This window comes from Micromonospora palomenae, assembly GCF_007829925.1.
Classification (GTDB): domain Bacteria; phylum Actinomycetota; class Actinomycetes; order Mycobacteriales; family Micromonosporaceae; genus Micromonospora; species Micromonospora purpureochromogenes.
Genome location: NZ_VIXA01000002.1, coordinates 1,927,540 through 2,092,086, shown reverse-complemented (window position 1 = coordinate 2,092,086; position 164,547 = coordinate 1,927,540). Strand labels below are relative to the sequence as shown.

The following is a 164,547-nucleotide window of genomic DNA, read 5'->3' as shown; positions in this document are numbered from 1 at the left end:
GGCTTGCGCGGGAGGCCGGCGGTGATGACGACGACGTCCGAGCCCTCGATGGCCTCGTAGCCCTCGCCGTTCGGGCCGGTGGTGACGCCGACGACCTTGGTCTCGAAGCCCTCGACCGCGCGGGACTGGTTGAGGTCCAGCGCGAGACCCGCCGGCTTGCCCTCCACGATGTCGGTGATCACGACGGTGTCGAAGACGTCGTACTCGGCCAGGCGCTGTGCGGTGGTGGAGCCGTAGAAGCCGGCCCCGACGACAGTGACCTTCTTACCCATGGTCGTCCCACTCCCCTGATACCAGTCGGTTTTCCGGACCGTATCAGCCATCCTGGCACCGATCAGGGCAGGGGCGGACGGTTATGACAACGATGGGCGTCCTCAGCCCCGCTCGGCCCGTTCCACCACGTTGGTGAGCAGCATGGCGCGGGTCATCGGCCCGACACCGCCGGGCATCGGGACCAGCTTGCCGGCCGCCTCGGCCACCTCCGGGTCCACGTCTCCGGTGTACCGGCCCTTGCCGTCCGCGCCGATCACCCGGGTGATGCCGACGTCGACCACGGTCGCGCCCGGGGTGATCAGGTCGGCGGTGAGCAGCCCGGGTACGCCCGCCGCGACGATCACGATGTCGGCGGCGCGGGTGTGCGAGGCGAGGTCGAGGGTGCCGGTGTGGCACAGCGTCACCGTGGCGTTCTCGCTGCGCCGGGTGAGCAGCAGGCCCAGCGGGCGGCCGACGGTGTTGCCCCGGCCGACCACGGCGACCGTCGCGCCGCGCAGCGGCACGTCGTGCCGGCGGAGCAGCTCGACGATCCCGCGCGGGGTGCAGGGCAGCGGGGCGTCGTAGCCGAGCACCAGCCGGCCGAGGTTGACCGGGTGCAGGCCGTCGGCGTCCTTGTCCGGGTCGATCATCTCCAGCACGCGCTGGGTGTCCAAGTGGGCCGGGAGCGGCAGCTGGACGATGTAGCCGTGACAGGCCGGGTCGGCGTTCAGCTCGGCGAGGACCGCGTCGACCTGCTGCTGGGTGGCGTCGGCCGGCAGCTCGCGGCGGATGGAGGCGATCCCGACCTCGGCGCAGTCCCGGTGCTTGCCGTTGACGTACGCCTGGGAGCCCGGGTCCGCCCCGACCAGGACGGTGCCGAGGCCCGGGGTGATGCCGCGCTCCGCGAGCGCCTTGACCCGCGTCCGCAACTCGTCCTTGATCTCCGCCGCGGTCGCCTTGCCGTCCAGGATCGTCGCCGTCACGTCCAGATCGTCTCACGGCAACAGCCGCAGGTTGGGACGACGACCAACCGTGACTTTCCGTGAGGTGCGCTTAATCACTCAGAGTTACCGCATGTGGAGTCGACCACACCCTGGGGCGGACAGCCGCTCATGAACCGCCACAGAGCGGACAGCCGGCCGGCAACCACGCACGGCGATCCGGACCGCGTCGCGGGCGCGGAACGCGAGCCTCGAAACCGACATTGAGCAGCGGCTTCACCGCATCGCTCATAGCAGAGGGGCGGAAGGGCGACAAGACCGGGGCGGGCGTTCCGTTACTGGTTCGCAACGCTCTCGTTGCCGAACCGCCTGCTGCGACCTACCGTTGCCCAACGTTGCGCAGCGTTACCCAGCGCCGGCCAGACTGCGCAGCGTGAGGAGATGAGGAGACTCAATGCGAGTTCGTAGGCTTGCCGCCTGGACCGCTCTCCCGCTCGCGGTGACGCTTGGCCTGGTGGCCTGCGGCTCGGGCGGCGACGGCGGATCAGGGCAGAGCGACCCCAACGCGGCCGTGCGGATCGAGATCGCCGAGCCGCAGCACCTGGTGCCCACCAACACCAACGAGACCAGTGGTTCGCAGGTGCTCGCCGCCCTGTTCAGCCCGCCTGGTCGACTACGACGAGGCCAACAAGCCGTACGAGGTGGCGGCCGAGTCGGTGACGTCGTCGGACAACAAGGTCTGGACGATCAAGCTGAAGGACGGCTACACCTTCCACAACGGCGAGAAGGTCACGGCCGAGAACTACATCGACGCCTGGAACTACGGCGCGTACGCCCCCAACGGCCAGAACTCGAGCTACTTCTTCGAGAAGGTCGCCGGCTACGCGGACCTGCAGGGCGAGAAGCCGGCCGCGAAGACGCTGTCCGGGCTGAAGAAGGTCGACGACCTCACCTTCACCGTGACGCTGGCCGAGCCGTACAGCGAGTTCAAGACGATGCTCGGCTACACGGCCTTCTACCCGCTGCCGAAGGCGGCCTTCTCCGCCCCGGGCGTGCTGGCCGAGGGCTACGAGCAGGCGCCGATCGGTCAGGGCCCGTTCAAGATCAAGGGCACCTGGCAGCACGACGCCAAGGTCGAGGTCGAGAAGTACGACGCCTTCCCCGGCCAGCAGCCGAAGGTGGCCGGCGTCGAGTTCCGGATCTACCAGCAGCCGACCGCGGCCTACGCGGACGTGCTGTCGGACAACCTGGACGTCATCAAGACCATCCCGACCGAGAGCCTGTCGACGGCCGCCACCGACCTCGGTGACCGGTTCCAGCAGAGCCCGGCCTCGTCGCTGCAGGTGCTGGCCTTCCCGACGTTCCAGAAGGAATTCAGCAAGCCGGAGGTCCGCAAGGCGATCTCCATGGCGATCGACCGGGACGAGATCACCAAGTCGATCTTCAAGGACTCGCAGCAGCCGGCCGTTCCTTCGTCTCGCCGGTCGTGGCCGGCTACCGGGAGAACACCATCGGCGCGGCGGGCGAGTTCGACCCGGCCAAGGCCAAGGCGATGTACCAGGCCGCGGGTGGCCCGTCCAAGATCGAGCTGTCGTACAACGGTGACGGCGGCCACAAGGACTGGATCGACGCGACCTGCAACCAGCTCAAGGCCAACCTGGGCGTGGAGTGCGTCGGCACCGCCGAGGCCCAAGTTCGCGGACCTGCTGACCAAGCTCAAGCGAGCAGCCGGTCGGCCTGTTCCGGATGGGCTGGGTCATGGACTACCCGTCCATGGAGAACTACCTGGGCCCGCTGTACAGCACCAACGGTTCCTCGAACTACTACGGCTACAGCAACCCCGAGTTCGACAAGCTGCTGGCCGAGGGCGCCAAGGCGCCGAACGAGGAAGAGGCGATCAAGAAGTACCAGGCGGCGGAGGGACCTCCTGGCCGAGGACCTGCCGGTGATCCCGCTGCGGTACGGCCAGAACAACTTCGGGCACTCGACCAAGGTCAAGAACGTGGAGATGGATCTCTTCGACCGGGTCGACCTGCTGAAGATCGAGGCCGTCAAGTAACAGCGCTGGTCGGGTCGGGTCACCGCGAGGTGGCCCGACCCCGCCACGCCCTTCGCCCCTTTTCAGAGAGACTTCACAGTATGTTCCGCTTTATTCTGCGGCGACTGCTCCAGATGGTCCTCGCCTTCTTCGGGACCACGCTGATCGTCTACGCACTGATGTTCGCCGGTCAGGGCGACCCGATCCAGGCGCTCGCCGGCGAGCGCCCGGTCACCGCCGCCCAGCGGGCATACCTGACTGAGAAGTTCCACCTCGACCAGACCGGGGTGGGCGGCTTCTTCTACCGCTACTTCGACTACATCAAGAACCTGCTCCAGGGTGATCTCGGGCAGTCGCTGACCGGCCGCCAGATCGGCGACATCCTCGCCGCCGCCTGGCCGGTGACGGTCAAGCTGGCGCTCATCGCGATGGCCGTGACGATCCTGTTCGGCGTCACCGCGGGCGTGCTCGCCGGCATCCGCCGGGCCAGCATCTTCGACAACTCGACGCTGGTGCTGACCCTGCTGGTGCTCGGCATCCCGACCATCGTGCTGGCCCCGCTGGCGCAGTACCTCCTCGGCGTCAAGTGGCAGCTCTTCCCCCCGACCGCCGGCGCCGAGCCCGACCTGTACGCGCTGCTGCTCCCCGGCATCGTGCTCGGCTCGCTCTCGCTGGCCACCGCGCTGCGGCTGACCCGGACCTCGGTGGCGGAGAACCTGCGCGCCGACTACGTCCGGACGGCTCGCTCGAAGGGCCTGGTCAAGCGGCGGATCGTCAGCGTGCACGTGCTGCGCAACTCGCTCATCCCGGTGGTCACCTTCCTCGGCGTCGAGCTGGGCAACCTGATGAGCGGCGCGATCATCACCGAGGGCGTGTTCAACATCCCCGGCGTCGGCTTCAACCTCTTCCGGGGCATCCGCACCGAGGACGGCCCGCTGGTGGTGGGCATCGTCAGCGTGCTCGTCGTGGTCTACCTGCTGTCCAACCTGGTGGTGGACGTCCTGTACGCCGTACTCGACCCGAGGATTCGCTATGAGTGACTTCGAGACCGTGGCGGCCACGGAGAACCAGGCCGCGCGGCGGGGCGTGTCCGGCGAGCCCGGAGCGCCCAACCAGATCGGCGCACCGCAGAAGGCCCGCAGCCTGGCCGGTGACGCCTGGCGCGACCTGCGCCGCAATCCGATCTTCTGGATCAGCCTCACCCTGGTCGTGCTGGTCGCCGCGATGGCCGCCGTACCCTCGCTCTTCACCGCCAACGACCCGCGCGACTGCCTGCTCTCCCGGCAGCACGACGGGGCGTCCGGCGGGGCCATCTTCGGGTACGACTTCCAGGGCTGCGACACGTACGCCCGGGCGGTCTACGGCGCCCGCGCCTCGCTGCTGGTCGGCGCGCTCTCCGCGCTGCTCACCGGCATCATCGCGCTGGTCGTCGGCATGGTGGCCGGCTACTTCGGCCGCTGGGTCGACGCGGTGCTCTCCCGCGTGATCGACATCGTGCTCGGCATCCCGCTGCTGCTCGCCGCGATCGTGCTGCTCAAGCGGGTGAGCACCAGCAGCGACAACGTCCGGCTGTTCGCGGTGATCTTCGTGCTGGCGGTGCTCGGCTGGACCACCGCGGCCCGGGTGGTCCGCTCCTCGGTGATCACCGCCAAGGAGCAGGACTACGTGGCGGCGGCCCGGATGCTCGGCGCCGGCAACGGCCGGATCATGTGGCGGCACATCCTGCCGAACGCGCTCGCCCCGGCGATCGTGGTGCTCACCATCGCGCTCGGCTCGTTCATCGCCGCCGAGGCGACGCTGAGCTTCCTCGGCATCGGTCTCAAGGCCCCGACCATCTCCTGGGGCATCGACATCGACGCCGGCCGGGTGCACATGCGCGAGTCGGCGACGCCGCTGGTCGTCCCGTCCGCCTTCCTCGCGCTGACCGTCCTCGCCTTCATCATGCTGGGCGACGCCATCCGCGACGCCTTCGACCCGAAGCTCCGGTGAACCTGATGACCCAGTCCGCTGTCCACCCGACGCCGGCCTCCCCCACGCCCGAGGGCGGCCACCTGCTCGACATCCGGGACCTGCACGTCGAGTTCCGGACGAGCGAGGGCGTCGCCAAGGTGATCAACGGCGTCTCGTACCACCTGGACGCCGGCGAGACCCTCGCGGTGCTCGGAGAGTCCGGCTCCGGCAAGTCGGTCACCGCCCAGGCGATCATGGGCATCCTCGACACGCCGCCGGCGGTGATCCGTTCCGGTCAGATCCTCTACCAGGGTCGGGACCTGCTGAAGCAGTCGGAGGAGCAGCGCCGCCAGGTGCGGGGCAAGGAGATCGCGATGATCTTCCAGGACGCCCTCTCCGCGCTGAACCCGGTCTTCCCCGTCGGCTGGCAGATCGGCGAGACGCTGCGCCAGCGCGAGGGGATGTCCAAGGCGGACGCCCGCCGGCGCGCCGTCGAGCTGATGGACCTGGTCCGGATCCCGGCCGCGGCGAAGCGGCTCGGCGACTACCCGCACCAGTTCTCCGGCGGCATGCGGCAGCGCGTCATGATCGCGATGGCGCTGGCGATGAATCCGAAGGTGCTGATCGCCGACGAGCCCACCACCGCGCTGGACGTCACCGTGCAGGCCCAGATCATGGACCTGCTGGCCGACCTGCGCCGGGACCTCAACATGGCGATGATCCTGATCACCCACGACCTCGGCGTGGTCGCCGGCGTCGCCGACCGGATCGCGGTCATGTACGCCGGCCGGATCGTCGAGCACGCCGACGTCCGCTCGCTGTACCGGTCGCCCGCCCACCCGTACACCAAGGGTCTGCTGGAGTCGATCCCGCGCATGGACGTGCGCGGCCAGGAGTTGTCGACGATCAAGGGGCTGCCGCCGAACCTGATGCGGATCCCCTCCGGCTGCCCATTCCACCCCCGGTGCCCGTACGTGCAGCAGGTCTGCGTGGACGTGGTGCCGCACGACCTGGTCCTCGGCGACGGCCGGACCAGCGCGTGCCACTTCGCGCAGGAGGTCCGAGATGACAGCGCCCGCTAGCCCGACCAAGGTCCGCGGCGAGACCATCCTCTCCGTCGACAACCTGGTCAAGCACTTCCCGATCACCCAGGGCGTGCTGTTCCAGAAGCAGACCGGCGCGGTCCGGGCCGTCGACGGGGTGAGCTTCGAGCTGCGCCGGGGCGAGACCCTGGGCATCGTGGGCGAGTCCGGCTGCGGCAAATCCACGCTGGCCCGGCTGCTGATGCGGCTGGAGACGCCCACCTCCGGCGGGGCGACCCTGGAGGGGAAGGACCTCTTCAAGGCCTCCGGCGCCGAGCTGCGCCGGCTGCGGCGCAACATGCAGATGGTGATGCAGGACCCGTACACCTCGCTCAACCCGCGGATGACGGTCGGCGACATCATCGGCGAGCCGTTCGACATCCACCCGGAGGCGGCGCCGAAGGGCAGCAAGCAGCGGCGGGTGCAGGAGCTGCTGGACGTGGTCGGGCTCAACCCGGAGCACGTCAACCGCTACCCGCACCAGTTCTCCGGCGGCCAGCGGCAGCGCATCGGCATCGCCCGGGCGCTCGCCCTGCGGCCCGAGGTGATCGTGTGCGACGAGCCGGTCTCCGCGCTGGACGTCTCCATCCAGGCGCAGGTGATCAACCTGCTGGAGCAGCTCCAGGACGAGTTCGGGCTGTCGTACATCTTCATCGCGCACGACCTCTCGGTGGTCCGGCACATCTCGGACCGGGTCGCGGTGATGTACCTCGGCAAGATCGTGGAGATCGGCACCGAGGACGAGATCTACGAGCGGGCCACCCACCCGTACACCCAGGCGCTGCTCTCGGCGGTGCCGGTGCCGGACCCGGACGTCCGCAACGACCGGACCATCATCCGGCTCACCGGCGACGTGCCGAGCCCGGCCGATCCGCCCTCCGGCTGCCGCTTCCGCACCCGCTGCTGGAAGGCCCAGGAGGTCTGCGCCCGCGAGGAACCCCTGACGGTCTCCCGCGCCGCCGACCCCCACCCCTCCGCCTGCCACTTCGCCGAACTCCGCCCCACCAACCTCTGACCGCTCCCCCGCGGTTCCCGCCGTCGATCATGAAGTTGTCGTCCCGACACGCCGCGGTGCCGGACAACAACTTCATGATCGACAGGTCTGGGGCGGCGGACCGCCGGGGGCCGCGTGGCCCCCGGCGGTGCCGTCGGTCAGTGGAAGAAGTGCCGCGTGCCGGTGAGGTACATGGTCACGCCGGCCTCCTTGCACGCGGCGATGACCTCCTCGTCGCGGATCGAGCCGCCGGGCTGCACGATCGCGCGCACCCCCGCGTCGATGAGGATCTTCGGGCCGTCGGCGAACGGGAAGAACGCGTCCGAGGCGCAGACCGCGCCGCGGGCCCGCTCGGCGCCGGCCCGGTCGACCGCCAGCCGTGCCGAATCCACCCGGTTGACCTGCCCCATGCCGACCCCGACGGTGGCGCCGTCCTTCGCCAGCAGGATCGCGTTGCTCTTCACCGCGCGGACCGCCCGCCAGGCGAAGGCCAGGTCCCGCAGGGTGGCCTCGTCGGCCGGGTCGCCGGTGGCCAGCCGCCAGTTCGCCGGGTCGTCGCCCTCGGCGTCGACCTTGTCCCGCAGCTGCACCAGGACACCGCCGGTGACCTGCCGCCACTCCGCCGGCAGCGGGTCGAAGGCCGGGGCGTGCAGCAGCCGGATGTTCTTCTTGGCCTGCAGGATCTCCACCGCGCCGTCGTCGTAACCGGGGGCGACCACGACCTCGGTGAAGATCTCGGCCACCTGCCGGGCCATCTCGACGCTGACCGGTCGGTTGACGGCGATCACCCCGCCGTACGCCGACACCGGGTCGCAGGCGTGCGCCCGGCGGTGCGCCTCGGCCACGTCCGCGCCGACCGCGATGCCGCACGGGTTGGCGTGCTTGATGATCGCCACCGCCGGCTGGTCGGTGAAGTCGTTGGCGGCCCGCCAGGCCGCGTCGGCGTCGACGTAGTTGTTGTAGGACATCTCCTTGCCATGCAGCTGCTCGGCTTGGGCCAGGCCGGCGGGGCTGGACGGGTCGGCGTAGACGGCCGCCGCCTGGTGCGGGTTCTCCCCGTAGCGCAGCACCGCCCGGCGGCGCAGGCTCAGCCCGGCGAACTGCGGCCACCCGTCGGCGGCCGGGGCCAGGGTGGTGGCGAACCACTCGGCCACGGCGACGTCGTACTCGGCGATGTCGGCGAAGGCGCGGGCGGCGAGCGCCCGACGCTGCGCCAGCGTGAAGCCGCCGTCGGCGAGGGCGGCCACCAGGGCCGGGTACGCCGCCGGGTCGGTCACCACCGCGACCGACGCGTGGTTCTTGGCGGCGGCCCGGACCATCGCCGGCCCGCCGATGTCGATCTGCTCCACGCACTCGTCCTGGCTCGCGCCGGAGGCGACCGTGGCCTGGAACGGGTAGAGGTTGGAGACCAGCAGGTCGATCCCGGCGATGCCGTGCTCGTCGAGCTGGGCGGCGTGGGTGTCCTTGCGCAGGTCGGCCAGGAGACCCCCGTGGATCTTCGGGTGCAGGGTCTTCACCCGGCCGTCGAGGATCTCCGGGAAGCCGGTCACCTGCTCGACCGGGGTCACCGGCACCCCCGCGCCCGAGATGGTGGACGCGGTGCTGCCGGTCGAGACGATCTCCACCCCGGCGTCGTGCAGGGCCCGGGCCAGCTCGACCAGGCCGCTCTTGTCGTAGACGCTGACCAGTGCCCGCCTGATCGGGCGACGCTCGTCCTGAGTGGAACTCACGGGACCGTGACCTTTCTTCCGGTGATCGTCCAACCTTCGCGGACCAGCCGACCGACCTGCTCGACGAGCTGGCGCCGCTCGGCCTCCTTGATGCGCTCGGTGAGCGTCTCCACGTCGTCGTCGTCGCGTACCGGCACGGCGACCTGCGCGACGATCGGGCCGGTGTCCATCCCGGCGTCGACGAAGAAGAGCGTGGCCCCGGTGACCTTGACGCCGTAGGCGAGCGCGTCCCGGGGGCCGTGGATGCCGGGGAACGCCGGCAGCAGGGTGTTGTGCGTGTTCAGGTAGCGGTCACCGAAGGCGGCCAGGAAGTGCGGCCCGACCAGCTTCAGGAAGCCGGCCGAGATCACCAGGTCGGGTCGGTGCTCGGCGACGTGCGCGGTGAGCGCGAGGTCCCAGTCCTCCCGGGACGGGTGGTCCTTCACCCGGTCGACGAAGGTCGGCACCCCGACGGCGGCGGCCCGGTCCAGGCCGGCGATCCCGTCGCGGTCCGCGCCGACGGCCACCACCTGGGCCCCGTACGCGGGGTCGGCGGTGGCGTCGAGCAGCGCCTGGAGGTTGCTGCCAGAGCCGGAGACGAGGACGACGAGGCGGGCGACGGACGCGGGCTCGGTCACGCGGCCACCCTATCGGGCAGGTCAGGACTCCCAGCGATCGGGCAGCGGCGATTCGGGTGATCACGCGAGTGGCACGTACGCGATACGCTGCCCGTCGCTCGGTGGCTGCCGTCCGGCCCGCCGCCGCACCCTTCACCACAAGATCAGGCACGGACAGTGCCGACGGAGCGAGGAGCACCATGCAGCCCGGTTACCCCAACCCCGCGCAGCAGCCGCCGATCAACAACAACATGACGATGTCCATCGTGGCCATCTTCTTCTTCTGGCCGCTTGCCATCCCGGCCATCATCAACGCCTCCAAGGTCAACCCGCTGCTGCAGCAGGGTGACTACGCGGGCGCCCAGGCCGCGGCGAACGAGTCGAAGAAGTGGTCGAAGTGGGCCATCATCATCGGCGCCGTCTGGCTCGTGATCGTCCTGCTGTGCTGCCTCGCCGGTGGTCTGGCCGGGATCATGGGCTCCGACACCAGCACCAGCAGCTACTGACGATCACCGACTGAGGAGCATCCGCCATGCAGCCCGGACCCCCCGGTCAGGACCCGTACGGCCAGCAGCCCCCGCACGACCCGTACGGCCAGCCCGGCTCCGGGCAGCCCTATGGGCAGCCGTACGGGCAGCCGCAGGACCCGTACGCATCGCCCCCGCAGGCGCCGTACGGGCAGCAGCCGCACGATCCGTACGCCCCGCCGCCGCAGGCCCCGTACGGCCAGCAGCCCACCTCGGGCCAGCCGTACGGGCAGCCGGTGTCCGGTGACCCCTACGGCCAGCCCACCTCGGGCCAGCCCTACGGGGCGCCGGGCCAGCCGTACGGGCAGCAGCCCTACCAGGATCCGTACGGCCAGCAGCCCTACGGCATGCCGGCGTACCCGAACGCGGGCTACCCGCAGGCCCAGGGCCAGCAGAACACGCTGGGCCTGGTATCGATGATCCTGGGCATCGTCTCCATCCCGATGGTCTGCTGCTACCTCGGCATCCCGCTGGGCATCGCCGCGGTGATCACCGGATGGCTGGGCCGGCAGAAGGCGGCCCAGGGGCTGGCCAGCAACGGCGGTCAGGCCCTCGCGGGTCTGATCTGCGGCGCGATCGGTCTGGTGCTGGGGATCCTGCAGATCGTGGCGCTCGCCGCGAACATCGCCCTGCCGAACTCCTGAGTCGAGTCGACACCCGGAAGGGGCGTCCCGGATCTCCGGGGCGCCCCTTCGTCGATCCACTCGCTTTGCGGCGTGTGGCGGTGTTGGCGGGCCGGGACAGCGCGACACGCCGCAAACGGAGTCGATCGAGAGCGCAGGGTGGCCGGTGGGCCAGGCTTCCAGGCGCGGGGGGGCCGGCGGGTCGGGCCCCGAGGCGCGGGGCGGCGGACGGGGTCAGGCGCGAGGTGCCGGGCGGGCGAGCACCCGGGCGGCGGCGGCCCCGAGCAGCGCGCCGGCCGTGACCACCGCGGTGGAGACGGCGGCCACCTGCCAGGGGACCGGGCCGATCTCGGCCAGCCGGCCACCGCCGAGCGGCCCGCCGGAGGCCGCGGCGGCGAGACCGGCGAGCAGGCCGACCACCGGGCCGGCGAGCGCCGCCGGGCCGAGCAGCGCAGCCCACGCCGGCACCGCGCGCTCGTCCGCGTCGCGGAGCAGGCGCCGGGCGAGCAGCCAGCCCGCGGCCATCCCGGCCAGCACCGGTACCGCGAGCAGCGCCGCCCCGAACCCGTCGACCGGGCCGCTGGGCAGCCCGGCCAGCAGGGGTACGGCCGGCAGCGCGCCCACCGAGACCTCGCTGGTGCGTACCGCCGTGCCGGCGCCGACGGCGAAGCCGGGCCCGAGCAGGTAGGCGGTCGACCAGACCGTGGCGTTCGGCGCGTAGGCGAGGCTGACCAGGGTGATGCCGGCCTGCCCGGCCACCCCGGTCCGGTACGCGCCGATCATGTCGGCGGCGTCGCCCCCGCCGGTCGCCACCGCCAACCCGGCCGCGCCGGCCCCCGCGCCGAGCAGCAGCAGCCCGGCGACCAACCCGGTGCGCACCCCGTCGCGCAGCACCGCCGGCGCGCGCTCGGCGAGCAGGCCGGCCACGCCGGTGGTGCGCAGTGCCCCGACCAGCGCGGCGAGCGCGCCGAAGACCGCGTGGGTGACGCCGGCGCGGACCGGGGAGACCCGCAGGTCGCCGGTGCTCACCAGCACCGCGGCGAGGGCGCCGAGCAGCCCGTACCCGAGGCCGACCGCGACCGCGGCGGTGAGTGCCTGGCGGGGCGAGCGCCCGCCCCGCGCGCCCATGGCCCGGCTGGTGTGCACGCCGGCCCGGGTCAGCCGCCAGAACGCGAGCCCGGAGAGCAGCAGCGGGACCAGGCCGAGCGGGCCGGCGGTGGTCTGCAGCGGCACCCCGTGGCCGAGCAGCCAGCCGGACAGCCCGGCGCGCAGCGCACCGGCGACGGAGCCGGCGTCCTCGCTGAACTGGGCCAGCGCCAGCACCAGGGCGACCGGCAGGTACGACGTGAGCGCCGCCCAGCCCGCGGCGACCCCGGCGGCGACGACGAGCGGTGCCCGCCCCCGGCCCGACTCCGGCCGGCGGGGCGCGGGCACCCGGCCCCCCGACGCGCGCCGGCCTCCGGGCCGGTCGTGCTGCCGGCGACCGTCGTCCCGACGGGCGTCGTCCCGGCGGGCGTCCTCCCGGGCGCCGTGCTCCCGGGCGCCGTGCTCCCGGCGGCCGTCCTCCCGGCGGCCGTCGTCGGTCCGGCGGGCGTCGTCGGTCCGGCCGGCGCCGGCCGGGCGGGCATCGTCCCGGCGGGCGTCGGCGCGGACGCCGGCGGCGGGACGGCGAGGCTGATCAGGGGTGACCGAGGACATCGGGTCTACTCTGGCACGCCGCGCGGGCGGCGGCTGCCCGGCGGCCCCACCTGGCCCCGGCGAGTTCCGTGATCCACCGGTTTCCGGACCGGAATCCGGTCTAGCCTCGGCGCAGGACGCGACTGCAGTCGCGGCACGACGCGCTGGGAGGAAGCCGTGAACGCTCCGTACCCGCCGCCCCCACCGCCGCCGGCGGCCGGCAAGGACCGCACCACACTGTGGGGCGTGCTCGGCATCGTCCTGGGCCTGATCTGCTGCGGCATCCTCGGCATCGTCTTCGGTTACCTGTCGATCCGCGACGCGAAGCGGTACGGCCAGTCGCCGGTGCTCGGCTACCTGGCGATCGCCTTCGGCGTGCTCAACATCATCGGTACCGCGATCTGGCGGGCCAGCGGGACGTACCCGCTCTGGGACGACTGAGGGGGCCGACCGTCGCCGGCCGACCCCCTCGGTGTCTCACCCGTCCGCTCAGCGGCGGACGGTGCTGCCACCGGCCGCTCAGCGGCCGGACATGAGCTCCCGCATCAGCTTGGCGGTCTCGGTCGGCGTCTTGCCGACCTTGACGCCGACGGCCTCCAGGGCCGCCTGCTTCGCCTCGGCGGTGCCCGCCGAACCGGAGATGATCGCGCCGGCGTGCCCCATGGTCTTGCCGGGGGGCGCGGTGAAGCCGGCGATGTAGCCGACCACCGGCTTGGTGACGTTGGCCTTGATGAACTCGGCGGCCCGCTCCTCGGCGTCGCCGCCGATCTCACCGATCATCACGATGGCGTCGGTCTCCGGGTCGGCCTCGAACGCGGCGAGGGCGTCGATGTGGGTGGTCCCGATGATCGGGTCACCGCCGATGCCGACGCAGGTCGAGAAGCCGATGTCCCGCAGCTCGTACATCATCTGGTAGGTCAGCGTGCCGCTCTTGCTGACCAGGCCGATCCGGCCGGAGCCGGTGATGTCGGCCGGGATGATGCCGGCGTTGGAGGCGCCCGGCGAGGCGATGCCCGGGCAGTTCGGGCCGATGATCCGGGTCTTCTCGCCCTTGCTCACGTTGTACGCCCAGAAGGCGGCGGTGTCGTGCACCGGGACGCCCTCGGTGATCACCACGGCCAGCGGGATCTCGGCGTCGATCGCCTCGACCACGGCGCCCTTGGTGAACTGCGGCGGCACGAAGATGACCGTGACGTCGGCCCCGGTCTCCTTCATCGCGTCCGCGACGGAGGCGAAGACCGGCAGCTCGGTGCCGTCGAAGTCGACCGTCTGGCCCGCCTTGCGCGGGTTGACGCCGCCGACCACGTTGGTGCCCGCGGCGAGCATCCGCCGGGTGTGCTTGGAACCCTCGGAACCGGTCATCCCCTGGACGATGACCTTCGAGTCCTTGGTCAGCCAGATAGCCATGATCAGACCCCCGCAGCTGCCAGCTCGGCGGCCCGCTCGGCCGCGCCGTCCATGGTGTCGACCCGCTGGATCAGCGGGTTGTTCGCGCCGTCGAGGATGGCCCGACCGGCCTCGGCGTTGTTGCCGTCGAGACGGACCACGAGCGGCTTGGTGGCCTTCTCGCCCCGCTGCTCGAGCAGCGCCAGCGCCTGCACGATGCCGTTGGCGACCGCGTCGCAGGCGGTGATGCCGCCGAAGACGTTGACGAAGACGCTCTTCACCGACGGGTCGGAGAGCACGATCTCCAGGCCGTTCGCCATCACCTCGGCGCTCGCGCCACCGCCGATGTCGAGGAAGTTCGCCGGCTTGACGTTGCCGTGCCGCTCGCCCGCGTAGGCGACCACGTCGAGCGTGGACATGACCAGGCCCGCGCCGTTGCCGATGATGCCGACCTCGCCGTCGAGCTTGACGTAGTTGAGGTCCTTCTCCTTGGCGGCCTGCTCCAGCGGGTCCACCGCGGCCTGGTCGACCAGGGCCTCGTGGTCCGGGTGCCGGAACCCGGCGTTCTCGTCGAGGGTGATCTTGGCGTCGAGCAGCAGCAGCTTGCCGTCGCCCGTCTTGGCCAGCGGGTTCACCTCGACCAGCGTGGCGTCCTCGGCGACGAAGGCCTTCCACAGGCCCACCGCGACCTCGACGACCTGGTCGGCGACCTCGGCCGGGAAGCCGGCGGCGTCGACGATCTCGCGGGCCTTCGCCTCGTCCACACCCTTGACGGCGTCGATCGGGGCCTTGACCACCTTGTCGGGGGTGTCCGCGGCGACCTGCTCGATGTCCATGCCGCCGGCGACGCTGGCGATGCAGAGGAAGGTGCGGTTCGCCCGGTCGAGCAGGTACGAGAAGTAGTACTCCTCGGCCACGTCCGCGGTCACGGTGATCATGACCTTGTGGACGGTGTGACCCTTGATGTCCATGCCGAGGATGTCGGTGGCGCGAGCCACCGTCTCCTCCGCGCCCTCGGCCAGCTTGACGCCGCCGGCCTTGCCTCGGCCGCCGACCTTCACCTGCGCCTTGACGACCACCCGACCGCCGAGGCGTTCGGCGATCGCGCGGGCCTCCTCCGGGGTAGTGGCGACGCCGCCGGCGAGCACGGGCAACCCGTGCCGCTCGAACAGGTCCCGCCCCTGGTACTCGTACAGGTCCACGATTGCGCGTCCCGTCCCGTCTCCGCGGCGCGCCGTCGCGCCGCCACCAGCGTTGTGGAAACTCCGTTGACGCCCGTCATCAGTTGAAACGGGCCATCGGCCGCAGCCTAGCGAGATGAGCACCAGCGGCAACCGAGCGGGTGCGCGGTGTGCGGTAATGCACAGCGCGCCGCCCGCGACTCGCCGGTGCGCGGGCCCGGCCGGCAACCGCCGCGAAGGATGTCGCCGACGACGCGTAACCCCCTGGTGGGGGCATCGTTGAGTCTGATGTCGGAGCGCTGATTCAGCGCGAGGACGGGAGCGGCCGATGCCCTGTCGGTCGAGGGGTGGCGGCGGGGCATCGTGCATAGAAGGGCCGGGCGTGTGAGGGGTGCGTCCGGCCCTTCCCCCGTGCCCGGATCCGGCCGACCCTCCCCAGCGCCGCCGGCAGCTCTCGACCCACTCCAGGTACGCGACGTGGCGGCATCCACCGGATGCCGCCACGTGTTCGAGATGGAGTCGACCAGGTGCCGGGCGCGGGCCCGGCGATTGCGCAGTCGTCAGGCGACGGACTGGGCCACGTTCCCCCGGACCCACTCGACGATCGACTGGGTCGTCGCGCCCGGGGTGAAGATCTTCGCCACGCCGAGCTGCTGGAGCTCGGGGATGTCGGCGTCCGGGATGATGCCGCCGCCGAAGACGACGATGTCCCGGGCGTCCCGCTCGGCGAGCAGCTCCAGCACCCGCCGGAACAGCGTCATGTGCGCCCCGGAGAGTACGGAGAGGCCGACCGCGTCGGCGTCCTCCTGGATGGCGGTCTCCACGATCTGCTCCGGCGTCTGGTGCAGGCCGGTGTAGATGACCTCCATGCCGGCGTCGCGCAGGGCACGCGCGACCACCTTGGCGCCGCGGTCGTGGCCGTCGAGGCCCGGCTTCGCGACGACGACCCGGATACGAGAGCTCATCAGCGCACACCTTTCACGGGCTCCGCGGCTATCACCTGAACGAACGGTAACCCGCCCGGTCGGGGGCGGGAAATCCGGGCCGCACCCCTACCGTCCGGCCGGCCCCCGAGAAAGCCGGACGCCTCCGCCGAACGGTCACTCTGCGCGACGAACGGGCAGTAACGGGGACGGCCATCCGGCGTACCGAGCTATGACAATGATGGACGGAAAGGGACAGAAAGACTCACCGATTCGGCGGTTCCGCTTGTGACCGGCGCGGCGGAGGGCTAACGTGTCCACGGTTGTCATCAGGTCCACGGACGGGTGACGACGCGACCAACGGACGTTCGACCGAGCTTCACCGAACGGCCGGAGATCGCATCGGATCCCCGACAACGGAGGGTGTGCGTGCGCCAGCGCCTGTCGTCTGAGCCCGATCGATATCGCGGCCGCCGTCGCGTACCCACCCCCCCGCGCAGCCGCTACGCGGCGGTCGTCACCACTGCGTTCGTCGGCGCCGGCCTCGTCGCGCTGGGCGCGAACGCGCTCCCCGACGCCAAGAGCGTGAGCCCGTCGGTCCTCGACGAGCTCAAGCAGGCCTCGATCACCAGCCAGGACGCGGCGGCCCGCGCCGACGCCGCCGACCGCGCCTCCCGCGACACCAACCGCGACGCCGAGGTCAACGCCGGCGACCAGGACCCGTGGCTGCTGCCCCTGCAGGGCTACGACTTCAACTCCCCGTACGGGATGCGCTGGGGCAAGCTGCACACCGGCATCGACCTGGTCGCCGCCGAGGGCACCCCCTACGTCGCCATCCACTCCGGCACCGTCACCAAGGCCGGCTGGTTCGGCGGGTACGGCTACGCCGTGATCGTCCAGCACGCCGACGGCAGCGAGGCCATCTACGGCCACTCCTCCTCCGTGAACGTCAAGGAGGGGCAGCAGGTCAAGGCGGGCGACCAGCTCGGCCTGGTCGGCAACACCGGCCACTCGTACGGCTCCCACCTGCACCTGGAGATCCATGTCAAGGGCGAGCCGAAGGACCCGGTGCCGTGGCTCCAGGAGCGCGGAGTGGACATCAAGCTGCAAGTCGAGGCGTACTACAGCGAGGTAGCGGCCTCCTGACGCTCCGTATCGCCCGATGACCGCCCGGATCACGCGATCCGGGCGGTTTTTCGTGCGCCGAAGTCTGCTGGGTCACAGTCAGGACTGTGAGCGACGCCACCGCCATCCAAGATCAGGTATCGGGGCAGAGGCGGTCATACCGCCACAATGGCGGACAGTTGCCCCGGTGGCCTCCGGCGGCCCTGCGGTACCCGTACCCACCGCGGACCCGGTCGACACCCAGGATGGGTTGGTCCCAGCCCCCTGAGTGTGAAGGTCAGCCGTGCAGGAAGACACCCCCACCCAGAACGAGAAGACCGTGGCCGCCCCGGCCCGGCACCGGCTGCGGAAGCGGCGCGGCGGGCGCGCTCTCGTCGTCGGCGCGGTCGCGCTGGTCGGCCTCGGCCTCGCCGGCGCCTCCACCATCGCGTTCGACCGCGACGACGCCCCCGCCCCCACCGCCGTCTCGCTGGACGCCGCGTCCCGCGCCGAGGACGCCGCCCGCGCCGACCGTTCCGCCCGCGAGTCCGCGACCCCGGCCACCCCGTCGGTCAGCCCGACCACCGCCGGCCCGACCGCCAGCCCGTCGGCCACGCCGACGAGGAAGGCGACCCCGAAGCCGCAGCCGACCGTCCGGAGGACGACGAAGCCGAAGCCGTCCTGGGTCATCCCGATGGCCGGCGCGGAGATCACCTCCTGCTACGGGCAGCGCTGGGGCACCCTGCACGCCGGCATCGACTTCGCGATGCCCGCCGGCACCCCCATCCGCGCCGCCGCGGCGGGCACCGTGGTCAAGGCCGGCGACGCCGGCGACGGGTACGGCATCTCGGTCTTCGTCGACCACGGCAACGGCTACCTGACCCACTACGCCCACCAGAGCAGCCTCAAGGTCGGCGTCGGGGACAGGGTCAGCGCCGGCGAGGTGATCGGCTACGAGGGCTCGACCGGTGACTCGACCGGTCCGCACCTGCACTTCGAGGTGCACAAGGGTCAGATGTGGAACCAGATCGACCCGGCGCCGTTCCTGCGCGCCCGGGGCATCGACGTGGCCTGCTGATCCCGTCGACCACACGTGAGGGCCCGGTCCGGCGGTTCGCCGGGCCGGGCCCTGTCGTTCAGAGCTTGTCGATCGGGGCGTGCCGCAGCACCAGCCACATCGTCTGGTCCCCGAAGTCGATCTGCGCCCGGGCGCCCGGGCCGTGCCCCTCCACCGCGAGCACCCGACCGAGGCCGTAGCGCTGGTGGTTGACCCGGTCCCCCGCCGCCACCTTGGGCCCCTGCGGCAGCTCGCTGGCGGTGGCCAGCCGACTGCCGTCCACCCCGAGCCGCTTGGCCAGCTCCGCCGCCTTCGACGTACCCCCGGCGAAGCCGCCGCGCGCGCCGGGCGCGCGGTCCGCGCGGCCACCGACGCCGCCGCCCCCGCCGGCCCACGAGGTGTACGACCCCTCGGTGCGCTCCCAGCGGACCAGCTCCGGCGGCAGCTCCTCCAGGAACCGCGACGGCGGGTTGTAGGCCGGCTGCCCCCAGGCCGAGCGGGTGACCGCCCGGGAGAGGTAGAGCCGCTGCCGGGCCCGGGTGATGCCCACGTACGCCAGCCGGCGCTCCTCCTCCAGCTCCCGGCTGTCGCCCAGCGAGCGCAGGTGCGGGAAGACGCCGTCCTCCAGGCCGGTCAGGAAGACCACCGGGAACTCCAGGCCCTTGGCCGTGTGCAGCGTCATCAGGGTGACCACGCCCTGGTGGTCCGGGTCGTCGGAGGGGATCTGGTCGGCGTCGGCGACCAGCGCCACCTGCTCCAGGAACCCGGCCACCGTGGCCCGCTCGCCCTCGGCGCCCAGCGCCTCGATCCGCTCGGTGTACTCCCGGGCGACGCTGACCAGTTCCTGGAGGTTGTCCACCCGGCCGGCGTCCTGCGGGTCGAGGCTCTCCTCCAGCTCGGTCAGGTAGCCCGAGCGGGTCAGCAGCGCCTCCAGCACCTCCTCCGGGGTGCCGGTCTCGGCCAGCTCCCGCGCGCCGTCGAGCAGCGCGACGAAGTCGGCGATGCCGTTGGCGGCGCGGGTGGAGATGCCCGGCGCCTCCCGGGCCCGTCGCAGCGCGGCCCCGAACGAGATCCGGTCGCGGCTGGAGAGTGCCTCCAGGCACGCCTCGGCGCGGTCGCCGATGCCCCGGCGCGGGGTGTTGAGCACCCGGCGCAGGCTGACCGTGTCGTCGTCGTTGACCACCGCGCGCAGGTAGGCCAGCGCGTCGCGGACCTCCTTGCGCTCGTAGAAGCGCACCCCGCCGACCACCTTGTAGGGCAGGCCGGCCCGGATGAACACCTCTTCGAAGACCCGGGACTGGGCGTTGGTGCGGTAGAAGACGGCGACGTCGCCGGGGCGGGTGTCGCCGGCGTCGACCAGCCGGTCGACCTCCCGGCCCACCCAGTCCGCCTCGGCGTGCTCGGTGTCGGCGACGTAGCCGACGATCTGCTCGCCGGCCCCGGCGTCGCTCCACAGCCGCTTGGGCTTGCGGGAGGTGTTCCGGTCGATGACCGCGTTGGCGGCGTTGAGGATGGTCTGGGTGGAGCGGTAGTTCTGCTCCAGCAGGATCGTCCGGGCGTCGGTGAAGTCCCGCTCGAACTCCAGGATGTTGCGGATGGTCGCGCCCCGGAACGCGTAGATCGACTGGTCGGCGTCGCCCACCACGCAGAGCTCGGCCGGCTCGATCCCCTCGGTGCCGGAGACCAGCTCCTTGATCAGCGTGTACTGCGCGTGGTTGGTGTCCTGGTACTCGTCGACCAGGACGTGCCGGAACCGGCGGCGGTAGCTCTCGGCGACGTGCGGGTGCGACTGGAGCAGGTGCACCGTCGTCATGATCAGGTCGTCGAAGTCCAGCGCGTGGGCCTCGCGCAGCCGGCGCTGGTAGAGCGTGTACGCCTCGGCCAGCGCCCGCTCGTTCGGGCCCTTGGCCCGGGCGGCGAACGCCTCCGGATCGACCAGCTCGTTCTTCAGGTTGGAGACCTGGGCGGCCAGCCCGCGCGCCGGGTAGCGCTTGGGGTCGAGGTCCAACTCCCGGGTGACGAGCTGCATCAGTCGGCGCGAGTCGTCGGCGTCGTAGATCGAGAAGGTGGACTTGAGCCCGGCGTGCTCGTGCTCGGCGCGCAGGATCCGCACGCAGGCGGAGTGGAACGTCGACACCCACATCAGCCGGGCCCGCGGGCCGACCAGGTGGGAGACCCGCTCCTTCATCTCGCCGGCGGCCTTGTTGGTGAAGGTGATCGCGATGATCTCGCCGGGATGCACGTCCCGGGCGGCGAGCAGGTACGCGATCCGGTGGGTGAGCACCCGGGTCTTGCCGGAGCCGGCGCCGGCGACGATCAGCAGCGGGGAGCCGGCGTGGGTCACCGCGTCCCGCTGGGGGCCGTTGAGCCCCTCGACCAGGGCCTGCGGATCGAGGTGCGCGGCGGAGGACCCGGGCCGGCGCGCCGGCGGGCGGGCAGGCTCGGGCGCGGGCGGGGACGCGGGGATGTCGAAGAGAGGATGCATCGCAGGGCGAGTCTATGCCGCCGGCCGGACACTTCCCGCCCGCGCACGCCCCGGCGCGACGGCGCGGTCACGGGGGCCCGGCCGGTCGGTGCGGTGAGACGAACCTGTCACGGCGTCACCTCTGGCGCCTTCGTCCCCGAAGCGCAACGATGACGGTGAAAACCCCGACTACTCCCCCGTACCCGACTTGGGAGAACAACCATGACTCCACCGCGCTCGCGCGGTCGGGCCCTGCTGCGTCACCTCGCCGCACCGGCCCTCGCGCTGGCCGTCGTGGCCAGCCTGCCCGCCACCGGACGGCCCGGACCGCAACCGGCCGCCACCGACCCGACGGCCGGCCTGGCCCCGGTCGCCGTCTCCTACGCCACGCCCACCGGCGGCGAGGTCAAGGGCAACTTCCTGAGCTACAACGACTTCCACGGCGCCATCGACCCGCCCGGCGGCAGCGGGGCCGCGGTCAACGGCACCCCCGCCGGCGGCGTGGAATACCTGGCGACCTGGCTGAAGAAGCTGCGCGCCGACGCCGCGGCCGAGGGCCGGCGCACCACCACCGTCGGCGCCGGCGACCTGATCGGCGCCACGCCGCTGGTCAGCGCGGCCTTCCACGACGAGCCGACCATCGAGCTGATGGACGAGGTCGGGCTGGAGATCAGCTCGGTCGGCAACCACGAGTTCGACGAGGGCGTCGCCGAGCTGATCCGGATCAACAAGGGCGGTTGCCACCCGGTCGACGGTTGCCAGGACTCCGACGGCTTCGCCGGCGCGAAGTTCACCTACCTCGCCGCCAACACGCTCGACCGGAAGACCGGCCTGCCGATCCTGCCCCCGGTGGACGTGAAGTTCGTCGACGGCGTGCCGGTCGGCTTCGTCGGCGTGACCCTGGAGGGCACCCCGGGGATCGTGAACCCGGCCGGCATCGCCTCGGTGCGGTTCGCCGACGAGGTCCGGACCGCCAACAAGTGGGGCGGGCTGCTCAAGCTCTTCGGCATCCGGGCGATGGTGCTGCTGGTGCACGAGGGCGGCGCCCAGTCCCCGCCGCCGGCCACCCCGGGCGTCTCGGACTGCGCCAACTTCTCCGGCCCGATCGTCGACATCGTCCGCGGCCTGCGGCCGGAGTTCGGCCTGGTGGTCTCCGGGCACACCCACCGCTTCTACTCCTGCTCGCTGCCGAACTCCTCGGGCGCGCAGAGCGTGGTCACCAGCGCCGGCAGCAACGGGCAGCTGATCACCGACATCGACTACTCGCTGGACCGGCGCACCGGCCGGTTCACCGGCATCTCCGCCCGCAACGTGGTGGTGGAGAACGGCGTCCGCAACCCGGACGGCAGCTGGCAGCAGAGCGCCCCCGGCGTCTACGTCCGCAACCCCGAGCTGATCGACGGGGGTGCCAAGGCGCTGGCCGACAAGTACCGGGCCGCGGTCGCCCCGATCGCCAACCGGGTGGTGGGCAGGATCAGCGCGGACATCGTCCGGGACGCCAGGCCCAACGGCGAGAGCCCGCTCGGTGACGTGATCGCCGACGCGCAACTCGCGTACACCAGGGGCGACGGGGCGCAGCTGGCGCTGATGAACCCCGGCGGCGTCCGGGCCTCCCTGTCGTACGCGGCGTCGGCCGGGGGCGAGGCGCCGGGCGAGGTGACCTACGGCGAGGCGTTCACCGTCCAGCCGTTCAACAACCTGGTGGTCACCCAGACGCTGACCGGCGCGCAGCTCAGGAGCGTGCTGGAGCAGCAGTTCGTCGGCTACCAGGGGCAGACCACCCAGCGGATCCTCCAGGTCTCCGCCGGGGTGACCTACTCCTACGACAGCACCGCCCCGGCCGGCTCGCGGGTCAGCGCGCTGGCGCTGAACGGCGTCCCGGTCGATCCGGCGGCCAGCTACCGGGTCACCACCAACGACTTCCTCGCCAATGGCGGGGACGGGTTCACCGAGCTGACGGCGGGCACCGGCCGCACCACCGCCCCCGGCTTCGACGTGGACGCGCTGGTGGCCTACCTGGGCGCGGGCGCGCCGGTGGGACCGGGCCCGGCCGACCGGATCATCCGGCTCGGCTGAGCGGACGTCGCCCGGCCCAACGTCGGGGCCGGGCGACTTCCCAACTGTTGGCGGAATCCTTGCGCGGCCGTACCCGCGGTCGGCATACTCGATCCCGTGTTCGGTCAGCGCTTCTACTTTTACTACGGCACCGGGAGTCCGGCAGCCGTGGGTCGCGCCTGATCAACCAGACCTACGAAAAGCCCCGGGCTCCTGGAGTCCGGGGCTTTTCGCGTTCCGGGTTCCCGACACCGGGCACGACGTCAGAGAGGTACGACCGATGATGACAGACGTGGCGGAACAGAGCGGCAACACGGCACGCTCCCGGGCGGGCGACGGCCGGAACGCGGCACCCGGGTTCGGCACCGACGAGCCCGCGGCGGCGGCCCGGATCGCGGCCATCCGGGAGCGCATCGACGAGATCGACCGGACGCTGATCGGGTTGTGGCAGGAGCGGGCGGAGCTCTCCCAGCAGGTCGGCGCCACCCGGATGGCCTCCGGCGGCACCCGGCTGGTGCTGTCCCGGGAGCGGGAGATCCTGGAGCGGTTCCGGCAGGCGCTCGGCGCCGACGGCACCCAGCTGGCCCTGCTGCTGCTGCGCGCCGGCCGCGGACCGCTGTGACGGGTGCCGCCGGCCCGGGAGCCGGGCGGGACGCCCGGCCCGCCGTCCTGCGGCGTACCCCCTGGCGACCCTGACCGGCCCGAGCCGTTCGCGGCGCCCGGCCGGGCGGCGGTCGGGCCCGGATACGACGAACCGCCTGCCGGCGTCACGCGGACGCCGGCAGGCGGTTCGGACCATCTCACGCCTCGTGCGTGGCGACGATCTCCCGCTTCTCGGCGAAGTGGCAGGCGCTCGGGTGGTCCGAGCCCTGCCGGATCTGCAGCAGCGGCGGCTGCTCGGCGCAGATGTCCTGCGCCTTCCAGCACCGGGTGCGGAACCGGCAGCCCGAGGGGGGCGACACCGGGGACGGGACGTCACCGGTGAGCCGGATGATCGCCTTGTTGTCCCGCAGCGTCGGGTCCGGCACCGGCACCGCCGACAGCAGCGCCTGGGTGTACGGGTGGGTCGGCCCCTCGTAGATCTCGTCCTCGGTGCCGATCTCCACGATCTTGCCGAGGTACATCACCGCGACCCGGTCGGAGAGGTGGCGCACCACCGACAGGTCGTGCGCGATGAACACGTACGACAGGCCGAGCTCGTTCTGGAGCTTCTCCAGCAGGTTCATCACCTGCGCCTGGATCGAGACGTCCAGGGCCGAGACGGGCTCGTCGCAGATGATCACCTCGGGCCGCAGGGCGAGCGCCCGAGCGATGCCGATGCGCTGGCGCTGGCCGCCGGAGAACTGGTGCGGGTACCGGTTGATGTGCTCCGGGTTGAGGCCCACCAGGTCGAGCAGTTCCTTGACCTTGTCCCGGCGGCTGCCCTTCGGCGCCACCTCCGAGTGGATCTCGAACGGCTCCCCGATCAGGTCACCGACCGTCATCCGCGGGTTCAGCGAGGTGTACGGGTCCTGCATGACCAGCTGGATCTGCCGGCGCAGCCGACGCAGCGCGCCGCCGGACAGCTTGGAGATGTCCTGGCCCTTGAAGAACACGCTGCCGGCGGTCGGCTTCTCCAGGTTCATCAGCACCCGGCTCAGCGTCGACTTGCCGCAGCCGGACTCGCCGACCACGCCCAGGGTCTCACCGGCCCGCAGGTCGAAGGAGACGCCGTCGACGGCCTTGACGTGACCGATGGTCTTCTTGAACACCACACCGCGGGTGACGGGGTAGTGCTTGACCAGGTCGCGTACCTCGATGATGTTCTCAGACACGGTTCACCAGCTCCTCGGCGAAGTGGCAGGCGCTGGCCCGACCGGCGCCGATCTGCAGCAACGGGGGGAGCTTCTCGCGGCACACCGGCTGCGCCATGGCGCAGCGCGGGTTGAACGGGCAGCCCGGCGGGATGTTCATCAGGTTCGGCGGGAGGCCCTTGATGGTGCGGAGCTGCTGGCCCTTCTCGTCCAGGCGCGGGATCGACTCGAGCAGGCCGAGGGTGTACGGGTGCGCCGGCTTGGCGTACAGGTCGTAGACGTCGGCTTCCTCGACGATCCGGCCGGCGTACATGACCGCGATCCGGTCCGCGACGTCGGCGACCACGCCGAGGTCGTGGGTGATCAGGATCATGCCCATCCGCCGCTCCCGCTGGAGCTCGCCGAGCAGGTCCATGATCTGGGCCTGCACGGTCACGTCCAGCGCGGTGGTCGGCTCGTCCGCGATCAGCACCTCGGGGTCGAGGGCCAGCGACATCGCGATCATCGCGCGCTGCCGCATACCGCCGGAGAACTGGTGCGGGTAGTTGCTGAACCGGCCCTTGGCGTTCGGGATCTTGACCTGGTCGAGCATCTCGATCGCGCGCTTCTTGGCGTCCGCGCGGCTCATGCCGCGCCGGATCCGGAACTGCTCGGCGATCTGGAACCCGACGGTGAAGACCGGGTTCAGCGCGGAGAGCGAGTCCTGGAAGATCATCGCGATGCCCTCGCCACGGATGCGGCGGCGCTCCTCGGCGGACATCTTGAGCATGTCCTTGCCGTGGAAGCGGACCTGACCGCCGGTTACGAAGCCCGGCGGCATGTCGAGGATGCCCATGATGGTCTGCGCGGTGACGCTCTTGCCGGAGCCGGACTCGCCGAGCACGGCGAGGGTCTCCCCCGCGTCGACGTGGTACGTGACTCCGTTGATGACCTTGGCGACGCCGTCCCGGGTGCGGAACTCCACCCGCAGGTCGTCGACCTCCAACAGCCGGCCGGAAGGGCGGCCGGATCCGTCGGCGCCCGGCGCGGTCTGCTCGGACACGAGAATGTCGGACAACTCAGTCCCCTATCGGAGCTTCGGGTCGAGGGCCTCGCGGACAGCCTCACCGAGCATGACGAAGCTCAGCACGGCAGTGACGAGGAACGCGGAGGGGAAGAAGAGCAGGTACGGCGACGGCCGCAGGTACTGCTGCGCTTCGTTGACCATGATTCCCCAGGAGACCACCGGGCTCTTCAGGCCGATGCCCAGGAAGGAGAGCGTGGCCTCGGCGCCGATGAACGAGCCGACCATGATCGTCCCGTACACCAGCAGCGGCGCCAGGCAGTTCGGCAGCAGGTGCTTGAGGATGATCCGGCTAGTGCTGGCGCCCATGGCCCGCGCCGCCACGATGTAGTCGGCCTCCTTGTTGGCGAGCACCGAGGAGCGCATCAGCCGCATGACCACCGGCCAGCCCAGCAGGACCAGCGACGCGATGACCAGGCCCTTGATCTCCCACGCGCTGTTGTCACTGCCGGCGCCGTTGAAGGTGGTCAGGATGACGATGGCGCCGAGCACGAACGGCAGGCCGAAGAAGATGTCGGCGATCCGGGAGAGCACGGCGTCCACCCAGCCACCCTGGTAACCGGCGATGATGCCCATCGTCCCGCCGATCAGCATGACGCCGAGCACGGAGAGCAGCGACACCACGATCGACGCGTTGGCACCGTAGATCACCCGGGCGAAGACGTCACGGCCCTGCACGTCGTAGCCGAACCAGGCGTCGCCCGAGGGCTCCACCCGGCTGCGCGACAGCGCGCCGTTGTACGGGTCACTGTCAGTGAACAGCGACGGGAAGAGCGCCATCAGCACGAAGATCACGATGAACGTGGCGGAGATCCAGAACAGCGGCTTGCGCCGCAGGTCCCGCCAGGCGTCGCCGAGCAGTCCGCGAGGCTTCTCCTTGCGGGTCCCCTCCGGCTGGCCCGGGGTCGCCGGCACCATCTCAGTCGGGTTCTCCGGTCGGGGGGTGCTGACGATGGAGGCGGTGGAAGGGTCACTCATAGCGAATCCTCGGGTCCAGGGTGGCGTAGAGCAGGTCCACCACCAGGTTCATCAGCAGGTAGACGAGCACCAGGACCACCACGATGGAGACAACCGTAGCGCTCTCCTTGGTGACGATCGCCCGGAGGACCGCACGGCCGATGCCGTTGATGCTGAAAATGCCCTCGGTGATGATCGCGCCGCCCATCAGGGCGCCGAGGTCGGTGCCGAGCAGGGTCACCACCGGGATCAGCGAGTTGCGCAGCAGGTGGATGCCGACCACCCGGCGCATGGGCAGGCCCTTGGCGATCGCGGTCCGCACGTAGTCGGCGCGGCGGTTCTCTGCGATGCTGGTGCGCGCCACCCGGGCGACGTACGCCATGGACGCGCTACCGAGCACGAAGCCCGGGAGGATCAGTTCGGAAAAGCGCATCTCGCTGGAAACCGTCGGCTTGACGATCTCCCACTGCACGCCGAAGAGCCACTGGAGCACGAAGCCGATGACGAAGACCGGCAGCGCGATGAGGAACAGGGTGCTGACCAGGACCAGGTTGTCCAGGAAGCCGTTGCGCCGCAGGCCGGTGAGCACACCTGCGGTGAGGCCGATGACCGCCTCGATGAGCAGGGCGACCGCGGCGAGCTTGAGGGTGTTGGGATATGCCGTCGCGATGATGTCGTTGACCGAGCGCCCGGACCATGTCGAGCCGAAGTCCCCCTGGAAGAGGTTCTTCATGTAGATGGCGTACTGCACGAAAAACGGCTCGTCCAGTTGGTACTTCTCGGTCATCATGGCGACGTAGTTATCCGGGCAGCCCCGATCACCGCACTTGCCGGCGAACGGATCACCGGGAACCGCCCAGACGAGCGCGTAGATCATTAACGTCGTCCCGATGAACACCGGTACGAGTTGGAGCAGCCGTCTCAACAGATAACGGCCCATGGGGTGGTCCTCCAGACAGGGGGCGCGTCGGACGGCCGACACGGATGGTGACAACGTGGCGAGGGAATGTTGTAACACCCCTCGCGGAACGGCCCCGGGTCGGGCTCACCGGTAGGCGAGCCCGACCCGGGGTCAGACCGTTCGGATCAGAGCTCGACCGAGGTGATGTCGAGTTCGCCGACGTTGGTCAGCTCCATCTTCTTGATCTTCTCCGAGTGGCCGGACTGCTGGCCACCGAAGTAGACCGGGACCGTCGGCACGTCGGCGTCGATCTTCTCGACCGCCTGGGCGAAGAGCTTGTGCGACTCCTCCAGGCTCGGAGCACCGCTGGCCTGCTTGGCCAGGGCGTCGACCTCCGGGTTGCTGTACAGACCGTCGTTCGAGGAACCACCGGTCACGTAGAGCGGGTTGACCCAGTTCTCGACGTCCGGGTAGTCCTGCTGCCAGCCGGCGCGGTACATGCCGTCCATCTTGTGGGCGTTGATGTTCTGGCGGAACACCGCGAAGGTCGGCACGCCGACGGCGACGGCGTCGATCTGCAGGGTGGTCTTGATCTGCTGCGCGACGGCCTCCATCCACTCCTTGTGGCTGGCGTCCGCGTTGTAGTAGAGCTTCAGCTGGCCCTTGAAGCCGCCAGCCTTGGCGAGCAGCTGCTTGGCCTGCTCCGGGTCGAACTTGCAAGCGGTGCAGTTGCCCGGCTTGGCGCCCGGGGTCAGCGGGTTGGCCCAGCTGTCGGCCGGCTTGCGGTTGCCGAAGAAGATCTTGTCGCTGATCTCCTGGCGGTTGACCGACAGCGAGATCGCCTTACGCAGGTCCGCGTTCTTGAAGCGGGCGTCGTAGATCGGGAAGGCGATGATGCCGGTCACCGGGGTGGTGGAGGAGATCGCCCGGTCGCCCAGGTCGTTCTTCCAGTTGTCACCCGCGAGCGAGGAGACCGGAACCTGCTGCATGAAGTCCAGGTTGTTCGAGACCAGGTCGCTGTAGGCGGCCGTGTCGTCCTGGTAGATCTTGACGGTGACGTCCTTGATCTTCATCTTGTCGCGCAGGGAGTAGTCGTCGAACCGCGTCAGCTTGATCGCGACGTTGTTCTCCCAGGACACGAACTTGACCGGGCCGTTACCGACCGGCTTCTTGCCGAAGTCCTCCGCCTTGCCGGCGAAGAAGGAGTCCGGCAGCGGCATGAAGGTGCTGTAGCCGAGCTTGGTCGGGAACACGGCGGTCGGCGCGGCCAGCGTGACCTCGAAGTTCCAGTCGTCGACGACCTTCAGGCCGGACATGGTCTTCGACTTGGGCTCGGGGGCCTTCTTCGGGCCGTCCTCGTCCGGGTCGCTGGTGTTGACGTCCGCGAAGCCCGCGATGTCGGCGAAGAAGCTGGAGTTCTGCGCGCCGTTCGGCGAGTAGGCGCCCCAGTTCCAGGCGTCCACGAAGTTCTTGGCCTTGACGACGGTGCCGTCGTGGAACTTCGTGTTCTGCTTGATCTTGATCTTGTAGACCTTGGAGTCGGTCGTCTCGATCGACTCGGCCAGCGCGTTCTGCGGCGCGCCACCGTTGTTCGGGTACTCGACCAGGCCGGTGAACAGCCAGTCGATGATCTTGCCGCCACCGGTCTCGGTGGTGTTGGACGGAACCAGGGGGTTCTCCGGCTCCGTACCGTCGACGACGATGCTGCCGTCAGAGCTCTTGGCAGCGGTCTCGCCGCCGTCGTCGTTGGTGGAGCAGCCGGACGCGATGAGCGCGAATGCCGCGCCCACGGCGATGGCGCCGCTCGCCCGCTTCGAGACTCTCATTCCGAGGGGCCTCCTCTTTCGTTACCTGGTTCCGTCGTGGGTTTCACGCACGCATGGGGGGTGACGCCGCCGGTGACCCCGTGTCGCAGGTCACCGGTACTACCGCAGAGAAATCGGGACACCCCAGGGGGACCGATCCGCCGGGCCACCGCACCACTGGAGCTCGACACCGCGCAGGCTCGACGGCCACGAACCGCGCTGATGGGCGGTGCCGTGGTCGGCGGGACGTACGGGGTGCCTCACGCCAGGGGTGAGGTGCTGCCACTGTGACACCCACCGGCCCATTACGTGAAGGTGCCGTTATCAAGACGTTAGTTGCCCGCCACGTTGCCGATACTTGAGAAAAGATCATGAAGTGCCCTGGTCGTACCGCTCTGAGCAGGTAAGACAGCAAGGCACCGCATCTCCGCACCACCCGTGGGCTCGGGGCTTGTGAGCTTCCCCGCCTGCGCTCCGGCGCTCTCCGAGGTCCACCGAGCGCTGGCCGTTTTTGCCCATCCGGATGATGTCGACTTCGGCTGTGCGGGCACCATAGCAGGCTGGGTGGAGGACGGCGTAGCGGTGGTCGCACCTGATCGTCACCCGTTGCGACGGCGGCGGCTTCGACGCCACCGCCCGCGAGCCTCCGGCCGCCGGAACGGACTCCGGCCCCGGCACCACAGGGTGCCGGGGCCGGAGGGGGTGGTTCGTCAGGCGGTGAAGCGCACCTTGCGGCGGCGGACCACCAGCAGGGCGACCGCACCCACGGCCAGCAGCAGCACGCCGGCGGCGGCCGCGGCCGCGATCGGCGAACCGGTCAGCGGCAGGTCGCCGCCGTTGCCGGCCGGCGAGGTGGAGGGCGCCGGGCTCTCCCCCGGGGTCGACGGCGAGGGCGACTCGGCCGGGGTCGACGGCGAGGGCGACGCCGACGGGGTGGTCGGGGAGGCCGACGGGCTGGCGGGGGCGGCGGTGAAGCTCGCCGCGGCGTCGGCGGTCACGGTGGCGCCGGCGCTGCCGCCGAGGATCAGCTTCTGCTTCTCGTCCTTGCCGCCGGAGAAGAGGAAGACCCGGCCGAAGGAGACCGAGTCCTGGGCGGAAACGGTCACGGTGACCGAACCGGGATCGGTCGCGGTCAGCCAGAAGGCCCCACCGTTGGTGGTCGTGGTGACCGGCTTGCCCTCGGCGTCGACGGCGGTGCCGCCGGAGACCTTCAGCGCGATCTCGCCGGCCGGGCCCTTGACGGTGAACGGGCCGGCCTTGCCACCGACGGTGGCGGTGGCCTTCGCCGGGTCGATGGTCAGCTCGGCCTTCGGCTCCGGCTGGTCGGTCGCGTTCGCCACCAGGTAGTCGTAGATCTTCTTGATCACGTTGTACTCGGCGGCGTCGGTCAGGCCCTGCTCCCAGTCGCCCAGCTTGACGCCGTCGCTGAAGTGCCAGACGGCGGTCTGGGTGCCGAAGTAGAGCAGGGTGTCCCGCCGCTTGTCGCCCAGCCCGGCCGGCAGCTCCGCGCCGGCCGCCTTGAGCAGCGCCGGCACCTCGGCGTTCGGGTAGCCATGGGTGAGCACCCACTGCACCTTGCCGAGATTCGCGACCTCCGACTGGCCCCAGGTGCCCTCGGTGTACTCACCGTCGCGGGCCACCGGAGTGTGGAAGTCGATGCAGAAGACCGGCACCGTGCCGTCCTTGAGCTCCAGCGCGAGCGCCGAGGTCGACAACTTCTTCTTGTCGAGCTTCAGCACCACGCCGGTGTCCTTCACCGCGCGCGCCACGCCGGTCGCCGTCGCCTCGGCGGCGGCCGGAGCGGCCGAGCCGAGCACCATCGCGCCGCCGGCGACGAGCGCCGTGGCGATTCCGGCCCAGCGTCGTCCCAGTTGTCCGAACATCAAAGTCGTACACCTCTCCCCAGGGGTGGGCCCGCATCCGGCGGGCCTGCACAGGTCGCCGTTCTCGCGGGGTTTCGCACCACCCGCACGCGAGAAAAACGCGACGGGGCATTATGCGACATGAGTGGATCTCTTGTCAGCCCCTGGGGTCGTTCGGTCCGATTGTTCCGATTCCGCCCTACCGTCACACCAGCCGGCGGTCCGCCGCCCAGCGGGACAGCTCGTACCGGTTGGACATCTGGAGCTTGCGCAGCACGTTGGACACGTGCGTCTCGACCGTCTTTATCGAGATGAACAGCTCCTTGGCGATCTCCTTGTACGCGTACCCCCGGGCCAGCAGGCGCAGCACCTCCCGCTCCCGGTTGGTGAGCTGGTCCAGCTCCGGGTCGGCGACCGGCGCGTCCGGGCGGGCCGCGAAGGCGTCCAGCACGAACCCGGCCAGCCGAGGGCTGAACACGGCGTCACCGTCGGCCACCCGACGGATCGCGGCGGTCAGCTCGTCCGGCGAGATGGTCTTGGTGACGTAGCCCCGGGCACCCGCCCGGATCAACCCGATCACGTCCTCGGCGGCGTCGGACACGCTCAGCGCCAGGAACTTGACCTGCGGATGGGTACGCCGCATCGCGTCCAGCACCGCCCGGCCGCCGCCGTCGGGCATGTGCACGTCGAGCAGCACCACGTCGGGCTGGGTCGCGGCGATCCGGGTGAGCGCCTCGGCCACCGTGCTCGCCTCCCCCACCACCTCGACGTGCCCGCCCAGCTCGGCCCGTACGCCCGCCCGGAACATGGCGTGGTCGTCGACGAGGAAGACCCGCAGCCGCTCCACCCGGGCGTCCGCGCCCTCGACCGGTTCCATCGACTGCTCCGCCATGATCATTTGTCCCTCTCCGCCGTGGAGCCGTTGCCGGTGATCGGCAGGATCAACCGGACCTCGGTTCCCTCTCCCGGCCCGGACCGGATCTCCGCCCGGCCGCCGTGCCGCTTCATCCGCCCGACGATCGATCCTCGTACGCCGTGCCGGTGATCCTCCACCGTATCCGGGTCGAAGCCCTTGCCCCGGTCCCGCACGAAGACGCTCACCTGCTCCGGCTCGACCTCGGCGTAGAGCGACACGGTCTGCACCCCGGCGTGCCGGGCCGCGTTGACCAGCGCCTCCCGGGCCGCCGCCACCAGCGCGCCGACCCGCTCGTCGGTCTCCCGGTCGCCCACCACCACCGCCTCGACGGTGATCGCGAAGGTGTCCTCCACCTCGGCGGCGGCCTGCTCCAGCGCGGCGGCGAAGCGTTCGGTGGGCGAGCCGGTGGGCTTGTAGAGCCAGTTGCGCAGCGAGCGCTCCTGGCCCCGGGCCAGCCGCTGCACCGTCTTGACGTCGGTGGCGTTGCGCTGGATCAGGGCCAGGGTGTGCAGCACCTGGTCGTGGACCATGGCGGCCAGCTCGGCGCGTTCCTGCTCGCGGATACGCCCCTCCCGCTCCGAGCGGAGCTGGTTGTACGTCCGCCACAGCACCGGCGCCGCCACCACACCGACGCCGGCCAGCCCGACCAGCGCGAAGATCACGCCGTTGACCACCGCGTCGAAGTTCTGCACCGGGGAGTAGACCGCCGCCACGCCGATGATGCCGACCGCCACCAGCACCCCGCCGCCGACGAAGCGGAGCACGAACGCCCGCCGGTCGCTCTCCTCGACCACCGCGCCGAGCCACGGCACCGGCATCGAGTCGCCCCACTGCCGGCGGCGCTCCGGCGCGGACTGGTGCCAGATCACGCCGGCGCCCACCGCGATGATCGCAACCAGCCAACCGGCGGTGCCGGTCGCGCCCACCGAGTCGAAGACCAGCACCTGCATCAGCAGCACGCCCAGCCCGATCAGCACGAACGGCAGCAGCTGCGACAGGTCCCGGCGGGGCGGCGCGGCGGTGTCGCCGGGACGCAGCGGGACCACCGCCCAGAACGCGGCGTAGAGCAGCAGCCCCAGGCCGCTGAGGCCGAGCAGGACCATGAAGGCGACCCGTACCCGCAGCACCGGGATGCCGAGGTGGTCGGCGATGCCGGCGGCGACGCCGGCGGCCATCCGGTGCTCGGGTGCCCGGTAGAGGCGGGGCGGTGGGGTCGTCACGGTGCTGATCGGAGGCTCCCCTGTTCAGGGCCGGTGCGGCGCAGGTGCCGGGTTGTCCGGCTCCGGTCCGATCGTCACACGGGGCGACGCCCGGCGACCACGGGGACGCCCCGGACATTCCCGCCCCCGGGATCTCAGGGTGGGGTCAGGGTCGGGTCCTGAGGACGCTCGGGCGTCCGGCGCAGCAGGATCGGAGCATGACCGAGGAAGCTGCCCCGCCGCCCCGCCCGTGGGCGACCGAGCCGGAGAGCCCGCCGCCCACCACCACCGGCGCGCCGGGCCCGTGGGCGTCCGCCCACGGCGGCCAGACGCCACCCCCCGGGGGGTACGCTCCGCCGCCGTTCGGCGGCGCCGGCTTCACCTCGCGGTACGGGCTGGTCCGGCCGCGGGAGGGCCGCTACCTGGCCGGGGTGTGCGCGGCGATCGGCCGAGCCACCAACACCGACCCGGTGCTCTGGCGGGTGATCCTCGCCGTGCTCGGCTTCTTCGGCGGCGTCGGCATCCTGCTCTACGTCGCGGCCCTGCTGGTCATCCCCGGCGAGGGCGACAGCGCCTCCCCGGTGGAGTCGATGCTCGGCCGGGGCCGGTCCAGCATGTCACCGGTCACCGTCATCGTGCTGAGCATCCTGGTCGCGGTGAGCTTCGGCTTCATCGTCACGGACGCGTTCCGGGCGGTCCTGCTCGGCGCGGCGATCCTCATCGGTGGCGCGCTGCTGCTCAACCGGGACGGCCGCACCCCGCCCGCCGCCGTCCCCACCGAACCACCGGCCCCGGCCAGCGCCCCACCCGGCCCGGTGCCACCGGTCAGCTACCCCGCGCCCGGGCTCTTCACCCCGGCGCCGCCGGCCCCGACCGGTCCGCTCCCCCCGACCGCACCGCTGCCGGTCACCGTGCCGGCGGAGCGCACCGCCGAGCAGGCCGCCTGGTCACCCGCGCCGCCGACCGCACCGCCCGGCGCCCGGCCGGACGCCCGGACCGCCGCCTGGCCGGCCACGCCGGGAACGGCCGAGCCCGCCCCGGCCACCTGGCCGCCGGTCGCCGAGCCGACCGTCCCGGTGCCACCGGTGGGCGCGGCGGTACCCGCCGGTGGCTACCGCCCGCCGTTCGCGCCGCGCGGGCCGTACGCCGGGCCGCCTTCGCCGCCCCCGCCCCCGCCGCCCCGGGTGAAGCCGCCGAAGCGGCCGCGCGAGCGGTCGGCGCTCGGCGCGGTGACCTTCTCGCTGATCTTCCTCGCCCTGGGCGTGGTGGCCATCCTGGACCTGCTGGGCGTCTTCCCGGTCGGCGCCGCGGCCTACTTCGCGGCGGCGCTGGCCACCATCGGCCTCGGGCTGCTGGTGGGCACCTGGTTCGGCCGGGCCCGCTGGCTGATCGCGCTGGGGCTGGTGACCGCGGCCGCGCTGGGGGTCGCCACGGTGGCCGAGTCCTACGACCGGATCCGCGGCGTGGACGGCAACGTCACCTGGGCCCCCACAGACGTCCGCGACCTGGCCATCCGCTACGAGAACAGCTTCGGCGACGCCACGCTGGACCTGCGGGGGATCAACTTCGACAAGCGGACCACCGAGATCACCGTCGTGGTCAACTTCGGTGAGGCGACGATCGTGGTGCCGCCGAACGTCGACGTCACCACCGTGACCGACGTCAACGCCGGGGACGCCACGGTCTTCGGCCGGCGCTCGGGCGGGCTGGACGGCCGGTCCCGGGAGAGCACCGACCTCGGCCCGGACGGGGCCGGCGGCGGCACGCTGCGCCTCAACGTCCACGTCAACGCCGGCAACCTGGAGGTGACCCGGTGAGGGTGCACCGCACGGACCTCGTCTCGCTCGCCTTCGGGCTGCTCTTCCTCGGGCTCTCCGTCTGGTGGCTGCTCGCCCAGATCCTCGGCCTCGCCCTGCCCCCGGTGGGTTGGTTCCTGGCCGGCGCGCTGGTGGTGATCGGGCTGCTCGGCCTGGTCGGCGCGCTGCGGTCGGGCCGGCACGACCGGGAGGCTCCGCCGGCCGCCGGGCCGGAGCCGACCGAGCCCGACCCCTCCGCCGCCGGCTGGCCGGCCCCGCCCGCCGGGCCGCGGGACACCGCCGACGGGTTCCCCGGGCCGGCCGACACCACGGTCACGGACCGGGAGCCGGCGCCGGTTTCCGTCGAGCCGGCCGACCTCCGGTTCCCGCAGGACGACGAGGCGGCCCCCACCCGCTGGGAGACCACCGAGACCCCGGGCGCCGAGCGGGAGACGGCCGAGATCCACTACACCGACGCGGGAACGGACGAGGACGCGCCCACCCGCCCGCAGGTGACCCGACAGGAGACGGCGGCGCTCGGAACGGCCGGAGAGCAGACCGCCGAGGTCCTGTTCGCCGGTCCGGACGACGCCACCGCCCCGGTGTGGGGACCGGACGGGACCGGTGACCGCTTCACCGAGCCGCCGACCCGGGCGATCGGGTCGGCCGGCGAGGCGGACGAGTGGCCCACGGCGGCGATCAGCGACCGGCCCGCCGAGGCGGTCGAGGACCGGGCGGCCGACGCGCCCGACGACCAGCCCCGCTGGTCGCCCGCCGAGCCGGTCAGCGGCCCGCCGGCCGGGGAACGCCGCGCGCCGGACTAGGGCCTGTGTCAAAGCCCCTTGGCCGGCCTGCGGCGGGCCCAGACGCGACCGAGGACTTTGACACAGGCCCAACCGCGGCGGTGCGGTCGCCGTCGACGGACTCGTATGCTGGCCGGTGGAGATCCCGCCTCCGCCGGCCGGCCGCGCCGGCGGACCTCGTCCGCGGCCGAGCGGTCCGGTCACCGGTCCCGTCCGGGGCCGAGCGGACCAGGTCGCCCGTGGCGGTCCCGCCGCGACAGCCCGTCTCTACCTCGTCAGGAGCCCGTCCGACATGACCCAGTCCCCCGCCGAGCGCACCCCCGGCCGGTCCGGTCCGGTCCGCATCGGCGAGCGCGCCGCCCGTACCCTCGTCACCGAGCTGGCCCGGCGTAACGACCCGAAGGCCGCCCTCCTGGTCGACGCATCCCCGCAGTCCGCGGTGCTCGCCGCGGCGATCGACGCGCTGCTGCCCGGCGACACGCTCACCGTCGTCCCGGCCGAGCCGGCCGGCGCCGGCGCGCTGCGCCAGCACGTGACGGCCCAGGGTCGCTGGGTCGCCGACCGGGTACGCGTCGTCGACTCGCTCGCCGAGGCGGACGCCGCCGAGGTGGTCATCGCCGCCGAGCCGCTGACCGGCACCGCCGAGCAGGCCCGGACGACCGTCGACGGGCTGGTCAAGTACCTCAGCGAGGGCTCGGTGCTCAGCGTGGCCGCGCCGGTGTTCCGTACCGAGGGCGCCGCCGCCGAGCTGGACCGGCAGGGCGTGCTGCACGGGGTCGGCACCGACCTGGTGCTGCGCAACTCCCCGCCGGTACGGGTGCACCACCTGCGCTTCACCCCGGCCAGCCCCGCGCTCGCCGCCCGGCTGGCCCCCGCCCACCGGCCCTCCAGCGTGCCGCTGACCCGCGGCATGCACATCGACTCCAACGGCGTCGCCGCGGCCGGCATCGCCCTCGGGCTGGCCGCCGTGGCCCGCGTGGTACGCCCGAAGTCCAAGCTCTGGCTGCTGCCGGCGCTGGCCGCGGGCCCGGTGGCCGCCTTCTTCCGGGACCCGGAGCGGGACGTCCCGGAGGACCCGTCGGCCGTGGTCGCGGCCGCCGACGGTCAGGTCCTCTCCGTGCAGCGGCTGCACGACGAGCGGTTCGGCGACGGCGAGTGGCTGCGGATCGCCGTCTTCCTGTCGGTGCTGGACGTGCACGTCAACCGCGCGCCGGTGCCCGGCAAGGTGGTGGACTACTTCGTCGCCGACGGCGGCTTCGTCAACGCGATGAAGCCGGACGCCGAGCACAACGTGGCCGCGTACACGGTGCTGGACACCGACCACGGCACGGTGGTGGTGGCGCAGCGCACCGGGCTGATCGCCCGGCGGATCGTGCAGCGGGCGCCGGTCGGCGCGCTGCTGGCCCGGGGCGAGCGCTTCGGCCTGATCCGGTTCGGCTCGCGCACCGACGTCTACCTGCCGGCCGATGCGGCGGAGCCGCTGGTCGGGCCGGGCGACAAGGTGGTCGGCGGGTCCACGGTCATCGCCCGCTGGCGCTGACGGAACGCGAGAAGGGGCGCCGCGGTCGCGGCGCCCCTTCTGCGTACGTGCGGGTGGATCAGGCGGTGCGGCGCTGGTGCAGCCAGAGCAGCGGGCCGCTGACCAGGTAGCCCACCACCACCAGGGCGAAGGTGAGCCGGATGTCGACCAGCGCGCCGATCACCGGGGCCAGCCACAGCCACGGCGGCAGCTTGAGCAGCCGGGCGAGCTTCGCGTACGGGAAGCTGGAGACCATCGCGAAGGCCAGCAGCGCCACCCCGGCGATCTGCACCACGGCAGGCAGCGGTAGGCCGATCGCGACCGTGAGGGCGAGCACCGCCGCCGCCATGGTCGTCGGCACCCCGCAGAAGAACCGGCCGTCCTTCGGCGAGACGTTGAACCGGGCCAGCCGGATCGCGGCGCAGGCCGCGACGAGGGCCGCGGCCACCGCGGCGGCCGCCGTGGGGGCCGACCCGGCCAGCGAGGCGTAGACCACCACGGGGGCGGCCAGGCCGAACGAGCACATGTCGGCCAGCGAGTCCATCTGGGCGCCGAACGGGCTGGCCACGCCGAGCTTGCGGGCGAGCGCGCCGTCGAGGCCGTCGAAGGCGACGCAGGCGATCAGCAGGATCGCGGCCACCCGGGCCTCCCCGGCCATCGCCACGAAGATCGCGTTGATGCCGAGCATCAGGCTGGCCAGGGTGCAGGCGTTGACCAGCGCGAACTTCATCCGGCGCGAGGCGGTGCGCTCGCCGGGGAGCAGCGGGATCGACATCGCCGACGAGTCGTCGTCCACCGACGGAGCGGGGGCGAGGGCCGGGCTGACCGGCATGACCGCCTCGATCTCCGCGCGGCGGGCGCGGTCGAAGCCGTACCGGCGGGGCCGGTCGACGAGGTGCTCGGGGACCACCAGCTCGGCGCCGATACGCGGGTCGCCGTCACGGCGGCCCACCCGGACCAGCAGCACCTGCCGGGCGAACGTGCTGCTGCGGCGCAACCGGCCCGCCCAGCGACGCCCGGCGGGGCGCGGACTGTCAGTCGTACGACGCCGGCGCCATAGGGCTCTCGGCACGTTTCCTCCATCACCGGATCGACTGGCCGCCCACGGGGGGCGGGTGTCCGGCTGTCTCGTGCCGGACCGCTCTTGGCCCGGCAGCCCGTTCAAGCGGTGTACACCATTGCACAGGGAAGTGGCGGTTGGCGATAGCTGCCGGCGGTACTTATATCTCCGTTAAACCGCGCGAACCGCTGCCTTATTCCCATCTCGGGCTTCATCGCCCGTTTTCTCCGCCAACCTCACTTACGACTGTACCGGAGCACCCCCGCACCGGCCCGGCGAGCGAGGGCTATCGCCCCCGACGTCCGGTTGCCTGGGCGGCGACCTCGGTCAGCGACAGCCTCGCCACCTGCGCGGACGTGAACCAGCCCGCCTCCACGGTCGACCCGCCGGCCAGCTCGGTCACCGCCGGCTCGGTGGGCGCGGAGACCAGCACCCGGTAGACCACCCGGACGGCGTGCCAGTCCAACGGGCGCCCCTCCGGCCCGAGCGCCGCGGGGTTGTGCAGATTGTCGACGGTCAACAGGTCGACAACCGTCCCGAGCTGCCCGGACTCCTCCACCAGCTCGCGCAGCAGCCCGGCGGCCGGTTGCTCGCCGTGATCCGTGCCACCGCCGGGCAGGTGCCACCGGCCGGCACCCGGGTAGCCCGGTGCGATCCGGGTCAGCAGGATCCGGCCCGCGGGGTCGGTGACCAGCCCGTACGCGGCGAACCGCTGGCGCCGGTCGGCGGGCGGGGCGGCCGGCCCGGCCGGCAGCGCGCCGGGCAGGCCGGCCGGCAGGGGCGTGACGGGCAGGCCGAGCAGCTCGGCGGTGAACGGCATCAGCGGCAGCGCGGCGGCCTCGTCCGGCGTGCACCAGGCCAGCTCGTCGCTGCCGCCGGCCGGCTCCGGGCGCAGCTCGCCGCCGTGCTGCCCGACGTCGAAGACCAGCCGGTCGGTGTGCACGGCGACGCCCTCGGCGCGGAACGTGGTGACGTCGGCCAGGGCGGCCCGCACCCCGGTCACCTCGACGGTCAGCCCGGTCTCCTCGGCGAACTCGCGGACCACCGCCCGCGCCGGGTGCTCCGCGTGCTCGACGCCGCCCCCCGGCACCTGCCACACCCCCGGAAACGGACAGCAGGCGGATCCTCGGGCCAGCAGCACCCGCCCCGAGGCGTCCCGCAGCACCCCGTACGCCCCGACCCTGCGCCGCTGCTCCACGCCCACCACGCTCCCCCGCCGCCCGGCCACCCGGCCGTCGATCATGAGGTTAGCGGCAGGCGGGGAGCGGTATCAGGCGGTCGACGCCCGGGACCGACGGCGGAGCGAGGGTCAGGTGAGGCGGGCGGCCTGGACGGCTTCGGCGGTCACCTCGGTGAGCCGGTCGGTGGGGAGGGCGCCCAGCTCCTCACGGGCGAACCAGCGGGCCTCGCAGGTGGAGCCGCCGACGTCGGCGACGGTGGGCGGGGCGGGCTGGTCGACCACCACCCGGTAGAAGGCGCGCACCCCGTGCCAGTCGATCGGGTAGCCCTCGGGGCCGAGCGAGGCGGCGTCCCGGTGGCTGGCCACGCCGAGCAGCTCGACCAGGCGGCCGGTCTGGCCGGTCTCCTCCACCAGCTCCCGGATCAGCGCCGCGCCGGGCTGCTCGCCGTAGTCGGTGCCGCCGCCGGGCAGGTGCCAGCAGCCGGCCCCCGGGTACCCATCGGAGACCCGGGTCAGCAGCACCCGGTCGTCGGGGTCGGTCACCACCGCGTACGCGGCGAAGCGCTGCGCCCGGTGCAGGCCGTCCGGGCCGGGGACGGCGTAGAAGGAGGGAAACTCCGGCGGCTCGTCCGGGACGACGTCGGCGGAGGAGGCGGGCAGGCCCAGGGCGCGTGCGGTGAACGAGCGCAGCGGCAGCGCGCGGGCCTCGTCGAGAGTGTACCAGCGGGCCAGGTCGGTGGGGCGTTCCACCCGGTCGGTGAGGGTGCCACCGCGCACCGAGACCCGGTAGAGCAGGCGGTCGGTGTGGATGGTGATGCCCCGCTCCGGCAGGGCCCGCATGTCGGCGAGGACGTCCTCCAGCCCGGAGACGGCGACCGAGAGCCCGGTCTCGGCGGCGGTCTCCCGGACGACGGTGTGCTTCGGGTCCTCACCGTGGTCGACCGCCCCGCCGGGCAGGGACCACACGCCGGGGGTGCCGGAGCGCTCCGATGCGCGGACCAGCAACACTCGGCCGACTGAATCAGCACAGACTGCGTATGCCGCGATCCTGCGGAGCGGCTCCAGCAAGGTGGTCACGGAGCCAAATTCTCCCCGCCCACGGTTACCTGGATCGAAAAGAGTCAGATTCCTGACTGAAGGCTGGCAGGTCAGGGATCGGTCAGGGTAGGGATCCGGGCGGTCACCGAGGTCGCCCGGCCGCCCCGCGCGGAACGTGGAGACATGACCTCGACGAGCACCCCCCACGCCCCGTACAAGCAGCTCCGCCGACCCACCACCGACCGGATGGTGGCCGGCGTCGCCAGCGGCCTCGGCCGCTACTTCGCCGTCGACCCCACCCTGGTCCGGGTGGTCTTCGCGGTGGCGACCCTGCTCACCGGCGGGTTCGCCGCGCTGGCGTACCCGATCATGTGGTTCCTGATGCCGGAGGAGCCGGCGGGCGCGCCCGCCTGGCCGCACCCGACGGGCGCCGCGCCGCACGGCACGCCGCCCACCCCGGGGTACGTCCCGCCGGCCCCGACCACGCGGCCCGAGCCGCCGACGGTCGCGCAGCCGACCTACCCGCCGCAGCAGCCGCCGACGGCGTGAGCCGGCCGGCTCACTCCCACTCGATGGTGCCCGGCGGCTTGCTGGTCACGTCCAGGACCACCCGGTTGACCTCGGCGACCTCGTTGGTGATCCGGGTGGAGATCCGGGCGACCACCTCGTAGGGCAGCCGGGACCAGTCGGCGGTCATCGCGTCCTCGCTGGAGACCGGGCGCAGCACCACGGGATGCCCGTAGCTGCGCCCGTCACCCTGCACGCCGACGCTGCGCACGTCGGCCAGGAGGACCACCGGGAACTGCCAGACACCCCGGTCCAGGCCGGCGGCGGAGAGTTCCTCGCGGGCGATCAGGTCCGCCTGGCGGAGCAGGTCCAGCCGCTCCTGGTCGACCGCGCCGATGATCCGGATGGCCAGGCCCGGGCCCGGGAACGGGTGCCGCCAGACCATCGCCTCGGGCAGGCCGAGCTGGAGGCCGAGCGCCCGGACCTCGTCCTTGAACAGCGTGCGCAGCGGCTCGACCAGGGCGAACTTCAGGTCCTCCGGCAGGCCGCCGACGTTGTGGTGGCTCTTGATGTTGGCGGTGCCGGTGCCGCCGCCGGACTCCACCACGTCGGGGTAGAGGGTGCCCTGCACCAGGAACTCGACGTCGCCGTGCGAGGCGATCTCGCGGGCGGCGGCCTCGAAGACCCGGATGAACTCCCGGCCGATGATCTTGCGCTTCTGCTCCGGGTCGGTCACCCCGGCCAGCGCGCCGAGGAACCGCTCCTGCGCGTCGACCACCTTCAGCTTGATGCCGGTCGCCGCGACGTAGTCCTTCTCCACCTGCTCGGCCTCGCCGGCGCGCAGCAGGCCGTGGTCGACGAAGACGCAGGTGAGCTGGTCACCGACCGCCCTGTGCACCAGCGCCGCGGCGACCGCGGAGTCCACGCCGCCGCTCAGGCCGCAGATGACCTCCTTGTCGCCGACCTGCTCGCGGATCCGGGCGACCTGCTCGTCGATGATGTTCTCGGGCGTCCAGGTCGGCTCGATGCCGGCGATGTCGTACAGGAAGCGGGTCAGCATCTCCTGGCCGTGCGCGGTGTGCCCGACCTCCGGGTGGAACTGCACGCCGGCCCTACGGCCGGCCAGGTCCTCGAAGGCGGCGACCGGGGCGCCGGCCGACTCGGCGGTCACCGTGAAGCCCTCGGGGGCCTCGGTCACGCAGTCGCCGTGGCTCATCCAGACCGGCAGGTCGGCCGGCAGGTCGCGGAGCAGCACGCCGGGGTCGAGGAGGCGGGGGCGCAGCGGGGTGCCGCCGTACTCGCGGTTGCCGGTCTTCGCGACCGTGCCGCCGAGGGCCTGGGCCATCGCCTGGAAGCCGTAGCAGATGCCGAAGACCGGCACGCCGGAGTCGAACATCCCGGCGTCGATCTGCGGGGCGTCGGGCGCGTAGACGCTGGACGGGCCGCCGGACAGGATGATCGCGGCCGGGTCCTTCGCCAGCATCTCGGCGACCGGCATCGAATGCGGGACGATCTCCGAGTAGACCTTCGCCTCGCGCACCCGGCGCGCGATGAGCTGGGCGTACTGGGCTCCGAAGTCCACCACCAGGACGGGGCGAGGCGTGCTCATGTGCAGAAAGCCTACCGACAGTCACCCCAGGCCCGGGCACGGGCCGGGCTCCGGGCGTGCCGCGTCACGTCCCCGCCGGTCAACCGGCCGACCGGCGCGCCACCGGCGGCCGCCCGCCCGGCGTCCGCGGCCCGGCCGGGTTGATCAGCCGCGCAGCGCGGCCGGGGCGTCCGCCGGCACCGCCGGGCGCCGCGGGGGTACGGGCGCCACCCGCCGGTACGCCTCGCCGAGCGGCGGACGGGGATCGTCCTCGCCCTTGTTCGGCCAGAAGGACATCGCCCGCTCCGCCTGGGCGGTGATCGTCAGCGACGGGTTCACGCCGAGGTTCGCCGAGACCGCCGCCCCGTCCACCACGTGCAGCCCCGGGTGGCCGTAGACCCGGTGCCACGGGTCGATGACGCCGTCGGCCGGGGACGCCCCGATCACCGCCCCGCCGAGGATGTGCGCGGTCATCGGGATGTTGAACGGCTCGGTGAGCGCGCCGCCCGGCGTACCGCCGATCTCCTCGGCGAGCAGCCGGACCGCCTGGTTGCCGGCCGGGATCCAGGTCGGGTTGGGCGCGCCGTGACCCGGGCCGGAGACCAGCCGCCGGCCGAAGGGGCCGCGCCGGAACCGGGTGGTCAGCGAGTTGTCCACCGACTGCATCACCAGGGCGATCACCGTCCGCTCCGACCAGCCGCGCACCGACAGCATCCGGGCCGCCAGCCCGGGTTGCCGGACGATGCTGCCCAGCCAGCGTCGGACCCGGTGCGGGCCGCCGTCGACCAGCAGCGACTGGAGCAGCCCCATCGCGTTCGAGCCGCGGCCGTAGCGCACCGGCTCGATGTGGGTCTGCGGGTCGGGGTGGAAGGAGCTGGTGATCGCCACCCCCTCGGTGAAGTCCACCCCCTCGGCGCGGGCCCGCTGGCGGGGCACCGAGGCGCCGAGGATCGCCTCCGAGTTGGTCCGGGTCAGCTCGCCGAGCCGGTCGGAGAGGCCGGGCAGCGCCCCGGTCGCCTTCATCTCGTGCAGCAGCCGCTGGGTGCCCAGCGCCCCGGCGGCGAGGACCACCTGGTCGGCGTGGATGACCTGCCGGCGCCGCCGCAGCCAGGCGCCCGTCCGCTCGGTGTGCACCTCGTACCCGCCGTCGGGAGCCGGCCGGACGGCGGTCACCGTGGTCAGCGGGTGGACCTGGACGCCGAGCCGCTCGGCCAGCCAGAGGTAGTTCTTGACCAGGGTGTTCTTCGCGCCGTGGCGACAGCCGGTCATGCAGGAGCCGCAGTGCGTGCAGCCGGTGCGCTCCGGGCCGACGCCGCCGAAGTACGGGTCGGGCACCCGCTGGCCGGGGCGGCCGATGTGCACGCCCACCGGGGTGGCGTGGAAGGTCCGGCCGACCCCCATCCGCTCGGCGACCGCGCGCATCGCCCGGTCCGCGCCGGTGTCGACCGGGTACGTGGTGACGCCGAGCATCCGCTTCGCCTGGTCGTAGTGGCGGGCCAGCTCGTCGCGCCAGTCGGTGATGCCGCGCCACTGCGGGTCGTCGTAGAAGGCGTCCAGCGGCTCGTAGAGGGTGTTGGCGTAGACCAGCGACCCGCCGCCCACCCCCGCCCCGGAGAGCACCATGACCCCGCCGCCGGCCTTGCGGTCGGCGGAGCGGAGCAGCGTGATCCGTTGCAGGCCGTAGCAGCCGAGCTTCGGCGCCCAGAGGAAGCGCCGGGCCCGCCAGGAGGTCTGCGGGAACTCGTCGTCGGCGAACCGCCGGCCGGCCTCCAGGACGCCGACGGTGTAACCCTTCTCGGCCAGCCGGAGCGCGGTGACGCTGCCGCCGAAACCGGACCCGATGACGACCACGTCGTACCGCATGAACGCATCATTACCGCTGAGTAGCCATCGCGCCAGCGGCAGTTTTCGCGCGATCATGCTCCCGTCCACCGATCCGTCAGGCAACGCCCGCAACTCGGGGCCCCCGTCGGAGCGTTGTTTCAACGGGGGTGCCGAGCATGGCTCACGAGACAGGGGCGCGACGACCGCGCCGGGTGCTGCTGCTGGCCGCCCTCGCCGCGGTCGTCCTGGTCGCCGGCGGCGCCCTGGTGGTGAACCGGCTGGTCAGCGACGACGGGCCGCAGCGCCGGCCGGGCGCGGTCGCCGCCACCGCCACCGCGACCGCCACACCGAGCGCCGCCGCGGAGCCCAGCCCGACCGCCCCGCCCGGGGCCGGCATCACCGGGCCGCTCAACCTGCTGCTGGTGGGGGTGGACACCCGGGTCAGCGTCCCCGGGTGGGAGCCGCACAGCGACGCGGTGCTGGTGCTGCACGTGCCGGCCGGGCTGGACCGGGCGTACCTCTTCTCGCTCCCCCGCGACCTGCTGGTGGACATCCCGGCCTTCCCCAAGGCGGGCTACAAGGGCGGGAAGACCAAGCTCACCCACGCGATGAGCTACGGCAGCCGGGTGCCGGGCAAGCCCAAGGAGCACCGCGTCGCCCAGGGGTACGAGTTGCTGCGCAGCACGGTCAGCGGATACACCGGGCTGCGGATCGACGCCGGAGCGGTGATCACCTTCAACGGCTTCGACAAGCTGGTGGACACCCTGGGCGGGGTGGACATCTACGTCGACGAGCGGGTGGTCTCGCTGCACCGCCGGCCGGACGGCAAGCACCGCGACCCGGCGCCCTCGGGCGGCGGCTACGTCGGGCCGCAGATGGTCTACGAGAAGGGCCAGCGACACCTCAACGGCTGGCAGGCGCTGGACTACGCCCGCCAGCGCTACATCGCCGGCGGCGACTACGCCCGGCAGCGCCACCAGCAGCAGCTCCTCCGGGCGCTGACCGCCAAGATCCTCGACGAGAACCTGGCCCGCCAGCCGGACCGGGTCCAGCAGGTGGTCGACGCGCTCGGCGACACTTTGATCTACGCCGGCGGTCCCCGCATCGTCGACCTCGCGTACGCCCTCGGCGGGCTGAGCGTCGACCGGTTCACCCCGGTCGCGCTCCCCGGCAGCGGGGTGGGCAAGGGCAGGGCATACCGGGGTGAGGAGCTCAAGCCGGTCGGCCGGCAGTTCCTCACCGCGCTCAAGGCCGGCAACGCCGAGAAGTTCCTCGCCGCCCACCCCGAGCTGCGGGTGAAGAACTAGAGGCGCTTCGGGGCCGGCGGGCGTTCGGTGCCGTGCAGCCAGGCGGCGAAGAGCTTGTCCAGTTGCTTGCCGGAGACCCGCTCGGCGACCGCGACGAACTCGTCGGTGGTGGCGTTGCCGTTGCGCTTCTCCGCCGCCCAGGTCTTGAGGATCTTGAAGAACACCGGGTCGCCGACCGCCACCCGCAGCGCGTGCACGGTCATCCCGCCGCGCTGGTAGACCGACTCGCTGAACAGGTTCTGCCGACCGGGCTCGGCCGGCGGCGTCTGCCAGAGGCGGCTGGACGAACCGGCGTACCGCCGGTCGAAGGCCGCCTGGGCGGTGCCGGTGCCCCGGTGCTCGGCCCAGAGCCACTCGGCGTAGGTGGCCAGCCCCTCGTTGAGCCAGATGTCCTGCCACTTCGCCAGCGAGACGCTGTTGCCGAACCACTGGTGGGCCAGCTCGTGGGCGACCACGCCGGTGTTCTCGCCGCCCCGGAAGAAGCCCGCGCCGTAGACCGGGCGGCTCTGCGTCTCCAGCGCGTACCGGATCCGCTCGTCGGCGACGACCACCCCGCCGTACGCGGCGAACGGGTACGGCCCGAAGACGCTCTCCAGGTAGTCGGCGACCTCGGTGGTGCGGGCCATCGACGCGTCGGCGGCCCCCTTGCCGAGCTTGGTGCTGACCGCGCTGAACACCGGCCGTCCCTTGTGCTCGCCGGTCTCCACCCGGTAGTCCCCGATCACCACGGTGCTCAGGTAGCTGGCCATCGGGGCGGCCTCGGACCACTTCCAGGTGGTCCAGCCGTCGGCGTCCGAGCGCCCCTTCGGCACCCCGTTGCTGACCGCCGTCAGCCCCTTCGGAACGGTGATCTCGACGTCGTAGGTCGCCTTGTCCGAGGGGTGGTCGTTGACCGGGAACCAGGTGCTCGCCGACTCCGGCTGGCCGAGCGCGATCGCGCCGTCGGTGGTGTGCAGCCAGCCGCCCTCGCCGAGCACCTCGTTGGCCAGCGGCTCCGGCTTCCCCTCGTAGCTGATCTCGGCGGTGAAGCCGTTGCCGGCGGTGAGCCCGGCGGCCGGGGTGACCACCAGCTCGTCGGCCTCGCGGGCGTGCCGGGCCGGCGCGCCGTCCACGGTCACCTTCCGCACGGTCAGCCCGGCCAGGTCCAGGTGGAAGGCGGACAGGTCGGCGGTGGCGGTGGCCTGCACGGTGGCGGTGCCGGTGAGCCGGTCGGTCGCCGGGTCGTAGCGGACCTTGACGGTGTACCGCCCGACGTCGTACCCGCCGTTGCCGTAGCTCGGGAAGTAGTCGTCGCCGACGCCGGCCGCGCCCGGCGCGAACTGGCGCCCGGCCGTCGGAGCCGGTGCCGTGGCCGGCGCCGGCCGCGGCTCCGGATCGGACCCGCACCCGGCGAGCCCGAGGGCCGCCACCGTCACCAGACCGACGCCCCGCCGCATCCGCGCCATGGCCACCCGGCACCTCCCCGTGTCGTCGGCGGCAGCCTACCGACCGGCGGTCACCCGCGGGTCACGGAAGGGCGGGCGCGACGCCGCCGGCCAGCCAGGCGTCCAGCAGGGGGCGCAGCGGGCGGCCGGCGACCCGCTCGGCGTACCCGGCGAAGTCGGCGGTGCTGGCGACGCCGCCGCGCCGCTCCTCGGTCCAGCCGCTCAGCAGGCGGAAGAACGTCTCGTCGCCGACGGTCCGGCGCAGCGCGTGCACCGCGAGCGCACCCCGCTGGTAGACCCCGTCACCGAACATCGCCGCCCGGCCGGGATCGACCGCCGGCTGGGACCAGTCGGTGGCGGCGTGCCGCAGCTCGAAGGCACGCTGCGCGGTCCGGCCGCCGTCGTGCTCCGTCCACAGCCATTCCGCATACGTGGCGAAGCCCTCGTTGAGCCAGATGTCCTGCCAGCTCGCCAGCGAGACGCTGTTGCCGAACCACTGGTGGGCCAGCTCGTGGACCACCACCGACGGGTTGGGCCGGCCGCCCGAGAAGAAGCCCGGCCCGTAGACCGGGCGGGACTGGGTCTCCAACGCGTACCCGATCCGGCTGTCGGTCACCACGATGCCGCCGTAGGAGTCGAACGGGTACGGCCCGAACCGGCTGGCGAGGAAGTCGGCTATCTCGCCGGTGCGGGCCAGCGAGGCCGCCTCGGGGCCGGTCGCCGGCAGGCCGGCCGGCACCGCCGTGACCATCGGTCGGCCGGCGTGCGTGCCGGTCTCGACCCGGTAGTCGCCGATCACCAGGGTGGTCAGGTAGCTGGCCATCGGTGCGCGCTCGGCCCACCGCCAGGTGGTCCAGCCGCCGGTGCTGCTCCGCTCCCCCGGCACCCCGTTGCTCAGCGCGGCCAGCCCGTCGGGAACCGTCACCTCGACGTCGTAGGTGGCCTTGTCGGACGGGTGGTCGTTGACCGGGAACCAGGTGGCCGCCGACTCGGGCTGGCCCAGCACGATCGCCCCGTCGGCGGTGTGCAGGAACCCGCCGCTGCCCAGCTCGCCGTCGGGCACGGCGGTCGGCACCCCGGCGTAGTCGACCTCGACGGTGAACGCGGTGCCGCGGGGCAGCCCCCGCGGCGGCGTGATCACCAGCTCGCTGCCGTCGCGGCGGTGCCGGGCCGCCGCCCCGGAGACCGTCACCCGCGAGACGTCCAGCCCGATCAGGTCCAGGTTGAACCGGGAGAGGGCGGCGGTGGCGGTCGCGGTGACGGTGGTCCGGCCGGTCAACCGGTCGGTCGCCGGGTCGTACCGCACCCGCAGCCGGTAGCCGGAGACGTCGTAGCCGCCGTTGCCCCGACCCGGGACGTACGGGTCACCGGCGTCGGCGGCGCCGGGCCGGAACTCGCTGCGGTCCTCGCGGTCGGACGTACAACCGGCGGTCGCCACGGTCGTCGCCGCCACGACGGCGGCGAGCAGCAACCTGGACCGGATACGACGCACCGGCCGAGCCTAATCGGCGCGACCGGTGCATCGGGGTGGTTTTGTCCGGGTCAGCGGTCCAGGACCAGGCCGACCTTCTGGAACTCCTTGAGGTCGCGGTAGCCGCACTTGGCCATCGCGCGGCGCAGCCCACCGAAGAGGTTGAGCTGGCCGTCCGGCTCGTCGGCCGGGCCGAAGAGCAGCTGCTCCATCGAGCCCAGCGGCTCGCCGGCGATCTCGAACGCGCCGCGCGGCAGCGACGGGTGGCTGGCGGCGGAGTGCCACCAGGCGCCACCGGCCGGCGCCTCCGCGCAGAGCGACAGCGCCTCGCCGAGCATCACCGCGTCCGCGCCGCAGCCCAGCGCCTTGGCGATGTCGCCGGAGGTCTGGATGTCGCCGTCGGCGATCAGGTGCACGTACCGGCCGCCGGTCTCGTCCAGGTAGTCGCGGCGGGCCGCGGCGGCGTCGGCGATCGCGGTCGCCATCGGCACCCGGATGCCCAGCACCGACTCGGTGGTCGACCAGTCGTCGCCGCCGATACCGACGATCACGCCGGCCGCGCCCGTCCGCATCAGGTGCAGCGCCGTCTTGTAGTCGGTGCAGCCGCCCACCACGACCGGCAGGTCGAGGTCGGCGATGAACTCCTTGAGGTTCAGCGGCTCGTCGGTGGTCGAGACGTGCTCGGCCGAGACGATGGTGCCCTGGATGACCAGGATGTCGACGCCGGCGTCGAGGATCACCGGGGCCAGCGCCAGGGTGTGCTGCGGGGAGACCCGGACGGCCACCGTGCCGCCGCCGGCGCGCAGCTCGCGCACCCGCTCGGCGATCAGGTCGGGGCGGATCGGCTCGGAGTAGACCTCCTGGAGCCGCTTGGTCGCCCGGGCGTCCTCGCCGAGACCGGCCAGCTCCTCCAGGACCTTGGCCGGGTTCTCGTACCGGGTCCACAGGCCCTCGACGTTGAGCACGCCGAGCCCGCCGAGCTGGCCGAGCCGGACGGCGGTGGCCGGGCTCATCGTGGCGTCCGACGGGTGCCCGACGCAGGGAATGCCGAACTGGTACGCGTCGAGCTGCCAGCCGGTGGAGACGTCGTCGACGTCCCGGGTCCGGCGGCTCGGCACGATGGCGATGTCGTCCAGGTGGTAGCCGCGCTGCGCGGTCTTGCCCAGCCCGATCTCGACCACGTCACGCATGGGGACTCCAGGTGGTTGGGGGTGATGGTCAGCGGGAGTGGTAGTTGGGCGCCTCGACGGTCATCTGGATGTCGTGCGGGTGGCTCTCCTTGAGCCCGGCCGCCGTGATCCGGATGAGCTGGCCGCGGCGGTGCAGCTCGGGGATGCTCTCCGCGCCGACGTACCCCATCGCGGCGCGCAGCCCACCGATGAGCTGGTGGGCGACCGCGGAGAGCGGCCCCCGGTAGGGCACCTGGCCCTCGACGCCCTCGGGGACGAGCTTGTCCTCGGCGAGCACGTCCTGCTGGAAGTAGCGGTCCTTGGAGTAGGACTTGCCCTGGCCGCGGGACTGCATCGCGCCGAGCGAGCCCATCCCCCGGTACGCCTTGTACTGCTTGCCGTTGATGAAGATCAGCTCGCCGGGGCTCTCCTCGCAGCCGGCCAGCAGGCTGCCGAGCATCACCGTGTCGGCGCCGGCGACCAGCGCCTTGGCGATGTCCCCGGAGTACTGGATGCCGCCGTCGCCGATCACCGGCACACCGGCCGGGCGGGCGGCCCGCGCGGCCTCCATGATCGCGGTGATCTGCGGTACGCCCACCCCGGCGACGATCCGGGTGGTGCAGATCGCGCCCGGGCCGACCCCCACCTTGACACCGTCGGCGCCCGCGTCGACCAGCGCCTTCGCCCCGGCGTACGTGGCGATGTTGCCGCCGACGATGTCGATGCCGACGTCCTTCTTGAGCTGGCGGACCATGTCCAGCACCGCCCGCTGGTGGCCGTGCGCGGTGTCCACGATGATCACGTCGACGCCGGCGTCCACCAGCGTCCGGGCCCGCTTGTACGCGTCGTCGCCCACGCCGACCGCCGCGGCGACCCGCAGCCGGCCCGCCTCGTCCTTGGTGGCGTTGGGGTACTGCTCGCTCTTGGTGAAGTCCTTGACGGTGATCAGCCCGCGCAGCCGGCCCGAGTCGTCCACGATCGGCAGCTTCTCCACCTTGTGCCGGCGGAGCAGGTCGAGGGCCTCGTCCTTGCTCACCCCGACCGGGGCGGTGATCAGCGGGGTGCGGGTCATGATCTCGTGGACCGGGGTCTCCGGCGCGGAGACGAACCGCATGTCCCGATTGGTGACGATGCCGACCAGCTGCCCGTCGCCGTCGACCACCGGCACGCCGGAGATGCGGTAGCGGCCGCAGAGCTCGTCGACCTCGCGGAGGGTGTCGTCCGGGCTGGCGGTCACCGGGTTGGTGATCATGCCGGACTCGGAGCGCTTGACCAGGTCGACCTGGAGCGCCTGGTCCTCCAGCGAGAGGTTGCGGTGCAGCACCCCGATGCCGCCCTGGCGGGCCATCGCGATCGCCATCCGCGCCTCGGTGACCGTGTCCATCGCGCTGGACAGCAGCGGCACGGTCAGCTCGATGTTGCGGGTGAGCCGGGTGCGGGTGTTGACCCGGCTGGGCACCACGTCCGACTCGCCCGGCTGGAGCAGCACGTCGTCGAAGGTCAGACCGAGCGGCACCACCCGCGCCGAGCCGGCCGGCAGCTCCGGCAGGTGACCACCCGGCTCGCCGCTGCCGACGCCGCCGGGAAGATCAGTGCTGGGCGAATTCTCCACGATTGCTCTCCTGAGCTGCTTGGACGGGCTTCAGCGAGGTGGCGCGCGCGGGCACCGGCGCACGCCGAGGTGACGGCGCGTCGTTTCATCGTACCCATTGAGCTGGGCCGGCCCCGGCGGTGCCGGCGCGGGTCGGCGAGGCCACAGGGGTGGCCGGGGGGACGCGTCCGGCGAGCGTTGGGACTACGGTGAGGGGGTGCACGACGAGCCCATCGACCCGTTCAACGGCGACCCGGCCGATCCGGCTGCTGGCCTGCACGATCCGCGTGAGGACGACCCGCTCGACCCGCTGACCGAGGTCGAGCGCCAGGACGTCCTGGAGGACCTGGCCGACCTGGAGATCTACCAGGCCCTGCTGTCGCCGATCGGGGTGCGCGGGCTGGTGATCGAGTGCGAGGACTGCCGCGAGCCGCACTACTTCGACTGGGACCTGCTCCGGGGCAACCTGCGCCACCTGCTCAGCTCCGGGCGGCCGCGGGTGCACGAGCCGGCCTACGACCCCGACCCCGACCACTACGTCACCTGGGACTACGCCCGCGGCTACGCCGACGGGGTGCACGACACGCTGACCGAGGCGGCCGAGGAGGAGTCCCCCTCCGACGACTGAGCCGGCCCGACTCTGGACGGCCGGCTCAGGCGACCAGGCCGGCGCGGAAACCGGCGGCCACCGCGTGCGCGCGGTCCCGGGCGCCGAGCTTGCGGAACAGCCGTCGGGCGTGCGTCTTGACGGTGTCCTCCGAGACGAACAGCTCCCGCCCGATCTCGGCGTTGCTCTTCCCCTCGGCCATCCCGAGCAGCACCTGGAGCTCCCGCTCGGTCAGTCCGACGGCGCCGCGCCCGCTGCGCGCGCCGGGCGCGCCCCGGCGGCCGGTGGGCGCGGGCACCTCCGGCTCGGCGGCGGCCTCCGGCTCGGCCTCGTCGTCGCCGCGCTGCACCGGCACCACCGACGGCCCCCCGGGCACCTCGGCCGGTCCGGCGGGCCAGCCGGGGCCCGACTTGCCCGGGGTACGCCCGGCCGAGGGCCGGGGCGGCGCGCCGACCGCGGCGGTGTCCCGGGCCGGGTCGGTGACCCGGTTCCGGGCCGTCCGGCCGGGCGCGGAGAGGAGCAGCAGCGCCTTGGCCACCGCGCTGGTCAGGTCGTGGTCGGTGCCCTGGATCAGTCCCCGGGCCCCGGCGTTGATCGTCGCCGCGGCGGCCTCGGACTCCTCGGCGCCGAGCAGCAGCACGGCGGCCTGCGGCGCGCGGGCGAGCACCCGGCGGACGAAGCCGGCACTGTCGGGTCGGGTGAGGGCGGTGTCGGCGAGCACGACGTCGGCGGGGCGCTCGGCCAGCCGCAGCATCACCTCGGGGTCGGAGACGGCGGTCCGCACGACCGCGGCCAGGCCGAGCCGGGCGGCGGCCGAGGTCAACTGCTGCGCGGCGAGCGGTGTCCGGACGCAGACGAGAACGGTACGCACGGTGGTCTCCTCTCCGCAGAGAGCAGACCATGGCCGGCTGGGCCGGGGTGGAGGTTCCCGGCAATCCTCCGAACTTTTCCGACATCCAGGGCATATGCCGCGACTTGTCCGAGGTTTTCGATCACAGAAGTGTGAGTCGGGGAAAGGTCGGGTACCGAGACGCCAGGCCGGAAACGGTGCGCCTGCGCGGACCGCCGCCCGGACACCGGATGCGAACGAGACCTCCGCGGTGCCGCGCGGGAGGAGGGGTGCTGATGTCGAACGTACGTAGACTGCCCGGACCCATCGTCGACCTGTGGGACTGGCAGCGGCTCGGTGCCTGCCGGGGCCGCGACAGCGCGCAGTTCTTCCACCCCGACGGCGAGCGCGGCTCCTCACGGCTGCGCCGCGAGTCCGGCGCCAAGGCCGTCTGCCGGGCCTGCCCGGTCCGGGCCGAGTGCGCCGCCCACGCGCTGTCCGTCCGCGAGCCGTACGGCGTCTGGGGCGGCTTCAGCGAGTCCGAGCGGCTGCGGCTGCTCGCGCTGGGCTGGGAGGACCTGGCCGACCGTCGGCAGACCCGGGTCGACATCGCCCGGCTGGAGGCCCGCCTGGGCCGCCCCCACAAGTCCGCCGTGCCGGACCAGCGCAAGGTCGCCTGACCCCGGCCCAGAGACCCCGACCGACGCCGCGCTCCGCGAACCGGAGCGCGGCGTCGGCGCGTTCCCCGTTCGGGCGCGTCAGCGGACGGTGACCTTGACCGTGTGCCAACCGGTGGCGCCGTCCGGCTCGACCGGCTGTTCCCGGCCGGTCTGCGGCTCGCCGGTGGCATCGGTCGCCCGCACCTGGAGAATGTGCTCGCCCGGGGTGGCGTCCCAGCGCCAGGACCACTGCACCCAGGTGTCCACTGACACCGTCGGGGCGAGCGTCGCCTCCCGCCACGGGCCGCCGTCGACGCGTACCTCCACCCGGCTGACCCCCCGGTGCTGGGCCCAGGCCACCCCGGCCACCATCACCGGGCCGGTGGTGAGCCGGTTGCGCGGGCGGGGCGTGTCGATCCGGGACTGCGTCTTGACCGGTCCCTGCGCCGACCAGCCCCGCGGCACCCAGTACGCGTCGAAGTCGGCGAAGCTGGTCAGCTCCAGCTCGGTCACCCACTTGCACGCCGAGACGTAGCCGTACAGGCCGGGCACCACCATCCGGGCCGGGAAGCCGTGCTCGACCGGCAGCGGCTCGCCGTTCATCCCGACCGCCAGCAGGGCGTCCCGCCCGTCCCGCAGCACCGCCGTCGGGGTGCCACAGGTCCAGCCGTCGACCGAGCGCCCCACCACCTGGTCCGCGCCCTCCTCCGGGTCCGCCTCGTCCAGCAGTTCCTTGAGGGGTACGCCCAGCCACCGGGCGTTGCCGATCAGGTCCCCGCCCACCTCGTTGGAGACGCAGGCCAGGGTCACGTACCGCTCCACCATCGGCCGGGCGAGCAGGTCGGCGAAGCTCAGCTCGATCGGGTTGCGCACCCGCCCGTGGATGCGCAGCCGCCAGGTCTCCGGGTCGACCTGCGGCACCACCAGGGCGGTGTCGATCCGATAGAACCCGCTGGTCGGGGTGACGTAGGGGGCGAGCTGCGCCAGGGACAGGTCCGCACCGGCCGGTACCGCGGGCGCCGCCGCCGACGGGGCGGGCAGCGTGACCGCCTCTCGAGCCGCCGACACGCCCCGGCGACCGGCGAGCCAGTGCCCGCCCAGCCCGGCCACGGCGGCCGCGCCGGCCAGCGCACCCACCCCGCGCAGGAACCGGCGCCGCGACTCCGGGTCGGTGCTCTCCAACGGCTCCCACCCGGCCGGCGGACCAGTCACCGAAGCCGGGCCGCCCACCGCGCCCGCGTCGATCGGCACAGGACCGGCCGGGTCCGCATCGACCGACCCAGAGCTGCCGGCGTGCGGATCGGCCGGCGCAGAGCCGGCGGTCTCCAGGTCGGGGGTCTCCGGGCCGGGCGCGGGCGGCGGCGTCGACGGGCCGGGCGGGGGTGTCGGTGGGGTCCAGGGCCACGGGTCGACCTCCAGCGGGCCGGCGAGGAAGGCCCAGAGCACCAACCCGCCCAGTCCCGCCCCGACCAGCGAGGGCAGCGCGTCGGCGGCGTCGGCGCCGGCCCGGGTGAGGGCGGCGGCCACGCCGAGGGCGGCGAAGGCCGCGATGCCGGCCAGGCCGATCCACAGCCGGCGGACCGCCAGCAGCCCGAGCAGCGCGGCGAACGCGGCGAGCAGCAGCGCCGTCCCGACCAGCAGGGCGATCTTGTCGTACGTGCCGAACAGGGTGATGGCGAACTGCTTCAACGGCTCGGGTACGACGTCCACGACCAGCCCGCCGACCGCGATCAGCGGGGCGGACCGGGGGCCGGTGAGGACCGCGACCGGCTCGGCGACGCCGATGGCCACGGCGGCGGCCGTGATCCCGGCGAGCGCGGCGAGGCCGCGGGGCGTGGTGCTCATCGGACCAGTGTTGTCGATCAACCGGACCGACCGCCAACCACGTCAGCGTTCCGTAATGCCCGCCGCAGACGCGTCAGGGCGCACCGTCGAAGACGGTGCGCCCTGAGCGGCGTAGGCCGTGGGTCAGAAACCCGGGCCGTGCTGGTGGCCGTGACCGTGGCCGTGGCCGTGCCCACCGGCGGCGGCCGGCTCGGCCTTCTCCGGCTTCTCCACCACGAGGCTCTCGGTGGTGAGCAGCAGGCCGGCGATCGAGGCGGCGTTGGTGACCGCGTTGCGGGTCACCTTCACCGGGTCGATGATGCCGGACTTCACCAGGTCGACGTACTGGCCGGTGGCGGCGTCGAGGCCGTTGCCCCACTCCTTGCCGGCGACCTTCTGCACCACCACGTAGCCGTCGTGGCCGGCGTTCTGGGCGATCCAACGCAGCGGCTCGACCAGCGCCTTGCGGACGATCGAGACGCCGGTCTTCTCGTCACCGGTCAGGCCCAGGTCGTCGGCGAGCACCGGCAGGATCTGCGCCAGGGCGGCACCACCACCGGGCACCGTGCCCTCCTCGACGGCGGCCTTGGTCGCGGCGATGGCGTCCTCGATGCGGTGCTTGCGCTCCTTCATCTCGACCTCGGTCGCCGCGCCCACCTTGATGACCGCGATGCCGCCGGAGAGCTTCGCCAGCCGCTCGGCCAGCTTCTCCCGGTCCCACTCGGAGTCCGAGGCCTCGATCTCCTTGCGGATCTGCGCGACCCGGTCGGCGACCTCGGAGGACTGGCCGCCACCGTCGACGACGGTGGTGTTCTCCTTGTCGACCACGACGCGCCGGGCGGTGCCGAGCACCTCCAGGCCGACCTGGTCGAGCTTGTAGCCCAGCTCCGGGGCGACCAGCTCGGCGCCGGTCAGGATCGCCATGTCCTGGAGCATCGCCTTGCGGCGGTCGCCGAAGCCGGGGGCCTTCACCGCGCAGACCTTGAGGGTCTTGCGGATCGAGTTGACCACCAGGGTCGACAGCGCCTGGCCCTCGACGTCCTCGGCGATGATCAGCAGCGGCTTGCTGTTCTGGAGAACCTTCTCCAGCAGCGGCAGCAGCTCCTCGATCGCCGAGATCTTCTGCGTGGTGATGAGGATGTACGGGTCCTCCAGGACCGACTCCTGCGACTCCACGTCGGTGACGAAGTTCGGCGAGATGAAGCCCTTGTCGAACTGCAGACCCTCGGTCACCTCCAGCTCGGTGGTGAGCGCGGAGCCCTCCTCGACGGTGATGACACCGTCGCGGCCGACCTTCTCCATCGCCTCGGCGATCAGCTCGCCGATGGTGGCGTCCTGCGCGGAGATGGTCGCGACGTTCGCGACCGCCTCCTTGCTGGCAACCTCGACGGCCCGGTCGAGCAGCGCCTCGGAGACCTTGGCGGCCGCCGCGTCGATGCCCCGCTTGAGACCGGACGGGTTGGCCCCGGCGGTCACGTTGCGCAGGCCCTCGCGGACCATGGCCTGGGCCAGCACGGTCGCGGTGGTGGTCCCGTCGCCGGCGACGTCGTTGGTCTTGGTCGCCACCTCCTTGACCAGCTGCGCGCCGAGGTTCTCGTAGGGGTTGGTGAGCTCGATCTCCTTGGCGATGGTCACGCCGTCGTTGGTGATCGTGGGCGCACCGAATTTCTTGTCCAGGACGACGTTGCGCCCGCGCGGGCCGAGGGTGACCTTGACCGTGTCCGCGAGGGCGTTGACACCGTGCTCGAGCAGGTGCCGGGCGTCGTCCGAGAAGCTCAGGATCTTCGCCATGAATGTCCCTTCGAAGCGCCGTTGCCCCGGCCCGGCGAGCCGGACCGGGGCAACGACACTGATCGGTTGCTTACTTCTCGATGACCGCGAGGACGTCGCGGGCGGAGAGCACCAGGTACTCCTCGCCGGCGTACTTGACCTCGGTGCCGCCGTACTTCGAGTAGATGACGGTGTCGCCGACGTTCACGTCAACCGGGATCCGGTTGCCCTTGTCGTCGATGCGACCCGGGCCGACAGCGAGGACGGTGCCCTCCTGCGGCTTCTCCTTGGCGGTGTCGGGGATCACGATGCCCGACGCCGTGGTGGTCTCAGCCTCGTTCGCCTGGACCAGGATCCGGTCCTCGAGCGGCTTGATCGCAACCTTGGTCGCGGTAGTCACGGGCATACCCTCCTGGGGTACTGGTTTCGTTGCCGGTCGACCGGGGCCGACCAGCGTCAATCTGCCACATGCCACCGGGCGGGGCCGTCGTCGCGGGTGCCGGTCCGCCTGGCGTTCAGCGCCCGCGCCGGATGGCCCGGGAGCTGGCACCCTCGAGGTGAGAGTGCTAATCGCAGGTTATTCCTCGGCTAGCACTCCGTCAAGGAGAGTGCCAGCGCGTCGCGCCCGAACGGCCGCGATCGACGCGGCAGGGGCCGGTCGGACGGCGCGGGGCGGGCCGGGAGAATGGGCGGGTGGACATCGACCAGCTCGCCGCGCTGCGTACCCCCGAGGGGTCGGCCGCGCTCGCCGCGGCGGCCGAGCTGGCCGGCGGCGACCCGCTGGCCTCGGCCGCCGCGCTGCGCGCCGCCGGGGTGCCGGCCGCGCTGGCCGCCGCCGCGCTGACCCAGGCTGAGCTGCGTCGCCGGGCGGTGGCCAAGTTCGGTCCCGAGGCCGCCGGGATGTTCTTCACCCGGGCCGGGCTGGAGCAGGCGACCCGCCGGCCGGTCGCGGACCGGCGCGCCGCGCGGCTGCGCGCCGCCGGCGTGCGCACCCTCGCCGACCTCGGGTGCGGCCTCGGCGCCGACGCGCTCGCCGCCGCCCGCGCCGGCATCCGGGTGTACGGGGTGGAGGCCGACCCGGTCACCGCCGCGATGGCCGCCGCGAACGCCGAGGCGGCCGGGCTGGCCGAGGAGTTCACCGTGGAGTGCGGCGACGCGACGGCGTTCGACGTGACCCGGGTGGACGGGGTGTTCTGCGACCCGGCACGACGCCGGGCGGGCACCGGCCGGCGGATCTTCGACCCGAACGCCTACTCCCCACCCTGGGACTTCGTCGTCCGGCTGGCCGAGCGGGTGCCGTACACGGTGGTGAAGGTGGCCCCCGGCATCGACCACGCGCTGATCCCGGCGGGCGCCGAGGCGGAGTGGGTGAGCGCGGACGGCGACCTGGTCGAGGCGGCGCTCTGGTGCGGCCGGCTGGCCGAGGTGCCCCGCCGGGCCACCGTGCTGCGCGGCGACGTCGCGCACCGGCTCACCGGCTCGGGGGCGGCGGAGGCGGCCGTCGGCCCCACCCGCCGCTTCCTGTACGACCCGGACCCGGCCGTGGTCCGCGCGCACCTGGTCGCCGAGCTGGCCGACACCCTCGACGCGACGATCGCCGACCCGAGCATCGCCTACCTGTACGCGGACACCCCGACCGCGACCCCGTTCGCCCGCTGCCTGGAGGTCACCGACGTGCTGCCGTTCTCGCTCAAGCGGCTGCGCGCGCTGCTGCGGGAGCGCCGGGTGGGCCGGGTGGAGATCCTCAAGCGCGGCTCGGCGCTGGAGCCGGAGAAGCTGCGCCGCGACCTGAGGCTGGCCGGCGACGCGCCGGCGAGCCTGGTGCTCACCCGGGTCGCGGGGGCGCCGACCGTGCTGGTCTGCCGGCCCGTCGCGAGCTGACGTCCGGCGTCCGGTTAGCGTGACCGGCATGGCGGGACAGGGCACTCCGGCGACGGCGCTGCTGGCGAAGCGGAAGATCCGGCACAGCACCCACCCGTACGACGTCTCCCCCGACGCGCCGAACTACGGCGCGCTGGTCGCCGAGGCGCTCGGGGTGCCGCCGGAGCGGGTGTTCAAGTCGCTGGTCACCGAGGTGGACGGGGCGCTGACGGTGGCCGTCGTCCCGGTCACCGGCGAACTGGACCTCAAGGCGCTGGCCGCGGCCGTCGGCGGCAAGCGGGCGACGATGGCCGACCGGGCGGCCGCCGAGCGGGCCACCGGTTACGTCCGGGGCGGGATCAGCCCGCTCGGCCAGCGAAAGCGGCTGCCCACGGTGCTGGACTCCTCGGCGCTGGCGTACGACACCATCTACGTCTCGGCCGGCCGCCGCGGGCTCCAGCTCCAACTGGCCCCGGCCGATCTGGTCGCGCTGACCGACGCCACCACCGCCGCCCTCGCCGCCCACTGATCAGTTCCGGCCGCCGGAAAAAGAAACGGCACCGGTGTAGAAACGATTTCCCACGCCGAAACTCGTCGCGCGGCAGAGCGGATCGGACCTGCGGAGATCGCGCCTTTTCCCGCGTTACGGGATCGTTACGGCGGTCCGCCAAACTCGTGAGCTCGGCAGTCTTGCGCCGCCGACACGGGTGGCAATACGTTGCCGCTCACAACAAACCAGCCTGCCACCACCCACCCCGAAAGGACCCGTGCAGATGCGCAAGGGCCTCCTCGCACTCACCGTCGTCGGCCTGCTGGCCGCCAACGGCGTGGCCGGTTGCGGCGACCAGCTCACCAGCGGCAGCGCAGCCGATGGCGCCCGGAAACCGAAGATCGGCGTGATCCTGCCCGACAGCAAGTCCTCCGCCCGGTGGGAGGGCGCGGACCGCAGGTTCCTCGAGGAGGCGTTCGACGCCGCCGGAATCGACTCCGACATCCAGAACGCGCAGGGTGACAAGAGTCAGTTCTCCAACATCGCGGAGCAAATGATCACCAATGGGGCGACGGTCCTGATGATCGTCAATCTCGATTCCGGCACCGGCAAGGCGGTGCTGGAGAAGGCGCGGTCGCAGGGCATCGCCACCATCGACTACGACCGGCTCACCCTCGGCGGCTCGGCGCAGTACTACGTCAGCTTCGACAACGAGGCGGTGGGCAAGCTCCAGGGCCAGGGCCTGGCCAGGTGCCTGACCGAGAAGGGCGCGCGGAAGCCGGTCGTCGCCTTCCTCAACGGTTCACCGACTGACAACAACGCCACCCTGTTCAAGAGCGGCTACGACTCGATCCTCAAGCCGAAGTTCGACGCCGAGGAGTTCCGCAAGGGCCCGGACCAGTGGGTGCCCGACTGGAACAACGCCCAGGCCGGCGTCATCTTCGAGCAGATGCTCACCCAGACCGAGGGCCGGATCGACGGCGTCCTCGCGGCCAACGACGGCCTGGGCAACGCGGCCATCTCGGTGCTGAAGAAGAACAAGCTCAACGGCAGGATCCCGGTGACCGGCCAGGACGCCACCGCCCAGGGGCTGCGCAACATCCTCGCCGGCGACCAGTGCATGACCGTCTACAAGGCGATCAAGGACGAGGCGAAGGCCGCCGCCGACCTGGCCATCGCGCTGGCCAACGGGCAGCGGAAGGAGACCGGCCAGACGGTCCGGGATCCGGAGAGCGGCCGCGCCGTCGACGCCATCCTGCTCACCCCCAAGGCCATCTACGCCGACGACGTCGCCGATGTGATCGCCGACGGCTTCGTCACCAAGGACGAGGTCTGCTCCGGGGAGTACGCCAAGCTCTGCGCCACCGCCGGCGTCAACTGACGGCACCCTGCCGACGCGCAAAGGAGAACCCCGTGTCCGCGACCCCCCTGCTGGAACTGCGCGGGATCGACAAGAGCTTCGGTCCCGTGCAGGTCCTGCGTGATGTCGCTCTCTCCGTTCACCCGGGCGAGGTGACCGCGCTGGTCGGCGACAACGGCGCCGGAAAGTCCACCCTGGTCAAGTGCATCAGCGGTATCCACCCGACCGACTCCGGCGAGTTCCTCTTCGAGGGCCGCCCGGTCACCGTGAGCAGCCCCCGTGACGCCGCCGCGCTGGGCATCGACGTCGTCTACCAGGACCTCGCGCTCTGCGACAACCTCGACATCGTGCAGAACATGTTCCTCGGGCGGGAGAAGCGCCGCGGGATCGTGCTCGACGAACCCACCATGGAGCAGATGGCCGCCGAGACGCTCGCCGGGCTGGGCGTGCGGAACGTCAAGTCGCTGCGCCAGCACATCTCCAGCCTCTCCGGCGGCCAGCGACAGACCGTCGCCATCGCCAAGGCCGTGCTCTGGAACAGCCGACTGGTCATCCTCGACGAGCCGACCGCCGCGCTCGGCCTCGCGCAGACCGCGCAGGTCCTGGAGATAGTCCGCCGGCTCGCGGACAACGGCCTGGCCGTGGTGCTCATCTCGCACAACATGAACGACGTCTTCGCCATCTCCGACCGGATCGCCGCGCTCTACCTCGGCCAGATGGTCGCCCAGGTGAAGACCACCGACATCACCCACTCGCAGGTCGTCGAGCTGATCACCACCGGCCGTTCCCGCCACCTCGGCCTGGGCGCCGAGCCGGACGCCGGCGGCACGCGCGACGGCAGCGAGCCGGCCCACCTGACCCCGGGAGCAGTCCGATGACCACCACCCTCCTGCGGCGGGACGGGCTCGGGGCCGGCACCCCGGCCCCGACCGTCGGCGACCACGTCCGCGACTACCTCGCCCGGGTACGCGGTGGCGACCTCGGCTCGCTGCCGGCCGTCATCGGCCTCACCGTGCTCTGCCTGGCCTTCGCGACGGTCCGGCCGGTCTTCTTCTCGGCGGCCAACTTCGCCAACCTGTTCACCCAGGGCGCCGCGGTCACCGTGATCGCGATGGGCCTGATCTTCGTGCTGCTGCTCGGCGAGATCGACCTCTCCGCCGGCTTCGCCAGCGGTGTCTGCGCCACCGTGCTGGCCAACGTGCTCAGCGTGCTCGGCTACCCCTGGTACGTCGCGGTCCTCGCGGCCATCGGCACCGGTGTCCTCATCGGCCTGACCATCGGCTTCCTGGTGGCCAAGGTCGGCATCCCGTCCTTCCTGGTCAGCCTGGCCGGATTCCTCGCCTTCCAGGGCATCGTGCTGCTCCTGATGAAGGAGGGCACCAACATCTCGATCGACAACCAGGTGATCATCGCGATCGAGAACAACTACGTCCCGCCGGCGATCGGGTGGCTGCTGGCCGGCGTCGCCGTCGCCGGGTACGGCGCCGTGCAGTTCCTGCGCCACCGCAACCGGGCCACCCGGGGCCTGGTCACCGAGCCGGTCGCCGTGGTGGCCGCCCGGGTCGCCGGGCTGGCCCTGCTGCTCGGCTGCGCCGTCCACGTCCTCAACCAGGAACGCAGCATCAACACGGCGATCAGCTCCACCAGGGGGATGCCCGTGGTCGTACCGCTGATCGGGGCCCTGCTGGTCTTCTGGACCTTCGTACTCAACCGCACCGCGTACGGCCGGCACCTGTACGCGGTCGGCGGCAACCCGGAGGCCGCCCGGCGGGCCGGGATCAACGTGGACCGCCTGAAGATCTCCGCCTTCGTCATCTGCTCCAGCATGGCGGCCGTCGGCGGCATCATCGCCGCCAGCAAGGACCGCTCGGTCGACCCCAACACCGGCGGCAGCAACGTCCTGCTCTACGCGGTCGGCGCGGCGGTCATCGGCGGCACCAGCCTCTTCGGCGGCAAGGGGCGGATGATCCACGCGGTACTCGGCGGCGCGGTGGTGGCTGTCATCATCAATGGAATGGGCCTGCTGGACCTCAGCTCCGGCCTCAAGTACACCTCGACCGGACTGGTGCTGCTGCTGGCCGCGGGCGTCGACGCGCTGTCGCGGCGCCGTTCCGTCGCCACCGGCACGCGCTGACCACGGAGTACCAGGAACGATGCGGGTAGGACCGAGCCAGGACGAGATCCGGCGGCAGAACCTCGGGGCTCTGCTGCGGCACGTGCACGTCCACGGCGCGACCTCCCGCGCGGAACTGACCACCACCCTCGGGCTCAACCGCAGCACCATCGGTGCGCTCACCGCCGACCTGGCCGGCGCCGGGCTGGTCAGCGAGGGGACACCGAAGGAGACCGGTCGCGCCGGTCGGCCGTCGCTGGTCGTCCGGCCCGAATCGGCCCGGGTCTACGCGTACGCGTACAGCATCGAGGTGGACCGGCTGCGGGCCGCGCGGGTCGGTCTCGGCGGTGAGGTGCTCGACCGCCGGGACCTGGACCGGCCGCGCGGCCTGGACGCCGGGGAGACCGCGCCGCTGCTGGCCGGCGCGCTCAAGGAGATGCACCAGCACGTCGCGCCCGGCTCGCTCTGCGTCGGCGCCGGGGTCGCGGTGTGCGGGATGGTCCGCCGCGACGACGGGCTGGTCCGGCTCGGCCCGGCCACCGGCTGGGTGGACGAGCCGATCGGCACGGTGCTCGCCACCGAGCTGGGCATCGACGTACCGGTCACGGTGGGCAACGTGGCGGACATGGCCGCCTTCGCCGAGCACGCCCGGGGCGTCGCCGCCGGCTGCGACAACGTCATCTACCTGTACGGCGACGTCGGCGTCGGCGCCGGCATCATCGCCGGCGGGCGGCGACTCACCGGCCACGGCGGGTACGGCGGCGAGGTCGGACACATGGTGGTGGTCCGCGACGGGGCCCCCTGCGAGTGCGGCTCCCGGGGCTGCTGGGAGACCGAGATCGGCGAGCACGGGCTGCTCCGCGCCGCCGGCCGTTCGGACGCCCGCGGCCGCGACGCGCTGCTGGCCGTCTTCGACGCCGCCGACCGGGGCGACGCCCGGGCCCAGACGGCGGTACGCCGGGCCGGCGACTGGCTCGGCTTCGGGGTGGCGAACCTGGTCAACATCTTCAACCCGGAGATGGTCATCTTCGGCGGCACCATGCGCGACCTCTACCTGGCGGCCGCCGCCCAGGTCCGCAGCCGGCTCAACTCGATGGGGCTGCCCGCCTGCCTGGAGCACGTCCGGCTGCGCACCCCCAAGCTCGGCGCGGACGCGGCGCTGATCGGTGCGGCGGAGCTGGCCTTCGAACGGCTCCTCGCCGACCCGCTCGACGCCGGCTGACCGGCGGCTCCCGCCGACGCCCCGGCCTGCGTACCCTGTCGCACGTGGACGTCCAGCTGCGCGCCTCCGACGACGACCGGCACCGGGTGGTTGCCGAGCTGCAACGGCACACCGGCGCGGGGCGGCTCACCCTGGACGAGTTCTCCGATCGCGTCGCCGCGGTCTGGACGGCGCGCACCCTCGGCGAGCTGGCCGACCTGACCCGCGACCTGCCCACGCCACCCGCGCCGGCCGGGGCGGGCGACGGCACCGGGCACGGCCGGCGGGAACTGCTGGTGCTCTTCGCGGTCGCCGCGGCCACCCTGCTGCTGCTCGGGATCTTCATGGCGCTGTCCCGCTGACCGGCATCCCGGGCTGACTTGTCGCTCAGCATCGGTGAACTTATCGGGTCGGTGGTCCGTACCAGTGGACGGACGGGCAGCCGGGGGCGCTGCCCGGCGTGACACGTACGGCCCGGACCGAGGAGGCACCGCAGGATGGCACCGCTGGAATCCGCACGTCGTCGGCCAGGGCACCGGACCCCACGGGTGGCGGTGCTGCTCATCGCGTTGGTAGCGGGGCTGGGCGTCCTGCCCGGCGTGGCCGTGGCCGCGCCGGGCAACCAGATCAACGCCGCCGACATGACGCTGCTCAACGGGGTACGACTGGCCGGGCTCTGGGAGATGCCGGCCGGGCAGATGGCCGCCGAGAAGGGGCAGTCGCCCCGGGTGCGGGAGATCGGTGCCGAGATCGCCCGCCAGCACGGTGTGCTCGACCAACTGGTCGTCGACGCCGCCAACAAGCTGGGCACCACCCTGCCGACGGACCCCACCGCCGAGCAGAAGGGGTGGCTGACCGAGATGCAGGAGGCGAACGGCGCCCAGTTCGACCAGATCTTCGTCACCCGGCTCCGGGTGGCGCACGGCAAGATCTTCCCGGTGATTGGGGCGGTCCGGGCCAGCACCCGGGACGCCACCGTCCGCAAGCTCGCCGACCAGACCAACAAGTTCGTCACCGACCACATGACGATGCTGGAGAGCACCGGGCTGGTCCGCTGGCAGCAGCTGCCGCCGGCCGCGCTGCCGCCCGCCCAGAGCGACTCGCTGATCGCCGCCGCCAAGGCCGGCGCCCCCGCCCCGGCGGCCGGGGTCAGCACCACCATCGTCTGGGCGGTCTTCCTGGCCGCCCTCGGCGTCGGCGGCGTCTCCACCTGGCGCATCCTGCGCCGCAGCTGACCAGCGGACCGCCGTCGGCGGCCGGGTTCCGTCGGAACCCGGCCGCCGACGCGTTCCTCAGCGGTCGACCTGGGTGAAGTCCCAGGAGTGCGGGGGCCGGGCGACCAGCATGGCCGGCGGCTCGGGCAGCGGTTGTGGGTTGCTCCGCCACTTGGAGACGACCACCACCCGGTGGTCGGTGGAGGAGAAGACCTCGCTGGACAGGTGCAGCGGGTCGTGTTCCAGCTCCGGCAGGGCGGTGTCGCAGACCCAGGTGATCAGGTCGGCGAAGCCGTACGGCTCCGCGCGCGCCTCCCACATCCGCACGATCACGTCGGCGCTCCCCTTCCGTGCCATCACACGCTGACCGTGGTCAGCGGCAGGGCCGAGTCGGCCGGCAGGTCCAGCCGGCTCGGCGTCACCCCCGCCGCGACCAGGTGCGAACCGAGCGCCGCGACCATGGCGCCGTTGTCGGTGCAGAGCTTCGGCCGGGGTACGCGGACCCGGATGCCGTGCTTCGCCGCGCGGTGCTCGGCCATGGCCCGCAGTCGCGAGTTGGCGGCCACTCCCCCGCCGATCACCAGCGTCTCGATCCCGTTGGCCCGGCAGGCGTCGAGCGCCTTGGCGGTCAGCACGTCGCAGACCGCCTCCTGGAAGGAGGCCGCCACGTCGGCCACCGGCACCGGCTCACCGGCGCGCTGGCGTGCCTCGACCCAGCGGGCGACGGCGGTCTTCAGGCCGGAGAAGGAGAAGTCGTACCGGTGGGCGGCGAGGTCCTTGGCGGCGGTGAGACCGCGCGGGAACCCGATCGCCGCCGGGTCGCCGGCCCGGGCCTCCCGGTCGATGTACGGGCCGCCGGGGAAGGGCAGTCCGAGCAGGCGGGCCACCTTGTCGAAGGCCTCCCCCGCCGCGTCGTCGATGGTCGCGCCGAGCGGGGTGACGCCACGGGCGAGGTCGTCGACGAGCAGCAGGGAGGAGTGCCCGCCGGAGACCAGCATGGCGACCGCCGGCTCGGGTAGCGGACCGTGTTCCAGGGTGTCCACGGCGACGTGCGCGGCGAGGTGGTTCACCCCGTACACCGGCTTCTCGGCGGCCAGCGCGTAGCCCTTGGCGGCGGCCACGCCGACCAGCAGCGCGCCGGCCAGCCCCGGGCCGGACGTCACCGCGATCGCGTCGATGTCGGCGAGCGTCACGCCCGCCTCCTTCAGCGCCCGGTCCATGGTGGGCACGATCGCCTCCAGGTGCGCGCGGCTGGCCACCTCGGGCACCACGCCGCCGAACCGGGCGTGCTGCTCGACGCTGGAGGCGATCGCGTCGGCGAGCAGGGTGTGCCCGCGCACGATGCCGACACCGGTCTCGTCGCAGGAGGTCTCGATCCCCAGGACCAGGGGCTCGTCAGCCATCAGTCGTCCGTCCCGTCCTCGGTCGGGGCCGCGACGCGCCGCATGACCAGCGCGTCGGTGTTGCTCGGTTGGTAGTAGCCGCGGCGGACGCCGATCGGCTCGAAGCCGTACGTGGCGTAGAGCTTCTGGGCGGGCGCGTTGTCCGCCGCCACCTCCAGCAGGACGGTGCGGACGTCGCGCCGGGCCACCTCGGCGAGCAGTTCCTCCAGCAGCATCCGGCCGACGCCGCGCCGCTGGGCGTCCCGCCGGACGGCGATGTTCTGCACCCAGGCCTCGTCGGGCTGGACGGTCAGCCCCGCGTACCCGAGCACCGTGCCGTCGACGTCGGTGGCGACCCGGTACCAGTGGCCGCTGGCCAGCTCGTTCCAGAACATCGCCGGGGACCACTGTTCGGCGCCGAAGAGGTCGGCCTCGATCGGCAACACCTCGTCGACGTGCCACCAGCGGAACCGGGTCAGTCGTACCGGCGCGCTCACGGCAGGACCGACTTGCGGGCGGTCGCCGCCACGGCGTCCGGCCGACGCAGGTAGAGCGGGGTGAGCGCCTCCGTCGGCGCGCCGGCCCGGATCCGCTCGGCGGCCAGCGCGGCCAGCGCGGTGGCGTCGGGGTAGCGCGGCTCGACCCGCAGCGGCAGGTCGAGCACGTCGGCGTACCGATGGGCGCCGTCGCCCACCGCGGCGGTGACAGCCAGGCCGCGGGCCCGTTCGGCGGCGACCGCGGGGGTGTCGACGTTCGGCCCGGCGATCCGCTGGCCGGCGCCGTCGTAGACGGCCCAGTAGACCTCCCGGCGGCGGGCGTCGCTGGCCGCCAGGACCGGTTCGCCGAGCGCCGCCGGATAGCCGATGGCGTCCAGCGAGCAGACGCCGTACGTGGGGACGCCGAGCACCTGGCCCATCGTGGCGGCGGTGACCAGGCCGACCCGCAGCCCGGTGAACGGGCCGGGACCGAGCCCGGCGACGATCGCGCCCAGGTCGCGCGGCCGCGCCTCCGCGTCGGCGAGCACCGCGTCCACCTGCGGCGCGAGCAGTTCGCCGTGGGCCCGCGCGTCGACCGTGCAGCGGTGCGCCCGCGGCACGACCCCGTCCGCCGAGACCTCCACCAGCGCCGCGGTCACCGCGGGGGTCGAGGAGTCCACCACCAGTACGAGCACGGTATGCCAGCCTAGTCGCCCGACCGGTCATCCCCGGTCACACCCCGTCGGCCGGGCGCCGTGGGCGGTCCTCCGGGCGTGGGCGACCGGCCAGCCGCCCCACGGCCGCTACCAGTGCCGCCTGGTGAACCGGTTGACCATCGGAACAGCCGCCGTTACCGACGGTAACGTCAGCCCCCCACACACCGCAGTGAGCGATATGCCTGTCAGGCATAAATATGACTGACGGGCATATCGCTCACTGCCGTTGGGCCATCATCCATGGATGCCTGAGAGTAGTCGCCTCGCCACCCAGATCGCCGCCATCCTGCGTCGGGAGCGGGGCGCACGGTCGCTGACGCAGCAGGAGCTGGCTGACCTGGCCGGGGTGAGCCAGGGGGCGGTGGCGCGCGTCGAACGGGGTGAGCGGGTACCCAGCGTCCCGCTGATCGAGCGACTCCTCGCCGCGTTCGATCTCCAGCTGGCCGTCGCCGTCGAGCCACTGGACTGCCACCTCGACGCCCGGATGGACGCCCTGGCCGCCCGGCCACTCGCCCAGCGGGTCGACGACCTGGGACTGGACCGGATCCTGGACCGGCTGAGCGACCTGCCCCATCTGCTGACCGGCAGTACCGCAGCGCTGCTCCAGGGCGCCCCGGTGCCGACCGACGCGGTCGAGATCGCCGTTCGCTGGCGTGACTCGGCCCGCTTCACCGCCTGGCTGGACGCGGCCTACGGACAACGGTGGAACGCCCGGTGGAGCGAGTTCGGCGGGCTCCGCCTGGAACCGGAGGAGCCCGGCGAGCACCGCTGGCAGACCCGGTACGGCCAGCTCCGCGCGCAGATGTGCGAAGAACTGCCGGAGGCGATCGAGGTGCGGCACGGGGAGCGGAGCTACCGGGTGGTGCCGCTGGTCGCGGTGGAGCTCACCGACCCCCGCGCCGCCGAACTGCTGCGTCGCCACCGCCAGCGGCAGGCCGCCGCCCGGCCGGATTCGCAGTCGCCCGGCAGCCCCTAGCCGGGTCAGCCGAGCGGCGGGTCAGCCCGCTGAGCGCTCCCAGTCGACGGTGGGGAGACCGGCGTCGGCGAGCGCCTTGTTCGCGGCGCTGAACGGGCGGCTGCCGAGGAAGCCGCGTGGGTTCATCGGGCTGGGGTGCCCGGCCTCCAGCACCACGTGCTGCGGGTTGGTGACCAGGGCCGCCTTCTTGCGGGCGTAGCCGCCCCAGAGCAGGAAGACCACCCGCTGCTCCATCGCGTCGAGCGCCCGGATGGTCGCGTCGGTGAACTCCTCCCACCCCTTGTTGCCGTGCGAGCCGGGGGTGGCCTGGCGGACGGTCAGCACCGCGTTGAGCAGCAGCACGCCCTGCGCCGCCCAGCCGCTGAGGTTGCCGCTGCGCGGCTTGGGCACGCCCAGGTCCTCGCCCAGCTCCTTGAAGACGTTGCGCAGGGACGGCGGCACCGCCACCCCGTCGCGGACGCTGAAGCTGAGCCCGTGCGCCTGCCCGGCCCGGTGGTAGGGGTCCTGCCCGAGGATCAGCACCCGGGTCTCGCGCGGCGCGCACAGCCGGTAGGCGGAGAAGAGGTCCTCCACCGGCGGGAAGACGGTCTGGGTGGCGTACTCACGGGCGACGAACTCGGCCAGCGCCGCGGTGCGGGCCGGGTCGAGGTGCGTGGTGAGCACGGCACGCCACTCCTCCGGCAGCAGCGCCAGCAGGTCGAGGGCGGGGGTCTCGTCGGGCATCGGCAACCTTTCGCAGTCTGTGCCGGCACTCTAGGCAGCTGGTACGACAGCCCTCAGCGCAGGGCTTCCAGGCGCCGCGCCCAGTCGCCCCCCACCGGCTCCAGCTCGACCAGCCGGGTGTCGTCCTCCCGCCGGTCGAGGCGTACCCGCAGGTGGGCGTCGACCAGCTGCTCGACCAGCCCCTCGCCCCACTCGACCACGGTCACCGAGTCGTCCACCGAGGCGTCCAGGTCCAGGTCGTCGATCTCGGCCCGCGGGTCGGCCGCATCGCCCAGCCGGTACGCGTCGGCGTGCACCAGGGCCACCGTGCCGCCCCGGGCCGGGTCCGGCCGGTGCACCCGGGCAATCACGAAGGTCGGTGAGGTGATGGCGCCGAGCACCCCCAGCCCGGCGCCGATGCCCTGGGTCAGCGCGGTCTTGCCGGCGCCCAGCGGGCCGGTGAGCAGCAGCAGGTCACCGGCGCGCAGCACCCCGGCCAGCCGGCGGCCGAACGCGTGGGTGTCCTCGACCGTCGGCAGCGTGACGGTCAGCGTCACAGCCCCTCCAGGAAGTCCCAGAGCGCCTTGTTGACCTCGTCGGCGTGTTCCAGCATCACCACGTGCCCGCTGTCGTTGACCTTGATGTACCGGGCGTGCGGCAGCCGGCGCACGATCTCCTCCGAGTGGGTCACCGGCGTGATCATGTCCTTGTCACCGACCACGACCAGCACCGGCGTGCCGCTGAGCGCGGCCAGCGCCGGGAAGCGCGAGTGCGTGGCGAGGGTACGCAGATAGCGGGTGACCGTGTCGGCGGAGGTCCGCGAGTTCATCTCCTCCACATAGGAGACCAGGGCCGGGCTGGGCTTGCGGGTGCCGAAGCCGTACTTGCGGGTCAGCAGCCAGGCGACGTTGGAGGTGGACTTCCGCGCCCGGTCGATGACCGTGCCGCCGTACCGGGTGGCGTTGCTCATCATGTAGAGCACCGGCGCGCCGACCCGGCCGATCAGCGCCGGGGCCACCAGCTTGGTCTCCGCGAGCAGGCCGCCCGAGGTGGCCATCAGCACCGTGCCGACCACCCGGTCGCCGAACATCTCCGGGTACAGCTCGGCGAAGGCCATGATGGTCATTCCGCCCATCGAGTGGCCGACCAGCACCAGTGGCCCCTCCGGGGCGGTCCGGTCGATCACCCGGCGCAGGGTGCGGCCCAGCGCGGCGAGGTCGTACTCGCCGCTCTCCAGCCGCCCGGAGCGGCCGTGTCCGGGCTGGTCGTACGCGACGATCCGGTGCTCGCCCCGCTCGGCGAGCAGCTTGCGCTGGAAGTGGAACGTCCCCATATCCAGGCAGAAGCCGTGCACCAGCACCACGGTCGGCCGCCCCGGCGCCGGACGGGTCGGCTCGACCACCTCGACGTGGATGTCGGTGCCGTCCGGCAGCTCCAGCCGGAACGCGTCGTCGTACCGCTGCTCGCCGAAGACCTCGTGCGCGTACCGGTCGGTGGGGTCGGCCTTGAGCCGGCGGACCAGGGCGCGCTCGCTCACCATGCCCGCGGCGAGCCCCGCGGCGGCGACGCCGACCGCGGCCCCCACCACGCCGGCAACCTTGCCGGCTGCGGTCCGCGGCCGAGGGATGCGGAAGCGCTGCGCGCTCACGGTGCCACCTCGGTTCGCGGCTGCGGGCCTCGCAAGATCGGCTCCCTCCTCGCGCTCACGGCCGCTCGCCGTCGTAGACCCGCGGCACCCGGCTGCTGCCGAAGCGGGTGACGATCTCGTAGTTGATGGTGCCGACCGCCTCGGCCCAGTCGTCGGCGGTGGGCTCGCCGTCCGCGCCGCTGCCGAAGAGGGTCGCCACGTCCCCGGCGGCCACCGCGTCCTCGCCGCAGTCGATCACGAACTGGTCCATGCAGACCCGACCGGAGATGGTGCGCCGCTTCCCGCCGAGCTGCACCGGCCCGACGTTCGAGGCGTGCCGGGGCACCCCGTCGGCGTAGCCGAGCGGCACCACGGCCAGGTTCGCCTCCCGCCCGGTGGTGTAGGTGTGACCGTAGGAGACGCCGGTGCCCTCGGGCACCCGCTTGGTCAGCATCACCCGGGCCCGGCCGGTCATCGCCGGACGCAGCCCGAAGCGCTCCCCCGCCACCGGCGAGAGCCCGTAGACGGCGATCCCCGGGCGGACCAGGTCGAAGTGGGTGTCCGGGCGGGTCAGCGTGGCCGCCGAGTTGGCCAGGTGCCGGTAGCGCGGGCGCAGCCCGGCCCGCTCGACCATGGCCAGCCCTTCGTGGAAGACCGCGAGCTGGCGATCCGTGGTGGGGTGGCCGGGCATGTCCGCGTACACGAAGTGGCTCCACACGCCGACCACCTCGACCAGGCCGTCGGCCTGGGCCTTCGCGGCGGCCTCCAGCAGGGTCGGCCAGTCGGCGACGGTGGCCCCGCCCCGGGACAGCCCGGTGTCGATCTTCAGGTGCAGCCGGGCCGGGCGGTCCGCCCGGCGACTCGCCTCGATCATCTCGTCCAGCTGCGGCAGGCTGGCGGCGCCCAGGTCGACCCCGGCCGCGACGCCCTCGTGCAGCGGCAGCCCGGGGGCGAGCAGCCAGGCCAGCACCGGCGCGGTGATCCCCGCCCGGCGCAGGGTCAGCGCCTCGTCCAGCGTGCAGACCCCGAGCCAGTCCGCCCCGGCGTCGAGCGCGGCCCGGGCCGACGGGACCATGCCGTGGCCGTACCCGTCGCCCTTCACCACCGCCATCAGCTCGGCGCTCGTACCCGACCGGAGCCGGGCCACGTTGTCACGGATCGCATCGAGATCGACGCGTACCTCGGCCTGCCACATACGCCCAGCCTACTTGCGCCGGTGATCACACGACCGCGCTCCCGCCCGCGTCGGCGACCCGCGCCACGCCGGGGAGCGCGACCGCGGCTCAGTCCACCAGCGGGGCCAGCACCGGGCGCAGGGCGGCCGCCACGTCGGACGCGGTCACCGGCCCACCCCGGGCCGCCTCCCGGCCGGCCAGCCCGTGCAGGTACGCGGCCGTCACCGCCGCCCGCTCCGGGGCCAGCCCGGCGGCGAGCAGCGAGCCGAGCAGCCCGGCCAGCACGTCCCCGGTGCCCCCGGTGGCCAACGCGGAGGTGCCGGTCGGGTTGACGTACGCCCGGCCGTCCGGCGTGCCGATCACCGTGCGGTCCCCCTTGAGCAGGACCGTCGCGTTCATCCAGGCGGCCAGCCGGAGCGCGGCGGAGACCCGGTCGGCCCCCGGCTCCTCCCCGCAGAGCCGGGTGAACTCGCGGTCGTGCGGGGTGACCACGATCGGGGCGTCCCGGTTGCGCAGCCGGTCGGCGAGGGAGCCGTCCACCAGCAGGGTGAGCGCGTCCGCGTCGAGCACCACCGGCACCGGCGCGGCGAGCACCGCGCGCAGCTCGCCGGCGGCGTCCTCGCCGGTGCCCAGCCCGGAGCCGCAGACCCAGGCCTGGACCCGGCCGGCGTCGGCCACCCGCCCGGTGGCGATCACCGACGGGTGCTGGTGCAGCACCTCCGCGCGGGCCCCGCCGGCGTAGCGGACCATGCCGGTCGGCCCGGCCAGGGCGCCACCCACCGAGAGCACCGCCGCGCCCGGATACGTCGCCGACCCGGTCGCCACCCCGACCACGCCCCGGCTGTACTTCTCCGAGGCCGGGCCGAGCCGGGGCCACCACTCGACGATGTCCGACCACTCGGTCACCCGCAGCGCCGGTGACCCGCGCAGCCACGGCTCCAGCCCGATGTCGACCAGCTCCACCTGCCCGGCGAGGGCGGCGGCCGGCCCCACCACCAGGGCGGGCTTGAGCGCCCCGAAGGCCACCGTCACGTCGGCCCGCACCGCGCTGTGCCGGCCGGAGGCGGTCAGCGGCACGTGGCCGGTGTCCACCGCCACCCCGCTCGGCACGTCCACCGCGACCACGGTCGCCCGCGCGCCGTCGCGCCCGCAGTACCGGACCAGGCTGGCCGCGAGTTGCTCGGCGGTCTCCCGCAGCCCGCCGGTACCGCCGATCCCGACGATGCCGTCGAGCACCAGGTCGACCCTGGCCGGGGGCCGGTCGACCAGCCGCCCGCCGGCGGCGCGCAGCGCCGCCAACCCCTCGGCGTGCGCCCGGCCGGGGGTCAGCAGCAGCGCCGACACAGCGACCCCGCGCCGGGCCAGCAGCGCCCCCGCGTAGAGCGCGTCGCCGCCGTTGTCGCCGGTGCCGACCAGCAGCAGGACCCGCGCGCCGTACACCCCGCCCCGGTCGGCGAGGAGCAGCGCGCAGCGCCGGGCCAGCCCGGCCGCGGCCCGCTTCATCAGCGTCCCGGGCGGGAGGGTGGCCATCAGGCCGGCCTCCGCCGCGCGTACGTCCGCGACCCGCCACACCGGTTTCATGCCACACCGTCCCGTCTGTCACCTCGCGGGCCGGCCCGCGGGCCCGCCCGGCCGATCAGCGTTCCGCGACCACCATGGCCGAGGCGATCCCGCCGTCGTGCGACAGCGAGAGATGCCAGCGGTTGATCCCGCGCTCCACGGCGGCGGCGGCCACCGTGCCGGAGACGGTGAGCCAGGGCCGGCCGTCCGGGTCCGGCACGATCTCGCAGTCGTGCCAGCTCAGGCCGGCCGGGGCGCCCAGCGCCTTGGCGACCGCCTCCTTGGCGGCGAACCGGGCGGCCATCGACTCCGGGGAGCGCGGGTTGCCGGAGCGGGTGTACCGCTCCGCCTCGGTGAAGAGCCGGTCGGCGAGCAGCGGCGTGCGGGCCAGCGCCCGGGCGAACCGGTCCACCAGCACGACGTCGATGCCGACCGCGACGATCACGACGCTCACCCTACCGGCGGGAAGGGCGGCAGATTAGCTGCCTGCTCGGCTGTGGGCAACGCCTGTGGAGAACCCTCGGGTACGACCACCGTCCGCCGTCCACAGGCCCTCCCGGTGACCTGTGCCGCTGCCTAGCGTCGACGTGGTGCTGACGGAGGGGGCGCGGGTGGACGGGGAGCCGGTGCAGGTGCGGGCCGCGGTGCTGCGCGAGGTGGCGGGCGGGCTCGCCGACGAGGCGTACGCGCTGGCGCACGGGCTGGTCGGCGTGCCGGGGCTGGTGGTGGCGGCGGCCGAGTGGCGGGCGGCGGCCGCGCTGACCCGGCTGGAGTCCGCGGTGCACGACCGGCACGGGGCGCTCGCCGCCCGGGTGGCGGAGGCCGGCTGCGCGCTGCGCGCGGCGGCCGACGGGTACGACGCCGCCGACGACCGGGCGGCCGGCCGGCTCGCCGGGCTGCCCCGATGACCGGGTACGCGCAGCTCTGGCGCGCCGCGCCCGGCAGGTGGGGTGCGGCCGGGGCGGCCTGGCGCGGGCTGGCCGACCCGGTGCGGCGCCGCCGGGCGGCGCTGGCCGAGCGCGCGACGACCCTGCGCGCGGGCTGGTCGGGTGGGGCCGCCGGGGCGGCCGACGGGCGGCTCGGCGCGCTCCGGGGCGAGCTGACCACGCTGCTGCCCGCCCTGATCGAGGCCGACCAGGTGCTGGCGGAGTTCGCCGGCCGGCTGCGGGTGGCGAAGGCCCGGCTGGCGGAGGCGGTGGCGCTCGCCGACCGCACCGGGGTGCTCGTCGACCGCCACGGCGGGGTCAGCGCGGCTCCGCCCAGCGCGCCGACCTGGGCCGGCCCGGAGGCCGGTGTGCTGCCCGGCGCCGGGCTCCGCTCGGGCGCACCGCCGGTCGGCCGGTCCCTGCCCGGCGGGGGGACCGGGTCGGGCCCGGCCGCGACGCCGGGTGCGGACGCCGGCGCGGCAGCCGGACCGGGCGGGCGGGCCGGACCGGCGGCGCTGGACCAGGTGGCCGCCGCGCTGCGGGACGCGCTGGCGCTGGCCGACGCGGCGGACCGGGAGGCGGCCACCCGACTGGACGAGCTGAGCGCGGCGGCCCGCGCCGGCTGGGCCGAGCCGCCGCCACCGGGCCGTCCACCGGCCGACGCCGACCCGGCGACCGTCCGGGCCTGGTGGGCAGGGCTCACCCCGGCCCAGCGCCGCTGGCTGGTGCGGCACGAGCCCGGCCGGGTCGGGCGGCTCGACGGGGTGCCGGTCGCCGCCCGGGACCAGGCCAACCGGCTGCTGCTCGACGACCGGCGGGAGGCGCTGCTCGCCGCGCGGCGGGAGTTGCTGGGCCGGCCGGCCCCCGGCCCGGCGGAGCGGGCCGGGCTGCGCCGCCTCGACGCGGGGCTGGGCGGCCTCGACGGGCTCGCCGGGCGGCTGGCGACGGCGGAGCCGCCCCGGTCGTACCTGCTGGGGCTGGATCCGACCGGGGACGGGCGGGCGATCGTGGCGCTCGGCAACCCGGACCGCGCCGACCGGGTGCTGACCTACGTGCCGGGGATGACCGCCGACCTCGCCGACGCCCCGGCCGAGCTGGGCCGGGCCGGTCGGGTGCTGTCCCGCTGCGCCGGCCTCGCGCCGGGGCGGGAGACGGCGGCGGTGCTCTGGCTGGACTACGACGCGCCGGACTTCCTGCCCGAGGCGGCCCGGTCCAGCCAGGCCGGGGACGCCGGGCCGGCGCTGCACCGCTTCCAGGAGGGGCTGCGTGAGACCCACGAGGGCCCGCCGGCCCGGCAGACGGTGCTGGGGCACAGCTACGGGTCGCTGGTGGTGGGCGCCGCCGCCCGGGACCACGGTCTCGACGCGGACGCCCTGGTCTTCGTGGGCTCGCCCGGGGTCGGGGTGGACCGGGCCGAGGCGCTGCGCCTGCCACCGGAGCGGATCTGGGCGAGCACCGCGCCGGACGACGTGATCCGGCTGGTCGAGCCGCCCGGGCAGCTCACCGGCCGGGCGGTGCTGGCGGCGTCGCCGCTGGCCACGGCGGTGTCGCTGCTCCGCCCCGACGACCACGAGCTGTGGTTCGGCCACGACCCCAGCGACCCGGGCTTCGGCGGGCGCACCTTCCCCAGCGGCCGGTACGGCCACACCGGTTACTGGGAGGCCGGCAACCCGGCGCTGGACGGGATGGCCCGGATCGTGCTCGGCCGGTGACCGGCCCCACCCGTGTCGTCGGTCGGTCCCGCCGGGCGGCCGGCCCCGGTCGTCCGGGTCGGCCGGGCCACGGCCGGGCGGGCGGGCGGCCGGCCCCGGTCGTCCGGGTCGGCCGGGCCACGGCCGGGCGGGCGGGCGGACCCCGCCGGCCGTGGTCACGGCGGGCGGGGTCCGGTGGACGCTCGCGTCAGGTCACTCCACGGTGACCGACTTCGCCAGGTTGCGCGGCTGGTCCACGTCGTGCCCCCGGGCCGCGGCGATCTCGGCGGCGAGCACCTGCAGCGGAACGGTGGTGACCAGCGGGGCCAGCAGGGTCGGCGTACGCGGCACGTAGATCAGGTGGTCGGCGTAGCGGACGACCGCCTCGTCGCCCTCCTCCGCGATCACGATGGTCCGGGCACCCCGGGCGCGGACCTCCTGGATGTTGGAGACGACCTTGTCGTGCAGCATGCCCCGGCCGACCGGCGACGGCACCACGCAGATCACCGGGGTGCCCTTGTCGATCAGCGCGATCGGGCCGTGCTTGAGCTCGCCGGCGGCGAAGCCCTCGGCGTGCATGTACGCCAGCTCCTTGAGCTTGAGCGCGCCCTCAAGGGCCACCGGGTAGCCGACGTGCCGGCCGATGAAGAGCACGGTCGGCTCGGACTTCAGCTCCCGGGCCAGCTCGCGCACCGGCTCGATCCGGTCCAGCAGCTCGCGCAGCTTGCCCGGCATCTCCTGGAGCTGGGCCACCACCGCGCCCACCTCGTCGGCGAACTTGATCCCGCGCACCTGGGCCAGGTGCAGGCCGATCAGGTAGCAGGCGACGAGCTGGGTGAGGAACGCCTTGGTGGAGGCGACGGCGATCTCCGGCCCGCCGTGGGTGTAGAGCACGGCGTCCGACTCGCGGGGGATGGTCGAGCCGTTGGTGTTGCAGATGGCCAGCACCCGGGCCTTCTGCTCCTTGGCGTGGCGCAGCGCCATCAGGGTGTCCATCGTCTCGCCGGACTGCGAGATCACCACGATCAGCGTGGACCGGTCGAGGACCGGGTCGCGGTAGCGGAACTCGCTGGCCAGTTCGACCTCGCACGGGATCCGGGTCCAGTGCTCGATGGCGTACTTGGCGACCAGACCGGAGTGGTACGCCGTGCCGCAGGCCACGATGAAGATCTTGTCGACGTCGCGCAGGTCCTGGTCGCTGAGGCGGACCTCGTCGAGGGCGATCTCACCGGTCTCGGTGAGCCGGCCCAGCAGCGTGTCGGCGATCGCCTGCGGCTGCTCCTCGATCTCCTTGAGCATGAACCAGTCGTAGCCACCCTTCTCGGCGGCCGAGGAGTCCCAGTCGATGTGGAAGTCCTTGCCGGTGGCGGGCTGACCGGCGAAGTCGGTGATCTCGATGCTGTCGCCAGTGATCAGGACGATCTGGTCCTGGCCCAGCTCTACCGCCTCGCGGGTGTGCTCGATGAACGCGGCCACGTCGCTGGCCAGGTAGTTCTCCCCGTCGCCGCGACCCACGACCAGCGGCGAGTTGCGCCGCGCGCCGACCACCGCGCCGGGGATGCCGGCGTCGACGGCCAGCAGGGTGAAGGCGCCCTCCAGCCGCTGGCAGACGACCCGCATGGCCGAGGCCAGTAGCTGCGGGCTGTCGGCCTCGCCGGCCCCGCGCAGGTCGGCCAGCGCCGCCGACAGCAGGTGGGCGGCGCACTCGGTGTCCGTGTCGCTGGTGAACTGGACGCCGTCGGCCTCCAGCTCGGCCCGGAGCTTGGCGAAGTTCTCGATGATGCCGTTGTGGATCACGGCGACCCGGCCGTCGGGGGCCAGGTGCGGGTGGGCGTTGCGGTCGGTCGGCCCGCCGTGGGTGGCCCAGCGGGTGTGCCCGATGCCGGTGGTGCCGTCCCCGATGCCGATCGGGCTGGCGGCGCAGTCGTCGGGGTTGCTGGCGGCGCGCTCGGAGAGCACCTTCTCCAGGTTGGCCAGCTTGCCGGCCTTCTTCTCGGTCAGCAGTTCGTCATCGCAGACGATCGCCACGCCGGCCGAGTCGTAGCCGCGATACTCCAGCCGCCGCAGTCCGTCGAGCACGATGCCGAGCGCCGGGCGCGAGCCGGCGTAACCCACGATTCCACACATGGTCCGCAGCCTAACCCAGTTTCGCTCATCGCGCGTGCGCGGAAGTCGGGTAAACAATCACTGAAATTGAGCGATCGGCCGGTAACGGGCGTCCGCCGGACAACCCTGCCCGCCGTTCGCCCGGGCCACGGGGGCCGACGGGGTTGCGGGCCCGCCCCCGGTACGACAGTCTCTCGGCGGATCCGGCACGTCCCTCGGGCGGCCCGTTCGTCCCGTTCCCCCTCGCGTTCCGGAGCAGCCATGTCCGACCCGTCCTCGCCCGAGCCGTCGCCGCCCGCACCGCAGGCCTCCGAGCCGTCGCCCGCCGCCCCGGTCGAGCCGTCGACCCCGACGGCCGGCCCCGCCCCGGCGGACCCGACCGCCCCACCGCCTCCCTCCCCGTCCACCTGGACGCCGCCGGACCCGCTGGCCGCGCCGCAGCCCTGGACGGCGCCGGACCCGTGGGCGGCCCCGTCGACCGCTCCCGCGACGCCGCCGGCTCTCCCCGCCGACCCGGCCACATCTCAGGGCGCGTCAGCGCCCGACGGCTCCGCCACCTGGGGCGTGGGCGGCCGGCCGCCGGCTCCGCCGGCCGCACCCCGGCCCGCGACGCCCCCCGCCGGGCCGCACGCCGCACCCGCCGGGCCCTTCGCCGCTCCCGGCGGCGCTTCCGCCGGCGCGCCCGGCGGTCCGGTCGGACCGGGTACGCCGCCCGCCGGCTGGCCACCGGCCGGGTTCCCGTCGCCCTACCCGCCGTCCGGCTATCCGCCGCCCTACGCCTACCCCGGGTACCGGCCGCCACCCGCCCCGGCTCAGGGACGCCGGGTGGTGGGCATCGTCATCGCCGTCGTCGCGGTGCTCGTCCTCGGCGTGTGCGGATGCCTGGGCGTGGGCACCATGCTGGTCGGCTCGTACGCGCCGGGGCCGGCCGCCGACGATCCGTACTACGACGACCCGGACCCGTACTACGACGGCGACTACGACGAGGAGAGTCCGTTCCCCACCTGGACGCCGCCCACCCCCAGCGAGCCCGCGACGGCAGCCGCCACGCCCTCGACCGGTCGCGGCCGGATCGTGGTGTCCTACGAGGTGACCGGGAAGGGGCGCGGCGACATCCAGTACTACGACGCCAACGGCGAGTTCATCCGCCTCGAGGCCGTGTCGCTGCCCTGGCGTCAGAAGATCCGCACCGACGACCCGAACCGGGTGCTGGTGATGGCCAGCAGCACCGACGACGAGGGGAGCGTCGCCTGCTCGACCAGGGTCGGCGACCGTGCGCCGGTGACCGACGCGGCGGCACCGGGATACCAGGTGACCTGCGGGAGCAGGTGATGCCGGCGGCGCGCCCGTAGGCTGGCCGGCGTGACGACGCCAGATGTCGACCCGCTCGTGGCCCGGATGCGTCCGTTCGGCACCACGATCTTCGCCGAGATGTCCGCGCTGGCCGTCCGCACCGGCGCGGTCAACCTCGGGCAGGGCTTCCCGGACAGCGACGGCCCGCCGGAGATGCTGGCCGCGGCGGCCGAGGCGCTGCGCGGCGGGCAGAACCAGTACCCGCCGGGTCCGGGGATCCCCGCGCTGCGCCGGGCCGTCGCCGACCACCAGCGCCGTTTCCACGGACTGGAGTACGACCCGGACGGCGAGATCGTGGTCACCGCCGGCGCCACCGAGGCGATCGCCGCCAGCATCCTCGCTCTCTGCGAGCCCGGCGACGAGGTGGTCTGCTTCGAGCCGTACTACGACTCGTACGCGGCCTCCATCGCACTGGCCGGCGCGGTCCGGCGGCCGGTGACGCTGCGTCCCGGCGACGACGGCCGGTACGCCTTCGACCCGGCGGCGCTGCGCGCCGCGTTCGGCCCGCGGACCCGGCTGGTGCTGCTGAACTCCCCGCACAACCCGACCGGGAAGGTCTTCACCCCCGACGAGCTGGCCCTGGTCGCCGAGCTGTGTCAGGAGCACGACGCGTACGCGGTCACCGACGAGGTGTACGAGCACCTGGTCTTCCCCGACGCCGCCGCGCCGCACGTGCCCCTGGCCACCCTGCCCGGGATGCGGGAGCGGACGCTGCGCATCTCGTCGGCGGGCAAGACCTTCTCCTGCACGGGCTGGAAGGTCGGCTGGGCGAGCGGCCCGGCCCCCCTGGTCTCGGCGGTGCTGCGGGTCAAGCAGTTCCTGACCTTCGTCAACGCGGCGCCGCTGCAACCGGCGGTCGCCGTGGCGCTGGCCCTGCCGGACGCCTACTTCACCGACTTCCAGGAGGGCATGCGCCGGCGCCGGGACCAGCTCGTCTCCGGGCTGACCGACGCGGGCTTCGACGCGCTGACGCCGGAGGGGACGTACTTCGTCACCGCCGACGTGACCGCGCTGGGCGGGCGGGACGGGGTGGAGTTCTGCCGGTCGCTGCCCGAGCGGTGCGGCGTGGTCGCGGTGCCCACCCAGGTCTTCTACGACGACCCCGAGGCGGGCCGGCGGCTGGTCCGGTTCGCCTTCTGCAAGCGCCCTGACGTGCTCACCGAGGCGGTCACCCGCCTGCGCCGGCTGAAGGAGGCCCGATGACCGACGGGTACGCCGAACGGGTCCGCCGGCTCAGCGCGCTGCGCGGCTGCGACACCGTGCTCTCCGGGGCCCGGCCGCCCTCGGTCGTCGAGCAGCTCGACACCATCCGCGCCGCCGCCTCCGACGAGCTGCTGCCGGACTTCTACGGCGAGGGCGGCGCGGTCGAGGCGGTGGAGCGCCGGGTGGCGGACCTGCTCGGCACCGAGGCGGCCGCCTTCTTCCCCAGCGGCACGATGGCCCAGCAGGTCGCCATGCGCTACGGCGCCGAGGTGACCGGGCGCAGCGCGGTCGGCCTGCACCCGCTGAGCCACCCGCTGGTGCACGAACGCGACGCGTACGCGGTGCTCGGCGGGCTGCGGGCGGTGCTCACCACGGCGGCCCCGCGCAATCCGACCGCCGAGGAGGTCGCCGCGCTCGACGAGCCGGTCGGCACCCTGCTGCTCGAACTGCCGCTGCGCGACGCCGGTTTCGTGCTGCCGACCTGGGACGAGCTGGTGGCGGTGGTCGGGGCGGCCCGGAACCGGGGCGCCCGGGTGCACCTCGACGGTGCCCGGATCTGGGAGTCCACCGTCCACCTCGGTCGGTCCCTGGCCGAGATCGCGGCCCTCGCCGACACCGTCTACGTCTCGTTCTACAAGTCCCTCGGCGGCCACGCCGGCGCCGTGCTGGCCGGCCCGGCCGACCTGGTCCGCTACGCGCGGGCCTGGCGGCACCGGTACGGCGGCACCGTCTTCCAGCAGTGGCCGGCGGCGCTGGCCGCCCTCGCCGGCCTGGACCGGGAGCTGCCGCGGCTGGCCGGCTACGTCGGGCACGCGAAGGTGGTGGCCGCGGCCCTGGCCGGCCTGCCCGGCGCGCGGGTGTACCCGGCGCCGCCGCACACCCACCAGTTCCGGCTGTGGCTGCCGCATCCGGCGGGCGCGCTGAACGACGCCAACCTCGCCCTCGCCGAGGAGGAGAAGGCGTGGTTCGTCGGCGGCTGGCAGGACACCGAGGTGCCGGGGCTGGCGATGGCCGAGGTCACGGTGGCCGGGCCGGCGACCGAGCTGGACGCCGACCAGGTGGTCGAGCTGGGCGGGCGGTTCCTGCGCCGGGTCCGCACCGCCTGACGGCCGGCGCCGGCCGGCGCCTCACCGGCGCCGGCCGCGCCCGCGGTCTCGTCGGCACGGCGAGCGCCAACCGCCGCGCGCCGGCCAGCGCGAGCGGCCCCAGCACCTGAATCTCGGCTCCGTCCATTTTTCCCCGTTGTTCATTTCCGGCTGGCCCTGCCGAGGTGTGTGGCGCGGTCCACCGCGGCAACCCCGGCGCATCGATCGACGGACAACATCGGCCGACCCGACAATCGCGCCACTCACCAGCGCAGATCCACTGCGTGTGGGAATTCCCCCGGCCACAAATGACCATACCCCGTTACGAATGGCTGATTTCAATACCCTGTCACATGTTCACACCCGAATCCAATGACGGCGAGTGATAGGCTGACCCGAGCCCGATTGCAACCAATTCGGCATAGGGGAAAAGATGCGCTACACACGGCTCGGCGGCGACGGTCCGCAAATACGAGCCATCGGCCTCGGCTGCATGGGGATGTCCTGGGGATACGACGAGGACGGGCGCGACGACGACCATTCCGTCGCGGTCATCCACCGGGCGATCGAGCTGGGCTGCAACCTCCTCGACACGGCGGACCTGTACGGCCCGTTCACCAACGAACGCCTCGTCGGCCGGGCGCTGCGCGGGCGCCGTGACCAGGTCGTGCTGGCGACCAAGGGCGGCCTGCTGGCCGACGACAGCCGGGCGGTGCACCGCAACGGACGCCCCGAACACCTGCGGGCGGCGTGCGAGGCGAGCCTGCTCAGGCTGGGGGTGGACCATGTCGACCTCTACCAGCTGCACCGCGTCGACCCGGCCGTTCCGATCGAGGAGAGCTGGGGGACGCTGTCCGAGCTGGTGACCGAGGGCAAGGCCCGGATGATCGGGTTGTCCGAGGTGTCGGTCGACGAGATCCGGCGGGCCGAGGAGATCCACCCGGTCGCGAGCGTCCAGTCGGAGCTGTCCCTGTGGACGCGTGAGCCGCTGGATTCGGTCCTGCCGTACTGCACAGAGCAACAGATCACATTTTTGCCGTTCGCGCCGCTCGGCCGCGGTTTCCTCACCGGTCGTTTCGCCGGCACCGCCGACCTGCCCGTCCGGGACGGCCGGCGCAACCTGCCACGTTTCCAACCGGATACAATTTCCGCAAATCAAGAAATCGCCCGGCGAATTGTTCGTGTCAGTTCCGAGATGGGTTCGACACCTGCGCAGGTGGCGCTCGCCTGGCTACTGGCGCTCGCCGACAACGTGGTTCCCATTCCGGGCACGAAGACGCTCAGTCATTTGGAAGACAACATGGCCGCGGATTCGATCACGCTGACCGGGGACGCGCGTTCGGCACTCGACGCCCTCCCCGAGCCCGTGGGCACCAGGTACTGAGCCGGCACACATTCCGCGACGCAATTCGACGACGGTTGCCGCCCCACATCATCGGGGCGGCAACCGTCGCTCCGTATCGACCGGGGTGCCCGGCCGCGCCTCTGAACGCCGGGGTGCCCGGCCGCGAGCCCTGAGCGCGCGGCCGGGCCGAGCCGTCAGGCGGTCGGGCTGGCGGCGCGTACGTGCTCGGCGATCCGCTCGGCGACGCTGCGGGCGGTCGCCTCGGTGGCGGCCTCCACCATCACCCGCACCAGCGGCTCGGTGCCGGACGGGCGCAGCAGCACCCGGCCGGTCTCGCCCAGCTCGGCCTCAGCGCGCTCCACCTCGGCCCGTACCTCGGGGGCGCCGGCGCCGACGGTACGGTCACCGACCGGCACGTTGATCAGGACCTGCGGCAGCTTCGTCACGACCGAGGCCAGCTCGGCCAGCGACTTGCCGGTGGCGGCGAGCCGCGACATCAGGTGCAGCCCGGTGAGCACGCCGTCGCCGGTGGTGGCGTACGCCGGCATGACGATGTGACCGCTCTGCTCGCCGCCGAGGGCGAGGCCGGAGGCGCGCAGCTCCTCCAGGACGTACCGGTCGCCGACCTTGGTCTCGATCAGCCGGATGCCCTCCGCGGACATCGCCAGGCGCAGGCCGAGGTTGCTCATCACGGTCGCGACCAGGGTGTCCTGGGCGAGCGTGCCGGCCTCCCGCATGGCGAGGGCGAGGATCGCCATCACCTGGTCGCCGTCGACCTCGTCGCCGTCGGCGGTCACCGCGACGCACCGGTCGGCGTCGCCGTCGTGCGCGATGCCCAGGTGGGCCCCGTGCTCGACGACGGCGGCGCGCAGCCCGTCGATGTGGTTGGAACCGCAGTCGTCGTTGATGTTGAGCCCGTCCGGCTCGGCGTGGATGGCGATCACCTCGGCGCCCGCCTCCCGGTACGCCACCGGGGCCACCTCGGCGGCGGCGCCGTTGGCGCAGTCCACCACCACCTTGATCCCGTCCAGCCGGTGCGGCACCGTGCCGACCAGGTGCTGCACGTAGTGGTCGGCGCCGTCGAGCAGGTCGTGCACCCGGCCGACACCGGCGCCGATCGGCCGGTCCCAGGCGGTGGTGGCGTTCGCCTCGACGGCCGCCTCGATCCGCATCTCGATCTCGTCCGGCAGCTTGTGCCCGCCGGCGGCGAAGAGCTTGATCCCGTTGTCCGGCATCGGGTTGTGCGAGGCGGAGAGCATCACGCCGAGGTCGGCCTTGGCCTCCGCGGTGAGGAAGGCGACCGCCGGGGTCGGCAGCACACCGACCCGGACCACGTTGGCGCCGGCGCTGGTGAGCCCGGCGACCACGGCCGCCTCCAGCATCTCGCCGCTGGCCCGGGTGTCCCGGCCGACCACGGCGAGCGGGGGATGCGTCTTGTCCGACTCGGCCAGCGTGTGCGCGGCGGCCACCGCCACCGCCAGCGCCAACTCGGGGGTGAGATCCGCGTTCGCCCGCCCGCGTACGCCGTCCGTGCCGAACAACCGGCCCATACCCGCCAACCTCCGATGAAAGGGTCCCAGGGGAAACGGCGGACGGCCGGGCCACCTCCCGTGTGGGGAGGCGATCCCGGCCGTCCGTCAGAAGTACAACGTGTCGCTGATGATCAGCGCTTCGAGTACTGAGGAGCCTTACGGGCCTTCTTGAGGCCGTACTTCTTGCTCTCCTTGACCCGGGCGTCCCGGGTCAGGAAGCCGGCCTTCTTCAGGGCCGGGCGGTCGTCCGGCTCGTTGACGATCAGCGCCCGGGCGATGGCCAGCCGCAGCGCACCGGCCTGGCCGGTGGTGCCGCCGCCACGCAGGTTGGCGATGACGTCGAACGCCTCGGGCTTCTCGGCGGTGACCAGCGGGTCCTTGATGAGCTGCTGGTGCACCTTGCTCGGGAAGTAGGCCTCGAGGTCCCGGCCGTTGCAGGTGATCTTGCCGCTGCCGGGGACGATGCGCACCCGGACGATGGCCTCCTTGCGCCGACCCACGGTCTGGATCGGGCGGTCACCACGAGGCGCGCGGGCGACGGGCGCCGGCGCCTCGGTGGCCTCGGGGGCGACCTCGGTCTCGGTGATGTCGGTCATGCTGCTTCCTTCGCCCGCGCTCACTGCGCGATCTGCTTGATCTCGAACGGCACCGGCTGCTGCGCGCCGTGCGGGTGCTCGGCACCGGCGTAGACCTTCAGCTTCTTGATGAGCTGACGGCCGAGCTTGTTGTGCGGGAGCATGCCCTTCACGGCCAGCTCGATGGCCCGCTCGGGACGCTTGGTCAGCAGCTCGTCGTAGCCGACCTGCTTCAGACCACCCGGGTAACCGGAGTGGCGGTAGGCAATCTTGGTCTGACGCTTGTTGCCGGTCAGCGCAACCTTGCCCGCGTTCACGATGACGACGAAGTCGCCCGTGTCGACGTGCGGCGCGAAAGTCGGCTTGTGCTTGCCGCGCAGCAGCGTGGCGGCGTGGGTGGCCAGGCGGCCCAGCACGACATCAGAGGCGTCGATAACGTGCCACTGACGCTCGATCTCACCCGGCTTCGGGCTGTACGTACGCACAGGTCTACCTTGTCTCGTCGTCGGTCTGGGGTCGCGCGCCGAGGTGACCAGGCGCGCACGAACGACCAAGCGTACCTGATGCGGCACGCCTCTGGATGTCGTACAACAGCAGGCAACGATACCCGGCGCCCCGTCGGCAGGTCAAAACGGGGGGTCACCCAGCGTGGCTTGCGACGTGACGATGGTACAGGTCACACGCCGGCCAGCCGGCGCGGGCCCGGGCGCAGGTACACCGCCCAGGTCAGGGCGAAGCAGAGCGCGTACCAGCCGATGAAGGCCAGGTACGCCGCGTCGGCGTTGCCGGAGGTCAGGAACGACTGCCGGAAGGCGATGTTGACCAGCACCCCGCCGGACGCGCCGACCGCCCCGGCGATGCCGATCAGTGCCCCGGAGAGCCGGCGGGCCCGCCGCTCGGCCGCCTCGGGGTCACCGGTCAGCTCCCCCTCCGCCACCGCCCGGGCCCGGAAGATCGCCGGGATCATCTTGTACGTCGACCCGTTGCCGATCCCGGAGAAGACGAAGAGCGCCAGGAACCCGGTCAGGTAGAGCGGGAACGACCGCTCCCGGGCCGCGTACAGCACCAGCCCGGCGCCGACGGCCATGGCCACGAAGTTCCAGAAGGTGACCCGGGCCCCGCCGAGCCGGTCGGCCAGCTGCCCGCCGAGCGGCCGGATCAGCGACCCGACCAGCGGGCCGAGGAAGGTCAGCCAGGCGGCGTCGACCGGCGTCGGGAAGCGCTCGGCGAACTGGAGCTGGAGCACCTGCCCGAAGGCGAAGCCGAAGCCGATGAAGGAACCGAAGGTGCCGATGTAGAGCAGCGACATCACCCAGGTGTGCGGTTCGCGGGCCGCCTCGCGCAGCGCGCCCGGCTCGTTGCGCGCCCCGGGGAGGTTGTCCAGCCAGCGCGCCGAGGCCAGCGCCGCCAGCACGATCAGCGGCAGGTAGACCGCCGGCACCAGCCGGGGGTACGCCGCCCCCGCGGTGGCCAGCACGGCGAGCCCGACCAGCTGCACCGCCGGTACGCCGAGGTTGCCCCCGCCGGCGTTGAGCCCCAGCGCGCGGCCCTTGAGCCGGTCCGGGAAGAAGAGGTTGATGTTCGCCATCGAGGAGGCGAAGTTGCCCCCGCCGACCCCGGTGAGGCAGGCCAGCACCATCAGCGTGGTGTACGACACTCCCGGCTCCAGCAGCACCGTCATCGGCACCGCCGGCACCAGCAGCAACAGGGCGCTGACGATGGTCCAGTTCCGGCCGCCGAAGCGGGCCACCGCCAGCGTGTAGGGCAGCCGCAGCACCGCGCCCAGCGCGGCCGGCACGGCGGTGAGCAGGAACTTGCCCGCCGGGTCGATGCCGTACGCGGGACCGAGGAAGAGCACGGTGACCGACCAGAGGCTCCACACGGAGAACCCGACGTGCTCGGCGAAGATCGACACCCAGAGGTTGCGGCGGGCGATCGGCGCCCCGGTCGTACGCCAGAACGTCGGCTCCTCGGGGCGCCAGTCGTCGATCCGGTGCCGGCGCCCGGCGGCGGCCGTGGGGTCGGCGGGGGCTGTTGTCGTGGGGGCGAGCGTGCTCACGGCGGCTCCTCCTGGTCGATGTGACGTTCAGGAGGTTAGGAACGGCCGGTTACCCGACGGTGCCTGTCGCGGGTCGTTCCGGAAACGGAGATCGCACGTCGGCCGCCGGGCGGTGGTGAGGCGGTCAGAGCTGCTGCAGGATGCGCAACGCCCGCCCCACCCGCTGCATGGTCTCGGTGTCGGCGACGTCGACGCACTCGGTGAACCACTTCTTCATCGGCGAGGAGAGCCGGTCGGGCATCACCACGTACCCGCCCATTGGCACGGCGAGCGGGGAGTCCCGCAGCAGCGCCGTCTCGACCACCTCGGCCACCATCACGATCGGCACGTCGGTGGAGTTGTAGACGTCGGTGCTGATCACCAGCCCGAGCCGTTCCCGGGCGCCCTCGATCCGCCAGATCTCGCCCCTACGCAGCACGCGGACGTCCGCCGAAGAGCGCGTCGTCGACCATGCCGACCTCCCGGGCGTCGGCGAGCGCGGCGGTCTCCAGGTCGAGCCCCGCCCGGCCGACCGCGGCGGCGTGCGCGGTGAAGACCTCGCGCAGCGCCTTCTCCCGGGCCGCCTGGTCCATCCACGCGGAGAGCGACAGCCCCTCGCGCTTGGCGAACCGGCGTGCCTCCTCGATCGTCTCGTCGGAGAACGACAGCGTCACCTTGGCAGTCATGCCGCTGAGACTACCCGCTGGTATGACCAGCAGTCATCCCGCTTCGCGCCGATCAGCCAACCGCTCAAAACGCCCCCGCCGCGCCTCCCCGCACTCCCCCGCCCCCTGAGCGCACTTTCAGAGAAAGAGTGGCCATCCGAGGCGGAATAGCCACGCTTTCTCTGAAAGTGCGCGGGCCTCCAGGGGGTTTGGGGTCAGGCGGGCGGGCGGGTGCCGCCGAAGACGGCGAACCGCCACGCCTTGAAGAAGCAGTCCACGTCGACCAGCCCGGCCTCGGCGAGCCACCGGCACTGCGCGTCCACCGGCGCCGGCCGGTCGTGCCGCATCCGCTCCCGGGCGGCGGCCAGCTCCGCGTCGTCGGACCCGAGCGCGGTGGCCTGGGCCACCCAGACCTCGTCGTAGCGGCGGTCCAGCGCGGGGGTCGGGCCGGCGACCTGTTCGGCGTTGACGAACACCCCGCCGGGCGTCAGCGCCGCGGCGGCGCGCCGGTAGAGGGCGCGCTTGCCGTCGTCGTCGAGGTGGTGGACGGCCAGGGCGGAGACCACCGCGTCGTACCGGCCGGCGGGGAGCGGATCGGCCAGGTCGGCGACCACCGTCCGGTGCGGCACGCCCCGGGCGGCCAGCGCGTCGGCGGCCACCGCCAGCATCCGCGGGGCGCCGTCGAGCAGGGTCACCCGGACCCCGGGCAGCGCCGCGGTGAGCAGCAGCGAGAGCAGCCCGGTGCCCGCGCCCAGGTCCAGCACCTCGGGGGTACGCCCCGCGGCCAGCGCGGCCCGCAGCGGCACGGCCGCCACCTCCACCGCCGTGCCGTAGAAGTCGTCGAAGCGTGGCACCAGGCGCCGTCTGGCCTGGTCGTAGCTGCCGGCCACCGCATCGAACGCCGCTGTCACGCTCATCATCACCTCCCATATTTCAGGACGATCGTCCCACATCATAGACCCACCGACCGGCCGGCTGCTCCGGTGCGGTGTGAGGCGCTCTTGACAGGACCGAAACAGACGGGACCCGGACCGGAAACCGCCCCCCGGCACGCTTCACTGGCATGACAGACCGTGCCCGCTCCGCGACCCGATCGGGGGGCGACCCCCGGCAGGCGGAGACGCACTGCCCGTACTGCGCCCTGCAGTGCGGGATGGTCCTGCGCGAGACCGGCGACCGGGTGGAGGTGCTTCCCCGCCAGTTCCCCACCAACCGGGGCGGGCTGTGCCAGAAGGGCTGGACCGCCGCCGAACTGCTGGACCACCCGGACCGGCTGACCACCCCGCTGGTGCGCGACCCGGCCACCGGCGAGCTGCGCCCGGCGACCTGGGCGGCCGCGCTCGACCGGATCGCCGCCGGCATCCGCGCCGTCCAGACGGGATACGGCCGGGACGCGGTCGCGGTCTTCGGCGGCGGCGGGCTCACCAACGAGAAGGCGTACGCGCTCGGCAAGTTCGCCCGGGTGGCGCTGCGTACCCGGCACATCGACTACAACGGCCGGTGGTGCATGTCCTCGGCCGCCGCGGCCGGGATCCGCGCCTTCGGCGTCGACCGGGGGCTGCCCTTCCCGCTGGCCGACCTCGGCCGCGCGGAGACCCTGCTGCTGGTCGGCGCCAACCCGGCGGAGACCATGCCGCCGCTGATGCGCCACCTGGCCGACCAGCGGGAACGCGGCGGACGCCTGATCGTGGTCGACCCCCGGGTCACCGCCACCGCCCGGCAGGCCGACCTGCACCTGCAACCGCTGCCCGGCACCGACCTCGCGGTGGCCAACGCGCTGCTGCACGTCGCGCTCACCGAGGGCCTCATCGACCGCGACTACGTGGCCGCCCGGACCACCGGCTTCGACGAGGTACGCCGCACCGTGGCCGGCTACTGGCCGGCGGAGGTGGAACGGCTCTCCGGAGTGCCGGTGGCCGACCTGGAGGCGACCGCCCGCGCGCTCGGCACCGCCGGCAGCGCGATCATCCTCACCGCCCGGGGCGCGGAACAGCACGCCAAGGGCGTCGACACCGTCAGCGCCTTCGTCAACCTGGCGCTCGCCCTCGGCCTGCCCGGCCGCCCCGGCTCCGGCTACGGCTGCCTGACCGGCCAGGGCAACGGCCAGGGCGGCCGGGAACACGGGCAGAAGGCCGACCAGCTCCCCGGCTATCGCAAGATCGACGACCCGGCGGCCCGGGAGCACGTGGCGGGCGTCTGGGGCGTCGACCCGGACGACCTGCCCGGGCCGGGCGTGCCGGCGTACCAGCTGCTGGAGTCGCTCGGCACCCCGGGCGGTCCCCGGGCGATGCTGGTCTTCGGCTCCAACCCGGTGGTCTCCGCGCCCCGGGCGGCCCGGATCGAGTCCCGGCTGCGCGGGCTCGACCTGCTGGTGGTGGCCGACTTCCTGCTCTCCGAGACGGCCGCCCTCGCCGACGTGGTGCTGCCCGTCGCGCAGTGGGCCGAGGAGGACGGCACGATGACCAACCTGGAGGGTCGGGTGCTGCGCCGCCGGGCGCTGCGCGAGCCGCCGCCCGGGGTCCGGAGCGACCTTGCGGTCCTCGCCGAGCTGGCCGACCGGCTGGACGCCCCGGCGTCCTTCCCGACCGACCCGGCCGAAGTCTTCACCGAGCTGCGCCGGGCCTCGGCCGGCGGCGTCGCCGACTACGCCGGGGTGAGCTGGGAGCGGATCGAGGCCGACGAGGGCGTCTTCTGGCCCTGCCCCGACCCGGCCGGGCCGGACACGCCCCGCCTCTTCGCCGACTCGTTCGCCACCCCGGACGGCCGGGCCCGGTTCCAGCCGGTGACCCACCGGCCCGCCGCCGAGCCGGTCTGCACCGACTATCCGCTGCACTTCACCACCGGTCGGGTGCTCGCCCAGTACCAGTCCGGCACCCAGACCCGGCGGGTCGCCGCGCTGCGTCGGGCCGCCCCCGGCGGCTTCGTCGAGCTGCACCCGGACCTGGCCGCCCGGCTCGGGGTGGCCGAGGGCGACCAGGTGCGGGTCGCCTCCCGCCGGGGCGAGCTACGGGCCCCGGCCCGGCTCACCCCGACGATCCGGCCGGACACCGTCTTCGCGCCGTTCCACTGGGGCGGCGCGGCCCGGGCCAACTCCGTGACCAGTGACGCGACGGACCCGGTCTCCGGGATGCCCGAATTCAAGATCTGCGCCGTACGGGTGGAGAAGGCATGAACGTGGTCATCGTGGGATACGGCATGGCCGGGTCCCGGCTCGCCGCCGAACTGCACGCCCGGGACGGGGACCTGAAGGTCGTCGTGCTCGGGGCGGAGCCGCACCGGGCGTACAACCGGATCATGCTCTCCACCCTGCTGGCGGGGAAGGTCGCCGAGCCGGACGTGGAGCTGGCCGAGGTGGCCGGGCAGGGCGTCGACGTGCGCACCGGCGTGCAGGTGACCACGATCGACCGGGACGCCCGCGTGGTCCACACCGACGACGGCGACCGGATCCCCTACGACCACCTGGTGCTCGCCACCGGCAGCCGGGCCATCGTGCCGCCGCTGCCCGGCCTGGACCCGGCCGACCTGCCCGAGCGGGTGGTTCCGTTCCGCACGCTGGACGACTGCCGGCGGATCCTCGCCGCCGCCGAGGGCGCCCGCAGCGCCCTGGTGCTCGGCGGCGGGCTGCTCGGGCTGGAGGCGGCGCGCGGGCTCGCCGCCCGGGGGCTCGACGTCGGCGTGGTGCACCCGGTGCCGTACCTGATGGAACGCCAACTCGACCCGACCGGCGCGGCCGTGCTGGCCGGCACCCTGGCCGGCCTCGGGGTGACCACCCACCTGGCCGTCGCGGCCACCCGGGTGGCGGCGGACGCCGACGGGGTCCGCCTCGACCTGGCCGACGGCCGGTCGCTCTCCGCCGACCTGCTGGTGATCTCCTGCGGGGTACGCCCCGACACCGCGCTGGCCGCCGCGGCCGGGCTGGCCGTGGAGCGGGGCGTGGTGGTCGACGACCAGCTCCGCACCGGCGACCCCCGGATCTCGGCGATCGGCGACTGCGCCCAGCACGACGGCACGCTGACCGGGCTGGTCGCGCCGGCCTGGGCGCAGGCCCGGGTGCTGGCCCAGGCGCTCACCGGCGAGGACCCGGCCGCCCGGTACCGGCCCCGGCCGGTGGTGACCCGGCTCAAGGCGGCCGGCATCGACCTCGCCGCCATGGGCGACCCCGCCGACGGCCCGGGCGAGGAGCTGACCTTCGCGGACCCGGCCCGGGGCACCTACGCCCGGCTGCGCATCCACGAGGAGCGGCTGACCGCCGCGATCCTGCTCGGGGACAACCCGTCGGTCGGTCAGGTGGTGCAGCTCTTCGACCGGGGCGCGCCGGTGCCGGCCGACCGGCGGGCGCTGCTGCTGGGCCGCGCGCTGGGCGGCACCGCCGCCGCGCCGGCGGAGTCCCCGGCGCTGATGCCGGACGCGGCCACCGTCTGCCAGTGCAACGACGTGCGCAAGGGCGCGCTGGTCGCCTGCTGGCGGGCCGGGGCCCGGACGGTGGACGAGGTGGTGGCGACGACCCGGGCCGCCACCGGCTGCGGCGGCTGCCGGGAAGCGGTCGCCGGCATCGTCGACTGGCTGTCCGAGGCGGACTCGGTGGGGGCGACCCGGTGACCGGACGAGAAGCGATCGACGGAACTGACGCGACGGACCGCGAGGAGGTGACGCGATGACCGGCGGACGATTGGTCGTCGTCGGCAACGGCATGGTCGGACAACGGTTCGTCGAGGCGCTGCGCGCCCGCGACCACGACCGGCGGTGGCGGGTGACGGTGCTCGCCGAGGAACACCGGGCGGCGTACGACCGGGTGCGGCTCTCGGCGTTCTTCGACGGGGTGGGTGCCGACGAGCTGAACCTGCACACCCCCGACGACGGGGTCGACCTGCGCCTCGGCGAGGCCGTCACCGGCGTCGACCGGGAACGGCGGGTGGTGACCACCGCGGCCGGCGAGCACCCGTACGACGCGCTGGTGCTGGCCACCGGGTCGTACCCGTTCGTGCCACCGGTGGACGGCGCGACGCTGCCCGGGGTCTTCGTCTACCGCACCCTGGACGACCTGGAGGCGATCCGGGCGCACGCCCGGGGTCGGCGTACCGGCGCGGTGATCGGCGGCGGCCTGCTCGGCCTGGAGGCGGCCAACGCCCTGCGCCTGCTCGGCCTGGCCACCCACGTGGTCGAGTTCGCGCCCCGGCTGATGCCGGTGCAGGTCGACGAGGCGGGTGGCGCGATGCTGCGCCGCTACGTCGAGGAGCTGGGGGTCGCCACCCACCTCGGGGTGGCCACCACCGCGCTGCGCCCCGGCCCGGACGGCGTCGTCGCCGGGCTGGAGCTCTCCGACGGCAGCACGGTCGACGCCGAACTGGTCGTCGTCGCCGCCGGCATCCGCCCCCGCGACGAGCTGGCCCGGGCCGCCGGGCTGCCGCTGGGCCCGCGCGGCGGGGTGCTGGTCGACGCGACCTGCCGCAGCGACGACGAGCGGATCTGGGCGGTGGGCGAGTGCGCGGCGGTCGACGGCACCTGCCACGGCCTGGTCGCCCCCGGGTACGCGATGGCCGAGGTCGTCGCCGACCGGCTGCTCGGCGGGTCGGCGACCTTCCCCGGGGCGGACACCGCCACCAAGCTCAAGCTGCTCGGCGTGGACGTGGCCTCGTTCGGCGACGCGCACGGCACGACGGCGGGCTGCCTGGACGTGACCTTCACCGACCCGGCCACCCGGTCGTACGCGAAGCTGGTCCTCTCCGACGACGCGCAGACGCTGCTCGGCGGCGTGCTGGTCGGCGACGCGAGCGCCTACCCCACCCTGCGGGCCAGCGTGGGCGGGCCGCTGCCCGCTCCCCCGCTGGCGCTGCTGGCCCCGGCCGGCGGGGCGGGCGCCGGGGCCGGGGCGCTGCCCGGCGCGGCGCAGGTCTGCTCCTGCAACGCGGTGACCCGCGACGACATCGACACCGCGATCGCCGGCGGCGCGACGGACGTGCCGGCGCTGAAGGCGTGCACCCGGGCCGGCACCAGCTGCGGATCGTGCGTGCCGATGCTCAAGCAGTTGCTCGACGCGGCCGGGGTGAAGCAGTCCACGGCGCTCTGCGAGCACTTCGACGCCAGCCGACAGGAACTCTTCGACATCGTCCGGGTGCGCGGCATCCGCACCTTCTCCGGGCTCATCGCCGAGCACGGGCGGGGGCGAGGCTGCGACATCTGCAAGCCGGTGGTGGCCTCGATCCTGGCCTCGCTCGGCACCGGGCACGTGCTCGACGGCGAGCAGGCCTCGTTGCAGGACACCAACGACCACTTCCTGGCCAACCTGCAACGCGACGGCAGCTACTCGGTGGTGCCCCGGATCCCCGGCGGGGAGATCACCCCGGAGAAGCTGATCGTGATCGGCGAGGTGGCGCGTGACTTCCGGCTCTACACCAAGATCACGGGCGGGCAGCGGATCGACCTGTTCGGGGCCCGGGTCGAGCAACTGCCGCAGATCTGGCGCCGGCTGGTCGACGCGGGCTTCGAGTCCGGCCACGCGTACGGCAAGGCGCTGCGGACGGTGAAGTCCTGCGTCGGCGAGACCTGGTGCCGGTACGGGGTGCAGGACTCGGTCGGCCTGGCCATCGCGCTGGAGCTGCGCTACCGGGGCCTGCGCGCCCCCCACAAGATCAAGTCGGCGGTGTCCGGCTGCGCCCGGGAGTGCGCCGAGGCCCGCAGCAAGGACTTCGGCATCATCGCCACCGACACCGGCTGGAACCTCTACGTCGGCGGCAACGGTGGCTTCCGGCCCCGGCACGCCGACCTCTTCGCCACCGATCTGTCCACAGAAGCGCTGATTCAGCTGATCGACAGATTCCTGATGTACTACATCCGCACCGCCGACCGGCTGCAACGCACCGCCGCCTGGATCGAGGCGATGGACGGCGGCCTCGACCACCTGCGCTCGGTGATCGTGGACGACTCGCTCGGGCTCTGCGCCGAACTCGACGCGGCGATGGCCCGGCACGTGGCGGCCTACTCCGACGAGTGGCGCGACGTCCTCGACGACCCGGAGCGGCTGCGCCGCTTCACCTCCTTCGTCAACGCCCCGGACGTGCCCGACCCGTCGATCAGCTTCGCCGTCGAGCGCGGGCAGCCGGTGCCCGCGCGCGGCGCACCAGCCACCCCGGCGGCCGACCGCCGCCGCCAGCCGGTCGCCCTCGGCCTTCCGGAGGTACGGCGATGAGCCCGACGAGCACCGTGGACGGAGACAGGGCGATGAGCCTGACGAGCACCCTGGACTGGACGGCCGTCTGCCCCCTCGACCGGCTGGATCCCGACCGGGGCGTCGCCGCGCTGGTCGACGGCGTACAGGTGGCGCTCTTCTCGACCGGCGGGGAGCTGTTCGCGGTCGACAACCTCGACCCGGTCGGCGGCGCGTACGTGATGTCCCGGGGCATCGTGGGCAGCCGCGGCGGGGTGCCGACCCTCGCCTCCCCGCTGCACAAGCAGGTCTACGACCTGCGTACCGGGCGCTGTCTGGACCTGCCCGGCGTGACGCTGCCCGTGCACCGGGTCCGCTGCCGGGACGGGCTGGTCGAGGTGCGGCTGCGACAGGAGGAGTGATGCGGGAGGAACTGGCCGGCTTCACCATCGGGGTCACCGCCGACCGGCGGCGCGACGAGCTGGCCGCGCTGCTGCAACGCCGCGGCGCCCGGGTGGTGCTCGCCCCGGCCCTGCGGATCGTGCCGCTGGCCGACGACACCGACCTGCGCGAGGCCACCCGCGCCTGCCTGGACCGGCCGCCGGACATCCTGATGGCGAACACCGGCATCGGGATGCGCGGCTGGCTGGAGGCGGCCGAGGGCTGGGGGCTCGCCGAGCCGCTGCGCTCGGTGCTCTCCCAGTCGTACGTGGTGGCCCGGGGACCCAAGGCGCGCGGCGCGATCCGGGCCGCCGGGCTGCACGACCAGTGGTCGCCGGAGTCGGAGAGCTGCGACGAGGTAATCGACCACCTGCGTGCGCGTGGGGTGGCCGGCCAGGTCATCGCCATGCAGCTGCACGGCGACCGGCAGCCGGAGTGCACCGAGGCGCTGGAGGCGGCCGGGGCCACCGTGATCGAGGTGCCGGTCTACCGCTGGGCGCCGCCCACCGACCCGGCCCCGCTGCACCGGCTGATCGACCTGGTCGCCGGCCGGCTGGTCGACGCCGTCACCTTCACCTCCGCGCCGGCGGCGGAGGCGCTGCTGCGGGCGGCCGGCGACCGGGCCGAGACGGTGCTGGAGGCGATGCGCGGGGACGTGCTGGCCAGCTGCGTGGGCGCGGTCACCGCGGAGCCGCTGGTCCGCCGGGGCGTGCCGGTCAGCGCGCCCGCCCGGGCCCGCCTCGGGGCGCTGGTCCGGCAGATCGTCGACGAGCTGCCCCGCCGTACGGTGACCGTCAAGGCCGCCGGGCATCTGCTGACCCTGCGCGGGCACGCGGCCGTGGTCGACGGGGAGCTGCGGCCGCTCGCGCCCGCCCCGATGGCGGTGCTGCGGGCGCTCGCCGCGTCGCCCGGCCGGGTGCTGTCCCGCACCTCGCTGCTGCGGACCCTGCCCCGGGGCGCGGACGAGCACGCGGTGGAGATGGCGGTGGCCCGGCTGCGGGTCGGGCTGCAGGCCCCCCGCGTGGTGCAGACCGTGGTCAAGCGGGGCTACCGCCTCCGGGTCGACTGACCCGGAGGCGGTTCAGCCCACCGGGGCGTAGCCCCGGCCGTGCTCGGACTCCAGCCGCAGCATGGCGTGCTCGACCACGGTCACCAGCACCTGCTTCACCGAGTCCCGCCGCCGGGCGTCGCACATCACCAGCGGCACGTCCGGCGAGATGGCCAGCGCCTCGCGGACCTCCTCCGGCTCGTACTGCGGCGCGTCGTCGAACCGGTTCAGCGCCACCACGTACGGCAGGTTGCGGTTCTCGAAGTAGTCCAGCGGCGCGAAGGCGTCCGTGATCCGGCGGGTGTCCACCAGCACGGCGGCACCCACCGCCCCCCGGATGATCTCGTCCCACATGAACCAGAACCGGGTCTGCCCCGGAGTGCCGAACAGGTACAGGATCAGGTCCTGCGCCATGGTGATCCGGCCGAAGTCCATGGCGACCGTGGTGGTCTCCTTGCCGGGCACCTTCGACGGGTCGTCGATGCCGACCCCGGCCGCCGTCATCAGCGCCTCGGTGGTCAGCGGCGTGATCTCGGAGATGGCGCCGACCATTGTCGTCTTGCCCACGCCGAAGCCACCCGCGACCACGATCTTCGCGGAGATGATCTCCCGGCTGCGGCGCGCCCCGGCGGGGTCATAGTTCGCGAAGTCCACTTAGCACCCTTCCCAGCAGGTTCATCCGCTCCTCGTAGCCCTCGGCCGGAGCGGCAGTGTGTAGCGTCAGCAGGCCCTCGGCCACCATGTCGGCGACCAGCACCCGGGTGACGCCCAGCGGCATCCGGGTGTACGCGGCGATTTCCGCCAGCGACTGTGCCCGGCCCTCGCAGACCGTGGCGATGCGGTACTTGTCGTGCCCGGCGAAGCGCGCTTCCGCACTCTGGGTGAGGCTGGCCGACAGCACCGCCTCCAGGGCGATGTCCCGGCTCGGCTCGGTACGGCCCCGGGTGACCGCGTACGGCCGCACCAACGCCCCGCGTGGGTCCCGCCGGGGTTCCATCCGCCATCACCTCCTCCGCCCGGAGCCCACCGGCACCGGATCGCCTGTCCCTCGCCGGGCGCGAGCGCGCCCGGCGTCGTACCGCCCGCCTACGAGCGCACGGCGTCGCGGGGCAGCCGCACCAGCGCGGCGCCCACCCGCTCGACGAGCAGCGCCATCTCGTAGCCGACCTGCCCGACGTCGCAGCTGCGCGCCGCGAGCACGGCCATCGACGACCCGTCACTGATCGACATCAGGAACAGGTAGCCGCTGTCCATCTCGATCACCGTCTGGAGCACACCGCCCGCGCTGAACATCCGGGCGGCCCCCTCGGTCAGGCTCACCACGCCGGAGGTGATGGCGGCGAGTTGGTCCGCCCGGTCCCCCGGCAGGTCCCGCGACGAGGCGAGCAGCAGCCCGTCCGCGGACACCGCCACCACGTGGGCGATACCCGCCACGCTGTCGGCGAAGTTGGTGAGCAGCCAAACCATGTCCTGCATGGCAGCTGGCCTGTTCATCGGCGCGTCTCCTTGGTCGAGGTGCTGTTCTGGTCCGTACCGGCCGAACGGCCGCGCTGCACCCCGCGGTGGTAGGCGGAGAGCAGGCCGCGGACCTCGTCGGGGGTACGGCGGCTACGGTCCCGTCCGTCCTTCGGCTCGATGCCGCCGGGGACGAGCTGGGCCTGGGGCACCCGCTTCGGCAGGCCGGAGCGGGTGGTGCCGCCGGTGGCCGGCTCGGCGGCCCGGATGGCCCGGGACCAGCCTTCGTCGGCCGCCGTCCGCCAGGCGTCCGACTCCGCGGGTGGCGGGGTGGCGGGCTCCGTGGGCGGCGGGGCGGTGGGGGTCGCCGGCGGCGCGGACGGCGCCGCCTGCGGAACGTACGAGGGGGGCGGCGACGCGACCGGCGGCTGCCCGGCGGCCGACCCGACGGACGCGGTGCCGGCGGCGGGCGATCCCACGGACGGGGTGCCGGCCGCGTTCGAGGCACTCGGCCCCCGGGTCGGCAGCGGCGGCCGGCCGGGCTTCGCGACGGAGGCGTCGGCCCGCGGCTCGTCGAAGTTGGGCCGGGTGAAGATGGCGGTGGCGTCGTCCCCGTGGGACCGGAACCAGACCGCCTCCATCTCGCGGAATATCGGCGAGTCGGCCGGCCGGGTCGGGCGGGCCACCACCGGGACGGCCGGCGCCGGGGCGGGCGGGGTGTACGGCACCGCCGGGGTCTCCGCCGCGGCCGGGGTCGCCGCCGGTGCCGCCCCGAACGGGGTGAACGGTGGGGGCGCCGGGGTGAACGGTTCGGCCGGTGCCGACGGCACGCCGGCGACCGGCCCGAGGGGCAGCGCCGGGGCGGCGTCGGCGGCCGGGGTCCGCTTCGGCAGCCTCGGCCGCGGGTCGACCAGGGGCTGGGCCCCCGTCGGGTAGCCGGCTCCGTACGCCGGCTCCGCCGGGGCGGCCGAGTACGGCAGCGCGGAGGTGGGCGCAGCCGACGTCGGCACGGCCGAGGCGGGCACGGCGGAGGTGGGCGCGGACGGGACCTGGCCGCCGAGCGTCACCGCCGGGGCGGTGTCCCGCGCGTCGACCGGAGGCTGCCAGGGCGCCGGAGCCGGCGGGGCGGCCCGCCACTGGTCGGTCAGCGTCGCCGCGCCGGTACGCCCGCTGGTCAGCGAATCGCCGAGGCCGGCCGGGGTGAGCGGCGGCTGCTCGACCGCCAGCGGCTGGCGCGACCGGGGCAGCGACTGGTCCCGGCCCCGGTGGGCGGGCAGCACCACGGTCGAGGTGGGCAGCGTCACCTGGGCGACCGTGCCGCCCTCGACGTTGCGCCGCAGCTCCACCCGGATGCCGTACCGGGAGGCGAGCCGGCTCACCACGGCCAGACCCATCAGCCGGAACGCGGCCACGTCCACGCTCGGCGGCGCGGCCAGCCGGCGGTTGAGCGAGTCGAGCTGCTCGTCGGTGAGGCCCAGGCCCCGGTCCTCGATCTGGATCAGCACATAGTCGCGGATCCGGCGGCCGTCGGCGACCACCGTGGTGGTCGGCGGCGAGAAGCGGGTGGCGTTGTCGAGCAGTTCGGCGACCAGGCGGACCACGTCGTTGACGGCGTGGGCGGAGACCGAGATGTCGGTGTCGACGGTGCCGAACTCGATGCGGTTGTAGAGCTCGACCTCGGACTGGGCGGCCCGCAGGACGTCGACCAGCAGCGCGTCGTCGCGGCGGGGCACCGCCGAGTCGGCGCCGGCCAGGACGAGCAGGTTCTCGTCGTTGCGGCGCATCCGGGTGGCCAGGTGGTCGAGCTCGAAGAGCTGGGCGAGGCGCTTCGGGTCCTCCTCGCTGCGCTCGATCGCGTCCAGCTCGCCGATCATCCGGTCGACCAGCGTCTGACTGCGCCGGGCCAGGTTGAGGAACATTGCCGAGACGCTGGTGCGCAGGGCAGCCTGTTCGGCGGCGACCCGGACCGCCTCGCGGTGCACGACGTTGAAGGCCAGCGCCACCTGGCCGACCTCGTCGCGGTTGCGCAGCCGGATCGGGTCGCGGACCTGGCGCACGATCTCGTCCACGCCGCCCTCGCCGACGCTGCCCATGTTCTGCAGCCGCCGCACCGCGTCCGGCAGGTCGTGGTTGGCCACCGACAGGGCGCCCTCGCGCAGTCGCCGCAGCGAGTGGTTGAGCGAGCGGGCCAGCACCACGGCGAGCGAGACGGCGATGATCAGGGTGAGCAGCACCAGCGCCGACTCGATCACGGCCTGCCGGATCACGTCGCTGCGGGCCTGCTCGGCCCGGTCGAGCAGGCGGTCCTGGAGCTGGATCTCGGCCCACCGCATCAGGTCGGTGACCGCGCCGATCGAGGCGCTCGCGTCGGCCGCGCCGACCAGTGGCTGCTGCCCCACCGAGCGGGTGATGTCGGCGGCCACCCGGTCGGCGAGGCCGACCGCGTCGCCGGAGACGGTGCCCTCGACCAGGGCCCGCTGGTCCGGGTCGGCGGCCAGGGAGAAGGCGACCAGCGCCTCCTGCTGGCCGGTCAGCGTGGTGACGAAGGCGGAGAACTGCTCCTCGTCGATCCGGCCGGCGCTGAGCGCGGTGTAGGCGACCGCCTCCTCCTCGGCGACGGCCGCCTTGGCGCGGCTGAACGCGGCCACCGCGCGGCGGGCGTCGGCGAGGCTCTCCTGCCCGGGGAGCTGCGCCAGGGCGTCGCCGTACGAGACCAGGTCGGTCAGGACGATGCCGTAGCGCAGGGTGGCCTCGGCCACCGGCATCTGCCGACGGTCGAGCACCTCCTGGCGGGTGCCGTTGAGCGTCTCCAGGTGATCGTCGATGACCTTGAGCCGGTCGCGGACGGCCGACGGGACCTCGCCGATCCGGCCGCGCTCGGCGCGGTACTCCGCGATCCGCTGGTCGGTGGCGCGGACCCGCAGGTTGTAGTCGTCGGCCTTCTGCTGCGGCGTGGCCAGGTAGCCGGCCGCCGCCATCCGCTCCTTGTGCAGGTCCTGGGTGAGCGCGGAGACGTCGACGGAGAGCGCGGTCAGCGACCGGATCCGGGTGGCGTCGTACGCGCCCTCACCGGTGGAGATGAGTCGGATAGTTGCCAGAGCGATGACCGCGGCGACCGGCACCACCAGAATGAGGGCGAGTTTGGAGCGGATCCGCGCGTCCCGCAGTCGAGGCAGCCGCCGCCCCCGGTCGCGCTGGGCGGCGTCGCCGATTTCGGGCAGGGTCGTCGGTCCGGTGCTCACGACATCGCCTCCGTCGTATCTTCCACGCGTGACCCGCCGACCCGTGCCTGGTGCAGCGGAGAGCGCCACGCGCGGCACGGCCGCGATTTCATCAGAGAAGATCGCGTTTGGGAAGCCGCAGTGAGGCAGGAAACGGTCAGCCGGCGGCCTCGTCACCTTTCGGCCTCATTGTCGCCCACGCTCTGAACAGGCATTCTCACTCCAGAGTGGCCGATCGCCTCGCCGCAGTGAGCGTCGGTAAATATCTGATGACCCCAACATGTGGGAAAGCCGTCCCGAAACCACTGCGGGCTTCCGCGCTTGACCGCGGGGCCCGGCATTGGCAAGGTTTTGCAGGCTTCGCGCACACCGTACGGCAGACAATCCCGTATCTCCACTGAGGACGGACTAGCGGCGGTGACCGGGCAGCGCCCGCGCCGCACCTGGAGGACTGAGTTGAGCCCCATCCGCTCCGCGACCATCGTGGCGCTCGCATCGGCCGTGCTGGCCACCACGCTCACCGGCTGTTCGTTCGGGGCGGGGCAGGAGGACACCAGCCCCATCGTCATCGCCGCGGACCTCGAACTCTCCGGCGCGGCGGCCCCGGTCGGCAAGGCGTACCAGCGCGCGCTGGAACTGAGGGTCGAGCAGCTGAACACGTCCGGCGCCCTGGGCAGCCGAAAGATCCGGCTCGAGGTGAAGGACAACCGTTCCGACGCCAGTGAGTCACTGCGGAACATCACCGACTTCAGCGGCGATTCCAAGGTCAGCGCGATCATCATGGGCGGTTGCAACGAATGCGCCGTCGGCGCCGTACTCACCATCAACGAGAAGAAGATCCCCACCATCGCGCTCGCCCCGTCCAGCGCGATCTCCAACCCGGTCGCCGATCGGCGGTACGTCTTCAAACTGGCCCCCAACGCCGCCGACAGCGCCGCGGCGCTCACCACGGAACTGCGCCGAAAGGGCATCCGTAAGGTCGCCGTGCTGCACAGCGACGACGACTACGGCCGGGAGGGCCTGACCGCGCTGCGCGGCGAGTTCGACAAGGCCAAGATCCGGCTGGTCCGCAACGAGGCGGTGCGCACCACCGACACCGACGTCAGCCAGCCGGTCCGCCTGCTCGCCTCCGGCGAGGCGCAGGCGCTGCTGCTCTGGACCCCGCCGGAGCAGGCGTCCCTCGCCGCGACCAGCGCGCAGGAGGCGGGCTTCTCCGGGTCGCTCTTCCTCGACGCGGCCGCCGCCGGCGACCTCTTCCTCGGCAACGCCGCCCGGTCCACCGAGCGGGCCACCCTGATCTTCACCCAGACCATGGTGATCGACGACGTCATCGCCACCACCCCGGCCAAGGCGGCCCGGCGGCAGTGGTTCCAGGACTACACCGCCCGGTTCGGCGGCTACAACGGCTTCTCCTCCTTCGCCGCCGACGCCGTCCAGCTGATCGCCGACGCCGCGCTGCGGGCCGGCGGCCCGGCCGACCAGGTCAACCGGGACGGCATCCGGGACGTGCTGGAGACGTCCCAGATGGACGGGCTGTCCGGGCCGATCCGGATGACGCCGGACAACCACTCCGGGCTGATGCCCCAGGCGCTGACGACGCTGGTCGCCCGGGGTGGGCGCTGGCGGCTGGCCGGCTGAGTTCAGCGGGCTACACCTCGAACGGCACTGGCCGGCTCCCCGGATGGGGGCCGGCCAGTCGCGTGGAGAAGCCCGTCGTCCCGGTCAGCGGGCGCTGGTGGTGGCGCGTACCCAGGGCAGGGCGAGGCGCTCGACCAGGGAGAGGGCGGCGTAGAGCACGATGCTCATCGCCGCGATGAGCACGATCGCCGCCCAGGCGGTGGCGGTGTCCCCGATGCCGTTGTACTGCAGGATCTGGTAGCCGAGGCCCGGCTTGTCGGAGTAGAACTCGCCGATCACCGCGCCGATGGCGGCCAGCGGCATCGCCACCTTCAGCCCGACGAAGATCTGCGGCAGCGCGGCCGGGAAGCGCACCTTGCGGAACGCCTGCCACCACGAGGCGTTCAGCGACCGGGCCAGCTCGGCCAGGTCCGCCGGGGTGGTGGTGAGCCCGGTCGCGGTGGACAGCACGATCGGGAAGAAGCAGAGCAGGAAGACCATGGTCAGGATGGGTTTCTCGCCCCAGCCGACCGAGACCACCAGCAGCGGCCCGAGGGCGATCTTCGGCACCGCGTTGATCGCCACCAGCAGCGGCGCGAACATCCGCTCGGCCCGCCGGGAGGCGGCCAGCGCCATCCCGATCAGCACCCCGGCGGCGGCGGAGAGCACGAAGCCCAGCAGCGTCATCAGCGTGGTGATCCCCAGCGCCGGCAGCAGCACGTCGGCCGCCGCGGTCAGCGCCGCCCAGACGTCCTGCGGCGGCGGCAGGGACGCCGGATGGACCAGCTTCAACCCCGAGGTGACCAGCCACCAGACGGTCACCGCGATCACCAGGCCGAGCAGCGGCAGGCCGACCGTCGCCGGGCGTACCCCCGGGCGCCGCGACGGTGCGGCGGCCGGTGGCGTGGTCGGCACCCCGGGCGCGTCGGCCGCGGCGCCCGTGGGGACGTCGCGCTCCGCCTCCCCCGCTCCGGAGCGGGTACGGATCGGCGTCACGTGTCCCATCCTCTCCTGCCGGCCGAGGGCCGGCACGGCCACGGGGGCGCGGCCACCGGTCGCTGTCCCGGTGCCCGCACCCCCGTGGCACGGTCGGTGTCGATCAGGCCTTCGGCGCCAGGCTGAAGTCGATGATCTGGTCCGGGGTGATGTTCTGCTTGAGCGCGCCGGCGCCCTGCAGCAGCGCGATGCTCTTGGCGACCCGCTCGCTGTCCAGGGTGCCGATGGCGGTGCCGGAGTTGCTGGACCGGACGTACCCGGCCATCAGCTGGAGCTCGGCGGCGGCCGCGGCCGGGACGGTGGCGGGGACGTTCTTCTTCAGCAGGTCGGCGGCCTCCTGCGGGTTGGCCAGGGCGTACTCCAGGCCCTTGAGCAGCGCCGCGGTGAAGCGCTTGACCATCTCCGGCTTCTCCTTGGCGAGCTTGGCCGAGGTGATCAGGGCGTTGCCGTAGAGGTCCTGCATGACCTCGCTGTACGGCAGGACGACCGGCTTCTTCTTGGTCACCGCCTGGACGGTGGGCTGGCCGACCACGAACTGGCCGATGCCGTCGACCGTGCCGGAGGCCAGGGTGCCCATCAGGGTCTGCGCCTCACCGTTGACCCAGGTCACCTTGCTGGCGTCGACACCGGCGAGCCGGGCGTACGTCGGGAAGAGCTGGCGGACCACGGAGGTGGGGGTGTCGGCGAGCTTCTTGCCCTCCAGGTCCTTCGGCGTGGCGATGTTCTTGCCCTCGACGCTGACCACGGCGGCCATGGTGCGCTGCTGGATCGCCGCCACCACCACGAAGTCCTTGGCGGCGCCGTTGCCGAGCTGGAGCAGGCCACCGGTCAGGTCGATCGGGCCGAAGTCGGCCTGGCCGCCGACGACGGTCTGGATGACCGAGCCGGTGCCCTGGCCCGGCTTGATCTCCACCTCGAAGCCGGCCTCCTTGAAGAAGCCCTTCTCCTTCGCCACCCAGGCGTACGAGTCACGGCCGAAGTTGCCGAAGGAGGTCAGGTAGGTCACCTTCTCCAACGCCTTGCCGTCACCGCCCTTGGCGTCGGAGTCGTCCGAGCCGCTGCTGCACGCGGAGACCAGGGCGAGGGCGGTGGCCAGGGCGGCCGCGGCGACCGTACGGGTCAGCCTTCTCATCAGTGCACCATGTCCTTTCCGACCGGGTCATGCCACCCGGAGGGGTTGTCGGTCCGGCGGTGCCGGCGTGATGGGGGGAGCCGACGCCACCGTCGTGAAGGGACTCTTCGCGGGCACAGCGTACGAGAGACCCACCGTCACGACACCAGTCGCACCGGGTTGCGGAACGGAAACAACTGAGCGTCCACCCCGGACTGTTGGCAAGTGCCACACGCCGGATAGCCTTTGTCGGATTCCTGACCGCCCACTCAGGGGAGGCCCGCCGGACATGATCCGACTCGCCGACGTGTCGCGTACCTTCGACGGCCGCTCCGGCCGGGTCGAGGCGCTGCGCGGCATCGACCTGGCGGTCGCCGAGGGCGAGTTCGTCGCGGTGCTGGGCCGCTCCGGCTGCGGAAAGTCCACCCTGCTGCGCATGGTCGCCGGGCTGCTGCCGGTGACCAGCGGCGAGATCACCGTGGGCGGCACGGCGGTCACCCGGCCCCGCCAGGACATCGCGATGCTCTTCCAGCGCCCCGCCCTGCTCCCCTGGCGCACCGTGCTGGACAACGTCCTGCTGCCGGTGGAGATCTTCGGCTGGAGCCGGGCCGGGCACCGCGACCGGGCCCGCCAACTGCTGGAGATGGCCGGCCTCGGCGGGTTCGAGAAGCGGCTGCCGCACGAGCTCTCCGGCGGCATGCAGCAGCGGGTGTCGCTCTGCCGGTCGCTGATCGGCGAGCCCCGGGTGATGCTGATGGACGAGCCCTTCTCCGCCCTGGACGCGCTCACCCGCGAGGAACTCTCCGGCGAACTGCAACGCGTGCACATGGAGACCGGAGCGACCGTCGTCTTCGTCACCCACTCCATCGACGAGGCGGTGCTGCTGGCCGACCGGGTGGTCGTGCTCAGCCCGCGTCCGGGGCGGATCCGCAAGATCGTCGAGGTGACCATCCCCCGACCGCGCACCCTCGGCCGCAACGCCCACCTGGCCGACGTCGCCCGGGTCAGCGCCGAACTGCACGAACTGCTGATGGAGCGCGAGACGCCGGCCGTGGCGGAGAGACGATGAGCATGCGGGTGGCCGTCTTCGTCGAGCCGCACCGCGGTGCCAGCTACGACGACCAGCTCCGGTTCGCCCGACTGGTGGAGGCGGGCGGCTTCGACGGGTTCCTGCGGGCCGACCACTACCAGGCGATGGGCGACGAGCCCGGGCTGCCCGGCCCGACCGACGCCTGGCTGACCCTCGCCGCGCTGGCCCGGGAGACCACCCGGATCCGGCTCGGCACGCTGGTCACCTCGGCCACCTTCCGGCTGCCCGGGCCGCTGGCCGTGATGGTGGCCCAGGTGGACCAGATGAGCGGCGGCCGGGTCGAGCTGGGCATCGGCGCCGGCTGGTACGAGCGCGAGCACACCTCGTACGGCATCCCGTTCCCCGCCGTGGGTGAGCGATTCGACCGGCTGGCCGAACAGCTGGAGATCGTCACCGGGCTGTGGCGGACCCCGGTCGGCGACACCTACACCCACCTCGGCGACCACTACCGGCTGGTGGACGCGCCCGCGCTGCCCAAGCCCGTGCAACGGCCCGGCCCGCCGGTGATCGTCGGCGGGCGCGGCCCGAAGCGCACCCCCGAACTGGCCGCCCGGTACGCCGACGAGTTCAACATGCCCTTCAAGTCGGTCGAGGAGACCGCCGCGGCGTACGAGCGGGTCCGCGAGGCGTGCGACCGGACCGGGCGTGCCGAGTCGGGGCGGGCCCCGCTGGTGCTCTCCGCCGGGGTGGTGGTGGCGATCGGGCGGACCGACGCCGAGGCCCGCCGCCGGGCGGCGCCGCTGCACGTCAAGAGCGCCCTGCCGCCGGAGGACCCGGTGGTCGGCTCCCCCGCGCAACTCATCGACCGGCTCGGTGAGTTCGCCGCGATCGGCGCCACCCGGGTGCACCTGCGCCTGATCGAACTCGACGACCTCGACCACCTGGAGCTCATCGCCGGCGAGGTGCTCCCCCAACTGAACGGAACGCGATGACCGACGTGGTCGACGGTACGGAACTCGGCCCGGTGGGCCAGGAGATCGTCTTCGAGAACGAGCGGGTACGGGTGTGGCACATCCGCCTCGAGCCGGGTGAGCGGCAGCCGCTGCACCGGCACGACCACCCGTACCTGGTGGTGGCCGTCCAGGGGGCGAAGAACGTGGTGCAGACGATCGACGGCACGCGGATCGACGCCGACGAACCCACCGGCGGGGTGGTCTACCGGGACCCGGGCGCGGTCCACATGCTCACCAACGTCGGCGACACGACGTATCTGGCCCGTCTCGTCGAGTTGAAGTAACCCCAGGCAGTCGCCCCGCCGCGCCACAGTGGCGATCGGGCGCACCGGGCCGTAACGTGCGCGACATGGCCTTTCGGACGTGGGGCAAGCTGCTGTTCACCGCATTCGGGGTGAGCGTGCTGGCCGGAGCCGGTCAGCTCGGCATCGCGTACGGGTTCGGGATCGTACGACTCAACGGCGCGTTCACAGATGTGAACCGGTGGCCGGCCCAGCTCGCCTGGGTCGGCTGGTTCGCCGTGACCGCCGCCGTGGTCGGCGCCGTGGTCACCGTCCGGCTCGCCCGCCGCGTCGGGCTGTCGGACGGCACCGGCGCGCAACTCGCCGTCTCCGGCGCGGCCGCACTCGGCGCGACCGTGGTCGCGCCGCTCTGCATGCAACCCGCCCGGGCCGCGGAGCTGAGCACCGTCGACCCGGTCTGGGCGGTCGGGATCTGCGCGGTCGTCGGCGCGGTGGTCGGCGCGGGCGCCGCCTCGGCCGTGCTGCTCCGGCCGCCGCTGGGCTGGAACGTCGCCCTGCTGACCGGCGCGGTCTGGCTGATCGCGCTGGTTTCCGTCGCGCCGGGGCTGCTGTCCACCGGGGTGCTGCGCTCCGTACGCCTCGGCGTGCTGGAGCCGTCCTGGTTGGACGCGGGCGCGGCGCAGCGGCTGGCCATGCTGATTCTCCCCGCGGTGGCGCTGCTGGCCGGCGCGGCGACCGGCGCGCTGGCCCGCTGGCGCGGGCACGTCCCGCTGGTCAGCGGGGCGGCCGGGGTGGCCGGCCCGGTGCTGCTCGCCTTCGCCTACCTGACCGCCGGCCCGGGCGACCCCGCCGACCGCTACCAGCTCGCCCCGTACTACGGCGCCCTGATCGCCGTCGCGGCCGGCGCCCTGGGCTCGGCCGCCGCCACGCTGCTGCGCTGGCCGCTCTTCCCGGCGAGCGACGCCGGGAACGCCGCCGGAGCCGACGACGCCATCGAGCCGACCGACATCCTGCGCCCGCTGCCCGACAGCCCGGCCGTGAGCAGCGCCGCCGGCGACGGTACGGCGACCGTGGACCTGGCCGACGCCGCCGGCGCGGGCACCCTGCCGGGGTCCGGCACGCCGACCGGCACGGACCGGGCCGCTGACCGGGCCGCGACCCGGGCGGCCGGGCCGACCCCGGCACACTGGGACTGGCCGGTCACCCCCGGCACCCCGACGCCGTCCGGTCCGCGCCCCGACAGCGGTTTCGGCCTCGACGCCCCGGACAGTGGTTTCGCCCTCGACGCCCCGGCCGGCGCACCCGCGTCGGCGACCTGGCCGGAGCCGTCCGGCCGGACGCCGGACGAGCCGTCGTACGGCGACCTGCCGACGGGCCCGAGCCTTGCGCCGGAGGCCGACGTCGCCGGCGCGGCGGGTGCCCCGCAGCCGCGGGACCGTCGCGGTACGCCGGGGTCCCGCTGGACGGCTGACCCGGCCGCGCCGATTGACGAGCCGAAACCGGCGTCCCTCGCCGGCCCCCGGGTGGAGCCGACGGAGTGGGACGCCCCGGCGGACCGGGACGCGCCGGCAGGGCCGGCCACCGGGGTCGACACCAGGGACGGAGTCGACCGGGACGGCACGGCCGGCCGGGTCACGCCGGCCGTGCCCACCGGAGAGCCGGTGGTGGGCAGGTTCCCCGCCGCGCCGCCGGCCGTCCCGTCGAACGGGTCGCGCACGGCCGAACCGGTCCAGGTTCCACCGACCGCCGACCCGGTCCAGGTTCCGCCCACTGCCGAACCGGTCCAGGTTCCACTGGCTTCCGACCCGGTCCAGGTTGCATCGGCTGCCGGCCGGGCCCAGGTTCCATCGGCTGCTGTCCCGGCCGACGGGTCGCGCGCGGCCGACAAGGCCCAGGTTGCACCGGCCGCCGACCCGTCCGACGCGCCGGCAGCGGTCGGCCAGGTCACGCCGCAGGTCGCCGTCGGGTCGGCGGCGGCATCACGGGTGGCCGACCGGGCCGAGCAGCCGAACTACACCGAGGAGACGGCAGCCACCACAGAGCGCACGGCGACGGCGGAGCAGCCGCACGGCACCGAGGAAGCGGCCCTCACCGCCGACCGCACCGCGACGGCCGATCCGGCCGAGGCCACCACCGTCACCCCCCGGCCCCGGCCGAAGCGGACCCGCAAGTCCCGCTCCGCCGGGTCGGACGAGCCGGCGGCCGCCACCCCCGCCACCACCAGCGACGCCACGTCGACCACCGACGCCGCTCCCGCCGCCACCCACACCGGTTCTGCCGCTTCAGCCGCCGCCACCAGCACCGCCGCTCCTGCCGCCGCCACCGGCACCGCCGCTCCTGCCGCTGCCGCCCCCGGCACCGCCGCTGCGGGCACCGGCCGGCGGGGCTCGGCGAAGCGGGCGGCCAGCGCCGCGACGGACCCGACGGCCGCCCCCGAGCCGGCCGACTCCCCCGCCTCGGCGCCCGCCGCCCGTTCCGGTGCGGACACCCCGCCGACGGCCGACACCGAGCGAGCGCTCGACCGGCCCCGGCTCGACCGGCCCGGACTCGATCGGGCGCTCGACCGGAACCGCCTCGACCGGCCGGAACTCGACACAGCTCGGCTCGGCGAAGCCAGCCATGACACCAACGAACTCGACACCGCCAGGCTCAACCCGGCCAGGCTCGACCCCGCGCCACTCGACCCGGCCACGCCCGACCCGGCCACGCTCGACCCGGCACGGTTCGGCCCGACAGCGGCCGACTCGGCGCGGTTCGACCTGGCAGCGTCCGAACCGGCCCGCTCCGAGTACCCCTCGGCCGGGTCCGCCAGGGACGACGTCCGCGACGCGCCGATTCCCCGGCCCGGTATGCGGCCGTCGGGCGCGGACCGCGTCCCGACGCGCCACACCCCGCCCACCGCCGGTGCCACTCCCGCGACCGCCGAGCCGGCGCCCCGCCCCCGGCACCAGCTGCCCGACCTGAACAGCGCGGCGAGCTGGAACGCCTTCACCGCCCCCCGCCCCGCGCCGGCGCCGCCCCGCGCCGGCCTGCCCTTCCCGGACCACGGTCCGGAGGAGGAACCGAAGCCGGTCACCTTCCGCTGGGACGCGGACGACTCCCGGCCCGGCACCCCCGGTACGGCGAGCCGGGCGACCGACCTGCCCGCCGCCGAGGTGCCCGGTGCCGAGCCTCGCGGGGCCGAGCCGTCGTCGGAGGTCGAGACGGAGCCGGCGGCCGACCGGTCCCGGCCGAAGCGGAGCCTGTTCCGCCGCAACAAGGCGCGCGGCGCCGAACCGCCGGCCGAGAGCCCGGAGGCGGAGCCGCTCGCCGCGCAGGACGAGGAGTACGTCGACTGGGTCGCCGGCCTGAGCCGCCCGCTGGCCGACAACGAGCCGGAGACGGAGAGCGGCCGCCGCTCGCTGCGGTCCAGCGGCCGGCACCACCGGGACTGAGGAAGCACAGCGGTCCGGCGACGGCACCCGCCGTCGCCGGACCGCTGCAATTCAGGGGTCAGGCCATCGGCAGGTACACCCGGCCGCCGGAGGAGAGGAACTCCGCCGACTTGTCCTGCATGCCGCGCGCGGCGTACTCCTTCAGCTCCTGGGTGATCTTCATCGAGCAGAACTTCGGCCCGCACATCGAGCAGAAGTGCGCGGTCTTCGCCGGCTCGGCCGGCAGCGTCGCGTCGTGGTACGACCGGGCGGTCTCCGGGTCCAGCGAGAGGTTGAACTGATCCTCCCAGCGGAACTCGAACCGGGCCTTGGACAGCGCGTCGTCCCAGGCCTGGGCGCCGGGGTGGCCCTTGGCCAGGTCGGCCGCGTGCGCCGCGATCTTGTACGCGATCACGCCCGCCTTCACGTCGTCCCGGTCGGGCAGCCCGAGGTGCTCCTTCGGGGTGACGTAGCAGAGCATCGCGGTGCCGAACATGCCGATCATCGCCGCGCCGATGGCCGAGGTGATGTGGTCGTACGCGGGGGCGATGTCCGTGGTCAGCGGGCCGAGCGTGTAGAACGGCGCCTCGTGGCACCACTCCTGCTGGAGGTCCACGTTCTCCTTGATCTTGTGCATCGGGACGTGGCCCGGACCCTCGATCATCACCTGCACGTCGTACTCCCAGGCGATCTTCGTCAGCTCGCCGAGGGTCCGCAGCTCGGCGAACTGGGCGTCGTCGTTGGCGTCCGCGATCGACCCGGGCCGCAGCCCGTCGCCGAGGGAGAACGTGACGTCGTAGCGGGCCAGGATCTCGCACAGCTCCCGGAAGTTGGTGTAGAGGAAGTTCTCCTCGTGGTGCGCCAGGCACCAGGCCGCCATGATCGATCCGCCCCGGGAGACGATCCCGGTGACCCGGTCCACGGCCAGCGGCACGTACGGCAGCAGCACCCCGGCGTGCACGGTCATGTAGTCGACGCCCTGCTCGGCCTGCTCGACGACGGTCTCCCGGAACACCTCCCAGCTCAGCTTGACCGGGTCGCCGCCGACCTTCTCCAGCGCCTGGTAGATCGGCACGGTCCCGATCGGCACCGGCGAGTTGCGCACGATGGCCTCGCGGGTCTCGTGGATCCGCTTGCCGGTGGACAGGTCCATCACGGTGTCGGCGCCCCACCGGGTCGCCCAGGTCAGCTTCTCCACCTCCTCCGCGACCGACGAGGTGACCGCGGAGGTGCCGATGTTGGCGTTCACCTTCACCAGGAACGCCTTGCCGATGATTGCCGGCTCGCACTCCGGGTGGTTGACGTTGAGCGGCAGCACCGCTCGGCCGGCGGCGATCTCGTCCCGGACGAACTCCGGGGCCGACCCCTCCCGGATCGCCACGAACTCCATCTCCGGCGTGACCACCCCGGCGCGGGCGTACGCGAGCTGGGTGGGCCGCTTCCCGTCCGCCCCGGCCAACGGCGTGCCGGCACCGCGCACCGGGGCCACGTCACCGCGCTCGGCGATCCAATCCCCGCGCAGCGGCGGCAACCCCACCTCCGGATCGGAGCCCGGGCCGGAGGTGTCGTAGAGGCGCAGCGGCGGGTTGTCCCCGGTCAGCTCCACCTCGGCGAACGGCACCCGGACGTCCGGCCGAGACCCCTCGACGTAGACCTTGCGACGTGCCTGCATGACAGCCTCCCTGATGGTCAACAGGACCAGCCGAAGTGGTCCAGCGGGCCGCGTCCCGCGCCCAGTTCCCAGTCCCGCGCGCCGGTCAGCGCGCGGGTGACGTACTCCTTGGCGGCGGCGACCGCGACCGGCACCGGGTCGCCCGCCGCCAGCCGGACGGCGATCGCCGCCGAGAACGAGCAGCCGGTGCCGTGGCTGTGCCGGGTGCGCACCCGGGGCGCGCGCAGCAGGATGGTCGTCCCGCCGCCGCACAGCACGTCGACCGACTCGCCGCCGGCGTCCACGTCACCGCCGGTCACCACCACGTGCGCCGGGCCGCCGGCGGCGATCGCCTCGGCGGCGACCGCCATCTCCTCGACCGTGGTCACCGGGCGTCCGGTGAGGGCGGCGGCCTCCGCGCAGTTCGGCGTCGCCACCTCCGCGTACGGCAGCAGCCGCTCGACCGCCTCCACCACGCCGAGCGGGTGTCCACTGGTGGCGACCAGCACCGGGTCGACGACCAGGTACGGCAGCCGGCCCGCCTTCGCCGCCTCGGCCACGGCGTCGGCGACCGCCGGGGTGCCGAGCATCCCGGTCTTCACCGCCCGGACCCGGAAGTCGCCGAGCACGCTGTCGAGCTGCTCGGTGACCGTGCGCGGGGGCAACGGCAGCACGGCGTCGACGCCCCGGGTGTTCTGCGCGGTGACGGCCGTGATCACGCTGGTGCCGTACGCGCCGAGGGCGGCGAAGACCTTGAGGTCGGCCTGGATGCCGGCGCCGCCGCCGGAGTCCGAGCCGGCGATGGTGAGGACGGTCGTGGGCGTCACTGCGTGTCTCCCGTGGTCGCTGTTAGGGGCTGCGGCCGACCGTGCGGGTTCGTCGGTGTCGACGTGGGGGGCTGCGGCCGACCGTGCCCACTCCGGGCGGTCAGGCTTGATCCCTGCGTGGGCACGGTCGGCCGCAGCCCCGTGCCGGAGACCTCCGCGCGGGCGTGCCGGCTTCGCGGCACCGGGGTGAGCGCGAGCGCCGAGCCTGCCGATGTGGTGGCGGGGCTGGCTGCTCGGAAGGCCTCGGTCAGGGTGGTGGCGGCCTGGGTGGGGTCTTCGGCTCGCATGATGGCGCCGAGCACGGCCACGCCGACGGCTCCCGCCGCGACGCAGGCGTGCACCTGGTCGGGGGTGTCGATGCCGCCGAGGGCGAGGATCGGCACGGGGCTGGCCTGGATCAGCTCGGCGAGCCCGTCCGGGTGCAGGGGTGGGCCGTAGCCGGGTTTGGTCCTGCTGGGGAAGACGGGTGAGAGGGTGGCGTAGTCCTCTGTGGTGAGTCGGGCCAGTTCGGCGCGGTCGTGGCAGGAGCGGCCGACCAGGTCGAGGGTCGGTGGCGGGTAGGGGCCGGCCGACGGCAGGTGGACGGCGTCGCCGTCCAGCGGGTCGGGGCCGGCGACGATCAGGGTGCCGCCGGCCTCGGCGAGGAGCGGACGCAGCGCGGCGGCGAGGGCGGCGCGTTCGGCTCGGGGCAGGTCCTTCTCGCGCAGCACCACCCAGCGCACTCCCCCTGCCACCGCCGCCGCGACCACCTCCGGCAGCGGCCGCCGGGCCTGCCACCGGTCGGTGAGGAGCACCAGCCCGGAGGGCACCACCGGACGGGCGGCCCCGGTCACGGCGCCCGACGCGGGTCCACGCGCCCACCGCACCGGGCCGGCCGGCCGATCCGCGCCCCCCGCCGGATCGGCCGGCGCACCCACACCCGCGGGCGGGCCGGCCGGTGCGGGTCCGGGCGCGGCGAGCCGCCCCGAGTCGGCTCGACGCGGGTCCGGGCGCGTCCCGGCGGGGAGTGGACCGCGCACTGCGCCCGCCTCGGGCGGCCCGTCGACGACCTGCCGCGTCGCCGTCACAGGTCGGGCCTTCCCTCTTCGGGGGTGGAGGCGAGGGCGTGGAAGCGGCGGGCGATCCGGCCGGCGCCGTACGCGAGTCGGCCCGCCTCCACCGCGTACCGCATGGCGGTGGCCATCGCCACCGGGTCGGCGGCCCGGGTGACCGCGCTGGCCAGCAGCACCGCGTCGCAGCCCAGCTCCATGGCGAGCGCCGCGTCGGAGGCGGTGCCGATGCCGGCGTCGAGGATCACCGGCACGGCCACGCTCTGCCGGATCAGCCGGATGTGGTGCGGGTTGGTCACGCCCAGCCCGGAGCCGATCGGCGCGCCGGCCGGCATCACCGCGGCGCAGCCCACGTCGGCCAGCCGGCGGGCCAGGATCGGGTCGTCGGAGGTGTACGGCAGCACGGTGAACCCGTCGGCGACCAGTTCCTCGGCGGCGCGCAGCAGCTCCACCCCGTCGGGCAGCAGCGTGCGCTCGTCGCCGATCACCTCCAGCTTCACCCAGTCGGTGTCGAACGCCTCCCGGGCCAGGTGGGCCACCTTCACCGCCTCGCCGGCGGTGTAGCAGCCGGCGGTGTTCGGCAGCAGCCGCACCCCGCACCGGTCCAGCACGTCGAGCAGCCCGCCGGCCGCAGCGGGGGTGGTGTCCACCCGGCGCAGGGCCACGGTGACCAGCTCGGTGCCGGAGGCCCGGACGGCCCGCTCCAGCACGTGCAGGTTGGCCGCGCCGCCGGTGCCGAGGATGAGCCGCGACCCGAGGGTGACGGTGCCGATGGTGAGCGTCACGCCGCTCACCCGCCCTGGGCGGCGCTGAGCACCTCGACCCGGTCGCCGTCGCGCAGCACGGTCGCCGGCCAGCCGGTGCGGGGCACCACCTCGCCGTTCACCGCCACCGCGAGGCCGCGCCGCTGCTCGGTGACCGCGCGGACCAGGTCCGCCACGGTCGACCCGCCGGGCAGGTCCCGGCCGGCACCGTTGACGATCAGTTGCACGTCTCCTCCTCGGGGGTGGGTGCGATCCGGTCCCGGCCGGCGGCTCGGGCGGCGGCGCCGGCGGTGAACCGGTCCGGCGCGAAGGGGGCGAGCAGCGGGTCCGCCGTGCCGGTGACCACCAGCTCGGCGATCAGGTCGGCGGTGACCGGGGTGAGCAGGATGCCGTGCCGGTGGTGGCCGGTGGCGACCAGCACACCGGGCCGGCCGGGCAGCGGCCCGAGAATCGGCGCGTTGTCCGGCGTACCGGGGCGCAGTCCGGCGGCGGCCTCGACTAGGTCGTACTCGGCCAGGTCGGGCACCAGGTCAACGGCGGCGCGGAGCAGTCGCAGCACCGCCCCGGCGGTCACCTCGGTGTCGGCGCGCTCCTCCACGGTCGCGCCGAGGACCACCTCACCGTGGGCGCGCGGCACCAGGTACACCGACTCGCCGTCGGCGTACCCCCGGATCACGTGCCGGAAGTCCGGCGTGCCGCGACCGGGCGCGCGCAGCCGGAGCACCTGCCCCTTCACCGGCCGGACCGGCAGGCCGGTGAGCGCGGCGGCGCCGCAGCCGGCGGCGACCACGGTGACCCGGGCGTCCACGTCGGTGAGGCGCGCGACCGCGCCGGGCACCAGCGTGGCCCCGGCCCGCTCGGCCGCCGCCCGCAGCGCGGCCACCAGCCGCCGCGGGTCGACCTGGTGGTCGCCGGGCGCGACCGCGCCGCCGCGCACCCGCGGCGCCAGCGCCGGCTCGCGGTCCCGCAGCTCCGAGGGGCGCAGCGGCGTGATCGGCAGCCCCAACCCCTGCTGGTACGACCAGAGCCGCCGCGCCTCGGCCAGGTCGTCACCGGTGAGCCCGACGACGAGGGTGCCCTCGGTGCGGTGGCCGAAGTCGGTGCCGGCGGCCTCGGCCAGCTCGGCGGCGAAGCCCGGCCAGCGGGCGGCCGACTCGGTGAGCAGGCCGGTCAGCTCGTGCTCCCCGAAGTACGCCTCGGCGACCGGCGAGAGCATCCCGGCGGCCACGTGGGACGCGCCGGAGCCGGGGGCGGGATCGTGCACGACGACGCGCAGCCCGCGCGCGGCGCAGCGCCAGGCGATCCCCAGCCCGACCGGTCCCGCCCCCACCACGGCGACGTCCGGTCGGGTCAGCACGTCAGCGCCCCGAGCAGTTCCGCGGTCGCCCGGGCCGGATCGGCGGCTCCCGACAGCGCCCCCACCACCGCCACCCCGTACGCCCCGGCGGCCCGCAGTGCCGGCACCGACGCGGCGGTCACCCCGCCGATGGCGATCACCGGCACGGCGACGGCCTCGGCGACGGCGCGTACCCCGTCCGGGCCGATCGGGGCCGGCAGGCCGGCCTTCGTGGTGGTGGCGTGGCAGGGGCCTACGCCCAGGTAGCTGGCCCCGGCGGCGACCGCCTTGGTGGCGGCGACCGGTTCCCGGGCGGTGGCGCCGAGCACGGCGGCGGCGCCGAGCACCCGGCGGGCCGCCCCGACCGGCAGATCGTCCGCGCCGACGTGGCCCCCGGCGGCGCCGACCGCGAGCGCCACGTGCAGCCGGTCGTTGACCAGGCACGGCACCCCGTACGGCGCGCAGAGCGCGAGCACCCGGCGGGCCAGCTCGTACGCCTGCCGGTCGGTGGCGTCGTCGTCCACCCGGACCTGTACGACCAGCTCGGCGCGGGCCACCGGCAGGGCGGCGCGCAGCACGGCGAGCGGGTCGCGCCCCGGCCGGGTGTCGGTGATCAGATGCAGTCGTCCCAGGGACGGCACGGCAACGCTCCTCCCTGCGCCGGCATTACCCGGATCAGGTTCGACGGTCGGGGGCTTCAGCCCCCCTCTCAGCCCGGTGCACCGGGCTCCCGTGGGTCACTTGCGGCATACCGTACGACGGATGCGCCGATCCGCCAAGGGCGGGGGTGCGCTTTTCCCACGGACCGTCTCATCTCGACGGTGCAGGCAGCGCGTGACGGACCGCTCACGCCATGCTGTCCGGATGCCCTCTCCGCCTCGGGTTCCGCGCCGCCTCGCGTTCCTGCCCTTCCGGGGCAGCCGCGCCGTCGCGGAGGGTCTGCTCAGCTGGACCCGGCTGCGGGGCCCGGCCTGGCACCGGCTGCTGCCCGACGTCTACGTGCACCGCGACGGTTACCGCGTGGACGACCATCGAATGTGGTGCGACGCTGTCGCGCTGTTGCTGCCACCGGATGCGGCCATCGCCGGACTCAGCGCCGCCTACCTGTGGGGGGCCGATCTCCTCGCCCGGGACGCGCCGGTCACCGTGCTGCTCCCCCGGACGGCGCGGATGCGGGGACATCCCCGCATCCGTATCAGCCGGTCTGCCGTGCCGGAGACCGACCGGACACGGTTCGCGGGGCTGCCGGTCACCACCGAGTTGCGCACCGCCTTCGACCTCGGACGCCAGGGCAGCCGCACCGACGCGCTGGTCGCCGTCGACGCGTTGCTGCACCGTCGGGTGGTCAAGCTGCCCGCCCTCCGGGCGTACGCCGGTGCGCATGCCGGCTGGCCGGGGATGCCGCTGCTGCGGGAGGTCCTGGCGCTGGCGGAGCCGTTGACGGAGTCGCCGATGGAGACGAGGCTCCGCCTGCTCCTGCTCGATGCCGGACTCGGCCCGGTCACCGCCCAGCACGACGTGCACGACGGACGCGGCCGATTCGTCGGCCGGGTCGATCTGGCCTGGCCGGCACTCCGTGTCGCGGTCGAGTACGACGGCGACCACCACCGCGAGCGCGCGCACTTCCGCCAGGACGTCGCCCGCCTGAACGCGCTACGGGCGGCGGGCTGGATCGTCCTCCGCTTCACCGCCGACGACGTCCTGCGCCACCCCACCCGCACCATCGCCCTGACCACCCAGGCGCTGCGCGAACGCCAGGCCCAGCGGAACGCCATGGGTGTCACCAACCCACGTTGACACCCATGGCGTTCCACTCACCACCGTCGCCCTGCCTGCGGCAGGGCGGCTGCCGCATGGGCGCGGAGGTGGGTCAGAGGATGGCGTCGAGGGCGTCCAGGTCCTCGTCGGTGGGCTGCCAGGTGCCGGCTTCGGCGTTCGCCCGCACCTGCTCCGGCGTGGTGGCGCCGGCGATCACCGAGGTGACCGCCGGACGGGCGGCCAGCCCGCCGATCGCCACCTGGAGCATCGACAGGCCGCGCTCGCCGGCGTACGCCTCGATGGCCTCGATGGTGTCCCAGTCCGCGGCGGCGAGGCGCTGGGCGTACCGGCCACCGCCGGAGAGCCGGCTGCCGGCGGGCGGCGCCTCGTTGCGCTTGTACTTGCCGGTGAGCAGGCCGTTGGCGAGCGGGAAGAACGGCAGCATGCCCAGGCCGAACCGCTCGCAGGCGGGCACGACCTCGGTTTCGACGGAGCGTTCCAGCAGCGAGTAGTGGTTCTGCGCGCTGATGAACCGGGCCCGCCCGTTGGACGAGGCGACCCAGTCGGCGTCGGCGATCTGCCAGCCGGCGAAGTTGGAGTTGCCGAGGTAGCGCACCTTGCCGGCGCGGACGAGGTCGTCCAGGGCGGCGAGCGTCTCGTCGATCGGGGTGCCCGGGTCGGGCTCGTGCATCTGGTACAGGTCGATGTGGTCGGTGCCGAGCCGGCGCAGCGACGCCTCCACGGCCCGGGCGATGTAGCGGCGCGCGCCCCGGGCGCCGTGGTCGGGGCCGTTCATGCCGTGCATGTCCATGCCGAACTTGGTGGCCACCACCACGTCGTCCCGGCGCCCCTTGAGCGCCTGCCCGAGCAGTTCCTCGGAGCCGCCCTGCGGTTCGCCGTAGATGTCGGCGGTGTCGAAGAAGTTGATCCCGACGTCGAGGGCGGCGTCGACCACCGCCCGGGTGCCGTCGAGGTCGAGCTTGCGGCCGAAGTTGTTGCAGCCGATGCCGACCACGGACACCACGAGCCCGGAGTCGCCCAACCGGCGGTAGGTCATCTCAGTCACGAGATCCACCCTATGCCCGCCGCGGAGCCGCCAGCCGCGCGACCGCCCGCCCCGCGGAAGCCGCCGGCCCGGCGCGGGCCGCCGTCCGTCAGCGCACGTCCCAGACCGGCTCCGACGTCTCCACCACCTCGCCGTCGCCGCCGAACAGCACGAACCGGTCGAAGGACCGGGTGAACCAGCGGTCGTGGGTGACCGCGACCACCGTTCCGGAGAACGCGGCCAGCCCGGCCTCCAGCGCCTCGGCGGAGGCGAGGTCGAGGTTGTCGGTGGGCTCGTCGAGCAGCAGCAGGGTCGCCCCGGACAGTTCCAGCAGCAGCACCAGGAAACGCGCCTGCTGCCCGCCGGAGAGGGTGCCGAAGCGCTGGTCGCCCTGCGCGGCCAGCTCGTACCGGCTGAGCGCAGCCATCGCGGCGTGCCGGTCCATCCCGGCCCGGTGATCGTCGCCCCGCCAGAGGATCTCGACCAGGGTCTTCGCCACCAGCTCGGGCCGGTCGTGGGTCTGGGAGAAGTGGCCGGGCCGGACCCGCGCGCCGAGCCGGACCGTGCCGTCGTGGGCGACCGGGGCCAGGGCGGCCGCGCCGTCGACCGGGCCGTTGGCCGGGTCCGGGTCGGTGCCGCCCCGGGCCAGCAGTCGGAGGAAGTGGGACTTCCCCGTCCCGTTGGCGCCGAGCACGGCGACCCGGTCGCCGTACCAGAGTTCCAGGTCGAAGGGGTAGGTCAGGCCGTCGAGCTCCAGCTGGTCGCAGATGACCGCGCGCTTGCCGGTCCGCCCGCCGGCCAGGCGCATCCGGATGTCCTGGTCCTTCGGGGGTACGGGCGGCGGCCCGGCCTCCTCGAACTTGCGCAGCCGGGTCTGCGCCGCCTGGTAGCGCGACGCCATCCCGTCGTTGTACGCGGCCTTCTGCTTGTACATCAGCATCAGCTCGCGCAGCTTCTGGTGTTCCTCGTCCCAGCGTCTGCGCAGCTCGTCGAGGCGGGCGTGCCGGGCCACCCGGGCGTCGTACCAGCTGGCGAAGCCCGCCGGGTGCACCCAGGCGCTGCCGCCCTCGACGGCGACCACCCGGTCGGCGGTCTGCGCCAGCAGTTCCCGGTCGTGCGAGACGTAGAGCACCGACTTGCCGGACTCGCGCAGCCGCGCCTCCAGCCAGCGCTTGCCGGGCACGTCGAGGAAGTTGTCCGGCTCGTCGAGGAGCAGTACCTCGTCGGTGCCGCGCAGCAGCAGTTCCAGGGCGAAGCGCTTCTGCTGACCGCCGGAGAGGGTGCGCACCGGGCGGTCCCGGGCGGCGTCCCAGGGCAGGTCCAGCACGATGGTGGCGACCGTGTCGAAGAGCAGCTCGGCGTCGTACCCGCCGGTCTCGCCCCAGGCGGCCAGCGCGTCCGCGTACGCCAGCTGGGCCTTGCCGGCGGCGGTGCTGTACTTGCCGCGCAGCTCGGCCGACCGCATGGCCGCCTCGGTCTCGGCGAGCCGGCGACCGGCGTCGCGCAGCGCCGGTGGGGCGAGCGAGAGCGCCAGGTCGGCGAGCGTGGTGTCGTCCCCGATCATGCCGATGAACTGCCGCATCACGCCGAGGCCGCCGGCCCGGGCGACGGCGCCGGTCTTCACCGGCAGGTCGCCGGCGACCATCCGCAACAGCGTCGTCTTGCCGGCGCCGTTCGGGCCGACCAGGGCGACCTTGGCACCCTCACCGACCCGGAACGACACGTCGGCGAAGAGTTCCCGGCCGTCCGGGAGGATGTGCCCGACCCCTGCCACGTCCACGTATCCCACGCCGGCATCCTGCCGGAGCGGGCGGCGCGGGCGACACCCGATTACCGGGTGACCCGCAGCACCCGGTAGCCCTTCTGGCTGGCGTGCCGCTCGACCTGCCAGCCGCCGTCGACCAGCCAGCGGTGCAGCGAGTCGCCGCCGAGGTGGCGGGCGATCACCAGCCAGGCGACGCCGTCCGGGGCGAGCCGGGGCAGCCAGCGGCGCAGCAGCTCGTGCAGTTCGGCCTTGCCGATGTGGATCGGCGGGTTGGACCAGATCTGGGCGAAGGTGACGTCGGCCGGTACCTCGTCCGGGGCGACCGCCCGTAGCCGGTCGGCGGCGCCGACCCGGCGGGCGTTCTCGCTGGTGAGGGCGCGGGCCCGCTCGTTGACGTCGACCGCCCAGACGGTGGCGGCCGGTGCGCTGGTGGCCAGCACGCAGCTGATCGGCCCGAAGCCCGAGCCGATGTCGAGCAGGTCACCGCCGACGGTGGCCGCCGGCAGCTCGGCCTTGCGCAGCAGGACGGCGGTGCCGGGGTCGAGCCGGTCGGCGGAGAAGACGCCGCTGGCGGAGGCCAGGGTGTAGTCGCGCCCGGCGACGGAGAACTCGACCTCCCGCGGGCGCGCCGCAGCGGTGGGTTTGGTGGAGAAGTAGTGGTCGCCGGTCACGTCCGGCATTCTCCCACCGGCCCGGAGGCGGCTCGCGGTCGCCTCGGCCGGGAGGACCCCGACGCGCCCGCGCCGGAATTTCCCATTATTACCCCCTAAAGGGGCAATGACTCCTACTCTGGGCGACATGGTGTATCGGTACGAGTCCGATGAGGACGCCTTCGTGGAGTACCCGCGGTCCGAGTCGGACCTGCCGGAGTTCCCGCCCGGCCCGCCCGCGCCGGCCGGGCCGTCTCCGTCCCGCTTCCCCACCCCGTCACTGCCGCGGACCACCCGGCCGGCCCTCCCGGCCACCGAACCGGTTCCGGTCCGCCCCTCCGTCCAGATCCCGCCGCCACCCACCCTCCCCCGCGAGTACGCCCCGACCGAGCCGACCGAGCCGCCGGGGCCGCCCGCGTCCGACCGGTCCGGCTCCCGGCGCGGCGGCGGTCGGCTGTGGCAGGTGCTCGTCGGCGGTGCGGCGGTGCTGGTCCTGCTCGCGCTCTGCGGGCTCGGCGCGGCGGCCCTGCTCGTCGACCGCACGCCGAGCGACAACCCGACCGCGGCGGCACCCCAGCCCACCACGGCCGCCCCGGTCGACGGGTCGACCGCCGACGACCTCGACTCCCGCGACACCGACCAGCAGCCGCTGACCGCCCGCGAGGTCTTCGCCGGCAAGAAGCTGGTGGTGGCCGACGGACGACCCGCCTACGACGTGCTGAAGACACACTCCGGCGGCAGTTGCGCGGTCGCCGCCACCGGCGAGATCGCCGACCTGCTGGTCCGGCTCGGGTGCAGCCAGGTGGTACGGGGCACGCTGCGCTCCGCCGACGGCGAGCACCTGGCCACCGCCGGCCTGTTCAACCTGACCGACAAGGCCAGCGCGCAACGCGTCCGGGACCGGATCCGGCAGCTGCTCGACGAGCGGCAGGGCCGCTTCCGCGGCCTGGCCGCCGGTGACGGCACCGAGGCGCTCACCACCGCCGCCGCCCGGGTCGGCTGGCAGGTACGCGGCCACTACCTCGCCTACTGCCTGGTCGTCCGCGCCGACGGCGGCGCCGTGCCGGCCGGCGACACCGCGGTCCGCGACATCATCTACGACCTGATCGAGCTGCACCTCGACAAGGGCGTGCTCGAACGCCGGGCCGCCGGCGGCAGCGCCGTCCAGCCCACCGCGAAGGCAACCGACGGCGCCGGCACCCAGGGCGGGACCGCCAATCCCGACGAGCTGCCCGGCGACTGAGCCGCCGGTCGACGGCGACGCGACGCGAGGCCCGGTCCGAGTCCTGCGGACCGGGCCTCGCCACGTGTTCAGGCCCGCCTGGGCACGGCCCGGTCACGCGTCACGCCGCCCGCACGGGCGCGCCCACCGGGTGCCCTTGGCTGCACCGGGGTCTCGCACCGAACCGGGGGTCAGGCCTCGGTGGGGACGCGGAGGCGGCGGGTGAGGTCGGCGCGGCGGGCGTACTCGGCCGGGTCGTCGGGGTAGCCGACCGCGACCAGGGTCAACCCGTGCGCCGCCGCGACGGTCACCTCGCTGGAGCGTTCCCGGCGGCTCAGCAGGCTCGCCGGCCACTCGACCGGCCGCCGGCCGTCCCCGGCGACCAGCATCGCCCCGACCAGGCTGCGCACCATCGCCTGGCAGAACGCGTCGGCCTGCACGGTGGCCACGAGGATGCCGTCCGGGTCGCGCCGCCAGTCCAGCCGGGTCACCTCGCGCAGCGTGGTGGCGTTCTCCTTGCGCCGGCAGTACGCGGCGAAGTCGTGCTCCCCCACCAGCCCGGCCGCGGCGGCGTTCAGCGCCGCCAGCTCCAGCGGCTTCGGCCAGGCGAGGGTGTCGAGCCGGCGCAGCGGCTCGGCGCCCCACGGGGCGTCGGTCACCCGGTACTCGTAGCGGCGGAAGGTCGCCGAGAAACGGGCGTCGAAGTCGGCGGGCACCTCGCTCATGGCGCGGACCCGCACGTCGGTCGGGAGCAGCCGGGCCAACCGGCGCAGCAGCCGCCCGTCGTGCTCCCGCCACACGGCGGTGGGCAGGTCGAGGTGGCAGACCTGGCCGGTGGCGTGCACCCCGGCGTCGGTGCGGCCGGCGACGGTCAGCCCGGTCGCCGTGCCCGCGCCGAGGACCAGGTCCAGCGTCTGGGTCAACACCCCGGCGACCGTCCGCCGGGTCGGCTGGGCGGCCCAGCCGGAGAAGTCCGTGCCGTCGTACGAGACGTCCAGCCGCAGCCGGGTCCGCTCGTCCACCTCGTACCTCCCGTTCACGCCGTCGGGCCCGGCACCCCAGGAAGGGGTGCCGGGCCCGACGATGGTGCCTCTGCTCAGGCCTTGTTGTCGGTCTCGCCGGCCTCGTCGCTGTCCTCACGGGCGGCGACGGTGTCACCGGACGCCGACACCGGCGCCTCGGAGTCCTGGTCGACCGGGGTCGACTGGGGGGTCTCCTCGGCCGGGGCCAGGGCCTCGACCTTGTCCTGCTGGGCGGCCTTGCGGGCGGCGGTCTTCTTGTTCGCCTTGGGCTCGGCGACCTGAAGCTCCTCGACCAGCTCGATGATCGCCATCGGAGCGGCGTCACCCTTGCGCGGACCGGTCTTCACGATCCGGGTGTAGCCACCGTTGCGGTTGGCGTACCGGGGCGCGATCTGGTCGAACAGGGCGTAGACCACGTCCTTGTCCTTGACGACGCCCAGCACCCGCCGGCGCGCGGCGAGGTCGCCCCGCTTGGCCTTGGTGATGAGCTGCTCGGCCAGCGGACGCAGCCGCCGGGCCTTCGTCTCGGTGGTCTGGATCTTGCCGTGCTGGAACAGCGCGGTGGCCAGGTTGGCCAGCATCAGCCGCTCGTGCGCGGGGCTGCCGCCGAGGCGGGGGCCCTTGGTGGGCGTGGGCATGCTTGGTGCTCCTCAGGTGTGGCGGCAGCGCGGACTAGAGCTGCTCGGTCTCGCGGTAGTCGTCGGTGTCGTAGTCGGCCTCGCCGAAGGCGTCCACGACGTGCGCCGGGTCGAAGTTCGGGGCCGAGTCCTTCAGCCCGAGACCCATCCCGGCGAGCTTCATCTTGACCTCGTCGATCGACTTCTGACCGAAATTCCGGATGTCGAGGAGGTCGGCCTCGGTACGCCCGATGAGCTCACCAACGGAGTTGATGCCCTCGCGCTTGAGGCAGTTGTAGGAGCGGACGGTGAGGTCCAGCTCCTCGATCGGCAGGGCCAGGTCCGCCGCGAGCTGGGCGTCCTGCGGGGACGGCCCGATGTCGATGCCCTCGGCGGTCTCGTCCAGCTCCCGGGCCAGGCCGAAGAGCTCCACCAGCGTCGAGCCGGCGGAGGCCAGCGCGGTACGCGGGCCCATCGACGGCTTGGTCTCGACGTCGATGATCAGCCGGTCGAAGTCGGTCCGCTGCTCGACGCGGGTCGCCTCGACGCGGTACGTCACCTTGAGCACCGGCGAGTAGATCGAGTCGACCGGGATCCGGCCGATCTCGGCGCCGGCCTGCTTGTTCTGCGCCGCCGTGACGTAGCCACGACCCCGCTCGACGGTCAGCTCCATGTCGAGCCGGCCCTTGCCGTTGAGGGTGGCGAGCTTCAGGTCCGGGTTGTGCACCGAGACGCCGGCCGGCGGCTGGATGTCGCCCGCCGTCACGTCGCCCGGGCCCTGCTTGCGCAGGTACATGCTGACCGGCTCGTCGTGCTCGGAGCTGACGTTGAGCTCCTTGATGTTCATGACGAGCTCGACCACGTCCTCCTTGACCCCGGGGATCGTGGTGAACTCGTGCAGCACACCGTCGATCTTGATCGAGGTGACCGCCGCACCCGGGATGGACGACAGCAGCGTGCGCCGCAGCGAGTTACCCAGGGTGTAGCCGAATCCGGGCTCCAGCGGCTCGATGGTGAACCGGGACCGGGTCTCGTTGATCGACTCCTCGGAGAGCGAGGGTCGCTGGCTGATGAGCATCTTTTCTCTTCTCTTCCGGGACGCCCGCTATATGACGCCCACGACACAAACTGTTCCGGTGGCCCGCCCCGGAGGGCGGGCCACCGCAACGAGCCCTTACTTGGAGTAGAGCTCGACGATCAGCTGCTCCTGGACCTGGGTGTCGATCACCTGGCGGGCCGGGAGCGAGTGCACGAGGATCTTCATCTGGCTCGGAATGGCCTCCAGCCACGCCGGAACCGACCGCGAACCGGCCTGAGCCTGCGCCACCAGGAACGGGGTGAGCTCCTTGCTCTTGCCCCGGACCTCGATGATGTCGTGCTCCTTGACGCGGTACGACGGGATGTCGACCTTCTTGCCGTTCACCGTGAAGTGGCCGTGCTTGACCAGCTGGCGGGCCTGGTCACGCGAGCTGGCGTAGCCGGCCCGGTAGACCACGTTGTCCAGCCGCGACTCGAGGATCTGCAGGAGAACCTCACCGGTCTTGGCCTTCTTGCTCACGGCCTCTTCGTAGTAGCCGCGGAACTGCTTCTCCAGCACGCCGTAGACACGACGGGCCTTCTGCTTCTCACGGAGCTGGAGCAGGTACTCCGTCTCCTTCGTGCGGCCGCGGCCGTGCTGCCCGGGCGGGAACGGCCGGGACTCGAACGGGCACTTCGGACCATCGCACTTGCTGCCCTTGAGGAACAGCTTCATCTTCTCCCGCCGGCAACGGCGGCAGTCAGCACCGGTGTAACGAGCCATCTCTCTCTAACCTCTCAGACCCGGCGACGCTTCGGCGGACGGCATCCGTTGTGCGGCTGCGGGGTGACGTCGGAGATCTGCCCGACCTCGAGGCCCACGGCCTGCAGCGAACGGATGGCGGTCTCCCGGCCGGAGCCGGGGCCCTTGACGAACACGTCGACCTTGCGCATGCCGTGCTCCATCGCCCGACGCGCGGCGGCCTCGGCGGCGAGCTGCGCGGCGAACGGGGTCGACTTGCGGGAGCCCTTGAAGCCCACCTGGCCGGACGAGGCCCAGGAGATGACCGCACCGGTCGGGTCCGTGATGGACACGATGGTGTTGTTGAAGGTGCTCTTGATGTGCGCCTGCCCGTGGGCGACGTTCTTGCGTTCCTTGCGCCGGACCTTCTTGACAGCGGCTCCGGCACGAGCCTTCGGTGGCATAAGTCTGTGCGCTCCTAGTTACTTCTTGCCGGGCTTCTTCTTGCCGGCGACGGTCCGCTTCGGGCCCTTGCGGGTCCGCGCGTTGGTCTTGGTCCGCTGGCCACGCACGGGCAGGCCCCGGCGGTGCCGGATGCCGGCGTAGCAGCCGATCTCGACCTTGCGGCGGATGTCAGCGGCGACCTCGCGGCGCAGGTCGCCTTCAACCTTGTAGTTGCCCTCGATGTGGTTGCGGAGCTGGACCAGCTCCTCATCCGTGAGGTCCCGAACGCGCTTGTCCGGCGAGATGCCGGTAGCGGCGAGCGTCTCCAGGGCGCGGGTACGACCGACCCCGAAGATGTAGGTGAGCGCGATCTCCATCCGCTTCTCGCGGGGGAGGTCGACGCCGACTAGACGTGCCATGTGCGGGCGTACTCCTCGTGATGTGTGGCGGAGGTCTGGACCCGTCCCACCCCGCTACCGGCCGTCCCGTCCTTCCGACGCTGTCAGCGCCGGCGACCGGGATCGGTCGTGCCCGAGCGGGCCCCGGCCTCCGACCGGGGGTCAACCACGATTGAGTACGCGCTGCGTACCGCTCGCGGCTGGGACGAGCTGATGATGTGCTGTCTGGATCTGCGGCCCGGACCGATCCGACCGGCCGTGTCACGACCGGTGGGACTGGTTCAGCCCTGGCGCTGCTTGTGGCGCGGGTCGGTGCAGATGACCATGACCCGGCCGTGCCGGCGGATCACCCGGCACTTGTTGCAGATCCTCTTGACGCTCGGCTTGACCTTCACGGTTGCCTTACTTCCCATCTGGCCCGGTGGCGCGACCACGCGCGACGCCGGACGTCGAAGACGGACACGGGGACGTCCCGGCCGTCGTCAGGATTACTTGTAGCGGTAGACGATGCGCCCGCGGGTCAGGTCGTACGGCGAGAGTTCGACGACGACCCGGTCCTCCGGCAGGATACGGATGTAGTGCTGCCGCATCTTGCCGCTGATGTGAGCCAGCACCTTGTGGCCGTTCGCGAGCTCCACCCGGAACATTGCGTTCGGCAGGGGCTCGATGACCCGACCCTCGATCTCGATGGCTCCGTCTTTTTTCGGCATGTCCTCCGCTGTCCTGACGTCGGTTACTCCGGACGGCCCACAACGTCTTACACGGGCATCCGACCGAGATCGGAGGGCCCGCGCCAGCCGCGGCTCCGACTCCCACCGAAGCGCGTAGTGGGCATGCCGGAGTGGACGCTGTGCGCCGATCTGAAAGTGTACGCCCGAGTGCGGGCCGTCGCCAAACCGGCCACCCCGCCCGTCACCCGCACGACGGAAAACGGACGCGAGGCGACATCTCCCCCGGCGCCGCCGGCTCCGGCCGGCAGCCCGAAGACCCGCCGGATCAGCCGGGTCCCCGATCGGCCCTGACGCGCCGCGTGAGCCCGTTGTCCGGGTCGACGGCGCGGAGCCGGATCAGGACGCGGCGGACTCGGCCGGCTGCCGGGCGGTGACCAGGTCGCCCAGTCGGGCCCGCCCGCCGTCGAAGGCGGTCAGCACCCAGACCCCGTCGGGCAGCAGCGCCATCGAGTGCTCCACGTGCACCGCCATCGACCGGTCCCGGGTGACGACCGTCCAGCCGTCGGCCAGTTCGACGGTCCGCGGCGACCCCATCGTGATCATCGGCTCGATGGCCAGCGCCAGGCCCGGCACCAGGCGCGGACCCTTGCCCGGCCGCCCGTGGTTGAGCACGTGCGGGTCCTGGTGCATCTCGGTGCCGATGCCGTGCCCGCCGTAGCCGTCGACGATGCCGTACCGGCCACCCTTGCGGACCGCGTTCTCCACCGCGTGCGAGATGTCGGTCAGCCGGCCCTTGCCGCTGGCGGCGCCCCGCGCGGCGGCGGCGATCCCGGCCCACATGGCGTCCTCCGCCACCTCGGCCATCTTCAGCAGCGCCGGGTCGACCTCGCCCACGCCCACGGTGATCGCGGCGTCGCCGTGCCAGCCGTTCAGCACCGCGCCGCAGTCGATGGAGATCACGTCGCCGTCGCGGAGCACCTGCTGCGCCGACGGGATGGCGTGCACTACCTGCTCGTTGACCGACGAGCAGATCGAGGCGGGGAAGCCGTGGTAGCCCTTGAACGAGGGAACGGCCCCGGCCTCGCGGATCGTCGACTCGGCGATCGCGTCCAGGTCGGCGGTGCTGACCCCGGGGGCGACGGCCTCCCGCATCCGACGCAGGGCCTCGGCGACCACCAGGCCGGCGGCCCGCATCTTCTCGATCTGGTCGGGGGTCTTCAGCTGGATGTCCAGCTGGGGACGGCGCATGGAGCGGATACCTTTCGTTGCCGGACAGCGATCAGCGGGGCACGTCGCACGTACCCCGCTGTTCGCACTCTATCCGCCGGAAGCCCGGCAGGACCTCAGCCGCCGTACGACCGCAGCGCGTCGATGGCGCGGACCGTGACGTCCTCCACCGGCCCGGTGGCGTCGATCCCGACCAGCTTGTTCTGGGCGCCGTAGTAGTCGACCAGCGGCGCCGTCTTCTCGGCGTACTCCCGCAGGCGGGCCGCGATCGTCTCCGGCTTGTCGTCGTCCCGCTGGAACAGCTCGGCACCGCAGCGGTCGCAGATGCCCTCGCGGGTGGTGGCGTCGAACTCGACGTGCCAGATCTTGCCGCAGCCGCGGCAGGTGCGCCGGCCGGAGAGCCGCCGGATCACCTCGTCGTCGTCGACGACCAGCTCCAGCACCAGGTCCAGCGCGGTGCCGAGGTCCGCGAGGAGCTTGTCCAGCGCGGCGGCCTGCGGCGTCGTACGCGGGAAGCCGTCGAGCAGGAAGCCCTCGCTGGCGTCCGGCTCGGCGAGCCGGTCCCGGACCATGTTGATGGTGACCTCGTCCGGGACCAGCTTGCCGGCGTCCATGTACCGCTTGGCCTCGACACCCAACGGCGTGCCCTGCGAGACGTTCGCCCGGAAGATGTCACCGGTCGAGATCTTCGGCACCGAGAGGTGTGCGGCGATGAATTCCGCCTGCGTGCCCTTGCCCGCGCCCGGCGGGCCAACCAGAACGAGTCGCATCTACCGCAGGAACCCTTCGTAGTTCCGCTGCATGAGTTGGCTCTCGATCTGCTTCACGGTCTCGAGACCGACGCCGACCATGATGAGCACAGCGGTGCCGCCGAACGGGAAGTTCTGGAACTGCTGGCTGTTCAGCCAGATGAAGAAGAAGTTCGGCAGGATCGCGACGATGCCCAGGTAGAGCGCGCCCGGCAGGGTGATCCGGCTGAGGATGAAGTCGAGGTACTCGGCGGTCGGCTTGCCGGGGCGGATGCCCGGCACGAAGCCGCCGTACTTCTTCATGTTGTCCGCGACCTCGGTCGGGTTGAACGTGATCGACACGTAGAAGTACGTGAAGAAGATGATCAGCAGGAAGTAGAGCGCGATGTAGATCGGGCTGCTCGGGTTGACCAGGTTGTTCTGGATCCAGGCCTGGGTCTTGCCCGGGTCGGTCTGGTCGAAGAACTGGAGCCCGAGCTGCGGCAGGTAGAGCAGCGACGAGCCGAAGATGACCGGGATGACACCCGCCTGGTTGACCTTCAGCGGGATGTAGGTCGAGGTGCCGCCGTACATCCGCCGGCCGATCATCCGCTTGGCGTACTGCACCGGGATGCGGCGCTGCGCCTGCTCGATGAAGCAGACCGCGGTGATGACCAGCAGGACCAGGGCGAGGACGAGGGCGAACTTGGCCCAGCCCTCGTTGGTCTTGATCTTCCAGCCCTCGCTGGGGAGGCGGGCCGCGATCGAGGTGAAGATGAGGACGGACATGCCGTTGCCGACGCCGCGCTCGGTGATCAGCTCACCGAGCCACATCACCATGCCGGTGCCGGCGGTCATCGTCATGACCAGGATGCTCAGCGTCAGCCAGTTCGGGATGCCGGTGCCCTCAGGCACGATCGGGAACTGGTCGCAGCGGTTCTGGAAGAGCTGCCCGGAGCGGGCCAACGCCACGAAGGCCGACGACTGGAGGATGCCCAGCCCGAGGGTCAGGTAGCGGGTGTACTGGGTGATCTTCGCCTGGCCGGCCTGGCCCTCCTTGCGGAGGTGCTCCAGCCGCGGGATGACCACGGTGAGCAGCTGCAGGATGATCGACGCGGTGATGTAGGGCATGATGCCCAGCGCGAAGACCGAGAGCTGCAGCAGTGCGCCGCCGGAGAAGAGGTCCAGCAGGTTCAGCACTCCGGTGCTCTGACCCTGGAGGGTGTCGAGGCACTTCTGCACGTTGCCGTACGAGACGCCGGGGCTGGGCAGAGTGGCGCCGAGCCGGTAGACCGCGATGATGCCTACTGTGAACAGCAGCTTCTTGCGCAGGTCAGGCGTACGGAACGCACTGAGAAAGGCGGACAGCAACTTCTTCCTCCTGCGCGAGGCGGGCCGCCGGTGATCCCTGGCGGGGGCGGGGTGGGTGCCGGGCGAGTGCCCGATATCCATAGCTGGGAAGGGACTCTAACAGCCCGGTCCCGGTCCGGGCAGATGTGCCCGGCTACATAAACCGAATCCGATGTTACTCGGCGCACACATGCCTGGTAGACCACGGCGCCCGCCCAGTTGGGGACAACTGAGCGGGCGCCATGGGTCGTGCCTTACAGCTCGGTGACGGAGCCACCGGCAGCGGTGATCTTCTCCTTGGCCGACGCACTGAAACCGTGCGCCGACACCTGGAGGGCCACACCGCCGAGGTCGCCGGTGCCGAGGACCTTGACCGGCTGGCCCTTGCGGACCGCACCGACCTCGACCAGCTCCTGCGGGCCGACCTGGCCGCCGTTCGGGAAGAGCTCGGCGAGCCGGTCCAGGTTGACCACCTGGAAGACGACCTTGAACTTGTTCTTGAAGCCCTTCATCTTCGGCAGGCGCATGTGGATGGGCATCTGCCCACCCTCGAACGCCGCCGAGATGTTCTTGCGGGCCTTGGAACCCTTGGTACCGCGACCGGCGGTCTTGCCCTTGGAGCCCTCACCGCGACCCACACGGGTCTTCGCGGTCTTGGCACCCGGGGCCGGGCGCAGGTGGTGAACCTTGATCGTCATTACTCGACCTCCTCGACCTTCACGAGGTGGTTGACCGTGAAGATCATGCCGCGAATCTCGGGCCGGTCCTCCTTGACCACCACGTCGTTGATCCGCTTCAGACCGAGCGAACGCAGCGAATCACGCTGGTTCTGCTTGGTGCCGATGCCGGACCGGACCTGGGTGACCTTCAGGCGTGCCATCAGGACGCCACCCCCGCCCGCGACGCCAGCATGGCGGCCGGCGCGACGTCCTCCACCGGCAGACCACGACGGGTCGCGACGGCCTCGGGGGACTCGAGCCCCTTCAGCGCCGCCACCGTGGCGTGCACGATGTTGATCGGGTTCGACGAGCCGAGGCTCTTGGAGAGCACGTCGTGGATGCCCGCGCACTCCAGCACGGCACGCACCGGGCCACCGGCGATGACACCGGTACCGGCGGACGCCGGCTTGAGCAGCACGACGCCGGCAGCGGCTTCGCCCTGCACCGGGTGCGGGATCGACTGGCCGATCCGCGGCACCTTGAAGAAGTGCTTCTTGGCCTCCTCGACACCCTTGGCGATCGCCGCGGGCACCTCCTTGGCCTTTCCGTAGCCCACGCCGACCGTGCCGTCGCCGTCGCCCACGATCACCAGGGCGGTGAAGCTGAAGCGACGACCACCCTTCACGACCTTGGCGACGCGGTTGATCGCGACGACCCGCTCGAGGTGCGGGGTCTTCTCGACGGGCGCGTTTCCGCGGCCGCCCTCACGGCGGTTGTCGCGGCGACCACCCTCGTTGCCACCGGACCCGCCGCCACGGCGCTGTTGACCTGGCATCAGCAGCCTTCCTTATCTCTCGTGACGGGGTTTCTAGAACTCGAGCCCGGCTTCGCGGGCGGCGTCGGCAAGCGCGGCGACCCGCCCCGCGTACCGGTTGCCACCGCGGTCGAAGACGACCTTGGAGACGCCGGCGGCCTTGGCGCGCTCGGCGAGCAGGGCGCCGACCTTGCCGGCCAGGGCGCTCTTGTCGCCCTCCGCACCACGCAGCGACGCGTCCAGGGTCGAGGCCGACGCCAGGGTGTGACCCTTGGTGTCGTCCACGATCTGGGCGACGATGTGCCGCAGGGAGCGGGTGACCACCAGGCGGGGACGCTCGGCGGTGCCGCTGACGTTCTTGCGGACCCGGAAGTGCCGGCGCGCACGCCCGACGGCACGCTTGGCGGCGACGCCGCGGCGGCGCTTGAGCAGCGTGGCGCTCACTTCTTACCTGCCTTTCCAGCCTTACGGCGGATGACCTCGCCCTGGTACTTCACGCCCTTGCCCTTGTAGGGCTCCGGCGGGCGGATCTTCCGGATGTTGGCGGCGACCTCACCGACCTGCTGCTTGTCGATGCCGGCCACGTGGAACAGCGTCGGCTTCTCCACCGTGAAGGTGATGCCGTCCGGGGCCGGCACCAGCACCGGGTGCGAGAACCCGAGAGCGAACTCCAGGTCCTTGCCCTTGGCGGTGACGCGGTAACCGGTACCGGCGATCTCCAGGCTCTTGCGGTAGCCCTCGGTCACACCGACGATCATGTTGGCGACCAGGGTACGGCTGAGGCCGTGCAGTTCCTTGGCCTTGCGCTCGTCGTTCGGCCGGTTGACGTGCACCTGGCCGTCCTCGCCACGCTCCGCCGTGATCGGCTCGGCGAGCGTGTGCGACAGCTCGCCCTTGGGGCCCTTGACCTTCACGGTCTGGCCGTCGATCGTGATGTCGACGCCGGCCGGTACCGGGATCGACTTACGTCCAATACGCGACATTTCTACCTGTCTCCCGTTACCAGACGAAGGCGAGGACTTCCCCGCCAACGCTCCGCTTGCGGGCCTGCCGGTCGGTGAGCAGCCCCTGGGACGTCGAAATGATCGCCACGCCCAGCCCGCCGAGCACCCGCGGGAGCCCGTCCGACTTGGCGTAAACCCGGAGACCGGGCTTGGACACGCGCTTGATGCCGGCCAGGCTCCGCTCGCGGTTCTGGCCGTACTTCAGCTCGACGACCAGTCGCTTGCCGACGGCACCCTCCTCGGGCTCCTCGACCGACCAGGTGGCGATGTAACCCTCGGCCTTGAGGACCTCGGCGATGTTCGCCTTGATCTTCGAGTAGGGCATCGTCACCCGGTCGTGGTACGCCTGGTTGGCGTTACGCAGACGCGTGAGCATGTCTGCGATCGGGTCGGTCATCGTCATGGAATTCGTCAGCCTTTCTCGCCGGGGTTCCCGGGGCGTTCCGCCCCGGGCCTACGGCGAAGAGCAATAGCTATTACCAGGAAGCCTTGGACACGCCGGGCAGCTCACCGCGGTGGGCCATCTCCCGGATGCACACCCGGCAGAGACCGAACTTGCGGTAGACCGCCTTCGGACGACCACACCGCTGGCAGCGGGTGTACGCGCGAACCGAGAACTTCGGCTTCGCGGCCGCCTTGATGATCAGCGCCTTCTTGGCCATCTCAGTTCTCCTTGAACGGGAAGCCCAGGAGCTTGAGCAGCGCCCGGCCCTCGTCGTCGGTCGTGGCGGTCGTGACCACCGTGATGTCCATGCCCCGCTGGCGATCGATCTTGTCCTGGTCGATCTCGTGGAACACCGACTGCTCGGTCAGACCGAACGTGTAGTTGCCGTGCCCGTCGAGCTTGCGACCGTCGAGACCGCGGAAGTCACGGATACGCGGCAGCGCGATCGACAGCAGCCGGTCCAGGAACTCCCACATCCGGTCGCCGCGCAGGGTCACCTTCGCGCCGATCGGCATGCCCTCACGCAGCTTGAACTGCGCGATGGACTTGGTCGCCCGCCGCACCTGCGGCTTCTGGCCGGTGATCGTGGCGAGGTCGCGGACCGCGCCGTCGATCAGCTTGGCGTCGCGAGCAGCCTCGCCGACACCCATGTTGACGACGATCTTGACCAGCCGCGGAACCTGCATGGGGTTCGCGTAGCTGTGCTGCTCCTGCAGCTGCGCCACGATCTCGTTACGGTACCGCTCCTTGAGGCGCGGCATGGTCTTGGTTTCGGTAGCCGTGGTCATCACAGGTCCTTACCGGTGCTACGCGCGATGCGGACCTTCTGGCCGTTGTCGTCGATCCGGTACCCGACGCGGGTCGGGTTCCCGTCGGAGTCCAGGACCTGCACGTTGGAGACGTGGATCGGGGCCTCCTGGGTGACGATGCCACCGGTCTTGGCGCCACGCTGGGTGGTGCTGATGCGGGTGTGCTTCTTGACCCGGTTCACGCCCTCGACCAGGACCTTGTCCTGCCGCGGGTAGGCCGCGATGACCTTGCCCTTGGCACCCTTGTCCTTGCCGGCGATGACGACGACCGTGTCGCCCTTCTTGACCTTCACGGTCACAACACCTCCGGCGCGAGAGAGATGATCTTCATGAACCGCTTGTCCCGCAGCTCCCGACCCACCGGGCCGAAGATACGGGTACCGCGCGGGTCCCCGCCGTCCTTGATGATGACGGCGGCGTTCTCGTCGAAGCGGATGTACGAACCGTCCGGCCGCCGCTTCTCCTTGGCGGTGCGGACGACGACGGCCTTGACGACGTCGCCCTTCTTCACACCAGCACCCGGGATCGCGTCCTTGACGGTGGCCACGATGACGTCGCCGATGCTCGCGTAGCGCCGACCGGAGCCACCGAGAACCCGGATGCACAGGATCTCCCGGGCACCCGTGTTGTCGGCGACGCGCAGTCGCGACTCCTGCTGAATCACGTCTATCTCCTATGTCTGCCGGTTCTCCGGCCGCCCGGAGGCGGCCGGAGCCTGGCGGAACCTGCGCCCGACCGATACCGGCCGAGCTCGAGCCTTCGCTACTTGGCCTTCTCGAGGATCTCCACGAGCCGCCACCGCTTGGTGGCGGAGAGCGGCCGGGTCTCCATGATCAGGACCCGGTCGCCGATACCGGCCGAGTTCTGCTCGTCGTGCACCTTCAGCTTGCTGGTCCGGCGCATGATCTTGCCGTACAGCGCGTGCTTGACCCGGTCCTCGACCTCGACCACGAGGGTCTTGTCCATCTTGTCGCTGACCACGAGGCCCTCACGCACCTTACGGCGGGCCCGCGCGGCGGCGGTGGTGTTCTCGCTCATGATGCAGTCACCTCAGTCGGCGCGGCCGAGAGACCCAGCTCGCGCTCACGCATGATCGTGTAGATCCGGGCGATCTCCCGACGGATGACCTGCAGCCGCCGGTTGTTGTCCAGCTGCCCGGTTGCGGCCTGCACGCGGAGGTTGAACAGCTCCGCCTTGGCCTCACGCAGCTTCGTGACCAGCTCCTCCTCGGAGAGCTCACGCAGCTCGGAAGGCTTGACGCCCGCTGCCATCAGGATTCACCCACTTCGCGCGTAACAATGCGGCACTTCATCGGGAGCTTGTGGATCGCGCGACGCATCGCCTCTCGCGCGATCTGCTCGTTGGGGAAGGACATCTCGAAGAGAACCCGCCCCGGCTTGACGTTGGCGACCCACCACTCGGGCGAGCCCTTACCGGAACCCATGCGGGTTTCCGCCGGCTTCTTGGTGAGGGCCTGGTCCGGGAAGATCGTGATCCAGACCTTGCCACCACGCTTGATGTGGCGGGTCATCGCGATACGGGCCGACTCGATCTGGCGGTTGGTCACGTACGCCGGCTCGAGAGCCTGGATCCCGAACTCGCCGAACACCACCCGGTTACCACCCTTGGACGCGCCGTGGCGGTCCGGGTGGTGCGGCTTGCGGAAGCCCTTCGGGGGCTTGCGCGGCATCAGCATCTGTCAGCCCTCCTGCTGCGTTTCTGCCGGAGCAGCCGCGGCCGAGGCGACAGCAGCACTGTCGATCGGCTCGCCACTCGGCGTCTCGGCCTGCTGAGCGATGGTGGTCGCAGCAGCCCGGCCGGCCTCGGTGCCGCCGGCGGTCGTGCCGGACGAACCCGACCGGCCACGGCGCGGCCGCTCGGGGCGGTCGCCGCGGTCACGGCGCGGGCGGGACGGACCGGCCTCGGCCGGAGCCTCCCGGCCCGGGACGGCGTCGCCCTTGTAGATCCAGACCTTCACGCCGATCCGGCCGAAGGTGGTACGGGCCTCGAAGAAGCCGTACTCGATGTTGGCCCGCAGCGTGTGCAGCGGGACGCGACCCTCGCGGTAGAACTCGGTCCGGCTCATCTCGGCACCGCCGAGACGACCCGACACCTGGACCCGGATGCCCTTGCAGACCGGGTTCTTCATCGCCGACTGCATCGCCTTGCGCATCGCCCGACGGAAGCTGACCCGGCTGGAGAGCTGCTCGGCGACGCCCTGGGCGACCAGCTGCGCGTCCGACTCGGGGTTCTTCACCTCGATGATGTTCAGCTGCACCTGCTTGCCGGTGAGCTTCTCCAGCTCGCCGCGGATCCGGTCGGCCTCCGCACCCTTCCGGCCGATGACGATGCCCGGCCGGGCGGTGTGGATGTCCACGCGGACCCGGTCACGGGTGCGCTCGATGTCGACCTTGGAAATGCCGGCACGCTCGAGGCCCTTGGACATCATCCGGCGGATCTTGACATCCTCGCCGATGTAGTCCTTGTAGAGCTTGTCCGCGAACCAGCGGGACTTCCAGTCGGTCGAGATGCCGAGCCGGAACCCAGTGGGGTGAACCTTCTGACCCATTACTCGGCGCCCTCCGTCTTGCTCTCCGTCTCAGCGGCCTCGGCCTGCTTCGCCGGGGCGGCCTTCTTCGCGGCGGCCTTCTTCGGCGCAGCCGGCGCGACCGCCTCGACCGCCACGGTGATGTGGCAGGTGCGCTTGCGGATCCGGTACGCCCGGCCCTGCGCCCGCGGCCGGAACCGCTTCATGGTCGGGCCCTCGTCGACGAACGCCTCGCTGACGAGCAGCGCGTCGGGGTCCAGCCGCTCGTTGTTCTCCGCGTTGGCGATCGCGCTCGCGAGCACCTTGTACACCTGCTCGCTCGCAGCCTGCGGCGCGAACTGCAGCACCGTGAGCGCCTCCTTCGCGGGCAGGCCGCGGACGAGGTTGACCACCCGGCGCGCCTTCATCGGCGAGATGCGCACGTGCCGCGCAACCGCCCGCGCGCCCGGAAGCACCGGAGCGTCGCCCTTTCCTGGCATCGCTGTAACCCCTTGTTCCTCTATCCGTATGCCCGCGGCGTCAGCGCCGACGGCTCTTCCGGTCGTCCTTCTCGTGACCCTTGAACGTGCGGGTCAGCGCGAACTCGCCGAGCTTGTGCCCGACCATCGCCTCGGTCACGAACACCGGGACGTGCTTGCGTCCGTCGTGCACGGCGATCGTGTGACCCAGCATCTCCGGGATGATCGTCGAGCGCCGCGACCAGGTCTTGATGACGTTCTTCGAGCCCTTGTCGTTCTGCGTCTCCACCTTCTTGAGCAGGTGGTCGTCGACGAACGGGCCCTTCTTCAGGCTGCGAGGCATGTCTTATCTCCCTCAGCCGCGCTTACGCGTGGCGTAGCGGCGGCGGACGATCAGCCGGTCACTCGGCTGGCCCTTACGACGGGTGCGGCCCTCGGGCTTACCCTGCGGGTTGACCGGGTGGCGACCGCCGGAGGTCTTACCCTCACCACCACCGTGCGGGTGGTCGACCGGGTTCATCGCGACACCACGGACGGTCGGGCGCTTGCCCTTCCACCGCATGCGGCCGGCCTTGCCCCAGTTGATGTTCGACTGGTCGGCGTTGCCGATCTCGCCGATGCTGGCGCGGCAGCGCACGTCCACCCGCCGGATCTCACCGGACGGCATGCGGAGGGTCGCGTACACACCCTCACGGCCGAGCAGCTGGATGCCGACGCCGGCCGAACGGGCCAGCTTGGCGCCGCCGCCCGGACGAAGCTCCACGTTGTGGATCGTCGTACCGACCGGGATGTTGCGCAGCGGCAGGTTGTTGCCCGGCTTGATGTCGGCACCCGGACCGGACTCGACGCGGTCGCCCTGCTTCATGTCCTTCGGCGCGATGATGTACCGCTTCTCGCCGTCGGCGTAGTGCAGCAGCGCGATGCGCGCGGTGCGGTTCGGGTCGTACTCGATGTGCGCGACCTTCGCCGGCACGCCGTCCTTGTCGACCCGCTTGAAGTCGATCAGGCGGTACTGCCGCTTGTGGCCGCCACCGTGGTGCCGGGTGGTGATCCGACCGTGGGCGTTGCGTCCGCCCTTCTTCGGCAGCGGAGCCAGCAGCGACTTCTCAGGCGTCGACCGGGTGATCTCGGCGAAGTCGGCGACGCTGGAGCCACGCCGGCCCGGCGTCGTCGGCTTGTACTTACGGATAGCCATTGTCTACACCCCTCAGCTGACCGGGCCGCCGAAGGCCTCGATGCGGTCACCGTCAGCCAGCTTCACGATCGCCCGCTTGGTCGCCTTGCGCTGACCGAAGCCGGTCTTGGTGCGCTTGCGCTTGCCCTCGCGGTTGAGCGTGTTGACCGTCAGGACGCGGACGTTGAAGATCTGCTGGATAGCGATCTTGATCTCGGTCTTGTTGGCGTCCGGGTGCACCAGGAAGGTGTACCAGTTCCGGTTCAGCTCGCTGTAGCTCTTCTCCGAGACGACCGGCGCGACGATGATGTCGCGCGGATCGGCGATCGTGCTCACTTGCCACCCTCCTCGGTGGTCTCGGCGGGAACGCCCAGGAACTCGTCCAGGGCCTCCTTGGTGAAGACCACGTCGTCGGCCACCAGCACGTCGTACGTGTTGAGCTGGCCGGCCTCGATCAGGTGCACCCGCGGCTCGTTGCGCAGCGACACCCAGTTCAGCTCGTCGGCGCTGCTCAGCACGACCAGGACCCGACGGGCCTCAGTCAGCTTCGCCAGCGTGGCCAGAGCGGCCTTGGTCGACGGCTTCTCGCCCGAGACGAAGGCCTCGACGACGTGCACCTGGCCGGCGCGCGCCCGGTCGGAGAGGGCGCCACGCAGGGCGGCGGCCTTCATCTTCTTCGGGGTGCGCTGGCTGTAGTCGCGCGGGACCGGGCCGTGCACCACGCCACCGCCGGCGAACTGCGGCGCGCGGATCGAGCCCTGCCGGGCACGACCGGTGCCCTTCTGCTTGTACGGCTTCTTGCCGCCACCGGCGACCTCGCCGCGGGTCTTGACCTTGTGCGTGCCCTGCCGGGCCGCCGCGAGCTGAGCCACCACGACCTGGTGCATCAGCGCGAGGTTGGCCTGGACGTCGAAGATGTCGGCCGGCAGCTCGACGGAGCCGCTCTTGGCGCCCTCGACGTTGCGGACGTCAACGGTGGTCACTTGGCCGCACCGCCCTTCTTCACCTTGGTCTTGGCCGCGGTACGGACCAGGACCAGCGCGCCCTTGGGGCCGGGGATGGCACCACGGACGAGCAGGAGGTTGTTCTCGGTGTCGACCGCCTGGACGGTCAGGTTCTGGACGGTGTAGCGCACGCCACCCATCCGGCCCGCCATCCGGGTGCCCTTGAAGACGCGACCCGGGGTGGCGCAGGCGCCGATGGAGCCCGGCGAGCGGTGCTTGCGCTCCACACCGTGGCTGGCGCGCAGACCGTGGAAGCCGTGCCGCTTCATCGGGCCGGCGTAGCCCTTGCCCTTGGTCTTGCCGGTGACGTCGATGGCGACGCCGGCCGGGAACTGCTCGACCGTGACCTCCTGGCCCAGCGAGTAGTCCTCGGCGTCCGAGGTGCGCAGCTCGACGATGTGCCGGCGCGGCGCCACGTCCGCCTTCGCGTAGTGCCCGCCCAGCGGCTTCTTGACCTTGCGCGGGTCGATCGTGCCGTAGGCGAGCTGGACCGCGGAGTAACCGTCCTTCTCGGCGCTACGAACCTGGCTGACGACGCACGGGCCGGCCTGAACCACGGTCACCGGGACAACGCGGTTGTTGTCCCAGACCTGGGTCATGCCGAGCTTTGCGCCCAGGATCCCCTTGACTTGCCTGTCCATTTGTCCGGTCCCTACAGCTTGATCTCGATGTCGACGCCAGCCGGCAGGTCGAGGCGCATGAGCGAGTCGACCGTCTTCGGGGTCGGGTCGATGATGTCGATCAGCCGCTTGTGCGTGCGCATCTCGAAGTGCTCGCGCGAGTCCTTGTACTTGTGCGGCGAGCGGATAACGCAGAAACGGTTGATCTCCGTGGGCAGCGGCACCGGGCCTGCGACCTGCGCCCCGGTACGCGTCACCGTCTCGACGATCTTCCGAGCCGAGGAGTCGACGACCTCGTGGTCATAGGCCTTGAGCCGGATGCGGATCTTCTGTCCCGCCATGGTGGCTTCTGTTCCTTCTCTCGATGCCGCTGTGTTGCGGGCGCCTGTACCGGCTGGCACAGGCCCACTTCGCCGACCCCCGCGGTCGGGCGTGTCGCGCCCTCGGGCCAGGCTCCGCCCCGGGACTCCGGAGCGATTCTCAGACCACGCGGTGGGTCAAGGCGCCGATCGCATCACAGCGATCTGGACGCCGTGCGAGGGTGGTTGACCGCCAGGGGCGATCAACCACCCTACGCGCGACTGTTGGTCTCCCGGAGGTCCAGCTTTCACCGGACGCAGGTGACTAACCGTCGTTACGCAACCTGACTAGTATGCCGCACGACCGGCGGCCACGCTAATCGGGGTTACCCAGCTCACTTGAGGATGTTGGTGACGCGACCAGCGCCGACCGTACGACCACCCTCGCGGATCGCGAACTTGAGGTTCTCCTCCATGGCGATCGGCTGGATCAGCTTCACGGTCATGGTGGTGTTGTCGCCCGGCATGACCATCTCGGTGCCCTCGGGCAGCGTGACGACGCCGGTGACGTCCGTGGTCCGGAAGTAGAACTGCGGACGGTAGTTCTGGAAGAACGGGGTGTGCCGGCCGCCCTCCTCCTTGGAGAGGATGTAGACCGTCGCCTCGAACTCCGTGTGCGGGGTCGTGGTGCCCGGCTTGATGACGACCATGCCGCGCTCGACGTCCTCGCGCTTGATGCCGCGCAGCAGCAGACCGACGTTCTCACCCGCGCGGGCCTCGTCGAGCAGCTTGCGGAACATCTCGATGCCGGTGCAGGTGGTCTTCATCGACTTCTCGCGGATGCCGACGATCTCCACCTCCTCGTTCGGCTTGAGGATGCCGCGCTCGGCGCGACCGGTGACGACGGTGCCACGACCGGTGATCGTGAAGACGTCCTCGATCGGCATGAGGAACGGCTTCTCGGTCTCGCGCTCCGGCTGCGGGATCGCGGTGTCGACGGCGTTCATCAGGTCCATCAGGCGACCGGTCCACTCCGGGTCGCCCTCGAGGGCCTTCAGCGCCGAGACCCGGACGACCGGCAGGTCGTCACCCGGGTACTCCTGCGAGGAGAGCAGCTCACGGACCTCGAGCTCGACGAGCTCCAGGAGCTCCTCGTCGTCGACCATGTCGCTCTTGTTGAGCGCCACGACGATGTACGGCACACCGACCTGACGGGCCAGCAGCACGTGCTCGCGGGTCTGCGGCATCGGGCCGTCGGTCGCCGCCACCACCAGGATCGCGCCGTCCATCTGCGCGGCACCGGTGATCATGTTCTTGATGTAGTCGGCGTGACCGGGGCAGTCGACGTGCGCGTAGTGCCGCGCCTCGGTCTGGTACTCGACGTGCGCGATGGAGATCGTGATGCCGCGGGCCTTCTCCTCCGGCGCCTTGTCGATCTCGTCGAACGGCGTGTACGGGTTCAGGTCCGGGAACTGGTCGTGCAGGACCTTGGTGATGGCCGCCGTCAGCGTCGTCTTACCGTGGTCGATGTGACCAATGGTGCCGATGTTGACGTGCGGCTTAGTCCGCTCGAACTTCGCCTTCGCCACTGGTGTCCTCCTGTGGACTTCTTGGTTCGTTCGCCCCGGCGCGCCGATTGGCGCTTAGGACTCTGTCGACAGCCTTTCCGGCCTGGCGGCCGGAGAGCTTTGGTGGGTTCTGCGGCGATGAAGCCTACAGGCCCGGTCTCACACAACCCGATCGAGGTGGCCGCGGGCGGGGAGTGCCCTCCCGCGACCAGCCTCGAACCATCGGATCAACTCAGGTGAGCGTCACTCACCAGTCGCCTTGGCGATGATCTCCTTCGCCACGCTCTGCGGAACCTCGGCGTAGGAGTCGAACTGCATGCTGTAGCTAGCCCGGCCCTGGGTCTTCGACCGCAGGTCGCCGACGTAGCCGAACATCTCCGACAGCGGCACCAGGGCCCGGACGATACGGGCGCCGCTGCGCTCCTCCATCGCCTGGATGATGCCGCGCCGGGAGTTGAGGTCGCCGATGACGTCACCCATGTTCTCCTCAGGAGTGGTGACTTCAACGGCCATCATCGGCTCGAGGAGCGCGGGGTCGGCCTTGCGGGCCGCCTCCTTCATCACCATCGAGCCGGCGATCTTGAATGCCATTTCCGACGAGTCGACCTCGTGGTACTGACCGTCCAGCAGCGTCAGCTTGACACCCACCAGCGGGAAGCCGGCGAGAATGCCGTACTGCATCGCGTCCTGGGCACCCGCGTCCACCGACGGGATGAACTCCCGGGGGATGCGGCCACCGGTGACGGCGTTGGCGAACTCGTAGGTCGGCGAGTCGTTGTCCAGCGGCAGCGGCTCGACGCTCACGATCACGCGGGCGTACTGGCCGGAACCACCGGTCTGCTTCTTGTGGGTGTACTCGATCTTCTCCACCTTGCGGCGGATCGTCTCGCGGTACGCCACCTGCGGCTTACCGATGTTCGCCTCGACGTTGAACTCGCGGCGCATCCGGTCCACCAGGATGTCCAGGTGCAGCTCGCCCATGCCGGAGATGACCGTCTGACCGGTCTCCTCGTCCAGCTTGACGCGGAAGGTCGGGTCCTCCTCGGCCAGCCGCTGGATGGCGGTGCTGAGCTTCTCCTGGTCGGCCTTGGTCTTCGGCTCGATCGCGACCTCGATGACCGGCTCCGGGAAGGTCATCGACTCCAGGATGACCGGGTTCGCCGGGTCGCAGAGGGTGTCACCGGTGGTGGTCTGCTTGAGACCCTGCACCGCGATGATGTCGCCAGCCTGGGCCGAGCTGCGCTCTTCCCGCTTGTTGGCGTGCATCTGGTAGATCTTGCCGATCCGCTCCTTGCGGTCCTTGGTGGAGTTGACCACCTGGGTACCGGTCTCGACCACGCCGGAGTAGACCCGGACGTAGGTGAGCTTGCCGAGGTGCTTGTCGGTCTGGATCTTGAAGGCCAGGCCGGAGAAGGGCTCCGACTTGGACGGCTTCCGCTGCATCGGGGTCTCGCCGTCGGTGGCCGTACCCTCGATCGCCGGAACGTCCAGCGGCGACGGCAGGAAGTCGACGACGGCGTCGAGCATGGGCTGCACGCCCTTGTTCTTGAACGCCGAGCCGCAGAGCACCGGGTTGGCCTTGCTGGCGATGGTGGCCCGACGGATGGCGGCCTTGATCTCCTCGACGGAGATCTCCTCGCCCTCCAGGTACTTCTCCATCACCGAGTCGTCGACGTCGGCCAGGGTCTCCATCAGCTTGTCGCGCCACTCCGCCGCGGAGTCGGCCAGCTCGGCCGGGATCTCCTCGATGGCGTAGTCCTCACCCTTCTGGGTCTCCCCGCGCCAGGTGAGGGCGCGCATGCCGATCAGGTCGACGACGCCGATGTGGTCGCCCTCGAGGCCGATCGGGATCTGGAGCACCAGCGGGGTGGCGTTGAGCCGGTCGATCATCATCTGCACGCAGCGGAAGAAGTCGGCACCGGTCCGGTCGAGCTTGTTGACGAAGCACATCCGGGGGACGTGGTACTTGTCGGCCTGACGCCAGACGTTCTCCGTCTGCGGCTCCACGCCGGCGACACCGTCGTAGACCGCGACCGCACCGTCCAGCACCCGCAGCGACCGCTCGACCTCGACCGTGAAGTCGACGTGACCGGGCGTGTCGATGATCTGGATCGTGTGGCCCTTCCACTCACACTTGGTGGCAGCGGAGGTGATGGTGATACCACGCTCCTGCTCCTGCTCCATCCAGTCCATGACGGCAGCGCCCTCGTGGACCTCACCGATCTTGTACGTGATACCGGTGTAGAACAGGATCCGCTCGGTGGTCGTGGTCTTACCGGCATCGATGTGCGCCATGATGCCGATGTTGCGTACGTTGGCGAGCGCGTCTGCGGCGGCCACTTCAATCCCTACTTATCGTCGTCTCGATTCAACTGGTGGCGGTTCCGGCGCCGGTCCGGCGCCGGAACCAGGGTGTTACCAGCGGTAGTGCGCGAAGGCCTTGTTGGACTCGGCCATCTTGTGCGTGTCCTCGCGCCGCTTGACGGCGGCACCCAGACCGTTGCTCGCGTCCAGCAGCTCGTTCATCAGCCGCTCGACCATGGTCTTCTCACGACGGGCCTTGGAGTAGGTCACCAGCCAGCGCAGACCGAGGGTGGTCGCGCGGGCCGGACGGACCTCGACCGGCACCTGGTAGGTCGCGCCACCGACACGGCGGCTGCGGACCTCGAGGGTCGGCTTGACGTTGTCCATCGCGCGCTTGAGCGTGACGACCGGGTCGGTGCCGCTCTTCTCGCGGCAGCCCTCCAGGGCGGCGTACACGATGCGCTCGGCGAGCTGACGCTTGCCGCGCAGCAGAATCTTGTTCACCAGCTGGGTGACCAACGGCGAGTTGTACACCGGGTCAGCGACCAGCGGCTTCCGCGGAGCGGGTCCCTTACGCGGCATGTCAGCTCTTCTCCTTCTTCGCGCCGTACCGGCTGCGCGCCTGCTTGCGGTTGCGGACACCCTGGGTGTCCAGCGAACCGCGGACGATCTTGTAACGCACGCCGGGGAGGTCCTTCACCCGGCCGCCGCGGACGAGCACGATCGAGTGCTCCTGCAGGTTGTGACCGACGCCCGGAATGTAGGCGGTCACCTCGATCTGGCTGCTGAGCTTGACACGAGCGACCTTGCGGAGCGCCGAGTTCGGCTTCTTGGGGGTGGTGGTGTACACGCGGGTGCACACACCGCGCCGCTGAGGGCTGCCCTTCAGCGCCGGGGTCTTGGTCTTGGTCGTCTTGGCCTGGCGGCCCTTTCGGACCAGCTGCTGGATGGTGGGCACCGGGTTTCTCCGCTCCCTTCGGCCGCTCACGCGGCCGCGCCGTCTGCTCGTTAGCCGACCTGATGGACGGCTCTCCTACATTCCGACCAGGGCCACCTCGCGGAGGTCCCGGCACCCGCGGTCGGGCGTGTCGCCCAGATCACGGTCCCGGTGCCGTCGCTCGCGCTCCGCACCGGGTTCTGTTCGCCGGCACGCGGTGGACCGTGCGCCGGGTCTTGGACTGTGTCGTGCGGCCGCTCGATCACCGGATGAACCGGGACCCGCGCACGCACGAGTTGCCCGGGCGGGCCCGGGCACAAGGGGAAAGAGTACCTACCACAGCCTCGCAGGTCAAAACGGAATGGTCCGGCGGATCTCAAACCCCGCCGGTCGCCCGCCCCGTGGCGCCTGCTCGCCCGTGCTGGGCACCTACAGCTCCAAGTGTACCGGCTGCCCGCGGAAGCGGCCCGTCGGCCCCGCCGCGACCGCCGTCACCCGAACTGCAGCAGCAACGCCAGCCCCAGGCCGGCCAGGCAGAGCAGCAGACCCGTCGCCCCGCAGCTGATCCCCGCCGTGGCCAGCCCCCGCCCGGTGAACCGGACCGCCGGCGGCGCCGCCGCCCGCCCGATCTGCCGCCGGGCCAGCAGACCGGCCACGATCGCGGCCGCCCCGGCCAGCACGCCCGGCACGGTGAACGCGCCGGCCGCCCAGGCCCCGCCGTACCGCGCCGCCACGACACCGAAGCAGACCACCAGCACCGACACCAGGATCGACACCACCCCGGCCACCAGCGAGCCCACCGCCGGACCGGAGGTCACCGCCGGCACGTCGAGGTGGACCACCCCGAAAGGGGTACCCGGTACCGGATCGACCCGCTTGGGCGGTTTGGGCGCCTCCCGCGGCGGCGGGGGCAACCACCCCGGACCGGGCGGCGGCCACCCGCCGCCCGGCGCTCCACCGAGGTACGCCCCCGCCGGAGACGGCCCCGGGTACGGCTGGCCCGGCTGCCCCGGCGACAGCTGCCCCGGGTGACCGCCGGACACCTGGCCCGGCTGCGCCGGCGAGAACTGCCCCGGGTGACCGCCGAAGGGCTGACCCGGCGACAACTGCCCGGGGTACGTCGGCGCCGGCGGCGACGCGTACCCGATGGGGGTGGCCTCCGGCGGCGTGCCGGTGCCCGGGGTCGACGGGTCGCCCGTGGCGGCCCCCTGCGCCGACCAGGGCGACACCTCGGGCACGGCGGTCGCGGGCGGGGCCGCACCGGCGGAACCGGGCGCGCCCGTCTCCGGGGGCCCGGCGGGCTGGCCGCCCGGGTCGGCTCCCGACGGCGGCGCCGGTTCCGTCACGTGGTCCTCCTGTCGACAAGCCAGATCCCTCGCCGCGCGACGGACACCGGCCAGGCTACCGTCGGCGCGCACCGCCCCGCAGGGCCCGTACGAGCACCGGCGCTCAGTCCACGTTCGGGGCGTAGTCCTGCCCGAACGGAGCGTCGGCCAGCCGGACCACGCCGATCACCACCAGCGTCACCACGGCCACCGCGACCAGCACCAGACCCGCCCAGGCCAGCCGCTCCCCCTGCCGCAGCCAGGCCGCGCCGGTGAGGTACCCGCCGGAGGCGTACGCCTCCCGCCGGGCCTGCCGGGCGAGCTGGAGCGCCACCGTCGCGGGCACCACCCCGCCGACGAACAGCCCGGTCAGCGCCCCGATCAAGCCCAGCGCGAAGACGGCGCGGGCCTTCGTCGCGGGCGCCGGGTCGGGGTCAAGCGGGTGGCGTGGCGGCTGGTGCGCCACGGGCAGCTGCCCGGGAGCGGTCGTCATAGCCCCATCATGCCCGCCGGCGCACGCCGAGACCGGCCACCTCGGCCCCGAAGGCCGGCCCACCCCGGAACACGACGAGGCCCCCGGCGCTCACGCCGGGGGCCTCGTCGGTCACTGCTTAGCGGTACGACCCGAAGTCGAAGTCGTCCAGCGGCACAGCCTGCCCGCTGGCCGGCCCGAAACCGTAGTCGGTCTCCGGGTAGCCGGTCATCGAGTAGACCTTGGCCTTCGCCTCCTCGGTCGGCTCGACCCGGACGTTGCGGTACTTGCTGATGCCCGTACCGGCCGGGATGAGCTTACCGATGATCACGTTCTCCTTGAGGCCGACGAGCGAGTCGCTGCGCGAGTTGATCGCCGCGTCGGTCAGCACCCGGGTGGTCTCCTGGAAGGAGGCCGCCGAGAGCCAGGAGTCGGTGGCCAGCGAGGCCTTGGTGATACCCATCAGCACCGGGCGACCGGCGGCGGGCTCGCCACCCTCGCCGACGAGCCGGCGGTTCTCCGACTCGAACAGCGCCCGGTCGACCAGCACGCCCGGCAGGAACTCGGTCGAGCCGGAGTCGATGACCGTCACCCGCTTGAGCATCTGGCGGATGATGATCTCGATGTGCTTGTCGTGGATGAGCACACCCTGCGAGCGGTAGACCTCCTGGACCTCCTGGGTCAGGTGGACCTGGACCGCGCGCGGGCCGAGGATGCGGAGCAGCTCGTGCGGGTCGATGGTGCCCTCGGTGAGCTTCTCGCCGACCTCGACGTGGTCCCCGTCGTGGGTCCGCAGCTTGACCCGCTTGGAGATCTTGTCGTAGACGATCTCGTCGCTGCCGTCGTCCGGCACCACGATGATCTTCCGGGACCGCTCGCCGTCCTCGATCCGGACCCGGCCCGGGGTGTCGGCGATGGGCGCCTTGCCCTTCGGGATCCGAGCCTCGAAGATCTCCTGGACACGGGGCAGACCCTGGGTGATGTCCTCACCCGCGACACCACCGGTGTGGAAGGTACGCATCGTCAGCTGCGTACCCGGCTCACCGATCGACTGGGCGGCGATGATGCCGACCGCCTCGCCGATGTCGACCGACTTGCCGGTCGGCAGCGAACGGCCGTAGCAGGCCGCGCAGACGCCCAGCTTCGACTCGCAGGTGAGCACGCTGCGCACCCGGACCGTCTCCACCCCGGCGCCGACGATCTTGTCGACCAGGATCGAGTTGAGGTCCTGACCGCGCTGCGCCACCACGGTGCCGTCCGGCCCCTTGATGTCGTCGGCCAGGGTCCGGGCGTGCACGCTGGTCTCGGCGTGCGTGTGCACGACCAGCTTGCTGTCCAGCCGCTCGCCGATCTGCATCGGGATCGCCCGGTCGGTGCCGCAGTCCTCCTCGCGGATGATCACGTCCTGCGAGACGTCCACCAGACGACGGGTCAGGTAACCCGAGTCGGCGGTCCGCAGGGCGGTGTCGGCGAGACCCTTACGGGCACCGTGCGTGGAGATGAAGTACTCCAGCACGGACAGACCCTCCCGGTAGCTGGCCTTGATCGGCCGCGGGATGATCTCGCCCTTCGGGTTGGCCACCAGACCACGGATCGCCGCGATCTGCCGGAGCTGGAGCAGGTTACCGCGGGCACCCGAGTTGATCATCTTCCACAGCGGGTTCTCCTGCGGCAGCGCGGTGTCCATCTCCTTGGCGACCTCGTTGGTCGCCTTGGTCCAGATCTCGATGAGCTCGCCGCGACGCTCCTCGGCGGTCATCAGACCACGCTGGTACTGCTTGTCGATCTGGTCGGCGTCCTTCTCGTACCGCGCCAGGATCTCCCGCTTGCGCGGCGGCGCGATGACGTCCTCCATGCCGATGGTGACGCCGGACCAGGTGGCCCAGTGGAAACCGGCCTCCTTGAGCCCGTCCAGGGTGGCCGCGAGAGCCACCTTCGGGAAGCGCTCGGCGAGGTCGTTGACGATCGCGGAGAGCTGGCCCTTGCGGATCTCGTAGTTCACGAAGCGGTAGCCCTGCGGCAGCGTCTCGTTGAACAGGACCCGGCCCAGCGTGGTCTCCACGGTCAGCGGCTCGCCCTCGGCCCAGCCCTCGGGCGCGACCCACGGCTCGGCGCCGGCGCCGTTGTCGACACCGACCACGCCGCGCAGCCGGATCTTGACCGGGGTCTGCAGGTGCAGCTCGCCGTTGTCGAACGCCATCCGCGCCTCGGCGTCCGAGCTGAACGCCCGGCCCTCGCCCTTGCCACCCGGGGTGAGGTGGGTGAGGTGGTAGAGACCGATGACCATGTCCTGGGTGGGCATGGTGACCGGCTTGCCGTCGGCCGGCTTGAGGATGTTGTTCGACGACAGCATCAGGATCCGCGCCTCGGCCTGGGCCTCGGCGGACAGCGGCACGTGCACCGCCATCTGGTCACCGTCGAAGTCCGCGTTGAACGCGGTGCAGACGAGCGGGTGGATCTGGATGGCCTTGCCCTCGACCAGCTGCGGCTCGAAGGCCTGGATGCCCAGGCGGTGCAGGGTCGGCGCGCGGTTCAGCAGCACCGGGTGCTCGCCGATGACCTCTTCCAGCACGTCCCACACGACCGGCCGCTGCCGCTCGACCATCCGCTTGGCGGACTTGATGTTCTGCGCGTGGTTGAGGTCCACCAGCCGCTTCATCACGAACGGCTTGAACAGCTCCAGCGCCATCTGCTTGGGCAGGCCGCACTGGTGCAGCTTCAGCTTCGGGCCGACCACGATGACCGAACGGCCGGAGTAGTCGACGCGCTTGCCGAGCAGGTTCTGGCGGAACCGGCCCTGCTTGCCCTTGAGCATGTCCGACAGCGACTTGAGCGGGCGGTTACCCGGACCGGTGACCGGCCGGCCGCGACGGCCGTTGTCGAACAGCGCGTCGACGGCCTCCTGGAGCATCCGCTTCTCGTTGTTGACGATGATCTCGGGCGCGCCGAGGTCGATCAGCCGCTTGAGGCGGTTGTTCCGGTTGATCACGCGGCGGTACAGGTCGTTCAGGTCGGAGGTCGCGAAGCGGCCACCGTCGAGCTGCACCATCGGGCGCAGGTCCGGCGGGATGACCGGGACGCAGTCCAGCACCATGCCGAGCGGCGAGTTGCGGGTGTTCAGGAACGCCGCGACGACCTTGAGCCGCTTGAGCGCCCGGATCTTCCGCTGGCCCTTGCCGGAGCGGATGGTCTCGCGCAGGCTCTCGGCCTCGGCGTCGAGGTCCATGTTCTGGACCAGCGCCTTGATGGCCTCGGCACCCATGCCGCCGGTGAAGTACTCGCCGAACCGGTCGCGCAGCTCGCGGTAGAGCAGCTCGTCGGTGACCAGCTGCTTCGGCTCCAGCTTGCGGAAGGTGTCCAGCACCTCGTCGAGGCGGTCGATCTCGCGCTGGGCCCGGTCGCGGATCTGGCGCATCTCGCGCTCTCCGCCCTCCTTGACCTTGCGCCGGACGTCCGCCTTGGCACCCTCGGCCTCCAGCTCGGCCAGGTCGGCCTCGAGCTTGGCGGCCCGCTTCTCGATCTCCGAGTCGCGGCTGTTCTCGGACTGCCGCTTCTCGGCCAGGATCTCGTTCTCGATGGTCGAGAGGTCACGGTGACGCGACTCGGCGTCCACGCTCGTCACGACGTACGAGGCGAAGTAGATGATCTTCTCGAGGTCCTTGGGGGCGAGGTCCAGCAGGTAGCCCAGCCGGCTCGGCACGCCCTTGAAGTACCAGATGTGGGTCACCGGAGCGGCGAGCTCGATGTGCCCCATCCGCTCACGACGGACCTTGGAACGGGTCACCTCGACGCCGCAGCGCTCGCAGATGATGCCCTTGAAGCGGACCCGCTTGTACTTACCGCAGTAGCACTCCCAGTCCCGCTGCGGACCGAAGATCTTCTCGCAGAAGAGCCCGTCCTTTTCCGGCTTCAGGGTGCGGTAGTTGATCGTCTCAGGCTTCTTGACCTCACCGTGCGACCACTGACGGATGTCGTCGGCGGTGGCGAGGCCGATGCGCAGCTCGTCGAAGAAGTTGACGTCGAGCACTATGTCCCCTATGTCGTCGTCTGTACTGCTAGCTAGTGGGTGGGGTCGGGAGCCGGCGAGCCGGCTCCCGACCGCTCACCTCAGACCTCTTCGACCGAGCTCGGCTCGCGCCGGGACAGGTCGATGCCCAGCTCCTCCGCGGCCCGGAACACCTCGTCGTCGGTCTCGCGCATCTCCAGGGCCACGCCGTCGCTGGAGAGCACCTCGACGTTGAGGCACAGCGACTGCAGCTCCTTGAGCAGCACCTTGAACGACTCCGGGATGCCCGGCTCGGGGATGTTCTCGCCCTTGACGATCGCCTCGTAGACCTTGACCCGGCCCAGAACGTCGTCGGACTTGATGGTCAGCAGCTCCTGCAGGGCGTAGGCGGCGCCGTACGCCTGCATGGCCCAGCACTCCATCTCACCGAAGCGCTGGCCACCGAACTGCGCCTTACCACCCAGCGGCTGCTGCGTGATCATCGAGTACGGGCCGGTCGACCGGGCGTGGATCTTGTCGTCGACCAGGTGGTTGAGCTTCAGGATGTAGATGTAGCCGACCGCGATCGGGTCCGGCAGCGGCTCGCCGGATCGACCGTCGAACAGCTGCGCCTTGCCGGAGGACCCGATCAGCTGCTTGCCGTCCCGGTTGGGCAGGGTCGACGCGAGCAGACCGGAGATCTCCTCCTCACGGGCACCGTCGAAGACCGGGGTGGCCACGTTGGTGTCCCCCTCGGACTCGTGCGCCTCGATCGAGCGGAGCTGGCGCTTCCAATCGGCGTCGTCGCCCTCGACCTTCCAACCGGTTTTGGCCACCCAGCCGAGGTGGGTCTCCAGCACCTGACCGATGTTCATCCGGCTCGGCACACCCAGCGGGTTGAGCACGATGTCGACCGGGGTGCCGTCCTCCAGGAACGGCATGTCCTCGACCGGCAGGATCTTGGAGATGACGCCCTTGTTGCCGTGCCGGCCGGCGAGCTTGTCGCCGTCCTGGATCTTGCGCTTCTGGGCGACGTAGACCCGGACCAGCTCGTTGACACCCGGCGGCAGCTCGTCGCCGTCCTCGCGGGAGAAGGTACGCACGCCGATGACCGTGCCGGTCTCGCCGTGCGGCACCTTCAGCGAGGTGTCCCGGACCTCGCGCGCCTTCTCACCGAAGATCGCGCGGAGCAGCCGCTCCTCCGGGGTCAGCTCGGTCTCGCCCTTGGGCGTGACCTTGCCGACCAGGATGTCGCCGGGGACGACCTCGGCGCCGATCCGGATGATGCCGCGCTCGTCGAGGTCCGCGAGCATTTCCTCGCTGACGTTCGGGATGTCGCGGGTGATCTCCTCCGGGCCGAGCTTGGTGTCCCGGGCGTCGACCTCGTGCTCCTCGATGTGGATCGAGGTGAGCACGTCCTGCTGCACGAGGCGCTGCGACAGGATGATCGCGTCCTCGTAGTTGTGGCCCTCCCAGCACATGAACGCCACCAGCAGGTTGCGCCCGAGCGCCATCTCGCCCTCGTCGGTGCACGGACCGTCGGCGATGACCTGGCCGGCCTCGACGCGGTCGCCCTCGAAGACGACCGGCTTCTGGTTGACGCAGGAGCCGGCGTTGGAGCGGCGGAACTTGTGCAGCAGGTACGTCCGGCGGTGGCCGTCGTCCTGGTGGATGGTGATGTAGTCGGCGCAGAGGTCCTCGATCACACCACCGACCTCGGCGACGACGACGTCACCGGCGTCGACGGCGGCCCGGTACTCCATGCCCGTGCCGACCAGCGGCGCCTCGGCCTTGACCAGCGGCACCGCCTGGCGCTGCATGTTCGCGCCCATCAGGGCCCGGTTGGCGTCGTCGTGCTCGAGGAACGGGATCATCGCGGTCGCGACCGAGGTCATCTGCCGCGGCGAGACGTCCATGTAGTCGACGGCGCTGGGAACCACGTCCTCGGTCTCGCCGCCCTTACGGCGGCACAGGACCCGGTCCTCGGCGAAGGTGCCGTCGGCCTTGAGCGGCGCGTTGGCCTGCGCCTTGACGTACCGGTCCTCCTCGTCCGCGGTCAGGTAGTCGATCTGGTCGGTGACCCGACCCTCGACGACCTTCCGGTACGGCGTCTCGATGAAGCCGAACGGGTTGACCCGGGCGAAGGTGGAGAGCGCGCCGATCAGGCCGATGTTCGGGCCTTCCGGCGTCTCGATCGGGCACATCCGGCCGTAGTGCGACGGGTGCACGTCACGGACCTCGAAGCCGGCCCGCTCCCGGGACAGACCACCCGGGCCGAGCGCGCTCAGCCGGCGCCGGTGGGTCAGGCCCGCCAGCGGGTTGGTCTGGTCCATGAACTGGGACAGCTGCGACGTACCGAAGAACTCCTTGATCGCCGCCACCACCGGGCGGATGTTGATCAGGGTCTGCGGCGTGATCGCCTCGACGTCCTGCGTGGTCATCCGCTCGCGGACGACCCGCTCCATCCGGGACAGGCCGACCCGGACCTGGTTCTGGATCAGCTCGCCGACCGTGCGCAGGCGCCGGTTGCCGAAGTGGTCGATGTCGTCGGCCTCGTAGCCGTCCTCACCGGCGTGCAGCCGGCAGAGGTACTCCACGGTGGCGACGATGTCGTCCTCGGTGAGCGTGCCCGTGGTGATCGGGACGTCCAGCTCGAGCTTCTTGTTGAACTTGTAACGACCGACCTTGGCGACGTCGTACCGCTTCGGGTTGAAGAAGAGGTTGTCGAGCAGGGTCTGGGCGTTCTCACGGGTCGGCGGCTCGCCAGGGCGGAGCTTCCGGTAGATGTCGAGCAGCGCCTCGTCCTGGCCGGCGATGTGGTCCTTCTCGAGCGTGGTCATCATCAGCTCGGACCAGCCGAACCGCTCACGGATCTGCTCGGCCGACCATCCGATGGCCTTGAGCAGGACCGTGACGGCCTGCCGACGCTTGCGGTCGATGCGGACGCCGACCGTGTCGCGCTTGTCGATGTCGAACTCCAGCCAGGCACCCCGGCTCGGGATGACCTTGACGCTGGAGAGGTCGCGGTCGGAGGTCTTGTCCGGCTGCTTGTCGAAGTAGACGCCCGGGGACCGGACGAGCTGGCTGACCACGACGCGCTCGGTGCCGTTGATGATGAAGGTGCCCTTCGGCGTCATCATCGGGAAGTCACCCATGAACACCGTCTGGCTCTTGATCTCGCCAGTGGTGTTGTTGGTGAACTCCGCGGTCACGAACAGCGGCGCGCAGTAGGTCAGGTCCTTCTCCTTGCACTCCTCGATCGAGGCCTTGACCTCGTCGAAGCGCGGAGCCGAGAAGGAGAGCGACATGGTGCCGGAGAAGTCCTCAATGGGACTGATCTCTTCGAGGATCTCCGCGAGACCCGATCGTGCGTGCGGGTCGTCCGCCGACCGGCCCTGCCAAGCCTCGTTGCCGACGAGCCAGTCGAAGGACTCGTTCTGAATGGCGAGGAGGTTGGGGACCTCGAGGTGTTCGGTGATCCTGCCGAAAGAAACTCGGCGGGGAGCGAAAGCGCTCGACGTACGACTGGTCTTCGCAGGGCGGGAAGCTGCCAAGATGCGTCCTTCCGAGGACCGGTGCTGCAGAACGGCTGGTACGCGTGCACTCCAATGACCCCACCAGAAATATCCGTAAACGGACATTTCCGAGCAGGGGTCAAGTCGGAAGGCAGCGCAAACTAGCAGTGTAGCCGAGAGGCTAACCGCTGTCCAGCCCACCCCGCAGGTCGTCGCGGAACGTGCCTCGGGACCCCGGAAAACCGGGTCTGCCGGGCCGCTCGGAACGCGGCGTTCCTGCGGGCCGCTCGGGTGTCGCGGCGGGTGGTGCTGCCGTTGCCATTACCCAAGTGGTGGCCGTCGCAAGCGCGGAAGGTCTTGCTGGTGTCAGCGTGCCTGGCAGTCCGGTGCCGCGTCAAGGGCCGGTGTCGGGTCGCCGCCCTCTTTCCGTTCCGGGACCACCGCCGGGCACCGCCGTGGTCCCGTACGCCGGGTGCCGGACGTCCTGCTCACACCGCTGCCACCGGTGGTCACCAACCACAGCGGGCGGTGATCCGTTCCCGGATCACCGCCCGCCGCGATGCGGTGTGCCCCGGCTCACGTGAGCCGGACGCGCGCCTGGTCGTACCTCAATTACTTGAGGGTGACCTTGGCGCCCTCGCCCTCGAGCTTGGTCTTGGCCTTCTCGGCGGTCTCCTTGTTGACCTTCTCAAGGATGGCCTTCGGCGCGGCCTCGACCACGTCCTTGGCCTCCTTGAGGCCCAGGCCGGTCAGCTCACGCACGACCTTGATGACCTGGATCTTCTTGCCACCGTCGCTCTCGAGGACGACGTCGAACTCGTCCTTCTCCGGCTCGGCCTCGGCCGGGGCGGCAGCGCCACCGGCAGCGGCGACCGCGACCGGAGCGGCGGCGGTGACCTCGAAGGTCTCCTCGAACTGCTTCACGAACTCGGAGAGCTCGATCAGCGTCATCTCCTTGAACGCGTCGAGCAGCTCGTCGGTGCTGAGCTTCGCCATGTCTGGCGTCCTTTCCTGAATCTGTTAGGTAAGAACTGGGTGCGCCGGGAGGCCTCAGGCCGCCTCGGCGCCCTCCTTCTCGCGCTTGTCCTGCAGGGCGGCCGCCAGACGGGCGGTCTTGGAGAGCGGAGCCTGGAACAGGGCCGCGGCCTTGCTCAGGTTGCCCTTCATCGCGCCGGCCAGCTTGGCCAGCAGCACCTCACGGGACTCCAGGTCGGCGAGCTTCGTGACCTCGGCCGCGGAAATGGCCTTGCCCTCGAAGACACCGCCCTTGATGACGAGCTTCGGGTTGGCCTTCGCGAAGTCGCGAAGCCCCTTCGCCGCCTCGACGACGTCGCCCGAAACGAAAGTCAGCGCGGTAGGACCGGTGAACAGCTCGTCGAGGCCGGAGATGCCCGCCTCGGTCGCGGCACGCTTGGCCAGCGTGTTCTTCGCGACCGTGTAGGTGGTCTCCTTGCCGAGCGAGCGCCGCAGCTGGGTGAGCTGGGAAACCGTCAGACCACGGTACTCGGTCAGCACCGCAGCGCCCGCGTTACGGAAGCTCTCGGTCAGCTCAGCGACGGCCGTGGCCTTGTCGGCCCGGATCGGCTTGTCCGCCATGTCCCTCCTCTCTCGTTGCTCGAGGCTGGTCGCCGTCGGCAGGCCGGGAGGCCTGGGACGGCGGCGGAGGATCACGACAACGAGAAAAGCCCCGGCGCAGGGCGCACGGGGCGAGGGCCGGCACGATCACCATGGTCGGCGGACCACGGGAAGAGCCGAGTTTCGCTTGCCGCCCTGCGCGGGTCGCCCGTCATCGCGGGACCTTCGACCGTGCCGGAGCACGGTGACCAGCGGTCTCTGGGTGGAACTTCGTCACCAGGTTACGGCACGCGACGGTGCGCACCAAATCGCCCCCCACGTGCGCCCGGTCACTCCGGCGCGGCACCTTCCGCCAGCGGGCCGGCCCGCTCAGGGGCGGACCCGGCGCCGCCAGACGTAGCCGGCCAGGGCCACCGCCGCCCAGGCCAGCGCGCCGGCGGTGAGCAGCAGCGCCGTCGAGCCGGCCAGCGGGCCGGTCACCGCCCGGGCGGTCGCCATCACCGGCGGCGCCAGCCAGGGCGCCACCGAGCTGCTCAGGCCGAGGACCAGGGCGCCGACCGCGCCCAGGGCCAGCACCGCCACTCCGTAGCCCGCGCTGCCGGTGACCGCCCGGCTGGCCAGGGCGCCGAGTGCCACCGCCGCCGGCAGGGCCAGCAGGTGGGCCCAGAGCCCGAGGGTGAGACCCACCGGCAACGACCGGTCCCCCGGCCCCACCGGGCCGGTCACCCCGCCGACCAGCCACGGGAAGATCATCGCAACGGCCACGGTGCCGAGCGCGGCCACCGTCGCCGCCAGCAGGCCGGCCGCGCGCTCCCGGGCCGGGCCGACCACGACCAGGGCCAACCGGCGCTGCACGTCCGGCTCCACGTCCAGCAGGATCCTGGTCTGCCAGGCCAGCACCGGGAAGAGCACCACCGCGGAGACGCCGTACGCCTCCGCCGGCTGGGCCCGGCCGCCGCCGTACAGGACGCCGAGGGCGAGCAGGCCGGCCAGCAGCGGCGCCAGCGCCCGCCCGGTACGCAGGAAGCCGGCGAGCCGCAGCCGCACCAGCGCGCTCACCGGGACACCTCCCGCGCCGAACCGTCCGCTCCGACGCCCTCTCCCGCCGCCGGCTCGGGTGACCCGGCGTCCGGCGGGGCGGCGTCGGGGCGTACCCGCAGGACGTGGTGGCCCTCGGCGCGCAACCGGGCGACGGCGCCGGCCACCCGCGCGGCCGGCACGGCGACCTCGACCACGGCCATCGGCTCCGCCCCGGCGGACGTCTCCTCGGTCACCACGCCGTCCGCGACGGTCCAGCGGCGGGTGCCCGGCAGCCGGACGGTCTCCCCCCGGTGGTCGCTGACCAGCACCGACCCGCCGGCCGCCAGCACCTCGTCGACCAGGGCGGGGACCAGCTCGCGGGCGGCGGAGTCCAGGCCCTCCCAGGGCTCGTCGAGCACCAGCAGGCCGGGCCGGCGGAGCATCGCCTGGGCCAGTCCGACCTTCTGCGCGGTGCCCTTGGACAGCTCGGGCAGCTTCACGCCCCGGAACCGGGTCAGGCCCAGCCGCTCGGTCCACCGGTCGGCCTCCCGCGCCGCCCCGGACCGGGACAGCCCGGCGACCCGACCCATCGCGGTGAGGTAGGCCGCCACGGTGAAGGGCTGGTCGGCGGGGAACCGCTCCGGCACCCAGCCCACGTGGCGGGGCCGGTCGACGACCCGGCCCCGGCCCGGCCGGAGCACCCCGGCCGCGAGCTGGAGCAGGGTGGACTTGCCCACCCCGTTGCGGCCGAGCACGACCGCCACCTCACCGGGCTCGATCCGGGCCTGCGCCGCCCGCAGCACCCACGGGCCGCGCCGGTGGTACCGGAGCCAGACGTCCTCCAGCAGCATGCCGCGAGCCTGCCACAGCCGGACGAACGGCAGGGGCCCCGCCACGAGTCGTGGCGGGGCCCCTGCGCGGGAGTCGTGCTCAGCCCTCGGCCGGGGCCTCGTGCAGGTTCTTCACCAGCTTCGGGTCGACCGGAACGCCCGGGCCCATGGTGGTGGTGAGGACGACCTTCTTGAGGTACGTGCCCTTGGCCGCCGACGGCTTGGCGCGGAGCACCTCGTCGAGGACGGCGGCGTAGTTGTCCACCAGCTGGGTCTCGGAGAACGAGGCCTTGCCGATGATCAGGTGCAGGTTGGAGTGCTTGTCCACCCGGAAGGTGATCTTGCCGCCCTTGATGTCCTGAACGGCCTTGGTGACGTCCATGGTCACCGTGCCCGTCTTCGGGTTCGGCATCAGGCCGCGCGGGCCCAGGATCCGCGCGATCCGGCCGATCTTGGCCATCTGGTCGGGGGTGGCGATCGCGGCGTCGAAGTCCAGCCAGCCGCCCTGGATCCGGGCGACGAGCTCGTCCGTGCCCACCTCGTCGGCACCGGCGGCGGCGGCCTCCTCGGCCTTCGCGCCGGCAGCGAACACGATCACGCGGGCGGTCTTACCGGTGCCGTGCGGCAGGTTGACCGTGCCGCGGACCATCTGGTCCGCCTTGCGGGGGTCGACGCCGAGGCGCATGGCGACCTCGACCGTGGCGTCGAACTTGACGTTGGTGGTCTCCTTGGCCAGCTTCACGGCCTCGGCGGGGGTGTAGAGCTTCGACCGGTCGATGACGTCGGCGGCCTTGCGGTAGCTCTTGCTGCGCTGCATTTCTGGTTACTCCTGTGGTCTCTGGCGGGCCGCGGTCATCGCGCGCCCTCCCACGAACTGATCGGGTGAGTGCTCAGGCGACGTCAGTCGCTGACGATGATGCCCATCGACCGGGCGGTGCCGGCGATGATCTTCGCAGCCTGGTCGATGTCGTTGGCGTTGAGGTCGACCATCTTCTTCTCGGCGATCTCACGCACCTGGGCCTGCGACACGGAGCCGACCTTGTCCTTCTGCGGGACGCCGGAGCCCTTCTCCACGCCGGCGGCCTTGAGCAGCAGCCGGGCGGCGGGCGGGGTCTTCAGGACGAAGGTGAAGGACCGGTCCTCGTACACGCTGATCTCGGCGGGGACGATGTCGCCCCGCTGGGACTCGGTCTGCGCGTTGTAGGACTTGCAGAACTCCATGATGTTCACGCCGTGCTGACCGAGCGCGGGGCCCACCGGCGGCGCCGGCGTGGCCTGGCCCGCCTTCAGCTGAAGCGTGAACGTCTTGACGAGCTTCTTCTTCGGAGGCATGTCACTTCCTGGGGCTTGGAACTGGGAAAGGTGCCGGGCCGCGGGCGCGCACGGTCAGCGCGATGCGACAGCGACGACGTTCTAGGGTAGCGCAGCGTTGCACCGCCCCGTCCGTCGAGGTCCGTCGAGGTCCAACGGAGGGGCGGAAACGGGTACGCCGACGGCGGGCGAGTGCCCACCGCCGGCGACCCGGACGTCAGATCTTGGCGACCTGGTTGAAGTTCAGCTCGACCGGAGTCTCCCGGCCGAAGATCGACACCAGCACCTTGAGCTTCTGCTGGTCGGCGTTGATCTCACTGATCGTCGCCGGCAGCGAGGCGAACGCGCCGTCGGTGACGGTGACCGAGTCGCCGACCTCGAAGTCGAGGACCTTGACCTCGGGCTTGGCCTTCTTCTGCTCGGTCTCGACCGCCGGCGCCAGCCACTTCAGCACCTCGTCGAGGCTCAGCGGCGCCGGCCGGTCGGCCCGGTCGGTGGCACCGACGAAGCCGGTGACCCCCGGCGTGTTGCGCACGCAGGAGTACGACTCGGCGGTCAGCTCCATCCGGACCAGGATGTAGCCCGGGAAGACCTTGGCCTGGACCTGCGACCGCTTCCCGTTCTTGACCTCGACCTCTTCCCGGGTCGGCACCTCGACCTGGTAGATGAAGTCCTCCATGTCGAGGGAGGTGATCCGGGTCTCGAGGTTGGTCTTGACCTTGTTCTCGTAGCCGGCGTACGAGTGCACCACGTACCAGTCGCCCGGGGCGTACCGCAGCTTCTGGCGCAGCTCGGCGACCGGGTCGTACTCCTCGTCCGGGGCCGGCTCGGTGGTCGGGAATTCCGGCTCGCTGGCGGCCTCGACCGACTCGTCACTCGCCGCCGTCGCCACCGCGGACTGGTCGTCCGTGGTCTCGGCGGTCTCGTCGTACTCAGGCACGCTCGCTCACTTCCGTCACTATCGGCTCAGTCGGCCGGTCAGCTGGGGTTGCCGAAGACCCACAGCACGCCCTTCGCGAAGGCGTAGTCGAGAAGGCCGACGATCGTCAGCACCACCGCGACGAACGTCACCACCACGGCCGTGTAGGTCAGCAGCTCCTTGCGGGTCGGCCAGATGACCTTACGCAGTTCGGCGACCACCTCGCGGAAGAAACGCGCGATGCGGGCGAACAGCCCGATCCGGTCGGTGTCGGTGCGGGTCTTCGGCTTGCTGTCGGCCGAACCGGCACGGGCCCGCGAACGGGTCGCGGTGCCGCCCCGGGAGACCGGCTCGTCCGCGCCGGCGGCGTCGTCGTCGGCGGCCACGTCGTCGACGAGCTCGTCGCGCTCGTCGCGCAGACCCTCGTCGCCGGCGTCCTCGCCGCGCCGCTTGCTCTCGGCCACTTCGCCCTCCGTCGCGGGATGTCGGTCGTACGCCTCATGGGCGTACGCGGCGTTTGGTCACGCCGGCCGGACCAGCCGTCCCGCGACGGGCCGCGGCCGGCGGACCGGACGAAGGGGCCCGATGCCTCGGAACCACCCCGCCGATGCCACCACCACGGGCCGGACGCCGCCAGTCGGCGGCGCGACCCACGGGAACGGTCAGGCCTGAGGCGCAGGGGTGACAGGACTTGAACCTGCAGCCTGCGGTTTTGGAGACCGCTGCTCTGCCAATTGAGCTACACCCCTGTGCGGCGATGCTCGCCCCGCTCGACCACGAGGGCCGGGCAGGGGTCACTTGCCCCACGGCGGACCAGTGTACGGGTAGTGCCCCGACTTTCCCAACCGGTACCGCCCATCACCTGTCCAGCCCCGGTCAGCGGGTGGTCCGGACGAGCGCCCGGGCCTGCGAGAGGACCTTCTCCCCCAGGCAGGTGGCGGTCACGTCGAGCCTGGTCAGGCCCTCCTCGGTGACCTCCTTCACCACCGCGTTGACCTCGATCTCGGTGCCCTGGTCGTCATCCGGGACCACCACCGGCCGGGTGAACCGGACGCCGAAGTCGACCACCGCGTCGGGTGCCCCCGCCCAGGTGGTGACGGCCCGACCGACCAGCGCCATGGTGAACATGCCGTGCGCGATCACCCCGGGCAGGCCCACCTTGGTGGCGGTCCGGTCGCTCCAGTGGATCGGGTTGAAGTCGCCGGAGGCGCCCGCGTAACGGACCAGGTCCGCCCGGGTGATCCGGAACGTCTGAGTCGGCAGCTCCATCTCAGGCCTCCCCGCGTACGACGAGCTTGGACCAGACCGCGACCACCGGCTCGCCGGCGACGGTGCTCACGTCGGTGCGGGTGGTCAGGAAGCCGTGCCCGCCCCGGTTGGTGACCTCCTCGATGACGTTCACGCAGACCAGCTCGTCCCCGGCCACCACCGGACGGGTGTACGCGAAGCGCTGGTCGCCGTGCACCACCCGGCTGTAGTCGACGCCCAGCGCCGGGTCCTCGACGATCTGGCGGTTCGCGGCCATGGTGATCACGAAGGGGAAGGTCGGCGGGGCGACCACGTCCGGGTGGCCCAGCGCCCGGGCCGCCTCGGGATCGTGGTGGGCCGGGTCGGTGGCGCCGATGGCGGCGGCGAACTCGCGGATCTTTTCTCGGCCCACCTGATAGGGGGCGGTCGGCGGATACGTCCGGCCGACGAAGGACGGGTCCAGGGACATGCCGCCGAACCTACACGCAAAGCACGAACGCCGATCCGTACGGGAGGGGCGGCGAAAATGCCGCGCCATCCGTGCGGATCGGCGTCCGGGAACTGCTCAGGGACCGGGCCGGCGATGCCGGCCGCAGGTCAGCGGGTCTCGCGGTGGACCGTGTGCTTGCCGTCCCGGGGGCAGAACTTCTTCAGCTCGATGCGGTCCGGGTCGTTACGACGGTTCTTGCGCGTGATGTAGTTGCGCTCCTTGCACTCCACACACGCCAAAGTGATCTTCGGCCGGACATCGGTCGCCTTCGCCACGGCGGAGTGCCTTCCTCGCTGGGGTATCAACTACGACGCATCAGCCTACGCGGTCGATGCGCGGACATGCAAAGTGGGCGCCCTGTGGCGCCCGTCCCACCGGCCGCCGGGAACCAAGCCCGGAGGACGAGAGTAGCGGTGGCCGGACTTGAACCGGCGACACAGCGATTATGAGCCGCTTGCTCTGCCATCTGAGCTACACCGCCGCAGGCGGGTCCAGCCGGACCCTCTGAGCCCCCTTACGGAATCGAACCGTAGACCTTCTCCTTACCATGGAGACGCTCTGCCGACTGAGCTAAGGGGGCCTGCCCGATCACCCCGGAGGGCGTCGCGCAGGGGTAACAGTACATGACCCCGCCGCCGAGGTGAAATCGGATCCCCCTCCCCCGCGTTTCCACAGATCAGGGCACAACCCGCAGCCTCGGCGACTCACCCGCGGAGATCGTCTCCGGGTCCACCTGGGCGCCGAACCAGGCCTCCAGGCGCTCGTACGGCAGCGGGCGGCTGAACAGGAAGCCCTGGCCGATCTCGCAGCCGATGTCCTGGAGCAGCTCCAAGGTCAGCTCGCTCTCCACGCCCTCGGCCACCACGGCGAGACCGAACTGCTGGGAGAGCGTGACCACGGCGTTGACGATCGCCAGGTCGCCCGGATCCGTCGCCATGCCCTGCACGAACGAGCGGTCGACCTTGACCTCGTGCACCGGCAGCCGGCGCAGGTGGGCCAGCGACGAGTCACCGGTGCCGAAGTCGTCCACCGAGAGCCGCACGCCCAGGTCCCGCAGCCGACGCAGGGTCGGAATCGGCCGGTCGGTGCCGTCCAGCACCCCGGACTCGCGGATCTCGAGAGTGAGCCGCTGCGGCGGGACGCCGTACTCGGTCAGCAGCTCGCCCACCCGGTCGGGGAAGTGCTGGTCGGTGAGCGTACGCGCGGCGAGGTTGACCGCGACGGCGAGCGGCTGGCCGGTGTGGCTCCAGTCCCGGCTGCGCCGCAGCCCCTCCCGCAGCACCACCTCGGTGAGCCGGCCCAGCTGGCCGGTGTGCTCGGCCACCGCGACGAAGTCCTCCGGACTGACCGTGCCGTGCGTCGGGTGCTCCCACCGGGCCAGGCACTCGACCCCGACCAACCGTCGGTCACGCAGCGTCACCTTCGGCTGGAAGTAGACCTCCAGCGCGCCCTCGTCCAGCGCCCGGCGCAGATCGCCGGCGAGGCCGAGCCGGCGCAGCGACCGCGACTCCAACGCCGGGTTGAAGAGCTGCACGCTGCCCGGGACCGACTTGGCCGCCGTCGCGGCCAGGTCCACCCGTTGCAGCAGCGACGCGGCGTCGCTGCCATGGTCCGGGTGTACGGCCACCCCGACCGCCGTGTCGACGTCGAGGGTGAGGGCGTCGAAGACCATCTCGTCGCGGATCTGCTCGCGCAGCTGGGCGGCCAGCTCCAGCGCCGCCTCGGCGTTCTCCAGCCGGAGGGTGACCAGGAACTCGTCGCCGCCGGCGCGGCCCACCAGGGCCGAG

General features: G+C 72.4%; 160 protein-coding genes, 3 tRNA genes, 2 pseudogenes and 1 riboswitch (1 of these 166 only partly in view). Of the genes and pseudogenes, 46 read left to right on the top strand and 119 right to left on the bottom strand.

The window, feature by feature from the left end; translation table 11 throughout:
- Both FHX75_RS20920 and FHX75_RS20915 read right to left on the bottom strand, forming a co-directional pair.
- A partial coding sequence (locus tag FHX75_RS20920) for a lactate/malate family dehydrogenase (RefSeq protein ID WP_425463507.1) occupies positions 1-272 on the bottom strand: 272 nt, incomplete at its 3' end.
- A gap of 102 nt (positions 273-374) precedes the next feature.
- Positions 375-1,235, bottom strand: a complete 861-nt coding sequence (locus FHX75_RS20915) for a bifunctional methylenetetrahydrofolate dehydrogenase/methenyltetrahydrofolate cyclohydrolase (RefSeq protein ID WP_154941918.1) — start codon at positions 1,233-1,235, stop codon at positions 375-377.
- Positions 1,236-1,647: 412 nt separating this feature from the next.
- Here FHX75_RS20915 and FHX75_RS20910 point away from each other — a divergent pair.
- From FHX75_RS20910 to FHX75_RS20890, 5 genes and pseudogenes are all read left to right on the top strand, one after another.
- Positions 1,648-3,252: pseudogene (locus FHX75_RS20910) on the top strand (peptide ABC transporter substrate-binding protein).
- 80 nt (positions 3,253-3,332) lie between these two features.
- Positions 3,333-4,271, top strand: a complete 939-nt coding sequence (locus FHX75_RS20905) for an ABC transporter permease (RefSeq protein WP_154941917.1) — start codon at positions 3,333-3,335, stop codon at positions 4,269-4,271.
- Positions 4,264-5,220 (top strand): ABC transporter permease, encoded by a 957-nt coding sequence (locus tag FHX75_RS20900; protein ID WP_154941916.1) that lies wholly within the window; start codon positions 4,264-4,266, stop codon positions 5,218-5,220. Before FHX75_RS20905 ends, FHX75_RS20900 begins: the two co-directional genes overlap by 8 nt.
- A 5-nt stretch (positions 5,221-5,225) precedes the next feature.
- A complete protein-coding gene (locus FHX75_RS20895; protein WP_154941915.1) occupies positions 5,226-6,263 on the top strand; it encodes an ABC transporter ATP-binding protein in 1,038 nt (345 codons plus the stop codon).
- A complete protein-coding gene (locus tag FHX75_RS20890; protein ID WP_154941914.1) occupies positions 6,247-7,278 on the top strand; it encodes an ABC transporter ATP-binding protein in 1,032 nt (343 codons plus the stop codon). The genes FHX75_RS20895 and FHX75_RS20890 overlap by 17 nt, the downstream gene beginning before the upstream one ends.
- A gap of 137 nt (positions 7,279-7,415) precedes the next feature.
- Here FHX75_RS20890 and purH read toward each other — a convergent pair whose 3' ends face one another.
- Positions 7,416-8,987, bottom strand: a complete 1,572-nt coding sequence (purH, locus tag FHX75_RS20885; protein ID WP_154941913.1) for a bifunctional phosphoribosylaminoimidazolecarboxamide formyltransferase/IMP cyclohydrolase — start codon at positions 8,985-8,987, stop codon at positions 7,416-7,418.
- Positions 8,984-9,604: a phosphoribosylglycinamide formyltransferase gene (gene purN / locus FHX75_RS20880; RefSeq protein ID WP_154941912.1), complete on the bottom strand. Its 621-nt coding sequence runs from the start codon at positions 9,602-9,604 to the stop codon at positions 8,984-8,986. The genes purH and purN overlap by 4 nt, the downstream gene beginning before the upstream one ends.
- Positions 9,605-9,783: 179 nt before the next feature.
- On the opposite strand from purN, the gene FHX75_RS20875 reads away from it, so the two are divergent.
- Both FHX75_RS20875 and FHX75_RS20870 read left to right on the top strand, forming a co-directional pair.
- Entirely contained in the window at positions 9,784-10,089 is a 306-nt protein-coding gene (locus tag FHX75_RS20875; RefSeq protein WP_088960358.1) for a CD225/dispanin family protein, read from the top strand.
- Positions 10,090-10,115: 26 nt separating this feature from the next.
- Entirely contained in the window at positions 10,116-10,754 is a 639-nt protein-coding gene (locus FHX75_RS20870) for a DUF4190 domain-containing protein (protein ID WP_154941911.1), read from the top strand.
- 213 nt (positions 10,755-10,967) lie between these two features.
- Here the strand turns inward: FHX75_RS20870 and FHX75_RS20865 are convergent, their stop codons facing one another.
- Positions 10,968-12,431 (bottom strand): cell division protein PerM, encoded by a 1,464-nt coding sequence (locus tag FHX75_RS20865; RefSeq protein ID WP_246158250.1) that lies wholly within the window; start codon positions 12,429-12,431, stop codon positions 10,968-10,970.
- 156 nt (positions 12,432-12,587) lie between these two features.
- On the opposite strand from FHX75_RS20865, the gene FHX75_RS20860 reads away from it, so the two are divergent.
- Positions 12,588-12,851 (top strand): DUF4190 domain-containing protein, encoded by a 264-nt coding sequence (locus FHX75_RS20860; protein WP_154941910.1) that lies wholly within the window; start codon positions 12,588-12,590, stop codon positions 12,849-12,851.
- Positions 12,852-12,929: 78 nt separating this feature from the next.
- On the opposite strand, the gene sucD is transcribed toward FHX75_RS20860, so the two are convergent.
- The 3 genes from sucD to icmB all read right to left on the bottom strand — a co-directional run bounded on the left by sucD (position 12,930) and on the right by icmB (position 15,942).
- Entirely contained in the window at positions 12,930-13,817 is an 888-nt protein-coding gene (gene sucD, locus FHX75_RS20855; RefSeq protein WP_154941909.1) for a succinate--CoA ligase subunit alpha, read from the bottom strand.
- 2 nt (positions 13,818-13,819) lie between these two features.
- Positions 13,820-14,998: an ADP-forming succinate--CoA ligase subunit beta gene (gene sucC / locus FHX75_RS20850; protein WP_154941908.1), complete on the bottom strand. Its 1,179-nt coding sequence runs from the start codon at positions 14,996-14,998 to the stop codon at positions 13,820-13,822.
- A 539-nt stretch (positions 14,999-15,537) separates the two neighbouring features.
- Positions 15,538-15,942 (bottom strand): coenzyme B12-dependent isobutyryl CoA mutase small subunit, encoded by a 405-nt coding sequence (gene icmB / locus FHX75_RS20845; RefSeq protein WP_154941907.1) that lies wholly within the window; start codon positions 15,940-15,942, stop codon positions 15,538-15,540.
- 387 nt (positions 15,943-16,329) lie between these two features.
- Here icmB and FHX75_RS20840 point away from each other — a divergent pair, with 387 nt between their 5' ends.
- Complete coding sequence (locus FHX75_RS20840; protein ID WP_154941906.1) at positions 16,330-17,046, top strand: M23 family metallopeptidase; 717 nt, start codon at positions 16,330-16,332, stop codon at positions 17,044-17,046.
- Positions 17,047-17,308: 262 nt separating this feature from the next.
- Complete coding sequence (locus FHX75_RS20835; protein ID WP_154941905.1) at positions 17,309-18,082, top strand: M23 family metallopeptidase; 774 nt, start codon at positions 17,309-17,311, stop codon at positions 18,080-18,082.
- A gap of 58 nt (positions 18,083-18,140) precedes the next feature.
- On the opposite strand, the gene pcrA is transcribed toward FHX75_RS20835, so the two are convergent.
- The gene (gene pcrA / locus FHX75_RS20830; RefSeq protein WP_154941904.1) at positions 18,141-20,546 is read right to left on the bottom strand and encodes a DNA helicase PcrA; all 2,406 of its coding nucleotides are present in this window, start codon (positions 20,544-20,546) and stop codon (positions 18,141-18,143) included.
- Positions 20,547-20,747: 201 nt separating this feature from the next.
- On the opposite strand from pcrA, the gene FHX75_RS20825 reads away from it, so the two are divergent.
- Both FHX75_RS20825 and FHX75_RS20820 read left to right on the top strand, forming a co-directional pair.
- Positions 20,748-22,601 carry a bifunctional metallophosphatase/5'-nucleotidase gene (locus FHX75_RS20825; protein WP_154941903.1) on the top strand — a complete coding sequence of 618 codons (1,854 nt, stop codon included), beginning with the start codon at positions 20,748-20,750 and terminating at the stop codon, positions 22,599-22,601.
- A 259-nt stretch (positions 22,602-22,860) separates the two neighbouring features.
- Complete coding sequence (locus FHX75_RS20820) at positions 22,861-23,202, top strand: chorismate mutase (RefSeq protein ID WP_154941902.1); 342 nt, start codon at positions 22,861-22,863, stop codon at positions 23,200-23,202.
- Positions 23,203-23,380: 178 nt separating this feature from the next.
- Here the strand turns inward: FHX75_RS20820 and FHX75_RS20815 are convergent, their stop codons facing one another.
- The 8 genes from FHX75_RS20815 to FHX75_RS20780 all read right to left on the bottom strand — a co-directional run bounded on the left by FHX75_RS20815 (position 23,381) and on the right by FHX75_RS20780 (position 33,052).
- Positions 23,381-24,394, bottom strand: coding sequence for an ABC transporter ATP-binding protein (locus FHX75_RS20815; protein WP_154941901.1), 1,014 nt, complete (start codon positions 24,392-24,394; stop codon positions 23,381-23,383).
- Entirely contained in the window at positions 24,387-25,415 is a 1,029-nt protein-coding gene (locus FHX75_RS20810) for an ABC transporter ATP-binding protein (protein WP_154942073.1), read from the bottom strand. Before FHX75_RS20810 ends, FHX75_RS20815 begins: the two co-directional genes overlap by 8 nt.
- A 24-nt stretch (positions 25,416-25,439) precedes the next feature.
- Positions 25,440-26,414, bottom strand: coding sequence for an ABC transporter permease (locus tag FHX75_RS20805; RefSeq protein ID WP_154941900.1), 975 nt, complete (start codon positions 26,412-26,414; stop codon positions 25,440-25,442).
- On the bottom strand, positions 26,407-27,333 hold the full coding sequence (locus FHX75_RS20800; RefSeq protein WP_154941899.1) for an ABC transporter permease: 927 nt from the start codon (positions 27,331-27,333) through the stop codon (positions 26,407-26,409). Before FHX75_RS20800 ends, FHX75_RS20805 begins: the two co-directional genes overlap by 8 nt.
- Before the next feature lie 146 nt (positions 27,334-27,479).
- Positions 27,480-29,120: a peptide ABC transporter substrate-binding protein gene (locus tag FHX75_RS20795; protein ID WP_154941898.1), complete on the bottom strand. Its 1,641-nt coding sequence runs from the start codon at positions 29,118-29,120 to the stop codon at positions 27,480-27,482.
- A 689-nt stretch (positions 29,121-29,809) separates the two neighbouring features.
- On the bottom strand, positions 29,810-30,982 hold the full coding sequence (locus FHX75_RS20790) for a thioester domain-containing protein (RefSeq protein WP_246158245.1): 1,173 nt from the start codon (positions 30,980-30,982) through the stop codon (positions 29,810-29,812).
- A gap of 184 nt (positions 30,983-31,166) precedes the next feature.
- Positions 31,167-31,853 (bottom strand): response regulator, encoded by a 687-nt coding sequence (locus tag FHX75_RS20785; protein ID WP_154941896.1) that lies wholly within the window; start codon positions 31,851-31,853, stop codon positions 31,167-31,169.
- A gap of 2 nt (positions 31,854-31,855) precedes the next feature.
- Positions 31,856-33,052, bottom strand: coding sequence for an ATP-binding protein (locus FHX75_RS20780; RefSeq protein WP_246158377.1), 1,197 nt, complete (start codon positions 33,050-33,052; stop codon positions 31,856-31,858).
- Between the two features lie 242 nt (positions 33,053-33,294).
- Between FHX75_RS20780 and FHX75_RS20775 the strand changes: the two genes are divergently transcribed.
- The 3 genes from FHX75_RS20775 (at position 33,295) to FHX75_RS20765 (ending at position 37,215) form a co-directional block, all read left to right on the top strand.
- Positions 33,295-34,893, top strand: coding sequence for a PspC domain-containing protein (locus FHX75_RS20775; protein ID WP_154941894.1), 1,599 nt, complete (start codon positions 33,295-33,297; stop codon positions 34,891-34,893).
- Positions 34,890-35,696: a hypothetical protein gene (locus FHX75_RS31745; RefSeq protein ID WP_246158384.1), complete on the top strand. Its 807-nt coding sequence runs from the start codon at positions 34,890-34,892 to the stop codon at positions 35,694-35,696. Before FHX75_RS20775 ends, FHX75_RS31745 begins: the two co-directional genes overlap by 4 nt.
- Before the next feature lie 271 nt (positions 35,697-35,967).
- Positions 35,968-37,215, top strand: coding sequence for a phosphatidylserine decarboxylase (locus FHX75_RS20765; protein ID WP_154941893.1), 1,248 nt, complete (start codon positions 35,968-35,970; stop codon positions 37,213-37,215).
- 58 nt (positions 37,216-37,273) lie between these two features.
- Here the strand turns inward: FHX75_RS20765 and FHX75_RS20760 are convergent, their stop codons facing one another.
- The 3 genes from FHX75_RS20760 to FHX75_RS20750 form a co-directional block, all read right to left on the bottom strand.
- Positions 37,274-38,104 (bottom strand): CDP-alcohol phosphatidyltransferase family protein, encoded by an 831-nt coding sequence (locus FHX75_RS20760; RefSeq protein WP_377612332.1) that lies wholly within the window; start codon positions 38,102-38,104, stop codon positions 37,274-37,276.
- 436 nt (positions 38,105-38,540) lie between these two features.
- Positions 38,541-39,452: an NUDIX hydrolase gene (locus tag FHX75_RS20755; protein WP_154942071.1), complete on the bottom strand. Its 912-nt coding sequence runs from the start codon at positions 39,450-39,452 to the stop codon at positions 38,541-38,543.
- Between the two features lie 111 nt (positions 39,453-39,563).
- Entirely contained in the window at positions 39,564-40,511 is a 948-nt protein-coding gene (locus tag FHX75_RS20750) for an NUDIX hydrolase (RefSeq protein ID WP_154941892.1), read from the bottom strand.
- Between the two features lie 144 nt (positions 40,512-40,655).
- Between FHX75_RS20750 and FHX75_RS20745 the strand changes: the two genes are divergently transcribed.
- Positions 40,656-41,021: a PspC domain-containing protein gene (locus FHX75_RS20745; protein WP_154941891.1), complete on the top strand. Its 366-nt coding sequence runs from the start codon at positions 40,656-40,658 to the stop codon at positions 41,019-41,021.
- Between the two features lie 10 nt (positions 41,022-41,031).
- On the opposite strand, the gene guaA is transcribed toward FHX75_RS20745, so the two are convergent.
- Both guaA and FHX75_RS20735 read right to left on the bottom strand, forming a co-directional pair.
- Positions 41,032-42,588, bottom strand: a complete 1,557-nt coding sequence (gene guaA / locus FHX75_RS20740; protein WP_154941890.1) for a glutamine-hydrolyzing GMP synthase — start codon at positions 42,586-42,588, stop codon at positions 41,032-41,034.
- A 144-nt stretch (positions 42,589-42,732) separates the two neighbouring features.
- Positions 42,733-44,430: an FAD-dependent oxidoreductase gene (locus FHX75_RS20735; protein WP_154941889.1), complete on the bottom strand. Its 1,698-nt coding sequence runs from the start codon at positions 44,428-44,430 to the stop codon at positions 42,733-42,735.
- Positions 44,431-44,567: 137 nt separating this feature from the next.
- Between FHX75_RS20735 and FHX75_RS20730 the strand changes: the two genes are divergently transcribed.
- Positions 44,568-45,698, top strand: a complete 1,131-nt coding sequence (locus FHX75_RS20730; RefSeq protein WP_154941888.1) for an LCP family protein — start codon at positions 44,568-44,570, stop codon at positions 45,696-45,698.
- Here the strand turns inward: FHX75_RS20730 and FHX75_RS20725 are convergent.
- From FHX75_RS20725 to guaB, 4 genes are all read right to left on the bottom strand, one after another.
- Positions 45,695-47,143 (bottom strand): M1 family metallopeptidase, encoded by a 1,449-nt coding sequence (locus FHX75_RS20725; RefSeq protein ID WP_154942070.1) that lies wholly within the window; start codon positions 47,141-47,143, stop codon positions 45,695-45,697. The genes FHX75_RS20730 and FHX75_RS20725 overlap by 4 nt on opposite strands.
- A gap of 61 nt (positions 47,144-47,204) precedes the next feature.
- Complete coding sequence (locus tag FHX75_RS20720) at positions 47,205-48,614, bottom strand: M1 family metallopeptidase (RefSeq protein WP_154941887.1); 1,410 nt, start codon at positions 48,612-48,614, stop codon at positions 47,205-47,207.
- Positions 48,615-48,664: 50 nt separating this feature from the next.
- Positions 48,665-49,783, bottom strand: coding sequence for a GuaB3 family IMP dehydrogenase-related protein (locus tag FHX75_RS20715; protein WP_154941886.1), 1,119 nt, complete (start codon positions 49,781-49,783; stop codon positions 48,665-48,667).
- A 28-nt stretch (positions 49,784-49,811) separates the two neighbouring features.
- Positions 49,812-51,374, bottom strand: a complete 1,563-nt coding sequence (gene guaB / locus FHX75_RS20710) for an IMP dehydrogenase (protein WP_154941885.1) — start codon at positions 51,372-51,374, stop codon at positions 49,812-49,814.
- Between the two features lie 196 nt (positions 51,375-51,570).
- Here guaB and FHX75_RS20705 point away from each other — a divergent pair, with 196 nt between their 5' ends.
- Complete coding sequence (locus tag FHX75_RS20705; RefSeq protein WP_154941884.1) at positions 51,571-51,981, top strand: DUF5319 domain-containing protein; 411 nt, start codon at positions 51,571-51,573, stop codon at positions 51,979-51,981.
- A gap of 25 nt (positions 51,982-52,006) precedes the next feature.
- Here FHX75_RS20705 and FHX75_RS20700 read toward each other — a convergent pair whose 3' ends face one another.
- Positions 52,007-52,831: a helix-turn-helix transcriptional regulator gene (locus tag FHX75_RS20700; protein WP_154941883.1), complete on the bottom strand. Its 825-nt coding sequence runs from the start codon at positions 52,829-52,831 to the stop codon at positions 52,007-52,009.
- 254 nt (positions 52,832-53,085) lie between these two features.
- Between FHX75_RS20700 and FHX75_RS20695 the strand changes: the two genes are divergently transcribed.
- Complete coding sequence (locus tag FHX75_RS20695; RefSeq protein ID WP_154941882.1) at positions 53,086-53,469, top strand: WhiB family transcriptional regulator; 384 nt, start codon at positions 53,086-53,088, stop codon at positions 53,467-53,469.
- 78 nt (positions 53,470-53,547) lie between these two features.
- Here FHX75_RS20695 and FHX75_RS20690 read toward each other — a convergent pair whose 3' ends face one another.
- From FHX75_RS20690 to groES, 3 genes are all read right to left on the bottom strand, one after another.
- On the bottom strand, positions 53,548-55,293 hold the full coding sequence (locus FHX75_RS20690) for a molybdopterin-dependent oxidoreductase (RefSeq protein WP_154941881.1): 1,746 nt from the start codon (positions 55,291-55,293) through the stop codon (positions 53,548-53,550).
- 123 nt (positions 55,294-55,416) lie between these two features.
- Complete coding sequence (gene groL, locus FHX75_RS20685; protein ID WP_154941880.1) at positions 55,417-57,063, bottom strand: chaperonin GroEL; 1,647 nt, start codon at positions 57,061-57,063, stop codon at positions 55,417-55,419.
- A 70-nt stretch (positions 57,064-57,133) separates the two neighbouring features.
- Positions 57,134-57,448 (bottom strand): co-chaperone GroES, encoded by a 315-nt coding sequence (gene groES / locus FHX75_RS20680; RefSeq protein WP_088960325.1) that lies wholly within the window; start codon positions 57,446-57,448, stop codon positions 57,134-57,136.
- Positions 57,449-57,735: 287 nt separating this feature from the next.
- Here groES and FHX75_RS20675 point away from each other — a divergent pair, with 287 nt between their 5' ends.
- The 8 genes from FHX75_RS20675 (at position 57,736) to FHX75_RS20640 (ending at position 65,301) form a co-directional block, all read left to right on the top strand.
- Complete coding sequence (locus tag FHX75_RS20675; protein ID WP_154941879.1) at positions 57,736-58,923, top strand: THUMP-like domain-containing protein; 1,188 nt, start codon at positions 57,736-57,738, stop codon at positions 58,921-58,923.
- 28 nt (positions 58,924-58,951) lie between these two features.
- Positions 58,952-59,431, top strand: a complete 480-nt coding sequence (gene ybaK / locus FHX75_RS20670; protein WP_154941878.1) for a Cys-tRNA(Pro) deacylase — start codon at positions 58,952-58,954, stop codon at positions 59,429-59,431.
- A gap of 244 nt (positions 59,432-59,675) precedes the next feature.
- Positions 59,676-60,773, top strand: a complete 1,098-nt coding sequence (locus tag FHX75_RS20665; RefSeq protein WP_154941877.1) for a sugar ABC transporter substrate-binding protein — start codon at positions 59,676-59,678, stop codon at positions 60,771-60,773.
- Between the two features lie 32 nt (positions 60,774-60,805).
- Complete coding sequence (locus tag FHX75_RS20660; RefSeq protein ID WP_154941876.1) at positions 60,806-61,630, top strand: ATP-binding cassette domain-containing protein; 825 nt, start codon at positions 60,806-60,808, stop codon at positions 61,628-61,630.
- Complete coding sequence (locus FHX75_RS20655) at positions 61,627-62,886, top strand: sugar ABC transporter permease (protein WP_154941875.1); 1,260 nt, start codon at positions 61,627-61,629, stop codon at positions 62,884-62,886. Before FHX75_RS20660 ends, FHX75_RS20655 begins: the two co-directional genes overlap by 4 nt.
- A 19-nt stretch (positions 62,887-62,905) precedes the next feature.
- Entirely contained in the window at positions 62,906-64,087 is a 1,182-nt protein-coding gene (locus FHX75_RS20650; RefSeq protein WP_154941874.1) for an ROK family protein, read from the top strand.
- 44 nt (positions 64,088-64,131) lie between these two features.
- Positions 64,132-64,428, top strand: coding sequence for a DUF1707 SHOCT-like domain-containing protein (locus FHX75_RS20645; RefSeq protein WP_154941873.1), 297 nt, complete (start codon positions 64,132-64,134; stop codon positions 64,426-64,428).
- A gap of 186 nt (positions 64,429-64,614) precedes the next feature.
- Complete coding sequence (locus FHX75_RS20640) at positions 64,615-65,301, top strand: DUF4142 domain-containing protein (protein WP_342799298.1); 687 nt, start codon at positions 64,615-64,617, stop codon at positions 65,299-65,301.
- A gap of 57 nt (positions 65,302-65,358) precedes the next feature.
- Here FHX75_RS20640 and FHX75_RS20635 read toward each other — a convergent pair whose 3' ends face one another.
- Genes FHX75_RS20635 through tsaB form a run of 4 tightly spaced genes read right to left on the bottom strand, consistent with a single transcriptional unit; the run spans position 65,359 to position 67,833 of the window.
- On the bottom strand, positions 65,359-65,613 hold the full coding sequence (locus FHX75_RS20635) for a hypothetical protein (RefSeq protein ID WP_154942069.1): 255 nt from the start codon (positions 65,611-65,613) through the stop codon (positions 65,359-65,361).
- Positions 65,614-65,636: 23 nt separating this feature from the next.
- A complete protein-coding gene (gene tsaD, locus FHX75_RS20630; protein ID WP_154941871.1) occupies positions 65,637-66,683 on the bottom strand; it encodes a tRNA (adenosine(37)-N6)-threonylcarbamoyltransferase complex transferase subunit TsaD in 1,047 nt (348 codons plus the stop codon).
- Entirely contained in the window at positions 66,683-67,159 is a 477-nt protein-coding gene (gene rimI / locus FHX75_RS20625; protein ID WP_246158242.1) for a ribosomal protein S18-alanine N-acetyltransferase, read from the bottom strand. Before rimI ends, tsaD begins: the two co-directional genes overlap by 1 nt.
- Positions 67,156-67,833: a tRNA (adenosine(37)-N6)-threonylcarbamoyltransferase complex dimerization subunit type 1 TsaB gene (gene tsaB / locus FHX75_RS20620; RefSeq protein ID WP_154941870.1), complete on the bottom strand. Its 678-nt coding sequence runs from the start codon at positions 67,831-67,833 to the stop codon at positions 67,156-67,158. The genes rimI and tsaB overlap by 4 nt, the downstream gene beginning before the upstream one ends.
- Positions 67,834-68,098: 265 nt before the next feature.
- On the opposite strand from tsaB, the gene FHX75_RS20615 reads away from it, so the two are divergent.
- Positions 68,099-68,830, top strand: a complete 732-nt coding sequence (locus tag FHX75_RS20615; protein WP_154941869.1) for a helix-turn-helix domain-containing protein — start codon at positions 68,099-68,101, stop codon at positions 68,828-68,830.
- A 21-nt stretch (positions 68,831-68,851) separates the two neighbouring features.
- On the opposite strand, the gene FHX75_RS20610 is transcribed toward FHX75_RS20615, so the two are convergent.
- The 6 genes from FHX75_RS20610 to FHX75_RS20585 form a co-directional block, all read right to left on the bottom strand.
- Positions 68,852-69,553, bottom strand: coding sequence for a uracil-DNA glycosylase (locus tag FHX75_RS20610; protein WP_154941868.1), 702 nt, complete (start codon positions 69,551-69,553; stop codon positions 68,852-68,854).
- A gap of 53 nt (positions 69,554-69,606) precedes the next feature.
- The gene (gene tsaE / locus FHX75_RS20605; protein ID WP_088960313.1) at positions 69,607-70,089 is read right to left on the bottom strand and encodes a tRNA (adenosine(37)-N6)-threonylcarbamoyltransferase complex ATPase subunit type 1 TsaE; all 483 of its coding nucleotides are present in this window, start codon (positions 70,087-70,089) and stop codon (positions 69,607-69,609) included.
- Positions 70,086-71,180 carry an alpha/beta fold hydrolase gene (locus FHX75_RS20600; RefSeq protein WP_154941867.1) on the bottom strand — a complete coding sequence of 365 codons (1,095 nt, stop codon included), beginning with the start codon at positions 71,178-71,180 and terminating at the stop codon, positions 70,086-70,088. The genes tsaE and FHX75_RS20600 overlap by 4 nt, the downstream gene beginning before the upstream one ends.
- A gap of 55 nt (positions 71,181-71,235) precedes the next feature.
- Positions 71,236-72,354 carry an alanine racemase gene (gene alr / locus FHX75_RS20595; RefSeq protein ID WP_154941866.1) on the bottom strand — a complete coding sequence of 373 codons (1,119 nt, stop codon included), beginning with the start codon at positions 72,352-72,354 and terminating at the stop codon, positions 71,236-71,238.
- A gap of 88 nt (positions 72,355-72,442) precedes the next feature.
- Positions 72,443-73,915 (bottom strand): NAD(P)H-hydrate dehydratase, encoded by a 1,473-nt coding sequence (locus tag FHX75_RS20590; RefSeq protein ID WP_154941865.1) that lies wholly within the window; start codon positions 73,913-73,915, stop codon positions 72,443-72,445.
- A gap of 55 nt (positions 73,916-73,970) precedes the next feature.
- A complete protein-coding gene (locus FHX75_RS20585; RefSeq protein ID WP_088960309.1) occupies positions 73,971-74,339 on the bottom strand; it encodes a holo-ACP synthase in 369 nt (122 codons plus the stop codon).
- 145 nt (positions 74,340-74,484) lie between these two features.
- On the opposite strand from FHX75_RS20585, the gene FHX75_RS20580 reads away from it, so the two are divergent.
- Both FHX75_RS20580 and FHX75_RS20575 read left to right on the top strand, forming a co-directional pair.
- Positions 74,485-74,802 (top strand): hypothetical protein, encoded by a 318-nt coding sequence (locus tag FHX75_RS20580; protein WP_246158239.1) that lies wholly within the window; start codon positions 74,485-74,487, stop codon positions 74,800-74,802.
- The gene (locus FHX75_RS20575; RefSeq protein WP_154941864.1) at positions 74,799-76,532 is read left to right on the top strand and encodes an alpha/beta hydrolase; all 1,734 of its coding nucleotides are present in this window, start codon (positions 74,799-74,801) and stop codon (positions 76,530-76,532) included. Before FHX75_RS20580 ends, FHX75_RS20575 begins: the two co-directional genes overlap by 4 nt.
- Before the next feature lie 192 nt (positions 76,533-76,724).
- Here the strand turns inward: FHX75_RS20575 and glmS are convergent, their stop codons facing one another.
- Positions 76,725-78,638, bottom strand: a complete 1,914-nt coding sequence (gene glmS, locus FHX75_RS20570; RefSeq protein ID WP_154941863.1) for a glutamine--fructose-6-phosphate transaminase (isomerizing) — start codon at positions 78,636-78,638, stop codon at positions 76,725-76,727.
- Positions 78,639-78,878: 240 nt separating this feature from the next.
- Between glmS and FHX75_RS20565 the strand changes: the two genes are divergently transcribed.
- From FHX75_RS20565 to FHX75_RS20550, 4 genes are all read left to right on the top strand, one after another.
- Positions 78,879-79,949 carry an MmpS family transport accessory protein gene (locus FHX75_RS20565; protein ID WP_154941862.1) on the top strand — a complete coding sequence of 357 codons (1,071 nt, stop codon included), beginning with the start codon at positions 78,879-78,881 and terminating at the stop codon, positions 79,947-79,949.
- Positions 79,950-79,979: 30 nt separating this feature from the next.
- Positions 79,980-81,173: a pyridoxal phosphate-dependent aminotransferase gene (locus tag FHX75_RS20560; RefSeq protein ID WP_154941861.1), complete on the top strand. Its 1,194-nt coding sequence runs from the start codon at positions 79,980-79,982 to the stop codon at positions 81,171-81,173.
- On the top strand, positions 81,170-82,279 hold the full coding sequence (locus tag FHX75_RS20555; RefSeq protein WP_154941860.1) for a threonine aldolase family protein: 1,110 nt from the start codon (positions 81,170-81,172) through the stop codon (positions 82,277-82,279). Before FHX75_RS20560 ends, FHX75_RS20555 begins: the two co-directional genes overlap by 4 nt.
- Positions 82,280-82,691: 412 nt before the next feature.
- Entirely contained in the window at positions 82,692-83,642 is a 951-nt protein-coding gene (locus tag FHX75_RS20550) for an aldo/keto reductase (protein WP_154941859.1), read from the top strand.
- Between the two features lie 155 nt (positions 83,643-83,797).
- Here the strand turns inward: FHX75_RS20550 and glmM are convergent, their stop codons facing one another.
- The 7 genes from glmM to FHX75_RS20515 form a co-directional block, all read right to left on the bottom strand.
- Positions 83,798-85,153 carry a phosphoglucosamine mutase gene (glmM, locus tag FHX75_RS20545; protein WP_154941858.1) on the bottom strand — a complete coding sequence of 452 codons (1,356 nt, stop codon included), beginning with the start codon at positions 85,151-85,153 and terminating at the stop codon, positions 83,798-83,800.
- 113 nt (positions 85,154-85,266) lie between these two features.
- A complete protein-coding gene (gene rpsI, locus FHX75_RS20540; protein ID WP_088998399.1) occupies positions 85,267-85,731 on the bottom strand; it encodes a 30S ribosomal protein S9 in 465 nt (154 codons plus the stop codon).
- Between the two features lie 20 nt (positions 85,732-85,751).
- Positions 85,752-86,195: a 50S ribosomal protein L13 gene (gene rplM / locus FHX75_RS20535; RefSeq protein ID WP_154941857.1), complete on the bottom strand. Its 444-nt coding sequence runs from the start codon at positions 86,193-86,195 to the stop codon at positions 85,752-85,754.
- A gap of 191 nt (positions 86,196-86,386) precedes the next feature.
- Positions 86,387-87,769: a nitrate/nitrite transporter gene (locus FHX75_RS20530; protein WP_425463506.1), complete on the bottom strand. Its 1,383-nt coding sequence runs from the start codon at positions 87,767-87,769 to the stop codon at positions 86,387-86,389.
- Between the two features lie 124 nt (positions 87,770-87,893).
- A complete protein-coding gene (locus FHX75_RS20525; RefSeq protein ID WP_088960296.1) occupies positions 87,894-88,187 on the bottom strand; it encodes a type II toxin-antitoxin system PemK/MazF family toxin in 294 nt (97 codons plus the stop codon).
- Positions 88,177-88,434 (bottom strand): DUF6364 family protein, encoded by a 258-nt coding sequence (locus FHX75_RS20520; RefSeq protein WP_154941856.1) that lies wholly within the window; start codon positions 88,432-88,434, stop codon positions 88,177-88,179. Before FHX75_RS20520 ends, FHX75_RS20525 begins: the two co-directional genes overlap by 11 nt.
- A gap of 194 nt (positions 88,435-88,628) precedes the next feature.
- The gene (locus FHX75_RS20515; protein WP_154941855.1) at positions 88,629-89,330 is read right to left on the bottom strand and encodes a class I SAM-dependent methyltransferase; all 702 of its coding nucleotides are present in this window, start codon (positions 89,328-89,330) and stop codon (positions 88,629-88,631) included.
- A 146-nt stretch (positions 89,331-89,476) separates the two neighbouring features.
- Between FHX75_RS20515 and FHX75_RS20510 the strand changes: the two genes are divergently transcribed.
- Genes FHX75_RS20510 through FHX75_RS20490 form a run of 5 tightly spaced genes read left to right on the top strand, consistent with a single transcriptional unit; the run spans position 89,477 to position 97,067 of the window.
- Positions 89,477-91,585 (top strand): molybdopterin oxidoreductase family protein, encoded by a 2,109-nt coding sequence (locus FHX75_RS20510; RefSeq protein WP_154941854.1) that lies wholly within the window; start codon positions 89,477-89,479, stop codon positions 91,583-91,585.
- Positions 91,582-93,012, top strand: a complete 1,431-nt coding sequence (locus FHX75_RS20505) for an FAD-dependent oxidoreductase (RefSeq protein ID WP_154941853.1) — start codon at positions 91,582-91,584, stop codon at positions 93,010-93,012. Before FHX75_RS20510 ends, FHX75_RS20505 begins: the two co-directional genes overlap by 4 nt.
- A gap of 55 nt (positions 93,013-93,067) precedes the next feature.
- On the top strand, positions 93,068-95,599 hold the full coding sequence (gene nirB / locus FHX75_RS20500; protein ID WP_154941852.1) for a nitrite reductase large subunit NirB: 2,532 nt from the start codon (positions 93,068-93,070) through the stop codon (positions 95,597-95,599).
- A 32-nt stretch (positions 95,600-95,631) separates the two neighbouring features.
- Complete coding sequence (gene nirD, locus FHX75_RS20495) at positions 95,632-95,979, top strand: nitrite reductase small subunit NirD (RefSeq protein ID WP_154941851.1); 348 nt, start codon at positions 95,632-95,634, stop codon at positions 95,977-95,979.
- Positions 95,979-97,067: a uroporphyrinogen-III synthase gene (locus FHX75_RS20490; RefSeq protein WP_154941850.1), complete on the top strand. Its 1,089-nt coding sequence runs from the start codon at positions 95,979-95,981 to the stop codon at positions 97,065-97,067. Before nirD ends, FHX75_RS20490 begins: the two co-directional genes overlap by 1 nt.
- Positions 97,068-97,079: 12 nt before the next feature.
- Here FHX75_RS20490 and FHX75_RS20485 read toward each other — a convergent pair whose 3' ends face one another.
- The 4 genes from FHX75_RS20485 to FHX75_RS20470 form a co-directional block, all read right to left on the bottom strand.
- The gene (locus FHX75_RS20485) at positions 97,080-97,700 is read right to left on the bottom strand and encodes a GTP-binding protein (protein ID WP_088960288.1); all 621 of its coding nucleotides are present in this window, start codon (positions 97,698-97,700) and stop codon (positions 97,080-97,082) included.
- Positions 97,681-98,043 (bottom strand): DUF742 domain-containing protein, encoded by a 363-nt coding sequence (locus FHX75_RS20480; protein WP_088960287.1) that lies wholly within the window; start codon positions 98,041-98,043, stop codon positions 97,681-97,683. Before FHX75_RS20480 ends, FHX75_RS20485 begins: the two co-directional genes overlap by 20 nt.
- Before the next feature lie 89 nt (positions 98,044-98,132).
- On the bottom strand, positions 98,133-98,540 hold the full coding sequence (locus tag FHX75_RS20475) for a roadblock/LC7 domain-containing protein (protein ID WP_154941849.1): 408 nt from the start codon (positions 98,538-98,540) through the stop codon (positions 98,133-98,135).
- Positions 98,537-101,743: a sensor histidine kinase gene (locus FHX75_RS20470; RefSeq protein WP_154941848.1), complete on the bottom strand. Its 3,207-nt coding sequence runs from the start codon at positions 101,741-101,743 to the stop codon at positions 98,537-98,539. Before FHX75_RS20470 ends, FHX75_RS20475 begins: the two co-directional genes overlap by 4 nt.
- 435 nt (positions 101,744-102,178) lie before the next feature.
- Here FHX75_RS20470 and FHX75_RS20465 point away from each other — a divergent pair, with 435 nt between their 5' ends.
- Entirely contained in the window at positions 102,179-103,360 is a 1,182-nt protein-coding gene (locus FHX75_RS20465; RefSeq protein ID WP_154941847.1) for an ABC transporter substrate-binding protein, read from the top strand.
- A gap of 84 nt (positions 103,361-103,444) precedes the next feature.
- On the opposite strand, the gene FHX75_RS20460 is transcribed toward FHX75_RS20465, so the two are convergent.
- Both FHX75_RS20460 and FHX75_RS20455 read right to left on the bottom strand, forming a co-directional pair.
- Positions 103,445-104,335 (bottom strand): ABC transporter permease, encoded by an 891-nt coding sequence (locus tag FHX75_RS20460; protein ID WP_425463505.1) that lies wholly within the window; start codon positions 104,333-104,335, stop codon positions 103,445-103,447.
- Positions 104,336-104,438: 103 nt separating this feature from the next.
- Positions 104,439-105,467, bottom strand: a complete 1,029-nt coding sequence (locus FHX75_RS20455) for an ABC transporter substrate-binding protein (protein ID WP_154941845.1) — start codon at positions 105,465-105,467, stop codon at positions 104,439-104,441.
- A gap of 268 nt (positions 105,468-105,735) precedes the next feature.
- On the opposite strand from FHX75_RS20455, the gene FHX75_RS20450 reads away from it, so the two are divergent.
- The 4 genes from FHX75_RS20450 to FHX75_RS32025 all read left to right on the top strand — a co-directional run bounded on the left by FHX75_RS20450 (position 105,736) and on the right by FHX75_RS32025 (position 111,165).
- On the top strand, positions 105,736-106,515 hold the full coding sequence (locus FHX75_RS20450; RefSeq protein ID WP_154941844.1) for an ABC transporter ATP-binding protein: 780 nt from the start codon (positions 105,736-105,738) through the stop codon (positions 106,513-106,515).
- Between the two features lie 2 nt (positions 106,516-106,517).
- Positions 106,518-107,468: an LLM class F420-dependent oxidoreductase gene (locus tag FHX75_RS20445; RefSeq protein WP_154942065.1), complete on the top strand. Its 951-nt coding sequence runs from the start codon at positions 106,518-106,520 to the stop codon at positions 107,466-107,468.
- Complete coding sequence (locus tag FHX75_RS20440) at positions 107,465-107,773, top strand: cupin domain-containing protein (protein WP_154941843.1); 309 nt, start codon at positions 107,465-107,467, stop codon at positions 107,771-107,773. The genes FHX75_RS20445 and FHX75_RS20440 overlap by 4 nt, the downstream gene beginning before the upstream one ends.
- A 65-nt stretch (positions 107,774-107,838) precedes the next feature.
- The gene (locus tag FHX75_RS32025) at positions 107,839-111,165 is read left to right on the top strand and encodes a hypothetical protein (RefSeq protein ID WP_211364504.1); all 3,327 of its coding nucleotides are present in this window, start codon (positions 107,839-107,841) and stop codon (positions 111,163-111,165) included.
- Between the two features lie 58 nt (positions 111,166-111,223).
- On the opposite strand, the gene thiC is transcribed toward FHX75_RS32025, so the two are convergent.
- The 7 genes and pseudogenes from thiC to thiE all read right to left on the bottom strand — a co-directional run bounded on the left by thiC (position 111,224) and on the right by thiE (position 117,412).
- On the bottom strand, positions 111,224-112,816 hold the full coding sequence (thiC, locus tag FHX75_RS20430; RefSeq protein ID WP_154941842.1) for a phosphomethylpyrimidine synthase ThiC: 1,593 nt from the start codon (positions 112,814-112,816) through the stop codon (positions 111,224-111,226).
- A gap of 17 nt (positions 112,817-112,833) precedes the next feature.
- Positions 112,834-113,622: a bifunctional hydroxymethylpyrimidine kinase/phosphomethylpyrimidine kinase gene (gene thiD / locus FHX75_RS20425; protein ID WP_154941841.1), complete on the bottom strand. Its 789-nt coding sequence runs from the start codon at positions 113,620-113,622 to the stop codon at positions 112,834-112,836.
- Positions 113,623-113,840: 218 nt separating this feature from the next.
- Positions 113,841-114,434, bottom strand: a pseudogene (locus FHX75_RS20420) (thiamine phosphate synthase); the annotation flags it as partial.
- Positions 114,435-114,685: 251 nt separating this feature from the next.
- Positions 114,686-115,465: a thiazole synthase gene (locus FHX75_RS20415; protein WP_154941840.1), complete on the bottom strand. Its 780-nt coding sequence runs from the start codon at positions 115,463-115,465 to the stop codon at positions 114,686-114,688.
- Positions 115,462-115,662: a sulfur carrier protein ThiS gene (gene thiS / locus FHX75_RS20410; protein ID WP_088960276.1), complete on the bottom strand. Its 201-nt coding sequence runs from the start codon at positions 115,660-115,662 to the stop codon at positions 115,462-115,464. Before thiS ends, FHX75_RS20415 begins: the two co-directional genes overlap by 4 nt.
- Positions 115,653-116,792 (bottom strand): glycine oxidase ThiO, encoded by a 1,140-nt coding sequence (thiO, locus tag FHX75_RS20405; protein ID WP_154941839.1) that lies wholly within the window; start codon positions 116,790-116,792, stop codon positions 115,653-115,655. The genes thiS and thiO overlap by 10 nt, the downstream gene beginning before the upstream one ends.
- Positions 116,786-117,412, bottom strand: coding sequence for a thiamine phosphate synthase (thiE, locus tag FHX75_RS20400; protein WP_154941838.1), 627 nt, complete (start codon positions 117,410-117,412; stop codon positions 116,786-116,788). The genes thiO and thiE overlap by 7 nt, the downstream gene beginning before the upstream one ends.
- A riboswitch (TPP riboswitch) is annotated at positions 117,407-117,515 on the bottom strand. Its footprint overlaps the gene before it by 6 nt.
- A 120-nt stretch (positions 117,516-117,635) precedes the next feature.
- Between thiE and FHX75_RS20395 the strand changes: the two genes are divergently transcribed.
- A complete protein-coding gene (locus tag FHX75_RS20395; RefSeq protein ID WP_154941837.1) occupies positions 117,636-118,568 on the top strand; it encodes a DUF559 domain-containing protein in 933 nt (310 codons plus the stop codon).
- Between the two features lie 73 nt (positions 118,569-118,641).
- Here FHX75_RS20395 and FHX75_RS20390 read toward each other — a convergent pair whose 3' ends face one another.
- From FHX75_RS20390 to FHX75_RS20380, 3 genes are all read right to left on the bottom strand, one after another.
- On the bottom strand, positions 118,642-119,604 hold the full coding sequence (locus FHX75_RS20390) for an aldo/keto reductase (protein WP_211364503.1): 963 nt from the start codon (positions 119,602-119,604) through the stop codon (positions 118,642-118,644).
- A 79-nt stretch (positions 119,605-119,683) separates the two neighbouring features.
- On the bottom strand, positions 119,684-121,363 hold the full coding sequence (locus FHX75_RS20385; RefSeq protein ID WP_154941836.1) for an ABC-F family ATP-binding cassette domain-containing protein: 1,680 nt from the start codon (positions 121,361-121,363) through the stop codon (positions 119,684-119,686).
- 41 nt (positions 121,364-121,404) lie between these two features.
- Positions 121,405-122,010 (bottom strand): class I SAM-dependent methyltransferase, encoded by a 606-nt coding sequence (locus FHX75_RS20380; protein WP_154941835.1) that lies wholly within the window; start codon positions 122,008-122,010, stop codon positions 121,405-121,407.
- 127 nt (positions 122,011-122,137) lie between these two features.
- Here FHX75_RS20380 and FHX75_RS20375 point away from each other — a divergent pair, with 127 nt between their 5' ends.
- Entirely contained in the window at positions 122,138-123,232 is a 1,095-nt protein-coding gene (locus FHX75_RS20375) for a hypothetical protein (protein WP_154941834.1), read from the top strand.
- Between the two features lie 170 nt (positions 123,233-123,402).
- Here FHX75_RS20375 and truA read toward each other — a convergent pair whose 3' ends face one another.
- The 55 genes from truA to FHX75_RS20095 all read right to left on the bottom strand — a co-directional run.
- Positions 123,403-124,233 (bottom strand): tRNA pseudouridine(38-40) synthase TruA, encoded by an 831-nt coding sequence (gene truA / locus FHX75_RS20370; protein WP_154941833.1) that lies wholly within the window; start codon positions 124,231-124,233, stop codon positions 123,403-123,405.
- A gap of 74 nt (positions 124,234-124,307) precedes the next feature.
- Positions 124,308-124,871, bottom strand: a complete 564-nt coding sequence (gene rplQ, locus FHX75_RS20365) for a 50S ribosomal protein L17 (protein WP_154941832.1) — start codon at positions 124,869-124,871, stop codon at positions 124,308-124,310.
- Positions 124,872-124,905: 34 nt separating this feature from the next.
- On the bottom strand, positions 124,906-125,928 hold the full coding sequence (locus tag FHX75_RS20360; protein ID WP_154941831.1) for a DNA-directed RNA polymerase subunit alpha: 1,023 nt from the start codon (positions 125,926-125,928) through the stop codon (positions 124,906-124,908).
- A 96-nt stretch (positions 125,929-126,024) separates the two neighbouring features.
- On the bottom strand, positions 126,025-126,651 hold the full coding sequence (gene rpsD / locus FHX75_RS20355; RefSeq protein ID WP_154941830.1) for a 30S ribosomal protein S4: 627 nt from the start codon (positions 126,649-126,651) through the stop codon (positions 126,025-126,027).
- 14 nt (positions 126,652-126,665) lie between these two features.
- Positions 126,666-127,073 (bottom strand): 30S ribosomal protein S11, encoded by a 408-nt coding sequence (gene rpsK, locus FHX75_RS20350; protein ID WP_013288613.1) that lies wholly within the window; start codon positions 127,071-127,073, stop codon positions 126,666-126,668.
- Positions 127,074-127,091: 18 nt separating this feature from the next.
- On the bottom strand, positions 127,092-127,472 hold the full coding sequence (rpsM, locus tag FHX75_RS20345) for a 30S ribosomal protein S13 (protein ID WP_091290326.1): 381 nt from the start codon (positions 127,470-127,472) through the stop codon (positions 127,092-127,094).
- Between the two features lie 260 nt (positions 127,473-127,732).
- Entirely contained in the window at positions 127,733-127,846 is a 114-nt protein-coding gene (gene rpmJ, locus FHX75_RS20340) for a 50S ribosomal protein L36 (RefSeq protein ID WP_012184307.1), read from the bottom strand.
- A gap of 93 nt (positions 127,847-127,939) precedes the next feature.
- Entirely contained in the window at positions 127,940-128,161 is a 222-nt protein-coding gene (gene infA / locus FHX75_RS20335) for a translation initiation factor IF-1 (RefSeq protein ID WP_007073013.1), read from the bottom strand.
- 357 nt (positions 128,162-128,518) lie between these two features.
- Positions 128,519-129,370 (bottom strand): type I methionyl aminopeptidase, encoded by an 852-nt coding sequence (gene map / locus FHX75_RS20325; protein ID WP_154941828.1) that lies wholly within the window; start codon positions 129,368-129,370, stop codon positions 128,519-128,521.
- A 95-nt stretch (positions 129,371-129,465) separates the two neighbouring features.
- On the bottom strand, positions 129,466-130,119 hold the full coding sequence (locus FHX75_RS20320; RefSeq protein ID WP_154941827.1) for an adenylate kinase: 654 nt from the start codon (positions 130,117-130,119) through the stop codon (positions 129,466-129,468).
- Entirely contained in the window at positions 130,120-131,448 is a 1,329-nt protein-coding gene (gene secY / locus FHX75_RS20315) for a preprotein translocase subunit SecY (RefSeq protein ID WP_154941826.1), read from the bottom strand.
- 233 nt (positions 131,449-131,681) lie between these two features.
- A complete protein-coding gene (rplO, locus tag FHX75_RS20310; protein ID WP_154941825.1) occupies positions 131,682-132,125 on the bottom strand; it encodes a 50S ribosomal protein L15 in 444 nt (147 codons plus the stop codon).
- Positions 132,125-132,307 (bottom strand): 50S ribosomal protein L30, encoded by a 183-nt coding sequence (rpmD, locus tag FHX75_RS20305; RefSeq protein WP_074314584.1) that lies wholly within the window; start codon positions 132,305-132,307, stop codon positions 132,125-132,127. The genes rplO and rpmD overlap by 1 nt, the downstream gene beginning before the upstream one ends.
- On the bottom strand, positions 132,307-132,921 hold the full coding sequence (gene rpsE, locus FHX75_RS20300) for a 30S ribosomal protein S5 (RefSeq protein WP_154941824.1): 615 nt from the start codon (positions 132,919-132,921) through the stop codon (positions 132,307-132,309). Before rpsE ends, rpmD begins: the two co-directional genes overlap by 1 nt.
- Positions 132,922-132,954: 33 nt before the next feature.
- A complete protein-coding gene (rplR, locus tag FHX75_RS20295) occupies positions 132,955-133,344 on the bottom strand; it encodes a 50S ribosomal protein L18 (protein WP_088960261.1) in 390 nt (129 codons plus the stop codon).
- Positions 133,341-133,883: a 50S ribosomal protein L6 gene (gene rplF, locus FHX75_RS20290; RefSeq protein ID WP_154941823.1), complete on the bottom strand. Its 543-nt coding sequence runs from the start codon at positions 133,881-133,883 to the stop codon at positions 133,341-133,343. The genes rplR and rplF overlap by 4 nt, the downstream gene beginning before the upstream one ends.
- Before the next feature lie 16 nt (positions 133,884-133,899).
- Positions 133,900-134,307, bottom strand: a complete 408-nt coding sequence (gene rpsH / locus FHX75_RS20285; protein WP_013288624.1) for a 30S ribosomal protein S8 — start codon at positions 134,305-134,307, stop codon at positions 133,900-133,902.
- A 73-nt stretch (positions 134,308-134,380) separates the two neighbouring features.
- Entirely contained in the window at positions 134,381-134,566 is a 186-nt protein-coding gene (locus FHX75_RS20280; protein ID WP_007465272.1) for a type Z 30S ribosomal protein S14, read from the bottom strand.
- Between the two features lies 1 nt (position 134,567).
- A complete protein-coding gene (rplE, locus tag FHX75_RS20275) occupies positions 134,568-135,137 on the bottom strand; it encodes a 50S ribosomal protein L5 (RefSeq protein WP_154941822.1) in 570 nt (189 codons plus the stop codon).
- Entirely contained in the window at positions 135,137-135,457 is a 321-nt protein-coding gene (gene rplX, locus FHX75_RS20270; protein ID WP_207914040.1) for a 50S ribosomal protein L24, read from the bottom strand. The genes rplE and rplX overlap by 1 nt, the downstream gene beginning before the upstream one ends.
- On the bottom strand, positions 135,454-135,822 hold the full coding sequence (gene rplN / locus FHX75_RS20265; RefSeq protein WP_007073026.1) for a 50S ribosomal protein L14: 369 nt from the start codon (positions 135,820-135,822) through the stop codon (positions 135,454-135,456). The genes rplX and rplN overlap by 4 nt, the downstream gene beginning before the upstream one ends.
- Positions 135,823-135,920: 98 nt before the next feature.
- Positions 135,921-136,196 carry a 30S ribosomal protein S17 gene (gene rpsQ / locus FHX75_RS20260; protein WP_154941821.1) on the bottom strand — a complete coding sequence of 92 codons (276 nt, stop codon included), beginning with the start codon at positions 136,194-136,196 and terminating at the stop codon, positions 135,921-135,923.
- The gene (gene rpmC, locus FHX75_RS20255; protein ID WP_013288628.1) at positions 136,193-136,429 is read right to left on the bottom strand and encodes a 50S ribosomal protein L29; all 237 of its coding nucleotides are present in this window, start codon (positions 136,427-136,429) and stop codon (positions 136,193-136,195) included. The genes rpsQ and rpmC overlap by 4 nt, the downstream gene beginning before the upstream one ends.
- Positions 136,429-136,854, bottom strand: a complete 426-nt coding sequence (gene rplP / locus FHX75_RS20250) for a 50S ribosomal protein L16 (protein WP_073834927.1) — start codon at positions 136,852-136,854, stop codon at positions 136,429-136,431. The genes rpmC and rplP overlap by 1 nt, the downstream gene beginning before the upstream one ends.
- Positions 136,855-136,857: 3 nt before the next feature.
- Complete coding sequence (rpsC, locus tag FHX75_RS20245) at positions 136,858-137,727, bottom strand: 30S ribosomal protein S3 (protein WP_088960256.1); 870 nt, start codon at positions 137,725-137,727, stop codon at positions 136,858-136,860.
- Entirely contained in the window at positions 137,727-138,185 is a 459-nt protein-coding gene (gene rplV, locus FHX75_RS20240) for a 50S ribosomal protein L22 (protein WP_088960255.1), read from the bottom strand. Before rplV ends, rpsC begins: the two co-directional genes overlap by 1 nt.
- Positions 138,186-138,225: 40 nt before the next feature.
- Positions 138,226-138,507, bottom strand: coding sequence for a 30S ribosomal protein S19 (rpsS, locus tag FHX75_RS20235; protein WP_007073032.1), 282 nt, complete (start codon positions 138,505-138,507; stop codon positions 138,226-138,228).
- A 12-nt stretch (positions 138,508-138,519) separates the two neighbouring features.
- Positions 138,520-139,359 (bottom strand): 50S ribosomal protein L2, encoded by an 840-nt coding sequence (rplB, locus tag FHX75_RS20230; RefSeq protein WP_154941820.1) that lies wholly within the window; start codon positions 139,357-139,359, stop codon positions 138,520-138,522.
- A gap of 12 nt (positions 139,360-139,371) precedes the next feature.
- Positions 139,372-139,674, bottom strand: coding sequence for a 50S ribosomal protein L23 (rplW, locus tag FHX75_RS20225; protein ID WP_073834931.1), 303 nt, complete (start codon positions 139,672-139,674; stop codon positions 139,372-139,374).
- Positions 139,671-140,321: a 50S ribosomal protein L4 gene (gene rplD / locus FHX75_RS20220; protein WP_154941819.1), complete on the bottom strand. Its 651-nt coding sequence runs from the start codon at positions 140,319-140,321 to the stop codon at positions 139,671-139,673. Before rplD ends, rplW begins: the two co-directional genes overlap by 4 nt.
- Entirely contained in the window at positions 140,318-140,983 is a 666-nt protein-coding gene (gene rplC, locus FHX75_RS20215; RefSeq protein ID WP_154941818.1) for a 50S ribosomal protein L3, read from the bottom strand. Before rplC ends, rplD begins: the two co-directional genes overlap by 4 nt.
- Before the next feature lie 11 nt (positions 140,984-140,994).
- Complete coding sequence (rpsJ, locus tag FHX75_RS20210) at positions 140,995-141,303, bottom strand: 30S ribosomal protein S10 (RefSeq protein ID WP_007073037.1); 309 nt, start codon at positions 141,301-141,303, stop codon at positions 140,995-140,997.
- Between the two features lie 353 nt (positions 141,304-141,656).
- Positions 141,657-142,850: an elongation factor Tu gene (tuf, locus tag FHX75_RS20205; RefSeq protein ID WP_154941817.1), complete on the bottom strand. Its 1,194-nt coding sequence runs from the start codon at positions 142,848-142,850 to the stop codon at positions 141,657-141,659.
- A 222-nt stretch (positions 142,851-143,072) separates the two neighbouring features.
- On the bottom strand, positions 143,073-145,169 hold the full coding sequence (gene fusA, locus FHX75_RS20200) for an elongation factor G (protein ID WP_154941816.1): 2,097 nt from the start codon (positions 145,167-145,169) through the stop codon (positions 143,073-143,075).
- A 75-nt stretch (positions 145,170-145,244) separates the two neighbouring features.
- Complete coding sequence (gene rpsG, locus FHX75_RS20195; RefSeq protein ID WP_091079418.1) at positions 145,245-145,715, bottom strand: 30S ribosomal protein S7; 471 nt, start codon at positions 145,713-145,715, stop codon at positions 145,245-145,247.
- 1 nt (position 145,716) lies between these two features.
- Complete coding sequence (rpsL, locus tag FHX75_RS20190) at positions 145,717-146,091, bottom strand: 30S ribosomal protein S12 (protein WP_007465318.1); 375 nt, start codon at positions 146,089-146,091, stop codon at positions 145,717-145,719.
- 470 nt (positions 146,092-146,561) lie between these two features.
- On the bottom strand, positions 146,562-146,984 hold the full coding sequence (locus FHX75_RS20185; protein WP_154942062.1) for a hypothetical protein: 423 nt from the start codon (positions 146,982-146,984) through the stop codon (positions 146,562-146,564).
- Positions 146,985-147,519: 535 nt separating this feature from the next.
- A complete protein-coding gene (locus tag FHX75_RS20180; RefSeq protein ID WP_154941815.1) occupies positions 147,520-147,888 on the bottom strand; it encodes a hypothetical protein in 369 nt (122 codons plus the stop codon).
- A gap of 118 nt (positions 147,889-148,006) precedes the next feature.
- Positions 148,007-151,894: a DNA-directed RNA polymerase subunit beta' gene (locus FHX75_RS20175; protein ID WP_154941814.1), complete on the bottom strand. Its 3,888-nt coding sequence runs from the start codon at positions 151,892-151,894 to the stop codon at positions 148,007-148,009.
- 80 nt (positions 151,895-151,974) lie between these two features.
- Positions 151,975-155,406, bottom strand: a complete 3,432-nt coding sequence (rpoB, locus tag FHX75_RS20170) for a DNA-directed RNA polymerase subunit beta (RefSeq protein WP_154941813.1) — start codon at positions 155,404-155,406, stop codon at positions 151,975-151,977.
- Positions 155,407-155,979: 573 nt separating this feature from the next.
- Entirely contained in the window at positions 155,980-156,363 is a 384-nt protein-coding gene (rplL, locus tag FHX75_RS20165) for a 50S ribosomal protein L7/L12 (protein ID WP_154941812.1), read from the bottom strand.
- 54 nt (positions 156,364-156,417) lie between these two features.
- Positions 156,418-156,963 carry a 50S ribosomal protein L10 gene (gene rplJ / locus FHX75_RS20160; protein WP_120729737.1) on the bottom strand — a complete coding sequence of 182 codons (546 nt, stop codon included), beginning with the start codon at positions 156,961-156,963 and terminating at the stop codon, positions 156,418-156,420.
- A 348-nt stretch (positions 156,964-157,311) separates the two neighbouring features.
- Entirely contained in the window at positions 157,312-158,001 is a 690-nt protein-coding gene (locus FHX75_RS20155) for a hypothetical protein (protein WP_154941811.1), read from the bottom strand.
- Positions 157,998-158,813 carry an ATP-binding cassette domain-containing protein gene (locus tag FHX75_RS20150; protein WP_154941810.1) on the bottom strand — a complete coding sequence of 272 codons (816 nt, stop codon included), beginning with the start codon at positions 158,811-158,813 and terminating at the stop codon, positions 157,998-158,000. The genes FHX75_RS20155 and FHX75_RS20150 overlap by 4 nt, the downstream gene beginning before the upstream one ends.
- A 79-nt stretch (positions 158,814-158,892) precedes the next feature.
- Positions 158,893-159,609 carry a 50S ribosomal protein L1 gene (rplA, locus tag FHX75_RS20145; protein ID WP_154941809.1) on the bottom strand — a complete coding sequence of 239 codons (717 nt, stop codon included), beginning with the start codon at positions 159,607-159,609 and terminating at the stop codon, positions 158,893-158,895.
- An 83-nt stretch (positions 159,610-159,692) separates the two neighbouring features.
- Positions 159,693-160,124: a 50S ribosomal protein L11 gene (rplK, locus tag FHX75_RS20140; protein WP_088960243.1), complete on the bottom strand. Its 432-nt coding sequence runs from the start codon at positions 160,122-160,124 to the stop codon at positions 159,693-159,695.
- Positions 160,125-160,320: 196 nt separating this feature from the next.
- Positions 160,321-161,043 carry a transcription termination/antitermination protein NusG gene (gene nusG, locus FHX75_RS20135; protein WP_154941808.1) on the bottom strand — a complete coding sequence of 241 codons (723 nt, stop codon included), beginning with the start codon at positions 161,041-161,043 and terminating at the stop codon, positions 160,321-160,323.
- Between the two features lie 38 nt (positions 161,044-161,081).
- Complete coding sequence (gene secE, locus FHX75_RS20130) at positions 161,082-161,486, bottom strand: preprotein translocase subunit SecE (protein WP_154941807.1); 405 nt, start codon at positions 161,484-161,486, stop codon at positions 161,082-161,084.
- A 212-nt stretch (positions 161,487-161,698) separates the two neighbouring features.
- Positions 161,699-161,771: transfer RNA gene (locus FHX75_RS20125), tRNA-Trp, on the bottom strand.
- 127 nt (positions 161,772-161,898) lie between these two features.
- On the bottom strand, positions 161,899-162,291 hold the full coding sequence (locus FHX75_RS20120; protein ID WP_154941806.1) for a MaoC family dehydratase: 393 nt from the start codon (positions 162,289-162,291) through the stop codon (positions 161,899-161,901).
- Between the two features lies 1 nt (position 162,292).
- Positions 162,293-162,739 (bottom strand): MaoC family dehydratase N-terminal domain-containing protein, encoded by a 447-nt coding sequence (locus FHX75_RS20115; RefSeq protein WP_154941805.1) that lies wholly within the window; start codon positions 162,737-162,739, stop codon positions 162,293-162,295.
- A 128-nt stretch (positions 162,740-162,867) separates the two neighbouring features.
- A complete protein-coding gene (rpmG, locus tag FHX75_RS20110; RefSeq protein ID WP_013288652.1) occupies positions 162,868-163,035 on the bottom strand; it encodes a 50S ribosomal protein L33 in 168 nt (55 codons plus the stop codon).
- A 133-nt stretch (positions 163,036-163,168) separates the two neighbouring features.
- A tRNA-Met gene (locus tag FHX75_RS20105) sits at positions 163,169-163,241 on the bottom strand.
- Positions 163,242-163,267: 26 nt separating this feature from the next.
- Positions 163,268-163,340: transfer RNA gene (locus FHX75_RS20100), tRNA-Thr, on the bottom strand.
- 96 nt (positions 163,341-163,436) lie between these two features.
- Positions 163,437-164,547: the final stretch of a putative bifunctional diguanylate cyclase/phosphodiesterase gene (locus FHX75_RS20095; RefSeq protein WP_154941804.1), read on the bottom strand. Its footprint extends 1,436 nt past the window's final position; only the last 1,111 of its 2,547 coding nucleotides appear in the window; the start codon falls outside the window, past its right edge; it ends in the stop codon at positions 163,437-163,439.

Bases quoted from the DNA above. Each gene is read 5' to 3' on its own strand.
- groL (WP_154941880.1), bottom strand. From the start codon at position 57,063: ATGGCGAAGATCCTGAGCTTCTCGGACGACGCCCGGCACCTGCTCGAG.
- FHX75_RS20550 (WP_154941859.1), top strand. From the start codon at position 82,692: ATGCGCTACACACGGCTCGGCGGCGACGGTCCGCAAATACGAGCCATC.
- FHX75_RS20610 (WP_154941868.1), bottom strand. From the start codon at position 69,553: ATGCCCGACGAGACCCCCGCCCTCGACCTGCTGGCGCTGCTGCCGGAG.
- FHX75_RS20875 (WP_088960358.1), top strand. From the start codon at position 9,784: ATGCAGCCCGGTTACCCCAACCCCGCGCAGCAGCCGCCGATCAACAAC.
- FHX75_RS20725 (WP_154942070.1), bottom strand. From the start codon at position 47,143: ATGGCGCGGATGCGGCGGGGCGTCGGTCTGGTGACGGTGGCGGCCCTC.
- FHX75_RS20900 (WP_154941916.1), top strand. From the start codon at position 4,264: ATGAGTGACTTCGAGACCGTGGCGGCCACGGAGAACCAGGCCGCGCGG.
- FHX75_RS20775 (WP_154941894.1), top strand. From the start codon at position 33,295: ATGACCGAGGAAGCTGCCCCGCCGCCCCGCCCGTGGGCGACCGAGCCG.
- rplQ (WP_154941832.1), bottom strand. From the start codon at position 124,871: ATGCCCACGCCCACCAAGGGCCCCCGCCTCGGCGGCAGCCCCGCGCAC.
- FHX75_RS20895 (WP_154941915.1), top strand. From the start codon at position 5,226: ATGACCCAGTCCGCTGTCCACCCGACGCCGGCCTCCCCCACGCCCGAG.
- FHX75_RS20120 (WP_154941806.1), bottom strand. From the start codon at position 162,291: ATGGAGCTGCCGACTCAGACGTTCCGGATCACCCGGGCGGACCTGGTC.
- rpsS (WP_007073032.1), bottom strand. From the start codon at position 138,507: ATGCCTCGCAGCCTGAAGAAGGGCCCGTTCGTCGACGACCACCTGCTC.
- rpsM (WP_091290326.1), bottom strand. From the start codon at position 127,472: ATGGCACGTCTAGTCGGCGTCGACCTCCCCCGCGAGAAGCGGATGGAG.
- FHX75_RS32025 (WP_211364504.1), top strand. From the start codon at position 107,839: ATGGCCTTTCGGACGTGGGGCAAGCTGCTGTTCACCGCATTCGGGGTG.
- FHX75_RS20590 (WP_154941865.1), bottom strand. From the start codon at position 73,915: ATGAAACCGGTGTGGCGGGTCGCGGACGTACGCGCGGCGGAGGCCGGC.
- guaA (WP_154941890.1), bottom strand. From the start codon at position 42,588: ATGAGCACGCCTCGCCCCGTCCTGGTGGTGGACTTCGGAGCCCAGTAC.
- FHX75_RS20790 (WP_246158245.1), bottom strand. From the start codon at position 30,982: ATGTTCGGACAACTGGGACGACGCTGGGCCGGAATCGCCACGGCGCTC.
- FHX75_RS20655 (WP_154941875.1), top strand. From the start codon at position 61,627: ATGACCACCACCCTCCTGCGGCGGGACGGGCTCGGGGCCGGCACCCCG.
- rplV (WP_088960255.1), bottom strand. From the start codon at position 138,185: ATGCCAGGAAAGGGCGACGCTCCGGTGCTTCCGGGCGCGCGGGCGGTT.
- FHX75_RS20375 (WP_154941834.1), top strand. From the start codon at position 122,138: ATGGTGTATCGGTACGAGTCCGATGAGGACGCCTTCGTGGAGTACCCG.
- FHX75_RS20575 (WP_154941864.1), top strand. From the start codon at position 74,799: ATGACCGGGTACGCGCAGCTCTGGCGCGCCGCGCCCGGCAGGTGGGGT.
- FHX75_RS20890 (WP_154941914.1), top strand. From the start codon at position 6,247: ATGACAGCGCCCGCTAGCCCGACCAAGGTCCGCGGCGAGACCATCCTC.
- rpsD (WP_154941830.1), bottom strand. From the start codon at position 126,651: ATGGCTCGTTACACCGGTGCTGACTGCCGCCGTTGCCGGCGGGAGAAG.
- FHX75_RS20445 (WP_154942065.1), top strand. From the start codon at position 106,518: ATGCGGGTGGCCGTCTTCGTCGAGCCGCACCGCGGTGCCAGCTACGAC.
- nirD (WP_154941851.1), top strand. From the start codon at position 95,632: ATGAGCCTGACGAGCACCCTGGACTGGACGGCCGTCTGCCCCCTCGAC.
- rplF (WP_154941823.1), bottom strand. From the start codon at position 133,883: ATGTCGCGTATTGGACGTAAGTCGATCCCGGTACCGGCCGGCGTCGAC.
- FHX75_RS20520 (WP_154941856.1), bottom strand. From the start codon at position 88,434: ATGACTGCCAAGGTGACGCTGTCGTTCTCCGACGAGACGATCGAGGAG.
- FHX75_RS20820 (WP_154941902.1), top strand. From the start codon at position 22,861: ATGATGACAGACGTGGCGGAACAGAGCGGCAACACGGCACGCTCCCGG.
- rplC (WP_154941818.1), bottom strand. From the start codon at position 140,983: ATGGACAGGCAAGTCAAGGGGATCCTGGGCGCAAAGCTCGGCATGACC.
- FHX75_RS20650 (WP_154941874.1), top strand. From the start codon at position 62,906: ATGCGGGTAGGACCGAGCCAGGACGAGATCCGGCGGCAGAACCTCGGG.
- FHX75_RS20150 (WP_154941810.1), bottom strand. From the start codon at position 158,813: ATGCTGCTGGAGGACGTCTGGCTCCGGTACCACCGGCGCGGCCCGTGG.
- alr (WP_154941866.1), bottom strand. From the start codon at position 72,354: ATGTGGCAGGCCGAGGTACGCGTCGATCTCGATGCGATCCGTGACAAC.
- FHX75_RS20825 (WP_154941903.1), top strand. From the start codon at position 20,748: ATGACTCCACCGCGCTCGCGCGGTCGGGCCCTGCTGCGTCACCTCGCC.
- FHX75_RS20805 (WP_154941900.1), bottom strand. From the start codon at position 26,414: ATGAGTGACCCTTCCACCGCCTCCATCGTCAGCACCCCCCGACCGGAG.
- FHX75_RS20450 (WP_154941844.1), top strand. From the start codon at position 105,736: ATGATCCGACTCGCCGACGTGTCGCGTACCTTCGACGGCCGCTCCGGC.
- infA (WP_007073013.1), bottom strand. From the start codon at position 128,161: ATGCCGAAAAAAGACGGAGCCATCGAGATCGAGGGTCGGGTCATCGAG.
- FHX75_RS20730 (WP_154941888.1), top strand. From the start codon at position 44,568: ATGGCTCACGAGACAGGGGCGCGACGACCGCGCCGGGTGCTGCTGCTG.
- ybaK (WP_154941878.1), top strand. From the start codon at position 58,952: ATGGCGGGACAGGGCACTCCGGCGACGGCGCTGCTGGCGAAGCGGAAG.
- FHX75_RS20280 (WP_007465272.1), bottom strand. From the start codon at position 134,566: ATGGCCAAGAAGGCGCTGATCATCAAGGCGGCCGCGAAGCCGAAGTTC.
- rpsG (WP_091079418.1), bottom strand. From the start codon at position 145,715: ATGCCGCGTAAGGGACCCGCTCCGCGGAAGCCGCTGGTCGCTGACCCG.
- rplB (WP_154941820.1), bottom strand. From the start codon at position 139,359: ATGGCTATCCGTAAGTACAAGCCGACGACGCCGGGCCGGCGTGGCTCC.
- map (WP_154941828.1), bottom strand. From the start codon at position 129,370: ATGCGCCGTCCCCAGCTGGACATCCAGCTGAAGACCCCCGACCAGATC.
- sucD (WP_154941909.1), bottom strand. From the start codon at position 13,817: ATGGCTATCTGGCTGACCAAGGACTCGAAGGTCATCGTCCAGGGGATG.
- glmS (WP_154941863.1), bottom strand. From the start codon at position 78,638: ATGTGTGGAATCGTGGGTTACGCCGGCTCGCGCCCGGCGCTCGGCATC.
- thiC (WP_154941842.1), bottom strand. From the start codon at position 112,816: ATGCAGGCACGTCGCAAGGTCTACGTCGAGGGGTCTCGGCCGGACGTC.
- rpmD (WP_074314584.1), bottom strand. From the start codon at position 132,307: ATGGCACGCCTGAAGGTCACCCAGGTCCGGTCCGGCATCGGCACCAAG.
- FHX75_RS20800 (WP_154941899.1), bottom strand. From the start codon at position 27,333: ATGGGCCGTTATCTGTTGAGACGGCTGCTCCAACTCGTACCGGTGTTC.
- rplO (WP_154941825.1), bottom strand. From the start codon at position 132,125: ATGACGATCAAGGTTCACCACCTGCGCCCGGCCCCGGGTGCCAAGACC.
- FHX75_RS20440 (WP_154941843.1), top strand. From the start codon at position 107,465: ATGACCGACGTGGTCGACGGTACGGAACTCGGCCCGGTGGGCCAGGAG.
- FHX75_RS20780 (WP_246158377.1), bottom strand. From the start codon at position 33,052: ATGGCCGCCGGCGTCGCCGCCGGCATCGCCGACCACCTCGGCATCCCG.
- FHX75_RS20565 (WP_154941862.1), top strand. From the start codon at position 78,879: ATGTCCGACCCGTCCTCGCCCGAGCCGTCGCCGCCCGCACCGCAGGCC.
- rplL (WP_154941812.1), bottom strand. From the start codon at position 156,363: ATGGCGAAGCTCAGCACCGACGAGCTGCTCGACGCGTTCAAGGAGATG.
- rpsQ (WP_154941821.1), bottom strand. From the start codon at position 136,196: ATGAGCGAGAACACCACCGCCGCCGCGCGGGCCCGCCGTAAGGTGCGT.
- FHX75_RS20555 (WP_154941860.1), top strand. From the start codon at position 81,170: ATGACCGACGGGTACGCCGAACGGGTCCGCCGGCTCAGCGCGCTGCGC.
- rpsE (WP_154941824.1), bottom strand. From the start codon at position 132,921: ATGCCAGGTCAACAGCGCCGTGGCGGCGGGTCCGGTGGCAACGAGGGT.
- FHX75_RS20715 (WP_154941886.1), bottom strand. From the start codon at position 49,783: ATGCGTGACGTGGTCGAGATCGGGCTGGGCAAGACCGCGCAGCGCGGC.
- FHX75_RS20905 (WP_154941917.1), top strand. From the start codon at position 3,333: ATGTTCCGCTTTATTCTGCGGCGACTGCTCCAGATGGTCCTCGCCTTC.
- FHX75_RS20690 (WP_154941881.1), bottom strand. From the start codon at position 55,293: ATGAGCACCACGCCCCGCGGCCTCGCCGCGCTCGCCGGGATCACGGCC.
- rplA (WP_154941809.1), bottom strand. From the start codon at position 159,609: ATGCAGCGCAGCAAGAGCTACCGCAAGGCCGCCGACGTCATCGACCGG.
- FHX75_RS20785 (WP_154941896.1), bottom strand. From the start codon at position 31,853: ATGGCGGAGCAGTCGATGGAACCGGTCGAGGGCGCGGACGCCCGGGTG.
- FHX75_RS20480 (WP_088960287.1), bottom strand. From the start codon at position 98,043: ATGGAACCCCGGCGGGACCCACGCGGGGCGTTGGTGCGGCCGTACGCG.
- FHX75_RS20395 (WP_154941837.1), top strand. From the start codon at position 117,636: ATGCCCTCTCCGCCTCGGGTTCCGCGCCGCCTCGCGTTCCTGCCCTTC.
- icmB (WP_154941907.1), bottom strand. From the start codon at position 15,942: ATGAGCTCTCGTATCCGGGTCGTCGTCGCGAAGCCGGGCCTCGACGGC.
- pcrA (WP_154941904.1), bottom strand. From the start codon at position 20,546: ATGCATCCTCTCTTCGACATCCCCGCGTCCCCGCCCGCGCCCGAGCCT.
- rpsH (WP_013288624.1), bottom strand. From the start codon at position 134,307: ATGACGATGACCGACCCGATCGCAGACATGCTCACGCGTCTGCGTAAC.
- rpsJ (WP_007073037.1), bottom strand. From the start codon at position 141,303: ATGGCGGGACAGAAGATCCGCATCCGGCTCAAGGCCTATGACCACGAG.
- rpsK (WP_013288613.1), bottom strand. From the start codon at position 127,073: ATGCCACCGAAGGCTCGTGCCGGAGCCGCTGTCAAGAAGGTCCGGCGC.
- rplP (WP_073834927.1), bottom strand. From the start codon at position 136,854: ATGCTGATGCCGCGCAAGCCCCCGAAGGGCTTCCGCAAGCCGCACCAC.
- FHX75_RS20505 (WP_154941853.1), top strand. From the start codon at position 91,582: ATGAACGTGGTCATCGTGGGATACGGCATGGCCGGGTCCCGGCTCGCC.
- FHX75_RS20745 (WP_154941891.1), top strand. From the start codon at position 40,656: ATGACCTCGACGAGCACCCCCCACGCCCCGTACAAGCAGCTCCGCCGA.
- rplJ (WP_120729737.1), bottom strand. From the start codon at position 156,963: ATGGCGGACAAGCCGATCCGGGCCGACAAGGCCACGGCCGTCGCTGAG.
- FHX75_RS20490 (WP_154941850.1), top strand. From the start codon at position 95,979: ATGCGGGAGGAACTGGCCGGCTTCACCATCGGGGTCACCGCCGACCGG.
- rplK (WP_088960243.1), bottom strand. From the start codon at position 160,124: ATGCCTCCGAAGAAGAAGCTCGTCAAGACGTTCACGCTTCAGCTGAAG.
- FHX75_RS20360 (WP_154941831.1), bottom strand. From the start codon at position 125,928: ATGCTCATCAGCCAGCGACCCTCGCTCTCCGAGGAGTCGATCAACGAG.
- FHX75_RS20865 (WP_246158250.1), bottom strand. From the start codon at position 12,431: ATGTCCTCGGTCACCCCTGATCAGCCTCGCCGTCCCGCCGCCGGCGTC.
- rpsC (WP_088960256.1), bottom strand. From the start codon at position 137,727: ATGGGTCAGAAGGTTCACCCCACTGGGTTCCGGCTCGGCATCTCGACC.
- FHX75_RS20695 (WP_154941882.1), top strand. From the start codon at position 53,086: ATGTCGAACGTACGTAGACTGCCCGGACCCATCGTCGACCTGTGGGAC.
- FHX75_RS20615 (WP_154941869.1), top strand. From the start codon at position 68,099: ATGCCTGAGAGTAGTCGCCTCGCCACCCAGATCGCCGCCATCCTGCGT.
- FHX75_RS20515 (WP_154941855.1), bottom strand. From the start codon at position 89,330: ATGAGCGTGACAGCGGCGTTCGATGCGGTGGCCGGCAGCTACGACCAG.
- FHX75_RS20765 (WP_154941893.1), top strand. From the start codon at position 35,968: ATGACCCAGTCCCCCGCCGAGCGCACCCCCGGCCGGTCCGGTCCGGTC.
- FHX75_RS20510 (WP_154941854.1), top strand. From the start codon at position 89,477: ATGACAGACCGTGCCCGCTCCGCGACCCGATCGGGGGGCGACCCCCGG.
- FHX75_RS20870 (WP_154941911.1), top strand. From the start codon at position 10,116: ATGCAGCCCGGACCCCCCGGTCAGGACCCGTACGGCCAGCAGCCCCCG.
- FHX75_RS20115 (WP_154941805.1), bottom strand. From the start codon at position 162,739: ATGTCCCTGGACCCGTCCTTCGTCGGCCGGACGTATCCGCCGACCGCC.
- rplE (WP_154941822.1), bottom strand. From the start codon at position 135,137: ATGACCACGGCTACCGAAACCAAGACCATGCCGCGCCTCAAGGAGCGG.
- nirB (WP_154941852.1), top strand. From the start codon at position 93,068: ATGACCGGCGGACGATTGGTCGTCGTCGGCAACGGCATGGTCGGACAA.
- FHX75_RS20475 (WP_154941849.1), bottom strand. From the start codon at position 98,540: ATGAACAGGCCAGCTGCCATGCAGGACATGGTTTGGCTGCTCACCAAC.
- rpmC (WP_013288628.1), bottom strand. From the start codon at position 136,429: ATGGCAGCGGGCGTCAAGCCTTCCGAGCTGCGTGAGCTCTCCGAGGAG.
- rpsI (WP_088998399.1), bottom strand. From the start codon at position 85,731: ATGACCGACATCACCGAGACCGAGGTCGCCCCCGAGGCCACCGAGGCG.
- tsaD (WP_154941871.1), bottom strand. From the start codon at position 66,683: ATGGCTGACGAGCCCCTGGTCCTGGGGATCGAGACCTCCTGCGACGAG.
- FHX75_RS20665 (WP_154941877.1), top strand. From the start codon at position 59,676: ATGCGCAAGGGCCTCCTCGCACTCACCGTCGTCGGCCTGCTGGCCGCC.
- groES (WP_088960325.1), bottom strand. From the start codon at position 57,448: ATGCCCGTGACTACCGCGACCAAGGTTGCGATCAAGCCGCTCGAGGAC.
- FHX75_RS20455 (WP_154941845.1), bottom strand. From the start codon at position 105,467: ATGAGAAGGCTGACCCGTACGGTCGCCGCGGCCGCCCTGGCCACCGCC.
- FHX75_RS20735 (WP_154941889.1), bottom strand. From the start codon at position 44,430: ATGCGGTACGACGTGGTCGTCATCGGGTCCGGTTTCGGCGGCAGCGTC.
- glmM (WP_154941858.1), bottom strand. From the start codon at position 85,153: ATGGGCCGGTTGTTCGGCACGGACGGCGTACGCGGGCGGGCGAACGCG.
- FHX75_RS20320 (WP_154941827.1), bottom strand. From the start codon at position 130,119: ATGCGACTCGTTCTGGTTGGCCCGCCGGGCGCGGGCAAGGGCACGCAG.
- FHX75_RS20180 (WP_154941815.1), bottom strand. From the start codon at position 147,888: ATGACGACCGCTCCCGGGCAGCTGCCCGTGGCGCACCAGCCGCCACGC.
- FHX75_RS20795 (WP_154941898.1), bottom strand. From the start codon at position 29,120: ATGAGAGTCTCGAAGCGGGCGAGCGGCGCCATCGCCGTGGGCGCGGCA.